Here is a 230,686-nt window from a genome sequence, read left to right as displayed (position 1 = left end):
ATCACGGTAAAGATTGAACAGACCTTCTTGAACTTCTAAGTCTTCAATGAGTTTCGCGTACGTCATTTCCTCTTCAGCGTCTTCACCTTCTTGCGCTGATACTGGAGCTACGTACCCGTTCAGTCCAAGTGCAAATGCTACTGCACTAGCTACTGCGAGCTTTTTCAACATGACAAGTCCTCTTGTTGTTTTTTAGTAATAACCTCCCGATTCTATAAGGTAATGCGACAAAATGAAAAGCTTAGCAGTAACAAAGTGTAAACAAATAATACCGTTGCTATTTGCGTAGGTGTTTAAGGCAGGTCATAATAGTGTTTCACTAAGCAATATTGTGGACTAATGAAAACTTTTTTCACTTGGTTACTTATAAGCATAATGACCGTGGGGCTTCTTGCAGCGCCCGCGAGCTTTGCTGTGCCAAATGAAAATATGCCAACGAATCACATCGTGAAAAATGAAGATGCTCCTTGTCCGATGCACAAGAGCGATTCAGCGATAAGCGATGCCAGCGCACTATACGATTGCTGTGATGAAGGTCAGTCTCATACCGTTCATAGTTGTGATAAAGGATGTGATCACTGCGAGCATGTGGTCGCGTCGAGTGCTGGCCTTGTTTCAACGACGACTGTTGCCCATGTGCGCATGTCTTCCGAGCGCATACCGTACGTCACTCTCAATTATCAATTTTACGCAAGCCTTCAGAATCCTCCGCCCAGTCGTGCTTAAGGAAACCCGCTGACGCTGCAACTTGCTTTGCGGCGAAACGTTTTCTTTTAAGTTGTACGATTGAGGCATTGCCATGTTTATTGATAAAAAAGTTTTAACCCGCTTAGCGAGTATTTTCTTCCTAATGTTCGCTCTTACTGCTTGTACCGAGCAAGATGCTCATGACCACACGTTGGCAGAGCAAGTTGCTGATGGCAGCACCGTTACGGAATACACCTGCTCGATGCACCCTTCAGTGCGCAGTACCGATCCTAATGACACTTGTCCAATTTGCGGAATGGACCTGATTCCTATTGAAAATGAAGGCGTTGAAGTCTCCGAGAGTGCAGAGTTTACCGAGTTTTCACCGCGAGCAGTGTCTTTAATGCGTGTCCAAAGCTCGCCTGTAATACAAGGCGTCGCTAAAGAAATGGTGGAGCTTCAAGGGCGTGCTCAATGGGATACCCGGCATATTAAAACACTTACGGCATGGTCTGCCGGTCGCATTGAAACCTTACATGTCGATGAAGTGGGTGAGCAGGTAAATGCAGGCGATCGGGTTGCGTCGTTATACAGTCCTGAACTTTTGAGCGCGCAACAGGAATACTTGGACGCAGTGCAGCTGCTTGAAAATCGTCAGCTTTCACCCACTTTACGCAGTTCAGCGCAGGAAACCTTGAGAGCGTCGGCTCAAAGGCTGCAGTGGTTAGGTATCCCTCAGTCTGATATCGAAAGATTAGTGGCAGAAAGGAATCAAGAAGATGCCGTTGCAATATATGCGGCTATGTCGGGTGTTGTGATTGACGCTTTAGTCGCAGTCGGTGAGTACGTTGAGCGCGGTGCACCAATCGCACGCATTGCCGACCCCGAGCATGTTTGGGTTGAACTCGACGTGTTTCCAAACCAAGTAGCCTACCTTAGTGAAGGTCAAAAAGTGGTGGTGAATAGCGTTGGTTTAGCAGAGCCACTTATGGGTACCGTGACGTTATTGGAACCTGAATTTGATGACAGCCGCCAGGTTGTGACTGCACGTGTCGAGTTCGAAATTGGAGCTTCTCAACTGTTAACTGGAGCGTTTGTCAACGCTCAACTTGAATACGAACAGCAAGACCAAGTCTTAATTCCAAAAAGTGCGGTGATGTATACCGGCGAGCGATCGTGGGTGTACGTGCAAAACCCTGAGAACGAATACCAATTCGCAGGTAAAGAAGTTCAAATTGGTAAGTCGTTTGGGGATTATTACGAGGTTAAAGCTGGTTTAAAGCCTGGCGATCTTGTTGTGACACAAGGGAACTTCAGGCTAGATAGTGAACTTCAACTACGCGGTCAGGCAAGCATGATGAGTGGCCGCCAACACCAAGAGCACCAGCACAGCGAACTAGTTGATGAGAGTTCGATGGAAAATATGCCTAATCATAATGCGGCCACTGAGATTATCTCGGATGAGAACCTAGAGGTGATACTTACGCATTATTTTGCTCAATGGGACGCGCTCAAATCGGACGACTTGCAGTCTTGGAAATCAGCTGCAGAAAACTATATGGCTGCGGTTGACGCTGTGGATTGGTCGGAGCAAATGTCAGAGATACGTGCACAGGCAACAAGAGGTCAGCAGCACGTCATGCACGTTTCTGATTTGCAAACCGCACGAGACCATTTTTACTTTTACTCCCTTGCTTGGATTCAAATAGCCCGAAAGCAAGGCACCTCTATAGAAGCGCATGTTGCATATTGTCCGATGGCGAGATCTGGCGCAGGGGCGGAGTGGTTGCAACCTAACCGGGAACTTCAAAATCCCTATTATGGCTCGATGATGCTGCGCTGCGGTGAAATGAGAGAACCACTGCAACACGAGGCTTCTTAGTCATGATTGCCTGGCTTTTAAGAAATCGGTTGGTGGCTGGAATTCTGGCCATCCTGATCGTTTGTGCAGGGGTTTATGTTTCTCCGTTTAGTTGGCAGTTGTCGACACCTCGCAATCCTGTCGCTGTGGATGCACTTCCTAACCTCGGAGAGAATCAGCAGATTGTATTTACTGAATGGCCCGGGCGCTCGCCGCAAGACGTTGAAGATCAGGTAAGTTATCCGCTTACGGTTAACCTCATGGGTGTTGCGGGTGTTAAAGATGTGCGCAGCGTTTCCATGTTTGGTTTTTCAAGCATAGCGGTCATTTTTGAAGAAGACGTCGACTTCTATTGGTCAAGAACTCGAATTTTGGAAAAAATCTCTTCAATGCCTTCGTCAGCACTTCCTGCTGGAGTTCAGCCTCAACTTGGACCTGATGCGACAGGTTTAGGCCAAGTATTTTGGTACACAATCGAAGGGCGAAACCGGTCTGGACAGCCAGTTGGAGGTTGGGACCTCGACGAGATCCGCAGTGTACAAGATTGGTATGTACGCTATGGACTTATGCAAGCCGAAGGTGTCAGTGAAGTGGCTTCAGTGGGTGGTTTCGTCCGCGAGTATCAGGTTGATGTTCATCCACAGGCTTTACGCGAGTATGGATTAAGTATTCAGGATGTTGAGAATGCGGTTCGCCAGGCCAACCTTGAAGTAGGGGCGGGCAACACTGAAATTAACGGGGTTGATTACTTGGTTCGTGGAGAAGGGTTTATTACTTCTCTCGAGGAATTGAGAAGTGCAACCGTCAAGCAGTTACCGAACCACCGCTCCATACGAATTTCAGATGTGGCTACTGTGAGCTTTGGTCCTGCGCGTCGTAGAGGCGCGCTCGATGTAGACGGTGCAGAAGCTGTTGGAGGTGTGGTCACGGTTCGTGAGGGAGCCAATCCTTATGAGGTCATTCAGCGCGTACAAGAAGAAGTACAGCAAATAGGACGGAGTCTTCCTGCCAAAGCTATTGTAGATTGGCGTGAAACGTCTGCACAAACCGTGGTGAACTTCGCTCAACAGCAAGGTTTACCGCTCTTTCCGGGCAGTCATCCACAAGCAGATGACTCAGAGCCAACGCATGACGCTTGGGCGAATTGGTTAAAAGCTCACCCTGAGAGGGTTTGGCCTGAATGGTTGAGCGAGAGCCAATTAACCATTGTACCGTTTTATGACCGATCAGACCTTATTCAAGAAACCTTGGGAACACTTGAGAACGCGCTCTCTCACCAGCTTTGGGTGACCGCAGCGGTTGTTCTGTTGTTGCTTCTTCATTTTCGCTCTGCACTCGCCATAAGTGCGATGCTGCCACTCGCGGTACTGCTAACTTTTGCGGTGATGAAGGTGATGAATATTGAAGCCAACATTGTCGCACTGGCTGGTATTGCTATCGCAATCGGTACGATTGTCGACATGGCTATTATTGTCACGGAAAACGTTTACCGCCATGCGCGAGGCTCGGACGCAACCAACAAAGAGCGCACGCAAAGTGTTGCTCGGGCTACTAAAGAAGTGGCTCCAGCAGTATTTACCGCAATAATTACAACGGTGATTAGTTTTATTCCTGTCTTTGCACTTACAGGTGCTGAGGGTAAACTTTTCACGCCATTAGCGTACACGAAAACAATTGTTCTTCTGGCATCTGTACTCGTGGCTGTGGTGATTCTACCCTCTCTTCTACGCTTGTTGCTAAGTGAGCGATTTGATTTTGTAGACAAACTCAAGCACAAACACCACAAGGTTTACCGTGTTATTTATGCCTTGTTATTGGCATATATCGGATGGGTTCTAGCTGGCGCCTGGCTTCCATTAGGTGTGGAAGCAGGCAGCCTTCGTAACTTTGTTTTTGTCGCTTTCGTTTTCGCTGTTGTCGTGGGTGTTTTTAAAGGTTTTCTTTATGTTTATCCGCACCTACTGGCCTTCTGCCTGAGATTCAAAGCAGCATTTTTAGCCTTACCAGTTGCTTTAATACTGTGGGCTGTTTCTTTGTATCCCAGCTTTCAGCAAACGTTAATGCCTGCCTTAGACGAAGGCGCGTTCCTATTGATGCCAACTACAATGCCGCATGCTTCGATAGGCGAGGCACTCGACATTTTAAGCGAGCAAGACCGGACTATTTCCGCTATTCCTGAAGTGGAACGTGTCGTAGGAAAAATAGGCCGTGCAGATACCGCGCTCGATCCTGCTCCGATTTCTATGGTTGAAACCTATATTGCTTATGCTCCTGAATATGTGGTGGACGAGAATGGTCGAATTCAACGATTCAAAGTTGATGCGCAGGACGAATTTGTCCGAGACGAACATGGCGATTTGGTTCCTGATGACTCAGGTCAGCCATTTCGGAATTGGCGTACGCATATTCAGTCTCCAGAAGACATTTGGCAGGAGATTATTGCCGCAGCTTCAATACCCGGTGTCACTTCCGCACCTAAATTGCAGCCTATTGAGACACGTCAAATTATGTTGCAGACGGGCATGCGTGCTAATACAGGTATTAAAGTTCAAGCAGGAACTTTACAAGCACTTGAGGAAGCTGTTCTGGTTTTTGAGCGAATATTGCAAGAAACACCTGGAATCCGTCCTGCTTCGGTCAATGCAGAACGTGTAATTGGTCAGCCTTATCTTGTTGTGAATGTCGATCGCGCACGTATTCAAAGATATGGCTTAACGATGCAGCAAGTTCAACGCACGGTTGCAACTGCTATTGGCGGTCAATCCGTATCTACCTCCATAGAGGGACGGGAACGTTACAATATGCGTGTTCGTTATCCGTTGGAGCGACGAAACGATGTCGAAGCTATGGAACAAGTGTGGTTAACAACACCGGATGGAGAGCAAATACCTTTAGTTGAAGTTGCCGACATTACCTTCGAGCAAGGTCCTCAAATGATTCGTACAGAAAATACCTTTCTGACAAGCTATGTCACGTTTTCTTCTGAGCCAAGCCTTACTGATGTCGCCGTTGTAGAGGCCGCATCGAAGCGTATCGAAGAGGTTTTGAGTGCTGGGGGCGAAACGCTTCCAGCAGGTGTTCAATACAGGTTTGCCGGTAGTTATGAACAGCAACAGCGAGCTATGGAAAGATTAAGTTGGATTATTCCACTCGCGTTGTTACTTATTTTGTTGGTGCTGTACGTTCAATTTAACCGTATTTCGAGTGCCTTATTTATTTTCTCGGGAGTCGCTGTTGCTTGGTCTGGCGGACTTGTTTTGTTGTATTTGTACGGTACAGACTGGTTCGGGAATTTTGGCATTCCTTGGTTAACGGCCGGTCAGTCCATGCGCGATATTTTCAATATCGACACGGTACACTTAAGCGTTGCCGTTTGGATTGGGTTTCTAGCCCTATTCGGAATTGCGGTTGACGACGGGGTAGTCATGGCCACTTACTTAAAGCAAAAATTTGAGCGCGTGACCCCAGTCTCAACTCGTGAGTTGCGTGAACAGGTTATTGCCGCAGCAACGAGACGTGCCAGGGCCTGTCTTTTGACTAGCGCAACAACTATTCTTGCTTTACTGCCTGTTCTGTCAGCGACAGGAAGGGGTGCAGACCTCATGTTACCGTTAGCCATTCCAACAGTAGGTGGGTTATGCTTCGTTGTTCTTAGCATGTTTATCGTTCCTGTCTTATGGAGTTGGCGCGAGGAACGTGCCTTCAAACGATTAGGAACCTAGGAGTGAGTTTATGAACTCCGTAACTTGGCAAACAAAAGTGGGCTGGTTAACCGCAAAAAGCTCGGGTGATGCGTTAACTCACCTTGAGTTTGCGAGGGACCTGCAGACACAACGAACGGCGGATACCGTATTAACCGAAGCCGTTAGACAACTCGATTTGTTTTTCGAGGGCAAGCTGAGGCAATTCAATTTGCCTCTTGCTCCGAGCGGAACTGCTTTCCAAAAGCAAGTATGGAATGCCCTACTTGAAATTCCATACGGTGATACTTGGTCCTATAAGCAGTTAGCTGAGTTCGTGGACAGACCAAAGGGTTTTCAAGCTGTAGGTCAAGCCAACGGTAAGAACCCGATCGCGATTATTATTCCATGCCATCGTGTGGTTAATGCTGATGGTGGGCTAGGCGGTTATGCTGGCGGTTTAGAGAATAAGTCGAGGCTATTGCAGCTAGAAGGAAGGACATTGGTATGATCAAGAAAGTCTTTGGTGCTGCTCTCGTTTTGTCGATTGCAGCATGCAGTACTGAAGAACCTGTGTCCGTTGATGTTTTGAACTTAGAACAAACGCTCGCACAAATTACTGCATTTGAACAGAGCGCATGGGGTGGTTGCGATCGTGGTCGATACAACGGAGTCCGTGAAGAGGGCGACGAACGGCTTCCTTTCTGGGTGTGTGAAGGCGTCTTCGAAAATTCCTACCCATACGAATTCATGATTGTAACTGAACCCAATGAGAGCGACGTGCGCTATACCCAGCTTGAATACCGCCGAGGCCACAATGACAGCTTTTATGCATTACTTCGTTATTTTCTTCGGTTACAAGGCATTGAAAGCGCGCAAACGCGAACAGAACTTCGCTCTGAAGTCAGTAGTGCTATTTTTGCCAATCCGAGACACTCCGCATACACACCTATAGCGCGCTTGCCCGATGGGCGGTTGCTGGAATTAGCACACAACCACCCAGAAAGTGCTTTTTCTACTTTGCGGGTGGTTAATCCGTAGCTTTTGTTGCGTGGCCAATTCTGAGCATGAAGCTATACATAACGGGCACTACAATAAGTGTCAGAATTGTCGCAAAACCAAGTCCAAACATGATGGCTACAGCCATACTGGCAAAGAAAGCATCGAACAGTAACGGAATCATGCCTAGTATAGTGGTGACCGCTGCCATGCTAACTGGTCGCACTCTTTTCACCGAGGCATCGATTAAAGCCTGATACCCTTGTTTGCCCTCGTCCTCTTCCGCTTTGACCTGTTCCAGTAACACAATACCGTTTTTAATTAGCATCCCTGTCAGGCTCAACATACCAAGCAGCGCCATAAAGCTAAATGCTTGTTGTGTGAGCAGTAACCCGGCTGTTACACCAATAATGGATAACGGCACGGTGGTCCAAATGACTAAGGCTTTCCGCGCAGAGCTAAATAACAGAACGGTGATGACAAACATGGCCAAATAACCGAGTGGTAGTGAGGAAAACAAGGCAGCTTTGGCGTTGGTTGACGCTTCATGCTCTCCACCCCACTCCATTTTATAGCCGTTAGGAAGATTTATTGCTTCTATGGCATCTCGAACACGCGCTTGAATTACCGCTGGCGTTTCTTCAGAGAGCGGATCAGGGTCGGCCATAACGGTGAGGGTGCGTTTGCGATCTCGGCGCTGAATAAGCGATTCTTCCCATTGCAGTGGGATGTCATCGACAACCTGTGTTAGTGGAATGTAGCGATTTAGCGTAGGGCTGTGTACCAAGATGTCTTGCCATTGTTCGATGAACAGGCGTTCTTCCTCAGGCGCACGAACAACAATTGGCAATAAGTCGGTGCCGTCACGATAAACACCCACACGTCGGCCATGGAAGTTCGCCAGCAGTAGGTCGTCCACATCTTCTTTTGTCACGCCTACGCGTCTGGCATGCGTTTCGTTGAATTGAGGACGAAGAACTTTACTGGGCTCTAGCCAATTGTGCCATAGTGTGGCTATGCTCGTATCTTGTTGCAAAATATTTTCCGCCTGCTGTGCGAGTTCGCGCAGAACTTGAGGTTCTGGACCCGAGAACCGTACTTCGATAGCAGCCTTTACGGGCGGACCTATTTCCATTTGGTTTAGGCGTGCGCGAACCTGCGGATGGTGAGTCGCCAAATAGTCTCTCGTTTGCGCAATCACGTTAGGTAAGTTGTTTTTGTCGTTTACTTCAATGATTAGCTGGCCATAGTTCTCGTGAGACTTTTCGACCAAGTATGGCAAGGTAAAGCGAGGAGCACCGCGGCCAATGGTTGTAGCAACTGAAACAACCTCTGGAATGTCGAGTAAATAATTCTCTGCGCGACTTAGGTCGTTTGCGGTGGCTCTAATATCTGTACCTTGTGGATACCAAACACTGGCAAAGAATATCGGAGTGTTCGAACTCGGGAAGAAGCTTTGTTTCACCTGACCAAAACCATAAACCGACAATACGAGTAACGCCGTCATGGCGGCCATGGTAACTACACGCCACTTCAAGGCTGCACTAAGGAGTTTTTGATAGGCTTTAAATACCGGTTTGTCGTACAACGCGTTGTCGCTTTCCTGCACTTGCACGCCTTTTGCGAACAGCTTATTTCCTAGAAATGGAATCAAAGTAAGCGCAGTAACCCAGCTAAGACCTAATGAAATGAGAAGCACCCAAAACAAAGAACCGGCGAACTCGCCTGTAGCGTCTGAAGACAAGCCAATAGGTGCGAATGCAATAATAGCGATGAGAGTTGCACCTAGTAATGGCCATTGGTTTTGCTTGAGGACCTCTTGTGCAGCTTGTAACCTAGACTTCCCTCTCTGCACACCAACCAACATACCTTCAGTGACTACAATGGCATTGTCTACGAGCATACCTAGGGCAATGATGAGAGCCCCAAGGGACACTCTATGCAGTTGGATATGGAAGATGTCCATGAAAATGAACGTGCCCATAACAGTGAGAAAGAGCACAAAGCCAATAAGGAAACCACTACGCTTGCCCATGGTTAAGAAGAGTGAAAGGACGACAATAACCACCGCTTGTAATAAGTTCCAAAGGAAGCCACTCACTGAATTATTCACTTCCTGAGGTTGATTGTATATGGATGTCATTTCCATACCTACGGGAGTAGCCTCAACAAGCTCGTCGAGCCTGCTTTGTAAGCGTTCACCAACCTCCACTACGTTAACTTCCGTGGTAAAGGAAACACCTAGCCAAAGCGCAGGTTTGCCGTTAATGCGTACTAAATGACGGGGAACGGGCTGAACTTCCCGATGGATATTAGCGACATCGCCGAGGTAAAGTTGAGCTTCTTGCCCCGGATTACTGATAATGAGCGACTCTAGAGCCTCTACATCACTGAACTCTCCTGTGGTGTAAAAGCGAACAGCGTCGTCACCCAGTTGAACTCGACCTGCATTAGAAACTGTATTCTGGGTTCTTAGAAGTTCATAAATTTGTTGCGGCGGAATACCTAAATTGGCAAGTCGTGCACGTGAAACTTCGACACTAACTTGCTCTTGTTGCACTCCGTCGATAATGACTTTCGCAACACCAGGAACCAGTGACAGCTCTCGACGTAGAAACTTAGCGTGGTCGTAAAGCGCGGGTAGCGTGTACCCTTCGCCATGCAACGCCACCATAACTCCGTAAACGTCGGCGAAATCGTCATTCACCTGAATAGGGCCTGCGCCAGGAGGTAAGTTGGGCGATACATCATGCATTTTCCTGCGTAACTCATCCCATATTTGGGCTAGATCATCAGCTCGGTAAATGTCTTTCATTTCCACTTGAATTTGCGACATGCCCGGCATAGAGGTTGAGGTAATATGTCGAATGTAGGGTAGTTGTTGCAATGCGTTTTCTAAGCGAACCGTTACTTCCTCTTCAACCTGTGTAGCTGAAGCTCCAGGATAAGGCGTAACAACCATAGCTTGCTTAATGGTGAACTCCGGGTCTTCTAACCGACCTAGCTGGTTAAGTGCAACGATGCCGCCAAATAGTAAAATAAATAGAAAGAGCCAGCTGCTGGTGGAGCGTTCGATACTATAACGAGCAATATCCATTCTTATAAACCTCGCTCACGTGTCCAGCGACGAACTTCTGTGCCTTCAGAAAGCTGGTGAACGCCCGCTGTAATTACTTCTTGCCCAGCCGTTAATCCAGAAACAACATTGACCGATTCTGAAGTACTAAAGCCTAACTCTACCGCTTGCAGACGAATAACGCCCAGGTCTTCTGAAGTAGGTTCGAAAACCCAAACAAAATGTTGGTCTTGGTTGCTAGCGTCACGACTAAAAACAGCACCGACCGGGATGCTCACAGACTCTGCGGTGCCCTGAAGTACACGCTGGCTATCAATAGAAACGGTGGCTGTCATGCCGGGCAGAACGTTGAAGTTCTCAGGCTTTTGCAATGAGAAAACGACGCGGTAAGTATTGGTCGCAGGGTCTGGAATGCGATCCCACTCTCTGAGTACGCCTGAATAAGTTTGGTCCGGGAAACTGTCGAACTGAATAACCGGTTGGTACTCATGCGACTCTTGTTCTTCTTTTCTCACACGAGCGAATAGCCTTTCTGGCACTTGTATCGCAACATCTACAGTTTCGTCTGACTGTAAAGTCACTACAGGAACTTGAGGGGCGATGTTCTCGTAGGGCTCAACATGAAGTAATGAAATTACGCCTGTGAAAGGGGCATGAATTTCTGTATAGCTTAAGTTGGCTTGCGCTGTTTCTAGCTGAGCGTTAGCCATGTCTCGCTCAGCTTGTGCTTGGTCGAATTCTGCTTGCGACGCAAGGTTTTGGTCTCTTAGCCTCTGCATACGTGCGAACTGAGTTTCTGCCAAACTTGCGCGTGCCTGAGCTTGTTGTAACGCCAATCTATAGTCCGTGTCGTCTAAAGCCGCAATGAGTGCACCTTGCTCAACCCGTTGACCGGGTAGCAAATCGAGCGTAGTTATTTGCCCAGCTACTCGAAAGGTGAGTTGAGCGGAGCGAGTAGCTTCTACCACGCCAGGAAAACGACGAATACGTTCGGGAGCACCTGACTCTGCCGTAGCTAGCTTTACTGGGCGCGGTTGTGCTGCGGTAGTTGACTCGCTCTGTTCACTGCACCCAGCCAATACTAGAGTTAGCAATAGCGCAGGAAATAATATGAGTTTATTCATCGTTAAAGTTCCCAAATTAAAAAATTCGACACTGTGGTTGAGTAAGCTATTGTATGCATGAATGAAGTAAAGTTATATTTAATGTTTCTTTTAAAGATGTTAAGTAATTCTTAATGAATAATTGGTCGCTTAAAGTCTTACAAACGGTTATCGATACCGGTAGTTTGCAGTCTGCAGCGCAGCAGCTGCATAGAACTTCCCCCGCGCTCAGTATGACGCTGAAGAAACTTGAGGATGAGCTAGGTTTTCAAGTACTCGACCGTAGTCAATATAGACTACATCTGACGGAACGTGGAAAGCTCTTTATGCGTCATGCGCGAGAACTCTTGAGGCAGCAAGAGCGACTTGAATCGGTCGTTGTGCAATTAAGGGATGAGGGAGAACCACAATTACGTATTGCTCTAGATGCCGGCATGAGTGGTTTAGTGGTCAAAGAAGCGGTCATGAAAATTCAAGAGCAGTTCCCAGCAACTGAATTAAGAGTAAGTGGTTACTCTCAATTAAATTCTTTAAAACAAGTGGCTGAAGGTCTAGAAGACTTTGCTGTTTGCCCATGGATCCCCACGTTTCATCAAGTGGCAGACTTTGAAAGCATTCGTATTGGGCAGTTTAACCTTGTTGCGGTGATGTCGTCTTATTTGGTCAAGCAATTTGGTATGCCGAAGAAAAGAGAAGACTTGGCTGAGCATGCATATATTTTGCCCCAGGAAATGAATTTGGGTATTAATCCAGAGCAAATTTATAAACTACCGGGGCGTTCTCAAATTCGAGTTAACGATGTTCGCACCTTGGTAGAGTTTCTAAATTCGGGCATGGGGTGGGGAATTGCCCCTCGGCAAATGATTGCCGGTGAAATTGCCAAAGGGCAACTTGTAGAGATTCACATACCCGGGTTTCTTGACCACGTTCAATTAGAGTTTCATTTGCTTCGGCTTGCCTCAAAGCAGTTAGGGCCAGCAGGTCAGCTGTTCTGGCAACACTTTATAGACCGAGAGCGGTTTTTAACGGAAGAGTATTTTTAATCGCTGCTTTGTTTTGGCATGACGTTTGCTACTTCGTACAACAACGACGTTTTTTTGTATGAAGTAAAAGGACTGTTTGCCCTGTGGAAAATGTTCAACTTAACTCGCCAATTCCTCTAGCAAGACCCACTCAACAAGCTGTGTCTGCTCAGGCTAATGGTCGTGAACAAAAGGATGCTCCAGAAAAAAATGCGGAACAGTTCAGCGTCGACAAAGAAACACGGATGATAGCGGAATTGAGCCGTCAAAAATCAGCGGCTCAACAAGAAACGCTACAACAAAAGAATGTTCAGGAAGTTCAGCGTCAAGGAAATGTCGCCTCCACAACCTCTCGTTCTCCTCAACCCTCGGTTCTGTCATCCTCCAGAGCGCCGAATTGGTCGCAACTTAGCGCCGCTGTAAATGGGTACACTCACCTACAACGCGCAATGAACCTTTATCAGCAAATCGAAAGCTTGTAATCTTTCTATGATTTAATACGTTCAGCTCTTGGCTTGTACGCTGAGAAAAACGCATAATGAACGTAGGGCGACAACAGAAAGGAACATTCAATGCTTGAAGCTGTATGGATAGGTTTTGCTTTTATCGTGGGCTTGTTAGCTCGATTCGTAGGCTTGCCGTCACTTGTGGGTTACCTAGCCGCAGGTTTTGTTATTGCAGGCGCTTCAAGCTACCTACCTGTTCCCGAATATAGCGATGGCGTTATCGAGCATGTTGCGCATTTAGGTGTTTTGCTACTTCTTTTTACGGTTGGCTTAAAACTGAATGTTCGTAGCCTAGCAAAGCCAGAAGTGTTAGGTGTTGGCGTTGCGCATTTCGTGATCACGGTCGGCGTAATGGTCGTGGCCTGTGCCGTTATTTTTTCAATGCCTCTTATTGAAGCTTTACTGGTGGCGATAGCCTTAGGCTTCTCCAGTACAGTACTGGCAGCAAAGGTATTAGAAGGTAAACGAGAGCTAGGCGCATTTCATGGCCGTGTTGCCATCGGTATTCTTATCGTTCAAGACCTTATCGCTTTGCTCGTGATGACCGTAGCGAACGGAGAGGCTCCATCGCTATGGGCCCTGTTAGTGTTTGCGTTGCCTTTAATTCGCCCAGTCATGTATTGGTTAATGGACAAAGCTGGGCACGACGACTTACTGATTCTCTTTGGATTATTGCTGGCGCTGGTAGTAGGGGGCTATGGTTTTGAGTTGGTAGGATTAAGTTCCGAGCTAGGGGCATTGGCGTTTGGGGCTTTACTGTCTAAACATGGTCGTGCTGGTGAGTTGTCGAAAGCACTTTGGAGCATTAAAGAATTCTTTCTCGTCGGCTTCTTTCTCAGTATTGGCTTAGAGGGACTTCCACAAGCTCAAGACTGGCTATTCGCTGGCGTGATGTTAGCCTTGTTGCCGTTTAAAATTGTATTGTTCTTCTTTCTTCTCATCGCATTTAAGCTACGGGCTCGCTCGTCATACTTGGCGGGTTTAAGTTTAGGAAACTATTCTGAGTTCGGTCTTATTGTAGCAAGCGTGGTCATGCCTCAATACCTAGTGCCATTGGCGCTGCTGGTCGCATTGTCGTTTGTGGTGTCGGCGCCGCTTAATGCTGTGGCACATCCGCTTTACGACCGTATTTGTAACCGTTTAATGAAGTTCGAACGAAATATCAGGCACCCAGACGAGCAACCGGTGGAGCTAGGTGACGCTGAGTTTCTTGTAATGGGTATGGGGAGAAGTGGCACTGCTGCGTATAAATACCTTGCGGCGACCGAGAATGTGGTGGCTATTGACTCTGACCCCGTGAAGGTAGAAGCGCATAAACAAAACGGCATCGACATTCATTATGCCGACGCCGAAGACGGTGTGTTCTGGCAAAGTTTAAAACTGAATTGCGTGAAGGCCGTTATATTGTGCTTAAGTGAAGTAGACGCCAACGTTATAGCAGCACAAAAACTTAGAAAACAAGGTTTTACAGGGCAAATCATTGCACACAGCCTGCACGAGGATGGAGCCGATAAAATTTTGGCTGCTGGCGCTAACCATGCATATTTAACAATGGCTGAAGCCGGTGTGGGTATTGCGGAGCACGTTAAACAAACTTTTGCGGTGAAAACATGAGTTTATTTTTCTTCCACGGGCTAGAAAGCGGCCCTCATGGCAGTAAATTCCAAATGATCTCGTCGGAGTTTCCTGAACTGGTTTCACCAGACTTTCAGAACATGGACCTTAATCAACGCTTGCTGGTTGCAGAAGAACAAACTCGAGGGATGTCGGGTATGACTATTGTCGGCTCTTCTTTTGGCGGTTTGGTTGCCGCTCGTTTGTATTCGCATTACCCAGAGCGGATCGAGAATCTGGTGTTGCTGGCACCTGCATTGCACACAGAAGACGCCAACTTAATTGCGAGAATGCCAAGCCCAAACAACTGCAAGGTCATTCATGGTACCCAAGACTCGGTAGTACCATTCGAGGCCAGCGAGCGCTTTTGTCAAAAGTTTGATTTACCTTTGGTTGCTGTTGCCGATGAACACCGTTTAGCAGCGCCGTATTCAAAAGAAGCCATTATGGCTGCTGTCCACGAGCTTTATACGCCTTAAAAGTGGTATAAACGAAGTGAATGGGTGGTATAGCCCCTTTATTCTCTGGATTTATTCAAATCTGAACGAAATTCCCGTATAATTCGCGCGTTTATTCAATGCGTATACGTTTATGCTTTCTCTCGGTTGAGAGAATGGTTTGGCGGATAGGCTTTCAATTAAGAGGAATCATTTGTGTTAGAACAATATCGCGCACATGTGGCCGAGCGTGCCGCTGAAGGAATTCCAGCAAAGCCCCTGAATCCAGAACAGGTTTCTGATTTAGTCGAGCTTTTGAAAAATCCACCTGCAGGTGAAGAAGAGTTTTTACTTGAACTGCTAAGCGAACGCGTACCTCCTGGTGTGGACGAAGCCGCATACGTAAAAGCAGGCTTCCTAGCAGCTATCACTAAAGGTGAAGTATCTTCACCAATTATCGATAAGAAATTAGCGGTAAAACTACTGGGCAACATGCACGGCGGTTACAACATTGAAACGCTAGTAGAGCTTCTTGACGACGCTGAACTTGCAGAGCTCGCAGGTGAAGAGCTTAAGCATACTATTCTTATGTTTGACGCGTTCCACGACGTTGAAGAACGTATGAAAAACGGCAACGCAGTAGCTAAAGCTGTTGTTGAGTCTTGGGCTGAAGCCGAGTGGTTCTCAAGCCGTCCAGCAATGCCTGAAACAATTACAACTACAGTATTTAAAGTTCCTGGCGAAACGAATACTGACGATTTGTCTCCTGCACCTGATGCTTGGTCGCGTCCAGACATTCCTCTTCATGCGAAAGCAATGTACAAAATGCCTCGCGAAGGTATCACTAACGCAGAAGAGCAAATTGAAGAATTGAAGAAAAAGGGCCACCCAGTTGCATTTGTGGGTGACGTTGTGGGTACGGGTTCTTCACGTAAGTCTGCAACAAACTCTGTACTTTGGTACATGGGTGAAGACATGCCTGGTACGCCAAACAAGCGCTCTGGCGGTATTTGTATTGGTGGCAAAGTTGCACCAATCTTCTTCAACACCATGAAAGACGCAGGTACGCTTGTATTTGAAGCGGACGTAGATCAAATGGAGATGGGTGACGTAATCACCATTTATCCATACGAAGGCAAAATTGAGAAGAACGGCGAAGTTATTGCTGAGTACCAATACGCTTCTGACGTAATTATCGACGAAGTTCGTGCTGGTGGTCGTATTAACCTAATCATTGGCCGTGGCTTAACTGCGAAAGCTCGTGAGTCTCTAGGTTTAGGTCACAGCGACATGTTCCGCACGCCTGAGCAACCTAACGACTCTGGCAAAGGCTACACGCTAGCGCAGAAAATGGTGGGTAAAGCTTGTGGTATGGAAGGCGTTCGCCCTGGTACATATTGCGAACCACGCATGACAACTGTGGGTTCACAAGATACTACCGGCCCAATGACGCGTGACGAACTTAAAGATTTAGCATGTCTTGGTTTCAACGCAGATCTAGTAATGCAGTCTTTCTGTCACACAGCTGCTTATCCGAAGCCTGTAGACATTGAAACTCAACATACATTGCCAGACTTCATCATGAACCGTGGTGGTGTATCACTTCGTCCTGGTGACGGTATTATTCACAGCTGGTTGAACCGTATGTTGTTACCAGACACTGTGGGTACTGGTGGTGACTCGCATACGCGTTTTCCATTAGGTATTTCATTCCCAGCGGGTTCTGGCCTAGTAGCGTTTGCTGCGGCAACAGGTGTTATGCCTCTTGATATGCCTGAGTCAGTACTTGTTCGTTTTAAAGGTGAAATGCAGCCTGGCGTAACGTTGCGCGATCTAGTACACGCAATCCCTCTTTACGCAATTAAAGAAGGCCTTCTTACTGTTGAAAAACGTGGTAAGAAAAACATCTTCTCTGGCCGTATTCTTGAAATCGAAGGTCTTGAGCAACTTACTGTTGAGCAGGCTTTTGAACTTTCTGACGCATCAGCTGAGCGTTCTGCAGCAGGTTGTACAATCAACCTTTCTGAAGAATCAATTGCGGAATACCTGCGTTCAAATATCACCATGTTACGTTGGATGATCGCTGAAGGTTATGGCGATGCGCGTACTCTTGAGCGTCGTGCTCGTAAGATGGAAGAGTGGATTGAAAACCCAGACATGATGAAAGCGGACAAAGACGCTGAGTACTCTGCGGTTATCGAAATCGACCTGAACGAAGTTATTGAACCTATCGTTTGTTGCCCGAACGATCCAGATGACGCGAAAACGCTTTCTGACGTAGCTGGTGATAAAGTAGACGAAGTGTTTATCGGTTCATGTATGACCAACATCGGTCACTTCCGTGCGGCTGGTAAATTGCTCGAACAAAACACTGAGAAGTTGAAAACTCAGCTTTGGATTGCGCCACCAACGAAGATGGACGAAGCGCAGTTGATGGACGAAGGTTACTACAACATTTATGGCCGCAATGGTGTTCGTACAGAAATGCCAGGTTGTTCACTATGTATGGGTAACCAAGCACGTGTGAACCCAGGTGCTACAGTACTTTCAACGTCTACGCGTAACTTCCCGAACCGTTTAGGTGACGGTGCGAATGTTTACCTAGCGTCTGCAGAGCTTTCAGCAGTAGGTGCGATTTTAGGTAAAATTCCAACTCGTGAAGAGTATATGGAGTTCGCTCAGAACCTTAATGCTATGTCTGGCGAAGTCTATAAGTACCTTAACTTCGACCAAATGCCTGACTTCCAAGCGGCAGAGAAGAAAGCTAAAGACACAATTATTCCAACGATTAACGTTGCATAATCTGTTTTAAGCTTAGGTAGTGATTGAAAGCCGAGTTACGAAAGTGACTCGGCTTTTTTGTAGCCGCCGGATTAAAGAGGATAGCCTTGTAGGCTGGAGCCAATCTAGTATATTTAATCATGTTGACTAACATTGAGAATCTTACGAAAAGGAATTTGTTAAATGCGTAATACTTTAAAATGGATTTTTCTTGTTGCGGTTTTAATCACAGCTTTTTATTTTTTAAGGCAGGTAGTCAATAGCTCTAACCAGCAAGTTAGTGAGCTCCAAGTTAACGACACCCTGGTGAATAGAACACAAAGTGAAGGTTCGCGCGAACAAGTCCAAGAAGTATCGACCGCTACCGCTCTCTTTGATACCTCTAACTTACGAGAATGCGAAATCTTTCAGCAGGAATATAATGTTGCGCGTCGAAATTGGTTAAATGGCCAAGAGCAAGCTTGGGGAAACTATCTGCAAGAGGGGTATTCGCTGATTGACGTGACATTGGTGATGGCAAGATTTACGCACCCTCGCTTAGCTGCCGGTTTTAGAGCTGAGCAACTACGTTGGCAATCAGAAGTGGCAATTTATAATCGAGATTTGAACCAAAGCGCGAGCCAAAGTATTGAGGGGTTTGCAGCATCTGGCATGACTTTTCAGCGAGCGATTCCCCTTCCAGGACTTGATTCATTTGAATCTATGTCAGAGTCTGAGAAAACTCAAGTTCTCAGAGAGCTACCTGTCAATGTCGATGATATAGCTTATTTTATTTATGAGGGACTGCCATTTGAGGACATCACAATGATGTTGGACTCAATCGAAGACCCTCAAAGCGTAGTGAACTACGATAGGCACGATATTGTCTCGTTGTTTGATTATGCTGTTGTAGCGTCTCGCCCAAAGATTGTTGAAGAGTTATTGCTTCGAGGCATGACACCTACAGAAGATGAGTTTTTGGCTTCGTCTATGGATTGGGCTCTGTTGAGTTTGTCTCGATACCTACAAAGTGAAAGAAAGGATGAGACGGTCGAAGTTGTTAAAAGGTTGATGGGTCTTGGTGCTAGGGCTAGATTTGAGAGTGTTTCGCCCTCAACCGTGAAAGGTTCGTTTCAGGGCTATGATTACCACTTTAATGAAGAGCAGCTGACTTCTTTACGCAACGACTACCAACTGGACCTAACCCAAATACCCGAGCTAAGTTCGCCATTGTTAGATGAGGAGCATCCGCTTCTTATGGAGCTATCTCAAAACCTTAATAACCATTTATCAATTGCTTTGGGAACAGAACATAGCTCTACGTTGAGAGATGAGTGTTGGGAGACTGTAACGGCTATCAGTCAACAATGGAATCCTCGTTCAAAGCAGGAGATTTACGATGAATTGACCGAGGGTCTGGGAGAGCCTCCGGCAGGCATCCACGCGATGTTGTCTGATATTGATCCAGTATTAGTCGATTGGTATCGAACTTATAAAGAACATCCCTCCAGACAGCGCTCTTTTACCCCCTTTCCTCAAGAAGTGAATGAGTTACTTTGGGCAAGAAATTATGACCAAGCAATAGAGGTACTAGAAAGCCACGAATTTACGCCTGCAGAAAGTCAAAGTTTGTTTTCTCAATTATTAGAGTTCGGACCGGATATTTATCCTGTTTTGATGAGCAGCTCATTGAGGCAGGGTAAGATTGATTATTTACAATTTGTTCTGAGGCTTAGGGCGCCGCAAGAAATGCAGCCCCTAGAATCTTTAGGTGCTGACTTGAGGGGATTTGACGAGCGACAGAAGACGCTTCTTTTTTATGCAGTAGATCAGATGAATTCGGAACTTGTGACATATCTGGTGGAAGAAGGTTTTCCCTATTCGTTTGATGATTTGGGACAAGATCCGCTTCATGCTGCTCTACGCCAAGGAGTTATGAGAGGAAGTATTACTGAGCTAGAGCAGACGGTAGCCACTTTAATGTCTTATCAACCTCAAGTCGATGAGTTCCATCGCAACAGGCTTGCTGTTTTGCGATTAAAATATCCTGATGTTTATCAGAATTTGGTGAGTCGTTACCCTCAGCTTGCTATCGACAACAACCAACCACTTCCTAGGGTGAGATAAGCTTTTCTAATAACGACCGTGATGACATCTCGTTTTTTAAGGTGGGGCGTTATACGATCTGCCTAAAATAGACCTAAGAATTATATTTCGCTCACAGAGATTGGTATTCTTCTCTATGGGTGAGGTTTGCGGACCACTTAAAGTCTTCCCGTGAAATTTCTAGAGCCCTGTAACTTGTGATTGATATAGCGCTGAAAAGGTAAAGAATGAAAAGAGCATATTGGATTCTGTTCCTCGGGGTGTTAATCACATGGAAAGCAGATGCGCTTGTTCCACCAAAGATTTCCACTTCTGAACTTTTCAAAGACGCTGGTTTTATAGGCGTTGTAGAGATTGCAGAAGTGCATGCGACGCTTGGCTATGATACTTGGGGCTCAGTTTGTGGGGTAACTTATAGAGCCCATGTCGAGGAGTCAGTTAAGGGGCCCATTACTAATGAAGAACTATTTTTACATGTGCTTTCTAACTCCCAAAATGAGGTTTTGGAAGTAGGTGAAAAATACTTTGTGTATGCGGAAGGTCGTGAATCACAAGAATCTGTCCTCCTTGAAAGTCCCTTCAGGCGTGATTTAGAGTTTTTTCCTGAAGACTGTTTCTCAAAGATCGATTCAGCACTTTATGTAGACCTTAGGTTTTCGCCTAAAATGGAAGAAATAGTGGGCGTAGAAGCAGTTACGAGCTGGGGGATAGAGCGTATTAATGGCACAACAGAACTTCGCAGTGTTTGGTTCCATGAGAGTTCGGGAAGATCGCTAGTTGCCGTCAAAAAATTTCCAGACTTTTACATTGAAAGACTCACCCGCCAAGGAATCGTTTTAGAGGACTTGCTCTCATACTTTCGAGTGGAACTAGAGCTTTTAGAAGAACGACAGTAGTAATCCTCGCTATGTTCTACGTTAGAATTAGAAACTACGCACAGACTAAACCAACAAAGGCTGAACAGCTATGAAGAATGCGCTACAAGAGCAATTGCTAAAAGCAGGATTGGCAGATGAAAAGAAGCTTAAGAACGTGAAGAAAGAAAAGCATGTTCAACGTAAGCAGGCAGGAAAAAAGAAAGCTGTTGTGAATGAAGCAACGCTGCTGGCTAAAGAAAAGCACAAGGAACAAGTGGCGCGAGATCAAGAATTGAATCGGCAACGCAAAGCGGCTGCGGATGAGAAAGCTGTGGTTGCTCAAGTGCGACAACTGATTACCGTAAACCGTGTGGCTCATGAAGGCGAGATTGCGTTTAATTTTGCAGACGGTACTTTGGTGAAACGATTGCATGTGAGTCAAAAAATTCATAACGAACTTACTCGCGGTAAGCTTGCCATTGCCCGGGATGGCGACGGTTATGCTCTTATTCCGGTTCCTGTAGCGAACAAAATTCAAGAGCGTAGCCCAGCAGAAGTTGTCTTAATAAATGACAATCAGGATACGCAGAACAACGCAGACGAAGACGACCCTTATGCTGATTACAAAATACCTGATGATTTAATGTGGTAGAAATATCAGTCGCCGAACACTGGCGCTTAAGAATATACACCACTGTGACCATTCGGTATGATCAGGTTACTTTAGTACCTTATTAGCATTGGACAGTAAGCCTTGTTTCAACTCGATAAATCCGGTTTCCGCCAAGACATTAACGGACTCAGAGCATGGGCGGTTATCGCCGTTGTGCTCTTTCATTTCGGAATTCCCGGATTTTCAGGTGGATTCGCTGGCGTAGATGTCTTCTTTGTCATCTCAGGCTTTTTGATGACGGACATCATTGTGTCTGGCCTTGGGCAAGGAAGGTTTCGTTTTGGACTTTTCTACCTAGCTCGCGCTAAGCGAATTTTTCCTGCGCTGATTGTTCTGGCGTTAGTGTGGCTAGCAGCTGGCTGGTTCTTCTTACCTACGCCCGACTATCAAGAGCTTGGTTCGCAAATTGGTTACGCGCTTGGATTCATTTCCAATATTGAATTTGCCAGTGAAGCTGGATATTTCGACACGGCAGCCCATGAAAAGTGGATGTTGCATACATGGTCTCTCGGTGCGGAGTGGCAGTTTTACATGCTTTTCCCTATCTTTTTATGGGTGACGGCTAAGATTTTTAAACAGAACCTGCTCGCCATTTTTACTGCTCTTTGTATCTTGTTTGCCCTCTCTCTCGGCTATGCGTTCGTTGTGGTGCAAGCGTCACCTTCAGACGCGTTTTACTTATTGCCTTCGCGAGCTTGGGAGATGGCCGCGGGCGGTATTGTATTCTTCTTGGCAAGGCTTCATAGGCCTATCAATATTCCTTTGCCCATTTATGCGTTAGCTTGGGCGATGCTGTTTGCTTCGTTCTTGATGTTTGATGCGCAAACGATGTGGCCGGCGCCTTTTGCCCTGTTTGCAGTCGTTGGTACTATGCTATTAATTTTGGCGAATCGGCAAAATGATCTGTTCACAGCACATCCTGTAGCTCAGTGGTTCGGGCTTCGCTCGTACAGTATATACTTGTGGCATTGGCCTTTTGCTGTACTTCTGTATTTTATGGGGGCGCAACAGTCATGGTTATGGATTGCTGTGATGGTGGCGGCAAGTTTAGTTTGTGCAGAAGTGTCTTACCGCAGTGTTGAAAACCCTGCGCGTAAATGGCTAGGTCGCCTTTCCGCCGGTAAGAGCGGTATCGTTGTCCTGACTGTTTTAGTGCTCGCTTATGTGCCAGCGGCGATTATCAAGGAAAATCATTTTGGCGGTCGAGTTGCGCCTGAAATTGATGCGGTTGCCGCAGAGGTTGATAACCGTAACCCTCGTCGTGAAGAATGCCAGGCTTCCCGCTCGCAAGGAGAGCCCGTCGGTTGTACCTATGGTGGCGATACGCTTGGCGTTATCGTTATAGGTGACAGCCATGCAGGCTCGGTGATTCGTTCGGTTGAGCGAAGTTTACCAAGCAGCAACTTACATGTTCTCGACTGGACTATGAGTGGTTGCCCTGTTATTCGAGGTATTGATGAGGTTGGCAACTTAACCTTTGCATGTGAAGCGTTCATTGAAAGAGCATTAAATGAGCATCAGAATATTCCGTCTCATGTACCTATGCTTATCGTGAGCCGCTTTGCTCAGTCTATTGTAGGGCCCATGGAGTCTGAAAATCCTTTACAGGAAGCTCCGCGGTACTACATCGACGAGCTTTATGAGCGTAAAAGCGATGCGTACTTTGACGAGATGACGTCAGCACTGGTTGATACTGCTTGTCAGTTTGCCCAATATCGCCCAGTGTGGATGCTTAGACCTATACCTGAAATGCCGTCGAGCGTGCCGCAAACTATGTCGCGTAGCATGTTGTTTAAAGACAACGTGGAACGGGTGTCGGTAAGTCAGCAAGCGTATGAGAGTCGCCAAGCGGTTATTCTTGATGCTCAGGATCGTGCAGCTGCACAGTGCGATGTAAAGATTATAGAGCTACCCGAAGAATATTGTGATGGCGAAAGGTGTTGGGGCGACTATCAAGGCCGTCCAATGTATTATGACGATGATCACCTAAGCGAGTTTGGGGCTAGCTTTTTGCAACCTAAATTGCGTAATTTATTTGAGTCTCTGCGAATCGAGGAAGAAACGAATGCAGGATAAAATTTGTGTAGTTGGACTTGGTTATGTAGGGCTTCCGTTAGCGGTGGCATTTGCAGAGCAATTCCAAGTGATTGGCTTTGACATTAACTCTAAGCGTATTGCAGAGCTCGAAAATGGTGTGGACGGAACAAAAGAAGTGGAGTCTTCTGCTTTGCAGGCAGTACAAGGCTCACTTACCTTTTCCTCTGAAATAAGCCAATGTGAAAGCGCGAATATTTATATTATTACAGTACCTACCCCTATAGACAGTTCTAATCGCCCAGATTTGAATCCTCTTATTCAGGCGTCTCGCGCGGTAGGTAAAGTACTCAAGAAAGACGACTTAGTGATTTATGAGTCTACGGTATACCCAGGCGTTACCGAAGACGTATGCGTGAATGAATTGGAGCAGGTCTCAGGGCTTCGATTCAATCAAGACTTTTACGGTGGGTATTCGCCAGAGCGCATTAACCCAGGTGACAAAAACAATACCTTCAAAACCATTTTAAAAGTGACTTCAGGCTCTACCCCTGAAGTTGCAAAGCGCGTAGACGAGTTATATCAAAAGGTGGTCACTGCCGGCACATACCTAGCCTCGAGCATTAAAGTGGCAGAGGCCGCAAAAGTTATCGAGAACACTCAACGCGACGTGAACATTGCCTTAATTAATGAGTTAGCGCTTATTTTCCATGAAATGGGTATAGATACACGAGAAGTGATTGAGGCGGCGTCTACCAAGTGGAACTTTATTAAGCTGTTCCCAGGGCTTGTTGGCGGCCATTGCATCGGTGTCGACCCGTACTATTTAACGTTTAAGGCTGAAGAGCTAGGTTACAAACCCAATCTTATTTTGTCTTCTCGACAAATTAATAACGGTATGGCCAAGTACATTGCGGAGCAAACCGTAAAGCAAATGATTGATAATGCTCTTGTGATTAAAGGGGCGAAGGTTCTTATTATGGGCTTCGCCTTTAAAGAGAATTGTCCTGATGTTCGTAATACCAAAGTGGTCGATATGGTGACTGCACTGCAAGAGTACGGTGTTCAGGTTTCCGTGTGTGACCCTGAAGTTGAGCGAAGTGATTTAGACCGTTCGGGTAACTTCAATGTTGTTGAAAACCCATTGGAAAATAATGAAAAATACGCCGCTGTTATTCTGGCTGTCGCGCATAACCAGTTCAGAGCTTACAGTCAGGAAGACTTCGAACGTTTGTGTGAAACATCGGAAAACCAGAAGCCTGTGCTTATCGATGTTAAAGACGTAATTCCCAGCCCAACGTGGCGTTTGTAAACCCGTATCCGCCAGCTAAGAATAAGGAAAGGTATGACTGAGAAGCTAGTTTACGATGTGAAAATGCCTTGGTATCAGGGCATTCAAGAGTTCGCACTTCGTTTGGCGGTGAGTAAGTTACTGCCCATGCGCTTTCTTTATGAAAAGCCGCCTGAGAAACTAGCGGGTAAAACAGGACGTTTAAAAATAGAAATTGTCAGTCATTGCTGGCGCTACTCGCATCTGCATGCTTATCAATTAAGCTCGTTGGTTAACCATCCACCTAAGAACGTCGACATTGTGATGACTGTGTTTCATGCCAAAGAAGATGAAGCGACAACGCAATTATTGAACTTCTTTGGTGAGAAAAAAGTGGAAAATGTGACTTGGAATTGGCAGCCGGTTACACCACCTGAGTTGTTCCGCAGAGCAATTGGCAGAAATAGAAGAGCTCAGAATACCGATGCAGACTGGGTATGGTTTGCAGACTGTGACTTAGTTTTTGGTGAAGGCTGTTTAGATGGCCTAGCCGAGTCTTTGCAAGGTAAAAAAGACCCGCTGGTATTTCCTGCGCAAGAGCGAATTACTCCCTTGCTCACCAACGACAGCCCTATGCTGAAAGCGGCAAAAGAGCCAAAAGTTGTATCTGTTGATCAAGGCGACTTCACAATTCGCGTGTTAGAACGTGCGGTAGGCGCTTACCAAATTGTGCATGGTGATATTTGCCGCTCGGTAGGGTACTGCAAAGACGTAAGTGCTTACCAACGTGAAACAGACCGATGGAAAAAAACCTTTGAAGACAGAGCTTTTCGCTGGATTCTAGGCACACACGGGGTACCTGTAGAAGCTCCATCTGTGTATCGTATTCGACACATAGAAAAAGGTCGTTATCATGGCAGCAAAGCGGCTTCCGATATGCGTAAACGTATTCGAAAAGCGCAAGACGCTTCGAGAAATAATAGCTAGTGCCCATGCAGCGCGAAAAGCCACAACAAGACGTTTGCGCGGCACCGAGTATTCATCGACAGATTCTGGTGCTCGATGTCATTTCCGACGATGTCGCGAACTTTCGGTTACACCTTAAGAAGTTTCCCGACCTTGTTCAGCAGCTGAAAAGTCGATTTTCGGAGGCTCAGCTTAGTGTCGTGTTCGCGGTAGGACATAGATACTGGGGTATTTTGTGTGACTCTGAAATACCGGCTCCCACCCTAGAAGTACCTGAGCACTCGGAGTACCCGTTCCCTTCTAGCCATGCTGACTTGGCGATTGTCGTTAAATCTGATCGTCCCGACGCATGTTACTTTGCAGCACAGGTTTTGTTGCAATGGCTGGCAGCGTACACACAAATGCAGCGTGAGCTGCAAAGTTTTCGGTATTTAGATGGTCGTAACCTTTTCGGGTTTATCGATATTCCGGAAAAGGATAGTGCGGTGTCGCGCTATCAAAAAGCTTTGGGTTACTCTCCGCAAAACCCTGAGCAAACTTTGCAAGAAGCACACGTGGGTTATACCTATATGTGGATTGCGCAAATGATGCCAGACCTAAAACGCTGGGAGTTACTTTCTAGCGAAGTTCAAAGAGAAGTCATGGGCATTGATAAGCTAAATGGTGCGCCTTGGCCTACATCGAGTCAAAGTCATCACGAGGTATTAAGCCAACACTCCGACCTTATACTACGCGATCCTATGCCTATGTTTTCTATGCGAACAAGTGCGGAGGTTTGGGTTGATTATTCAGCTGATGCGCAAAGCTTTCAGGCTCGACTAAATGCGTTAACAAGTTCAACGAGCCAAGCAGAGGCTGATCCATTAATGGATTATCTTTCGTGCACTTTCTCAAGTGTGTTTGTTGTGCCTTCGCTTGACTGGTTTAGCGCAGTCTAGTGGTTTTCAAAGAGCTCGCGCACGTTTTCTAAAGTAAAGTCGATTTGGTTTACGTTGACCGGCGCGATAAAAATGGTGTCATCGCCAGCGATGGTACCCAATACACCTTCTTTTTTACCCACAGAATCCAGTAAGCGTGCGATAAGTTGAGCAGCTCCAGGAGTGGTTCGTACAATAATCATGACGTCGTTGTGCTCAACATCAAGAACCAATTGCTTTACTGAGCTCTTCGCTGAGGGCATAGAGAGCTCTGGGGGCAGACAATAAACCATCTCTTCTTTACCATTTCTGGCTCGCACAGCACCTAGACGACTGAGCATACGAGATACTTTCGACTGGTTCATAGTGTGGAAGCCTTGCTCTTGCAATGCTGAAACTATCTCAGCTTGTGAGGCATAGCGCTCTTCTTTCAAAAGGCCGCGAAAAGCTTCCGTTAATGGGTCTTGATGAGATGTGTTCATAGTGTCTCTATTCTTATCATTTTAATCACGGACCCATTGTAGCGGAAATTGCCTTTATCACCTAGCTCAAGAGGCTATTAAAGTTGTATTTTGGGCCCATTTCGTATAGTGTTTAGGCCCCGCAAATGACTGTATGGAGTGCGAAATGAAAGTAACGGTATTAGGCGCCGCAGGTGGTATTGGACAGGCGTTATCTTTGTTATTGAAAACTCAATTACCGAAAGGTTCTGACCTTGCGTTGTTCGATATTGCGCCAGTAACTCCAGGTGTTGCTGTTGATTTAAGCCATATCCCAACTTCGGTTTCTGTAAAAGGTTATGGTCAAGAAGGCCTAACTGATGCACTCCAAGGTGCGGACATTGTTTTAATCCCAGCGGGTGTTCCTCGCAAACCAGGTATGGACCGTTCAGACTTGTTCAATATGAACGCAGGTATTATCCGTAACTTGGTAGAGAATATTGCTGACACCTGCCCTAAGGCAATGGTAGGCATTATCACTAACCCAGTGAACACTACTGTGGCAATCGCTGCAGAAGTATTGAAGCAAAAAGGCGTTTACGACAAAAACCGTTTGTTCGGTGTGACTACACTAGACGTAATTCGTGCTGAAACTTTCGTTGCTGAATTGAAAGGCTTGTCAGCTGAAGACGTGCAAGTTCCGGTGATTGGTGGACACAGCGGCACAACTATTTTGCCACTGCTTTCACAAGTTCAAGGCGTTGAATTCTCGCAAGACGAGATCGAATCGTTAACTCACCGTATTCAAAACGCGGGCACTGAAGTTGTTGAAGCGAAAGCTGGCGGCGGCTCTGCAACACTTTCTATGGGTCAAGCAGCAGCTCGTTTCTGCTTATCACTTGCGCGTGCAGTGAACGGCGAGACCGTCACTGAGTATGCTTATGTTGAAAATGACGGTGGCGACGCTACCTACTTCGCACAAGCACTTAAAATTGGTAAGAATGGTATTGAAGCTATCTTACCTTACGGCGAACTTAGCGACTTTGAAGCTAAGTCTAAAGCAGACATGCTGGACGGCCTGAAGAAAGATATTCAGATGGGTATCGACTTCGCAAACGGCTAATTGCTAAATAGTCTTAAGAAAAGGAGCTTCGGCTCCTTTTTTTGTGCGCAAAAACCGATGGGGTCAGAGCACTTTGTGCTCTGACCCCAAAGTGCTCTGACCCCATTTTCGTGAGAAGTTATTGAACGCGTTCGACTGCTAGGTGGGCGAGGGCTATTAAAGCCTCTTTAGCTTCGGTGTTAGGGAATGCGTCTAATGCTTTAATGGCAAGGTCACGTTGTTCAAGAGCTTTACGACGCGTGTACTCGAGTGCACCGGTGTTCTCCATTAAGCCTAAAATATGCTGAAGCTTGTCGCGCTCTCCACCATTTTCAATAGCCTTTCGGATAATGAGCGCGTCTGCGTCGGCACTGTTCCACATGGTGTAAAGAAGCGGCAACGTTGGTTTACCTTCGGCTAAGTCGTCACCTGCGTCTTTGCCCATTGTCTCTGAATCGGCGGTGTAGTCGAGTAGATCGTCCACAAGCTGAAAAGCAGTACCTAGATAGCGTCCGTAGTCTGCGGCCGCCTGAGTAATGTCTTCTGACTGCTCGGTAAGAACGGCGCCAAGCTGTGTGGCGGCTTCAAATAACCGTGCCGTTTTACTATAAATAACGTCGAAGTAACTTTCCTCGGAGGTTTCAGGGTCGTTGCAGTTCATCAGCTGCATGACCTCACCCTCTGCAATAACGTTGGTCGCGTCTGCGAGGATTTCCATGACGCGCATCGACTCCATCGTCACCATCATTTGGAAAGCTCGGGTATATAGGAAGTCACCTACAAGAACACTTGCTTCGTTACCAAATTTCGCATTGGCAGTTTCTTTGCCCCTGCGAGTATGAGAGTCGTCGACAACGTCATCATGTAATAGCGTTGCGGTGTGAATAAATTCTACGATAGCCGCTAACGTATGGTGGTGTGTTCCTTGGTAGCCTAATGCCTTGGCTGCAAGCACAGCTAACATTGGACGCAGGCGCTTCCCGCCACTATTAACGATATAGAAACCGAGTTGATTAATGAGGGCAACATCAGACTGAAGTTGCTTGGAAATGAGCTGATTGACCGCTTGCATGTCTGTTTCGGTAAGTTCGCGAACAGCGGCTAAATCCATAACCATGAAAACTCTTTAAAGACGAATAAATTAAGGTTCCGATTCTACCGCACTCGGCAAATCTTTCCAGTTTTTCAAAGCCCAAACTCACAAGATTTCAGACAAACGCACAAGGATTTCTTTTTTTCGTGATTTGTGCTTGCTACAAGGCCGGCTTTTGAGTAAAATGCGCGACCTAATTTAATAAGTGTGATTGCCCTTCGCGGGGAAATTGGAGAAAAGCTATGTACGCGGTATTTCAAAGTGGCGGTAAGCAACACCGTGTCACCGAGGGCCAGACCGTTCGCCTGGAAAAGCTAGAAGCAGCTACCGGTGATACCGTTGAGTTTGAGCAAGTGCTCATGCTCTCTGATGGTGAGAAAGTAACGATTGGTGCGCCTTTCGTTTCTGGCGGCAAAGTGACAGCAGAAGTTGTTGACCACGGTCGTGGTGAGAAAGTTAAGATTGTGAAGTTCCGTCGCCGGAAGCATTCACGTAAGCAAATGGGGCACCGTCAGTGGTTCACAGAAGTGAAAATCACTGGAATCGGCGCGTAACAGAGGAGTAACGACAAATGGCACATAAAAAAGCTGGTGGTTCTACCCGTAACGGTCGTGACTCAGAATCCAAACGCCTTGGTGTAAAGCGCTACGGCGGTGAGTCAGTTCTTGCTGGTAACATCTTAGTTCGTCAGCGTGGTACAAGATTCCACGCCGGGGATAACGTTGGTGTGGGTCGTGACCACACGTTGTTCGCAAAAGTAGACGGTAAAGTATCGTTTGACCAACGCGGACCTCAGAATCGTAAGTTCATCAGCATCGTTGCTGAATAAGCTTAAATAAGATTCTCTGAAAAACCCCGCCATTGAGCGGGGTTTTTTGTAACTAGCACAACATTGGTTATGCTTAAGCATGTCCGATAAAGCAGGTAAGTCGAAACCATGAAATTTGTAGATGAAATTGAAATTCGCGTAGAGGCCGGTGACGGCGGTAATGGTTGCGTGAGTTTCCGACGTGAGAAATATATCCCGAAAGGAGGTCCTGACGGGGGAGACGGCGGCGATGGTGGTGACGTTTACTTGCGCGCGGACGAAAACCTTAACACGCTTATTGATTACCGATTTGAGCGAACTCACCGAGCTGTTCGTGGGCAAAATGGTCAAAGTCGTAACTGTACCGGTAAGCGAGGTGAAGACATTACCTTGCCAGTTCCTGTAGGAACACGTATCCAAGATACTGAAACCGGTGAAATTATCGGTGACTTAACCAAGCATGATCAAACCATCATGGTAGCGAAAGGTGGTTTTCATGGATTGGGCAACACTCGTTTTAAAAGTAGTACGAACAGAGCTCCTCGACAGAAGACCAATGGTACCCCTGGTGAGCATCGAATCTTGAAGCTTGAGTTACTGCTGTTGGCCGACGTAGGTTTATTGGGTATGCCTAACGCAGGTAAATCAACTTTGATTCGTCAAGTGTCTGCGGCGCGTCCTAAAGTTGCGGATTACCCGTTTACCACGTTAACACCAAACCTTGGTGTCGTTCGTGTTTCTGGGCACCAAAGCTTTGTTGTTGCAGATATTCCAGGATTGATTGAAGGTGCCGCAGACGGCGCAGGTCTTGGTATTCAGTTCTTGAAGCACCTCGAGCGTTGTGGCTTGTTGCTTCATGTTGTGGACGTGGCTCCATTTGACGAGAGCGACCCTGCTGAGAGTGCAACCATGATATTAGAGGAATTGCGTAAGTACAGTCCTAAGCTTTACGACAAGCCTCGTTGGTTAGTATTAAATAAAGCAGATATGCTGGACGAAGAAGCGTTCTCAGAGCAACGTCAGCGTGTTGTAGATGCGTTAAGCTGGGATGGTCCAATATTTGAGATTTCAGCATTAACTGGGCAGTCATGTGACGGCTTAGTCAAAGAGATTATGACTTACCTTGAGTCACTACCAAAAGAAGTACTCGAGGAGAACCAAACTCCGGAAGAGCCGGTTGAGTTTAAATGGTCTAACTATCATGAGTCTGAATTAGCTCAAGATGACTTTGACGATGAAGACGATGATGATTTTGATGACGACGAGCCGGATGATGGCCACGTTATTTATCAGCCGTAATATATAAAAGGAGCTTTACGGTGCCGATTATTTCACTTGTTGCCGCAATGGCGGATGAGCAGGTTATAGGTAAAGACGGTGATATGCCTTGGCATTTGCCGCAAGAGCTTCAGTATTTTAAAGAGATCACTATGGGCAAACCTATAGTGATGGGGCGCAATACCTTTGCATCTATCGGCCGTGCTCTACCTGGGCGCAGAAATGTAGTGATTACTTCAAAGCCCGAACTTTTACCTGAAAATGTAGATGCAGTGGCTAGTCCTGAAAAGGCAATGGAGTTGTTGCAGGACCATGACGAAATAATGATTATTGGTGGTGGTCAAATTTACAAAGCGTTTTTACCACTTGCCACGCGCATGTATTTAACGCATATTGACCTGACAGTAGACGGGGATACTTTTTTCCCGCAATGGAACGAAAATGAGTGGTCTAGGCAGGAGCTTAGGAAAAGCCCCAAGGTAGATGTAAAAACACCAGGTTATGCAGCGTATCTTTATGAAAAATCAACATAATTGATACAACTCTGGTTTTTTTAGACATTTGTCTTAATTGTTTAGTCTCGAAATATTCGGTAAAATACCGGTTGAATTGTAGTCAATCACGTTGTCTGTGGGGGCAAATATGAGAAAACTTATCGTTGCTGTAGCGACTGCTGGTGTCATGATGTTAGGTGGCACTGCTGCTAACTTGGCGGTAACTGGAACTGCGAATGCGAACGCATTGGCGCAAAACTTGTGTGTATATGTACAGGGTAACGACCGCTTGCGTATGCGTGAGCGTCTTCGTGAAGAACGTATCCAGTTGCGCCGTGTATACGACTCTATTATGTGTAATGGACAGAGCCTATTACAATTCGCGATGTCTTCAGGTGCTGACGATATCGGCGAATACATTGTATCTCAGTTACCGGGTTCTACTATCGAAGCGATGGGCGACCTTGAGTGGGCTGAAAGCAATGGTTACGGTGACTCGGCAATTGCAGCAGCAATTCGCGAGCGTATCGGTAGCTAATTCTACTGAGTAAAAGAGTAAGACAAAAACCCGCTATATAAGGCGGGTTTTTTTGTGCCTATAAAAAAGTTTAAGGTGTTTAGATTAATAACGAAACTGTAACAGTTTGTGTGTTTACTTGCTTTACATTAACGAACTCGTTACAAATACTCGTTTGCTACTAACCGAAGAAGAGCCTTATGCAAAAATTACTGAATGCATCAATGTTGCTAGCGATGTCGCTGGGTAGTGTTCATGCGAATGCCCAAGACGAGTCACCTTTGCTCGAGCCATGCCACATTAGTGGTATGTCAGAGCAAGTAGAATGTGGCTTTCTGCAAGTTCCAGAAAACTACAGCCAGCCAGACGGTAAACAGATCGACATTCATGTTGTGCGGTTACCAGCGGTTGCAGCGGCGAAAGAGTCAGACCCTTTACTGTTCTTAGCTGGTGGGCCTGGGCAAGCTGCAACAGAGCTCGCAGGTATGATTAGTGCTGTATATAGTGGTGTTCGCCAAACACGTGACATACTGCTTATTGATCAGCGAGGTACAGGTCAGTCTAATCCATTACGATGCGACGCTGGTACTTTGGATGAAATGCGTAACTCGATGGCTATTCTTCCACGCGAGCTAGATGTGACAGCCGAGGCGAGGGAATGCGCAGAAGCATTAGATGCAGACTTCCAACAATACAATACAGCGAATGCGGTAAAGGACTTCGACCGTGTCCGCGAGGCGCTAGGTTATGAGCAAATCAATATTTATGGCGGCTCTTACGGAACACGTTCTGGCCTAGCTTATCTTCGTGACTTTCCTGACTCTATTCGTGTAGCTATTTTAGACGGCTTGGCTCCGCCGCAAGTGCGTATTGGTTTATTTGGGCAAACGACTGAGCGAGCGTTTAACCGTTTAGTGCGTGACTGCGAAGAGCAAGAACGCTGCGCCGAAACCTTTGGCGATGTTCGCACAACATTCGACCGTGTTTCAGAGAAGCTAGGAGAAACACCTGAATTAGTGACCATTAACGACGCAAGAAGCCATTATCCTACTGAGGTAATGATGGACGATACGCGTTTCCAAAATATGATGTTTAGTGCGCTTTACCACCCTAGAATGCGTCAACTATTACCTTTCGTTATCTCAGAAGCAGATAAAGGAAATTTAGACCCGTTAGTGGGCTTAAGCGGCTCTTTTGAGGGTGAGCAGCCCCTTTATATGGGCTTGATGTTGTCGGTTGTATGCCAAGAAGATGTGCACCGATATACCGATGAAGATTGGGCTACAGAGAGAGCTTCAACGTTCTTTTCAGACGCTACCATTTCAACGTTCACTCAAATGTGTGCGGGATGGCCTGTAGAGCCGGTAGGCGAGGAAGCGTACCAGCCGGTAAGTAGTGAACACCCCATTCTATTGCTGTCTGGCGGTCAAGATCCGGTAACACCGCCGTATTGGGGGGAGTTAGCTGCTGAAACACTACCTAATGCGCAGCATCTTGTAGCCCAGAATGGTGGGCACACCATAGCAGGACATACGTGTGCGAACGATCTTGTTAGCGACTTTATTGCTGACCCAGAAGCTGAACTCGATGCGTCTTGTTTAGAGGAAACACAAGTATTGCCGTTTCTGTTAAATGTAAATGGCGAAGGTTTATAGGAGCAGAACATGATTGAAGTGAATGATTTAAAGAAGTCGTATCAAGATGTTCAAGCTCTGAATGGGTTAACATTTTCAGCGTCAGATAACGAAATTACTGGCTTACTTGGACCGAATGGTGCGGGTAAAACAACCTGTTTACGTAGCCTCTACGGATTAATTCATCCAGACCAAGGCGAAGCGCTAATCGATGGTGTTGCAGCACAGAAAGAGCCGCTTACGGTAAGAAAACAAATTGGTATTTTCCCAGACAAGTTTGGTCTATACGAACGCCTCACGCCACGTGAGCATATTGCTTACATTGCGGAGCTTCATGGACTCAAAGGCGAGCAACAACAACGTAACGTAGAAAGTGTTATTAAGAGCTTGGGCATGGAAGACATAGCAGACCGGAAAACGCAGGGCTTTTCACAAGGGCAACGCATGAAGGTGGCTCTTGCACAAGCTATTGTTCATCAGCCGAAGAATTTGATTCTCGATGAACCGAGCCGCGGTTTGGACGTCATGAGTACCCGAATTTTGCGTGAACTTATGTTTCAGCTAAAAGAAGAAGGGCGTTGCATTTTATTCTCGAGCCACGTTATGCAAGAGGTTGCGGCTTTATGTGACCGGGTGGTCATTATGGTTAAAGGCCAAGTGGTCGCAAATGATTCTCCGCAAGCATTGTGCGAACAAACAGGCGAAAGTAGCTTTGAAGAAGCCTTTGTAAAACTAATTGGTACCGACGAGGGGATCGTATAATGACTTCTGCATGGAAAACAGTTTGGCTGAAAGAACTGAAAGACGCGATTCGTGATCGACGCTCAGTTATGGCGGCCATGTCTTACGCGTTCTTCGGACCAATGCTTATGGCGGTAGCGTTTTTTGCAGTGGTGAATCAGGCTACCTCTAAAAGTGACTTAGAAGTTTCCTTAACCGGCGCGGAGTATGCTCCTGAGTTGGTTCGTCATTTGCAACAAAACGGTATTGTGGCGCATGAAGATCCCGAACAAGCGTCTATAGAATTGACGATCCCTGAAGACTACCAAGAGAAATTAGCTTCTGCTGAGCCTATTACGATTATTATTCGAGCTGATTATTCTGAGCGTAAAGGTAGTGACGCTCGTCGAAGAGTAGAGAGTGCAATTAACGGTTATAACCGAATTGTTGCTGGCGCGCGTTTGATGATGCGAGGTGTTAGCCCCGAAGTTATGCAAGCTATTACACCCGCACGGCAAGACACGGCTACCAAAGAATCTCGCGCTGCGCTAATCATGGGTACGGTCATGGTATTTGTGATTATGTCGGTTTTCTTTGCGGGTATGAATGTAGCTATTGATACAAGCGCTGGTGAACGTGAACGCAACTCTTTGGAGTTTCTATTGGCTCAGCCACTAACGTCGGCTGATCTGGTTCTAGGAAAGGCATTTACTGCATCGACATTCGCAATGTTAGGGGGCGTGTTAACTCTCGCCATGATTCCATTAGTGTTTATGTTTGTGCCGTTAGAAAAGCTAGGGATAGATGTAAGCTTTAGCTTTCTAACCCAAGCGACGTTAGCATTGGTATTGCTGCCCGTGGCGTTGTTTGCAAGCTTCCTGCAACTATTGGTGTCTTTCCTTGCCAAGAGCTTTAAAGAAGCGCAAACCTACATTACGTTCGTGATGTTCGCACCAATGACCGTAGTTTTCGTGTTGGAATTTACTCGATTCTCTCACCCGGCATTAGCGTATTTACCGATTACTTCCCAGCATCAGGCCTTGTTGGGCTCTATCAACGGTGAACCCGTTTCGGCTCTACCACTTTTAATTGGTGGTGTGTCTACGCTAATTGTGGCTGCAATACTGGCGTTTGTAGTTCAATGGAAACTGAAAAGTGAAAAGGTTGTATTTGGTCTTTAATCCACTAACTGACCATACTGGTAGTACAGCCACTGCCCTAGTCGTCGCATAGCTGGGGCAGGGAAGGTCGGCAGCGCTGATTGGTAGAAGGGTAACTCTGGCAAAGGCTCGTCCATCGAAAGTTGGGCGAGCCTCTTTCCTGCCAAGTTTGAGAAAGCAATTCCTGCGCCGCAATAACCCATGGCTGTGTAAACGCCAGGAGTTGGGGAAAATACACGTGGCATGCTGTCTAGTGAAACACTTATCCAACCATGCCAGTGGTATTCAGCTTTAATTCCTTTTAATGCAGGAAGACTGTGTTTTAACGCTTTTAGTAAGTGCGAAGCGTACTTTGGATGAGCGGCATTCTTACCACTAATAGCTCCTCGACCGCCAAATAACAGGCGATTGTCTGGAAGCAAGCGGTAATAGTATTTAAGTTTTCGTGTGTCCATCACTAGGTCGGACGTAGAAAGCCCAATTGCTTCAACTTCAGAAGGGTTAAGCGGCTCAGTCACCAACACAGAAGATAGCACTGGAAGGTGCTTGGAGCGAAGCTCAGGAGACGCTCCTTTGGGTAAATAACCGTTCGTGCATAATAAAAGCTTTTTGGCGTGCACAATACCTTTGTTGGTATGTACCGCAATGTCGTGACGACGTTGTTCGTAGTGGCTCATCGCAATTTGACTGTGCATATGAACATTTGCTTTGTCGCATAGTCTTGCCAAGTGATTCACATAGGCTTTCGGGTTGAGTGACATTGCGGGCGTGAAGGATATTCCACCATGCATGTTATTCACGCCAGGTAATTGCTGCTGTAACGTTTTCGGGTCAATCCAATTTGCGTTCAGTAGGGTGTCACTATATTGGCTTACTTGAGCCTCAAGTTTTTGGCTAAGATGCTTACGATGAGCCAGTTTTAAATAACGGGCTTCATTGAGTTGTACACTAGCCGGAGCACTTTCGCATAACGCTTTAACTCGATTAACACTTAAAGCGAATTCGTCTTGAACTGCTCGTGCGGTATCTACTCCAAACTTGCTTTGGTAATCCTGAAACGACAATCGACCCGTTCCGGGCAATACAAAACCTGCATTGCGACTACTACAGCCAGCACCAATGGACCCAGCATCGAGTACGGTAACCGATTGATTGTATTCAGAAGCTAGGGTGAGGGCTGCGTTCAGTCCTGTATAGCCAGCACCAATAATTAAAATGTCACATTGGCGAGGAAAAGCGTAAAGTTGATGTTTGTAGTCGGGTTGTATAGCAGACCAGTAGCTCGAGATAAGCTTTTCGTGACTCAGAGGAATGTTCTTATGGGTCACCGGGTCATACATAGCTATACAGACACCAACCTTATATTCGCGAATGGGAGAATCATTTCAGCAGCAACACAGTAGCATGTGCCGTCACATACTGGGCAGTAATAGCCATCGTTAAGTGATGCAGACAACCAACGGTCTGGGTGGTCTTTTACTAACTCGCCACCGCATTTTGAGAAATACTGGAAGGCACTGTTATTCGGGCTTTGGCGCCAAATATGAGCTAAACCACCGTGACAGCCAGAACCTACAGCTTCAACAATAGCGTGGTATAAAAGACCTTTGCCAACACCGCGGCCTTGGCTCTTTTCTGATACCGCGGCACATTTAAAATAGCATAGTTTGTCAGCAGGGATGTTCCATTCCGAAGGAGAGCACCATTCATCGACGTCCCAGTTGCCCGCAGCAAATGTAAGGCGTATGCCAACTAGCTCTTCGTCCATGAAGGCCAACCAATTCAGATTCCTTCCGTCTTGAGTGGTGCCTTTTTTCAGGTAGTCACGGAAACTCTCAGGAGACAAATAATTGTCTCCATGAACTTCATTCGCAAGCTTAACGACAGCCGTTTCGTCGGCTGCCGTCATTGGTCTGAAAATTAATTGAGAGTTTTCCATAACGTTCCTTGTCGATTAATAGCGGTAGGTTTCAGGTTTGTAAGGACCTTCAACAGCTACACCAATGTAGTCAGCTTGCTGTGACGTCATTTTCGTTAACACGCCGCCAAAACCTTCAACCATGTATTTCGCTACTTCTTCGTCGAGTTGCTTAGGCAATACTTCAACAGTAAGTTTAGCGGCTTTGTCTGCATCAGAAAGGCTTGCATACCCTTGTTCGAACAAGTGAATTTGAGCCAATACTTGGTTGGCGAAAGAGCCGTCCATAATGCGACTTGGGTGCCCTGTTGCGTTACCTAAGTTAACTAAGCGTCCCTCAGCAAGAAGAATTAAATAATCGTCTTTACTGTCTGAACGGAAAATTTGATGCACTTGCGGCTTCACTTCGTCCCAACGCCAATTTTTACGCATGAACGCCGTGTCGATTTCGTTATCGAAGTGACCAATGTTACATACAACAGCACCATTTTTAAGTGCGCTTAGCATGTATTGATCACATACGTTGACGTTACCGGTTGTGGTCACGATAAGGTCAGTTTGCGCAAGTAATTCAGTATTAATGCTTTCGCCATTACCTGTGTTGTTGCCGCCGATGTAAGGAGACACAACTTCATAGCCGTCCATGCATGCTTGCATCGCACAAATAGGGTCAACCTCAGTCACCTTAACGACCATGCCTTCTTGGCGAAGGCTTGCTGCAGAACCTTTACCTACGTCACCGTAGCCCACAACAAGGGCCTTTTTACCTGACAATAGGTGGTCTGTTGCACGCTTGATAGCGTCGTTTAATGAGTGACGGCAGCCGTATTTGTTGTCATTCTTAGACTTGGTTACAGAGTCGTTCACGTTGATTGCAGGAACTTTAAGCGTTCCTTTCTTCAACATTTCGAGTAAACGGTGAACGCCGGTCGTTGTCTCTTCTGTGATGCCATGAATGTGGTCTAACATTTCAGGGTAACGCTCGTGCATAAGCAACGTGAGGTCACCACCGTCGTCTAGAATCATGTTGGCGTCCCAAGGCTTACCGTCTTTCAAACAGGTTTGCTCTAAACACCACTCGTATTCTTCTTCAGTTTCACCTTTCCAAGCGAACACCGGAATACCCGCTTCGGCTATAGCCGCTGCTGCGTGGTCTTGGGTAGAAAATATATTGCACGAAGACCAACGTACTTCTGCACCAAGTTCAATTAACGTTTCAATCAGCACCGCTGTTTGAATCGTCATGTGAATGCAGCCGATAATTTTCGCACCCGCAAGCGGTTTGCTTTGCGCATATTTTTTGCGAATTTTCATGAGCGCCGGCATTTCAGATTCGGCGATAGAAATTTCTTTACGACCGTAATCGGCAAGGCTGATATCAGCAACTTTGTAATCTTGATGAGTCATGATTATTCCTAAGTTAATAAGTTACACGCGCTCTGCTTGTGCAGGCGCCAATTCTTGCAAAATGTCTTCGTGGGTTTGAGCAGGTAAACGCGGACCATAATGGGTGACCACCTCGGCCGCTGCGCGGCTTGCTAATGTGCCTGCCTTTGCTATGCCCCAACCTTGAGTAACCGCATACAAGTAGGCCCCTGCGAACATGTCGCCTGCGCCATTTGTATCAATTGCTTTTACTGGAAACCCCGGAACTTTTACGCGCTTTTCTTGGGTTCCGATCAACGCACCTTCTTTACCTTGCGTGACCACAACCTGTTTTGCGTATTTAAGAAGCTCGTTCATTGCTTCTTCTTGACTATCTTTACCTGTGTAAATTTCAGCTTCTTCACGGTTACAGAAAAGTACGTCTACGCCCGGCGTAAGAAATTCGTCTAAGCCTTCTTTAAAATACTTAACCATTGATGAGTCTGAAAACGTAAGTGCAATTTTTGTATTTGCACTTTCAGCAGCTTTGCGAGCAGACTTCACCGCGTCTCGGGCAATTTCTGAAGTAGCTAGGTAACCCTCAATGTAAAGGTATTCGCTATCTTTGATAGCTTCTTCTTTCAGCTCGTCGTGGGAAAAATCGATAGTGATACCTAGAAAGGTACACATGGTACGTTCCGCGTCCGGAGTTACCATGACTACGCACTTACCAGTATGACCGTCGTTGTCTTGTTCGTGTAGGTGTGTGTCTACGCCAGCAGCTTGTAAGTCTTTGCGATAAAAAATACCGTCTTCGTCGTTTGCGACTTTACAGCAGTAGAACGCTTGACCGCCAAACTGGCTAAGGGCAACAAGACTGTTTGCAGCTGAACCACCGCCGACACGTTTCTCAATTTTAAATTCCTTGTTGAGCTCACCTAACAGCAACTGCTGTTGCGCTTCGTCAAGTAGCGTCATGATGCTTTTCTCAACTTGATAGCGCTCTAAAAAACTGTCTGATACTTGGTATTCACGATCAACCAGTGCGTTACCAACGCCCGTTACATGGTATTTTTTCATAACAAAATGCAAAATTAATTTAATCGAACCGCGAATTATACCTGAAGCACGTCGTGGGATCGACGCTAATTGGTGATTACCTAGTGAGCAGTAAATCTGAAAACAGCAAAAGCGGAGATAAGGCTATCAACCAGGTGATTTGTAACAGCGCAAAGTGACGAAAAATAGCGACATAATTTTCCTTAGCTCGCAACTTTTGTGTACCCCATCGCGGTCTCGTAATGGTTTCCCCTTGGTACTTTATCGGTCCTCCTAGCGGTGCGTCGGTTACTGCTGCAACCAGCGAAAATAGCGAGCACTCTTGGCCATAAAGAAGCTGTGATTCAGAACCAGACCACTTGCTTTTTTTAGGTCTACGTTTTGTTACCCAAGCGAAAATCGTGAGTACTGCTCTAAATAACAACGCGGGAGGGGCATTAAAAATTCTGAATAGTTGAGTAGCGACAAAGCCGAAGTCGTGCCAGCCAGGTAAGTGTTGCGGCCAAGCGCGAGAAAGCTCATATAACACTCGGAAATTCAGAGCGCCGATAGGACCTAACAAGACAAACCAGAATAAGGTTCCAGCCCAACCATGAAAATGATTCTTCGCCGATTGTTCAAAAACAGCCTTTTGAACGCCAAACTCTGTGAGGTGACTGCAGTCCCGATTAAGCCAACGTGCAAGCCTTGCGCGCGCTATCTTGAGCATTTTTCGAGAGGCCGCATGGAGAATAACCTTGCGTTCTTGACGCCAAGGTTGGCTACCCAGCAAGAAAAATAGGAGAAGAAGTCCCAATAGCTGCTTCAGGTCGGCTAACGCATAAAATAAAGAAATAGAGCCAACAATAAGTAGCCAAACCAGCACGGTTGCCATAAGTCCCGATATCCGTTGCTGAGAACGAGAGCGTGGTTTATTCGGGTGAACCTTTTGCGCTAAACGTTTTGCACTTTGGTGAAGAATCCACAACGGGTGCATGCGGGTTGGAATGGGTAGCACCCACTCTACAACTACAATTGCTATTACCCATAATGTAAAAAGGCCTGCAGAAGCAGGCCCTAATAGGTCAATCATAAAACTCGCCTGTTGTGCTCTTCACAACAGGTTATCAGCTTGCAATAGCAACGTCACTATCTTCTACGTCACGAGGACGAGGCCCTGCAGCGCGAACATAATCATTTTGTCTAAGCTTGGTTTGAATAAATTCACCAAGCTCTGCAGCGCGATAACCAGGACGTGCTTTAAATCGCATAAATGGAACGCCTGCCGCGGCAAGTGAGTTCTTCAGGAACCAATTACGTTTCATTTGCGCGTGTGAAGGCTCCGTAGGTTCTAGTTCGATCACTGCAGAAATGCGCATTGAATTTTTATCGCAAAGCACGAAGTCTAAAACACGCGCATTTATTTTCTGATTGGCGTCGCGTTTCGCGCCTGCAGAAAGACCTTTTTCACGAACGCTAATAACGTCACCTAAACGTACTTTAGTGAAAATACGGTACTGGTTGCCACATGCCGATTCGAGTAATGAAAGAAACGAATCTTCCGTGACAGAGAAAAAGTTTTCTTGGCGTTTCTTGTAAGGATAGGGTGCAAAGTTTTCAGAAACTCTTGCCGCAAGTATTGCCACAGCAATTAAAGCAACAATAAAAAGAATGAGCACAATTTCCATAACAGTTAACCTCAGTGTCAGTTTCCTGACGCCTTACCTTAAGGCGCCACTCTCTGAAACTTAATGCAAACTGCTTGCCAGAATTATCGAAAATTTAAATTATGCAGTGAACCCGTTCGGTACGCCTTTGGTGACAATGCTTACGGCGTCATGGGCGTGTAAAGACTCATAGTGGTTAATGCGTACTCTGAAGTCTGCAACAGCTTTATGTTCATTCAAAGCCTTTTTCAGGATTCTGCCTGCGTCTTCACAAAACATGTTGTTTTGACCATTCAAACGAGCAAACTCCTGCTCATCTTCGCGCTTTACGGCGGCTTGAACGGGAGTTTTCAGTTGGGCTTCTGCTTCGTCGATAAGCTGTTGAACCAGAAAACTGTCTGCTTGCTCATTAAGTCGTACTTTAATTTCAGCAATTGAACGCTGACTGTGAGGTGTAGCAACAATGCCTTGTTGGCTACCCAACCATTCAGCAACCGTTTCAGTACTCACTTGTTCTTGAGCAAACTTATCTCGGAACGCCTCTTGGATGAGCTGGCGCGCTAATGCAGCAGAGCATGGACAGGTTGAGGAGTAGGTAACATCTACTGAAACGTCACAGTGGAACTTGCCGCTTCTCATCTCTCCCTTAATTTCAACCGGGTATGCTTTCCAGCCTTGTTTACCAGAAAGTAGCGCGTTACGGCGTAAATGATGATCAAAACGAATGGCCACCATAGCGTTGTCGCTGAGATCAGCATGCGTTTCGATGAAGGTCTCAAGTAACTTTTTGATGCCTTCTGGTGTCACTTCTCCTTCGGCTGAAAGGGCTTCTAGTGCCAAATAGAGCCGAGACATATGAATGCCTTTAGCCTCTTCTTTATCTAAGCTTACAAATGCGTCAACGCGTGCGCCTACACGGGTGGTTTCACCATTGTCCACAAACATTAACGGCATTTCTATTTCACTCATCCCCACCCAGTCTAATGTTCCTACGTGCGCCGTTTTTGTATGACTGGCGATATCTGGCATTGAAGATGTCATGCTTTGTGCAACTCCGCTATGCTGGTCTGGCTCTTTATACATAATCTATTTAACCTGTGGTCTGTGGCGTTCGCCTTAATCGAAGACCTGTCTACTGCATTTTTAATTGTGACAGGTTATCATAACTTCACCCATTACGGATCAATTCAGCTTACGGATCCGTCGATTGACGTTAGCGTTTTTTTTGATGAATTAGGAAAGGCATGAATAATTTAGATACTCACCTGATCGAGCAGTATTTAACGATCCTGGGTAAAGAGGGAATTCAAGACAGCTATAAGTCTTTTGTTGTGGTAATGCCGGAATATATTGAAGAACTTGACACTTGCAAGGACGCAAAAGACTCAGGTGGTTTGCGAAAGCAAGCTCATAAGATAAAAGGAGCTTGTCGCTCGCTAGGCTTCTCAAGACTAGCTGAGCATATGGAGTACTTAGAGAAAGAAGCTTGGAGCTGGCCGGAAGCCGACCAAGTCATGCAGAAATGGGACTCAAACTACAAAGAGGACACAGAGGCACTAGCTTCTTGGCTGGAAGGAAAGCGGTAGCCTCTATGAAGCTACCTTAACTTCTACGTCGCCCACAAAGCGATAACCTTCACCATGAATTGTGGTAATCAAGTTAGGCGTGTCCGGGTGAGACTCAAAGTGTCTCCGAATACGTCTAATTGCCACATCAACAGTTCTGTCATTTGGGCGTAGCTCACGGTCGAGCATTTTACGTACTAATGTCTCGCGGTCGTGGATTTTCCCAGGGTGAGTAAGGAACAGCTCAAGCGCTCTGAATTCACTTTTCGGCAACCGGAAAATCTTCTTCTCTGGCGAGTACAAGCAGCGGCTGTCGCAGTCTAAAACCCAATTTGAGAAATGGTACTGCCGACTCCCTTCTACTGAGAATTCTTGAGGAGTATTGATTTGCTCAATGCGGCGCGCCAAATTTCTTACGCGGATAGTGAGTTCTCTTGGGTTGTAAGGCTTAATCAGATAATCGTCAGCACCAAGCTCGAGTGCGAGAAGACGGTCGTCTTCACTGTCACGCCCTGTTAAGAAAATTAACCCAATGTTGTTTTGTTCACGTAACGACTCTGCTAACTCAAGACCACTTTGGCCAGGTAAATTCACGTCCATGATAATAATGTCAATGGCTTGCTGCGCCATTATATGTTCCATTTGCCGTCCGTCTGCAGCGTCGAACACCTCATATCCCTCTTGCTGAAATAAGCGTGAGAGTGTCTGGCGGGTTACAACCTCGTCTTCTACTATCAGGAGTTTTACGTTCATATTTGCTTCCGTGGGCTCGCTGTTATGCATTGTACTCAATGTAGTTATTTTGTTTCCAATGTATAAGAATATGTTTTTGCAACCCTTTAATGCAAGCTTAACTGCATATTATTTTAATTTTATTCTTCTACTTGGACCGGAATTTCTATATCAAATTTCGTACCTTGATCGGCAACGCTAGTGCAAGATATTTTACCTTTTAACAGTTGGGTAACCAAGTTATAAACTAGATGCATACCTAATCCAGGGTGTCCTGACGAGCGGCTTGAGGTCATAAAAGGTTCAAAAATACGCTTCTGAATTTCTTCGCTCATCCCCACACCGTTGTCGTGGCACTGAATGAGTAGCTTTCCTTCTTTCACGTGTAAACGTAAATCGATAATGCCATGGTCTTTATTTTTAAAACCGTGGTAAATCGCGTTTTCAAGCAACTCAGTTAAAATGCCTTCTAATGGGTGGCGGCGTATTTTAATAATGGAGTCGTCTGTACTTAGTTCAATTTTGCACTTCTCTGGATTTTTCAGCAAAGGACTGAGTCGGTCGACCATAATGTTGCCGAATTGCTCTAGGTAAATGACAGAGGGCTCTTCTTTAGCATGTTCAAAGGCTAGGCTGCGGAAGCTACCAATAAGCTCTCCTGCACGTTTTAAATTGCGCTGTACTATATTGATGTTGTTCACAAATTCCGCGTAAATAGCATTCAGCTTCTCTTTATTACCTTCTTCAAGTTGACCTTGGAGTTCTTCTAGCTTGTCTTCGATTAAGCTCGCTGCTGTAACGCTTAAACCAACAGGCGTATTTATTTCATGTGCTATTCCAGCAACCATGTTACTCATGGCTGCCAGCCGTTCGGTTTCTAAACGCTTATTCTGCGTTGAGTGTAACTGCTCGAGGGTGTCTACTAACTCTTGGTTTGCTGTGCGTAACGCACTTGTGCGTTGTTGAATTTTACTCTCTAAGTCTTCAACAACATTGTGGTGCTCTAAATCGCTCTCCCTAGCTTTCCTCATGAGCAATTGTAGTTTGTCGAGTACCTTATTCATGCTCGCACTGAAATGGTCGATCTCTAAAAGCTCCGCTGGTGGGAGGCGTAAATCGTAGTTTCTCGTTTGATTGATTTGCCGCGCAACTTCGTTCACCTCTATCAGGGGACGCATCAGATATCGGCGTAATACATTCGACAATATTCCTGCAATCAACAAACTCAGGGCAAAGCTAGCAAAAGCGTAGGTACTCGCTTTCCAAATGTAATTATTTAATTCACTCAAAGAAGCCCTGATATACATATAACCCAATAGTTGGTGATCTGGATTATAGATTGGACGAGCAATTTCTATACTTCCAGAAGCAGTGGTTGCTTGCGTGTAGTCTTCAATATTATTCGCTCGATTCGGTAATGGGGGTAAATCTGACCGATTATAGCTAGTGAAAAAATCGATACGGTCGGTGGTCGAAACATAACGATATAAATGTGCATGGGTTATGAAGTTTGTCTGTTGTAACCCGGAAAGAATGTTGTCAGCGAGTGCGCTGTTGTTTTCACTGAGTGCTTGAGCAACGGTAACAGTTAGAATTTCTATGTTCGCTTCGGCGCGCTCTATTAAAGACGCCTCGTAGTTGCGAGATTGAATGAGCAAATTTATCGTGGAGGAAAGCGCAACAGCGAGCCCAGTTACTAATATAACTGTAAGCAAAAGCCCCTGTTTGATTGATGTTCCTTTTACCATGGCTAGTGTAACCATTCTCCCCCAATTCAATACTTCATCTTATGTCTCAATAGTGCCAATGACAAGCCAACTTATTCAGCAGTAACCACTTTGAAAGATTTATTCTGAGCAATAACCGATATTCGTTTGAATTGCTCGGCGAGTAGCCTTTCCCACGGTAAGAACTGGTTAAAAACAAGAAGCACCTTTCCGTTAGCTTTAAGGTGGCTCTTGGCTTTGAGAATAAACTGTGTCGCTATCTCGTAATTAGTAGACTTGCCCTGATGAAAAGGAGGATTTGAGATAATCCAGTCAACCTTGGGGAGGTTAGCAGGAATACCGTCATCGAGATAAAACGAACAGCTTGCATTAAACCTTTTTAGGGTGTGTTTACTGGCCTCTATCGCAAAAGCATTAAGGTCGCATAAATGCATGCTATTGATAGAGCCTTGTCGTTCTGATTGTGTACTTAGCAAAAACTGACTAATTACACCGCTGCCGCAGCCAAAGTCGAGAACATCACCAGAAATGCTTGAGGGTAACTTTTCGAGAAGCAATTTTGTTCCAAGATCTAATTTGTCTTGACTGAATACACCTGGAAGAAACGACAAACTCAATTGAGTTTTCCCGAGCGTAACATCCGTGACACTCAAGTTTTTTTCTATCCACGAGTCTTTTCTAGGTTCGTTTGCGAGGTACTCGGCGCAAAGTACCTGACAATGATTGCCACTCTGTGTTTTTTGAAAGGCAGACCAGTTTCCTACTTGCTTCTTAGCCCAAGACTTAGCGCCAGAATCTTTGCTACCGACAATATAGAGTTGTGTTCCGTGTTGGCTAACGCTTTGCAAGGCCTCAAAAATGTAATTACAAAGCTTCTTTTCTTTAGGGAGGAAAACAAGAATAGACTCTTGTTCTTCTACATTTGGTGGTTGAGCACCAATATAGCTGTTGGACCGGCTCTGAAAAATTGCGTGTGCATAGAAATGCCATGCTGAGATTGAGCTTGGTAATTGAGCTTCGGCAGGGGGGTTAACAACAAGGGTATTTGGATATTGCTCAAAAAAATGAATTCGGGAAATAAGGTTCCAACTGGCTAGGGACTGTTTATCTTTCATATATATCTCTGTTGAGTGATCAAAAGTCTTTGAATCACTCAAACTTAATCTTGCCTTCTTTCAATAAAATGGTACTTGGTCCTCGAGGCTCATGCAGTCGTTGTGCTTTTTCGTTAAACAAAAACTCGGCCCCAACATGAGTTACCTTGTTAACTCTAACCCGAATAGGATTATGCTGCACTTCCTGGCTATGAAGAAATTCAAGGCGATTTTTGGACATCATAATTTCATGTTGTACGCGCTGTAATGCCTTTTGTAGTGCTTTTCCAAACCCTTTCTTAAAGGCTTTAGGTTGTTCGAGGAACTTTTCTTTAGCCTTGAGTAACTTTTTCTTCTGAGTCACTAGTTTAGCCAACTTGTCTGCCAACTCCAGCTGTTCTTCTAGATTCGCTGGGGCTGTTGCTTCTACGTTAAATAACACACGAGTTCTAGTTCCTGCAGGAGCCCCAAGCTGCCCGACGAAAACGTCGTCTGCAATTTCCAGCTGACCACCAATAACTTTACCATTCGCGGCACTCCCTTCTCCGCCAATGTGAATCTTTCCAGGCGTTATAACTTGGCAATGAGTAAGCTGTTTTTCTACGAACAATCCGTGTTGCGGAATAAGCGTCGCATACTGGGAGTAGTTCAGCCAAATAGACCCGTCGGCAACAATGCGTGTGGAGTGACTTGGATAATTTCCATCTTCATCTAACAGTTCCGGGTCCCTTTGATGCCCTATAACGCCTTTGGTAACGGTAATATTTCCTTTTGCACGAATGTTCGCAGAGTCTACGTATCCATTTACAGTGACGTCTCCCTCAGCGAAAACTCTCATACCAGGGGTTACGTTTCCGTTGACGAATACCGAACCGTCAAAGTCGATATGTCCCGTACTTACATCTACTCCTTTGAGCGCTAGAACGTCATCAACGCTACAACTGTTGTCTACGAAAGAGGGCATGCCTGTAACTGTGGCAACTAAACGGTTAGGGTTCTTTTTGCTAATTTCGGTGCCTTTCCCAGCCTTTATTTGCTGATCTTTACCGTCTTCTGCTTTTAAAGTGTCACCTGTAACCGTAACCCCTGGCCTGCCTGGTTTGGGTGGAATGCGCTCTAAAATTTCTACACCTTCTTTTACGGACACAACAGAGCCGAGATCCCGCATATCAACTCTGTGCTGGTCTTTAGATTGAGGTTTTAAAACACGTTGGCGAGCATCTTCTACTAACGGTTTAAACTTGGCGTCTACTCCATTTCTTGGCTGTCTGCCACGAGCGATGGTAATGGTAAGCAGAGCTCCGGGAGGTGCCTCTTTGGTATGAATGACAATTTGTTCGATGGCTTTTTTGCGAATGCCGTTGGTTATATGCGCATTGCGGAGGTAGTTAAGCACTTGCTCTGTGGAAAAGGAAACACCGCCGTATGGAGCAGTCACAATTGCTTCTGCTTCCATTTTGTCGTCGCTAATTTTGAAGGTAAGGCTGGCGTTCTGGCGATCGCCTATTTTAATAGATACCCATTTTTCAGGTGCATCAAGCAACCCTGCCTCAAATGCTTCAGGAAGACTTGTCCAAATATCGTCGATAAGCTTGATGTCTTTTACGTCGGAGGCTCGAAACATTTTTTCCAAAGCATGCGTGGTTAAGCGCTCCACATCGAAAACTCTGGGGATATCAATAAAAACTTCGGACTTCTTTTCGCTAAACTTTATGGCTTTAATAACCCACCCCCAAGTGAACCTAGTTATTATTATTTTTGTTTAGGTTCGGATAGTCTTTAAGATACGCTGACGCGGCCTTAAAGTCGAAACTCTCTAAGCAACTTACAAGTTGGCGGAGGCCTTCTGGTATATTTTTTGCGCCAAAACTTGCTTGCCATTGGTGGGCAAGTTTGAGGGCTGAAATATTTCGCTGCCTAATTAACTGTTTCATTTTTTCATACTCATCATTGTTCGATGAATCTATTATTTTTTCAATAGTTTCTAACGTACGTTCTAATTCTTCTAGAGCTGCGGTGACCTCGTCCTTGGGGGGCAATTCTTTGTGTGTACATACTCTGGTGGCTAAAGTACCTAGTCGAGTAAAACCTAAAATATCGCTTACGCCTTTAATGGCGTGGAATATTTCGTACACTTCGTTTGCTTGGTCAGGTGTTCCTTGGCGCAACCAGGCGCGCACTAGGCTTGGTGAATTCTTATACTGTTCGTAGAACAAATGTTCACGTTCGCTTTGTACGCTTGACGGCATACTTTGTAACCTTTTGTCGTGAAATTCTTACTAAATACTGCTAACTGTTTAAAAGGTACTATAAACCGTTTATGACTTTATCGGCAGATTTTTTATACACTTGAAGGTTACAGTGGATCGGTAGGGTAAGCTTCAACAAAGGTGTCCACCATTTCTGAAGCGGTAGGAATCTCTGATTTATCGAAGCAGGCGATATTAAAGAGTGCTTCTCCTTCATTTGCGATGGGAATGTTGCTGATACCGATAATAATACCGGTGACAGGTGAAGTGATCACGGTCGTTTCTGACTCGTGCGGCGCTACCACCTCAGCTAAAATCTGATTTCGAGATACACTTTGCCCAAGCTCTACGCGGCTAAGAACTAAGCCGTCACTCTCACTGCGCACCCAAACTGAACGCTGCGCGAAGACCGGAGTAACTTTTTTTCGGGTGCGGCGGCCTTTCATCATTTTAAGCATTTTCATGACATTGGTTACGCCATTTAAGCCAGCTCGAATGGCTGCAAAGTCGAAACGCAATGCTTCACCTGCTTCATACAAAATTAGAGGAATACCCAGCTCTGAGCATTGAGAGCGAAGAGTTCCCTCTACATTCTTTGAGTTTAAAATGACGGGTGAGTTAAACGCTTCAGCCATTTGAACCGCAATTTCACTTTCAACATTGACCCTAATTTGCGGTAAGTTGCTGCGATGCACCGCGCCCGTATGAAGGTCAATAATGTGCGTCGCGCGCTCCACCAGAGACGTGTTAATGATATGCGCGAGTCGGCTACCTAGGGCGCCACGTTCAGAGCCGGGAAAACAGCGGTTTAGGTCGCGGCGGTCGGGTAAATAGCGAGAACGTTGAATGAACCCAAACATATTAACAACCGGCACCACTAAAAGTGTGCCAGCAAGCTGACCCGGGTCGATGACGTCCATTAACCGCCGGCAAATTTCTATGCCGTTTAATTCGTCACCATGAATTGCCGCACAAACGAGCAAAGTCGGGCCCGGCTTTACACCGTGAAAAACCTCTACGTGAAGGTCTAATGCAGTGTCGTTGTATAGCCTCGCCGCTGGTAAGTGAATTGCGCAGCGAGTACCGGGTTGAATGGTGTGCTCTGCCAGTTCATAAGGTTGTTGACGAACTTTCGCCATTTTTAGCCTTTTCCTTTCGTTCTAGTTTTATGAGACTTCGCGTTTTTCTCGATAAAGCTAATGATTTGACCTGCTACGTCCTTTTCCGTTGCAGACTCAATACCTTCTAAACCTGGCGAAGAGTTAACTTCCATAACTAAAGGCCCGTGGTTAGAGCGTAAAATATCTACACCTGCAACATTAAGTCCCATAGTTTTGGCTGCTTTAACTGCTGTAGCACGCTCTGCTGAACTTAATTTTACGAGTGTGGCACTACCTCCACGATGCAGGTTTGACCGGAACTCTCCCGGCTTGGCCTGACGTTTCATAGCTGCAACAACTTTATCGCCTAGAACGAAGCAGCGAATATCGGCACCACCAGATTCCTTAATGTATTCTTGCACCATAAAGTGTGCATTTAATCCCATAAACGCTTCGATAACACTCTCTGCGGCTTTTCGGGTTTCCGCTAAAACAACGCCTATACCTTGCGTACCTTCCAGCAACTTAATTACTAACGGAGAACCGCCAACCATGTCGATAAGGTCTGGAATGTCTGCTGGTTTAGAGGCGAAGCCTGTTACGGGTAAGCCAATGCCTTTTCTTGACAGTAGTTGCAATGAGCGCAATTTATCGCGGCTACGGCTAATGGCCACAGACTCGTTGACGGGATATACGCCCATCATCTCAAATTGGCGTAAAACGGCTGTCCCGTAAAATGTAATGCTTGCACCAATACGCGGAATAATTGCGTCAAACTCGGGTAGTTCTTTGCCGCGCATATGAATTGAAGGCTCTTTAGCATTGATATTCATATAACAGTGCAGCGGGTCTAGAACATGAACTTCATGACCACGTTCTTCAGCAGCTTCAATGAGGCGTCTTGTCGAGTAGAGCTTCCTATTTCTCGATAGAATCGCAATGCGCATTAATTCTCTCCCAATAAAAATGATTCTTGTGGATTAACAATAAACCTTCCATTCATAGCTTGTCGACCGAGTAGCATTCGAAACTTCATGGAGTCTCTGTTAGTTAAGGTTAACTCCGCCGGGAAGCTAACAGAGCCTGCATGTACGGTAGTTTCAATAACGTAACGCTCTTCAATGTGTCCGCCTGAATCGGTTACATTTCTTTGTTCTACAATTCGAGCCTCACAAACATGCTCTTCTAAACTGTCTTGAATCGGATGTACCCAAATTTTCAACCAGCGTTCACCGTTCTTTTCAAAAGGTTCAAGCTTAAAGGCGTGTAAACATGAAGTTTTGGCGCCCGTGTCGACTTTTGCTTTAATGTTTTCGATACCTAATTCAGGTAACGAAAGCCATTCACGCCAACCTATTGTGGGAAGAGCTTGCACGATGTTAATCCTTGTACTTTAAAAGCAGTTTTTAATAGTGCGCTTTTTACAGCGAATGTGATCCAATATGCAATAAATATCTCTATAAAGGATACTTTTATCACGTTAAGCTAAGCTAAACGAATAACGTTAGCTTAGGAGGGAAAATGGCGGTCTGCAATACTTGCCAATGTTACAAAAAGCTTGGTTTCGATATAAAAATGGCGTTTCAGCCTATCGTAAATGTGCGTGAGCAAACGCTTTATGCTCATGAAGCTTTAGTGCGTGGAGCAAATGGCGAAGGCGCAGGAGAGGTTATCGGGAAAGTCACCGACGAAATGATCTATTCTTTTGACCAGCAATGCCGCATGACAGCGATTGAAACGGCTTCTAAAGTAAAACTGCCAAGCCGAGTGAGTATAAATTTTCTACCAAACGCGATTTACGAGCCAGAAACGTGCTTAGCAAGAACTCTGGAAACCGCAAACCGTGTGAAGTTTCCTCGAGAAAACATTATTTTTGAAGTGACAGAGCACGAGAAAATCGAGAATAAGGCTCTGCTCAAGGAAGTTTTTAAGACCTATAAAGAACACGGCTTTTTGACGGCCATTGATGACTTTGGCGAAGGCTATGCAGGCTTGAATATGCTTTCAGATTTTCAGCCTGATCTTCTGAAAATAGATATGAACCTGATTCGTAATATCGACACCGACAAAGTGAAAAGATCGATCGTGAAAGGTGTACTTACCGTAGCAAATGATCTTGACATAACACCCATTGCTGAAGGCATTGAAACTGAAGGTGAGAAGAACGCTTTGATCGACTTAGGCATTGAACTGATGCAAGGTTTTTATTTCGCCAAACCTCATATCGAAGCTGCTCATATCCCAACAGGGTTTCGCGCTGCTTAAGTTAGTTCAGAACAGCCAAAAATACACGGCAAACATAATGACTGCCCAAATTAGAGTCCATCGGATTCGTCGACAATACGGGCAGTCTCGATTATTCATTATGCTCTCCTAACGCGCGGTGTAAAATAGCAGCCGTATATTGTTTCTTTAAGTAATAACCCCTTGGCCTAGTTTGAATATAACCGCCATTTGGACCTATAGCTTGGGTGAGCGCTTTTCCGTTTGCTGCTTTCGGTCGGATTTGCAACGCGGTTCCAACTCTAGCTGTAATAGCCTCAACTTGGCCCAATACCACCATATCGGTTAACTCTTCCCAGTCTTGCCGCAATATATTTTCTTCAATCTCGTTGGGTGTCCATAAAATAGGGTGCCCTACAACTCTTTCCCCAGGAGGAATCTCACGGCGGCCGTCAATGGGTAGCCACAGTACGCGCTGCAATTTGTTTCGAACATTACTCTGCTCCCAAGTTACACCGTTTAAATTGAGAAGTGGGGCAATACATACGTAGGTGGTTTCTAACGGAGCACCGAGTTCGTCTACTGGAATGGTTTTGAGCTCAATACGAAGCTCAGGAAAGTCTTGCTCTGGCCTAGACCCCGCCGTGGCACCTAAAAATAGCTCAATCAATTGCCCAGCCCAGCCTTTGGCATGGCGCAACGACGTTGGCGTTTGCCATTCGGCAATTGTTGCTAGCTGACGTAATGAATAGCCGGCAATTGCATGAGCGCGAGCCAAAAGCTCTTGTTCTGTTCGCGGTGCACCAGAGGGAATGGATAAAGAGGTCATGAATGCCTAGTTCAATAGTCTGAAAAGTATATGTTAACGGGGTCAGAAAATTGCTACAAGTTGTGTATCGGTGTTTGCTGATATGCTCACTTTGTGGAAGAATCGTTATTAATAGAGATTTATTGAGGATGCTCAAGTGATAGATGCCGAGGGTTATCGATCAAATGTCGGCATAGTGATTTGCAACGAGCACGGTCAGATTTTCTGGGCACGTCGATTTGGACAACAAAGTTGGCAGTTTCCACAAGGTGGAATAGACGACGGCGAATCTCCAGAGCAGGCGATGTACAGAGAGCTTTTTGAAGAAGTAGGGTTAAAAAAAGAGCAAGTTGAGCTGGTTTACACTAGCCGCAATTGGTTTCGGTACCGGTTACCGAAACGAATGGTACGCAAAGGGCAAAAACCTTTGTGTATTGGCCAAAAACAAAAATGGTTCCTACTTAAACTGAAATGTTCCGAATCTGATGTGGATGTTTTGCAGTCAAGCCACCCCGAATTTGATGGCTGGCGCTGGGTAAGTTATTGGTACCCAGTGAGGCAAGTTGTTTCTTTTAAGCGAGACGTTTATCGTCGCGTCATGAAAGAATTTGCGCCGGTAGTTATGCCATTTAAAAATAAAAGGTTTAAGCGCAAACGTAGGCGTTCATAATGCTCATTACACTGCAGCGTATCGTGGAGTCAGTTAACCAAGCGCCCGAATTTGATGTGGCGCTGAACACTATGGTGCGCAGCGTAAAAGCAGCTTTAGGTAGCGACGTTTGCTCTGTATACCTAGCAGACCCCGAACAACGCGAATTTGTATTGATGGCGTCCGACGGGTTAACTATCCCGAAAGGAAAGCGCATCACCCTTGCTTATGGCGAGGGCCTTATAAGTTTAGCGGCGCAGCGGGAAGAACCATTAAACCTAGCTAACGCAACAACCCACCCTAACTTTAAATTGGTTAAAGAAGTCAACGAAACGGCTTATCGAGCCATGTTGGTTGCTCCTATCATTCACCAACGTAAAGTACTTGGTGTGCTCGCTGTTCAACAAGTGGAAGCCCGAGCGTTTACCGGTGAGGAAGAGTCTTTTGTTGTAACTTTAGCGGCGCAGTTGGCTGCCGTTATTGCGCATGCTGAGGCGAAGGGGTTAATTGCTGATCCGCAGTCTCCGTGGTTGAAAAAACTTAAAGCTATTCCTGGAGCTCCAGGTGTAGCTCTTGGAGAGCCATACGTTGGCCGACCTATCGCAAGTTTGCGTTCTATAGTTCCTCGCAGAACGGAAACGCCGTGGCGGGAAATACATAGGTTTAGAAAAGCCGTTCTACTCACTCGTCAAGAGCTTAAAAGGCTTGCTGAGCAAGTTGCAGATTATGTTGCCGACGATACGCTAGCTATTTTTGATGTTTACCAAGGCTTACTCGACGCAACCAGTTTAGGTAATGCGGTTGAAGAGAAGATCAAAGAAGGTTGGCGGGCGCAAACCGCGGTGAAAATGGCTGTAGACGGTTTCGTGTCTCAGTTTGAAGATTTAGACGACGCTTATTTACGAGAGCGTGCGGTAGACGTTCGCGACCTTGGTGAACGCATTTTAGGTCACTTGAAAGACCGCAAAAAAATACACAATGAAATTCCCGACTCGTGCATTTTGGTGGCTGAAGAGGTGACCGCGAGTATGTTGGCGGAAATACCGCGCAACCGCTTGCAAGGGCTGATTTCATTGAGAGGTTCAGCCAATAGCCATGCAGCTATAATGGCACGAAGTATGGGCATTGCCGCGGTATTTGGTATTGAAGATGTACCTCTTTCGTACTTTGAAGAACAATACCTTATCGTTGATGGATACAGCGGTGAAATTTTCGTTAACCCTCCTTCGCAAGTGGTTGCTGAATACCAAAACTTGCAGCTTGAAGAGCAAGAGCTTTCTGAAACAGTAGCGCAACACCGTCATAAAAAGGCAGAAACGAAAGACGGTTTGGCTATTTCGTTGCAAATTAATGCAGGGCTGAATGTTGACCATGGGAAGTTGTGCGGTGAGCACCAAGGCATTGGTTTGTACCGCACGGAAATACCTTTCATGATGCGTGAACGCTTTCCTACTGAGTCAGAGCAATATGACTTGTACAGAGAAGTGTTTGAGCATTACCCGAAAGTGCCGGTAGTCATGCGTACGTTAGATGTTGGCGGTGATAAACCTTTACCTTACTTTCCGATTAGCGAGGAAAATCCATTTCTAGGTTGGCGCGGCATACGTATGACGCTAGACCACCCAGAAATTTTCTTGGTTCAAGTTCGCGCCATGATTAGAGCTAATATTGGCTACGACAATTTGAAAATCCTATTACCGATGATTACGTCAGTAGAGGAGGTCGACGAAGCTGCTCGTTTGATCAACCAGGCTTACTTTGAAGTGCGCAACGAATGGGTGCAGCAACATCCTAAATCTACGGTTAATCGCCCAGAGTTGGGGGTGATGATTGAAGTGCCCGCGGTACTTTATCAACTCGAAGCGATAGCCCGCAGAGTGGACTTCTTCTCGGTGGGTACCAACGACTTAACTCAATATATGCTTGCCGTCGACCGTAACAACCCGCGGGTTGCACAGCTTTATGAGGCGTACCATCCGGCGGTGCTCAACGCTTTGCAGGATATTGTTGAAACGTGTCAAAAATTAGGTAAGCCAGTGAGTGTCTGTGGTGAGTTAGCTGGGGACCCCGGTGGTGCTATTTTGTTACTTTCCATGGGATACCGCACGTTAAGTATGAGTGAGCATAACTTAGACAAGATAAGATGGATTGTCCGGAATCTTGAAAGTAAAGTTTTGCAGGTTATTTTGACCCAAGCACTAAATGCAAAGCATCCAGACCAAGTGCGAAAAGTTTTAACTATGAAGCTCGAGTCTCTTGGTTTGGGCGGCTTTGTCCGCGCAGGGAAGTAGCGTGTCAGCATTTGCAATTTTACTGATTGTAGGCGTTTTTGCAGGGCTATTGTCCGGTGCATTGGGTATTGGTGGTGGTATCTTAGTGGTGCCGTTACTAATTTATTTGCTACCCGCTATGGGCGTACCGGCAAGTATAGTGGTGCCTACGGCAATCGGTACAAGTTTGGCAACTATTGCGGTAACGACATTTTCAAGCGCGCTAGCGCATCAACGCTCGGGAAATATAGAGTGGAAATGGGTAAGGTGGTTAGCGCCCACCATCGTCATTGGCGGACTCATTGGTTCTTGGCTTGGTAGTACTATTCCTCCAGCTATTTTGCAGCGTGTTTTTGCGGTAATTTTGCTGCTTTTAGCATTGCGAATGGTGTGGAAACGACAGCCGAGAAATAGCGAGAAAGCCATTAAACAGTGGAAAGTGCGTAGCTTTGGAACAAGTATAGGTATTGTTTCTTCGCTTGTTGGTATAGGTGGCGGTGCTCTAGTTGTGCCGCTTCTCAATTATTATCAAGTATTGATGTCTCGCGCTGTTGCGGTTGCCGCTGTGTGTAGTGTGGTGCTGAGTGCGGTAAGTACGCTGCTCTATGCAACTATGGGTAGCGGTGTGCACAACATTGAGATGTTTGGCCTATTTGGTTTTTTATATTTACCGGCATGGGCAGGTATAGTTGTTACTTCTGTATTATTTGCTCCTGTTGGCGCTAAAATCGCGTCTGTGCTTCCAGTTCGATATTTACAGCGGGCGTTTGCAGTTTTATTGGTATTCGTAGCGATTCACTTGTTGGTAGGATCGTAGCTAGCAAAATAATTTAGGGAATATATGCAGTCAGATTATTTACAGCACCCAGATTTTGATCCAGTAGCGCTCAGTTTGGGCGTAATCGATATCCGCTGGTACGGAATTATGTATTTATTGGGCGCTGCGTTTGCCTACTGGTTCGGCAGTAAGCGTGCTGAAAAACACCCACTTTGGACGAAAGAGCAATGGCAAGATCTGGTGTTTTGGGCATTTCTAGCGTTAGTGATTGGTGGGCGTGTCGGGTACGTGTTCTTCTATCAGTTCGAGTCTTTCCTGCAAAACCCTATGTATCTCTTCAATTTCAGAGCCGGTGGAATGTCATTCCATGGAGGCCTGCTAGGGGTTATCGTTGCTCTGTATTTTTACGGAAAGAGAATGGGATTGAATATTTGGCAAGTGGGTGACTTCGTAGCCCCGATGGTGCCGGTTGGTTTAGGGTTAGGAAGAATAGGTAATTTTATTAATGGAGAGCTTTGGGGACGAGTTACCGACGTACCCTGGGCTATGGTTTTCGTGCATGGCGGACCTTTTCCTCGCCATCCATCACAGCTTTACCAAGCCTTCGGCGAGGGCTTATTGCTCTTTGTTGTGTTGTTCTGGTTTTCTAGGCAGCAAAGACCCGTAGGTGCGATTGGCGGACTATTTTTACTAGGTTACGGTTCGGCTCGTTTCGTCGTTGAATACTTCCGCGAACCCGACGGTCATCTTGGAATATTAGGTATATTTAGTATGGGGCAGTGGTTGTCGTTACCGATGATTATTGCTGGCTTAGCCATGTTAATTTTGGCTTACAAGAAAAATATTTTTGCACCAAACACTAGCGCTCAAGGCAAATCCTCATGAAACAATATTTAGATTTAATGAGACATGTTCTCGAAAATGGCACGGAAAAAACGGACCGAACTGGAACGGGCACCCGAAGTATTTTTGGTCACCAAATGCGATTTAATTTGGCGGAAGGCTTTCCGTTAGTCACTACGAAAAAGTGCCATCTGCGATCAATTATTCATGAGCTGCTTTGGTTTTTGAAAGGTGAAACTAACATTCAGTACCTTAAAGAAAATGGTGTTTCAATTTGGGACGAGTGGGCAACCGAAGACGGTGAACTTGGCCCTGTGTACGGAGCGCAGTGGCGTAGCTGGCCTGCGCCAAATGGCGGCACAATAGACCAAATCAGCGAGCTAATGGAGCAAATTAAAAACACACCTGATTCTCGACGTTTGTTAGTGAGTGCCTGGAACCCAAGCGTTTTGCCGAAGTCAGGTGTTTCACCCAAAGAGAACGCTGAACAAGGGCTGCAAGCCTTGCCTCCGTGTCATACGTTGTTTCAGTTTTATGTAGCAGACGGCAAGTTGTCTTGTCAGCTCTACCAGCGTAGCGCTGATATCTTTTTAGGCGTGCCGTTTAACATTGCGAGCTACGCGTTATTAACCATGATGGTAGCTCAGGTGTGTGACCTAGAATTAGGTGATTTTGTGCATACCTTCGGAGACGCACATTTGTATAGCAATCATTTTGAGCAAGCGGAATTGCAACTTTCGCGTTCGCCGTTACCTTTGCCTACAATGAATATTAATCCAAATGTGAAAAACATTTTTGACTTTAAATTCGAAGACTTCGAACTAGTGGGGTATGAGGCTCATCCTCATATTAAGGCGCCGGTGGCCATTTAGGAGAAAGCATGACACTCCCAGTGTTAATTTGCGACGACTCTTCGTTAGCTAGAAAGCAGCTTGCACGCATTTTACCCAAGGACTGGGATATAGAGCTTCACTTCGCCGAAAACGGTCAAGAAGCATTAGAGCGTATCCGCGAGGGTAAAGGCGCCTTAATGTTTCTCGACCTGAATATGCCGGTAATGGATGGCTATGAGACGCTCGAAGAGATCCGAAAGAATGATTTGAACACCTTAGTTTTGGTTGTATCTGGAGACGTTCAGCCGGAGGCGAAAGCGCGAGTGCTCAAGCTTGGTGCCTTAGACTTTATCCGCAAACCCACTGACGTTGATACCGTTACTTTAATTCTTAGCCAGTACGGCTTCTTCAGCCCAGAGGACTTTGCTGACAGTTCATCTGGGCGAGACGTTGAAATTGAAGTAAACCAACGCGACATGTACCAGGAGGTGGCTAATGTAGCTATGGGTAGGGCAGGTGAATTGCTAGCAAAAGCAATTGACGTATTCGTAGAGCTTCCCATACCCACAGTGAATCAAATTGCCGCTTCAGAGCTTCATATGGTGCTATCTGCGCTAGATAGCGCCGACTCGGTTTCGGCTGTGACGCAAGGTTTTACTGGCGATGGAATTCACGGCGAAGCGATGGTGATCTTTAATGACGCGAGCTTCAAAGACATGGGGCGCTTGCTAGAGAGTGACTTAAAAGACCAGAAATACGAGCTAGAAGCTCTGTTAGACGTGAGTAATCTGCTCAATGGTGCCTGTTTGCAAGGACTTGGTGAGCAACTTCATGTTCGCTTTAATCAAGCGCACCCAGTCGTATTAGGGCGGCAAGTTTCGGTGAAAGAACTGCTCGAAGCGGCCCATAATCAATGGGAGCAAGTGCTTGCTATCGAAATTGGTTATCGGCTTGAGGGTTTTAACATTGAGTTCGACTTGCTGCTGCTTTTCCCTGGCAGTTCGTTACCTTTACTCGAGCAAAAACTTCAACACCTCTTGGAGGCTTCATGAGTGAAATTTCAGCTGAGGAGCTTCAAGAACTCCATATTAAGTTGGGTATTTTAGGTGCCATTGACGTGGGTATTGTGGTTATCGATCGCAACTTCGAGATATCCATGTGGAATGACTTCATGAGTAACCATAGCGGTTTAAGACCCAGCCAAGTTCATGGTCGATCTTTATTTTCGGTTGCCACAGAAATCGACGAGAAGTGGTTCAGAAAAAAGGCTGAAAGGTCTTTTGAATTGAATAGCCGTTCTTTTATAATTTGGGAACAGCGTCCATTTTTATTCAGATTTCCGCAGTATCGTCCGGTTACTGGTACTTCGCCTTATATGTTTCAAAACGTGACCTTATTGCCTTTGCAAAACACGCGTGGCGAAGTGGAACAGCTATGTATTATCGTTTACGACGTGACCGATCGTGCAGAGTCGGAAAGAAGTATGGCGCAATTAAAAGCGGTAGAACAAGCTCACCGTCCGTAAATTAATCGAACAGGTTTTCCCATGAGTGATTACTCCCTAAGATTTGGTGGTATCGGCCGCCTCTATGGTTCTGCGCAATTGCACCGCATTCAACAGTTAAGTATTGCCGTGGCTGGTTTAGGTGGCGTGGGCTCTTGGGCTGCGGAAGCTCTAGTTCGAAGTGGAGTAGGGCACATTACATTAATAGACATGGACGACATTGCCATGTCCAATACCAACCGCCAACTCCATACCTTGCAAAGTACTGTGGGTCAATCAAAAGCAGAAGTGCTGGCGCAGCGATTCAAAGACATTAACCCTGAGCTTTCAGTAACCGTTGTCGACGACTTCATTCAAGCTGAGCAACCACTAGCTCTTATTCCTGAGGGCACCGACGGGATACTGGACGCGATAGACAGTTTAAATGCAAAGACTGCGCTACTGGCGCACTGTGTTCGCAATAAAATTAAAGTGGTCACGACTGGTGGTGCAGGAGGGCAAATTGACCCAACGCAAATTAAAGTGACTGACTTAGCGCGGGTACAGCAAGATCCTTTAATGGCAAAAGCAAGAAACACGCTGCGTCGCAATTATGGATTCAGTCGTAATCCAAAACGAAAATTCGGTATAGACTGCGTGTACTCCGAAGAGCAACTGAGATATCCACTCGACAGTGGAGAAGTGACCTATACCAAACCGGGCGAAGCCGCACGAAGCTTAGACTGTTCTTCAGGGTTCGGAGCATCCATGATGGTTACCGGAACGTTTGGGTTAATGGCGTCTGCACAATTGCTCAAACGTTTGCTTCAGTTAGAAACGCCAACGTCCTCAGCGCGTTAAGGCTTTTACCTGATCGATCACACCAAATAATCCGTTTACACGTGACGGATTCAAGTGTCCGGATAGTTTACAACTGTCCATCCATGCCGTTGCATCAAAGGTTTCTATTTCCTCGGCAGTGGCTCCTTGCAAGGGCTGAGTAAGAACAAGTAGTAGGGCCTTAACAATTCTCGCGTCGCTACTGGCATGAATGTAGAAACGGTTATCGTTCTTCTCAACACTTACCCAAACCTTTGCCTGACAACCTCCTATTTCGTTCTCAGTTCGCTGTATTTCTGGAAAAACTGGTGCGCTCTTACCCAATAGCAGAAGTTGGCGATAACGCGCTTCCCAATTCTTTTGCGAGGCCAATAATTCCAATAGCTGTTTGGATTCGTCATTAAGCGTATGAATCATAAAACAATAATCTAAGCGTTGCTTTTGAAAATAGCTGCTGTGCCAAGCTCGATTGACACTTTGCAACAATAAAATTTGGCTCATTATAGCGCTTTGACTTGTAGGATTCGCACTGCTTTTACATAATGTTGCGCGAAACTAAGATTCCAAGACCTGATAATGAAGGAAGTTGTTATGAAAATTTTGGTCGCGGTGAAGCGAGTGATTGATTACAACGTGAAAGTTCGCGTGAAGTCAGATCAATCAGACGTGGACCTCAGTAACGTAAAAATGGCACTTAACCCGTTTTGTGAAATCGCTGTTGAAGAAGCTGTGCGTTTAAAAGAAAAGGGACAAGCCGACGAGATCGTTGTGGTTTCTATCGGACCTAAAGCTTGCCAAGAACAAATCCGAACTGCGTTGGCGCTGGGTGCCGACCGCGGAGTTCACGTTGAAGCGGACGCGATGCCCGACTCTTTAGTGGCTGCCAAACTACTACAAAAAGTAGTTGAAGAAGAACAGCCAGGTCTGGTGATCATGGGTAAACAGTCTATCGACTCAGACAACAACCAAACAGGTCAAATGTTGTCGGCTCTAACCGATATGCCTCAAGGTACTTTTGCGTCAGAAGTTGTCATTGAAGGCGACTCTGTAAATGTTACCCGCGAAGTGGACGGTGGCTTACAAACCGTAGCATTGAAACTGCCAGCAATCGTAACGACTGACTTGCGCTTAAACGAGCCACGTTATGCCTCGCTTCCTAATATTATGAAGGCGAAGCGTAAGCCTCTTGATGTGAAGGCTGCGAGCGACTTTGGTGTAGCGCTAGAAAGTAAAGTTGAGTTGCTGAAAGTTGAACCGCCAGCAGAGCGTAGTGCAGGCGTGAAAGTAGCTGACGTTGCTGAACTTGTAGAGAAACTTAAAAACGAGGCAAAAGTATTATGAGTATTCTAGTTGTAGCGGAACACGATAATAACGCACTAAACCCTGCCACGTTGAAAACAATTACTGCAGCGAAGGCGATGGGTAGCGACGTTCATGTACTCGTTGCTGGTGAAGGATGTGAAGCAGTTGCGCAAGAGTCTGCAAAAGTAGACGGCGTAGCAAAAGTATTGTGTGCGGACAATGCTGCTTATGGTCATTTCTTAGCCGAGAACATGTCAGCGCTAGTGGCTGCGAAAGCGGAAGGTTACAGCCATATTGTTGCTCCAGCGACTACAACCGGCAAAAACTTCATGCCGCGCGTTGCTGCATTGTTAGACGTGAATCAAGTGTCAGACATTATTGCTGTAGAAAGTGAAGACACTTTTAAACGTCCAATCTACGCAGGCAATGCGATTGCTACTGTGCGTAGTACTGAGTCGGTAAAAGTAATTACGGTTCGTGCAACGGCTTTTGATGCAGCTTCTGCCGAAGGTGGTAGCGCGAGCGTTGAAGCGATTACTGACGCATTTGCCTCTGATAAAGTTAGTTTTGTCAGCGAAGCTCTTGCTGAGAGTGAGCGCCCAGACTTAACAGCCGCGTCCGTAGTGATTTCTGGTGGTCGTGGTATGCAAAACGGCGACAACTTCAAACTTCTTGAAGGTATTGCCGACAAACTAGGTGCTGCGATTGGTGCGTCACGCGCTGCAGTTGACGCTGGTTTTGTACCGAATGACATGCAGGTGGGGCAAACAGGTAAAATTGTTGCGCCGGAACTATATATTGCCGTAGGTATCAGCGGTGCTATTCAGCATTTGGCGGGTATGAAAGACTCTAAAGTTATTGTTGCGATTAACAAAGACGAAGAGGCACCAATCTTCCAAGTTGCAGACTACGGTTTAGTTGGCGACTTGTTTGAAGTATTACCTGAGTTAGAAAAAGCACTTTCTTAAGCAGGTGACAAGCAGGTTAGCAGTCTGCTAACCTGCTTTTATAAGAAGTAAGAAACAACAACAAGAATATATAAATTAACAAAAATTTGTGTTTGAATGAGGTTAAAGCTTGCGCTTGTGAAAACAATCAGACATGATTTTTGATAAAAATTCGCCAGGGACTCCCGTTCCGGGTTTCGCAGGATAGGTGGCAACAACAATGAAAAAAATGACATCTGTATTCAAAAAAATCCCACTTGCTTCGGCAATAGCGGTAGCAATAGCAGTACCATCAGCTAATGCGGCGTCGTTCGACTTGGGACCATTAGACGTACAGTTCGACTCTACGTTCTCTATCGGTGCGCTATGGCGTGTCGAAGATCGTGATCCAACAGTTTTACATCCAGGTAACTGGGAAGGCGGTGGCGGTCAGTCAGGTGTAGCTGACGACGGTAACCTGAACTTCGATAAAGGCGACCTAGCGTCTTTCGTATTCCGTGGCGTTCACGACGTGAACATCCGCGGTGAAGGTAATACTGGCGCGTTTATCCGATTTAACTATTGGTATGACGACGTTTTGGAAAACGCTGACGTATTGCATGGTCATGCAGCTAATAACTACACGCCGAATACGCGCTTAAATACAGATGCATTCGACGATTACGCGAAAGGTAGTGGTTTAAACCTACTCGACGCATTTATTTATACCGGTTTCGATATTGGTAGCATGCCAGCAGACTTGCGTATCGGTCGCCAAGTGCTGAGTTGGGGTGAAAGTACGTTTATTGTAAACGGTATTAACTCAATCAACCCTGCTGATATCAACGCATTACGTCGTCCAGGTGCAGAGCTACGTGAAGCTTTATTACCAGTGGGTATGGTGAGTTTCTCTCTTGGTCTTACCGACCAGTTGAGTATGGACACGTTCGTCATGTACGAATGGGACAACACCAAAGTTGACGGCTGTGGTACTTACTTTTCTTCTGTAGACATCATTGGTGGTCCGGGTTGTAACAAGACAACTCTGAACCCTCAAGTAGGTGCGAATACTAACCTTTCTGACGCTGAGTCGGTTGAAGCGGGTTTGTATTTGCAACGTGCAGACAATGACTACGCAAGCGACAGCGGTCAGTACGGTGTTTCATTCCGTTACTATTCATACGACATGGACGCTGAGTTCGGTTTCTACTACCTGAATGTGCACAACACAGCGCCAATTATTTCTGCGTATGACTGGAATACGACTGAAGTGAGCAACAACGTTGTTTCAACGCTTGGTCCTCGTTACTTCACCGAATACCCAGAAGACAATGAAATTTATGGCTTGAGCTTCAGTACTACTTTAGGTACTTGGTCGTGGGCGGGTGAAATCAGCTACCGTCCTGCGCAAGCAGTTCAAATCAATACCACAGAAATTTTGACAGCGGGTCTACGTCCTAATGTACCAAGTACATTTATGGTTCGTATTGGTGAAGCGCGTCCAAATGGTATCCCAGAGGGTAACTACGCACGCGGTTACGAAGAACTTGAAGTGTATCAAGCACAAACTACTTTCTTGCAGTTCTTCGACCAAGCCCTAGGCGCTCAGCGTGTAACGTTCGTGGGTGAAATTGGTGTGAGCCACGTGGCAGACCTACCAAGCATTCAAGAACAGCGTTTCGGTCGTAACCCTGTATACGGTAAGTGTTTAACAGGCGCTGACCTAGGTAACCCAGGCGGTCCAGACACGAACTGTGAAGGTTTCGTAACAGAAACAAGTTGGGGTTATAGAGGTCGCTTAGTGTTTGAATATGCAAACGCTATTGCCGGTTGGAACTTAACACCAACTATCGCTTTCGGTCATGACGTGAAAGGTTACTCACCTAACACGAACTTCATCGAAGGTCGTACTAACCTTGGTCTAATTTTAGGTGCGAACTACTTAAGCAAGTACAACCTAAACATCGCGTACAATCGTTACGACGGTGCAGACTACAACCCAACTCAAGATCGTGACTACGTATCTGCGAGTTTCTCAGTTTCTTTCTAATCAAGAAGCTTTGGGTTAAACGAAAGGTCAGCTTACGCTGGCCTTTTTTGTATCTATCGATTTAAATTTAGGTTCTGTATTTCGATAACGGCAGGGCTGTAAGAGTATTTTATTATGGCATTAAACTTTCCAGAGCATTGGTTTACCCACTTATCAGAACCGGCGAAGCAGGCGTTACAGAGCGCGTCACAATGGGTCAGTTCGGAACGAGCTAAAGGTAAAACTATATATCCAAGTGACAAGGATATGTTTAATGCACTTGCTGACTTATCTCCTGAGCAAGTTGAAGTGGTTATTCTCGGACAGGACCCTTACCACGGAGAAGGACAAGCTCATGGATATGCGTTTTCAGTTCCCTATGGTGTTAAAACCCCACCTTCGTTGGTCAATATGTACAAGGCACTAGAAAGCGAGAGCCCAGGCTTTAATACGCCTAGTCATGGCTGCTTAACGAGTTGGTCGAAGCAAGGCGTGTTGCTACTCAATACCGGGCTCTCTGTAGAAGCGGGTAAAGCTGGATCTCACAGTGGTCAAGGGTGGGAGCAAGTTACTAAAGATATTCTAAGAATACTTAGTGAAGGGAAGCCAAAAGTTTTTGTGTTGTGGGGCGGTCATGCCAAGCGGGTAATTAAAGGACTGAATATGGACGGGCATGTGGTTTTAAAAGGTACACACCCATCTCCTTTGTCGGCGTATCGAGGATTCTATGAAGAGCGGCATTTCGAAAAGGTAAACGAAGCATTGAGGCATTTGGGGTACAAAGAGATTAACTGGAATAGCGTTTGCGACGATTTGTTCAATTAGTGTTCGTTTGTTAATTTAAATGTAACATTTTGCTTTTACACTCTCCCTGTTTGTGATAAAAAATACCTGCGCTAAGTAACAAAACTATTATAAGCCATACAAATAGGAGGATCCTATGGACCACTCTGAAGAAACCAACAATGTGGCAGAGAAATCTTCAAAAAGCCGTAGCAAACGCAAATGGAGAGAAATTGAAGCTCTTAAAGAAAGACATCGCTTAAAGAAAGAGCTTGCAGACATCGATAACGCTTACGAGCTTGATTTAGAAGAACTAGAATTTTAACGAAAAACGCCAGCCCGATAGGGCTGGCGTTTTTGTTTCAAGCTTATGCTGGCGATGCCAACAGTGCGCTTATTTTTGAAGCGTGGCTGGAAGGTTCTTACGCATCACGATAAGCATTTGCTGAATCACTTTCTGATTCGCTGCAACAATGTTGCCAGACGCTTGCTGGTTCATTCCGCCTGCAAAGTCAGTCACCATACCGCCAGACTCTTTTACTAACAATTCACCCGCCATGGTGTCCCATGGTTTTAGACCAGCTTCAAAGTAACCGTCTACACGTCCACAAGCTACATATGCAAGGTCAAGGGCTGCAGAGCCTGCACGGCGAATGTCTGCGGCTTCCATAAAGTATGCGTTGAACACTTTTTGGTAGTCGTTAAGAATTTCTTTCATGCGGAAAGGAAAACCTGTTGCCAGCAAAGTACCTTCGATTGACTTTTTACTCGCGACGCGGGTTCTGAAGCCATTTAATTGGGAACCACTACCTTTTGATGCAGTGAATAGGTCGTCGCGGATCGGGTCGTAAACTACAGCGTGTTGTGGAACGCCTTTAACAGTAAGTGCTATAGATACGCAGAAGTGTGGGATTCCGCGCATAAAATTGGTGGTGCCATCAAGAGGATCAATTACCCATTGGTAATCAGCATCATCACCTTGGTCTAAACCAGATTCTTCAGCCAAAATTGAATGGCGAGGGTAAGACTTTTTAATCGTGGCAATAATCGCTTCTTCAGCAGCTTTGTCTGCGTTTGTTACGAAGTCGTTCTCAGACTTGCTATCAACTTCTAACAGTTGCGGGTTCTCGTAAGCTTTTACGAGTACTTTTCCAGCGGCGCGAGCAGCGCGCACTGCAATATTTAACATTGCATGCATGCGAATATCCTTTAATGGTTTCCAATTTTGGTAAAGAGCGGTGTTCAAAAAACGCGCGAATTATATACATGTTATTACGAAAAGGCAATCTGAGATTATCGCCCGCTCATGGTTTACTGTGTTAGAATTTTCGGGTTCATTGCTAAGGGGCTTTCCATGTTAAACAATATTCGCATAGTTTTAGTAAATACGTCTGACCAAAGAAACATTGGCTCCGCTGCGCGAGCCATGAAAACTATGGGAATTTCGGACCTGGTTTTGGTTGCACCTGAAGAGATTCCTGAAGGTAAGGCGCAAGCCTTGGCAGCAGGTGCAACTGACGTTCTTGCTAATGCACGTTATGTTGAAACCTTAGACGAAGCTATTGCAGATTGTCAGCTAGTGATGGCGACGAGTGCAAGAAACCGGACATTAGATTGGCCAATGCTAGACCCACGAGAAGCGGGGGAAAAGGCTGTAGAAGAAGGTGCTGTTGGTAAGGTTGCATTGGTGTTTGGGCGCGAAGCAAGCGGTTTAACCAATGAAGAACTGCAAAAAAGCCAATTTCACACACACATTCCTGCTAACCCTGAATACAGTTCATTGAATTTGGCTATGGCAGTGCAAACCCTGAGTTATGAAGTTCGCATGGCTTGGCTGAACACGCAAAAAGGCGAAGTGAACGCAGAAGACGGAGAAGATTACCCGAATGCTCAAGACTTGGAAGGTTTTTACGGCCATTTAGAGAAGTGTTTAGGGGTGTCAGGTTTTATTGTTCGCAAACACCCTGGTCAAATTATGAATAAACTACGTCGTTTATTCACGCGTGCCCGGCCAAGCCAAAACGAATTAAATATTTTGCGCGGAATTCTGGCGTCTTTTGAGCGCTTAGGTGATGACAAGTCAAACAAGGAAAGTGGAGAGTAATATGAGCGAGCCCATTTATCTGGATTACGCGGCAACAACTCCGGTTCATGAAAGCGTGGCCGAGAAAATGGCGAGCTGTATGACTTTTCAGGGGGCATTTGGCAACCCTGCATCACGGTCTCATAAGTTTGGTTGGCAAGCAGAAGAGCTGGTCGACGAAGCCCGCCACCAAATAGCAGAGCTAATAAACGCCGACCCAAGAGAGATTGTTTTTACATCGGGTGCAACCGAGTCAGACAATTTAGCCATTAAAGGTGTTGCTCATGCTCACCAAGAGCACGGCCGGCATATTATTACCGTAGCTACCGAACATAAAGCTGTACTTGATACTTGTGCTGCACTGGAATCTGAAGGTTTTGACGTTACTTATTTACAGGTTTCCAAGTCTGGTGAGATTGACCCCGATGCATTGAAGAATGCAATTCGGGAAGACACGATTTTAGTTAGTGTTATGCACGTCAATAATGAAATTGGAGTCATTCAAAATATCAAAGGTATCTCTGATATTTGCCATGGAGCAAACGTGCTGCTGCATGTGGACGGTGCTCAGAGTGTTGGAAAAATACCTGTTGATGTTGAAGCTTTAGGTATCGACTTAATGTCGATTTCTGCGCATAAAATGTATGGTCCTAAAGGCATAGGAGCGCTGTATGTTCGCAGAGCTCCAAAGGTACAGATTGAAGCGCAAATACATGGCGGTGGCCACGAGCGAGGCATGCGCTCGGGTACGTTAGCCACCCATCAAATTGTTGGTTTTGGTGCCGCCGCGGAACTTGCATTGCAAGACTTAGAACAAACACGAACGCACTTGCGGAGTTTGCGCGACAAACTTGCACAGGGCTTACAAAAGATGGACGGCGTGATCATTAATGGCGAAGCGGCAGAGCGTGTCGACGGTATTCTTAACGTGAGCTTTGCTGACGTACCCGGTGACGCGCTGTTGATGCAGCTCAATGGTCTCGCGGTGTCTTCTGGTTCTGCATGTAACTCAGCTACGGTGGAACCGTCATTCGTTTTACAAGCACTTGGAATAGAGCGAGAGCTAGCCTTAAGCTCACTGCGTTTCAGTGTCGGCCGTTACACGACTGAGCAGGACATTGAAGAAACCATAAAGCGTGTCACGGAAACCATCACACGCTTGCGGGAAACAGGAAACTTTTGGCCTACCTAGTTGGCTTGGCTAACTAAAGGCGACGATTTAAGCTTGCTCGCGAATGTTGCTCGAAACTTAGCCAGTTTCGGGGCGATTACCGCCATGCAATACGGCTGCTCGGTATTATTCTCGTAGTAGTTTGCATGGTACGCCTCTGCGGCATACCAGTTCATGAACGGACTCAGCTCAGTAACCACTGGTTGTTCGAAAATTTCTTCAACGGTAACTTCTTGTAAGAATGCTTTGGCTACTTCAAGCTGTTCTTCATTGTGGTAAAAAATTACAGAGCGATACTGTGTACCCACATCGTTACCTTGGCGGTTGAGCTGTGTAGGATCGTGAATGGTAAATAGCACCTCTAACAGCTCTCGGTAGCTAATGGTGTGAGCATCAAATACAACCTGAACAACTTCTGCATGCCCTGTAATTCCAGAACACACCTGCTGATATGTGGGGTTTTCAACTTCGCCACCAGAATAGCCAGACTGAACTGAAATTACGCCTTCGAGCTGCTTCATTGCGCTTTCGATACACCAAAAGCATCCACCGCCGAAAGTTGCTGTCTGTAATTGATTACCCATGTAAACCTCGCAAAACTTCTCACGTTGCATTGTATATTGCTATCTAAACAGCTAGATGTTTAGACGTCTATATAGTAGATCTAAAACCTAGGTTCTTACAAGTAAAAAACGGAATGAGTCAGAAAAAAGTTTTATTAGGCATAGCTGCTTATTTCACGTATAATTCGCGCGAATTTTTGTACTGGGCGTCGTTTCGCCCCTAGTTTATCGAATTGGAGTGAAAACATGGCTTTGGAACGTACTCTTTCCATCATTAAGCCGGACGCTGTTGCGAAAAACGTAATCGGCGCCGTTGTAAACCGTTTTGAAACTGCTGGTCTTCGTATTGTTGCTCAGAAAATGATGCATTTAAGCAATGAACAGGCGGAAGGTTTCTACGCTGAACATAAAGAACGTCCTTTCTTTGGCGCTTTAGTTGAGTTCATGACTTCTGGCCCAATCGTTGTAATGGCTCTTGAAGGTGAAGACGCGGTTCGTAAAAACCGTGAAATCATGGGTGCTACTAACCCTCAAGAAGCTGCTGCGGGAACTCTTCGTTCTGATTTCGCAGAAACTATCGACGAGAATGCGGTTCACGGTTCTGACGCAGTTGAATCTGCAGCCCGTGAAATCGGTTATTTCTTCAACGACGAAGAAATTTGCTCACGTACCCGCTAAAATAGTCTTTAGGGTCACGTTGAGAAAAAGGGGCTTCGGCCCCTTTTTTAGCAGTGTATAGATTAAAAATGTTTGAGTTTGTGCGACGACTAAACACAAGCTTGTGTCATCAGAGGTTATGGTTATGTCTGAAGCGAAAAAAGTAAATTTACTAGACTTGAACCGCAAAGGGATTCACGAGTTCTTTGCGGAGCTCGGGGAAAAACCATTCCGTGCAGACCAAGTGATGAAGTGGATGTATCACTTTTGTGTTGACGACTTCGAGCAAATGACAAACTTGAACAAAAAGCTACGCGCTAAACTTGCGAGTATTGCTGAAATTAAAGCACCTGAGATTAAAACTCAGCAGCTATCGAGCGACGGCACAATCAAGTTTGCTATGGAACTTCCCGACGGTCAGGAAGTTGAGAGTGTTTGGATACCTGAAGACGACAGAGCTACGTTGTGTGTGTCGTCTCAGGTTGGTTGTGCTTTGGAGTGTACGTTTTGCTCAACGGGTTACCAAGGCTTTAACCGAAATTTGCGTGTTTCCGAGATCATTGGCCAAGTTTGGCGAGTGAATAAGCTTTTAGGTCCGGTAGGGGAAACCAACATCAAACCCGTCACCAACGTGGTCATGATGGGTATGGGCGAGCCTTTGTTAAATATGAAAAATGTGGTTCCAGCAATGGAACTCATGATGGACGATTTAGCATTCGGGCTTTCTAAGCGTCGTGTAACTTTGTCAACTTCAGGTGTTGTGCCTGCGCTGGACTTATTGCGTGATCAAATCGATGTGGCGTTAGCTATTTCATTACACGCCCCGAACGATGAACTCCGTAACGAAATTGTGCCCATTAATAAGAAGTACCCAATACAACAGTTTCTTGAGTCTAGTCGAAAGTATGTAGATGTGTCGAAAGCGAATAAGAAGGTGACGGTGGAATACGTCATGCTTGATCATGTTAACGACTCGACCGACCAAGCGCACGAGCTTGCGAAACTACTTAAAGACACTCCGAGTAAAATTAATTTGATACCGTTTAACCCATTCCCACAGTCAGATTTCGGGCGTTCAAGCAATTCTCGTATCGATAGATTCGCAAAAGTATTGATGGAACATGGATATACCGTTATCGTAAGGAAAACTCGTGGTGACGACATCGACGCTGCTTGCGGACAATTAGTGGGTGATGTGGTCGACCGGACAAAACGCTTACTTAAAAAACAACAAAAACAAAAAGGCGGCCAGGGAATCGCAGTAAAAGCGGTGTCCTAGCAAGCAGGGAGCGCAACAGACGCACTCAGGGAATGGTCGTGCGCAAAGAAATCAGGCTCTCATGACACAAGACATAGATCAGCAAGACCAAGAACAAAATACAACGGCTTTAAGGCCGGGCGACATTCTGCGCAGTGCTCGGGAAGCAAAAAAACTGTCTACTCAAGAAGTGGCAGACCATTTGCGCTTGCGTAAGCAGTTGGTTGAAGAAATCGAAGACAATAGATTCGACCCGAAAGTAGCAGGTACTTTTACTCGAGGGTACTTGAGAGCCTACGCGAAGCTTGTCGAAATTCCCGAAGAGGAAGTTATTGCGGCATATTATGAGTTAGGTATTGAAGCTCCGCGCAAAGACTCAATGCAAAGCTTTTCTCGCAGAACCAAACAACAAACTGCCGACAGCCGACTCATGCTCATCACCTATGTCATTGCGGCTGTTATTGTTGCTTCAGTTGTGTTGTTTGCGTGGCAGCAAATTAACCAAGAAGAAATGCCTACAACGTCGTCGATGATGCAGCAAGACTCCGCACAAATGGATGTGGAAGACGCTATCGCGAGTGCTTCTGAAGAGGAGCCAGTAGTAACGACTCCAGATGAAGTAATTGATGATATGACTGAGTCAGCTACAAGTGCTGACTCTACTCAAACAAATATCTTACCTGTTGAAACGCAAACTGCAGGTGATGCTTCAAGTACAGAAGCACAAACTTCGGAGCCTGCAGAGCAGCAAGAAAGTAACCAAAGCCAGACTGCGGGAACTGATAATCAAGTTGCTGAATCTCAGACGAATGAAACTGCGGCTGTTGAAGAACCACAAGCGAGTGCTCCAGATCCTTCTGCGCAGGCAATGTTGACGATTGATGATGTGGACCCTAACTCAGGTGACTTGGTGTTCTTCTTTGAAAACGACTGCTGGGTTAGAATTGATGACGCAACGGGTGAAAATGTGGCCGGCGGCGTAAAGCGCGCAGGTTATATTATGGCGCTGAATGGCGAAGCCCCGTTTCGTATAGAGCTAGGTGCTCCTGAAGTGGTAGAAATGTGGTATCAAGGTGAACGTGTCGACATGGCGCAGTTCAGACAAGGTCGCGTGGCGCGGTTTACTTGGCCGGTACAAACCATCGAGCAATAATCTGTTAGCGAATGAATTGATGAGAAGTAGTTCATGACCCCCGAAAACACTATTCAACGCAGAAAAAGTAGACGTATTTATGTAGGCGACGTGCCTATTGGTGATGGTGCGCCTATTGCTGTGCAGTCGATGACCAACACGTTAACGACTGATGTCGACGCTACCGTAGCGCAGATAAAAGCTATTGCTGCGGCAGGTGCTGATATTGTTCGTGTTTCTGTGCCTACAATGGATGCTGCGGAGGCGTTTAAAGCGATTCGCGCTGCAAGCCCAGTACCACTCGTTGCAGATATCCACTTCGATTACCGTATCGCATTAAAAGTGGCTGAGTATGGGGCAGACTGCCTACGTATCAATCCAGGAAATATCGGTAATGAAGAGCGCGTTCGCGCCGTGGTTGATGCAGCACGAGACAAAAATATTCCTATTCGAATTGGCGTTAATGCCGGTTCTCTTGAGCGCGACTTGCAAGAAAAGTATGGCGAGCCTACTGGTGCCGCGTTAGTCGAGTCTGCAATGCGACATGTAGAGCATCTTACCCGACTAGACTTTCAAGACTTCAAAGTGAGTGTGAAAGCTTCTGATGTATTTCTAGCGGTAGACGCGTATCGCTTGTTAGCTAAAGAAATAGACCAGCCTTTGCATTTAGGTATTACAGAAGCTGGTGGCGCGCGCAGCGGTGCAGTGAAGTCTGCGATCGGCTTAGGCATGTTACTGGCTGAGGGTATTGGTGACACATTGCGAGTGTCTTTGGCAGCGGATCCTGTTGAAGAAGTTAAAGTAGGCTTCGACATTCTGAAGTCATTAAGAATTCGTGCACGTGGTATTAATTTCATTGCTTGTCCAAGCTGCTCAAGACAAGAGTTTGACGTTATTTCTACAGTAAACGCGTTAGAGCAACGGTTGGAAGATATTACCGTACCTATGGATGTTTCGGTGATTGGCTGTGTAGTTAATGGCCCAGGAGAGGCGCAAGTCGCGCACTTAGGACTAGCTGGCGCGAAAACCCGAAGCGGATTTTATATGGACGGAGAACGTCAGCGAGAGCGTATTGATAACGACAATATTGTTGACCAGCTAGAAGCTAAAATTCGTGCTTACGCTTCACGTTTAGACGATGAAAAGCGTATTCCGGTCACTCAAGTCAAAGAAGCAGAGTAAATTCGTTAAGGTACGTTTTACCTACCAGCGTAAACACCCTATAATGCCCCATTTTGAGAGAAGAAGGCCGAAATTGTGGCGACGCAAATTCAAGCAATTCGTGGAATGAATGACATCTTGCCAGAGCAAACAGCGCGCTGGCAGGTGCTCGAGCAAAAAATACGAGATCTTGTTAGTAGTTATGGCTACCAAGAAATTCGTATGCCGGTTGTTGAACAAACCGATTTATTTAAACGCTCGATAGGTGAAGTGACTGACATCGTTGAGAAGGAGATGTATACCTTCGAAGACCGCAACGGTGACAGTTTAACCTTGCGTCCAGAAGGTACAGCAAGCTGTGTGCGAGCAGGTAACGAGCACGGTTTGCTCTACAACCAGCAGCAACGTTTGTGGTATTTGGGCCCAATGTTCCGCCATGAACGTCCTCAGAAAGGCCGTTATCGTCAGTTTCACCAGCTTGGTGTGGAAGTGTTTGGTTTGCAAGGTCCAGACATCGACGCCGAACTTATTCTTATGTCTGCACGGTTATGGCGTGCGTTAGGTATTTCAGAGCATTTAACGTTAGAGTTGAACTCGTTAGCTTCAAACGAAGCGAGAGCGGAGTACAGAGCTGCGTTAACGGAGTACTTAAGAGCGCACGCTGAACAGTTAGACGAAGACAGCTTGCGTCGCTTAGAGTCGAATCCTCTTCGGGTATTAGACTCTAAGAATGAAGACGTACAGGCTGTGTTGGCTAACGCGCCAAAGCTCTCCGAGTATTGGGATGAAGAGTCGCGGAGTCACTTTCAGCAGTTGTGCCAACGGTTAGACGCTGCGGGTATTACTTACCAGCACAATGAGCGCTTGGTACGCGGGTTAGACTATTACAACCGTACGGTGTTTGAGTGGACTACCCAGTCTTTAGGTGCTCAAGGTACAGTGTGTGCGGGTGGACGTTACGACGGATTAGTGGAACAGCTAGGTGGTAAAGCTACCCCAGCCGTAGGTTTTGCATTGGGTATGGAGCGTTTGGTTTTAATGCTCGAACTTGCGGAAACCTTAACTATTCCTCAACCTGTTGATGTTTATGTAAGCGCAATGGGGGAAGTTGCGGAACTTCCTGCAACAACCATTGCCGAAAAGCTTCGAGACGCATTACCGCAATTACGTATTATGCAGCATTGTGGTGGTGGCAACTTTAAGAAGCAGCTTAAACGCGCAGACAAGTCTGGAGCCCAAATAGCAGTGATTATGGGTGAAGATGAAGTAAATAATGGTACAGTTTCAGTTAAATATTTACGCGAGGACAAACCTCAATCTTCAATGACGGTTGATGAGTTAATTAAGTTCCTGAGCAGTTTTTAGTAGTGGTTTGTTAAAGCCAGTACACGATTTTTAAAGAGGAAATATCAGTGGAAAACGAAGATCAACAAGTTGAACAGGTAAAGTCGTTTATTAAAGAATACGGTCCATGGATCGTGGGCGGCTTAGTTGTAGGCCTAGGACTTATGTTTGCTTGGCGCAGTTTCCAAAGCGCACAGTTAGCGGAGCAACAAGCGGCCACCGCGCAGGTGAAGCAAATTGTTGACCAATTAGACGCTGAAACAAGTGAAGTTATTGAAGCGCAGTCTGTGCTTGGTGAACTAAGTGACAGCGACTATGCCGCGTTAACCCGTCTTGTTGTTGCTAAGAGTGCGGTTGCTGCAGAGAACCTTGAAGAAGCTGCAACTCAACTTGAAATGGCGATGAATGAGTCTACCAACGCACAAGTGACTAGCATTGCTGCACTTCGTTTAGCTCGCGTAGAAATTGCTCTAGGTCGTTACGACAATGCTTCGAACGCATTGAGCCAAGTTACGGTTACAAGTTATGCGGCGTTGAAGTCTGAAATTGAAGGTGACTTGCACCTTGCTCAAGGTAATGAAGACGCGGCAAGAATGGCTTACGCTTCTGCACTTGAAAGCAGCGAAAGTGGCATGAATCGCGTTTTACAAATGAAACTGGATAGTTTGGCGGTTAATCCATGATCAAAGGTATTCAAATTACATTCGGTTTAATGCTTTCTGCTGTTGTATTGGCAGGTTGTTCGTCGAATGACGTTCAGCGCCATGCAGACTTACAACCCATTGAAGCAACAACACAAGCCAATGTACTTTGGTCTACAAAGGTTGGCTCGGGTAGCGACGACTTCTATTCGCGTTTACAGCCAGTGTATGAAGACGGTGTGCTTTATGTTGCCGACCGTCATGGCCTTATTGTGGCGCTTAGTGCAGAAGACGGCTCAACAATTTGGGAGCGAGAGCTCTCTGAAGACGGTCGTTGGTTCGGACGTTTAACTCGTGGTGAGTCGGCACGCATTTCTGCGGGCCCTAAACTTGTAGACGATACCCTGTACATACCGTCAGAGAATGGTTTTTTATTCGCATTAGACAAAACCAATGGTGAGACCAAGTGGTCCGCTCAACTGCGTGGTGAACTTGTGAGTGAACCCGCTGTCGGTGAAGGCTTTGTGGTTGCGCACTTAGGTAACGGCTTCATCGTAGCTTTAGACGCCGAAGACGGTAGCCCTGTTTGGGAATACGAAGAAGAAACTGCGTTGTTAGGACTACGAGGCACTTCAACACCAACCATCGTGAGTGGCGGTGTAGTGCTTGGTACGGCAACCGGTAAAGGGATTGTTCTCTTGTTAGACGGTGGTCGCTTAGCCTGGGAGCAACGTGTTTCAGCACCAACAGGTAGCTCTGAATTAGAGCGAATGGTCGACGTAGACGGTTCGCCTTTAGTCGCTGGCTCAAATGTGTATATGTCCGCTTTCAACGGCGAAACCATCTCACTTGCACTTATGAGTGGCGAGATTGAATGGAAACGCGACTATGCTAGTGCAAGACAATTACAATTATTACGCAACAGGTTATTGGTGGTTACACAAGAAGGTCATGTAATCAGCGCTGACCGTTTTTCGGGTAACGAGCGCTGGAGAAATAGCGACCTTTATTATCGCAGCGTAACTGAGCCTGCATTACAAGGTAACTACTTTGTAGTGGGTGACCGTTTTGGCTACCTACATTGGTTAAGTATTGACTCAGGTGAAATTGAAGGTCGTTTACTTCTCAATGAAGACGACCAAATTCATACTGCACCGGTCGCTGTAGAAGACAATATCGCTGTACAAACAGCATCAGGTCGAGTGTACCTTATCGAAACTCGATAAGTACTCGACCTTATTAAGGAATAAAAATGTTGCCAGTAGTGGCCCTCGTGGGCCGTCCGAATGTCGGTAAAAGTACTTTCTTTAACCGACTCACTCATAGCCGGGACGCTCTAGTAGCTGACTTCCCTGGCCTTACTCGTGATCGCCAATACGGCAGAGGCCGATATGACGGTTACCAGTTTATTGTTGTAGATACTGGTGGTATTCAAGGCGACGAAGAGGGTTTAGACCGATTAATGGCAGAGCAGTCTTTGCAGGCTGTTCATGAAGCTGACTTGGTTCTTTTCCTTGTTGACGCTCGAGACGGTTTAACTGCCGCAGATGAGTTTATTGCCGACTACCTTCGCCGCCAAGAGAAGCCTGTGAAGCTGGTGGCAAACAAAGTGGACGGTATCGACGGCGACTCAGCCAGCGCTGAATTCTATAAGCTTGGACTTGGCGATGTTTGGCAAATCGCTGCGGCTCATGGGCGTGGTGTAGGGAAGTTATTAAAAGCGAGCTTTGCGCCGTTAGTAGAAGACTTTCCAGACTTAAAAGAACCCGAGCCTGAAGAAATAGACATTGAAGAAGACAATGTGTACCAAGCTCCAGACCCAGACACGCCTATAAAACTCGCTATCGTTGGGCGCCCGAACGTAGGTAAGTCAACGCTTACGAACCGGATTCTAGGCGAAGACCGTGTTGTGGTTTTCGACATGCCAGGTACAACCCGCGACAGTGTTTATATTCCTATGGAGCGCGATGGTAGGGCCTACACCCTAATCGACACCGCAGGTGTTCGTCGCCGTGGTCGTATTGGCGAAGCAGTCGAAAAGTTTTCTGTGGTGAAAACCTTACAAGCGATTGAAGACGCTAACGTTGTCATTATGGTGATTGATGCTCGCGAGAGTATTGGTGACCAAGACCTTAACTTGCTTGGCTTTGTGTTGAACGCAGGTCGCTCTGTAGTTATTGCTGTGAACAAGTGGGACGGCCTTGAGCAAGACGCGAAGCAATGGGTGAAAGACGAGCTCGACCGCCGTTTAGGCTTTGTCGACTTCGCTCGCATTCATTTTATTTCGGCGCTGCACGGTACCAACGTGGGACACTTGTACGAGTCGGTACAAGAAGCTTATGCGAGCGCAACTAAGCGAGCCGGTACTGCTCATTTAACACGTATTTTGACTTCTGCCGTGGAAGAGCACCAACCGCCACTAGTGCGCGGTCGCCGCGTGAAGCTAAAATATGCCCATGCAGGTGGTTATAACCCGCCTCGTGTAGTGATTCACGGTAACCAAGTGGACGATTTGCCGGAAAGCTACAAGCGTTACTTAATGAACTATTTCCGTCGTTCGTTGGGCTTAATGGGAACACCGATTAAGATTGAAACTCGCAATAGCGACAATCCGTTTGCGGGTAAAAAGAATAAGCTCACCATTTCACAACAGCGCAAGCGTAAACGCATGATGCGCTTTGTGAAAAAGTAAACCGACCTAAAGAATACCGCCGCTATTGTTGTTGCGGCGGTGTTTCATGAGCATCTAGCGCTTCAACATCTACCGCGTCATACACGTATTCTGTTAAGCAGTAGTCGCAGGTAAGCTTTAGCTCACCATCTTCTTGAATAATTTCTCTGAGTTCGTTGCGGTCAATGCTGCGAAGCGCAATAGCAGTGCGTTCACGACTACAGCCACATACAAACTGTACGTTTTGTGGCGGATAAAGCGTAAGTTCGTCTTCATGGTATAACCGATGAAGAATAGCTTGAACGTCTAGTCCGAATAACTCTTCTGCGGTAAGCGTCGCTGCTAGTGCAACCGTGTGTTCAAAGCCCGAGTCGTCTTGTGATGTACCGGGTAATACCTGTAAGAACAAACCGCCGCAATTCATGTCAGCTGTGTCGGCATGTAGCCATACGCGCGTAGGTAACTGCTCAGACTGCTGGAAGTAACGCTCTATGGCGGCACTCAAATTATCGTCTTCAATTTTCACCACGCCTTGGTATTGCTCACCCTGGGAAGGGGTTAAAGTAATAATGAGCAACGCGTCATTTCCAATTAAAGCCGGAAGGTTGTCTTGTTCAATTTCACCGACAACACGTGCAACACCACGCAATGACTGGTCGTGTGAGCCGTTCACGGTAGCGTAGTTCACAGGGCCATCGCCTTGCAGCGTGACATTTATGTGGCCTTCGAACTTTAATGTTGCGGTAAGCAAGCTTGTCATCGCCAAAAGCTCGCCAAGTAGTTTCTTCACTGGCGCAGGGTACTGGTGACCTTCGCATAAGTCGGAAAATACTTTATTTAACTGTACGACTTCGCCGCGCACGTCATAGTCTGAAAACGTAAAACGGTGAATGGCATTGGCTTTTGCTGACATGCTAAATCCTATTGGTTTTTAAACTTAATCAAATCACGCCGTTGTTTCTTGTCTGGGCGTTGTTGAGGGTGCGGATTATACAACGCATTTGCTTTTCGTGCTGCAGCATTCTCTTCGCGTTTTTTAATACTGGCTTCTGTTTCTTCATAAAGCGTTGCCGCAATGTCTGCACCACGTCTTTGATCACTTAATGCAGTGACAATAACAGTGACGCGGTCATATCCTCTGGGAATGACTAATTCGGCACCTATTTCGACAACCTTAGCGGGCTTAGTTCTTTGTCCGTTATATTGAACTTTTCCTGCCTGAATGGTCGAACGTGCTAGCCCTCTCGTTTTGAAAAAACGAGCAGCCCAAAGCCATTTGTCGAGTCGCACTTGTTCTTGCTGCATACCAGTATCAAAGGGTTGTGAAATGAAGAATGATTTTAACATGAAAGAGCATAAACTTTGATGGTCAGTATTTTATGTTATGAGGTTGTTGCATACAGGTGCGCAGTATAGAATGTTGATTCAACTACCAAGAAGTAAATAATAAGTGGTTCATACAAGTACATTAATTAACCGCCTGGGCAATCCTAATTTGTTGCGGAATGTTCTCAATTTAGTCGCAGTGCTATTACTGGGGCTTTCGGCTATTTGGTTAGCGAAGATTACTTGGGCTCTAATTACGCCCGCGCCGGCGATTAATTCCACAGCTATAAATATGAGTAATGTGTCTGTGAGTTCAGACCGCGGTGTGAATGTACGTCGCATCCAGCAACTTCATCTTTTTGGAGAAGCCTCAAGCGGCGCAGCACAACAGGTTGTGGATGCGCCAGAAACAACACTTAACGTAAGGTTGGTGGGGGTAACTGCGAGTAGTAACCCAGAATTGTCAGCAGCAATTATTCAACAAGGCAGCAACCAGCAAACGTACATACCGGGCGACACAATTCAAGGCAGCCGTGCCGTGGTAAATGAAATACTTAGCGATAGAGTTCTACTAGAAAATGGTGGTCGCGTGGAAACGTTATGGCTTGAAGGTCGAGACGGTTCTGAAGCTCCGTTGAGCTTGGTCACTTCTTCTTCGAGTTCTACCGCTCGTAATGTAGCTGCTGAGCAAAATGACGTAGAGTTGAGCTCGCAACAGCAAGAGTTATTAGACCTTATTTCTATTCAGCCCGAGAGAAACGGCTCCGAACTTTTAGGATACCGAATTAGTCCGAAGGGCGACGCCGCTAAGTTTGCCGAACTTGGTTTTGAGGCAGGCGACATAGCCATCGCCATTAACGGATACGACTTAACCAATATGGTTGAAGCTGTAGAGCTTATGAACGAAATTCAGGGTATGACAGAAGCCCAAGTCAGTGTTTTACGTAATGGTGAAATCATCGACATTGATATTTACCTGACCAGCGAATAGGTAGCAAAGAATGATTTTTTTGAAACGGATTGGAATCGTATGCATAGCAGCCTGTGTACTGAGTACACCTGTCTTTGCACAGCAAGGGCAAGCATCTGCACAGCAGGAAGAATTTTCTGCGAGTTTCCGTAATACAGATCTTAATGAATTTATTCAGGTTGTAAGTCGCAACTTAGAAAAAACCATCATTGTTGATCCAGAGGTTCGAGGCCGCATAAATGTTCGCAGCTATGACGTGATGAACCGCGAGCAGTATTATCAGTTTTTCCTCAGTGTGCTTTCTGTTCATGGTTATGCCGTGATTGAAATGGAAAGTGGCACGTTAAAAGTCATTCGCGATCGAGACGCGAAAAATGCACCTTCTCCTGTTGTTGATGAAGGTCAGAGTGAAGGAGACGAGTGGGTTACTCGTGTTGTGCCGTTACAAAATGTATCTGTTCGAGAGTTAGCGCCTTTATTGCGTCAGTTAAACGACCAAACTAGCGGTGGTGCAGTCATGCACTACGACCCGTCGAACGTGATTCTGATTACCGGCCGAGCAGCTGTGGTGAATCGTTTGGTGGATATCATTCGCCGAGTCGACCGTGTTGGCGACCAAGACGTAGAAATTGTTCAGCTCGAGCATGCATCTGCTTCGGAAATGGTTCGCATAGCTGAAAGCGTGTTTGCCCAACAAGGTACAAATACGCCGGAAATGTTGCGCCCCCGGGTAGTTGCTGACGAGCGTACTAATCGAATTTTAGTGAGTGGTGAAGAGCGTGCTCGTGAACGTGTTATTCGCTTAATTCGTCAACTCGACCAAGAAATGGAAACTAGCGGTAACACCCGAGTTTTCTATCTTCGCTATGCTAAATCAGAAGAAATGGTTGAACTGCTACGTGGTATGACAGACACCTTAATTGCTGAAGAGCAACGTGCAGGTTCTGGAACCAACACTCAGCAGCGTCGCTCTGGCCCGGAAGTAAGCATCGAGTCTCACGAAGCCACAAACGCGCTAGTGGTTACAGCCCAACCCGATCTATTGAATGCCATTGAAAGTGTTATAGACCAGCTCGATATTCGCCGTGCTCAAGTTCAAGTTGAAGCCATTATTGTTGAAGTATTTGAAGGCGATGGCACCGACTTTGGTGTCCAGTGGTTAAGTGAAGACTACGGCATGTTACAGCACTCTAATGGTACACAAGTACCACTAGGGCAATTGGCTGTAGCGGCAGAACAAGCGCAAGGGCGTGAAGGTTCAGAAGTTACCCGTGTAGATAACGCAGGTAATGAATTTACCACGCGTGAACCAGACGAGCGTGGCGACTTCACCTTGTTGGCGCAATTATTAGGTAATGCGAATGGGTTGTTGTTCGGTACGGTGGAAGACACCTGGGGTGCGGTAGTTCAAGCGGTAGCTACGAACACCAATTCTAATATTCTTTCAGCGCCAAGCATTACCACGTTAGACAACCAAGAAGCCGTGTTCCTTGTAGGTCAGGAAGTACCGACCATTACTGGCTCTACTTCAGGCTCAAATAACAACAACCCTTACCAAACGGTTGAACGGACCGAAGTAGGTATTCGCTTACGTGTTACCCCGCAAATTAACGAAGGTGACGCGGTTCAGCTTCTTATTGAGCAAGAGGTTTCAAGTATTGCTGGCGCTACTGCGGTAGATATCACATTTAATAAGCGTGAAATTCAAACCACAGTGCTTGCGCGCGACGGCCAAACCATTGTATTGGGTGGCTTAATTGATGAAGACGTGCAAGAGAGCCTCTCAAAAGTTCCGCTTCTTGGAGACATTCCACTCATTGGACACTTATTTAAATCAACAAGCGTAAGTACTAGAAAGCGTAACCTCATGATCTTTATTCGTCCGACTATTATTCGTGACGACGCGACAATGACAGGGTTAAGTCGTCGCAAATATAGCTTCATTCGTGCGCAGCAGCTTATGCAGCAAGACCAAGGTGTTTCACTTCGAAGCCGAGACGTTATCCCAGTTATTCCTAACTGGCCTGAAGGCGAACCGATGCCGCAAGAGCTAGAAGAATATATGCGCGAGCGTTTTGAAGCGCTAGACGAAGCTATGGAAAACGAGGGTAACTAATGACCTCGCAAGCGGACTCTGTTTCTCAAGATCTACCGAGTGAGGAAGTCCTCGCTTCGGTAGACAATGGGCAAAAGCTAAGATTGCCGTTTTCTTTTGCAAAACGCTTTGGTGCAGTTTTAGTGTGGGAGGGGGAGAACCCTATCCTTCATGTTCGTGAAGGCGTAACTATTGCTACTTTGCATGAAGTGAAGCGGTTTACGCGTGTGCAGTTTGCTATTCAAGAACACCCAAAAGAAGCGTTCGACCTCCTTCTAGGAAAAGCGTACCAACGTGATTCTTCTGAAGCTAAGCAGCTAATGGAAGACATTGGTAACGAAGTGAACTTGTTCTCACTGGCAGAAGAGTTACCTAAAACGGAAGACTTGCTAGACAGTGAAGACGACGCGCCAATTATCAAATTAATCAATGCGATGTTGAGTGAAGCCATTAAAGAAGGTGCTTCAGACATACACATTGAAACGTTTGAAAAAGACCTAATCATTCGCTTCCGTATTGATGGTGTACTTCGCGAGATACTTCGCCCGCATCGCAAGCTTGCTTCGTTACTGGTGAGTCGTATTAAAGTAATGGCTGAGCTGGATATTGCAGAGAAGCGTGTACCGCAAGACGGTCGTATCTCTCTGCTTATTGCAGGCCGAGCAGTAGATGTTCGTGTGTCTACTATGCCGTCGAACCATGGCGAACGTGTAGTGCTTCGTTTGTTAGACAAAAACAACGCGCGGCTCGACCTTACCGAGTTAGGCATGACGAAGGAGAATAGGGCGCATTTCGCAGACCTTATTCATAAACCGCACGGCATTATTCTCGTTACCGGCCCAACGGGCTCGGGTAAAAGTACTACGCTGTATGCGGCGCTCTCTGAAATAAACACCAAAGACCGTAATATTTTGACGGTTGAAGATCCGATTGAATACGCACTGGAAGGCGTAGGCCAAACTCAAGTAAACCCCAAAGTGGACATGACTTTCGCACGTGGATTGCGCGCTATTTTGCGCCAAGACCCCGATGTCGTGATGGTGGGTGAGATTCGTGACGCTGAAACCGCACAAATTGCCGTACAAGCCAGTTTAACGGGACACTTGGTACTTTCAACGTTGCACACGAATACGGCTTCAGGCGCTTTAACGCGACTTGAAGACATGGGTATAGAACCTTTCTTACTGTCGTCGAGTTTGCTAGCCGTGTTGTCCCAGCGTTTGGTACGTACGCTTTGTGGCAATTGTAAAGAATTGCATGAAGCAAGCGCCGATGAGTTGTCGTTGTTGGGATTACCTGAAAGCGAGAAAGCTCAGATATACCGGCCTAAAGGGTGTGCCGAGTGTAACCACACCGGGTATCGCGGTCGAACCGGCATCCACGAACTTTTGGTGATTGATGAGAAAACCCGAGAGTTGGTTCACAATGGCCATGGCGAGCAAGCTATCGAAAAATATGCGCGTCAGAAATTCCCGAGTATTCGCCAAGACGGACGCGACAAAATTCTTAAGGGCATGACCTCGTTAGAAGAAGTGCTTCGTGTCACTCGGGAGGAATAAATGCCTGCGTTTGCCTACGAAGCCCTCGACTCGAGTGGAAAGAAGAAAACGGGTGTTCTAGAAGCCGATACAGAACGTCAAATACGCCAGCAACTTCGTGCGCAGGGGTTATTCCCCATGTCGGTGGAAGCCGCAGACGCAGAAGAAAAGAAAGCTTCGAAACGCAAAGGAAGCCTGTTTCAACGTGGAATTAGCACTTCGGAGCTGGCGCTTATTACGCGTCAACTCGCAACACTAATTTCTGCAGCTTTACCCATTGAACAAGCGCTTTACGCCGTAGCCGATCAAACTGAGAAACCTCGTGTACAAAAAATGCTCATGGCAGTGCGCAGCCGTGTTGTTGAGGGTTATAGCCTTGCCGACGGAATGCGTGACTTTCCAGCCATTTTCGACGATTTGTTTTGTGCCATGGTTGCCGCTGGAGAAAAGTCGGGTCACCTCGACGAAGTTTTAGAGCGTTTAGCAGACTATACTGAGCAACGACAAAAAATGAAAAGCGAGGTGGTACAAGCCTCAGTTTACCCAGCCGTACTCACACTTGTTGCTGTTGCCGTGGTTTCCTTCCTGCTCGCTGTTGTCGTTCCGGAAATTGTCGAACAATTTAGCGACCTCGGTGCTGAACTACCGTGGGTAACGCAAGTCTTAATTAGCATCAGCAGCGCGTTACAAAATTACGGCCTTTATATTCTTGCGGCAATCGCTATTGGTCTAGTGGTTTGGGGCAGAATGATGAAGCAAAAAAGCTTTCGCTATAAAGTTCACAGCAAGTATCTTTATCTTCCTATGATTGGAAACTTGGTTCGCGGTGTGAATACAGCACGGTTTGCGCGAACATTAAGTATTCTGACAGCGTCAGCGATTCCTTTGCTCGACGGTATGCGTATTACGTCGCAGGTTATGGGTAACCTAAGAATGCGCGAGGCCGTTGAGAAAGCTGCGGACGACTTGCGAGAAGGGTCGAGTTTAAAGGCGGCACTGAGTAAAAGTAAGTTATTTCCACCGATGATGCTGCATATGATTGCTTCTGGCGAGCGCAGTGGTGAACTTGAACAAATGTTACGGCGATGTGCAGACACTCAAGACAACGAATTTTCCAACACCGTAAATGTAAGTTTAAAGATATTTGAGCCTCTGCTTATTGTGAGCATGGCGGCCGTGGTGTTATTTATTGTGCTGGCTATCATTACGCCAATTATGAATTTGAATCAACAGATAGGAATGTAATATGAGTATGTCCAAGCAAAGAGGTTTCTCACTTCTAGAGCTTATGGTTGTTATCGTGATTTTAGGTATCTTGGCAACCATAGTGGTACCGAATGTATTTGGGAACAAGGAAACTGCCGATCGCCAGAAGGTGGTGAGCGACTTAACCGCCTTGGAAAATGCTATGGAGATGTACAATCTAGAAAACGGTAATTACCCAACCTCGCAACAAGGTTTGGAAGCATTAGTGAGCGAGCCGCAAGTGAACCCACGCCCACGCAACTACCGTACCGGTGGATATATTCGTAGATTACCGAACGACCCTTGGAATAGTCCTTATCAATTGGTGAGTCCTGGCCAGAACGGTCGTTACGACATTTTCTCAATGGGACCAGATGGGCAAGCTGGTACGCAAGACGACATTGGCACTTGGAACATGAACGATACGAGCAGCAACCCTTAATATGTTTGTTCCGCGGCGATCACAATTAGGTTTCACGCTTGTTGAGGTTATGGTTGTCGCCGCAATTGTGGGTTTAATGGCTTGGGTTATTGTTTTGCAATTGCCAGAGCGAAGTTCGGAGCAAACTCCGGACGAAGTTGCCGAAGAGTTCGCGCAACAATTTAGGCATGTAAGAGAGCAAGCATTGCTTCGCCAATGGGTTGCAGGCATAGAGTTTAAAAACGATGGCTATCGCTTTGTATTATGGAATGAGCAAGGCTGGCAAGTGATTAACCAAGCGCCAATTACCCCGAAAGACCTTTCTGAACACTACCAAATTGTATTTATTCCAGGCGACTTTGAACTGCTTCAGAACGAAGACGCGATGGACTCGTTAACTTTTAGCTCTATCGATGAAGACGACGAAGACCGCGAAGAAGACGAAGAACGCAAAATAACACCGCAGGTTATTATTTTCGAAAGCTCTGAATTTGTTCCTTTTCGTGTCCAGTTCCGGCCGATTACGGACCCTGATGCTACGGTAAGTTTTGACGGCAGAAGCGGCGTTGAACTGAATCAGGTTGAAAACGCAATATGGTAAAAGTTCGCGGATTCACGCTTATTGAAGTTATGGTTGCCTTGTCGATTTTCGCGCTTGGGGCACTCGCTGCGCTTACGGTTGCTACCCAACATATCGCCAGCACGCAAAGGCTAGAAGCTCGCTATTACGCACAATGGATCGCCAGTAACCAGTTGGCAGTGGTGAAAACAGAAGTAAAGGAAGGGCAGTGGCCGCCTCGAAATAATCAACGTGGTGAAATGGAGCTTGCCCAGCGTGAATGGTACTGGCAGGTGCAGGTCGTTGAAACAGTCACCGAGGATTTGCGTGAAGTTACCGTTCGAGTTCGGGCAGAACAAAACGGACAGGTGCTCGCTGAACTAAGTACGTTTGTGGGGAGGCGTTAATGAAACAACGCGGCTTCACCCTCATTGAAGTGGTTATTGCCATCGCTATTCTGGCAATTATAGGACTTGCGAGTTCTTCTGTGTTGCTACAAATGACTCGAGCCGACGAGTCCTCGCGTCAGCAGCAAGCAGCCATAAGTGAATTACAGTTCGCCTTTTTACTCATGGACCGTGATATACGGCAAATGGTTGCTCGCCCTTTGCGCAGCACTCCCATTGAAAGGCGCCAAGTTTATGCCGTGAATGACGGTGGCGTTGTCGACAGCGACATGGGTGGAATGGGGTTTGTACGTGCGGGTTGGCAGAATCCTGGAGATGTTCTTCCGCGTTCGCAATTACAACCGGTTGCTTATCGAGTACGCGACAATGTATTACAGCGTGTTCATGCTCCATTTGTTGACGATGCTTCAGGTGAGCCAACAGTGCAGAACTTGCTAGAACATGTGGTAAGTTTTGAAGTGGTTTTTGAACGCGCAGGCGAATCGTTTGAACGTTGGTCTGTCGAAGGTCAACTTCCCGACATTGTACGGGTGAAGCTAGAGCACGAGTATTTAGGTATCTTTGAAAGAGTATTATTAACCTCGGGGCCAATACCCATGGGTGAGGTGCGGCAAGAATCGGGGAATGGTTCGGAGGATTTGAATGCGCCGAACTAAACAAAGACAACAAGGTGTAGCCATTATCACCGTTTTATTGGTGATTGCGATTGTCGCCGCCATTGCCGTGAAAATGAGCGGCCAATTGCGTTATCAATTGGCACGTACTGGTGCCCATGAGTCTTCGGAACAAGCCTATTGGCATTGGTTAAGTGCGGAAGCACTGGCACAACAAGTATTACTTGGAGTGCAAGAGGAAGAGGAAGGAAAGTTTAATTTGCAACAGCCATGGGCGCAGCCTCAAGGACCGTTCCCGGTTCGCGGAGGTACGATAGGCGGTCAACTGAAAGACTTGCACGCATGCTTTAATATTAATAGTTTGGCGCTCCAGGAAGGTGAGTCGGCTGACCGGGAAATGGCAAAAGAGCGCTACCAAGCGCTGCTTGAAGTCTTAGAGTTTGACTCTTATAAGGCGGAAAGATTGACCGCAACGCTTATGGACTGGTTAGACGAAGACAGCATGTTGCATGAGTCTATTGGTGCAGAAGACCCAGACTATGAGTCGTTGCCGCAACCTTATTTGGCGGCCAATACGTTGATGAGCCATATTTCAGAGTTACGACAAGTTGCTGGTTATACTCGCGAAGTTTATCAGCAGCTTCGGCCTTATATTTGTGTTATTCCTAATGTTCGTGAATGGAATTTTAATTTAAATACCGTAGATCCTGAAAAGGCAGAAATTGTTGTTGCGTTTTTTCGAGGCGCTATCGATATTTCTGCCGCAGAGTCGCTTATTGGTAATCGTCCAGAGCAAGGTTATGATACGGTAGATGACATTAAACAAGACCCTGGTTTGCAAGCATTAAACGAAGCAGGAAACCAAGGCTCAGATTTTGAAGACTTAACGCTCACCAGTGAATATTTTGAGCTGCAGGCGCAAATTCAATATGGTGAATTAGAATTATATGGAACATCGATTTTACAAGTTTCGCAAGGGGCGAGCTTTGTATTACACCGTTCTCGTGGAGGATACGTAGAGAATGAGTGAAGTAGCAGTTATTCGTTTACCCGCAGAGGCAGAGCAGGCTGTTTTCTGGCATATAGAAAATATGCAAACGCATGAAATTATTGCTTCGGGGCAAGGAAACGGTTTACACAGTTTACCGGAGGTTGCCGAGCAGATAGGTAATCGAGCGGTGTTCATTTTAGGCGCTGTGTCCGCCATGAGTTTTCATGCGTTAGAGCTGCCGGCTAAGTCGCGCAGGCAAGCGGCTCAAGTGATTCCTTTTGCGCTAGAAGATGAAGTGTCCCAAGACGTAAGCGAATTGCATTTTTCATGGCCCGCAGCGTCATCGCCGCAAGCTGAACTGCCCGTTGCAGTCATAGCGAAGGCACAAATTAAGATTTGGCTAGACGCATTGAAGCGCGCCAAGCTTTCATATCAGGGTATTTATCCCGACGCTCTGGCTTTACCTTTGCAAGAGGGCACTTGGTCGGTTGCGCAATTTAATAACGACTGGGTTGTACGAAAGTCTCTTTATGAAGGACTTTGCGTTGAGCCTGAATGGTTTGCGGTAAGCCAAAGCGATCCAGAAGAATTGCCGAGCTCGATTAGAGCATTTGGCGAAGTTCACTGGCCAACACCTCCTGCTCCCATTACAGACGCAGAGGTAGAGCTGGCACTATCGGCCATGCTGAATACCCTTTATAACAATCCAGCGCAAAATATTAACTTGCTGCAAGGTGAGTTTCGGCAGAAGGAAAAGAAACAAACGAGTTTGGGTGTCTTCAAGTTCCCTGCTTTTGCAGCAAGCGTGTGCTTGGTGACCTACTTAGTTATGCAAGGCGCTTCTATTTGGTCGATGCACCGCGAAGCAAATGCCTATCAAGAAATTACGCTGTCGCACTATCAACGCATTAATGCTTCAGCGTCGCAATTACCGAATAATGTGCGCAGGCTTGTGGACAATGAGCTTACTCGTTTGTCGGGTGGCGCTGCTGGTGGTTTCCTAGATTTAATGAATGCGTTAACGCCAGCATTCTCCTCTGTAGAGCTGTCGCTTAATGTTTTGCAGTTCGACCAAGCGAACCAAGAACTACGTTTACAAGCAAATGGCCAAGATTTCCAAGCGTTTGAGCGATTCCAAGCCGCGGTTCGCAATCAGCAACTGGAAATAGAGCAAGGGCAACTGGTGAATCGTGGCGGACAAATTTCAGGTTCTATGACGATTCGAGGAGGTGCGTTTTGAGTAACAAGTTAAAACAGCTTTCTCAGAAAATTCAGACGCAACTAGCTCCTTATCAGCAGAAATGGAATGCGTTACAGGCGCGCGAAAGAACGCTATTAACTACGCTAGCCGTGTTGCTTTTAGTGTGTGGATTTTGGTTGGGTATATGGCAGCCAATTCATAACGGTATCGCTAGTGCACAACAACGGCTTGATAACGAAAGAACGTTGGCAACATATGTAGAACAACGTGTGGCGCAAATTGTGGCGTTGCGTGCAAATAGCCAAAACAGCGGAAGCACAACGGTTACCGATTCTGCATTGAGTGGTGAAATTAACCGTATAGCGAATGAACTAGAAATGGTAATTACACGGATACAAACCCAAGAACGCTCGCGCGTTTTAGTGGTGGACGAAGTTCCATTTGAAACGGTACTTGCGTACATAGAACGGCTAAGTTCTGCTGGCGTTATTATTGAAAGTGTAGACGTGTCTTCGGCGAATGAGCCGGGCCGTGTTCGTGTGCGTAAATTACAGGTAAGAGCCGCAGGATGAAGTTTAAGTTAATTTCCTTAGTCGTTATTGTTTACCTAGGTGCGTTGGTGGTGTTCCTTCCCGCACGTATGGTCACTCACTGGGCACCTATTCCGCAATCGGTACACATTTCAGGTGTAACGGGAACTATATGGAATGGGACAGTGGACACCGTTCAAGTGCAGGGGCGCGTGGTGAAAAACATCGCATGGGAAATATTCCCGTTAGCGCTATTCACCGGAAAGTTAGCCACCAAGGTGAGCGTACAGAGCGGGCAATCTAATCCATTTGCACTCAATGGCTATGTGAATGCCAGTATGTCTGGTGTTAGTGTGGAAGAACTTATGGTTCGTGGTGACTTAGAGAAAACCGTAAACTGGTTAGACATACCCGCTGCGGCATTGGTCCCTGTTCGGGGGGAGTACACATTGCATATTGAAGAGTTTAATCAGGGCCAACCGCTATGTAGTGCTTTGAAAGGACAAGGCAGAGCGTTTGATGTAACCACCCGAATTGGACAGAGTTGGGAAAGCGTGGGCGACTACCAAGTCACGGCTCAATGCGACTCTGGAGAGGTGGTATTGAATATGCCAGAAGACAATATGCTAGGTATTTTCTTTAATCTACAATTAAGCAACACTGGCTATACCTTAAACGGACACCTAAAGCCGACTGCACAGGCGCCTCAAGTGATACGTGACGCGTTACGCATGGTGGGTAACCCTAACAGCCAGGGGCAATACATATTTAGTGCAGAAAGCCGCTAAAACCGAATTATTTAGTTACGAAGAACAAAGTTACGAAAAACAAAGCTACAACAAACGAGGAAACATAAATGGATAACGTTTTAAGTTGGTTTGAAGAGAACCAAGAAGCCATACTTCTTCTTGTCGGAAAAATTGCAGTTGCGCTTATTATCCTCGTTGTGGGATTTATGCTCGCTAAGTTTATTTCGCGCAGTTTGTCGAAACGACTGGGTAAGTCTTCAGTAGACAATGCCGTCGTGTCGTTCATTGCGGCTATCGTGCGCACTATTATCGTCATCGCAGCTCTGCTTATGGCGCTTTCGCACGTAGGTATTCAAACTACGTCATTTATTGCCATCTTAGGTGCTGCCGGTTTAGCTATTGGCTTGGCATTGCAAGGCTCGCTTTCTAATTTTGCTTCGGGCGTGCTAATTATGATTTATCGTCCGTTTAAGTCGGGCGACTACGTAGATGCAGGCGGTATTGCAGGCTCTGTGGAAAAAATTGAGCTATTCACCACTGTGCTAAAAACACCAGACAATAAAAAAGTGATTGTGCCTAACTCACGCATTACTGGCTCTGAAATTACTAACTTTACGGAAGAGCCAACACGACGTGTAGATATGGTGATTGGTGTGTCTTACAGTGCTAATTTGCAAAAAACTAAGCAAGTGTTGCTAGACGTCATAAATGCAGACGAGCGTACCTTGCCGACTCCCGCGCCAAATGTGGCAGTAAGTGCATTGGGTGACTCATCAGTAAACTTTATTGTTCGCCCGTGGGTGAAAAGCGAAGACTACTGGCCGTACATGTGGGAAAACTTAGAAAAAATTAAAGACAAGCTTGATGAAAACGGTATTGGCATTCCGTTCCCACAAATGGATGTGCATATTCAAAAAGACGATTAGTTCTTCGAGCTGTTTATCGTAGAACAGAAACACAAAAGCCGTTTGTGAGTTAAGCAAGCGGCTTTTTTATACTTACTCTATGCCTATTCCGGTTTAATTGCGGTAATGGTACTTACCACTCTGCCTTGACCTAGCCTGGTTTCAATCGACTTTCCTATCTGCAGGTCGTCTACCTTCTTAACAATTTTATTGTTCTCGTCAAAGGTGAGTGAGTAGCCACGGTTCAACACATTTAGCGGACTAACCAAATGCAAAGCTTGGTTGTGGGAAGTTAAGTTCCGGCGCTTTTCATTCAGTAGCCGAACCATGCTACTCATCAGGCGTTGCTCTCGTTTTTGTGCAAGCTCTTGTTCAACTTTTATGGCGCGCTCTGGGTGTTGCTGCCCTAAACGGTGTTGTAATTGGGTCGTTCTTGTTTGTTCTTGGCGAAGCCTATGTTGTATCGAGCGTTGCAAACGAGCCGAAAGTTCGTCCAGCTGTTGTGCTTGCCTCTCAATACGGAATTTCGGATTCAGCGGCATCAAGCGCGATTGCAGGTAGTTCGCTTTATGCTTGGCATTGCTAAGAATATGATTTAGAGCTCGCCAGCATCGTTGACGCAGTAAGTTTAGATTTTGAATATGGTGTTGGCGATCTGCACTTAACAGTTCTGCTGCTTGCGAAGGTGTTGCCGCTCGCAAGTCTGCAACAAAGTCTGCGATGGTAAAGTCAATTTCGTGGCCCACGGCACTTAGCGTGGGTATTGGACTATTGGCGATATCGCGCGCTAACTGCTCATCGTTGAATGCCCATAAGTCTTCCAGCGAGCCACCGCCCCGGGTAAGCAATATGGCGTCTACTTCATTGCGGGCTATCGCTGTGGCCAATGCTTGGCGAATGAGTTTTGGTGCTTCTGTACCTTGCACTTGAGCAGGATAAACAATGATATGAATGCTTGGATCTCTGTGACGCAGTACGGCAAGAACGTCCTTTAAAGCTGCGCCGGTTGCTGAAGTAACAATGCCAAGTTTTTGCACGGAAGGAATCGGCTTTTTTCGTTCTTGCGCAAACAACCCTTCACTGGCGAGCTTGGCTTTGAGTTCTTCATATTGTTGCTGCAATAAGCCGACACCTGCAGGTTCTAGATGCTCGACAATAATCTGATAGTTACCGCGTGGCTCGTACAAACTAATGCGCGCTCGCACCATAACTTGCATGCCATTTGCGACCTGAGCTTGCACACGCATATTATTTCCACGAAACATAGCGCAGCTAATTTGTGCCTGTTCGTCTTTTAAAGTGAAGTACCAATGCCCTGAACCTGGGCGAGAGAAATTTGAAATTTCCCCTACTAACCAAACAGATGGGAAATTTTGCTCAAGCAACCCGCGCACTTCTCGGTTAAGTCTGGAAACGGTAAATATGTCGCGAGCGTCCTGCATGAAAGGAGTTCCTGTGAAATTTGTACAAAAATTAAGAAAATTTTAGTTTACTGCAACGCCCACTATGAGTAAAATACCGCCGCAACATTAAGCCCATGCGGTTCCCTAAGTGAGAGATGTTGCTATGTTACGACTTGCACAAGAAGCACTCACGTTTGACGACGTGTTACTCCTACCCGCACATTCTACCGTGCTCCCTAATCTTGCCAAACTTAATACGCGTTTAACACGCAAAATTGAGTTAAAAATACCTCTTGTATCTGCGGCTATGGATACAGTCACCGAGGCTGAGCTTGCCATTGCGCTGGCGCAAGAAGGTGGAATGGGTTTTATCCACAAAAATATGAGCATTGCTGAGCAAGCGGCTCATGTACGTCGTGTGAAAAAATATGAAAGCGGTACAGTGTCTGACCCGGTAACCGTTACGCCAGACACTACGCTACAGCAAATTAAAGCGCTTGCACACGAGCACGGCTTTCACGGCTTCCCTGTTGTCGACAACGACCGCTTAGTCGGTATTGTTACAGGCCGTGATGTGCGCTCTGAAGATTCGAGCCACCGCAGCGTTGCAGACGTGATGACGCCAGAAGAGCGTTTAATCACCGTAACCGATAAAGCCAGCAGTGAAGAAATTCTTGGCTTAATGCACAAGCATCGCATTGAGAAAATTCTAGTGGTCGACGACGCGCACCGCTTGAATGGCATGATTACCCTAAAAGACTTTGAGAAAGCAGCGAACAAACCTAATGCTTGTAAAGACGAGCAAGGTCGTTTGCGTGTAGGCGCTGCAGTTGGTGTTGGCGCGGGTACGGAAGAACGCGTAGCGGCACTGGTAGAAGCTGGCGTAGACGTTATTCTAGTCGACACTTCTCATGGTCACTCTCAAGGCGTACTCGACCGCGTACGTTGGGTTCGTGACAATTTTCCTGATATCCAATTGATCGGCGGCAACATTGCAACTGCAGAAGGCGCTATTGCTTTGGCAGACGCTGGCGCAGATGCCGTAAAAGTAGGTATTGGCCCAGGTTCAATTTGTACGACCCGTATTGTTACTGGTTGTGGTGTTCCGCAAATTACCGCGATTTCAAATGCAGTAGCGGCACTAGAAGAACGCGGTATTCCAGTCATTGCCGACGGTGGTATTCGCTTCTCAGGTGATATTGCGAAAGCGCTAGCTGCTGGCGCAAGCTGTGTCATGGTGGGTAGTATGCTGGCTGGTACTGAAGAGTCTCCAGGCGAAGTAGAGCTTTACCAAGGTCGTTACTATAAGTCTTACCGTGGCATGGGCAGCTTAGGTGCGATGAACCAAAGCCATGGTTCTTCAGACCGTTACTTCCAGTCTTCTAACCAGGCTGACAAGTTAGTACCTGAAGGCATTGAAGGACGCATCGCGTATAAAGGTCCAATTGCCAACATTATTCACCAGCAAATGGGCGGTTTGCGCTCAGCAATGGGGCTTACGGGCAGCCCAGATATCGACACACTCCGCACTAAACCTCAGTTTGTGAAGGTGACAGCTGCGGGTATGGGTGAGTCGCACGTACACGACGTGCAGATCACAAAAGAAGCTCCTAACTACAGACTAGGCTGAGGCGCATGACACAAGATATTCATCAGCATCGAATACTGATTCTTGATTTTGGTTCTCAATACACGCAACTGATTGCACGCCGTGTGCGCGAAATTGGTGTGTATTGTGAGCTTTGGGCGTGGGACGTAAGCGAAGAAGATATTCGCAACTTTAACCCGCAAGGTATTATTCTTTCAGGTGGCCCTGAAAGTGTAACTGAAGCGAACTCCCCTCGTGCGCCAGAATATGTTTTTAACGCAGGCGTGCCAGTTCTAGGTGTGTGCTACGGCATGCAAACGATGTCTGAGCAATTGGGCGGTAAAGTTCAAGGTTCGTTAGAGCGTGAATTTGGTTATGCTCGCGTAGAGCGCACAGGCGACTGTAAACTATTCGATAAAATTGAAGATGCTATTGGCGACAACGGCGCTTCAATGCTCGACGTTTGGATGAGCCACGGCGACAAAGTTATCGAAATTCCTGACGGTTTCAGTACTGTTGCGAAAACGGACACTTGCCCTCATGCAGCCATTGCTAATGAAGAAAAGCAATTCTACGGCGTTCAATTCCACCCGGAAGTAACCCATACCAAACAAGGTTTACGTATGCTCGAGCATTTCGTAACCGACGTGTGTGGTTGTGAAAAGCTATGGACCGCCGCATCGATTATTGACGACGCGGTAGAACGCATTCGTGAACAAGTGGGTAGTGGCAAAGTTATTCTTGGCCTGTCGGGCGGAGTAGACTCGTCTGTAACCGCTATGCTTTTGCACCGTGCTATTGGTTCTCAGCTTACTTGTGTCTTTGTAGACAACGGCTTGCTTCGTTTAAACGAAGGTGAGCAAGTGATGGAAATGTTCGGTGACCATTTTGGTTTGAACATTATTCGCGTTGACGCGGAAGACCGTTTCTTGTCTGCGCTTGCAGGCGAAGATGAGCCAGAAGCAAAACGTAAAATTATCGGCCGAGTGTTTATTGAAGTGTTCGACGAAGAAGCTTCGAAATTAACGGAAGTTGATTGGCTAGCACAGGGTACTATTTACCCAGACGTTATTGAATCTGCAGGTTCTAAAACGGGTAAAGCACACGTGATTAAGTCGCACCATAACGTAGGCGGCTTACCTGAAGACATGAAGATGGGTCTTGTTGAGCCATTACGCGAACTGTTTAAAGACGAAGTTCGTAAAATTGGCCTCGAACTAGGCTTGCCTTACGACATGCTTTATCGCCACCCATTCCCAGGGCCAGGCTTAGGCGTTCGTGTGTTAGGTGAAGTGAAAAAGGAATACTGCGACTTATTGCGCAGAGCCGACGCAATTTTCATTGAAGAGCTTCACAAAGCCGATTGGTATCATAAAGTAAGCCAAGCATTTGCGGTATTCCTACCCGTGAAAAGTGTTGGTGTAATGGGCGACGCACGTAAGTACGACTGGGTAGTTGCTGTACGCGCTGTGGAAACCATCGACTTTATGACCGCTCGTTGGGCACACTTACCTTACGAGTTGTTGGAACGCGTTTCGAACCGCATTATCAACGAAATCGACGGCATTTCTCGTGTGGTTTATGACATTTCGGGCAAGCCTCCTGCGACCATTGAGTGGGAGTAAGTTGTTGTTAGTACGCAAATGTTGGCTTGGCTTTATTGCTTTAGCTATGGTTGCGTGCGCAGCACCACAGACGGGGTTCGTTGCGGCTCAAATTGACGAGGCGCAACGGTACTTACCCGAAAATGACCTCTGTATTGATAGTTCATTACGGGCAAAGCAACTGACTTCTCATTGTGTGTTCGGGATGCCCAACCTTGCTTCTGATGCCGACTTTGCGGTGATTGGTGATAGCCATGCCATGGTGCTGATGGATGCAGTCAAAACCCTAGCTGAAGAGCATACTCTGACTGGGATGAATTTGACTATGAGCGGTTGCCCTCCTTTTGAATTCGCCGTACGAAGTCCCGCGCGAGAGAAGGATGTTCAATGTGAACAGTTTCGTGGGCATATACTCGAAGCAGCTAGGGCCGGTGCGCTGCCTAAAGAGCTGATTATTCATGCGCGCTGGGGGATTCACTTTAGCGCAACAAGATTTAATAACGGTGAGGGAGGCCTAGAACCGGAAGAGTATCAAGTGTTTGCAACCCCCGAAACAGCAACACTTGGTCATGAGCAAGCGTTAAGCGCTAGTTTAGAAAGCATTCTTTTAGAACTCCTTGATTCAAATTATAACGTTATTTTCGTTCACTCTGTGCCCGAAATGGGTTGGAATGTGGGAGATGAGTTGCGTAGTCTTTATGTGCATGAAGGAACTCTCGATCGCTATAGTGCGTCAGTTTCGTTACAGTCTTACATGACGAGAAACCAAGGGGTTATGGATACGGTTGCTAAAGTGGCGCAACAATTCCCAAACCAACTTCAGCAGGTTTTTCCTCACGAGTATTTTTGTGACCGTCGGAAAGAACGTTGTTTTGCGCATTTTCAGGGAGCTCCTTTATACTACGACGATGACCACGTTTCGACCGTGGGGGCCTATATACTTGTCCAGGAATTAGGAATTTTTAATGAGTTCTGATTTAGGTTGGCTGAGCCTGCTAGCGTCTCTGCTTTTGCCGGCGGAAGTTAATCGTTAAATTGATGCTGACGCCCCCAATTGCGATCATTTATTAGGAAATAATTCATATCGCCTGTTGTTTCAACTGCTGAGTGATAATCAGCTCCTCGCATCCTCATAGACTTTGAACTTCTAAAGACTCGTTTCATTCAATCGTTGACACTCCTCAACAGTTACCACGAGGTCCATGCTTTCGGTTTGCAATGCGTTCATGATATAACCTAACCACAGAGATTATCTATTCACCTAGCGGTCAATTACTGGCAGAAGGCAATAACGGCTAGTATACCAAGTATTACATCTACTTCGGTGGCACGTTGGTCGTGTATATCAAAGGAACGACGCTTTATTACGTGCATACCGACCATCTAGGTCGTCCAGAAGCGATTACCAACAGCTCAAAGAGTGTAGTATGGCGAGCAGAGCCAACAACCTTTGGAACACGAAACGTCGTTTCTAGCTCTATTGGCGCATTTAATATCGGCTTCCCAGGTCAATATTGGGATAGTGAAAAACAGAGTTGGTATAACCTCAACAGAGATTACGACCCAGAAACAGGACGGTATTTGCAGAGTGACCCGATTGGGCTTGCTGGCGGGATGAATGCTTATGCTTATGTAGAGGGGAATCCATTGATATTCTTTGATGAGCTAGGACTATGTCGAGAAGTTTCATCCTTAACTTCTGGGAGAGTGTTTCGAGTGGGATATCAGGACCCAAATAATCCAAACACTGGCTTAGGGTGGAGAATCTCCATTATGAACAGTGATGGTCAAACGTATGACCAATATGGCCATATGGACCCAGGTTCAACTGTAGCGGTAGGTACTATTGTGAATGTTGGAGATGTGATTGGCAGCTACGCTGATCCAACAAATGGACGCTCGTCAGGTCCTCATGTACACCATGAAAGAAGAAACTCGTCTGGGGGTATTGTAGACCCCGGAACTCAGTCCCCTCTCAGTAATGGAGTAGCGACAAGTATGTTCGGCGAAACAGATAGCATGCATTCCAATCCACACCAAGGTAATGATTGGGTTGATAGCGGAGGGGATTGTGGCTGTAGTTAATAAACTTTTGATGAGCCTTTCACTATTTTTGGGCGCTGAAAGTGGTGTATCAAATTGTAATGACAATATTTTGAAGATTCTCGAAGTGTCTCCAGAAAGTTGCCAATTAGAAATTCTTAATGAGAATTGGGGAGTATCTAAGTATTCAATAAGTAATTTCGAGGGAGCTACCGTCTTTTTGTCAGTAACCGAAGATGAAAACCTATTGATTTCACCGGCGATGGAAGGGGAGGTCGTCCTTTTGGAAAACGAGGAAAGGATTCTCGTAGTGGGTCAAAGCGCTCACCATATTGTTCAGAACAGTTATCTTTTTGATTCCAATCTAAGAGAGATTAAGAGGATAGACCATGAACCGATTTCATATTTTGGAGTCAGTGATGATGATGCAATATTTTGGTTAGTTATGAATAAAGTGGAGGAGCAACCAGTCTCTTATGTGAGAGTTTTTGATTCAAATGGTAAAGCTATTGGGTCTTTTAGAGCTGAAGCCGAAGAAGATAAAATTATCGTGTTCCAAGGTCGAGAATATAACATTCAAGTTCTTAAGCCTGAGATTCCAGGGTGATTCTTATACATAAAGCCGGCAATGTATTTCAACGCACCTACACGTACAACGATGATAACCGAATGGCGAGCATGACATATCAATATGGTGCAGGGTCGAGTCTAACGACAAACTATGTATATAACGCATTAGGGCAACGTGTTCGTAAGTCAGGCGGTGCGGCAACTGCCACAGACTTCATCTATTCCCCTAGCGGTCAATTACTGGCAGAAGGCAATAACGGCCAGTATACCAAGTATTACATCTATTTCGGTGGCACTTTGGTCGGGTATATCAAAGGAACAACCCTTTATTATGTGCATACCGACCATCTAGGTCGTCCTGAAGCGATTACGAACAGCTCCAAGAGTGTAGTATGGCGAGCAGAGCCAACAACCTTTGGAGTCAGAAACGTTGTTTCTAGCTCTATTGGCGCATTTAATATCGGCTTGATTACGGGCATCCTGCCCTTCACCCATGCGGGCCATGCTTCGCATGTTCAAAATCGTTCCATACGATTTTGTCCCGGCCAATACTGGGACAGCGAAAAGCAGAGTTGGTACAACCTCAATCGTGATTATGACCCCGAAACAGGACGGTATTTGCAGAGCGACCCGATTGGGCTTGCGGGTGGTTTTAATACTTATGTTTATGTTGGAGGAAACCCCGTAAACCTTATCGATCCATTAGGGTTGGCACAGATTTGCAGTCGACCATTAATGGATTTTAACAAGCAGTGGGGTCCCTTCCGTCACGATCAAATTTTCTATGAAAATGGTGAAAATAGTGGTTATTTCTCAGAAACCGACGCCGTAGTTGGACCTGGTGTTGTTCAAGAAGACGATGATGACCGCTATCAGTGTGAAGCAAAGGAATACGACGACGAACTATTAAAAAACGCTGAGGAGCGTGTCCAAACTTACTTTAGCCCTGAATACAATTTAGCAACTAATAATTGCCAGCATTATGTTCAAGAGGTATTGCGGATTTATGACAATATGCAGCGAGACTTGAGGTACGGAATTCAATGAAAACTTCAAAATGGTACATCCTGATTCTAGTATTAGTAATCATTGTTTCACCTTTGCACTGGTATTCGAAATGGCAACTAAAGCATTTCGAGTACGGGGGCGTTGTGGGGTTTATAGCGTCTGTTTTCTATACACCGAGTGATTTTCGTGATGTTTTGTGGTCTGGGATGCTATATCCTAACGAAACATATAATTTGAGCCTCTCCCACAATTATTTGGGGGGACATGAGGTCAGGGTTGTTTATGATTTAACGACCAGCGCAAGCACTTTTGATGTTCATTTTAGCTGTGAAAGCGGTTTTTATAAACAATTTAAATCTAGTCACATGGGAAATATTACCTCATCTGAGCGCACAATGAGCCCTGTTGCTTTTGGAGGTTATCAAGTTAGTGATCTTTCCGATTTTGAAAATTGCGCGATAAAAATCGACAGTGATACTTTGGATGGTCCATTTTTCGTTTATTTCAGAAAGGGTTACCCATTATGAGCTTGTGGTTTTCAAATTAAAATCGCGACTAGGGCACTGAGCCTTAGCAATAGAATCTGATTATACCAGTATCTTTTAATCTTTGGAGCGAGCCTTGTATCTCGGCTTTGGCAAAGTGAATCTGCCTTTCATTGTTAGCTGCTTATAACCTACGCTTCTAAGTTATTACCGCCCCTTAACCTGTGCCTTTTTTCTTCGTGATATAATCGTGGCATGATGAGAACCGCGCTTGAGAACATTATGTTTCAGTTGCTGCGGTTTTTTACTGTTTAGAGAAAATAAGGCTCGTTCATGAGTACAGAACTAGGTTGGTTAAGCCTGCTTCCATCTTTGTTGGCAATATTTGTGGCTATTGCAACACGCCGTGTAATTATTGCCTTACTGGGTGGGGTGCTGTTGGCGCATTATCTATGGCTTGAGTACGACGCTGTTGCTGGAGCCGTTTCTGCCGCATTAAGTTTGCATGAAAAGCTTTTAGACCCCGGAAATATATTAATTTGGGGATTTACCTTAGCCATTGGAGCGCTTTTTGGCGTTCTTGAGCAAGGCGGTACGTTTCAACATTTTGTACAGGCACTTGAAAACAAGAAGTGGGTGCATAGCCCTAGACGTGCGCGTTTGTTTACTTGGATTCTAGGCGTCGTCACTTTCATTGAGTCTAACGTTTCTATAATGACTTCGGGCACTACCTCACGGCCTATTTATGACCGCTTGGGCATGAGCCGCCAAAAGCTAGCTTATATTATCGACTCCACTTGTGCGCCGGTATGTATTCTGATTCCTTTAAATGCATGGGGTGCTTTTAACTTGGGGTTAATTGGACAACAGAATATAGAAAACCCTTTAACTACGCTTGCTGTTTCTGTGGTGCTTAATGCATACGCGGTATTCGCACTATTTCTGGCGCTTTGGGTGGCATGGAGTGGTTGGAACTTTGGCCCCATGAAAAAGTATGAAGTTGCTGCAAAACGCGCTCACGTAGAAAGCCAGATCGCGCAAACAGCAAATAGCGTTGTGAATAAGCGAGCCACCATTACGGTAATTGCTTCTTTGGCGCTTATGGTGCTTATGGTACCTATTATGCTGTTCGTAACTGGCGAAGGCTCTTTTGTGGAAGGCGACGGCATGCTCAGCGTGTTCACTGCAATTTACATTGCCCTTGCAATTGCCATAGTGGGAACCTTTATCAGTTTTCCGAAATCTGCGAATAAAATTGCCTACGGTATTGGCCATGGGGTGATTAAAATTCTCCCCCTTGCCGTGATTCTTTGGCTCGCTATTGCGCTTGGAGACATCACGCGTACTCTAGGTGCGGGGCAATACCTTACTCAGCTCATTAACGAGAGTTTGCCGGTGTATTTGTTGCCTGCATTAGTATTTATTCTCTCGGCAGTTACAGCCTTTGCCATAGGCTCAAGTTGGGGAACCTTCGCCCTCATGTTGCCTTTAGCTATACCATTGGCTCTGGGCTTGGGAATGCCTGTACCGCTGCTTATTGGTGCTGCTTTAGCGGGTGGTATTTTTGGCGACCACGCTTCACCTATTAGTGACACGACTATTATCGCTTCATTGGCTTCCGGTGCTGAACATATTTCGCATGTGCGTACTCAGTTACCGTACGCTATGTTGGCAGCAGGCATGACCATTGTATTTTATTTAATTGCAGGCTTCTTCGTGCAATGGCAAGGACTAAACCCAGGATGACAGAGCTAGACCAAGCTTTTATGCAAGAGGCGTTAGCTGAAGCGCAAAAAGCCGAAGCTATTGGCGAAGTTCCTGTGGGCGCTGTTGTGGTGCATCGTGGAGAGGTTATTGCGCGCGGTCATAACCAAGTAATTACTCAGCTCGACCCTTCCGCTCATGCGGAAATGATAGCCCTGCGCGAAGCTGCCAAAGTTATTGGTAATTACCGGATTGAAGATACCACTTTGTATGTCACCTTAGAGCCATGCCCGATGTGTGCGGGTTTACTCGTTCATAGTCGTATCAGTCGTTTGGTTTTTGGGGCGTATGACTTGAAAACAGGTTCGGCGGGAAGCTTAATGAACTTGGTCAAGCACGACGCGCTGAACCATCAAGTTGAGGTGGAAAGCGGTGTACTCGAAGATGAGTGCGCGACAATTTTAAGCGATTTTTTTAAGCATCGCCGCGCTCAGAAGAAGCGTCTGCGCCAGCTATCTCAACATACTCAGGATCTAGACAAACCGGAGTAGAACGCCCCTTGGCTCCGCCCTCTGTAAGGTGAAACCACTTCTGCCTGCGCTCTACAATGCGTTTGGCTTGTTTGCGGTTGCGTTGATGACGTCTTTCGTTGCGTTTAAAACGTTTGCCTACAATTCGCATTAGTCCTCCAACACAATATTGTTCGCCTGTCTGCTATCAGAGTCACCATAAGGTATCCGACCCTGTTCATCAAGCCATCTCATCGTGTCGTAATAGCGTCTAATATTACCGACATATCTTACGGGTTCGTCGCCTCTAGCGTAGCCATAACGAGTGGTTCGATAGTATTGTTTTTGGCGCAGTAACGGTAAACGCTCTCGAACGTCTACCCAGTAGTCCGGGTTGCCACCTTGGCGTTCGGTGATGATTCTCGCGTCATTTAAATGACCAAGTCCCACGTTATATGCCGCAAGTGCAAACCAAGTACGGTCTGGTTCTGCTATGCGTGCGGGTATGCGTTGTTTCATGCGCGCTAAATATTGTGAGCCACCGCGAATGCTCTCTTCTGCGTCTAGTCGGCTGCGTACATTGACTGAGCGAGCTGTAGGTAGAGTAAGCATCATCATGCCGCGAACACCTGTTGGCGAGCGCGCCCATGGGTTCCAGTGAGACTCTTGGTAACTTACTGCCGCTAACAAACGCCAGTCTAAGTCGCCTGCATGCTCTTGGAACATCGGTAAATATTCTGGTAAGCGCTCTTCTACTGCTTCAATGAATAAGCGTGTGTCCACGTAGTTAAATTCTTCCACGTGACCAAAGTAACGGTCGGCTAGTTTGTCGATGTAACCACTGTTATGACGCGCACCCAAATACTCAATGGCCGATGCATATAAACTGTCGTCCGCTTCTTGAGGAAACGCCCAAGCCAAGGGTACGTTCTCGCGTACGGTAAATGCCACGCTCAGGTCGGGGTAATAGCGGCGCTTAATATCTAAATGGTGCGAATCGACTATGGTGAAGTCGACAGTTTCGTCCATGACTTGCTCGAGTAGTTCGTCGCTGTCATACAGGTGTGTGGTAGTCCAATCTAAATGCGGGTAAAGGTTGTGAATACGCGTAAGCAATTCCTGGTGGCTGCTTTGTGTGACCACGCGAATTTTACCGTTCACTTCAGACCAATCTCTGGGCCGGTCGCGCGAGCCTTGCAGATACACAAGTTTTTGCTCGATATGGTGATAGGCAGGTGAAAAGCGGACACGTTCGCGTCGGTCGTCGGTAACGTCTAAACCTGCAGCTAGGAAGTCGACTTGACCGCTGTCTAAAAGCTGCCAAAGTTCACGTAAATCTACAGCTGTTGTGACTTCAAGTTCTACGTCTAATTCTTGCGCTAAGCCTTGCGCGAGTTCGTACTCAAAACCACTAGAAACTTCATTGCGCACCATGTAATTGGTGGGATTCATGAGCGTGCCAATTCTCAGCACCCCACGTTCTTGAATTTTGTCTAAACGAGACATTTCAATGGGGTCTGGTGTACACGCAATCAATAACGCGAGTATCCACGATACTCCGAGAACACGCCATAACCTTGGCTTACTCACGTTAATTTGCATAGTTTTTTCCGTTTCAAAGTTTCATTAGAGACTATTTATCTTTTATAAGTACCGTTGTGGACTGAGATAAAAATAGCCACCGGCATTGGAACTTATGGACGATAATCAGTCTTTGGTTATTTATATCATTTAATGAGGTGATTTGCATAAGCTTGATTGTCGCAAATTGTTGCATAAACACGTATAATGTTCGCCCATCTAAACTCCCCCAACAATTAGCTGGAGCCAAGCGCGTGATCATAGTTCAAGGTGCCTCTGTTCTATCTTCGTTTAAAGCCGAAAAAATCCTCTCGTCGCTGAATAAAGCGGGTTTTCAATGTAAAGCAGTTCGTGCAGAACAAGTCTTTTTTCTGCATGGGCAAACGCCAGATATAGCGCTTTCAAAAGAAGACACCGAGCGTTTGTCGGCTATTCTTAGCGGCGAAGTCATTCATGACCTTCAGCTCACCGCAGACCAACGCTTAGTCTTGCCTCGACTAGGCACAATTTCACCATGGTCGTCGAAGGCTACCGACATTATTCATAACTGTGGGTTTTCCGTGATTCAACGCGCAGAGCGCGGTGTCGTGTGGAGTTTTGACGGAGTTGAACATAGCCAAATTTCTGATGCTGCAAAATTTGTTTTTGACCGCATGACAGAAGTCGCGGTTGCAGAAGTGCCTTCAGAACAAGTGTTGTTCGCAGAGCAAAAGCCTGGCCATTTAAAAACCGTAGATATTCTTAGCGGTGGGCGTAAAGCACTAGCCACTGCCAACGTTGAAATGGGTTTGGCACTTGCGGAAGACGAGATTGATTATCTTGTTGAAAGATTCTCTGAGCTGCAACGTAATCCTACCGACGTTGAGCTGTATATGTTTGCGCAAGCGAACTCTGAACATTGCCGCCATAAAATATTCAACGCGGATTGGACGATTGATGGTGTAGAACAGCCCAAATCGTTGTTCAAAATGATTAAGCGCACATTCGAAGCAACACCAGACTATGTGTTGAGCGCATACAAAGATAACGCTGCAGTTATGGAAGGCAGCATGGCGGGGCGTTTTTATCCGAATAGTGAACATGAGTATCGTTACCATGGCGAGCCGGTTCATATTCTTATGAAAGTGGAAACGCATAACCATCCAACGGCTATTTCTCCATACCCTGGAGCTGCTACGGGCTCTGGTGGTGAAATTCGTGACGAAGGCGCAACGGGTATCGGTTCTAAGCCGAAAGCGGGTCTTACAGGATTCTCAGTGTCGAACCTGCAAATTCCAGGGTTTGAACAACCGTGGGAAAAGCATTACGGCAAACCAGACCGCATTGTTACCGCTCTGCAAATTATGACGGAAGGCCCATTGGGTGGCGCGGCGTTCAATAACGAATTTGGTCGTCCGAATTTGCTTGGCTATTTCCGTACATTCGAAGCGAATGTAGATAGCTTTGCCGGACAAGAGGTTCGTGGTTATCACAAGCCGATTATGATTGCTGGTGGCCTAGGCAACATTAAAGAAGAGCACGTGCAGAAGGGCGTAATTCCGAATGGTGCGCCGCTTATCGTGCTAGGTGGTCCTGCTATGAACATCGGTCTTGGGGGCGGTGCTGCCTCTTCGATGGCATCGGGTCAGTCTGACGAAGACTTAGACTTTGCTTCTGTGCAGCGAGACAACCCAGAAATGGAGCGTCGCTGCCAAGAGGTTATTGACCGTTGCTGGCAAATGGGTAAAAACAACCCGATCGTATTTATCCATGACGTGGGCGCAGGTGGGCTTTCTAACGCATTACCAGAACTTGTAGACGACGCTGGCAAAGGCGGTAGTTTCAAACTTCGCGAAGTTCCGAATGACGAGCCTGGAATGCCACCAGTAGCTGTGTGGTGTAACGAGTCTCAAGAACGTTATGTACTGGCAGTAGCACCTGAAAACTTAGAATTGTTTGAACAGATTTGTCATCGTGAGCGAGCGCCTTTTGCGGTTGTTGGTGAAGCGACAGAAGAGCGTGACTTGAAGCTTTATGATGAAGTTTTTGATAATTACCCAGTAGACATGCCTCTGGATGTTCTTTTGGGTAAAGCGCCGAAAATGCACCGTGACGTGCAAAGCAGCAGTGCAAAAGGTGACGCATTTAATGCGCAAAATGTAGATATTAACGAAGCATTTGAGCGCGTGCTCAGATTGCCTACTGTTGCGGAGAAAACCTTCTTAATTACCATTGGCGACCGTTCTGTAACTGGTTTAGTTGCGCGTGACCAAATGGTTGGCCCATGGCAAATACCTGTGGCAGATTGCGCGGTAACCGCAGCTTCATTCGACAGCTATGCCGGTGAAGCGATGTCGATGGGTGAGCGCACTCCAATTGCGTTGCTTAACCATGCGGCTTCAGCGCGTATGGCTGTGGGCGAAGCTTTAACGAATATCGTGGGCACCGAAATTGGTGACTTAAAACGTGTGAAGCTTTCTGCAAACTGGATGGCGGCAGCGGGTCACCCTGGTGAAGATGCCGGTTTATATGAAGCAGTCAAAGCTGTTGGTGAAGAGCTTTGCCCTGCGCTTGGAATTACTATTCCAGTAGGTAAAGACTCGATGTCGATGAAAACGGCATGGCAAGAGCAAGACGAAGAAAAATCAGTGACTGCGCCGTTAAGCCTTGTTATCTCCGCATTTGCACGCGTAACGGATATTCGCAAAACGGTAACTCCGCAATTAAAACCCGAGCAAGGTGGAAAGCTAGTGTTGCTAGACCTTGGACGTGGACAGAACCGAATGGGCGGCTCTGCGTTAGCGCAAGTTTATGAGTCGATTGGACATACTGCACCAGACGTAGACCAACCAGAAGTGCTTTCGGTGTTCTTCAATGCGGTGCAAAAGCTGGTTGCTGCGCAGCAACTGATTGCTCTACACGACCGTTCAGACGGCGGACTTTTAACAACTGTTACCGAAATGGCTTTCGCAGGTCATTGTGGCGTTCGTGTGCACACGCCAGAAGGCGCGAATCCGCAGGAATTCTTGTTTAATGAAGAACTTGGAGCTGTACTGCAGGTGTCGGAAGACGCCCTTGCAAGCTTGCGGGCAGACTTCACCGCTGCCGGTATGGGAGAAATGGTGGTTGAACTTGGTGAAGTGTCCGAAGCAGATGAAGTTGTTGTTGAAGCAGAAGGGGAGCAAGTGTTCCAAGCTAAGCGCTCAACATTGCGTACGATTTGGGCTGAAACTACGCACCAAATGCAAATGCTACGCGACAACCCTGAGTGTGCTAAAGAAGAGTTTGCAGTTAAATCAGACGCAAGCAACCCAGGACTGTTCGCAGACCTAACTTATGATCCAGCACAAGACATTGCAGCGCCATACATTAACAAAGGTGTAGCGCCTAAAGTTGCGATTTTGCGTGAGCAAGGCGTGAACTCGCACTATGAGATGGCTGCAGCATTCGACAGAGCAGGCTTTAAAGCTGTTGATGTTCACATGAGTGACATTATTGCCGGTCGCGTAGACTTAACAGACATGCAAGTACTCGCTGCTTGTGGTGGCTTCTCGTATGGCGACGTACTCGGTGCTGGCGGAGGCTGGGCGCGCTCTATTTTATACAATGAAAATGCACGCAAAGCTTTCGAGAATTACTTTAACCGCGGCGACACATTGTCGTTGGGTGTGTGTAATGGTTGCCAAATGTTGTCAACGCTACACGACTTAATTCCAGGTACAGAAGATTGGCCTAATTTTGTCACGAACCGCTCCGAGCGCTTCGAAGCTCGCGTAGCCATGGTGGAGGTGCAAAATACAAACTCACCTTGGTTTGACGGCATGGAAGGTTCAAAAATGCCTATCGCTGTTTCTCATGGTGAAGGTCGTGCGTTGTTCCGTTCGGCGGAAGACGAAGCTTCATTGGCGAAACGTAACGGTGTTGCGTTGCGCTTCATCGACAACACTGGAAGCGTTACTGAGCAATACCCGTTAAACCCGAATGGTTCTGCTGGTGGTTTAACAAGTGCGGTGAGTAAAGACGGTCGAGTGGCCATTATGATGCCTCACCCTGAACGTGTGTTCAGAGCTGTAGCGAACTCTTGGTATCCGGATGCTTGGAAAGAAGACGGTGCTTGGACGCGGTTATTTAGAAACGCTCGCGTAGCTTTGAAATAAGCTACGCGACCTAGTCAAAATGCGCTCATTCAGAGCGCATTTGAATCCATTCAATATACTGGTTGGCTATGTCGGTGTGGTCTTGGAAACCGAGAAATTCATGTTTCCATGGCCCTACTGCGTACACAGGAACGTCTTCGCCGGTGTGTCCTGACGTGGTGTAACCTGAACCTGTATGAAAGCGAACGATGCTAATAAGAAGATCGTGTAGAGCTTTTTGCTGAAAGCCACCTTCCAACGTTTTAATGCGATCAAACTCGGCTTGATGCTCAGAGCTAAGTGGGAAAGGCATATGCTCGGTTAAAAAGCTGTCCCAATCCACGGCAGGTAAGTCCATAAGCTGCGTTTCGATATAGCTGTAGCTGTGTTGAATACGCGCTACCTGCGCCGCACGCCATTGATACTCACCGTCAGCACCTAATGTTAAACCACCCGTAGAGTGATCAGCGGTCATCACCAGCATCGTGTCGTTTACACTTTCGACGTAGTCTGCAAGCCAGTCGAAGGCAATCTCTAAATCTTGCATTTCATGCATAGCGCAGGCGATGTCGTTGGCATGCCCACACCAGTCAATCATCGACGCTTCAATGAGAAGTACGAAAGGTTGGTCTTGGGACTCTAACAAGCGAATTCCATTTTCAACCATTTGGCGCAGGCGTGGCTTATCGTCGATAACAAATGGGAAGTTCTTTTCATAGAACAGGCCAGTCAAAGGCAATTGTTGTTGAGCCGATAATGCGTCCATATCTTCTATAACGTGCATACCTTGAGATGACATGTCTGCAAGTAAATCTACACGTTCACCGTTTTCTGTGTCGTAACGGAAATAGCTACTTCCGCTACCTAGAAGTAAGTCGAACTTCCAGCTTCCTGCTTCTGTTTGTTGCGCGAACTGGCGCGCAATTTCATGCTCTTCTCGGCGAGAGTTTACGTTCGTAAAAAATGAAGCGGGGGTTGCATGCGTAACGCGTGTAGTTGCAATGGCACCAGTCAGGAAACCATGTTCTTTGGCATAATCCATCATGGTCATTAAAGGTTCGCGCAGAGTGCTAACGCTGATTGCGCCATTATAGGTTTTAACACCGGTGGCAATAGCTGTGGCACCTGCAGCAGAGTCAGTGACTAGGGTGTCGTCTGCAGGATAAGTACTCGCAAGACCCACTAAGTGACGGTCTAGGGCGGTGGCTCGAATGTCGGCGGCTGATGTCATGCCTCTACCGTCTTTAAAATAACGGTAAGCCGTCGTGTATGGCATGCCCATACCGTCGCCCACGATAATAATGAGGTTTTCAGGCGTTTCGGAATTGCTTTGCGCTAATGCCGGCTGCGCTATGAGTATTCCGGCGGCTATGAATAAGCTTTGTAAAAGACGGTTCATGATCAAGTTTCCAAATTTATCGTTTACGATTCTGTTCTCGGTTTTCTAGTTTACTCAGCATATTTTTCTGAATCATGACATAGGTTGCTCCGTAACCTCCATGCTGGCGTTGAGCCGTATGAAAAGCAAGAACATGGTCTAAGTCTTTCAACCATTGGTTGCATAGGCTTTTGAGTAACGCGGGTTGCTCGGCGCTATATTTCCCTGTGCCGTGAACAATGCGACAAGTGCGAATGCCTCGTCGGTAACAGTCTGCGATAAAACGAGCCACTTCACTTCTCGCTTGTTTTGCACGCATGCGGTGAAGGTCTAAGTCTGCGTCGACAGGATACTTTCCGCGTTTAAGTTGCCGAAATACCCCGTCTTGAACGCCTGGTCGACGCCATTCAATAATACCGTCTGGTTCTACCCATTCGTGTACCTGATCGGACAAACCTTCACCTGGATCTTTTTTCTCGATGGCGGTTGCTGCAGCTCTGCGGGCTGCATGTGTTTCACTTTTTTCCACACCATAACGGGTGTTAGCAACCGGCTCTTGCTTGAGCGGAGTGACGTCTTGCATTAATTCGCGAAAGATATCTGCTTCGTCTTCCTTCATGCTTCCCTCCCACTTCAGACCGACAACATTTTATCAGAATAGCCATGAAGAAGCAGACAAAAAATGGGGTCAGAGCACCAAGTGCTCTGACCCCCTGAGGGATTTTCAAAAACCTCATAAAAAATAAGAGCTTCCAGATAAAAATGAGGAGAATAGCAAGCTCAATAAAAATAATGGTAAATCTAGCCTAAAAGCCTATGGAGCGTAGCTTTGAGGAAATAAAAGATGGGGGCAGAGCACTTAGTGCTCTGACCCCATCTTTGGTTTTAAGTTTAGAAGCTGTATTGCGCGCTTAGTTGTAAGCGGTCTAGATTACCTTCGCCACCGTTGTAGGTTTCTCTGCTGGCGCGACTTAGTTCTGCACCAACACGTAAGCGTTCGTTGATGCTGTACATCACGTTAGCTGCAACACGCTGCATGCTCTCGCTTGCGGCTGCGCCAGTTGACGCTGTGTGGTCGTCTATATCAATGCGCGAAAACACTAAGTTAGTGCTTACTTGACTTGACCAAACATGACGATAGGCAAATGAATAGGCTGTTAAGTCGATGGCTTCGAGGTCGTTCTGCGCATTCAGCACCGCGCCATTTGTGGCGTTTAGACCCACGTAACGTCCTAGCCCAGAACCTGTAACTAAACCGATTCGCACATCATTTTGTCCGAACTTAATTTTGGTAGTTAGGTTTACACCAAATCCTGTTTCGCTGCTGTCTACGCCTGAAGCTGTGTCTTGGTATTCAATTTGTCGAGCAATTGCAGCGATGCCATAGTGAACTCTTTCACCAGAGTGACGATAACTTAGGGTTAAGTCGGGCATCGCGCTGTCGCCAGTGGTAATTCGGCTTGTTCCACCCAAATAAGGCGTTACTGTGCTTTCAGGTTGCTCAACAGAAAAAGCGAAACCATTACCCGCTGTGTAACGAATCTGAGGTTGTCTGTTAAACACGGTACCTGCAGTTACGCCGATGAAGTCGACCGACTCCGGTAAGATAGCGAGGTCTTGGAAGTTACTCCAAGTTTGACCCACGGTCCAATTCTGGTATTTGAAAAATGCATGGCGCAAACGAGGCGTGTATGAGTTCGAAATTCGTTTGTCGCCGTTAGGTGTAGCGATAAAGTCTATTTCCACATGCCCTTGAATGGTTGTACCGTCGTCAAATGTGTGTGCCGATTTAAGCCATAAACGGCTTTGGCGCGCGTGGAAGTCGGTGTACGTGTTACTGTCTGAAGGAGCTCCAGCTCCAAGCACCGGCGTTAAGCTGGGAATGTAAAAGTCGCGCCCGATGTTGTTCGCGCCTAATGATCCAGAGTCAGTAGTGGTGGTTAGTGCATCGAATTTAATATAACCACCAAAGTCGAATTCGGTGTCGGCAAATGCCGCGGGTGAAAGCGCGACTAATGAAGCCGCTGCAGAAGCATAGGTCAGTGTACGCAAATGTTTTGTTATCGTTGTTAATTGCATGATAGTCCCTCGTACGTTGTTCGCTAATCGCGGACAAAAATGGATACGTTACTGCTCACTTAATGTGCCTAAAAAATGAACTAGAAATAGAGAGGAAACAATCTAGACATTGGTCTAATGGGTTAGACCATAGTCGAATCCCAATGATCTAAGGTGTAAGGTATAAAATTGAGCACAGAAGTAGAGGAGAGATACGATGTCAGTGAAACCCATTCAACTTAGTGAAGACCAACAGTACGTAAACCACCTGAACCCTGAAAAGTATGCGTCGATGTACGAAGAGTCGATTAAAGACCCGGAAGCATTTTGGCGCGAGCACGGGCAGCGACTCGACTGGTTCTCTCCGTACACTCAAGTTAAAAGCACAAGCTTTGCTGAAGGCAATGTAGATATCAAATGGTTTGCCGACGGCACTTTAAACGCATGTTACAACTGCGTAGACCGTCACTTAGCTGAACGAGGCGACAAAAACGCTATCGTTTGGGAGGGCGACGAAGTCGACGTTCAGTCTTCACTCACTTACAAAGAGCTGCATGAAAAAGTGTGTCGCTTCGCTAATGCGCTGAAGTCGGCGGGTATTGAAAAGGGCGATCGTGTTGCCATTTATATGCCGATGGTGCCAGAAGCTGCCGTAGCTATGCTTGCATGTGCTCGTATTGGAGCTGTTCATTCCGTAATTTTCGCAGGCTTCTCTCCGCATGCGATTGCTGACCGTTTGAATGACTGTGGTGCTAAAGCCGTAATTACCTCTGACGAAAGCCGTCGCGGTGGTAAAACGTTCCCAGTAAAAGTGAACGTGGATAAAGCGCTAGAAGGTAATGCTTGTCCAACGGTAGAGCATGTTGTGGTGTTCCAAAATACAGGCAACAAAGTTGATTTCACCGCGCCGCGCGATTTGTGGTGGCATGAGATTGTAGGTAAAGAAAGTGCCGACTGCCCAGCAGAAGTAATGAGCGCTGAAGACCCACTCTTTATTTTGTATACCAGCGGCTCTACTGGTAAGCCGAAGGGCGTGTTGCATACCACTGGCGGATACATGGTATGGACTTCGATGACTCACCAATATGCTTTCGATTTACAAGAAGACGACGTGTATTGGTGTGCAGCAGACGTTGGCTGGGTTACAGGTCACTCTTATATTGTGTACGGCCCACTAGCGAACGGTGCTACAACGCTAATGTTTGAGGGTGTTCCTACATATCCTGACGTGTCTAGAATCGGCAAGGTGGTCGACAAGCATAACGTAACTATTCTCTATACCGCGCCAACTGCTATTCGAGCCTTAATGGCGAAAGGTAAAACTGCGGCGCAAGGCAGTACACGTAAAAGTTTAAGACTTATGGGGAGTGTAGGTGAGCCTATTAACCCAGAAGCGTGGGAGTGGTATTACGAAACGATCGGAAATAGCAAATGCCCAATTATAGACACTTGGTGGCAAACAGAAACCGGTGGCATCATGATTGCGCCTATCCCTGGCTCTGTGAAAGAACTGAAACCAGGTTCAGCAATGAAGCCTTTCTTCGGTATTCGTCCGGCTCTAGTGGATGCTGAAGGTAATGTTCTTGAGGCGAGTAATGATGTTGTAGAGGGTAACTTAGTTATTCTAGACAGCTGGCCTGGACAAGCTAGAACGCTTTGGGGTGATCATGAGCGTTTCGAACAGACTTACTTCAGTACCTATAAAAACACCTATTTTACCGGTGATGGCTCGCGTAACGATGCCGGTGAAGACTACTGGATAACTGGCCGGGTAGATGACGTGCTTAACGTTTCAGGACATCGTTTGGGAACTGCTGAAATTGAAAGTGCTTTGGTTGCTCACGACTCAGTAGCAGAAGCTGCGGTGGTGGGTTACCCGCATGACTTGAAAGGGCAGGGCATATACGTTTACGTGACTCTGGTAGACGGTGTAGAGAGTAGCGACGAGCTTAAGAAAGAACTCGTGCAATGGGTACGTACCGACTTAAGCCCAATTGCTACGCCAGACTTCATGCAGTGGGCTCCAGGCTTGCCTAAAACACGTTCAGGTAAAATTATGCGTCGTATTTTGCGCAAAATAGCGTGTAACGAGTTTGATTCTCTGGGCGATACATCTACTTTGGCTGATCCGTCTGTGGTAGATTCATTGATAGAGAATCGATTAAACCGGTAAGTACCTAACGTGACACAACAAACTAAGCTACTGATAGCTGATGACCATCCTTTGTTTCGCGAGGCTCTGCAAGGAGCGCTCGCGAAACATTTTGATGATTTAGTTATTGAAGAAGCTGACACACTGGACGCTATTCTTTTTAAGTTAGAACGCTCCGACGAATATGACCTTATTCTGCTGGATTTACATATGCCAGGAGCGGGTGATTTATACGGTTTAATTCGTATTCGAAACGACTACCCTTCACTGCCTGTAGCTATTATTTCAGGTACTGAAGATGCGCATGTCATCGGTCGTTGTTTAGGTTTCGGTGCCCTAGGCTATATTCCCAAGTCGTTACCTTCCCAAGAAATTGCTCAAGCTATTTCAAAAATACTCGAAGGCGAAGAGTGGGTGCCTGCTGCGATTTCAGAGCAACTTGAAGAAGTGTCGAGTGAAGACCGTGAACTCGCCGAAAAAATGGCGACTCTTACACCCCAGCAATACAAGGTGCTGTTCCATGTTCATGAGGGCTTGCTTAACAAGCAAATAGCCTACGAACTGGGAATTACTGAGGCCACCGTAAAAGCACACATGACCGCAATATTCCGTAAGCTCGACGTTTACAGCCGAACGCAAGCCGTGTTACTTGCTGAGAGGCTACAGCTCGACCCTCCCGAAGAATAAACCTCATCAAATAAGAATAATTCTCAACAACTATTGCAAATAAGAATAATTAGCATTAAGGTATGAGTAAGCCTCGATGTTCAGCAAGATATTTTTTGCTTGCCACGCTATGGAAACTTGCTTGGCATCGAGGCTATATCTACGGGTCGGCAGGCAACAAGGATGTTGCTTGCATTTCCAAAGGCCCTCGCTTTATCGCTCTAGTATTTTCAAAAACGATTTCAGCTGTGCTGGTTTCACCGGTTTGTTGAGGTAAGCGAGCTTTTGACTTTGTGCTCGTTGCTTAACTTCCGGCTCACGTACTGCGGTAACCAGTGCCCCTGGCACAGAGGTTTGCCATATTTCTCGAAGTGTCTGGGCAAGCTCTATACCGTCGATTTCGTCGTCACCTAATTGATAGTCGAGTAACATTCCGTCTACTGGGGCGTTCGACTTTGCCCACTCAATGGCTTGCTGAGGTTGCTGAAAACGAATGCACTTCAGTCCCCATTTTTGCAGTAGCGCTTCCAGCGCATCTAGGTTGCTTTGAGCGTCGTCCACGCAAAGAATATGCATAGAAGATTTCAAGGCATCTGAACGCGTAAACGCGGGTCGCTTTATGCTTAATTGATTTGCGTCCCCTAGTGGAACGGTCACGCTAAAGCAGCTTCCTTTACCCAGTGTAGAGCGAAGCTTTATCGGATAGTCGAGTTGGTCGGCCATGCGTTTGACGACACTTAATCCTAAGCCAACGCCGCTCACTGAACCTTTATGTAAACGCACGAAAGACTCGAAAATTTGTGTGAACTGACCTTCTGGAATTCCAGGTCCCGTGTCCCAAACTTGAATTTCAACTGCATGTTGGCGTTTGCGTACGGTGAGTAAAACCTGACCCTGTTCACAGTATTTCATACCATTAGAAAGCAGGTTCTGAACGATACGGCGCAGATACGTTGGGTCTGTATGTACGACTGCGTCGTAAGTTTTAACCCTGAACGCCACTTGCGATGTTTGCGCTAACACATTGTATTCTTCAATGAGAGGCTCAAGGATGTCTTTCAGAGCAACATGCTTTTTCTGCGGCAGCATCGCCCCTTGTTCCATTTTCGCGATGGCTAACAGCGAGCTCAGCAAGTTCTCTGTAGAGTCGAGTGCATTTTCTACTTTGGAAAGGAGCGGCCTAGATTCAACAGTTACCGCCGCCTCGTCAATTGCTGAAAGGTACAGGCGGGCGGCGTTTAGCGGCTGAAGAATGTCGTGGCTAGCCAACGCCAAGAACTTGGTCTTACTCGCATTGGCCTGTTCCGCTTCGGCTTTTGCTAGTTGTAGCTCTTGTTCGATCAACCTACGGCGTTCAATTTCTTCCGTGAGCTCGCGGTTGATTTCACGAACTTCACTGGAGCGTGACTTCACTCTAGCTTCAAGGTCGATATTGGCATCTTCTAGCGCTTGTTGGGTTTCAATATGCTCCGTTACGTCGGTAAAACTGGTTACGAATCCGCCGCTGGGTAGCGGGTTACCCACCATTTCTATGACGCGCCCGTCTGAACGTCTGCGAATGAAACGATGTGGTGAGCCTTCTTGCATATAGCGTAAGCGCTTATCTACAAGCTGTTCTACTTCACCCACACCGCATTCTCCTCGCTCCGCATTGTAGCGAATGAGATCTGCAATAGGCCTACCTGGTTGTACCATGCCTTCAGGGTAGTCAAATAACTCCAGGTAGCGCTTGTTCCATACCACCAAACGCAATTCTTGGTCGACCACTGAAATACCTTGCGCAAGGTTTTCCAATGAGCTGAACATAATCGACTGTTGCGTTTTTAAAGCTTGAGTGGTGTCGTCGAAGAAGTTCACCACCTCTTCTAAGTTGAGTTGGCGGTTTGCCAATGCGGCCGTAACTAATGAGCGCGCACTTGCCGCACCAATCACACCAGCGATTGCGCGTTCCACATAGTCAATAAAAGGGCGAGTGACTAGATCTTGCGGAGAAAGTTGCTCTTGTGACTGGTATTGGGAAAGCAATTGTTTTGCTCTGGGCGCACCTAACAATGTTTCCAATAAAACAATGAGGTCACTCACATGTGCTTTAGGCGCTTTTTCTTCGCTGACTTGATGCTTCTGTGTTCGAGGATGAACAAAAGCAGTAGCTTGTATTTTGTCGAGTAGGGAAGGGGTCGCTAAATAACTAAATACAACATACGCCAAAGCATTTGCGCTCAATGAATATAGCGTTCCGAAGGTGATTATGGTTTCGTGCTCGTGGCTACCGGTTTGCATTAGTGGCACAAGAATATGGAACACCCATACGCCAAGACCTGTAAGCAGCCCCAAGTATACCCCTTGAGCATGTCCGCGCGACCAGTACAGCCCTCCAATAAGTGCGGGTATTAACTGCAGTACAAGTGAGAACGCGAGTAAGCCGATACTGACTAAGTTAAAATTAGCCATCCATAGGTGGTAACAGAGCCATCCGAGAATAAGAATAACTACAATCGCAATACGGCGGATGGTGGTAACGCCTGAATAAAAGCGCCCCGTGGTTTTCATGCGCTGACCCGAACGCCCTAACCAAATGGGTAAAATAACGTCGTTACTGAACATCGTGCTTAACGTTAGCGTGGCAATAATGACCATGGCTGTGGCAGCTGAAATACCACCGATATATACAATAGTTGCTAGCCAAATAGCATTTTCTTGTAGGGGTACTTCTAACGCATACACTTCGCCGCCTACTGAATTGCCAACTAGCGGTTGTCCAAACCAAGCAATAGCACTAATGGCAGCCGCCGTCAGTGCTAAATAAAGTGGGAAAAGCCAGCGTGCGGTATCCAAGTGAGAGGTTTTTACGTTATCGACAACGCTGACATGAAATTGGCGCGGTAAACATAAAATAGCCCCAGCAGCCATGAGTAACTGCAATAAAAATTCTGGAGTAAGCCAGGTTGCGAAAGACCAATTGGTAGTGCGTGTTATTGATAACAGTTCTGTAGTGGGCTGCGTTTTAAAAATCCACCAAGTAAATACACCAGCTGCACATAGGCCGAGAAGTTTTACCAATGACTCAAAAGCAATGGCGAGCATCATACCGCTGCGATATTGCGTGAGGTCGATTCTGCGGGTACCAAAAGCTATGGCAAACATGGCCATAAGTATGGCTATTGTAAGTTCTTTAAAAGAGTCTGTTTTGCTTTCAACCGGTGTTGTTGCCAAGAAGTCAAAGGTGCTGCCCACAGCTTTCAATTGTAAAGCGATATACGGAATAATAGCTGCCGCACTAATCAGCGTAATAACTAGTGCCATTCGGTGGCTTTTGCCGTACCGGGAAGCAATAAAGTCGGCTATGGAGGTGACATTGTGGCGCTTAGAAATGGTCACCATTTTACGAATAATAGGTAGCCCGAAAATATAGAGTAGTGTTGGGCCTAGTAGGATCGGTAAGAAACTCCAGCCACCGTTTACAGCATTACCTACCGCACCGTAATAAGTCCAAGACGTACAATAAATAGCGAGAGACAGGGCATATACCCACGGATGCAAACTTAGCTTGTAACCGAAAGACTTCTTGTTTTCACCCCAAATGGCGATAGCAAAGAGCACCGCAATATAAATAAGGGCGCTACCAATAAGAATTGTAAGCATATTCTGTGTTTCTTATTCCCTGTTTGAGTGCTTCTGACCATACCACATTAATTAGGCGTTCTACCTATTCGACCAAAGTCCAATTTTTTAATGGGCAAAACCCGACAATACTGTCACGGTCAAAAAAACAACAAATGTGAACAACACCTCACAGGAGGACATTATGGCATTTGAATCAGCAGACCATGCCAAAGCTTACTGGAAGGAAAACCTTTCACTTATGCTCAAGCTTTTGAGTGTTTGGTTTTTAGTTTCTTTCGGATTTGGAATCATCTTGGTTGACGTACTTAACCACATTACTTTCTTCGGCTTTAAGTTGGGCTTTTGGTTCGCTCAGCAAGGTGCGATTTATACGTTTATCGTTCTGATTTTCGTTTATATCTCGCAGATGAATAAGCTCGATCGCAAATTCAAAGTGGATGAGGAATAATCACGATGGATATTAAAACTCTAACATTCATAGTCGTGGGATTGTCATTCGCCCTTTATATCGGTATCGCGATTTGGGCTCGTGCCGGCTCAACGACAGACTTCTATGTTGCAGGCGGCGGCGTTCCTCCTGTTGCAAACGGAATGGCAACTGCAGCTGACTGGATGTCTGCAGCTTCCTTTATTTCAATGGCAGGCCTTATTTCAATCCTAGGTTACGACGGAAGTGTATACCTGATGGGTTGGACTGGCGGTTACGTACTACTGGCGCTTTGTTTGGCTCCGTATTTGCGTAAGTTCGGTAAGTTTACCGTGCCAGACTTCATCGGCGACCGCTATTATTCACAAACTGCTCGTACCGTTGCGGTTATTTGTGCAATTCTTGTGTCGTTTACTTACATTGCAGGCCAAATGCGCGGTGTAGGCGTAGTGTTTAGCCGCTTCTTGGAAGTAGACATTACCGCCGGTGTATTGATTGGTATGGCTCTTGTGTATTTCTACACTTTGCTCGGTGGTATGAAAGGTATTACTTATACCCAAGTAGCGCAGTATTGCGTACTCGCATTTGCATACACAGTTCCAGCCGTATTTATTACCCTTCAAATGACAGGCCATGTGTTACCGCAAACAGGTTTTGGCGCGACACTAGCCGATGGTTCAGGAGCATACTTGCTTGAGCGTTTAGACGGGTTGTCTCAACAGTTGGGCTTTGCAGCCTACACTGAGGGCACGAAGTCGAAAATAGACGTGTTTGCAATTACGATGGCTCTGATGGTGGGTACTGCGGGCTTACCACACGTAATTATTCGCTTTTTCACTGTACCGAAAGTTCGTGATGCACGTCGTTCTGGTGGCTGGGCTTTGGTATTTATTGCTGTAGTTTATACCACTGCACCTGCAATCGGCTCGATCACTAAAGTAAATATCTTGAATACGCTTAACGGTGAAGCTCAGCAGGGTGTGGAATATGAAAATGCACCAAGTTGGGTGAATAACTGGGAGCAAACAGGTCTTATCGAGTGGAACGACGAGAACGGTGATGGTCGTATGTTCTATTCGAATGATGAGCGTAATGAGATGCGTGTAGACGCTGACATTATTGTTCTAGCAAGTCCTGAAATTGCGAAGTTACCGAACTGGGTGGTTGCATTGGTAGCTGCCGGTGGTGTGGCTGCAGCGTTATCAACGTCGGCAGGCTTGTTGCTCGTTATTTCGAGCTCGGTGTCTCACGACTTGATGAAGCGAACGTTAATGCCAGACATAACCGACAAGCAGGAGCTTATCTATGCTCGTGTGGCAGCCTTGGTGGCGGTAGTTATAGGAGCGTGGTTTGGTATTAATCCGCCCGGCTTCGTCGCCCAAGTGGTCGCCTTCGCCTTCGGGTTAGCCGCGTCCTCGTTCTTCCCTGCGATTATTATGGGTATATTCCATAAACGCATGAACAGCACAGGCGCAATTGCAGGTATGGTAGTAGGTATCGTGTTTACTCTTGCGTATATCGGTTACTTCCGCTTCATCAACCCTGCGGCTGATTCACCAGAAAACTGGTTGTTCGGTATTAGCCCTGAAGGTATTGGTACAGTGGGCATGATCCTTAACTTTATCGTAGCGAATGTGGTGCTGAAATTTACTGACGACGCACCAGACGAAATTCAAGAAATGGTTGAGTCTATTCGTTATCCGAAAGGTTCAGGTGCTGCTACTGGCCACTAATAGCACTCGATAAATATGTGTAATGAGAAGCCGTTGTTCGCTCGAACAGCGGCTTTTTTGTAACCTTTCGTTGCTGGCGCTTGCCTTGAATCCTAGTTGTTATAGTCTAGGTGAACTAACTAGGAGATGGACCATAAAATGAATACAATAAACGGATTCGTATCGCGCGCAACTTGGCTGGGTGCAATGACATTTGTCGTTGCGCTTTCTGGTTGCTCACAAAAGAGCTCGGAGTCTATGCAAACTGAAGTTACACCGCCTGATGTTGAACAAAGGCCTTATACAGTAGAGTCGCCGCAAGGTAATCGCGTTGACCCATATTATTGGTTACGTGACGACAGCCGTGAAGACCCTGAGATTATTGCTTACTTAGAGGCGGAAAATGAGTATTACGACAGCTATCGTGCTCATTACTCTGAGCTAACAGAGCGTGTTACTGAAGAAGTTATCGGAAGAATTAAGCAAGACGATGAGTCTGTTCCTTATCCGTTGGGCGACTACAGTTATTCAACACGTTATGAAGAAGGGCAGGAATACCCTATTTATATGCGTAAACATTTGGAAACTGGGCAAGAGCAAACCCTACTGAATGTGAACGAGTTGGCGCAAGGATTTGAATACTTCTCTGTGAGTAACTGGGAAGTGAGCCCTGACCAACAATGGCTTGCCTACATGGTCGACACCAGTGGTAGACGCCAATATGAATTGCGCGTGCGTCATATTGCTTCGGGTGAAGAGCACAATGACGGTCTAACTGGCTTGTCGGCAGCTATTGCTTGGGCAAAAGACAATAAAACATTGTTCGTGATTGAAAACGACCCGCAAACCTTACTGAGTACCCGTGTATTAAAACATGAAGTGGGCACACCTGCTGACTCGGCAGAGTTGCTGTATGAAGAAACTGACAACACCTTTTATATGTGGGTATATAACACCACTGATCATGACTATGTCGTTATCGATCTAGAGAGCACGGTGTCTAGCGAAGTGCATGTACTCGACGCAGACACGCCGGACGGTGAATTACAGGTTATTGCTCCGCGTGAGCGCGATGTGCTTTATACCGTAGACCACCTTGAAGGTGACTTTATTATCACCACCGACTGGGACGCGCCGAATTTCAGAATTATGAAAGTTGACGCCGACGAGATAGGTAGCCGTGACAATTGGGAAATTGTTGTTCCTCATCGCGAAGATGTGATGATTCAAAGTATTGAAGTGTTCTCTGATTATTTAGCGATTAATGAACGCAGTGAAGGTTTGCGTCGTATTCGTGTGGCGCCATGGGAAGACTTGGAACAAAGCGTGTTTATTGAAACCGACGAAGAAGCTTATGTCATGTCGTTTTCTACGAACTACCAACAGAACACGAAAGAACTTCGCTTCAATTATTCGTCGTTAACTACGCCAACTATTACCTATGCGCTTGATATGGAAACAGGTGAGCAAGTTGAGTTGAAGCAAACAGAAGTTGTAGGTGACTTTGACTCAGACAACTACGTTACCGAGCGAGTATGGGCGACAGCCGATGACGGAACTCAAATTCCTGTAACGTTATTGCACCATAAGAACTTTGAGCAAGACGGAACCGCGCCTCTTTATCAATATGCCTATGGCTCTTACGGTTCTTCTTCTGACCCATACTTTCGCTCAAGTGTGTTGAGTTTGGTTGACCGCGGGTTCGTATACGCCATAGCCCATATTCGTGGCGGTCAAGAGATGGGACGTCAATGGTATGAAGACGGCAAGATGCTCAATAAAATAAACACATTCACCGACTTCATTGATGTGACTGAGTTTTTGGTTGCAGAAAGATACGCTGATCCGCAAAAAGTGGTTGCTATGGGAGGAAGTGCTGGTGGTTTATTAATGGGTGCCGTTGCAAACATGGCACCTGAACTTTATACCGGAATTGTTGCGCATGTACCGTTCGTAGATGTAGTAACCACGATGCTCGATGAGAGTATTCCGTTAACTACAAATGAGTTTGATGAGTGGGGGAACCCGAAACATCAGCCTTACTACGACTATATGCTATCGTATTCACCATATGATCAGGTGAGCGCGCAAGATTACCCTGCGTTTTTGGTGACTACAGGGTTGCATGACTCTCAAGTTCAATACTTCGAGCCTGCCAAATGGGTAGCAAGGTTGCGTGATCTGAAAACAGACGATAATCCATTAGTGTTTAGTATCAATATGGATGCGGGACATGGTGGTTCGTCTGGTCGCTTCTCTCGTTTAGAGGAAGTTGCGCAAGAATATGCGTTTGTGATTGACCTTGTGGGTGCTTCGCAAACGCCAATTTTCGAATAACAACAGTAGACAAAGCCAGAGGGCACAATGAAACATTTATTATTAAGTGCAGTAGCTGTTGGGTTGGTGAGTGCTTGCTCACCTGCTTCCGACGAGCAACAAGGAAATTCAGAAGTAACTATGAATGAATATGCGCCAATCACTTATCCTGAAACGCGCCAAGGTGACACTATAGACACCTATTTTGGCCGTGATGTTGCAGACCCATATCGTTGGTTGGAGGACGACCGAAGCGCTGAAACTGAAGCTTGGGTTGTTGCGCAAAACGACGTGACTTTCGCGCATTTAGAAGCGATTCCTTATCGTGAAGATATTGAGTCACGTTTAACGCAAATGTGGAACTACGAAAAAGTGAGTGCACCTTTTAAAGAGGGAGATTACACCTACTTTTATCGTAACGACGGTCTGCAAAACCAATATGTTGTGTATCGTCAAAAAGACGGTGAAGAGCCTGAGGTCTTTCTAGACCCGAATACCTTTAGTGAAGATGGGACAACGTCTTTAGCACAGCTAACATTTTCTGAAGACGGCTCTATTGCCGCGTACTCAATTTCAGAAGGTGGTAGTGACTGGCGTAAGATTATTGTGATTGACGCTGAAACGGGTGAGCAATTAGAGCCCGCTATTGTTGATGTTAAGTTTAGCGGTATCTCATGGGTTGGGAACGAAGGGTTTTACTACTCAAGTTACGACAAGCCAGAAGGTAGTGAGCTTTCTGCGAAAACAGATCAACATAAACTTTATTACCATGAGTTAGGCACTGCACAATCTGAGGATGCGTTGGTGTTTGGTGGTACAGAAGCCGACAAACACCGCTACGTGCAAGCTTCTGTAAGTGAAGACAATCGCTTTTTGTTTATCTATGGTGCGAACTCAACGTCTGGGAACAAGATGTTCATTCGTGACTTAGAGAACCCAGAAGCGGGATTAACAACAGTGCTTGATCACGATCAGTCAGACACGTACGTGCTAGACACTCGTGGCTCTACTTTGTACTTATTAACTAACCTAGACGCGCCAAATCAGCGTGTAGTTACTGTTGATGCAAGCAATCCAACTCCAGAGCATTGGCAAGACTTTATTCCGGAAACGGAGAATGTGTTGAGCCCGAGCACCGGTAGCGGTTATATCTTTGCGGAGTACATGGTTGACGCCATTTCTCAAATCGAGCAATACAACTACGAGGGTGAGCATATTCGTACCGTTGAGTTGCCGGGCGTGGGCAGTGTAGGTGGCTTTAGTGGCAAGCGTGAAGATGAAACATTGTATTTCACCTTCACTAATTACAGCACGCCATCTAGCATTTATGCGTATCAGCCAGACTCGGGTGAGTCTGAAGTGTATCGCGAGCCAGCAATAGACTTCGATTCAAGCCAATTCGAGTCGAAGCAAGTGTTCTATACCTCGAAAGACGGTACTCAGGTTCCGATGATTATTACGTATAAGAAAGGTTTAGAGCTCGACGGTACTAACCCAACTATTTTGTACGGCTATGGTGGCTTCAATATTAGCTTAACTCCGTCTTTTAGCGTGGCAAATGCGGCTTGGTTAGAAATGGGCGGTGTTTATGCGGTTGCCAATCTGCGTGGCGGCGGTGAATACGGCAAAGCTTGGCATGATGCAGGCACGCAAATGCAAAAGCAGAATGTATTTGATGACTTTATCGCGGCAGCAGAGTACTTGATCGCGGAAGATTATACGTCTTCTGATCGTTTAGCCGTTCGCGGTGGTTCGAATGGCGGCTTGCTAGTAGGTGCGGTAATGACGCAGCGCCCCGAGTTGTTTGCGGTAGCTCTTCCTGCGGTGGGTGTACTTGATATGCTTCGCTATCATACCTTTACAGCGGGTGCTGGCTGGGCTTATGACTATGGCACGTCGGAAGATAGTGAAGAAATGTTTGATTACTTGCTAGGTTATTCGCCAGTGCATAATGTTGAGGAAAATGTGAGTTATCCTGCAACTTTAATCACTACAGGCGACCACGACGACCGCGTAGTTCCGGCGCACTCATTTAAGTTTGCAGCGGAACTTCAAGCAAAGGCAAGCGACGACACGCCTCAGTTAATTCGTATTGAAACGAATGCTGGACATGGTGCGGGTACGCCGGTGTCTAAAACTATCGAACAATATGCAGATATCTATAGCTTCACGCTGTTCCATATGGGTGTAGGAAGCTTAGAAGAGTTGCATTAAACCATATGGCTAGCGACCGAGATACACTCGCTCAAACTCCGCCTTTCGATAATTTGTCTGAGGCGGATTTCGACTATGCATTTAACCATATGCAGGCGATGTATCTCAGTCGCGAAAGCCGAGAAGACATTGTACGTTCCGGTAAGTCGTTACTTTATTTAGTGCGAAGCGGAACATACGACCTCGTAACACCGCAAGGCCAAGCGTTAGCTAGATTAGAAGTTGACGATCTGTTTGGCTTCCCATCTTTACTTACTGGCCGTAAGGCTGCCAATCGCATTGAGGTGATTCAAGACGGAATTGTGTGGACATGGGAAGCAGACGTTTTTCATGAACTGCGCAAACGTAGCACTGCTTTTGAGCAGTATTTTGTGGATGCTCACGGCAAGCGTTTACTTAGTGAAGCTCACGCGAAAGAAACTGTCGATTGGACCATAAAACCTATTTCAGAGGTTTTGCGTCGCTCGGCCGTACAAACTTCACCAACAACCTCTATTCAAGAGTCGGCTCAAATTATGGCTGAAGAGGGCGTTTCTAGCTTGTTGTTGGTTGAAGATGGTCAGTTAAGAGGAATTCTTACCGATCGTGACATTCGAACGCGTGTTGTCGCGAAAGGCATTAAGTTAGCGGTGAGCACACGTGCGGTGATGACTCAGTCGCCAGCCACCGTGTATGAGCACCAAAGCTTATTCGATGCTTTAACGGTAATGGGAGAACACAATGTTCACCACTTACCGGTACTGAGTAAAAAAGACGAAGTACTAGGTGTGGTAACAGTCACCGACCTCATGCAACAGCAGCGCAGTGAACCAGTGCTGCTGCTCAATGCTTTATCCAAGGCAACTACTCGAGAAGCGCTAATTTCCGAGGCGCTGAAGATACCCGAGTACTTGCATAGTTTTGGGAGTCGAATTAAAGACAACGCTTCATTGGGTAAGTTGTTGGCGTCGTTAACCGATGCGCTCACCCGTCGCTTTATTCAGTTATTTGAGCAACAACATGGTAGTGCTCCATGCGCTTACACTTGGTTAGCGTTCGGCTCGCAGGCTCGTTTTGATCAAACCTTTGGCTCAGACCAAGACAATGGTCTTCTGTTAGCCGATGAAGTTACCGAAGAGCAGCGTAATTGGTTTGCCAAGTTAGCAGAAGACGTTTGCCAAGGACTAGCCGCAGCGGGTATTCCCTTGTGCCCAGGCAATGTGATGGCCATGAACCCCAAATGGCGCATGACGACTCTCGAGTGGCAAGACACGTTTAAGCAATGGGTGCGCTCGCCAACTCCCGACGCTATTTTGAACTCTATGATTTTCTTTGATAGCCGAGCCATTGCTGGAAGTGAAAGGCTTTATAAAAAGCACAGAAAGGAAGTGGCTAAAATTGGCAAAAGTGACGTGTTCTTGGCAAATATAGCTAGACATATCGCTACACTCCCAGTGCCGCTTGGGTTGTTCAACCGTTTTCGAACGAAGCATGACGAAACGGGGGAATACCTTAATGTTAAAACTCACGGTATAGCTATAGTGAACGATATTGTTCGTCTGTATAGCATTGCCGAAGAGATTACAGACGCCGCTATTCCGGACCGCTTTGAGCAATTGAAAGGAAGTAAGTGGCTTACGGACAGAGATAATCAGAACTTACTCGAAGCGTGGCAGTTTTTGGTGCACTTACGTATTCATTCTCAGCTTTATAAGTCGAATGCGAGTCAGCCGAGCAATTCTATAGCGCCCGAAAAGTTAAGTACCTTGCAAAGACGTCAGCTAAAAGCAGCATTTCGTGTGGTTAAAGACGCTCAGCAAGCTATGGGCTTCAAGTTTGGTCGTCAATTGTAATGGCGGCATGGAAGCAATGGTTCGCATCAGGTGGCGACTGGCGCAGTAAGCCCTGGTTTGCGGTTGATTGTGAAAGCAATGGCACTGATCTCAAAAAAGCCGAAATATTGAGCGTAGGTTGGGTGCCTATTCAACCGCCGTTTGTAGCTTTGGGAAAAGGGCAATATCAGGTTATTCAGCAGCAACTGAACTTGAACCAAAGTGCTGTGGTTCATCAGCTTACTCACGCCGATATTCAAGATGGTGAACCGCTTCAAGATGTACTCTCACAGTTAAGAGAAGCAACACAAGGGGCCTATTTAGTTGCACATCACGCTGCTTTCGACAAAACCTTATTAATGAACGCTATGCGGGCGCAGGGTATGGTTTGGCAACCTGCGGGGTGGTATGACACTTTGCGCGCAGAAAGAAAAATTCTAAACCGCCAAAATGCAGTATTGTCGGGAAAGTCTCTGCAGCTCGATACGTGTTGCCAGCGTTACGGCTTACCTAATTATCACCAACATCATGCTTTAGCCGACGCTATTGCTTGCGCGGAATTGTTTCTGGCGCAGCAGTATAAGCAGTCAGGTAGTTCAGAGCTGGCGTTAAACCAGGTACTCGCTCGCGGTCAGTAAGGCTTATTCAAAAACAACCATGTCTCTAACTTGTACACCCAAGGTGTGGCTAGATTCGCTAGCTTGTAACGTACTTGAGCTACCATTTACCTGCGATACGGTGAAGCTGTTCGGGTTAACTACCCATTGCTCTCTGTAATGGCCTTGCGCGTCGAAGAATCCACCGCGATGTAATATACGGGCACTCAGTCCCTCTGAAATAGCGTGTTGAGTACCTAAGTTAATGAATACACTATCGCTTTGAGTTCTGACCACACGACCTCTTAATGGCTCGCACTGTAACTTTTCGTCAAAACCGTAAACTACGTCACGCATTTTGGATTCGAGCTGTTCGCCAAATGCACTTTGCCAGAACGACTCGCTATTCACATTAACCTGTTCGTTGTACTCAAATTGCCATGGCGCAGTGCCACTTACGCTAGCGGTCGTGATCAAGTTACCGCTTGCTGCTTCAATAAGATAAATACTGAGTTCATAGTGACGTTCATAGTTGGGGTGGCGCCAAAACGTTAAGTTTGCACCACTCACGGGCTCTGCACTTAAGTCGTGAAATATACCGGCAATTACATATTGGCTGTCGTGTTCATAACCCACGTGCCTTGCCCAGTCTTCAAGTTCGGTGCTGTCGGGTGCGCGCATACGCTGCACTAAACCTTGCGGGGTACTTAGGAAGTGCTGAATATTTAGCTTTTGGCTATGGCGACCCAGTAGTCGACTGAAGCGAAAAGCACTCGCAGATGGGATATCGTCAATTGCACCGTGGCGAAGCTGGCTGTCGTCCATAACTTCAAAATGAGTGAGTACAGCTGTGGGCTGAAATTGAGCACTGCCGCAACTCGCGTTTTGAGGTTGCACTAGCGTTCGAAGTGTAACTTCATGGCGTTCTCCGTTGGTACGCTCACGCACAAGTTCAACGTGTTCTATACTGCCGCGACTTCGCCATTGAATACTTTGGCCAGTAATAACACCGTCTACCACTTCTTCTACGCTTTCAATTTGCCCACCGGCAAGGTCTAAGCTTTGGCGTAGGGCGTTTTCGATAGCTTTTTCACGAGCACCTTCTAAGTCACCATTAATAATTGGTGCCCACCCTTGAGTTTCGTACCATTGTGCCGAAAAACTAGGTGTAGACGTAAATGTGATGAATGCTGTAAGAAGACTCAGCTGAATAATTAAAAGCCATTTTTGCCGCATTTTTGACACTCGCTCTACGATATCTAAATTCTGCTAAAGCCATGCAGATTTTGTGCCGATAAGAGTACACATGAATTTCAGACGGGAGTTAGCTATGAAATTAGGGCGTAAAAAAACACTACAAACCCTAGTAGGCGGTGTCGCCTTATCTTTAATGGTAGGGTGTTCAAGCATGACCCGTCATGTCGAATACACGACAGAAACACCAGATGACTTTCCTGTAGTGACGGCAACAGGTTATGCGCCAGTTGCTAATCAACAGTCTGACAATGAACAAGAACGCATTTTGCTTGCCATTCGAGCTTCACGCTTAGAAGCATATCGTGAGTTAGCAGAGCAAATTCAAGGCGTTTATTTAGACGGACAAACACAGGTAAGTGACATGCTTATCGAAAGTGACTCGTTTCGCACGCAAGTAAGCGGCTTAATTCGTGGTGCAGAAGTTGTTCGCAGTTACCCTGTCGGTGAGTACTATGCAACAGAGTTAAGAATCGATTTCGAGCGTGTACATAACCTTTATATCAGTACTTCTCGCCCTCAGCGCGTTAGAAACGTTATCTATTACTAATGTAAGAACACCCAGAATAAGAACCTACAAAAGGCATTGAGCGTTAAGCTTTAATGCCTTTTCCACTTAACCCACTTCGGGTATTTCCTTTCTGGTCATAGGTTGTGGCGTTGTCTCCATGAACAGTTTGTAGTTGCTGTTTTAGGTTTTGAATTCGGCCTAGCGTAAGCCGAACTAACTGACCGTTCGCCTCGTTCTGAGCTTGCACTTGTGTAAGCAATTCAGCGATTTTTTCTCGTAATGTAATGAGGTCTGGGCTTTCTTCCAGGTGCGCGCGTTCGGGATGCTCCGCTAGAGTTTTATCGGTTGTTTCTAGTGCGGAGAGAAGTTCGGTTTTTTCAGTGGTGATACGCTCTAACGCGGGGGCATCGCGTTGTTCGAGCGCTTTCACTTCTGATTCTTGCAGCTGGTGGATCGCTTGAAGGCGTTCCAGTTGAGATTGAAGTAAGTCGATTAGGGCTGTCATATATTAACGACGACCGCGAGATCCTTCAGATACTTCTTCACCAAACATGTCACTTTCAAAGAAGGCAATCTTTGTCGCCAAACGTTCCACGTCGATTGAGTAAGAACCGTCTGTAATTGCTTTCTTGATGCGATCAATTTTCTCTTGGTCAACACCTGAGTTGCTCGCCGCTTTACGCTGTAGCTGAGTTAACTGCTGTGCGTTTTGCGTAAGAGACACTGCGTCTTGACGCGGAGCGTTAGTCGCATTGGGTGTCGTTTGCTGTGCTGCGCGAGACTGTTGCTCGGCACGCGCATTGTTCAGCGCTTGATTTACATTTGAATTTAACTTGTCTATAGCCATTGTTTTGCCCCTACAATAGATCCTCTACAGCCAGTTTATCGGCGCGAGAACTGAATACTTTAACAAAAAATAAAACTTTTTTGTGCAAGTTTTATAACCTATTGATTTATTGTGACTTGTCCTGTTCCTGATACACGCCCTTGAATACGTCTTTCGCTTCGGGTGTTAATCACCGAAATGGTTTCACCCAATACCGCGTCTTGTTGTGCTCTACCTGTCGCTTCGATTCTTAAGTTACCGATAGCTGAAATAATGGTGACTTGCTCGCCTCTACATACAAAACACATATCGCGAGCTTGCAAGGCTTCAGACGCTTGTACACGGCGTTTTAACCTGGCGCCAATGATGGTGCTCAAATCTGTGTACGTAGAACCTCTTAATTGCTGGGTGTCTACTTCTCGCATCTCAAAGTCGTTTGCACTTATAACATGACCATTACTTAACGTACGGGTGGCAACTAAGACTTGCTGTAAGCGTGCTATTCTTACCGGCACATACATACGCCAGTTGTTTATGTTATCGGCACAAGCGACTTGAACTGTAGCTTGTCGATCTAAATTTTGGTTATTCGCCAATTCTACTGTTAGAGGCTGTTCGCAGTGGCGCTCTGGAGCGCGAGGGTCGAGGCGATGTGCTGCAACTTCAATGCGCCCATTGTTCTCGTTTAACTGACCTCGAATATATTGTTCTGCCGCCTCAGTAATGTCTTGCGCAGACACCAGGTTATGCGCGTCGTTTACTGTTGTATCTTGTGCTCGAACATGAACCGAGTAGTGTATTGAAACAATGAAAACCAAAAAGATTAGCTTTTTCATGATCTCGATCCTCTATAATGCTGTTTTATTAATCAAACTTTGAACTACACTAAGTAAAATACTTTGAAATGCAGACTGAGATGGCTGATAAAGCACCAATCTAAGAAACTTACTGTCAAGTTTTCGTCATTTAAGACGATGAATAAGGTACTTTTTGCTGCAAATTAAACATTTACTTATTTCTGCTAAGAATTAATGCAAAGGCTGTGCCGATAAAATTTTGGCGCGGTGAATTGCAAAAAATGGAGAACACCATGGCTGGCATCCTTGATTCTGTAAACCAAAGAACTCAATTAGTGGGGCAAAACCGACTGGAGCTTTTGCTATTTAGACTTCATGGTCGTCAGCGCTTTGGTATAAACGTGTTTAAAGTAAGAGAAGTGCTGCAGTGCCCTAAGCTCACCGCAATGCCCCATAGCAATAAGTTTATTCGCGGTGTTGCGCATATTCGCGGACAAGCCATCTCGGTTATCGATTTAAGCTTGGCAACCTCGGGTAAGCGCATTGAAGACATCCAGAACCGTTTTATTGTAATCGCCGAATACAACCGGTCGGTCCAAGGCTTTTTGGTTGAAGGTGTAGAGCGAATAGTGAACATTAAGTGGGAAGATGTTATGCCACCACCGAAAGGCGCTGGTAAAACAAGCTACTTAACTGCGGTTACAGAAATAGATAATGAGTTGGTAGAAATAATTGACGTCGAGAAAATCCTTGAGGAGATTTCACCTGCCAACACCGAAATTAGCGAAGAGCTTCGCTCAGCGCCAACCGGAGATCGCGACTGGAGCAAGGTTATCTTGCTTATCGCGGACGACTCAGCAGTTGCCCGAAATCAGATAAAACGGGCGCTAGAGCCGTTAGGAATTCCGATGGAAACCATGAAAAACGGGAAAGAGGCACTTACCTGGCTGCGCAGCAAAGCAGATGAAATTGGGGGTGACATTAGCCAAGTTGTACCATTAATGGTTTCAGATATTGAAATGCCGGAGATGGACGGGTATACCTTAACAGCAGAAGTAAAAGCTGACCCTGATCTTAAAAATATGCATATTATCTTGCATACTTCCTTGAGTGGCGTGTTTAATCAGGCGATGATAAAGAAAGTTGGGGCGGATGACTTCATTGCGAAATTTCACCCTGATGAACTCGCAGGTGCCGTTAAGCGTTGGCTAGGCCCTGAAGTGGAAGCAGCTGCGGTCTCTGAATAATCAAAATAGGTTGGTTTGCAGTACGTGTCGAATCGCGAATTAGGAAATACCGAATACGACCAATTTCGAGAATTCTTGGAACATCAGTGCGGTATCGTGCTTGGTGAGAACAAGCTCTACTTGGTTAAAAGTCGACTAGCTCCGTTAATGAATCAATTTAATATTGACTCACTTTCTGAGCTCGTTAAAAAGTCGATGCAATTCAGTGAGCGCGCTCTGCGTTCGGCTGTACTCGACGCGATGACTACGAACGAAACGCTCTGGTTCAGAGATGTTTACCCGTTTGAGCTTCTCAAGAATCGAATATTTCCAGATTTTAAAGACTTAAAGCGACCTTTAAGAATATGGTCTGCTGCATCGTCGTCTGGTCAAGAAGCGTATTCCATTGGCATGAGCTTTCTTGAATACAAGAGTAAAAACCCAGGGCATTTAACCCAAGGGCTAGATATCGTGGGTACAGACATTTCCAATAAGGTGTTGGAGCAGTCGAAGAAAGCCGAGTACGACGGGTTAGCGCTCGCAAGGGGGTTAACGCCTGAACGACAAAAGCGTTTCTTTGAGCCTGCCGACGACAAAAAAATGCGTGTGAAAGCAGAAGTCACCAAAATGGTGTCTTTTAGGCATTTGAATCTACTCGACAGTTACACGTTGTTAGGAAAATTCGATATCGTGTTTTGTCGTAATGTACTTATTTACTTCTCACCTGAGAATAAAAAGAAAATTCTTACGCAAATTCGTTCTTCTTTGCAGCCTCACGGCTATTTGATGCTTGGGGCATCTGAATCTATATCTGGTCTTAATGAGGACTTTGAAATGATTCGTTGCAACCCCGGTATTTTGTATCGCCGCAAAACCTAACCGTTGTACTCTGCTAACCGGTAATAAGCGGCAAGGTTTGCCGCTTTGCGGCGAAGACATCTCTCCCTTCTAAAATACATTTTACGTGCATAACTTGGCATAAATATTGCTCTTATCTCCTGTAGCTACATAGGAGACAAATTTATGTCGATCAATATGAATAACGCGCTAGGTATACATCCTGACGCTCTTTTAGTAAGAGAGCGGCGAGCGGAAGTATTGGCTAGTAATATCGCTAACGCAGACACTCCAGGCTATAAAGCTCGAGATATTGACTTTCGAACTGCCCTGGCAAACGCGCAACAGCGGCAAGACTTCTCCTTGAATCAAACCCACGAAAGACACTTCACTGTGACACTAAGAAGCCCTGAAGGTGAGAAATTTCGTGTTCCAAATCAACCAGATACGGGTGATGGTAACACCGTCGATGTACAGGTGGAACGAAACTTGTATCTACGAAATGCATTAGAGTACCAAGCGAGTCTTGAATTCCTAAACAGTCGAGTATCTGGGGTCAAGAAAGCGCTAGGAGGACAATAACGATGAGTATTTATAACGTATTAGACATAGCGGGCACTGCAATGAGTGCACAAAGCGTTCGTTTAAATACCACGGCGAGTAACTTGGCGAATGCAAACTCGGTAAGTAGCTCAGCAGGTGAAACTTATCGCGCACGTCATCCTGTATTCGCGCCTCAGTTGCAACAAGCTTTAAACGGCCAACCTGGTCAGGGAAGCATGGCAAATTCTGGCGGCATGGGTGTTCAGGTACTGGGAATTGTTGAAAGTCAGAAACCACTGGTTATGGAATATTCACCAAACCACCCGATGGCTGACAACAACGGATATATATATAAGCCTAATGTGAATGTGATGGAAGAAATGGCGAACATGATGTCTGCTTCGCGTTCTTACCAAACCAATGTGCAGCTAGCGGATACCGCAAAGCAGTTATTAAGCCGCACACTTCGCATGGGTCAGAGAGCATAGTCTAAAGCGGAGTAAAACCGATGAATAATGTATCGAACGCTGCAGTAGAGTCGCTGTACTGGAGAGAGCAGGATACCGCACAAGCGGCTAATCCGAATGACCAAAAGCTTTCCCAGGAAGACTTTTTTAAGCTATTGACGTCGCAAATGGCGCAACAAGATCCTACGAAGCCCGTAGAGAACGATCAAATGATCGCGCAAATGACGAACTTCACAATGGCTGAAGGTATTACTCAGCTTACAGATGAATTCAGAGGTTTTGCCGAGAGCATGACGTCGAATCAAGCACTACAGGCTTCAGGCTTAGTAGGCCAGAAAGTCTTGATTCCTTCCGATGTAGCTTACTTTGACGGTGAAAAACCGGTAGAGGGCATTGTTTCTTTGCCACAAACCGGCCAAGACGTAACCGTTCGCATTAAAAATGAAGTAGGCGAAGTAGTACACACGGTCAATATGGGACAAATGCCACAGGGTCAGCACACGTTTGAATGGGACGGTACTTTACCTGACGGCTCGAAAGCGCCAAATGGCGATTATGTCATTGAAGCTTCTGGACGCATGGGTGAACAAGCGGAAGCACTTCCAGCGCTTTCTTATGCGTTTGTTGAAAGTGTCAGCATGGGTGGCGCCCAAGGCGTTGTCCTGAATTTAGAATCGATTGGTCGCGTTGATTTAAGAGACGTGATTCAAATTACGAGCGGCGGCTAAAGCTTCCGCGAGAGAGAAGAGGTGATTTATGTCTTTTAATATTGCATTAAGTGGTATGGCCGCGTCACAGAAAGACTTAGACGTAACGGCGAACAATATCGCGAACGTAAAAACAACGGGCTTTAAACAGTCTCGCGCGGAATTTGCTGACGTTTATGCGTCGTCAATTTTCTCGAACAACCGTACTAAAGCAGGTGACGGTGCATTAACCTCTCAGGTAGCACAACAGTTCGCTCAAGGTACGTTAAATTTTACCGAGAATGCGCTAGATATGGCGATTAAAGGTAATGGATTTTTTGCGACATCTCCTAGCATTACTTCGCAAGACCTTTCATATACGCGTGCAGGTAACTTTAAACTGAATCCAAACAATTTTATTGTGGATAACGAAGGTAACTTCCTGCAAACATTCCCAGTAGACCGCCGTTCTGGTGATACAACATCTGTTGCAGTAAGTACGATGCAGCCAGTACGTATTCCAGATGTTGCAGGTGCACCTAGTGAAACAAGCAACATTTATACTGCAATGAACGTGGATGCTCGTGTAACACCTATCGTGGAAACTGCACCAGGTGCGTCTAACTTCGATCCTTCGGTACCGTCTACATATCACTCGTCAACTTCAACTACTGTGTACGATTCATTAGGTGAATCTCACATTGTGAATATGTACTTTGTGAAGCGTGACCCGAATACATGGGATGTATACGCTACATTTGACGGTCAGCAAGTTGACTTAAATACACCTGATCCAAGTGCGACCAGTGCTGCAGGTAACGTGGGTACACGTATTACCTTTGATGCCAGCGGTAACCCTGTAATTACACCGCCTGCGGTTTCGTTCCCGCCGGTCGACTTTGATATGACACCAGCGTTGTTAGCGAATGGTGCGGACACCAGCCAAAACATTCAAATTAATTTCCAGAATGAAACGGGTACAACTGTTCCTTCACAGTATGCTTCAAACTTCGAAGTAACTAGCTTAGACCAAGACGGTACTACTGTGGGTCGCTTAACGAGTGTTGAAGTTGATGCGTCTGGCCAGATTGCTGCCGCGTATTCAAACGGTGACACTCAGTTCTTAGGTCGTGTTGCTTTGGTTAACTTCGCGAACGAGCAAGGTTTAGAGCAAATTGGTAGTACGAAATGGCGTGAAACGCTTGATTCAGGTACAGCAATTGCCGGTGAAGCGAATAGCGGTGTTTATGGTGCTATTGAGTCTTCAGCTCTGGAGAATTCTAATGTAAATCTGACCCAAGAACTTGTGGACATGATTATTGCGCAGAAGAACTTCCAGGCTAACTCACGTGCACTAGAAGTAAATTCTCAGTTACAACAAACCGTACTTCAGGTTCGTTAATGTTTCAGCAGTGATAGCACTGCGACGCGCGGCTTGGCCGCGCGTTTTTTTTATCCCCCTCATTTTCGCTCATCTTTCTATTTCTGGCATGTTTTGTGCATTTTATTTGTTAGCCGCATTCTTTTTTGCGGAAAGTGACAAATTTTCGTCGAGGACTTAGGTATGGATGACTTGCTATATATCGCTATGAGCGGTGCCAAAGAGAATATGAATGGCATTGCTTTGCGTGCAAACAACCTAGCAAATGCCAATACCACGGGCTTTAAAGCAGATTTGCAACAAGCGCGTGCAATGCAGGCTTATAACGAGGGCTTGCCCACTCGCGTGTTTTCTATGACCGAGCGACCAGGGCAAAACTTTGCCGATGGAGCATTCCGAACTACCGGCCGAGCCTTAGATGTGGCAGTTAGTGGACCGGGTTGGTTAGCGGTTTCAGATGCCAACGGGAACGAAGCGTATACCCGTAATGGTAATTTGCAAATGGACGCCAACGGCATGCTGCAAACTAGCAGCGGCCAACCAGTGTTAGGTGAAAATGGTCCTATTTTTGTACCGGTTCCTATCGCAGGGTTATTTATTGGTAACGACGGAACGATATCTGTTCGACCAGAGGGTGCGCCAGAAAACGTTATCGAAACGGTAGACCGCATTAAGTTGGTTAATCCCGTAAACCGTGACTTAGAAAAGTTGCAAGACGGTTTATTTCGAATGAAAGACGGTGGCCTTTCACCTGCAGACGGCACTGTTCGCATTGAGCAAGGCGCCATAGAGAGCAGTAATGTGAACGCCATTGAGGAAATGACAAACATGATTTCGTTGCAACGTAACTACGAAATCAACGTGAAAATGATGAAAACCGCTCAAGAGAATGACCAACGTTCTGAGCAATTGATGAGAATTTTCTAACCTGAATTGATTGCACAATTACGCATGATATTCGAGGACGGAGGTGGACTATGCATTCCGCATTATGGATCAGTAAAACAGGACTTGACGCACAGCAACGCGACATTTCTGTAACGTCAAACAACCTTGCGAACGCAAGTACGATTGGCTTTAAGAAAAGTCGAGCTATTTTCGAAGACTTGCTGTACCAAAACATTAACCAGCCAGGTGGCCAGTCTACACAAGACACCGAATTACCTTCTGGCTTGATGCTAGGTGCGGGTACTCGTGTTGTGTCTACGCAGAAGAACTTCAGTCAGGGCAATATGATTACGACTGAAAACTCGCTGGACATGATGATCAACGGCAAAGGATTCTTTGAAATCTTAATGCCAGACGGAAGTATTTCATATACCCGTAACGGTCAATTCTCGTTGAACGATGAAGGCCAAATAGTAACCCCTGGTGCGGGTTATCCTTTGAACCCCGCGATTAACGTGCCTGAAGATGCGCTTTCACTAACGGTGAGCCGCGACGGTGAGGTGTCTGTGACATTGCCAGGACAAGCCGGTAACCAGGTTGTGGGGCAAATTAATATGGCCTCATTTATTAACCCAGCTGGTTTAGAGCCTATGGGTGAAAACCTATTCAAAGAAACGGCTTCTAGTGGCGCTCCACTACAAGGTATTCCAGGTGTAGATGGTATGGGTAGTATCACTCAAGGTGCGCTCGAAACGTCGAATGTAAATGTAACTGAAGAGCTGGTTAATCTGATTGAGTCGCAGCGTGTGTATGAGATGAACTCGAAAGTAATCTCGTCTGTCGACCAGATGATTGGCTTTGCAGTTCAGCAGCTATAAGTTGAGTGAGGTTGTGATGCGTATACTTAAATTGATGTCAGCGTGTTGCTTAGCAATGTCGTTGCTGGCTTGTGCAAGTTCACCGCAGCCACGACCTATGCCTGACGACCCGTATTATGCTCCGGCAAACCCGGAGCCTGTGGTCGAGCCGGCGACACCCAATGGCTCTTTGTTTAATGGTCCTGAAAACAGCTTGTACTCTGACATTAAAGCCAGAGACATCGGCGACATTATTACCGTGCAACTGCAAGAATCTACGTCTGCCTCTAAAAGTGCAACGACGGACTTAGCGCGTGCGACGAACGTTAACCTGCCTACACCAACGATTGCCGGCCAAGAACTTACTTTCCGTGACTATTCGTTGTCTGCTTCATTAGATGGCAGTAGCAGTTTTGAAGGCGATTCTTCGGCAGACCAAAGCAATACATTAGAGGGTGACATTACCGTAACGGTGATACGCGTATTACCGAATGGAAACCTTATTGTGCGTGGTGAGAAGTGGCTGACGCTGAACAACGGTGAAGAATATATTCGCCTAACCGGCATTATTCGTCCGCAAGACGTGAGCTCGGAAAATACAGTGCTTTCTAATCGAGTTGCGAATGCACGCATTGAATATTCAGGAACGGGTAGTTTGGCAGACAATCAGCGTCAAGGCTGGTTAACCCGTTTCTTTAATGGCCCTTGGTGGCCATTCTAAGAGGGCTGTAACGATGTTGAATTATATGCGCAAACTAAAAAAGCAAGCAGGACTATTGGCATTGCTGCTCTTAGCCTCTAGCGTAATTACGCCTTTGGCTCAAGCTCAAAGAATCAAAGACATTGCTACGGTAGCAGGGGTGCGCCCGAACCAGTTATTAGGTTATGGCTTAGTGGTTGGCTTACCAGGTACAGGCGAACGAACCCCGTTTACCGACCAGTCATTTAGGACCATGCTTGGGAACTTTGGTATTAACCTTCCTGCAGACCAACGACCACAAATAAACAATGTTGCAGCTGTAGCTGTGCATGCAGAACTTCCTGCATTTGCTAAGCCAGGTCAGCAGATAGACATTACTGTGTCTTCTGTAGGTGACGCCGAAAGTTTGGCAGGCGGTACGTTATTACAAACCTACCTAAAAGGTGCTAATGGCGAAATTTATGCTGTTGCACAAGGCAACCTTGTGGTTGGAGGTTTTGGTGCTCAGGGCTTAGATGGTTCAAGTATTGTGATTAACACGCCTACTGTGGGCCGCATTCCTAATGGTGCCATTGTCGAGCGAGAAGTAGAAACTGGCTTCGCGCACACAGATTACATCACCTTTAATTTGAATCGTCCTGACTTCACTACTGCCCGTTATATGGCAGAGGCGATTAACGGTTTAATTGGGCCAGAAAGTGCTGTTCCAGTAGACGCCGCTTCTGTGCGCGTTATTGCCCCAAGAGATCCTGGCCAACGCGTGAGCTACTTGTCGACACTTGAAAATATTCAGGTGGAGCAAGGTGAAGCACCAGCGCGCATTGTTGTGAATAGCCGAACAGGAACCATTGTTGTCGGTCAGAACGTTCGCTTACATCCTGCTGCAGTGGCCCATGGGAACTTGCAAGTCACCATTACTGAAGACTTTGATGTTAGCCAACCTGAGCCATTTGGCGAAGGTGAGACAGTGGTAACACCAGACTCGCAAATTATCGTAGAGCAAGAAGATGCTCGCATGTTTAGGTTCGACCCAGGCGTGTCTATGAATGAACTTATTAATGCCATCAACATGATTGGTGCCGCTCCAGGCGACATTATTGCCGTGCTCGAAGCACTGAAGCAAGCTGGCGCTATCGACGGCGAGCTAATCATTATTTAATCGCGATATATTCGTGGAGACCATGCTATGAACGACAATCTTTCGAATCATACCTTAGAGCAGGCGCGCGCAGGTTTTGTGCACGACTTGCAAGGACTTGATTCGCTTCGTAGCCGTGGTTTGAATAATCAAAACGATCAGAGCGCATTACGCGAGGCCGCAAAGCACTTTGAATCGATATTCATGAATCAACTATTATCGAGCATGCGTTCGGCAAATGAAGTATTTGCCGAAGGTAACCCTCTGAACACGCAGTACACCAAGTTCTACCAGGATATGCAGGATCAGCAAATGGCGGTAGAGCTCTCGCAATCAGGAAGCTTAGGGCTTGCTGACTTGATTGTGCAACAGTTAAGTCCGCAAGGTAATGACCAGTACACCCCAGCGGAATTACTGCCAACGGCTTCATTCGGTGAGCAGTTAGCGCGAACTCGACAGTTCGCTAATAGCCCAGCACCGATGCAAAGCAACCAGAATGAAAGAAGTAATTATGTTGAGCGTTATGACCAAGATGAACCGACACCTGCTCGTGTGTCTTCACTTCGTCTAACTGAAAATGGCGACGCTTGGCAGGCAGGAGATCCTGTAGCGTTTTTAGAACGCCTTGCTCCGTATGCACAGCAAGCAGCTGACGAGGCAAATATTTCGGCTTTACCAGTATTAGCTCAAGCTGCGCTAGAGACTGGATGGGGAAGATATGTTGTCCCTCGCTCAGACGGTGAATCGAGTAATAACGTATTTAATATCAAAGCTGATCGCAGTTGGGACGGTGATCGTGCCGCGACAAGAACCGTTGAATTCGATGGAACGGTTGCTCGTTCTGAGCAGGCTCAGTTTAGAGCTTATCAGTCGGTTGCGGAAAGCTTTAGAGATTACGTCAACTTCCTACAGAGTAACCCGCGCTATGAACAGGCGTTGGAAGCAGGGCGTGACGCAATTCGATTTGTGGAAGGTTTGCAGGACGCAGGTTATGCCACCGACCCAGAGTATGCGAACAAGTTGAAGCGCATTATGAACAGCGATGCGATGCAAATGATCCGCGAACAGTTTGGCTTGTGAGTGAGGTTGTCTTATGTCATTTGATTTAATCAGAATTGGAACACAGGCTACGCAAGGTCATCAGCGTTCGTTGCAGGTTACCGGTAATAACATTGCCAATATCAATACGCCTGGTTATGTACGAGAGCGTTCTGTATACCAAGAGTCGCCATTTGGTGGCGGCATCAACCGAGTTGAAGTAGAGCGTTTGCTGGACAAGTTTACCCAGCGTCAGTATTGGACAGATACTTCTAGAAACGGCTACACCAAATCATTTTTAGAAGAGTCTGGCAAAGTAGACACTATGTTGGGTAATGACGAGGCTAACATTAACTCTGCCATTACTAAGTTTTTTGCGATGATGCAGGATCTTAACGACGACCCTGCTTCTATTACACAGCGCGACTTAGTTTTAGGGCAAGCTGATTCTACATTAGCTCAGATTAAAGATATGAATAGCTACCTGAATAACCAACAACGGTTATTCAATGAAAAGCTAGAGCTTACTGTGTCTAAAGCCAATACATTGGCGCAGTCGATTGGTGACATTAATAAGCAACTCGACTTTATTCGTCAGAACGCATCTTCCGGTGAGAGACACACTCTACTTAATGAACGCGATGAAAAAATTCGTGAACTTTCGGAGTTGGTGAACGTTTCCACTTTGGAAGATGAAAATGGTCGCTTACGAGTAAACCTTTCTACAGGGCAAGCCTTAGTTTTAGAAGACGGCACATACAACTTGATGGCGTTGAAAGGTGAGCCAGACCAAGACAGACCAGAGCTTGTCGCGCAGATTCGATCAGGCGGAAACCTATTAGAGCAAGGTATTGATGAACTTAAAGTTGGTGGTCAGCTGGGTGGTTTACTTGCCTATCGAGCTGAGGTTCTTGAGCCTACACAGATGAAGTTAGGTCAACTCGCGTTGGGCTTCGCAGACGCTATTAATGAACAGCAGCAGCTTGGTATGGACCTTGACGATGAATTAGGTTCACCCATGTTTTCCTTCAATGGGTCGCAAGTTTCAGGTGTTCCATTTCCAGCCAATACGGGAACGAACCAACAGGTTAATGTGAACTTAGTTGCAGGCGAACTCGACAAATTGGTCGCGAATAATTTCGAAATAGAAATGCTAACCGCCAATACCTATCGTGTGATGCCAGTAGACTACAACGGTGACATCATTGGTAACCCAGGTGACTATCCAACGTACACCGTTACACCACCAAATGGCGGTGGTGAAGACTTCGGTTTAACGATTGATTTTGCCGGCGGTACCTTCGCTGCAGGCGATCGGTTCTTGGTTAAGCCTACTAAAAATGCTGCTGACAATATTCAGCTTGCGTTTACTCGCCCTGAAGACATTGCATTAGCGTCTCCGGTTCGCGTCACTGATAATGCGAATAATGGCGGTCAAGGAACATTAGAGCTAGAAGGTTTATCTGCTACTGGAAACTTCTTTACTGGTAATGCTTTGAGTAATGCGGCTCCGGTACAAATCAATTACTTGGGCTTTACCGCAGGGCAGCATAATCTAGAAATCGTTCAAAACGACGGTACCGTGATTACTCATAACACTGCTGATATGAACGATTTATTTGGTCAAATACCTGCACTAGGCAACGCAGACTATGAAGTTAGCTTAAAAGGAAAGCCTAATGCGGGCGATGTGTTCACAATTGAATACAATACTGGGGCCATTAACGACAACAGTAACGGGTTGGCCTTAGCAGAACTGCAAAGAGAACGTGTTTTACGCAGAAACCCAGAAAGCATCACGGTAGACAACACTATGACTTTAACTGAAGGTTATGGTCGTTTGGTTTCTGACGTAGGTAATAAAGTTTCGCAAGCAAGAACTGCAGATGTGGTTTCTGGCGCTATGCTTGAACAGTCGAAACAATTCTATGAGTCGAGTGCGGGTGTCAGCTTAGAAGAAGAAGCTGCAAACCTTATTCAATATGAACAGGCGTACAATGCGTCGGCTAGAATTATTACCATCGCTCAACAAATTTTCGATACCTTACTGAATTCTACGAGGTAGTAAATTATGCGTATTCCAACGAACCAATTATATTCTAGAGGTTTAGATGCGGTGCTTGATGCACAGCGCAAGCTTGTGAATGTGCAGAACCAAATTGCTCGTGAAACTAAAATTCTTACGCCTGCAGATGACCCGGTTGGTAAAGCCCAAGTTATGGGTTTGGACGATCGTATTTCACAAAACGAGCAGTTCCAGCGTAATTCTAACCTATTAAGAAATCGCTTGGAGAGAAGTGAATCGGTTTTCAGTAGTATTACCACCGGTCTAGATCGGGCTCGTGTGCTAATGGTTCAGTCCGGTAATGGTGTTTACGACGAGCAAGACCGAAAAGCTTTGGCAGAAGAACTGAAAGGAATTCGTGACGAAGTTTTAGGACTTATGAATTCTAAAGATGAGAACGGTGACTACCTATTTTCGGGTTTCCAGAAGCGTACAGAGTCGTTTAGTAAAAACCCCGTGACTGGAAATTATGATTACAACGGAGACGATGGAAGGAACCAAGTTCAGCTTTCTCCTTCGCTCCGTGTGACCAGTTTGGAGCCGGGTAGTTCAGCGTTTCAAAATGTCGAAGCGAATCGCACTTTAAGATTTGCAGACAGTACTGGCGGAGTGAGTGATATCAATGCTCGTGTGGTTGATCGTGATGCTTTTGATAGCTTCCACGGAGCTCAATATGACAAAACTCAATCGCCAGCAGACAATGCATTACGTATCGACTTCGACGGAACCAACATTGAAGTTTTCCGTATCAATCAAACACCTGTGACTTCCGTAAGCGGCCCAACTCCGTACACACCTGGCGAACCTATGGTTTTTGAAGGCATAGAGTTGAACTTAGAAGGAACATTGGCAGCAGGCGATAGCATTGAAGTTCGTTTAAGTGAGCCAACTCAAAATGTCGTGACTACTATTGATCGTTTCATTGAAACCTTGGAAACCGAGGGCCTTACGTCCGATACCTTCCAGTCTCAGCTAGATGACGCTTTAGAGAATATAGATCGCGGGCAATCACAATTGGCTTCTACACGAGCTAAAATCGGTGGTCGTTTACAAGTTCTAGAAAATGCATTTTTAACTAATGCCGATCAAGAAATTTCTAACCGAGAAACGCGTTCGAAAATTGCCGATGTCGACTACTCAGAGGCGATGACTGAACTTACAAAACAAGATGTCTCGCTGCAGGCCGCTCAAGCGACCTTTACTCGAATTACAAGATTGAGTTTGTTTGACTTTATTCGATAGGAAGCACACTTTTGATTAAAACCAAAAAGCCCGTTTAAGGGCTTTTTTTTGTGTTTGATTGTAAATACATGAGATAAACCTCGTTTTTATACGTTTTATAGGTGAAAAAGGCTAAAGAAAATACAGATATCTCCGATAACTTAATTGTACAAACAAAATAATGATTAAAGGGCCGCAAAGAGCCTTACATCTGACGAGAAATCAGGAGAGAGCTGTTATGTCTTTATATGTAAATACCAACGTATCGTCGTTGAATGCTCAGCGACAATTAATCACCTCAAGCAACGCGTTAGATAAGTCTTTCCAACGCTTGTCTTCAGGCTTCAGAATCAACAGTGCAGCGGATGACGCGGCTGGCCTACAAATCACAAACCGCATGACTTCACAGATCATGGGTTTGAATCAGGCGGTTCGTAATGCGCAGGACGGTATTTCGGTAGCACAAGTTGCTGAAGGTGCCTTGCAAGAATCTACGAATGCACTACAACGTATTCGCCAGTTAGCGATTCAAGCACAAAACGGGATTAACTCAACGGCTGACCGCGTTGCTTTGCAAAAGGAAGTGTCGGCACTAAAAACCGAGTTGAACCGAATTGCTTCAACCACTCAGTTCGCCGGTAAGAGCCTTTTAGACGGAACTTACAATGAGCGCTTCTTAGTAGGTGCGAATGCAGGTCAAACGATCTCAGTTAACTTGTCTCGAAATGGCTTCTCAATTGGTGTGGGCGGCTTGAATATTGGTGACATTAGCGTGAGTTCTTTTGATGGCGCGGCTTCTGCGCTTACCCAAATTGATACCGCGATCTCTACTATTGGTGCAGCTCGCGCAGACTTGGGTGCTATCCAAAACCGCTTCCAGTCGACTATCCGAAACCTGAGCAATATTTCGGAAAACGTAACGGCTGCGCGTTCACGCATCATGGATACTGACTTTGCGAAGGAAACTGCAGAGCTGACGCGTTACCAGATCATCCAGCAAGCAAGTACAACTATCTTGGGACAAGCAAATCAGCGTCCTCAGGCAGCGTTGTCACTGTTGGGATAATAATACTCCCAAAAAGAGTAAGGAATGCTCTCTTGTTACGGCAAGATTGCCGGGCCAGGAAGGCCCGGCATTTTTGTATTTATTCCTAACTAAAAAACGGCAACTTTTGCCCCTTGCTATTTTTAAATTTTATCAGTTATACCCATTTCATTTGAATTTTCTTGTTAAGTGCTTAAAAGTGGCAATATTTGCCGTCTCTCGTTTTGCCGTTATATTTTACTTCCAAGTTGACGCTTTAATTGTATTCAGAAGCTATACCTCATAAACTGATTTCATAATAATTTGAATCAAGGACAACACATGACGATATCTACGCAAGAACTTGAAACCCTAATGCGAGACTCTGCACAAGATGCAATTAGATTTGCTCAAGAAGAGTTTTCAGTAGAACTGGACTCAAGCGCGAGCAGTGTTGCACAGGTGGACAAACTGATTCTTCTTATTCGCTCTGAATACAGTGAAGATTTACATGATTCGAAGTTGATTTTCACAGTATGTAATATGCTCGGTGCGTATGTAGGAGAAGTTTTCCGCAGATTTCACGGCGGCCAATGGGTATATGACGACTCAGATAAAGACGCCCCTGCGGTCTTTTTGGCACTGGGCGAATACACATTCGCATTCGCTGGCATGGTCTATCAACGCTTATTGAACGACGGTGTAATTAGTATCGAACAGTACTATTTACAAGCTGAAGAAGGCGCTGGGAAGAACCATTAAGCTGTTTGCTTAAAAAATATATATGGATTAAGTCACTGAAAAATAACAATAAATTATAGAAAAGCGGCAAAGCGGCAAAAAATTGCCGTTTTTTTCTAAAGAGTTGCCACCCCCTTCCGATAACTTGTGTGAGCATCATGAAGATGCCCTAGAAAACACACAGATTCTTCCCTTTACGGGAGCCAAACGAAAAGAAGGGGGACTTATGTCTCTTTATGTAAACACTAACGTTTCTTCATTAAATGGTCAGCGCCAGTTAATGAACTCAAGCAACTCACTAACTACCTCTTTTGAGCGTTTGTCATCAGGTTTCCGTATTAACAGTGCGGCCGATGACGCTGCGGGTTTGCAAATCACTAACCGCATGACTTCACAAATCATGGGTTTGAACCAAGCGGTTCGTAATGCTCAGGACGGTATCTCTGTAGCTCAAACTGCAGAAGGTGCATTACAAGAGGTGACCACTTCACTTCAACGTATTCGTCAGTTGGCTGTTCAATCTCAAAACGGTATCAACTCAACTGCTGACCGTGCTGCACTTCAAAAAGAAGTATCGGCTCTTAAAACAGAGATCAGTCGCATCGCGTCTACAACTGAGTTTGCTGGTAAGAAATTACTTGATGGTAACTTCTCAGAGCAATTCCTTGTTGGTGCAAACGCTAACCAGAATATCTCAATCACTTTGAGCCAGGACTTTTCAGCTTCAGGTTTAGGTATCAATGACTTGAGTGTTTCATCAACTGCGTCAGCGTCATCTGCGCTAGACACTATTGATAATGCGATTTCAACTATCGGTGCAGAGCGTGCAGACCTTGGTGCGATTCAAAACCGCTTCCAGTCTACGATTCGTAACCTGACTAACATCAGTGAAAACGTTTCAGGTGCTCGTTCACGTATTCGTGACACTGACTTCGCTGCAGAAACTGCCGAGTTAACTCGTGGCCAGATCATGCAGCAGGCTAGCTTGACCGTTCTGAGTCAGGCGAACCAGCGTCCTCAGGCAGCTCTATCTCTTCTAGGTTAAGAGTAAGCAGCAGGACTTAAGTTTGGGGGAAACCCCACCCTGGAAGTCGGCTGCTTGGGGAAGGAGGTTTCTCCGGGGGCACCCCAAGTAGCTGGCAGACTCCAAATTCTCTCTCTCGTCAGAGAATATTCGCCAGGCCTTCGGGCCTGGCATTTTTCTTTTTAGACGGCAAACACTTACCTCTAAATACGGCAATTTTTGCCGATTCTATTAAAGCAACCCGACAAATTGACGATATAATAACCGTAGGGGATTTGAACGGTGAGACAGCACTGTGCAAATCAAAGGTCCGCAATAGCGGGGCAGGGGCATGAGTTTATTTATCAATACAAATCTATCGTCTTTACGTGCACAGCGTATGCTGGGCATGTCTAGTCTTGCGCTAGATAAAAGTATGCAGCGCCTGTCTTCTGGCTTCCGTATCAATTCCGCAGCCGACGATGCCGCAGGTTTGCAAATTAGCACTCGCCTTACTTCTCAAATCCAAGGATTGTCGCAGGGCGTTCGCAACGCACAAGACGGTATTTCTGTGGCACAGGTTGCAGAAGGTGCTTTGCAAGAGAGCACCACGATACTTCAGCGTATTCGACAACTTGCGGTACAAGCTCAGAACGGAACGTATAGCACGCAAGACCGAGTTGCACTGCAAAAAGAAGTTACCCAACTGACTACAGAGCTGGATCGGATCTCTAGCAATACTGAGTTTGCAGGTAAAAAACTTTTAGATGGAAACTTTAATGCTTCGTTTTTGGTTGGGGCCAATGCCGGTCAAACAATTGACATTGATTTAACTGACCAAGCTTTTAGCAAGGCAGGCTTAAACCTTAACAATATTTCTGTGTCGAGTACTGCAGGAGCTTCTTCATTACTCGATCGAATCGATGGTGCTATATCAACTATTGGTGGTGCTCGTGCAGATTTGGGTGCGTTGCAAAATCGCTTTCAATCAAGAATTCGTTCCTTAAGCCAAAACCAAGAACAAATCACGGGCGCGCGCTCGCGTATTCGCGACACTGACTTTGCTAAAGAAGTAGCGGAAATGACACGCATGCAGATTATGCAACAAGCGAGCATTTCAATACTGTCGCAGGCGAATCGTTTGCCGGAATTGGTACTTCGTTTACTTGGGTAATTCAAAAGGTAGTTCAAAAAAGAACTGGCTGACCCGAGAAAGGAGGTTGTAGGGGGGCACCCGGATCAGCCAGCAGACAGTCGTCAAATATTTGTCTATTTCACATGTTCGTCGTCAATTTCCTATCAGACATCTATCTTTAAGCGAAACACGTGCCAACTTTCTAAATTGAGTGATTTTTTTCGTTTTAAGCCTTATCACGCTGTTATTTTAACACTTTGCGCAATTTTCTGTGTATTTTTTACTCAGTAAAGTTTATTAATTCTCAAGTAGTTACGGCAACAATTGCCGTAATTCGGAAAAAAATTGCCAAAAAAGCGAAAATTTTCCTCAAGTGTCTTTTTTGCGTGCCGATACATTCAGATGTAGGGGAACCTTAACTGTTATTTTGACGGTTAAGTTATTTGAAACGGCAAACAAGCTTAGCTTGTTAAAGGAGACAATTATGTCACTTTACGTAAACACGAACGTGTCATCTTTGAATGCACAACGTAACCTTAATAATGTAGGCAACCAACTTGGTACTGCATTTGAACGTTTGTCATCTGGTTTCCGCATCAACAGCGCAGCTGACGATGCAGCAGGTCTTCAGATTACAAACCGTATGACTTCTCAAATCATGGGTTTGAACCAAGCGGTTCGTAACGCTCAAGACGGTATCTCTGTAGCTCAAACTGCAGAAGGCGCATTACAAGAGGTGACCACTTCACTTCAACGTATTCGTCAGTTGGCTGTTCAGTCACAAAACGGTATCAATTCAACTGCTGACCGTGCAGCACTTCAAAAAGAAGTGTCAGCACTGAAAACAGAAATTAACCGTATCGCTTCTAACACTGAGTTCGCAGGCAAGAAATTGCTTGACGGTAACTTCTCTGAGAAGTTCTTGGTGGGTGCAAACTCAGGTCAAGATATTTCAATTACATTGAGCCAGCAGTTCAACGCGACTGGTCTTGGTATTAACGATGTTAGCGTTTCATCTACTGCTTCAGCGTCTTCTGCGCTAGATACAATTGACAACGCTATTTCGACAATTGGTTCTGAGCGTGCGGATCTTGGTGCGATTCAAAACCGCTTCCAGTCTACGATTCGTAACTTGACTAACATCAGCGAAAACGTAACTGGTGCTCGTTCACGTATCCAAGACACTGACTTTGCAGCAGAAACAGCTGAGTTAACGCGTAGCCAGATCATTCAGCAGTCTTCACTGTCTGTATTGAGCCAGGCTAACCAGCGTCCTCAGGCAGCATTGAGCCTTTTAGGATAAGTAATGCGTAGCAGCTATTCTATTTAAACTATACTCGTTATAGTTTAATAGATAGCTGCCAGCACTAGTTGCAGTTGGGAGGTCAATATGAGTATTGAAATCGCCGCAAAAGTGACTCCACAGAGTCCTCTTAGTGACGTTCAAAAAGAACAAACCGCAGAGGCTCGTGGGAAAGAGGTGCTGGCAGAAAGTCTAAATGGATCTAACCGTGGTCAAGCGGAAAAAGCTGCGAAGTCTCAGTCTGAGAAAGAGCAAGAAAGTCCGTTGGAAACTAAAGGAATCGGGGAAGTTGTCGATAAATTAAATGAAGTGCTTGAGGTGACTAATCGCCAATTGCAGTTTAAGGTCGACGACGAAGCTCAACGTACCGTGATTTCTGTGTTGGATCAGGAGTCTGGCGAGAAAATCCGTCAAATTCCTAGTGAAGATGTTCTGCGGTTAGTGTCTCGCATGCGAGAAATGGGAGATGGGGTCGACAAAGCTGTTGGTGTTCTCATCGATAGCAAGATCTAAAGAGGTGTAGTATGGGTGTTTCATCATTAGGTATTGGTTCAGGCTTAGCCTTGGACGACTTACTCGCACAGCTAGTTCAAGCTGAGCGAGCGCCTAGGATTGCGGCATTAGATAAGCGCGAAGACGAAACCAAAGTGCAAATTTCTGCAATTGGTAAGCTTCGTTCTGCAATGAATGCGTTACGCACGCCGTTGGATACGCTTGGCGATCCAGACCGGATGCAAGCGCGCGCTGCTACTGTGAGTAATCCTGACAGTGATAACCCTTATTTCACCATGGAATCTTCTCGTTCTGCTGCACGCGGCAACTACAGTATAGAAGTGCTGGACTTAGCTCGAGGTACTCGAGCTGAGTCTGGTGCTTTCACTGGTGTAGACCAAGAAATTACAACCGCTTCAGGCAACCTAACATTCGCAACTCAAGACGGAGAAGATTCGTTTAGCGTTGCTGTGGGTGCCAATGCTTCTTTGGAAGACATAGCAAGAGCGATTAATGAATCTGATGATAATTTCGGTGTGAGTGCTAGCTTAATCAATACGGGCGGCTCAACACCAGAAACGAGATTGGTGTTTACTTCGGATAAAACCGGAGAAGACAAAGAGCTTATCGTTTCGAATGATAATGAAGAATTAGATAGTGTATCGACCGTAGCCACGGGTGCAGGACCTGCAGGTATGACAATCGATGCAGAAGATAGCGCTGCAGATGCCCGCATTAGTATCGATGGTATCGAGGCATTTAGTTCGACGAATACCTTTGAAAATACCATTCAAAATACGTCGATTACCGTATTAAGAGAAACCGGTACTGAGGGAGCAATAGACGCTAGCGTAGACTACGACGCTGAGGGCGTGAAGTCTGCAATTGAATCTTTTGTTTCTGCATATAACAAGCTAATCGATGAGATTAACAACAGTACGAAATATCGCCCTGCCGGGGAAGACGGAGAGAGCAAAAGTGGTCCTCTAATCGGTGACTCAATGGTGCGCTCTATTCAGTCGACATTTAGTTCTATTGTTGCGGGTAGCACGGGTAGCGGTGAAATTAATAACCTGTTCCAGATTGGCCTCACTTTCGACAGCGACGGCAAGCTGGAATTCAGTTCTGACTCGATTGGCGACCAGGGCACAGGTAAGCAACGATTAACAAATGCTTTAGAAGAAAACTTTGACGCTGTAGCTGAAATGTTCTCTGGCGAAAATGGTATTGCTAGCCGATTAGACACTCTCGTGACTCAATATGGTCAGTCAGGTGGTTTATTGCAAGCTCGCTCACAAGCGGTACAAAGTCAACAAGAGCTAATTAAAGACGAGCGCGAAGCGTTCGAGCGCTACATTGAAAACTATGAAGAAACTCAGCGCAAGCGATTCGCTGGGCTCGACAGCACAATTACTAGCTTACAAAGCAATGCAAACATGATGTTTGCTCAATTGGGCATGGCTTAGGCCTAATTGACCTAATTTAACTGAGGTACCCTTATGTATAACAAAGGTTTGAAAGCGTATAAGACGGTAGGTGTGAGCAATCAGGCAGCAACTGCAGATCCTCATCGTGTCATTCAAATGTTACTGCAAGGGGCTCTTGAGAAAATGGCCTATGCGAAAGGGGCAATTGAGCGCAAAAATCATGAGGAAAAAGCAAAAAACCTGACCAAAGCAGTAGCGATTGTGTCTGCATTGCAAGGCGCTCTGAATTTAGATGTTAAGGCAGACGTAACAAGCAACCTTTATGATCTTTATGCTTTTATTATGGATCAGCTTACTGACGTAAGCCTTGATAATGATGTAGAGAAAATTGATAGAACCATGTACATTGTTCGTCAAATCAAAGAAGGTTGGGATGCGATACCTGAAGAAGCGAAAGAAGAAGGATATCGTATGCAGAGCGAGCGAGAGGCGATGGGTTAATGAACGATGACAAAATAGCCGAACATATAGAAGCTATTCAGTCACTCCAAAGCGAAATTGAGCAACTATTTGCAGACCCTGAAGATACACGGGAAACTGTCGCTGCGAAGCTTGAAACACATGAAAAGAGGCTGGAAAGCCTCTTTGCTGATCTTGGCGGCGAAAAACCAGACGACCAAACCTTACGCTTTCTTAGAGATACACAGAAAAAAATAGAAACCTGGACTCAGCAAGCCATGCGCGAAAGAGAGCAAACTAAAAAAATATTGCTTGAATTGGCGCAAGGACGAAAAGCTAAGAAACTATACTAATTATGCTAAAAACGATTCGTTACCACCTTTCTGAAGATAAATCTGAGCAAGACCGTCTAGAACAACAACTAGAAAGCTTTCTTACCAAGCGTTTTGAAGATAATAGAGCGGCATTTCAAGTTGTAATGCCGAACCTAGCGGTGGCCTTTCAAGAGTCTGTTATCGACGATTACGGGTTGTTTTGCAACAAGGAAGGCGAACTCAATTTAACGAGTCGTAGCAACAGTCAGGTCGTCTATGGATTGCACCCAGAACAAGAATCAAAAGCAGATATAAACCAATTCTTAGAAAATGCGCCCGTAGTTAATTTAGTGGGCGAGCAGGCCTCTGCGAAGCCGCTTCTTCGCTCATACCAAATGCCCGAAAGCAATGGCTTTGTGCCAGCTATACCGATGGAGCCTCTGACTGAAAATCCAGATACTGTAGTGATGTTTGGTCTGGGTTTAGGGTATGCGTTGGAGCATCTTCTCGAGATGACCACACCGCAAAACGTCATTATTTACGAGCCAACCTTAGATTTCTTCAGGGGCAGTATCCGGATTGCGAACTGGAAGAAAATGCTTCTAGACGCAGAGAAACGTGGCATTCGCTTATTTTTACAGATAGGTCAAAACGGCCTTAATATTGGGGAAGATCTAAAGCAACTTCATGAAGCTTTTGGTTCGACCAAGGTGCATTTATATAAGCACTACCACGAACCCGCGATGGATGTGGTTTACGACTATTTGCTTGGCCCGGAATTTAACTTTAATGCGTTAATTAATGGTCAGGTACAGTTACCTTCGCTTGATCACGTAACGCACTACTTACCTTTTAGGGCAGGAAAAGTTAGCTCTTCTATAGACAAAGAATCCGCGCGCGAAAAAATTGTTAAAATGAAAGCGCTGAAGGCAAAGAATCTCGAAGCTCTCGCATTGCAGTTTCCGGAAATATACGAACAACTTAAGGATTATACCCCTCAGTATTGGCAGGCGTTTATCGACGATTCAGGCGAACTTAACGTTTACCATGAGCAACGTTTTGGAGCTTTGTATCATGCAAACCCCAGAGAGTTGGCAAGCCAGGCTATACAAGCATTTTCTGAAGAGCCGAATAGAAATGACATGTTTGCTGGGTATAAAGGTGGGAAGTTATGGAAATACAGGCATTTCCGCTGTAACCGCTTTTTTGGCAAACTCTTTGAAGAGCTTGAAACTGATGGTCAGTTTATTCCAGACACAGTGAGTAGCTTAATTTGGTTTGGTTTAGGCTTAGGTTACCCACTTGAGCAATTGTTTGACGATTACGACATCAAGTCACTCTATATTTACGAACCGAACCCTGAATTTTTATATTGGTCTTTATTTACCACGCCTTGGCATGAAATCCTTCCTGCTCAAAGAGAGAGGGGAACCCATTTATATATCAATGTGGGCGACGACGGTACTTACATTCAGGAAGATATGTTTAGTCAATTTCACTCTGAGGGTGGCTATCTAACCGCAAGTGCGTTTTTCTTCAGCCCAATGTATTACCCAAGTATGCAGCCTCACATCAACCAACTGCGACGAGACTTCGAAAGTTATTTGATGCTGAGCGAGTACTTTGACCATGTTAGGTTTAATATTTCCCACACTAAAGCGAACTTAAAAAGAGGGGCCGAGGTACTTAAGCATGGTGCCCAGATCAGCCCAGAATTTGCTGAAACGCCTGTGATGATTGTTGGGAACGGGCCTTCGCTTGACGACACTATCGACCTACTTAAAGAGCGTCAGTCGGAGTTTCTAATTATTTCTTGTGGTACCGCTTTGAAACCTCTTTATGAAGCGGGTATCACACCAGACTTTCACACGGAAGTTGAACAAAACAGAGCTACTTATCAGTGGATCACGCAGATACCAGACCGCGAGTGGTTAAAGAAAATTTCTCTACTCTCATTAGCGTCACTTCATCCTGACACAGTTGCTCTGTTCAAAGAACAACTCATGATCTTTAAACATGGTGAAGCCGGAACTGAGGCATTTCTTCGGTATGCGGAACACCGGAAAGTCTATGCAACTCTGGATTACTGCTACCCAACAGTGACGAACATGGCTGTATCTGCGGTCATTTTCCTCGGCTTCAAAAACCTATTTTTAACGGGAGTAGATTTAGGTTTTAAAAGTGTGGGTCATCATCATTCTAAGAATAGTGCTTACTACAAGGACAGTGATGAAAGTTGGCACGACTATGAGGAAATTGCTGGTGAGGGCATTCCTGTGCACGGCAATCTTTCTGGCAATATTCGAACGAAATATGAGTTCCAGTTAGCTTGCAGAATTATGACCCAGTTACTTCGTAAATCGAATGGAATTAAGGTTGTAAATACTAGTGATGGGGCGTTTATCGAAGGGTCCATTCCTAAACATTTCGTGGAAATAGAAGAACAAGCAAACCTCTCGAAAAGCAACGTTAAGCAAGCCATGAGAGATGAACTGTTTACTCGAGACCAAGTTGATACTGTGGTTGAAGCTATCGAAGCGCGAGAGGCGGAAGATAAAGTACTGCCAGAAATGGATGAGTTGTGGAAGCTTCACGAAAAGCCTGTGACTACGCGAGAAGAAGCATTAAAGCAGCTTGAGCGTGAGAAGTTATTCTTAATTGAACTCTACAAACGAGACCAGTCTATTTGGTTCTATTTGATTTTTAGTAGTGCCCACTTCATTAGTTCTGCTTTAATTCGACTACTTTACTTAGCTAAAGATAATGACCAAGCGATTGAGTATTACGAAAAGGGTCTTGAGGTTTATAGAGACTTTCTAATACTCACAAGAAAAGACTGGATTAAAGACAAAGACGCATTTGACAGCACAGTGGTTAAATCTTTGCTGAGTAAAGAAGAACAAGATGCGCTAGATTTTTAAGCTTATCTTCTAAGGAATCTGGCAGACGCTCATTCTTTTCTATATGTCGTAGCATTAGAGAAGCTAAGCTTGCGATTAAACTCGCAGACCAAAACCGTCCTATATTCTTCGAGTGGTTAGAGCTCAAAATCTGAGTGTCAGAATCTTCCAATAGGCGATACAAATGTTGCTGCGCAAGTTCTGGCTGCATTAGGCATATATCTTTAAGTTCGTCGAAATAAGCAGTTGAGTCGCAATTGTAACCTAACTGACTCCACTGAATTGTGCAGCGAGAAACGGGGGTAATTTCAGCGTCGAATAGCGCTCTATTGGCGGGAATTTGCTTCAGGACTTCAGCCCCCAAAGGTAAGCCTTCACTTATAGAAAAGTATTGAGCAGTAGGGCTTTGCTGGATAATCTTTTTTAGCTGTTGTGCTGAAAATATAAACTCTCGTTTTGTGTGAACCAGTTGACCGTCAACATTTACGGCTTCAATCGCTCCACCTGAACTGTGCTTGTATTGTTCAAAGCTCGTTTGTTCATACATCTCTCCACCTGCGTGATGTTCGCTTCCTTTGAATGCCAAATCAATTCCCGCTAAGAATACCGAGTCAGCACCTAGTTTGGGCATCAACTCTGCTGCCAAATTGGCGACCGTTGGAAAAGCTTCGGTTACACGGATGGCGTCATCTGGAATGTGAGGCACTACTTCATCGAACGGATGCCCGTCGATAACAAAACTTCTTTGCCTTTGAAATAAAGAACGTAATCTATGATTAAACCCGAGTGGACCTACAAATGTTGTTTCTGAATAAAACGCTTCGGGTAACGACGAAAGGTGACCTGCAAAATATTCCAACTCCAAGTGCAGGTGTGGAGTGATGTTTTCTTGAGCTAAAGTGGATATTGCTGTACCACAAGAGACAATTAAATATCCAGCAAATGCACCCTTGCGTAATTCCGGAATGATTTTCTTCAGTGAGGGCCCATTACCTAATATGAGAGCAGGAACTTTGCCATTTCCTGATTCGGGCCAGCGACTTCTGCGAGTAAGTACGTTTTGCTCTATTTGGGTGGTATGCAAAGCAGACTGGTAAAGCCGTTGTACACCGGTTGTCGGTTGAACTAAATATCTTAACTCTAGCTCACATAACTGGCGTAACTGCTCTAGAGCGCTGGAAGGATCGCCTTGATAAATTCTAAGTGATGAATGCTGCGCTTTCGAAAGCGAGTTTAATGCAAGAAATAGTTTTCCAGGAAGCTCTGACTCACTTCCATTGATAGAGAGAATTTCTATACCGAGTTCATTAGCCTTTTGAATAGCGTCTTCAGCGAAAGATTGATGAGGGTGCACCAATACGATACGCGTTAGGTTTCGTTTGTGTATCGCGTGCTTAAGTATGCTGGCGGAGGCTCCAACCAAAATAAGAGTCCAAGGCTGTTCATAAGCTATGGAACTATGCCTTAGGTTATCTATAAGGGTGTTCAATAATTCAAATTCACACAGGTCCTTAAATTTATGCGTATGTACGCGCAAACTCGGATCGCAGTCATAGGTCCAGTTCAATGCTTGCTCAAAATGCCAAATTGCCTCACTTTCTTCGTCACTGCTTAGAGTTTGGATGACCGTACATGGTTTTACACTTAAACCGTGTTGTTCTAGCGTCTCTAAATCCTGTTCCACTTGCTCAATGGTCCCGCCTATTTGAAAAATGAGCTGGGACCCTGTAAACGCCTTTCTCCAATCGTGAGCATGCAAGCTTACATAAAGCTCTGATAAGCTAGATACATAAACGAGTATTACAGGAGCGTGGTTAGTGGCAATTAGAGAAAGAACATTTGCGCCGCTGTGCTGTAACGATATAGCCAGCAAACTAGCTTTACTCTCGCTCAGCTTATTGCATATTTGGACATAAGAAGCTTCATATTCTCTGGGAGGCCAAGCGAAAGTCATGGACTGTGAGAGTAGAAGTTGAACGTCGCCTGCTCTGTCTATGCACAAGGTGTCATGCTTTAGTGCATAGCTCTTCAGCTGTTTCACCAATTCCGGCTGCTGCAGTTGCAGTAGCGCTAGATTGTCTTCAAACCTATGTTTGGCTGCCTCTAACCCCTCCGTAAGTTTCTGCTCGTCGGGTTCGATTTGGTGGCGAAAGTCTCTGAATTGCATTTTATGAACTTAAATTCTCGGTATGCTTGATAACTTGCTCAACCACATATTTTTGCTCTTCATGGGTAAGGTTTGGATGAAGAGGCAGGGTGATGGCTTGGTCATAGTAATGCTCGGCATTAGGAAAGTCGCCACGGTTGAAGCCGAACTGTCTGAAGTCAGGTTGGAAATGCACAGGGATGTAATGCACGTTAACTCCAATATCGTTCGCCCTTAATTCTTCAAAAAGTGCCCGACGAATTGCTTTATCTACCTGAATCACAAATAGATGGTAAGAGGAATATACTTGCTCTTCGAGCTTTAAATAACCTATCTGTGTGTTTTCAAATTGAGCACGGTAAAACGAGGCAATCTCATTTCGCTTGGTAACAAACTCGTCGAGCCTCTGGAGCTGGCTTAATCCCAAAGCTGCCTGTAGTTCAGTCATTCGATAGTTGAAGCCAAGCGATTGCTGTTCGTAGTACCACGGTTCAGCGCTTTCGGGGAGATCTTCAGGAGCTCGAGTTATGCCATGACTACGAAGTTCAGTAAGGCGCTTCGCCATCGCTGCATTGTTGGTGGTAATCATTCCACCCTCTGCGCTCGTAATAATTTTGACTGGATGAAAGCTGAACACGGTCATCTCGGAATATTCACATTTGCCGACGGGGTGCCCTTCGTATTTGCCTCCTATGGCATGACTGGCATCTTCAATGATCTGGATATTGTGCGGACTGGCGAGCTCATGGATGGCTTTCATGTCGCAGCTGGCGCCGCCGAAGTGAACCGGAATGATTACCTTAGGAAAATTATTGTTTTGTGCTGCGCGCTTTAGCTTTTCTGAAAGGGCATGAATACTCAGGTTGCCAGTTTGTTGGTCTATGTCTATAAAGTCGACTTTGGCACCGCAATAACGGGCACAATTTGCTGAAGCAACAAACGTATTGGGTACGGTCCAAACCGTATCTTCGGGGCCTACGCCCGCGGCTAAACATGCGATATGCAATGCTGAAGTCGCGCTATTCACGGCTACCGCAAAACTAGCTTGGCAATAGTCTGCAATAGCTTGCTCAAATTCTGGGACAATTGGGCCTTGCGTCAGAAAGTCGCTGCGGAGAACTTTCTCTACCGCAGCTATGTCTTCTTCAGATATATCTTGTCGACCGTATGGAATCATGCGTTTGCTAGAATATTAAAGTCTTGAATTTGCTCTGTAGACAAAAAGTCTGGATTAGTTGCTGAGTTATACTCGAACCCTAATTCGACCTGCTTTCCTCGCTCCCCTAGACCATTTTTGGCGTAATCGAGTTTGCCGGAAAACATTTTTATTGTAGGTGCAATGACAAAATGGTCGTTAAACTCAAATGTATGATAACTATCGTCTGACGGGCACATAATCTCGTGGAGTTTCTCACCCGGACGAATACCTATTTCTCTCATCTTCAAGTCTGGCGCCATTGCTCTAGCTAAGTCAGTTATTTTTACTGATGGAATTTTCGGAACGAATATCTCCCCACCTTGCATGCGCTCAAAGTTTTTCAAAACAAAGTCGACGCCTTGCTGAAGTGTAATCCAGAAGCGAGTCATATCTGGGTGAGTAATAGGGAGATCTTTTGCTCCGTCTTTAATTAGCTTCCTGAAAAACGGAACAACAGACCCCCTAGAGCCAACAACGTTTCCGTAACGAACTACGGCAAAGCGAGTTGCACGGTCTCCGGTCATGTTATTTCCAGCTACAAACAGCTTGTCAGAGCATAACTTGGTTGCGCCATACAAATTCACTGGGTTAGCTGCTTTGTCGGTAGAAAGTGCGATGACTCGCTTTACGTTATTGTCTAAAGCAGCCCAAACTACGTTTTCTGCACCGTCTACGTTTGTACGAATACATTCCATAGGGTTGTATTCAGCTGCGGGGACTTGCTTCAGCGCAGCCGCATGAATAACGTAGTCTACGCCGTACATAGCTCGGTTCAGACGATCTCTGTCGCGAACATCGCCAATGAAATACCGCATACATGGATGGTCAAACTGCTGCTGCATTTCAAACTGTTTAAGTTCATCGCGGCTATAAATAATTATTTTGCGAGGTTTGTAGCGCTTGAGGAGCGTCTCGGTATAACGCTGTCCAAAAGAGCCGGTGCCGCCGGTAATTAGAATATTCTTATTATCAAACATGGTTTTGGCTCGCTTTGATGACTTCTTCTTTTATAACAGCAATAGCCTAACGGGGCTAGTTTTCTCGGAAATTGAAGCCTAAATATTTTCGTTTTATCCAGTCCGTGTTAGTGTTGCGAAGTTGTTAGCAAGAAGATGTAAGAGAATTATTGTGAGCACACGCACTTACCAAATAGAACAAGTTCTTGTTAGATGCATGGAAGAAGTGGCTGCGCAGACCGGTAACGAGTTAGTCGCAGATATTAATCCGCATGCGAGTTTTCAGGAGTCTGGCTTAGATTCCTTGGGTGTTGCCATGGTGGTAGCGCGTATGGACGAGCAGCTAGGTTGCAGCCCTTTTAGAGACGGTTCTTGTAGTGAACCCCCTCATACCATCGCAGAACTCATTTCTTTATATCGCCACGCAGAAGACGATCGCTAAGTCTCAGAAAGCAGAAAAGCACCCGAAGGTGCTTTTCAAATGCTTTAATCGAAGTTTCGATTATGCAGATAGCGCGTTGATTTTTGCGCTTAAACGGCTCTTATGACGTGCCGCTTTATTTTTGTGAATTAGCCCTTTGGTCGCATAGCGGTCCAAAATTGGGGTTAATTCAGCGAAAGCTTCTTGCGCTTTTGCTTGCTCACCTGCAGCAATAGCCGCAGTTACTTTTTTGAGGTAAGTGCGCATCATAGAGCGACGTGCTGCATTATGTTGACGGTTTTTTTCCGCCTGAAGCGCGCGCTTTTTCGCAGACTTGATGTTAGCCAAGGTTAACTCCTGAAAATGAATCTAAAACTGAACCGGAAATTTAAGGTCGTGGACTATGCCTTTTTCCGCTTCAAAAGTCAATAAATGTCCGATTTATTTGTGCAATAAATTACGGTTAATTATCTCCGATAACCATACTCGTGATCAAGTACTGTCCGGTGAACTCTTCCTCGCTGTGCGGTCGCATGCTAATCTGAACGCAAAAAACAGCTTCATATCAAGGGACACACGCTAGTGACGGCAAAAGTCGAGCAGCAAGAAAAAGCACCACAACCAAGGCTATTTCGTTCAGGTTTTATTGTCAGTGTAATGACATTCCTCTCGCGGGTTTTAGGCCTAGCCAGAGATGTAGTGATTGCTGGGTTAATGGGGGCGGGTGCAGCAGCAGACGTATTCTTTTTCGCGAATAAAATACCCAACTTCCTACGCCGACTCTTTGCTGAAGGGGCTTTTGCACAGGCGTTCGTACCTGTTTTAACCGAGTATCATCGTGGCAAGTCGTTAGACGAAACGCGATTATTGATTGCCCGAACGGCCGGTACTTTAGGTACTATTGTGGGTATCGTGACTTTGGTCGCTATGGTGCTCTCGCCAGTGGTCGCTGCATTGTTCGGTATGGGGTGGTTCCTCGACTACTGGAATGACGGCCCGCAAGCGGCTAAGTTTGAGTTGGCGAGTCTGTTACTCAAAATCACCTTTCCTTATTTATTTTTCATTACCTTGACAGCTTTAGCCGGTGCTGTACTGAACACTTTAGGCCGTTTTGGTGTTGCTGCCTTTACGCCGGTGTTACTTAACGTATCTATTATTGCTTGTGCTTTATGGTTAGCTCCAAATCTTGAACGGCCTGAAATCGGTTTAGCCCTTGGTGTGTTTATAGGTGGTGCTGTTCAATTCTTTTTCCAATTACCTTTTTTGCGTGCAGCAGGAGTTCTTGTTTTACCGAAATGGGGTTGGCGCGACCCAGGTGTAGTGCGCATTCGAACGCTTATGATCCCGGCTTTATTTGGGGTGTCGGTCAGTCAAATTAATTTGTTGTTCGACACGTTAATTGCCAGCTTCCTGCAAACCGGTTCAATTAGTTGGTTGTATTATGCCGACCGGCTCTTAGAGTTTCCTCTAGGATTATTTGGCATCGCCATTGCTACGGTTATTTTGCCTGCGCTTTCGGCGCGCCATGTAGACCAGTCTGCGGAGAAGTTCTCTGCAACATTAGACTGGGGCGTGCGCATGGTTGTGATTCTTGGTGTTCCTGCTATGACAGGTCTTATCGTGTTGGCTGAGCCTATGCTCATGGTGCTATTTATGCGAGGTGAATTTTTAGCAAGTGATGCCAATTACGCATCTTTAGCGCTCATTGCTTATGCCACTGGCTTATTGAGTTTTATGCTCGTGAAGGTTTTGGCAACAGGATTCTTCTCAAGACAAGACACTAAACGGCCAGTCAAGTACGGCATTATTGCTATGGTCGCCAACATGGTATTCAACATTATTTTTGCGATTCCATTTGGCTATGTAGGGTTGGCACTTGCTACGGCACTATCGGGCACAGTTAACGCATTATTGCTTGGCGCCGTACTGTATCGAGAAAAAGTTCTATTGTTGCCACGGACCACCCTGTTGTTTGTTTTGCGTGTAGTGGTTGCTGCATTAGCCATGGCATGGGCGGTTCAGTATTGTAGTCCGAATATCGAACAATGGTTGGCCGCTGAGTTTTTTGTACGCATCGGTTGGTTAGCAGCATTGGTCGCAAGTGGTGCACTTGTTTTTGCAGTGACATGGATTTTAGTTGGAGGGCGTCCTCATCATCTTAAATCCGCTTAAATCGGCATTAAAACTACTGAATCCTTGTAGCGATTTCGCTATAATCGCGCGCTTATGAAATTAATCCGTGGTTTACATAATATTCGTACCGAGCATCAGCATTGTGTGCTGACTATCGGTAACTTCGACGGTGTCCATCTTGGGCATCGTTCAGTGCTGTCTCGCGTAAAGGAAAGCGCCGAGGCTTATGGCGTGCCCGCTGCAGTTATGATTTTTGAGCCGCAGCCGCTGGAATTGTTTCGTCCAGCTCAAGCTCCTGCTCGTTTAACGCGCTGGCGCGAGAAGTACGAGTTAATGACTCCGCTAGGATTAGAATACCTAATTTGCACCCGGTTTAATGCTACATTTTCTCAGCAGCCAGCAATGCACTTTATTGAGCATGTACTGGTTGAGAAGTTAGGTGTTAAACATTTAGTTGTTGGCGACGACTTTAGATTCGGTAAAGGGCGTGAAGGCGACTTTACAATGTTGCAAGAAGCGGGTAAGAAGTTTGGTTTTGAAGTTTCAGATACAGCCAGTTTTCGCCAGTCAGACGCACGCGTATCAAGTACTCTTATTCGTGAAGCTTTGGCTCGAGGCCAATTCCAGGATGCAGCAGAAATGCTTGGGCATCCTTTTCATTTTTCTGGTCGTGTAAGTCATGGCGAAAAAAATGGTCGGAAACTCGGTTTCCCTACTGCAAACATACCGTTAAAGAGATTGCATAGTCCTTTACACGGAGTGTATGCAGTAAAAGTGATGATTAATGAACAAGAATGGTTGGGTGTGGCAAATATCGGCTATCGCCCAACCTTTGAAGGCCAACGAGCGCAGGTAGAAGTACATATTTTCGATTTCGCTGAAGACGTGTACGGGCAAGAAATGCGTGTGTATCCCCAGCATTTGATTCGTGAAGAACAGAAGTTTGAATCGTTACAGGCACTTCAAGAACAAATTAGTAAAGATAAAGCAGCTGCTTTGGCATGGTTTGAAAAGCCAATTTAGCGTGAAACTAAGCGCGTTAATCGTTAAGATGGCGCGAGCAGAATTTTAGATTAAATTAAGGGCAACGGGCATAAGCATGAGCGACTATAAATCCACTCTAAACCTTCCTGATACGCCATTTCCTATGCGTGGAAACTTGGCCAACCGAGAGCCGCAAATGCTGGCGAAGTGGTACCAAGACGATCTTTACGGAAAAATTAGAGCCGCGAAAAAAGGTCATCAAAAGTTTATTTTGCATGACGGCCCTCCTTACGCGAACGGTTCAATTCATATCGGTCATGCGGTAAACAAAATTATTAAAGACATGGTTGTGAAGTCTAAAACGTTAAGCGACTTCGACGCCCCTTATGTCCCTGGTTGGGATTGTCATGGTTTGCCCATTGAATTGGTTGTCGAGAAAAAGTACGGCAAGCCAGGTAAAAAATTAAGCACTGGTGAGTTTCGTCAAAAGTGTCGTGAGTATGCCCAAACTCAGATCGACGGCCAGCGCGAGGATTTCAAACGTTTAGGCGTGTTTGGTGACTGGGACAACCCTTACCAAACCATGAATTTTGAGCAAGAAGCTAATATTGTTCGTGCGCTCGGTAAAGTTATGGACTGTGGTCATTTGCACCAAGGTTTTAAACCCGTGCATTGGTGTACAGACTGTGGCTCAGCGCTTGCAGAAGCTGAAGTTGAATACAAAGACAAACAGTCACCGGCAATCGATGTTCGCTTTTTTGCAGAAGACGAGCAAACGTTAGTCAGCAAATTTAGTCACCCAGAAGGGCACGAAGGTGAGGGTCCTGTAAGTGTACTGATTTGGACAACAACACCTTGGACGATTCCAGCGAACATGGCCGTTACGCTTGCTGCCGGTTTAGAATACACCATGGTACAAGTTGAAGGTGACAAACCTGAGCGTCTCGTGCTTGCCACAGACCTCGTTACTCAAGCCATGGAACGTTATGGCATCACCGATTACCACAAGTTAGGTTTCTGTAAGGGCGCCGACCTTGAACACTTACGCCTACATCATCCGTTGCAGGAGCGAACAGTTCCACTCATTCTGGGCGAACATGTAACTACTGACTCGGGTACAGGCTGTGTACATACGGCACCTGGGCATGGTGTAGACGACTTTATGGTCGGACAAAAGTACGACCTAGAAGTTTACAACCCTGTAAACGACAACGGCGTATACAAGGCTGACACTCCGGAATTTGCCGGGCAGCACGTTTTCAAAGCGAACCAAGCAATTGTTGATAGCCTGATCGAATCGGGATGTTTGGTTCATCATGAACAATATGAGCACTCGTACCCACACTGCTGGCGCCATAAAACTCCTATTATTTTCCGAGCCACACCACAGTGGTTCATTAGCATGGAAAAAGAAGGCTTACGAGAAAAAGCTTTGGAACAAATTAAAGCCGTTCGTTGGGTTCCGGAGTGGGGCGAGCAACGTATCGCAGGCATGGTTGATGGCAGACCAGACTGGTGTATTTCACGTCAAAGAACGTGGGGTGTGCCGCTTACTCTATTTGTAAATAAAGAAACAGATGCCTTGCACCCTAAGTCTAGTGAGCTTCTTGAACAAGTCGCAAAACTTATCGAAAAAGAGGGTATTCAGGCCTGGTTCGACCTAGACCCTGCTAGCTTACTCGGAGAAGAAGCTGCGCAGTACCGCAAGCTTACAGATACGTTAGACGTTTGGTTTGATTCAGGTGTAACGCACTATGCAGTTCTTGCTCAGAATGAAGATTTAGCTTGGCCAGCAGACCTTTATTTAGAAGGTTCAGATCAGCATCGCGGTTGGTTCCAGTCTTCTTTGTTAACAGGCGTTGCTACAAAAGGTGAAGCACCGTATAAGCAAGTGTTAACTCACGGTTTTACTGTGGATGGCCATGGCCGCAAGATGTCTAAGTCTTTAGGTAACGTGGTTGCACCACAAGAAGTATGGAACAAGCTAGGTGCTGACATTTTAAGACTGTGGGTGGCATCAACCGACTACACCGCAGAAATGACGGTTTCTGATGAAATCTTAAAACGTTCGGCAGACGCATATCGTAGAATCAGAAATACCGCACGTTTCTTATTAGCGAACTTGAATGGTTTTGAGCCTAGTCAGCACCAAGTTGCGGTGGAAGACATGGTTGCTATTGACCACTGGATTGTTCGTCGTGCAAAAGCTTTGCAAGAAGAGTTGCTAGGCGCATACGACGGCTATCAGTTTTTAACGGTAGTGCAGAAGTTAATGCACTTCTGTTCAATTGACTTAGGTAGTTTCTACCTCGACATTATTAAAGATCGTCAATACACCGCGAAGAAAGACAGTGTTGCACAACGCTCGTGTCAAACCGCGCTTTGGCATATTTCAGAAGCACTTGTTCGTTGGATGGCTCCAATTATGAGCTTTACAGCGCAAGAAATTTGGGAATCTATGCCAGCACCAGCGGAAGGCCAACGCAGCGATTATGTATTTACTGAGACTTGGTATAAAGACTGGCCAGCAAACGTAGACACAGAAACAAGTATGCGTAACCAAGACTGGCAGCAGCTACTAGAAGTTCGTGGTGAAGTGAACCGAGCGTTAGAAATGGCGCGTAAAGAAGACAAGATTGGTGGTTCCTTACAAGCGGAAGTTACACTGTTTGCCTCAGACGAATTAAAGGCGGTATTGGAAGCAGCAAAAGATGAACTGCGCTTTGTTCTACTTACTTCTGAAGCTACGGTGGCATCTCTTTCTGATGCAACGGAAGAAGCGGTAAGCACAGAAATTGAAGGCTTAAAAGTTGGCGTGTTAAGAACTTCTTACGAGAAGTGCGCGCGTTGCTGGCATCACCGTGAAGACGTTGGGGTGAACCCAGAGCACGAAGAACTGTGCGGCCGCTGTGTAACTAACGTAGCTGGCGACGGTGAGTCGAGGATTTTCGCATAATGTCGAATGCAGAAGTAGCGCCTAAGACTTGGCAGCAATCTGGGCTTAAGTTTTTATGGATTACAGCACTAATATTAGTAGCAGACCAAGTCACTAAGCTTTGGATCCTGAACAATCTAGCTTTAATGCTGGACCGTATAGAGGTTACGTCGTTCTTTAATATTGTTCACGTACGAAACTATGGCGCAGCATTTAGTTTTTTAGCTGACCACAGCGGCTGGCAACGCTGGTTTTTCACCTCGATTGCTATCGTGATTAGTGTACTTTTACTGGTGCTGTTACGCCGTCAATCGGAGAACCTAAAGCGTGTGAACATTTCCTTTGCACTCATTATCGGTGGTGCAGTAGGGAATGTTATCGACCGTATTCGATTGGGATCTGTAGTCGACTTCCTAGACGTTCATGTGGCAGGTTGGCACTGGCCAGCATTCAATGTTGCCGACAGTGCCATTGTTGTTGGCGCATTGCTGATGATTCTAGACAGTTTATTAAGTAGTAAAGAGGCCAAGTAAATGACTGAACTGGCAACTATTGCTGCAGGCAGTCGTGTAGTTTTGCACTTTGACCTGAAGCTTGAGGACGGCTCCGCTGCAGATAGCACAAGAGTAAATGGTAAGCCTGCGCGATTAACCATTGGCGACGGCAACCTGACCCCCAACTTCGAGCAATGTTTAATGGGCTTAAAGGTCGGCGACAAAGAAGAGTTTACACTGCCACCTGAAGACGCGTTTGGTGAACCGAACCCGCAGAACATCTATCATGTCGAGCGCAGTCGTTTTTCTTTCGACGCTCCTCCGGAAGTGGGTTCAATCATTGCTTTCACGCAGCCAGACGGACGTGAAGTGCCGGGAATTATTCGTGAAGTGAATGGTCAAATGGTTACCGTTGACTTTAATCATCCACTGGCAGGGCATAAAGTGACCTTTGCAGTGGAAATCTTAAGTGTGGAGTCTGCATGAAGATTATTCTTGCTAATCCGCGTGGGTTTTGTGCTGGTGTAGACCGCGCGATTACCATTGTAGAGCAAGCCTTGGCATTATTTGAGCCACCTATTTATGTGCGCCATGAAGTTGTTCATAACAAGCACGTAGTAGACGGCTTGCGTGAGCGAGGTGCGGTGTTTGTTGAAGAGCTTGATCAAGTTCCTGACGACGCGATTGTTATATTCAGTGCTCATGGTGTTTCCCGTGCAGTGCGCGACGCCGCTGCTCAACGTGGGTTGAAAGTTTTCGATGCCACATGTCCATTAGTGACAAAGGTACATATGGAAGTTACTCGTGCGAGTCGTCGCGATCAAGAGTGTGTGCTCATTGGTCATTCGGGCCACCCGGAAGTAGAAGGCACGATGGGGCAGTATTTCAGTGAAGACGGTGGAATATATCTTGTTGAGTCAGTAGAAGACGTGGCTAAACTGCAAGTTAAAGACCCTTCTCAGCTGCACTATATGAGCCAAACAACACTTTCGGTAGATGACACAGCAGACATTATTGATGCGCTTCGCGGACGCTTTCCAGCAATTCAAGGACCGCGCAAAGACGATATTTGCTATGCCACCCAAAACCGCCAAGATGCGGTTCGCGAGCTGGCTGCTGACGCCGACTTAATGTTAGTCGTAGGTGCGCGCAATAGTTCCAATAGTAACCGCTTACGGGAACTTTCTGAGAAGATGGGAACAAAAGGTTACCTTATCGACAACGCAGATTGTATCGATGCGGAGTGGTTAGAGGGTTGTACTTCAGTTGCTGTCACAGCCGGAGCTTCTGCACCGGAAGTGCTTGTGCAGGAAGTTGTGAACTGGCTACGCGAACATGGCGGTGCTCAAGCTGAAGTTGAAGAGCGCTCGGGCCGTGAAGAAAATGTGACGTTTTCCATACCACCGGAACTACGCATAATTTAGTTTAATATGAGTTTCAAGAAACCGCCTTCGGGCGGTTTTTTTATGCGTCATTTCTGAAAAACCTTTTGTTCTAAACTCTAGCTACTAAGTTTAGTGCTCTAGTTATTCGTACAGCTTGAGCATGCAAGGAGGCATGTGTGGTTAAAGGACTAGGTTTTTCATTGATAGAACTCATGGCGTGTGTCGCTATTATGGCAGTGCTTTCGGGCATTTCGGTGCCCGTTTTTCACCATTGGCAAAACAAGCAAAAGTTCGCGGCTATGGTCAGCCAAATTGTCGGGGCTATTGAACAAGCGAAGGCATTTTCTATACAACGTCATCAAGACTATTGGGTAGGGTGGAACGATTCATGTTTTTGGGTCGATGCTTCAGAATCTAGTGATTGCGCACATCAAGCTTTCATGCGACCGGCAACGTTAACGATATCTAGTAATTTCTCGCAAGGTAATTCAATTCAGTTTTCTAAAGGCAGAGGAATGGCTGCTTTTAGTTCCGGTACTTTAAAGCTGGCTCACAACGCGTTTTTGCAGCATGAAGTTCGTATTGTTGTTAGCTCCCTTGGTCGTATTCGCTCGTGTCAGACAGGGCAGCTATTTCCTGCCATGGATCACTGTTGAAGCATGCGCAAGGCTTTACGCTCACCGAACTTATGCTTTCGGTTGCGCTTATTTCCGTGGTGTCGGTTGCGATGGTGTCTTGGACCGTAAATTATGTAGCAACGAACCACCAGGGAACTACTAGCGCTGAGGACTTAGCTTATTACTGGTTGCATTGGTTATGGGGCGATATTCAAAACTCGATGACCAACATCGATTCGTGGCAGTTCGAACAGCAATACCAGTGCTTGCTCTATGGTTCATTTGGGGTACGTGTAAAGAATAATGCTCTGCAATGGAGGCCTGCAGAAAGCGAGTGCGATAGTCGTGGCTGGCAAGCGTTGAATGACACGCATAATGTCCGCTTTAAGACTCTATCGGTGAAGCCTATGGCTGAACTGACCTCGATTTGCCTTGAGTATGCATCGCGTGAGCAGCCGAGAAAAAGAGAAGAGGTGTGTATGCCATGGCCTCTGCACTAAAAACTAGAGGGAGCGCTATTTTTGTGGTGCTCCTATTGTTGGCTATCGCGAGTACGGCGGTTGCTACTCGGTTGCATGAAGAGCGCCAAGCTATCGCCACAACAATATCTAACTTTGAAAGAGTAGCACTGCAGGTTCAGCTTAGATCTTTATTCGCTCAAGCTGCAGCGGCTATAGATGAGGGTAGTAGCTGGCCTCCAGCTTGGTACAACAATTCAGACACGAAAATCGAAGCAGCGAAACGTCAAGTTCCGTGCGAGCAATTCATCGACTCCGCATTAGACACAGAATTTGCAAGTGACGACTTTGAATGTATACGCATAGAACTAGAGGCAGTAACCAGCTCTGGTGCGCGGTTGAGCCGCTCTAAAGTATTAGCTGTAGGCGAAGAATGTGAGGTGTTTTGGCTATTATGAAGCATCTAAAACATATGGCTGGATTCACATTGCCAGAGGTTATGGTTGCTATGACACTAGGGGCTGCCGGCGCGGTAGTGTTAGAGCAGGCGTTTAGTCAAATTGTTATGTTGCAAAAGCAAAAAGAGGAACTCAGGCTATTTCAACTCGAGCGTCTCTCTAAACTTACGCAATGGCAGCAATCAGGCAAGATGCCTAATGTGTCAGCATGGAGCGCCTCTAGTAGCGGTTCAGGCTGGATTTGGCAGTGGTCTGCAGAACAACAACCTTATGCTCGCAATTGGAGTGGTTACTGGGAAGTCATACCCGGACCTGAGCGACTACAGCAATGCTCAGCATCATCGTCTTAAAGCGCTTGTTTTCTGCCGTAAAATGATTGGCTCGATTCTTGAATACTCTGTACTTGTGCACCGTGGAGTCAAGGTTCTGACACCACACATTATCTAGGTATTTAGGCAGACAGATACAGGAATCATGGGCTATGCAGCAACTCGCAGCCATTAAAGGTTTTTATGAGAATAACAAAGCGCACCTGTTAGGGGCAGGTACGCCTTTGGCGATTCTAGCAATACTCGGGATGGTTATTTTACCCATGCCGCCGCTCATTCTAGACGCATTATTCTCGTTCAGTATTACGCTTTCCATGATGATCTTGTTGGTCGCGGTATATACCCGCAGACCTCTTGAGTTTGCTTCATTTCCTACTGTCATTCTAATTGCTACCGTTATTCGCCTCGCTCTGAATATCGCCTCTACGCGGGTGGTGTTACTTAACGGTCATAACGGCGCCGACGCGGCAGGTAATGTTATCGAAGCGTTCGGTTCGGTAGTTATCGGTGGTAGTTACACTGTAGGTATCGTGGTCTTCTTAATTCTCGTTATTATCAACTTTGTGGTTATTACCAAGGGTGCGGGGCGTATCTCGGAAGTTACGGCGCGATTCACGTTGGACGCGATGCCTGGTAAGCAAATGTCGATTGATGCGGACTTGAACTCAGGGCTCATCACCCAGGAAGAAGCGAAAACGCGGCGTGAAGACATAACCCGAGAGGCCGACTTTTACGGTTCCATGGACGGTGCCAGTAAGTTTGTGAAAGGTGACGCGGTTGCAGGTTTGCTCATTTTAGGTATTAACCTTGTTGGTGGTATTTTAATTGGTACGCTGCAACATGACTTGTCATTCGGAATGGCGATCGAAACGTATGCATTACTTACTATTGGTGACGGTCTTGTCGCGCAAATTCCATCGCTCCTTATGTCTACTGCTACCGCGATCGTGATTACCCGTGAAAATGCAGACAAAGACATGGGTGAGCAATTAAACCTGCAACTCGCGGGTAACCCTAGAGCACTTATTATTGTTGGTTCAATTCTATTTATTATGGGTGTTGTGCCGGGTATGCCGCACTTGGCATTTTTAACCATGTCAGCCATGTGTATAGGCGGTGCTTATTTCCGACTGAAGTCTATTAAAGTTGAGAAAGAAGGCGAGTTGGTGAAACAGAATACCGAACTCACTCAACAACAAAACCATGAAGTTAAAGAAATTGGATGGGACGATGTTCATCAAGTCGACACTATCGGCTTGGAAGTGGGTTATCGACTTATCCCTATGGTGGATAAGAACCAAGGTGGCGAACTATTAGCCCGGATTAAAGGCGTGCGTAAGAAGCTCTCGCAGGAGCTTGGTTTCTTAGTTCCTCCAGTGCACATTCGCGATAACTTAGATTTAGGACCGAACCAATATCGTATTACCTTGCTAGGGGTAACCTTTGGTGAAGCCGAAATTCGCCCAGACTGGGAATTGGCTATTAACCCAGGACAAGTGTTCGGTAAGCTGAAAGGTGAAGCAACTAAAGACCCAGCTTTTGGCTTAGATGCAGTTTGGATTAAGCCAGATGACCGCGAGCACGCACAAACATTAGGTTACACGGTCGTAGACGCGGCTACGGTAGTTGCGACTCATGTGAGTCAAATCCTGACCAACAACGCGGCGCAATTAGTTGGACACGAAGAAACACAACAGTTACTGGACTTGCTTGCTAAGCAACAACCTAAATTGGTGGAGGGGTTAGTTCCTGATGTACTGAGCCTGTCGGCTATTACCAAAGTGCTGCAAAACTTGTTAAACGAAGCGGTGCCTGTGCGCGACTTCAGAACCATTATTCAAACTCTCGCTGAGTACGGTCCGAAAAGCCAAGATCCAGATGTATTGACCGCTGCGGTTCGTATTTCATTGCGCCGCCTCATTGTGCAGGAAGCCGCCGGTGGCATGGATGAACTTCCTGTCATAACTTTGGCGCCAGAACTGGAACAGATGTTGCATCAGTCGCTACAAATGGCAGGTAATGAAGGTGCTGGAATCGAACCAGGACTTGCAGAGCGGTTGCAACAAAGCTTGAAAGAAGCGCATCAGCAGCAAGAAATGAATGGTCAACCATCGGTTCTATTAACTTCAGGAATGTTGAGAACTACGCTTTCACGCTTTGTTCGAAGCAGCTTGCAAGGCTTACATGTGTTGTCGTACCAGGAAATACCTGACGATAAGCAAATTCGCATCGTAAGCTCGATTGGGCAATAGGTTAGGAAGCTAACCTAAAAGGGGAACCCGAGATACTGAACATCAGTTTCGGTTTGGAGAATAGGTTATGAAAATTAAACGTTTTTTTGCAAAAGATATGCGCTCGGCAATTGCTGAAGTGAAGAAAACTTTGGGCCCAGAGGCCGTAATCATGTCAAATAAGTCGGTGAATGGCGGCGTAGAGCTGGTAGCGGCATTTGATCCTGAAACAGCCCCTATGCCCCAACCTAAACCGATGTCTCCAGCAGAACCTACAGACTTGAAAGGCGGTAGCGAGAAGCAGCAGGCAATTGCAGACTCTTTAGATGCGCTACTGAAACGTCAACAATCTGGCGCGTCTGAAGAGCAGCCTCAAGCAGAGTCCTCTGCTCAATTGGCTGCGGAACAAGAACCTTCTGTTCAACAAGAGCAGGCTCCAGCATCTATTGCAGAACAGCAAGCAAAAGAAATTGAAGAAGCGATTGAGCCTGTAGCTCATGTGGCTGGTAAAGCTGTACCTGAAGCACATATTCTCAATGAAGAAGAAGTGGCAGCTCGTTTCCAAGCGCAAGAGAACCAAATGAATAGCTTGCGCTCAGATATGACAGCCATACGTTCTTTATTAGAGCACCAAGTTTCTGGCCTTATGTGGCAAGAAGTTGAACGCAAAGAACCCATGCGTGCATTACTTATCCGTAAATTAGAAAAGCTTGGCTTCACGAACGAAGTAGCAGACCAGCTTTCTTGTTTCATTCCTGAAGAACTTTCTAAAGAAGAAGCTTGGGAGCAAACCTTAGAATTAGTTCAAGGACAAATTCATACCACTGACAACGATATCCTGCGTAAAGGGGGGGTAGTTGCATTGGTTGGACCTACAGGCGTAGGGAAAACCACAACTGTAGCAAAGCTTGCGGCCCGCTTTGCTCGTCGTTATGGCCCAGACAGTGTCGCTATGGTTACGACTGACTCATACCGAATTGCTGCGGCAGAACAATTGCAAACCTACGGTCGTATTATTGGCTGTCCAGTGAAAGTTGCGAAAGACGCAGACGAACTTAATGCTGTATTGGCGCAATTGCGTCAACGTAAGTTGGTGTTAATCGACACCGCGGGCATGAGTCAGCGAGATATGCGGTTAAGTGAACAACTACAAACACTTGTGCGCAATACTCGGTTACGTATTCGTCCATATCTGGTATTATCTGCAACATCTCAAGGTACAGTTCAAGACGAGATCGTAAAGCGATTCCGCAAACTACCTTTAGCGGGTTGTGTTTTGACGAAAATCGACGAATGCTTAAGTATTGGCGAGTCGTTAAGTGTCAGCATTCAAAACTCGTTGCCAATAAGTTATCTTACAGATGGACAGAGAGTGCCAGAAGATATTAAAGTGGCAGATGCAGGCGATTTAATTAAGCGTGCTGAAAAGCTCTCTGCAGAGCGCCTAGCGCAGAAAGTAGAGTGGGAACAGGAAGTGTCGCTTTCGGAATTTTAATTTCAAAGTGGTAGAAACACCAAACTGGCACTATTATCGAGTAGTTAGGTAGGGCGTGCAGCAGTGAACGATCAAGCAAGCGGTTTAAGGCGGATGATGAAACGAAATCAAGTCAAAGTCATCGCAGTGACTGGTGGTAAAGGTGGGGTTGGTAAAACCAACGTCTCACTTAATATGGCGGTTGCCATGGCCGGTCAGGGAAAGCGTGTGTTGGTGCTTGATGCCGACTTAGGTCTCGCCAATGTCGACGTCGTTCTAGGTTTACGCGTCGAAAAGAATTTAAGTCATGTCTTGGCTGGTGAATGTGAGTTAGATGACATTCTGGTGAAAGGGCCTGGCGGTATCCAAATTGTACCTGCAACTTCAGGTACACGCTCTATGGTTGAGCTTTCCCCGCAAGAACACGCGGGATTAATTCGTGCCTTCTCGACCATGAGAACAGAATTCGATGTACTTATTGTGGACACCGCTGCCGGTATCAGCAATATGGTGCTTAGCTTTGCGCGCGCTGCCCAAGACGTTGTGGTTGTGGTATGTGACGAGCCCACCTCCATTACCGATGCTTATGCTCTGATTAAAGTACTTAGCCGTGAGCACGGTGTTTTCAAGTTTAAAGTCGTCGCGAATATGGTGCGAACCATGCGCGAGGGCCAAGTTTTGTATAGCAAGCTAACCAAGGTTACCGACAGGTTCCTGGATGTCGCACTCGAATTGGCTGCCATTGTCCCGTACGACGAAAACCTACGAAAAGCAGTACGCAAGCAACAACTTCTGGTTGAAAGCTTCCCACGCTCACCAGCCTCTCTTGCATTCAAAGCTCTAGCGCAACGAGCTGGTAACTGGCCGATTCCAGCGCAAGCTGGGGGGCATTTAGAGTTCTTTATTGAGCAGCTAGTAGCCCAGTCCGAGCAAACGCAGGGGGTGGCGAATGAGTAAAGTTGCAGCCTACGTTTCAGAAGCTCGCCAGCAGCAACAAATTGTTGAGTCTCACACCAACTTAGTTAAACGCATTGCCCACCATATGGTGGCTAGATTACCAGCCAGTGTTCAAGTTGATGATTTAATTCAAGCAGGAATGATTGGCCTACTTGAAGCAGCTAAGAATTTCGATCATGGAAAGGGCGCTAGCTTCGAAACTTTCGCCGGCATTCGAATTCGCGGCGCGATGTTAGACGAAATTCGCCGTGGCGACTGGGCACCGCGCTCGGTTCATAAAAATAGCAGAATGATTGCAGACGCAATTCGCCAAGTGGAAAATGAAACAGGCCGAGATGCACGCGACCAAGAAGTTGCTGAAAAACTTGGTATTCCTCTCGACGAATATCATCATATTTTGAATGATGTTATGTCTGGGCGTATGATTGGCATCGAAGATTTAGGCGTGTCTGAAGACGTGTTAGTGTCGGGTGCGCAAGACGCCAGCAAAGACGAACCGTTTGCTGATATTGAAAAAAGTGCTTTCCATCGCTCGCTTGTGGATTCAATAAAAACTCTACCTGAGCGCGAAGCTTTAGTTCTTTCGCTATACTACGATGAAGAATTAAATCTTAAAGAAATTGGACAAGTGCTCGATGTAAGTGAATCAAGAGTAAGCCAAATTCATAGTCAGGCCATGGCGCGATTAAAGTCTAGAATGCGCACTTGGACTGAGTAAGTAACTGTAAATCTTATATTGTTAACAAGAACGGAACAGCCTCACTGGAGGGTACTTTGGATAAAAACATGAAAATTCTCGTCGTAGACGATTTCTCGACGATGCGGCGGATCATTAAAAATCTACTGCGGGACCTAGGGTTCCAGAATGTTTCAGAGGCTGACGATGGAAGCACTGCTTTGCCTATGTTGCAGAACGGTGAATATGACTTCGTAGTTACAGACTGGAACATGCCAGGAATGCAGGGCATCGACTTACTCCGCGCGATTCGCTCGGACGAGCAATTAAGCCACATCCCAGTATTGATGGTTACAGCCGAAGCTAAGCGAGAGCAAATTATCGAAGCTGCTCAAGCAGGCGTAAACGGATACATTGTGAAGCCATTCACAGCGGCAACGCTAAAAGAGAAACTCGACAAAGTATTCGAGCGTTTAGGTTAATCCGACGAGGAGAACGTAATGGTCCCACCGGTCGGAACGATTACCCTAGAGCAAGCGAAAGAGCTTGTGCGCTTGCTTGAAGCAGAAGAGCAAGCAGACGCAGATAAATTAGTTCGTGAAATTGCTGAAGCAGGGCAAGACGAACTGTTTGATTCTATTGGCAAATTAACACGTCAACTTCATGACTCGTTGCAAGATTTTTTGCAAGACCCTCGCTTGTCTTCGCTTACTGAAGATGATTTGCCTGACGCGCAGAATCGACTTCAATATGTAATGCAACGAACAGAAGACGCAGCAAATAGAACCATGGACGCTGTAGAAGCTTCGTTGCCGCTTGCTGAAGAAATAAGCACCGAGGTGAATAACATTCAACCGATATGGCAACGCCTTATGAGCCGCGATATCGAATTATCTGAATTTAAAGCATTGTGCCATCAGGTGGACCAGTTTATTCGCCGTTCTGGTGAACGCAGTTCTCACTTACACACTCTGCTTACCGAAGTGTTGATGGCGCAGGATTTCCAAGACTTAACAGGTCAGGTTATTCGCCGAGTGATTGAATTAGTTCAGGAAGTTGAAGATCAGTTAATTTCATTATTGACTATATTTGGTGAAGATTATCATAAAGCGGCGAAGGAACATGCCGATAGTAAATCTAAGAGTAAGAAGACTGATACAGGCCCAGAGGGTCCTGTCATCAATCCTGATGAGAGAGATGACGTAGTCACCGGTCAAGACGACGTAGACGACTTGCTCTCTAGCCTTGGATTTTAGGAGCAGCCGATGAGCTTTGATGTCGACGAAGATATTTTACAGGACTTTTTGATTGAGGCTGGAGAGATTCTGGAATTGCTCTCTGAACAGCTTGTTCAACTCGAAAATGATCCTGATAACCGTGATTTGCTGAACGCCATTTTTAGAGGCTTTCACACGGTTAAAGGTGGTGCAGGGTTTTTATCTTTGCACGCTCTCGTCGACACATGCCACGGTGCTGAAAACGTTTTTGACACCATGCGAAATGGCGGCCGACAGCTCAATCCTGAGCTTATGGACGTTATTCTACAAGCGTTGGATACCATCAACGAGCAGTTTGCTGCTGTACAAGCTCGCGAAGAACCTGTACCAGCTTCTGAAGAGCTACTTCAGGCGTTAACTATTTTGAGTGAGCCGGGCGACCACATGCCAGGCGATGGCTCTGCAAGTGCTGAAGACGCAACTGAAGAAACACCAACCGAAGAGCCAGAAGCGGAAGCAGACGAGTCGGGTAAAATTGATGCGCTTTCGGGTGAAGGTGGCGTCGATGAAATTACCGAAGACGAATTTGACGCATTGCTAGATGAATTACACGGCGGCGGTAAGCCAGCAGCGAAAGCTTCTGAAAAGAAAGCTCCAGAGAAAAAAGAACCTGCGGCATCTGGCAGTGGCGACGAAATAAGTGACGACGAGTTTGAAGCGTTACTTGATGAGCTTCACGGTAGTAAAGGTGCTCCGAAACCTGCAGAGAAAAAAGAACCACCGAAGAAAGCTGAACCGAAGGCTAAAAGTGGTGGTGGCGACGATATTTCTGACGACGAATTTGAAGCCTTGTTGGACGAACTTCATGGCGAAGGTAAGTTCGAAGCTGACAAACAAGCTGCTAAGCCGGCTGCGAAGAGTGAAGCCAAGCCTCAAGAGAAGCCACAAGCTAAGCCTGCTGCGAAACCTGCAGCTAGTAAACCCGCGGAAGCACCAGCTGCTCCAGCCAAGAAGGACGCAGGTAAACCTACAGCGCCTCCGGCTGAAACTACTGTTCGCGTAGACACTCGTCGACTCGATGAAATTATGAACATGGTCGGTGAACTTGTCCTGGTGCGTAACCGTTTATTGTTATTGAACAGTAGCTCAGAAGACGAAGAGCTGAATAAAGCTATTTCTAACCTAGACGTGGTAACTGGTGACTTGCAAGGCGCGGTAATGCAAACGCGTATGCAACCGATTAAGAAAGTATTCGGACGTTTCCCACGCGTAGTACGTGACTTAGCGCGTAGCTTGAAAAAAGAGATTACGCTTGAGCTTTACGGTGAGGACACCGACCTAGATAAAAACCTTGTAGAAGCACTTGCCGACCCATTGGTTCACTTAGTTAGAAACTCTGTAGACCATGGTATTGAGATGCCTGACGTACGTGAAAAAGTCGGCAAATCTCGTATGGGTACGGTGAAATTAAGCGCTTCGCAAGAGGGTGACCATATCTTGTTGTCTATCGACGATGATGGCGCAGGAATGGACGCAGAAAAACTAAAGAATATTGCGATCGGTAAAGGTATTTTAGACGCGGATGCGGCGGCTCGAATGACCGACGAAGAAGCTTATAACCTAATCTTTGCCGCAGGGTTCTCAACCAAGGCAGAGATTTCTGACATATCCGGCCGTGGCGTAGGCATGGATGTGGTGAAAACCAAAATTAGCCAATTGAACGGTTCAATTCGCATTGACTCCGAATTGGGCAGAGGCACACGCCTAGAAATTAAAGTACCGCTTACACTCGCTATTCTACCAACGTTAATGGTTCGTGTGGGTGAGCAAGTATTCGCGTTACCACTTGCTGCGGTGAACGAAATTATTAATGTAGACCTAGAGCTTACCAACACTGTTGACGGTCAGCTCACTATGATTGTTAGAGAAAAAGCAATCCCAATGTTCTACTTGAGTAAGTGGTTGAACAAGAAGCAAGATCCTAACTTCGATGAGTCTGAAGGCCACGTTGTGGTGGTATCTTTGGGCACGCAACAAGTTGGCTTCGTTGTAGACGCACTGATTGGTCAAGAAGAAGTTGTCATTAAGCCTCTAGATAGAATGCTTCAGGGTACTCCGGGCATGGCTGGCGCGACCATAACAAGTGACGGTGGTATTGCATTAATTCTCGACGTACCAAGTTTATTGAAGAAATACGCTAAACGTTATTCGCGACGTTAAAGGAACCCATGGCCATCCGAGTATTAGTTGTTGATGACTCGAATTTCTTTCGCCGACGTGTGACAGAGATTTTAAACGATTCCGATCAATTAGAAGTTGTCGGGACTGCTGCTGATGGCGAAGAGGCAATTAAGCAAGCAAGAGCCCTGCGCCCTGATGTCATTACCATGGACATCGAAATGCCAGTCCTCGATGGAATCAGTGCCGTTCGTAAGATTATGGCGGAACGGCCTACACCTATCTTAATGTTCAGCTCACTAAGCCATGAAGGTGCGCAGGCAACTCTAGACGCACTAGATGCGGGTGCCGTTGATTTCCTACCGAAGAAATTTGAAGACATCGCAAGAAACCGTGGCGATGCGGTCAAAGTATTGCAGTCGCGTGTTGCCGAAATTGGTAGAAAGGGCATGGGGAGAACCCCGCGCTCAAGCTTTTCTACACCCTCACCAAGTACGCCTAGCGCTCGACCTTCAGAGCGGCCAACGACTCGTCCGTTTGACCGTAGCGCACGAACAACCCAGGTTTCTCGTCCTGCAGCAACAGAAGCTAGACCAAGTACCAGTGCAGCTCCAGCAGTTGCAAGGTCGACTCCGTTTAAATTAGTTGCGATAGGAACATCTACGGGTGGGCCGGTTGCGTTACAAACGGTGCTCACAGCATTGCCTGCTACTTTTCCTGTACCCATTGTGTTGGTGCAACATATGCCAGCTGCGTTTACTAAAGCATTTGCAGAGCGGCTAAACGGGCTTTGCAAAATTAGCGTGAAAGAAGCTCAAGACGGCGACGTATTAAAGCCAGGACATGCTTATTTAGCTCCAGGCGGAAAGCAAATGCTGGTAGAAGGCCGCAGTGGTAGTGGCAAGTTGCGTATTCGCGCCGACGACAGTGACAAACTCACTTATCGTCCAAGTGTCGATCTTACTTTTGCTTCCATATCGAAGTCTTATGGCGGAGATGTACTAGGTATTATTTTGACCGGAATGGGCGCTGATGGCCGCGAAGGCTGTCGCATGCTTAAACAACAAGGTTCAACAATATGGGCGCAAGATAAAGACACTTGTGTGGTTTATGGAATGCCGCAAGCTGTAGCCGCCGCCGGTATTTCAGAGCGAGATATTCCAATTCAAGACGTTGCGAACCACATCATTAAAGCATTCGAGAAGAGCTAGCCTCAGTTATGGTTATCTGGACGATTGCCAATCAGAAAGGTGGAGTAGGTAAGACAACCACAACTGTTTCACTTGGTGGTTTGTTAGCTGAGCGCGGACATCGTGTTTTATTTATCGACCTCGATCCTCATGCTTCATTAACGTATTACTTTGGCATCGATTCTGAAGAGTTAGAACAGAGCGCATTCGATATCCTCCTTGCCGGACCCGACGTCGATAGAGAAACCGTGCAAGGCGCAATTCAACACACTAAATTCGACAATATTGATGTGTTGCCGGCTACCATGGCATTGGCAACACTAGACCGAAAGCTCGGCGGAAAAAGTGGTATGGGCTTAGTGCTTCGTAGGGCATTACGAAAGCTACGGATGGACTACGACTATGTGCTCATCGATGTGCCTCCCGTGTTAGGTGTGCTCATGGTAAACGCCCTAGCTGCATGCCGGAGAGTCATAGTACCTGTGCAGTGTGAAACGTTAGCGTTAAAGGGTTTAGACCGAATGTTGCAAACGCTCGACTTGGTCAAAGTATCATTGCGCCAAGACCACCAGGTAACAATAGTGCCGACAATGTACGACAAGCGCACGAAAGCGTCGTTAGATGCGTACCGGCAACTAGCGAAGCAACACGGCAACAAAGTGTGGTCGGGAATGATTCCAATCGACACCAAGTTTAGAGACGCAAGTGCGGCGCAAACACCACCGTCGATGTATATGGCGAAGGCCCGTGGGGTGATCGCATACACCCAATTATTAACTTTATTAATGCAAAAAGATCCATTGTAACTATGAGTCAGAAGTCATCTAGCGATCTCGCCATGCGCGAGTATTTAACAGCACTTTTAGAAGAAGAGCAGCCTAACTCGTTAGATGCACTTACCCGCGCGCCTGTTGAGCAATTATTAGAGAAAGGGCCAGCACAAGAGTCGCAAGAAACCGAGCAGGAAGAACAAGAACTTACTTCCGAAAAGGCCTTGGCTGAAGACGCGCTTAAACCAGAGCCTGAAGTTGCTCCAGAACCCTTGCCAGAACCCGAACCTGAGGTTGAAGAACAGGTCGATCCTCAGGAAGAAATTGAGCATCAAGTTGAAACTTACTTGGAGACGCGCGAAGAAATTCCGCCACCACCACCTAGTTCAACTGACAATATGGCGGAATTTAAAGAAGAGCCGTTTCAAGCGTTGTTTTTTAATGTCGCTGGTTTAAATTTGGCTGTTCCACTAAAAAGTTTAGGTGGTATTCATCGTTGGCAGGAGCCTAAGCCACTGTTCGGTAAGCCAAAATGGTATTTGGGGATGATGGCGCTACGTGAAGAACAACTGAACGTTGTAGATTCAGCTCAGTGGGTTATGCCGGAAAAATATACCGAAGAACTGGCAAAATCTTTAAATTATCAGTACCTTGTGATGTTAGGTGAGAGTGACTGGGGATTAGCTTGCGAAACCTTGGTGACTACAGACAAATTAGAACCTGAAGAAGTGCAATGGCGCACTGGCGAAGGCAAGCGCCCATGGCTTGCTGGTATTGTAAAAGAGAAGATGTGCGCACTGGTTGACACGGAAGCTCTTGTTCAGCTTTTAGAGCAGGGTTTAGACAATAGTGAAAAACATCATTCAGGGGATCCTGTTTCCTGACGATAAGCTATTGTATAAGTAAGAATTGAAAGACCTGTGACAGGGTTAAATGTGTTTGGGAGACTATCACATGAGTGAAGACAATCGCAGTTTGAAGCAAAAAGCCACCGCAGCAGACGGAGACGATCCGGTTCTTCAGTGGGTGACATTCCAATTGGAACAGGAAACCTACGGTATCAACGTGATGCAAGTTCAAGAAGTGTTGCGTCACTCTGAAATAGCTCCGGTTCCAGGTGCTCCAGAGTATGTACTGGGTATCATTAACCTGCGCGGTAATGTGGTTACCGTTATCGACACCCGCATTCGCTTTGGCTTGCAGCCTGGTGAAGTGAGCGACAATACACGTATTGTGATCATCGAGGCAGACCAGCAAGTTATCGGTATTATGGTCGACTCGGTCGCAGAAGTTGTTTATTTGCGCAGCTCGGAAATTGACAGTGCGCCGAACATTGGTACGGAAGAAAGCGCTCGCTTTATTCAGGGCGTTAGTAACCGTGACGGCGAGCTACTTATTTTGGTTGACCTTAATAAACTTCTAACTGACGAAGAGTGGGAAGAAATTTCTCAACTGTAAGAGCTATTTATGAATGCAATTTTGAGTCAATGGTTACCTTTAAGTCTCTCGCTAGCCGCCCTGGCTGGTTTTGTTGTGGTAATCATGGCTCAGTTGCGAACGCATAACGAACAGAAGGAATTGTTGAAGTTACTGCGTGGTATTAAGTCGAAGCAAAATGAAGCACTAGAAGCTGCTACGGAAGAAGAATTTAGTGCGATTCGTGCGGAACTGAAAGTCGGTGCGCAATCACGCGACGAGCTTCAGGAGCAATTGAATGAGCTTTCCGACAAATACACGGGCCTTTTGGCCTCTCACCAGAAGCTTTTAAAAGCGATCAAAGAACAAGAGTCTGCTATTCGTGAAGTTGCGGAGCAGGATCCTGCGAGTAAGTTCTACCAACGTGCGGCAAAGTTGGTGCGTCAAGGTGCTAGCCTTGAGGAAGTGATGGAGGCTTGCGAGCTTCCCCGCGCTGAAGCTGAGTTGGTCTTCAGTTTATACAGAGCTGAAACCTAGTTCGTGCGTACGGACCGCTGTGCGGTCTGCACGGTGATGGTTGTTAGCTTTGAGCTGTGGATAGCGAGGCATGAGGTTACGTATCAATGACTAACCGATGAGGCTTGCGAGAATCTGCCGCAGGGACGCCGTGAACCCATCCATGGGGGCTTCTCTTCGACGTCCCTGTCTCAGAGACCCTGCGGTCAGAAACCTCGCAATCCTCTGATATCGGTTAGCCATTGCATCAGGCAATATCAACACCAACAAATTTAAAGACACGGCATTCACGAGGAGCATCGAGCACCTAGTGAATGCCAAGAGTCCGGTAGCCTTATGAACCGTGGGTTGCTACGTAGCACAATTACAAGCACAAACCTAAAAGCCTGATACCACAACCATCACCGTACACACTAAGCCTTAAGATTAAGCCATGTCGCGAAAGCTATTAGTTCTGCAATAATCACATAAACTTCCTGAGGAATTTCGTCACCTACCTCAAGCTTTGCAAGAAAGTCAGCAAGCTCCGGATCTTCATGCACCAGCACTCCAGCCTCTTTGGCAAGTTCAATAATTTCATCTGCAAGTCCGTCAAAACCTCTAGCCACAACAGTAGGTGCCGAGACACCGTCGTACTTTAAGCCAACCGCCTTTTTTTCTTTTTTAGAGCCGCTCATACTTTCACCCGAATCAACTGGTTGGGGTCCGGCGCCAGTGTTGCTGGAATTCTTCCTGTCTGCGTTGCCAACGATGCTAAGTTAATTCCTTTGTTTTGCAGTTCCTGTTCCAGATGGCTTAAGTGCGGGCGTAGCCAACGGGTTGCTGTTTCGTTGTCCGTGTAAATCGTCACTTGCGCTTCAGTTCCGTCCCAACGCACTCGCGCAAGCATTGGCCCTGTGCGGTTTACGTTTAGCCTTAAAGAGAGCAACCATACGTCTTCCCCCTCTTCTTGCTGTCGTTGTTTCTTTCTACGTTGCAGTAACAATTCAATATTGCGGTGCTCGTCTTCAACGTGCCAAGGGATATTCATAAAATAGTCGGGCTCGTTTCTACCCAAGGAGTCAGCCAGTTGAATTTGGCTTAAGCGTGCTTGTTGTACTGCACCTTGTAGTTCGCGAAGGCTTTGTAATAGCTGTTGTGCGTTATTCCCAGAGCCAAATAATTGAGACAAAGCATTACCCAGTGCATTGCTTGGTGTTGATTTTCCCTCTGCTCTGGCGGCACCGCCTTGTTTCAGCGCAACAAGCAGCAGCGGTACCATTAGTTGCAACCAGCTATTTGAGCTTGTGGAGGAGCTTGGTACCGGAGGCTGGCTCAATAGCGCGGTAACATTCAGCCCGAACCATTGGTTTACCGTAGTTTTGTTGAATGTTGTTTGTTTGGCTGAACTAAGCACTTGTTCAACAATGGCGCGTAATTGAGGAGGTGTTTCTGCAGACAGTTTCATAGCTTGAAGGCTTTTCAAAGCGTCTGCCGGCGATTGTGCCTGCGCCAAAATTTGACGTAACGCTGGCGGTAACTGTAGTTGTGTTGTACCGCTTAAAGCTTGATGCAAACCCGAGGCTGGGCTTTGACCCGAAGTCCCTGCAGCATTAGCTTTAAGAAACTTACTTGGGTCGGGCGTGAGCAGCTGGCCGAGTAACTGTCGTATTTGGCTTGCGTTTAAACTGTCCATATCCTCACTATAGCGGCACTTGCAACCTGCTGAAAGTACTTATTGAAACTAGTTATTTATGGTAGCATACCGCCCAATTTCATAGATGATTCTGGAACGAAATGGCAGGACTGCTCTCAGCTCAACAAGTCACCTCTGTTCGAGGCGAACGCACGCTTTTTAAGGCGTTGTCGTTGTCGTTGAACTGTGGTGAGCTATGCCAGGTTGTTGGGCCGAACGGTGCGGGTAAGTCATCCTTTCTTAGAATATGCGCTGGGTTGTTGCCGTTACAGCAGGGCGAGATTCAGTATCAAGGCGAATCAATTGAGCAGTGTCGAACGGCCTATCATCAAGATCTATTGTTTATTGGTCACAAAGCTGGTGTAAAACCAGAGTTAACGGCTATTGAGAATCTGATGTTTTTTGCTCAAGCGCAGGGGCAGCCTTTTGAAGAGCCGCCTTATGATGTGTTGGCAACGGTCGGGCTTGTAGGGCTAGAAGACATTCCCGCACAGCAACTTTCTGCAGGACAACAACGTAGAATAGCATTAGCAAGACTATGGTGTAGCTCCGCTAAAATTTGGATCTTAGACGAACCGTTTACGTCACTTGATACGGCGGGTATCGAACTGTTGCACGGTCGTTTCGACGAACACCTGCAACAAGGTGGTGCGGTGCTTATGACCTCACACCAAGCATTAAGCCAATTAAAAGGTGCGGTTTCTCAGATTGTATTGGAGTACCAGCACTAATGGCGAAAATACGCACGGCAACCATTTTAACTGCCTTAATAAAGCGCGATTTAAGTGTTGCCATGCGTCAACGCAGTGACTTGCTGAACCCTATTATCTTTCTCTTGGTGGTTATAACCTTATTCCCATTGGGTGTTGGTCCAGAACCTGAAATTCTTGGTAGAATTGCGCCCGGTGTTATTTGGGTTTCGGCGCTTCTTTCTGCATTGCTCGGTTTAGAACGCTTGTTTCGTGACGACTTTCGTGACGGTGCTTTAGAGCAAATGCTGTTGTTACCCGTGGCTACTGAATGGGCTATTGTGGGCAAAATTTTTGTGCACTGGTTACTTAGCGCGGCGCCATTATTAATTTTAGCGCCGCTTTTAGCTTTGTTGCTTAATTTACCGCAGGAAGCTTGGTTTACGTTATGGATGACCCTTTTATTAGGAACTCCAGTATTAAGTAGTGTAGGTGCTATAGGCGTGGCATTAACGGTGAGCCTGAATAAAGGTGGAGCCTTACTGAGTTTATTGTTGCTACCGCTTTTGGTGCCGTTATTGATTTTTGCGACTGCTGCTATAGAAACTGCGGCGTCAGGATTGCCAGCGCTAGGCCCTCTGGCATTTATGGGAGCTATTTTAGTTCTAACTACTACCTTGTCTCCGTTCGCGGTGCATGCAGCTTTACGAGTGAGTGTAAATTAATATGTGGCGTTGGTTACACCCTTATGCAAAACCGGAAGCAACCTTCCGTTTAAATCAAAAATTATTACCTTGGTTTGCGGTGCCTGGCATTATCGTACTGGCCGTTGGCATCATTTGGGGTCTAGCCTTTGCACCCGCGGATTACCAACAGGGTGATAGCTACCGCATTATCTTCACGCATGTACCTGCCGCTATGTGGTCTATGGGCTTCTATGTGGGTATGGCTATTGCCGCACTTATCGCTATTGTTTGGCAAATAAGAACTGCCGAGTGGGCTATTCTGGCAATAGCGCCTGTAGGTGCTGTTCTTACGTTCATTTCGTTATTCACAGGTGCTGTTTGGGGTAAGCCAATGTGGGGCACTTGGTGGGAATGGGACGCAAGACTTACTTCACAGCTTATTCTGTTCTTCTTGTATCTGGGGGTGCTCGCGCTTTACGCAGCATTTGAAGACGAACGCACGGGCGCTAAAGCTGCAGGTATTTTGGCACTTATTGGTGTTGTGAATATTCCAATTATTCATTACTCGGTTTACTGGTGGAATACATTGCACCAGCAGTCCACGATCACCCAAGCAATCACGCGTTTAGAGCGTCCAAGTATCGCTGACGAAATGTTATGGCCGTTGCTTACTTGCATCTTAGGCTTCTTATTAGTGAGTAGCGCACTGGTGATTATGCGTTTGAACAACGAAATTCTTAAACGTGAAATCAGAAGACCATGGGCACAGCAAGAACTTACAGGTCACACAGCAGAAGGAGGGCAATCATGAACTTTCAATTTGAATCAATGAGCGCCTTTTTCGCTATGGGTGGGTATGGTGTTTATGTTTGGGTGTCTATGGCAGCAACCTTCGGTGCTTTAGGTTTACTTGCATTGAATGCTGGCTTAAAACGCAAGCAACTGGCAAAAGAAGTGCAGGCGCAGGCTGCACGAGCGAAACGAATTCAACAGGCGAAGCAACAAAGTAGTAGTTCATCATGAATCCAAGACGTAAAAAGCGATTAACGATTGTTGGAACCATTATTGGCGCTGTAGCTCTTTCTACAGCCCTAGTGTTGTATGCACTTTCACAAAATATCGACTTGTTTTATACGCCCACCGAAATTGTTCAGGGGAAAGGTAACAGCAAAATTGTTCCAGAGGTGGGGCAGCGCCTACGTGTGGGTGGATTGGTTGTGCCTGGAACGGTAGAACGCTTAGACACCAACCTACATGTGTCTTTTGACTTAATCGACAATGGTGGCGAGCAAGTTACCGTGGAGTACGAGGGCATTCTTCCTGACCTATTCCGTGAAGGGCAGGGCATTGTTGCGCAAGGTACGTTGGTGTCGCCCACTAAAATCGTCGCAAGTAAAGTGTTAGCAAAACATGACGAAGAGTATATGCCACCTGAATTAGCGCGTGAGTTGAATAACATCGAGCATGTGCCACCGTCGTCATGGCAGCGGGAAAATGACGACGAGAGCTCAGAAGAAGAAAACTCAGGAGGCGGTTATGATCGCTGAGTTAGGTCATTTCTCACTCGCTATCGCGTTCGCATTTTCTTTGCTACTTGCCATTGTGCCTATTTGGGGCGCATATAAAGGGCATGGCGGGCAAATGTCATTAGCAAGACCGCTAACGTACGGCATGTTTGTCTTTACCCTCATTTCTTATATTGCTTTAACTTGGGGCTTCCTCGTAGCCGACTTTTCAATTGCTTATGTCGCTTCGAACTCAAGCTCCGCCTTACCGTGGTACTACCGAATTACTGCAGTATGGAGTTCTCATGAAGGTTCCTTCTTACTGTGGATGCTCGTGCAGGCAGGTTGGGCTGCTGCGCTTGCGGTGTATTCGACTCGTTTACCTTTAACATTTGCGGCCCGTGTGCTCGCTGTCATGGGTATGATAGGCGTTGGCTTCTACTTGTTCATGTTGCTGACGTCGAATCCGTTTGACCGTCTCATTCCGTTCATTCCGGTAGACGGGCGTGATATGAATCCCTTGCTTCAAGACCCTGGCATGATTATTCATCCGCCCTTACTGTACTTCGGTTATGTGGGTTTGTCGGTCGCGTTTGCGTTCGCCATAGCAGCGTTGCTTGGAGGCCGCCTAGACTCGGCCTGGGCGCGTTGGTCTCGACCATGGACATTAGCCGCGTGGATTTTCCTTACGCTTGGCATCATGGTCGGTAGTTGGTGGGCGTACTACGAACTTGGCTGGGGCGGCTGGTGGTTCTGGGACCCGGTTGAAAATGCGAGTTTTATGCCTTGGTTAGTTGCCACTGCGTTAATCCACTCGTTAGCTGTTACGGAAAAGCGCGGTACGTTTAAATCATGGACCGTATTGCTGGCGATTTCGGGCTTTAGCTTAAGCTTATTGGGCACGTTCTTAGTTCGTTCTGGCGTATTAGTTTCAGTTCATGCGTTCGCGGCAGATCCAACGCGCGGCATGTTCTTACTGGCGTTCCTTGCCATTGTTATTTGTAGCTCGTTGTTGCTGTACGCTATTCGAGCCTCGAAAGTGGTAAGTCATACGCGTTACGAATTATTTTCACGAGAAGTATTGCTGCTAGGCAATAACTTATTTTTAGTTACAGCTACCATGGTTGTGCTGTTGGGAACGCTGCTACCACTGATTCACCAGCAACTCGGTTTGGGTTCGATTTCAATTGGTGAGCCATTCTTCAATTCAGTATTCGTATACATCACGATACCGTTTGCCATTTTATTGGGGATAGGACCGTTGGTTCGCTGGCGCCGACAAGGCTTTAAAGAGCTCATTACGCCGTTAGCTACAGCGCTCATGTCTGCTGTTATTCTAGCTTCGCTGCTGCCTAAAATTATTGCAGACGAAGTTCACGGTATGGCTGTTCTAGGTTTGCTTTTGGCGCTTTGGATTGTAGCGTCGACTGTTCAGGAGCTTAGACAAAGAGTCGCTAAACGCGAAAATAAACCCGAGGCTTTGGTGAAATTGGGGCGTAGCCACTGGGGCATGGTGCTCGGGCACTTAGGTTTTGCCGTGGCAATTATTGGTATCGCTTTAGTACAAAATTATGAAGTAGAGCGCACCGTACGTATGTCACCGGGCGACACGTTTGCAGAGTCGGGTTACGAGTTTCGCTTTACGGAACTTGGAGAGCGTCAAGGGCCTAACTTTGTAAGTGAAGTGGCGACGTTTGAAATTACGCGAAATGGCAGACTGATCGACACAGTGGACAGTGAGAAACGTTTTTACACGATTCAACGCCAGGTAATGACGCAAACTGCATTGCAAGTGAATCCGTTTAGAGATTTATATATTGCGATGGGCGAAGAACTTAACGACGGTAGCTGGGCCGTGCGCATTCACATCAAGCCGTTTGTGCGTTGGATATGGATGGGTGGTGTCATTATGGCGCTGGGCGGACTACTCTCAGCTTCAGACAAACGCTACCGTTTGAAGAAAAAGAGTGTAGGTGCTTCGGCACAAGGGGCGTCAGCATGAGTAGTAAACTGAAGTTCTGGATTTACCTCTCGCCTTTATTTGCGTTTATTTTACTGGGCGTGTTTCTCTTCGGCGGTTTATTTTCCGACCCGACAAAGCTAGATTCAGCGCTAGTGGGTAAGCCTGTTCCCGAATTTGAACTGCCTGATTTGTACGCACCCGACCGTTCGCATAACGAGTCTATTATTGGCGGACGCGTGGTGCTTTTAAACGTGTGGGCGACATGGTGCCCGACATGTTATGCCGAACATACATTTTTGAACGAGCTACAGTCAGAACAAAACGTGTATATCATCGGACTGAATTATAAAGACTACTCACGCGCTGACGCTGTGCAATGGTTACAAGAGCTGGGTGACCCTTATCAAATTAGCTTATTTGACCAGTCGGGCTTGTTAGCCCTCGACTTAGGTGTGTACGGCGCCCCAGAAACATTTGTAATAGATGCAGAAGGTATAATCCGCTACCGCCACGTAGGTGATCTTAATCCTCGTGTATGGCGTGAAGAAGTGGGCCCTGTATATTACAGTTTGCTAGATGGGCAGGAGTAACTGAATGTTGAATCGAGCGAAACAATTAAGCATTTTTCTAGCCGTGTTATGGGCAGCTTTCACAGCTGGCTATTCCTTTGCTCAAGGCGAGTTTTATGCTTTTGAAACGGCGCAGCAAGAACAAATGTTTAACGAGTTAACTCGTGAATTGCGATGCCCAAAATGTCAGAACCAGTCGATTTCAGATTCAGACGCGCCGCTAGCTCAGGATATGCGCCAGTTGGTTTATCAAATGGTGATGGAAGGGCAGAGTCGCGAGCAAATCATCGACTTTATGAAGGTTCGTTACGGCGACTTTGTGCACTACCAGCCTCCTTTTCAAAATAGTACCATGATCCTTTGGCTTGGCCCTATAGCGGTCATTCTTATCGGTATTTTAGTGATTTATTTTCAGGCGCAAGGCAATAAAAGGCAGTGCGCAAATATTGAAGCTGAAGACCTTACTCCTGAAGAAGAACAGAAAATTAACGCCATTTTGAAAAATAATGCGGATAACTCAGTTTCGCAGGCGTCAAATACCAACGAGGAACGAACATAATGTGGGTTGTAGCGCTACTTCTTTTGCTGTCGTTAGCTATTGCTATCGTGGTGGTTGCGCGTAAACGGCAGTCATTAGCATTGTCGACGATGCAGGCCAATAGAGCTGTTTTCGAGTCTCGACTAGCAGAGTTAGAGGAAGACTTTAACCAAGGCTTATTGAATGAGAAAGACCTTGCGAATGCGAAGCGTGAATTAAAGAAAACGTTTGTGACCGACGTACACGACCCCGACGAGCAAGTGGAACAGAAAAGCGCATCCGTGGTTTGGATTCTTGTGGTGCTCGTTGTTTCTTCTGTGGGCATCTACCTGCTTAACGGCTCATGGCAACAACAGCGTAGTGCAGACGAAGCGCTTGCTAACCTAGAGTCACGCTTTGAATTATTGAGAACGCAACCAGGGCAAGGTGTTAACCGAGAAGAACTGGAGCTATTTGCCTTAGGTTTGAGACAGCAGCTTGAAGCAAGACCTGACGCAGGCGCTTGGAGCATGTACGGTCGCATGATGGTGCAACTCGATCGCCTTGATGAAGCATTACAGTCGTTTGAAAAAGCACGCCAACTCAACCCTCAAGACCACTCTAATCTTGTCATGTATGCCCAAGCGTTACTTGTTTCGGGTAGCGACAATGACTTAGCGCAAGCTGCCGGATATATTCGCCAAGTGTTAGAAGAGGATACGCGTAATTTAGAGGCTCTTGGTTTGTTAGGGGTTATAGCGTTTGAACGGGGAGACTACGACCGTGCAGTTCAGGCTTTTGAGTTAACATTGAGAATGATGCGTTCAGAAGACCCGAGATATGCGACTATTGAGCAAGCGCTAGCCGATTCCAGGGCACGTGCAGATGGTTCGGTAATTACTCTAACCGTGAACGTCGACATTAGTGAGCAACTACGCAACGAACTTCGACCTGGAAGCACATTATTTGTGTTTGTACGTGAGCCAGACGGCCCGCGTGTTCCAGTTGCCGTCTACCGTCAGCAAGTTGCTGACTTCCCAATTACGGTAACACTAACCGATGAGAATGCGATGACGCCGGAGCGGACGTTGTCGAGTGTTGAAAACTGGCTAGTTGGCGCGCGTGTGTCCACATCTGGTACAGTGAACGTTCAATCAGGTGATATGGAAGCAAGAGCGGTGCTAGTGGAAGGCGGTAGCAGTCAAACAGTAAGCCTACGCATTACGGAGATAATGTAATGATTCGTATGGCGTGGATGGCGATATGGGCAGTAGTCGTATTAAGCGGCTGCTCTTCTATGCCCGATCAAGAAAAGGATGAAACAGGTCCTCAAGTCACTGATGCCGTGTCGAATAGCGTTACCACAAGCACAACAGACGAGCCAAACTTTGACTTCTCCGATCCTCGTGACCCTTTCGAGTCGATCAACCGTCCGTTATGGGATTTCAACCGTGATACGCTCGATCCTTACTTGATCTTGCCGGTAGCGAACGCATACGAGCACGTTCCTTCACCGATTCGTCGTGGTTTATACAACATGACAGACAACCTTAACGAGCCCGCTAGTTTCGTAAACAATATTCTTCAGCTGAAAATGAAAGACGCCTTTACGACAGTAGGGCGCTTTGCCATTAACAGTACCATCGGTCTGTTGGGCTTTTTTGATGTCGCCGATAAGTGGGGCATTAAAGAACAAAAAGAAACATTCGGTGAAACCTTAGCTGTGTATGGTATGCCTGCCGGCCCTTACGTTATGTTGCCGGCGGCAGGCCCGACTGTGCTAGCCGACCGAGGTGGCGACTTTGTTGATGACTTTATTTGGCCTGCTCCCGTCCTCAGTTGGCAGGTTTCTGCAGCGCGTCTCTTGTTCCGTGGGCTTGAACAGCGCATTGAGCTGAAGCAGCTAGAACCGATGTTAGACAACTCTTTAGACGAATACTCTTTTGTTCGTGAAGCTTATTTCTCTTACTGGCGTGACAAAGTTTACGACGGTAACCCGCCGGTTGAAGAAGACACCTGGGAAGACGAGTGGAATAACGACTGGGAGAGCGAATGGGAGTCTTCTTGGCCTGAAGAAACGGGCAGCGAGCCCGAGGAAACAAGTTCAGAAGGCAATTAATATTTCCACTTGGAAAATTGACGAATAACAGATACTGGTCAATGCTCATAGTAATCATTGTGTGCAGGAGTCCAGTGAATGTCCCTAAGTAAGGTTCTCGTCATCGAAGATGATACGGTATTCAGCGGTATCGTACAGAAGTTCCTTGAACAGCGAGGCTACCTTGTTTTTGCAGCGGAAGATGGAGAAACAGGTCTAGCGTTATGCCAATCTGAACACCCCGATGTGGTGCTTTGCGACCTTATGCTGCCTAAAATCTCGGGGCTTGAGGTACTGGAAAACCTTTTATTTAAAACCTCCTCTTTGCCGGTTATCGTTATTTCCGGCTCTCAACAGATATCAGATATTCGTGAAGCTGTGCGCTTAGGTGCATGGGACTACCTAGTTAAACCGATAGATCAATTAGACATCCTAGATACGGCGATTCAGAACTGCCTAACACGAACTAGCTTAGAAGATGCTTGGGAGCGCGAGCGTTGGGAGCTCGACGACCACATTGATGTGCTGTTCCAAAGTGAGGACATGTTCGAGCGCTTGCGTAACGACTTACTTCCAAATGGTGCACTAGAGTTACCTGCTTGCAAAATTTCTCATCAGCTTTGCCCGCGCGTATACGACCAAGTTCTGTTGGACTACCACCGTTTCCCTAACAACCAAGCTTTGGTGTTTATGGCGTACTCTCAAGGTCAACCGGGTCAGAATGTGCTGGCGCTGCTGGTTCTAAAAAGTTTGCTTAACCCGCTTGTACGGCAGGGTATGTCGGGTGAAGACGGTTTACTTCGAGCTCCTCACCACCTGCTGGAACGTATGAACACGGAGCTCTGTCATTCTCGTATTCGTTCTGCTTTTGACGTGGTGGCGGTTTGGGTGAATGGCAATACGGGTGACATGTACGCTTCGGTTGCTGGAGAACAGCTGAGTCTTTCTACGGAGCATAAGCCTGATTTGGCACTGGGTATCTGGGCTCAGGCTCATTATGCCCAGCATAGCTTCAAGCTAGATGAAGATGTAGCCATAGAGCTTAAAAATGTGGGGACATTGGTCACGATTGCCAAACACGGATGATAAGTCGGACGATCGTGGTCGTGCTAGGTATCCAGTCACGTAGCAATGGCTAACCGATGAGGGTTGCGAGAATCTGTTTGTACGGACCGCTGTGCGGTATCCACGGTGGTGGTTATAGCTAGCTGGTTTTGTGCTAGGCATGAGGTTACGTATCAGTTTTTTGTTCATGGGGCTTCCGAGGCCCTGTCACAAAGACGCTGCAAGTACATCCATGTACGCTTGATTTCCGGCATCCATGCCTCCAACACTTTGTGATCAGGGCCTCGAAATCCCTTTTCATGAACAAAAATCTGCATCAGGGATTATCAACACTAATTAATAAAAGTCACGGCATGAGAAAAGCACATCGAGTGCTTCTCTCATGCCAAAAGCCAAGCCTCTGGTTCGAAATTTGTTTTTATCAACCAATCTTCGTCCGCAAAATTTCCTTTAAAGCTTCATTAAAATAACTGAATTGCGAGTAGTGTGGGTCGTTGAGTGGCGCTCTTCTTGCGAGAACAATTATAAAGGCTAGCTCGTTAAATACGTACCAGATCAAGAAAAAGGAGCGGACTCCTGGCATTCACGAGGTGCTCGATGCTCCTTGTGAATGCCGTGTCTCATTATTTGATTGCACTGATGATGCCAGATGCAATGGCTAACCGATGTCAGAGGGTTGCGAGGTTTCTGACCACAGGGTCTCTGAGACATGGATGTCGAAGAGAAGCCTACATGGATGTATTCACGGCGTCCCTGTGGCAGATTCTCGCAAGCCTCATCGGTTAGTCATTGATACGTGACCTAATACCTAGCACAAGCCTGAATAGCTATTACCTCAACAGCGGAAAGCGCACGCACTGACACGCGTAAACCAAAGCTATTTTTTAGGTAAGTAAGGTACTGCAAGGTTTAGCGTAATGGGGAATAGTACCAGCGGGTACAGAAGTCCTGCGGCTATGAGCGCCACGATTTTCCATGCTAGTCCAGGAATGTAAAGAAGCGACCAGAACAGTGCTATAAGTACCAAAGCCTTTAGCGTTACAGCCACAGCACGGCGGCTGAAAGGCATCGATTTTGCCGCTAAATGCACTTGCGCAACTCGTTCCCTTGGAGAGTATTGTTGCAGCTCTGGAATGTTCTTAGTTGAAAAATACATACCGCCTCCTTTCTGATCTTAATAATACCATCGCCCGTTAGATCAAATACAGATAATCTTCGAGATACCCTTTCGATTCTGTAAATCTTTGCTACCATTACTTAAATTCTAAGAAAAAGGGGAAAACTATGAGTCAGACGGAGCACGAGAACGATCCACTCAAGCCTGACGGAGAAGTCACACCCATTGAAACTGACTACAAGGTAGGTCAAGACAATATCGCAATTAAACTCGGCCCTTTTGGATTAGACGTCCACAATCGGGTCTTTTTAATATCTGGGTTAGCAGTTATAGCTTTTGTGGCGCTCACGCTTATTTTTCAGGAAAAGGCACAGCCACTTTTTGAAGGCGTTCGTAACTGGCTCACAGCAAACTTAGACTGGTTCTTTATCGGTGCTGCAAACATCTTCGTGGTGTTAGCACTAGTTCTTATCTTCACACCATTAGGTAAAGTTAGGTTAGGGGGAACGGAAGCTACGCCCGACTTTAACTATCTTGGTTGGTTCTCCATGTTGTTCGCTGCCGGTATGGGTATCGGGCTTATGTTTTATGGGGTTTCAGAACCGATTTCGCATTTCTCAAGCTCCTTTGGCGGTACTGCAATCGACGCAGAAACTGGTTTGCGCTCTGACTGGGCTCCTCTAGGTGGTGCAGAAGGCGACGCAGAGGCAGCACGCCGTTTAGGTATGGCTGCAACGATTTACCATTGGGCTCTGCACCCATGGGCAATTTACGCAGTGCTTGCGCTAGGTTTAGCTCTTTTTTCTTTTAACAAAGGTTTACCACTCACGGTTCGCTCAATCTTTTATCCACTATTGGGTGAGCGTGTTTGGGGTTGGCCGGGTCACATCATCGACATTCTAGCCGTACTCGCTACGCTATTTGGTTTGGCAACGTCGCTTGGTTTAGGCGCTGCGCAAGCTTCAGCTGGCTTGAACTTCTTGTTCGACACGCCGGAAGGTGTAGGTATGGAGGTTGTACTGGTTATCGGTATAACAGCTATAGCTCTATTTTCAGTGGTCGCTGGCTTGGAAGCTGGAGTTAAAAGGCTTTCAGAGATCAATATGATACTTGCAGCATTACTGATGCTGTTCGTTATCATTGTCGGTCCAACGATTGCCATTCTAACTGGCTTCTTTGAAAACCTTGTTGCTTATGTGGTGAACCTACCGGCTCTGTCTAATCCTGTGGGACGCGAAGACGCGAACTTCTCACAAGGCTGGACGGCATTCTATTGGGCATGGTGGATCTCTTGGTCGCCGTTCGTAGGTATGTTCATTGCGCGTGTTTCTCGTGGTAGAACTGTGCGTGAATTCCTAACGGCAGTATTGGTTATTCCATCTATCGCTTGTGTATTCTGGATGACCGTGTTCGGTGGTACAGCGATCACTCAATTCTTGGGCGGTTTCGAGAGCGTTGCCAATGTTGCACTCGAGCTCAAGTTATTTGAAATGTTGAGTCAGTTACCTGCAACAGCCATTACTTCATTCGTAGGTATCGTGCTTGTAGTCGTGTTCTTCGTAACCTCGTCAGACTCGGGGTCGTTAGTTATCGATACCATTTCGGCGGGTGGTAAGGTAAATGCACCTACACCACAACGCGTATTCTGGTGTACTTTCGAAGGGCTTGTGGCTATCGCGCTTATTCTTGGCGGCGGCTTGGTTGCGCTACAAGCTATGGCAGTTTCAGCCGGACTACCGTTTACCATTGTGCTACTTATGAGTTGTATAGCACTTGTGAAGGGGCTTTTAGATGAGCCTAGATCGGTATAGATGGAAGCTGAACACCTAGAAATTCTCGACTTTCTCAAACAGCACGCTCCGTTTAACGAGCTGCCAGACGAGGAAGTCGAGCGATTATCTCAACTTACGGATGTCGCCTACTTTAAGGCAGGTAGCGACATCCTTTCCTACCAACAACGTATTGAAGACTTACACGTAGTTCGAAGTGGCGCGGTCGAGGTTTATCATCGCAACGGCGACTTATATAACCGTTTAAGCTCAGGTGGCTTTTTTGGTGAAGCCGGGTTACTGCGCAATGGCAAAGTACGGTATCCGGTCACTTCACTAGAAGACTCTTTAATCTATCTCGTTCCTGGAACCGAATTTAATCGGTTATTCGACGACTATGAAAGCTTTGCAGACGCGGTGGAAACTGAAGATCGCGAACGTTTAAAGCGAGCGCTTGACCGCCGTGCTAGCGCCAATGACATGCTAACGGCCACGATAGAGACATTGGTATATAGAGAGCCTATCGGTATGAAAAGCTCGGGCTCTATTAGAGAAGCAGCGGAAATGATGACTGAACAAGAAGTGAGTTCGTTGCTTATATATGAAGAAGACCAAGAAGACCCAGACAAGCCCTTAGGTATTATTACCGACAAAGATTTGCGCAAAAGAGTGTTAGCTGTCGGTTTGAGCGATCAAACCGCGGTAAAAGAAATTATGTCTGAAGGCATCGTTTGCGTGCAGCATAATCAACGCATTTTTGAAGCGATGCTGATGATGCTGCGTAGTAACCTTCACCATTTGCCCGTACTCAAGAAAGGCAAAACCATTGGCGTTGTAGCGCTTTCAGACGTGGTTCGCCACGAATCCAAAAGCAGTTTATTTGTGGTGGGTAATATTTTCCGCGCCACCACGGTGGAAGAACTGGAAGCACTTAAAGACGACGTGAAAGCTACGTTTGTGAAAATGGTTGATGAAGACGCAAACTCAAGAATGATTGGCTCATCAATGGCAGTGATTGGACGTAGTTTCAAGCAACGTTTATTAGAGCTTGGTGAAGAGAAGCTTGGGCCTCCGCCCGTACCTTATTGCTTCTTAGCTTTAGGATCTATGGCGAGAGACGAGCAGTCGATTGTGACCGACCAAGACAACGCCATGATTTTACATGATAGTTTTAACCCAAAAGAGCACGATGCTTATTTTCTGGAATTGGCTCAATTTGTGAGTGACGGCTTAGCGTCTTGTGGCTACACCTATTGTACTGGCGACATTATGGCCACGAACAAGAAATGGCGCCAACCTTTGCGGGTCTGGAAAGAGTATTTTGACGACTGGATTGAAGAACCTACGCCGGAACGGCTTTTACATAGCTCAATATTTTTCGACTTAGACGGTGTATGGGGCAAGTTAGACTTTGCTGAGCAATTAAACAGGTTGATTCGTCAGAAAGCTCCAAAGAATAAGCGTTTTCTGGCCTGTATGGCGAGGAATGCATTACAACGAACGCCGCCGCTAGGTTTTTTCAAAGATTTCGTCATGGAGAAAGACGGAAAACACAATAACGCTATAAATACCAAACGCCGCGGCACAGCCCCAGTAGCAGACTTAATTCGCGTTCATGCATTAGCGATTGGTTCGAAAGAGCGTAACTCATTTGCGCGGTTGGAAGATGTGGTTGACGCAAGTATTTTAACGCCCGGGCGAGGACCTGACTTAAGAGACGCACTAGAACTAATTTCGATGGTGAGAATTCGTCATCAAGCATTGTCCCTTACTCAGGGTGAAATACCAGACAACAACGTAGAGCCGGAAGCGCTTTCGGACTTTGAAAGAAAGAATTTGCGCGATGCATTTCAAATTTTAAGCAATGCCCAGAAATTCTTAAAGTTCAGATATTCCCTAAGTTAGTGCATGTATTTAGGACAACGAGAATTGAAAAGCGCGCTGCAATCTCAAATCAACTGGCCTGCAAGGTTACAGGAATTAGCGGGTTCTGCGCGAAATAGCCATTTACAGCATTTTTATTCTGCGACCATCCCTAACGCTGACACGCCGCTGCGCGACGTGAAATTTCTCGCGCTAGATTTTGAAACTTCTGGCTTAGACCCCCAGCAGCACGGCATTGTAAGTGTTGGTGTTGTACCGCTGACTCTTGAGCGTGTGTTCGCGAACAAGGGCAAACATTGGCTAGCGAAACCACGAAAAGCTATGGCAGATGAGTCGGTGGTTTATCACGGTATTACCCACTCGCAAATAGAAGACGCCCCCGACCTATTGGAAACCTTTGATGAGCTTCTAGAAGTTATGTCGGGGCACATAATGATTGTTCATTATAAGGCGATTGAGCGCACGTTCTTAGACGTAGCGTTGCGAGAGCGTATAGGTGAAGGTATTGAGTTCCCGGTTATCGATACCATGGAGATTGAGCATGGACTTCACCGCGCTAACAAAACAAGCTTTTGGCAGCGTTTAAAGAAACAGCCTCCAATGTCTATTCGCTTGGCAGATTCACGTGCGCGTTACGGCTTACCCTTTTATCGTCCGCACAATGCGCTTACCGACGCACTAGCAACGGCGGAATTGTTTCAGGCTCAGGTACAACATCACTATTCGCCTGACACTCCTTTGTCGGAATTGTGGTCGTGATCGGGGCATTTGGGGCAGGCGAAAGCCAGTCCCGTAAGTTCAATCTCTCTCCCACGAACAACTCCCGCTAAAAAAATCTGTTATGCTCCCGATATTATAATTATTGCAATAACTTAGGCGTGGGTATGGAAACAATACTGGTCACTGGTGGTGCGGGGTTTATCGGCTCGGCGGTTGTTCGTTATCTTATCTCCGAAACTACCGCTCATGTTGTTAACGTAGACAAGCTGACTTATGCCGGTAATTTGCAATCTTTAAAATCAGTCGCTGAAAGCGATAAGTATCACTTTGAACAAGTGGATATTTGCGATGCGGCGAGCGTAAGTGCAGTATTCGAGAAGTACCAGCCTACCAAAGTGATGCACTTAGCTGCAGAGAGTCATGTCGACCGTTCTATTGATGGTCCGAAAGACTTTATCGATACGAATATTATCGGCACCTATCAAATGCTGGAAGCAAGTCGCAAATATTACGCCCAGCTTAGCTCTACTCAACAAGCTAGCTTTCGCTTTCATCATATTTCAACAGACGAAGTTTTTGGTGATTTACCGCTCGAAGAACCCGCGTTTAATGAAGACGCAGCTTATGAGCCCAGCAGTCCATACTCTGCTTCTAAAGCAAGTTCAGACCATTTAGTGAGAGCTTGGCAGCGGACTTTTGGTTTGCCTACGGTAGTCACAAATTGCACGAACAACTATGGTCCGTATCATTTTCCGGAAAAGCTAATTCCGCTGATGATTTTGAATGCACTGCGCGGAAAGCCTTTACCGGTTTATGGTGACGGCGCGCAAATCAGAGATTGGTTATTTGTTGAAGACCATGCAGAAGCATTATATCGCGTACTAGCTGAGGGTAAACCCGGACGCACATACAATATCGGTGGCAACAACCAAGTTAAAAATATCGAGGTTGTTCATGCCATTTGTGATGCTTTAGAGCTGTTACGTCCAGAAAAACCAGAGGGTGTTGAGAAGTATAGCGACCTTATTACTTTTGTGGATGACCGTCCGGGGCATGATGTCCGTTATGGCTTAGATACTACTAGAATTAAACAAGAGCTTGGCTGGGTACCTTCAACGAAGTTTGAAGAGGGCATTCATAAAACTGTGAGTTGGTATTTGGATAACACTTGGTGGTGGCAAGCTATACTCGATAAATCTTACCAATTGCAAAGACTGGGAATAGGGAAATAAATATGAAAGGTATTGTATTGGCTGGCGGTTCGGGAACCAGGCTTTATCCCATCACGAAGGGGATTTCTAAACAGTTATTGCCTATTTACGACAAGCCGATGGTGTATTACCCGATATCTGTCCTCATGCTTGCCGGTATTCGAGATATTTTGATTATTACCACGCCAGAAGAGCAAGACGCGTTCAAACGTATTCTGGGTGACGGCAGCGACTTCGGTGTGTCGTTTACCTATGCTATTCAAGAAAGCCCAGACGGACTCGCTCAAGCCTTTATTATCGGTGAAGAATTTATCGGGGACGACTCGGTTTGTTTGGTTCTGGGTGACAATGTTTTTCATGGTCAAGGCTTTATGCCCAAACTGAAAGGAGCGATAGCACGAAAGTCAGGAGCCACAGTTTTTGGTTATCAAGTAAAAGATCCTGAGCGCTTTGGTGTAATTGAAGTTGATAAAGAGCAGCGAGTACTTTCCATAGAAGAAAAGCCGGAAAAGCCAAAATCTCACTATGCCGCCACAGGCTTGTATTTTTATGACAATAACGTTGTAGAAATCGCGAAGAATGTGAAACCTTCGGCGCGTGGCGAGCTGGAGATTACCAGTATCAATCAAGCTTATTTAGAGCGTGGTGAGTTGCATGCGGAATTTCTAGGGCGCGGATTTGCTTGGCTAGACACAGGCACTTTTGAAAGCCTATTGGCGGCCTCTTCGTTTGTTGAAACCATTGAACAACGTCAGCGCTACAAAGTGGCAGTATTAGAAGAAATTGCGTACTACAACGGCTGGCTAAGTAAGAGTGACTTGGTTCGTATTGCTGAAAGCATGAAAAAGAACTCTTATGGGAAATATCTTTTAGAAATTGCCAACGATCCGCATCGGTTGTAAGCACATGGGGACAGGCTTAAGCTTAGCAAACCCGATAACGTTCGTACGGGCCGCTGTGCGGTCTGCTGACGTGAGCTATCATTCGAGCAGAAACTCAGTGGCATATTGAAACATCTCCGTGGAGACCGCACAGCGGTCCATACGGGTGCTGCGCAATTTCCCGATCAGATTTTCGTAGCGGTAATCACTGCTCGTTTCGGTGCTGGGTAACCTTCCACGGTTAAACTCGGGTCAGTTGGGTCTAAGAAGTCAGCTAGAGACTGGCCTTGCATCCACTCAGTGCTCCTTTGTTCGTCCAATGAGGTCACATTCTCGTCCACAACTTTTATGTCGGTTAGTGCTAGGCGAGATAACCAGTGGCAAAGAGCTTTTGAGCTTGGGATAAACCAAACATTCGGCATTTGTGCATATCTTTCGCCAGGAACAAGCACAGTGTTCTCGTCACCATCTACAACTAAGGTTTCAAGCACTAACTCGCCGCCAGAGCGCAATTGATCTACACACTGTTGTAAGAAAGCGAACGGCTCACGACGGTGGTATAAAACACCCATAGTGAACACTGTGTCGAACGCTTTAACCGGTTGTAAGTGCTCAATGCCCAATGGTAGATATTCAACATCGCGAGCAATTTGTTCAGGCATAAATCTGCGGATGGCTTGAAACTGCATCATAAACAGTTGCCCTGGGTCTACGCCGACGACAAGATCTGCGCCTGCACCTTTCATACGCCACATGTGGTAGCCACTACCGCAACCAATATCTAAAACTTTACGCCCTTGTAAGTCAGCAATGTGCGGGGCTACGCGGTCCCATTTCCAGTCAGAGCGCCACTCAGTATCAATGTCTACACCTAGAACATGAAATGGACCTTTTCGCCAAGGTGTGAGCTGCTTCAGAAGAGGCTCAACTGCCTTTATTTTCGGATCGTCACTCTGTGTCTTCAGAGTCACGCTATGTGCGATATCAATTTCTTCGGCCGTGACTTCGGGAAGCTGGCTCACCAACTTTTCCCACTTTTTAAGTTCGCCATGCCGGCGGTTTTGCGACCAGTCTTTTAAAGCTGCAGGGAGGGTTTCCAACCAATGACTCATGCCTGCTTCAATAAGGCGCTGGTAAAAAGCATCAAACTGACTCATTTATTTTGCTCGCTTTTAATGGCAAACCAAGAGGTGAAATTAAAGCAGCGGTACCAATTTTGCACCGTATCGAAACCAACATTGCTCAATCGTTCTATATGTTTTTCTGGGGTGTCGATACGCATTACGTTTTCAATCGCGGCTCGCTTTTGGCTAATTTCTAAGTCGCTGTAACCGTTCATGCGTTTGAAATCATGGTGTAATTCGTTCAATACACTCTCTGCTTGTGTATCTTCGTGGCGTACTTTTTCAGAAAGCAGAAAAATTCCGCCGGGCAATAGGGCATCGTAGATTTTCCGGATTAACTGCTCACGCTGCTCCGGAGGAATGAATTGCAGCGTAAAGTTCATGGCAACTACACTGCAAGGTTGAAACTCAGTGTCTAGAATGTCTTCACAGCGAATGGTTACCGGTACGTCGCCTTTCCACGCATTTACGTTCGACTGACAACGCGAAACCATTGCCTCTGAATTGTCGACGCCAATAATCTGGGTGCCTGCAGCTTGAATATGTTGTTTCATGGCAATGGTGGCGGCACCTAGTGAGCAGCCCAAGTCGTATATATAGCTGTTGGGTTGTGCGAACTTACCCGCTAAATGACCAATTGTTTGAACCATGGTGGAGTACCCAGGAACGGAGCGGCTGATCATGTCTGGGAATACGTTGGCAACATTTTCGTCGAACGAAAAGTCGGCCACTTCCCCTAAAGGTTTGGCATAAATAGAGTCGCGAGAAAAGTTCATAATCAAAATCCTTGTAACTATGGGGCGAATTGTACCTGAACGTGCTCGCTTGAGCCACTTGCGGGTGACTTCTAGGCGTTCGTTATCGTATACTATTGCGCTAGTTTACAAAGCTATTTTAAAGACATTACGTTGCAAATATTGCACACACTATTGAAGTCAGAAAACAGGAAATAAAAACACCATGCGCAGTCATTATTGTGGAGAGGTTACTGAAAACGCTCTAGGTCAGCAGGTTACGCTTGCGGGTTGGGTTCATCGTCGCCGTGATTTAGGCGGACTCATCTTTGTCGACATGCGTGATCGCAGCGGTATTGTGCAAGTAGTGTTTGACCCTGATCATGAAGACATGTTTGAGCTTGCAAATACATTGCGCCAAGAATTTTGTATTCAGTTGCGTGGTGAAGTTCGTGCGCGTCCAGAAGGTCAAGTGAACGACCGTATGACTACCGGACGTATCGAAGTTATTGCGTCGGAACTCACTATTTTAAACAAAGCGGCTCCGCTACCTATCGACTTCAACTCACAGGTGAGTGAAGAGTCGCGTTTGCGTTATCGTTATCTTGACCTGCGCCGCCCAGAAATGAACGAAAAGCTAGTTTTCCGCGCTAAAGTTTCAAGTGCTGTGCGCCGTTTCTTAGATGGTGAAAATTTCTTAGATATCGAAACACCAATGCTTACTCGTGCAACCCCTGAAGGTGCTCGCGACTACTTGGTGCCGTCTAGAACGCATGACGGTAAATTCTTCGCTTTGCCGCAGTCGCCGCAGTTGTTTAAGCAATTGCTGATGATGTCGGGCTTCGATCGTTACTATCAAATCGTGAAGTGTTTCCGCGACGAAGACTTACGAGCAGACCGTCAACCAGAATTTACCCAAATTGATATCGAAACAACGTTCATGAGTGCACAAGAAGTGCGTGACACCACAGAACGTTTGGTACGTTCGTTGTTTACCGAGCTTCTTGAGGTCGACTTGGGCTCTTTCCCTGTGATGAGCTATGCAGAAGCTATGCGTCGCTTTGGTTCAGACAAGCCCGACCTACGTAACCCGCTTGAGCTTGTAGACGTAGCTGATCTAGTGAAAGACATCGAGTTTAAGGTATTTGCAGGGCCAGCGAATGACGAGAAAGGTCGAGTAGCTGTATTGCGCGTGCCAGGTGGAGCGAAATTAAGCCGTAAGCAAATCGACGAATACACGAACTTTGTAGGCATTTACGGCGCCAAAGGTTTGGCTTGGTTGAAGGTGAACGATAAAGACGCTGGCATGGAAGGCTTACAGTCGCCGGTACTTAAGTTCTTACCTGAAGATGCCGTAAACGGCATTTTAGAGCGTACGGGTGCTGAAACCGGGGACATCCTATTGTTTGGTGCTGACAACGCTACCGTGGTCAGCGAAGCACTTGGTGCATTGCGTTTGAAAGTGGGTGAAGAGTTTGAGCTTGTTGAAGATAGCTGGAAGCCACTTTGGGTTGTCGACTTCCCAATGTTTGAAGAATATGAAGGTGGTTACGCAGCGCTGCATCACCCGTTTACCTCTCCTATTGGTGTAACGCCTGAAGAGTTAAAAGCAGACCCAGCAGCTGCGCTTTCTGATGCTTATGACATGGTATTGAACGGCTGTGAAGTTGGCGGTGGTTCGGTACGTATTTTCAACCCTGAAATGCAATCTGCTGTGTTTGAAATATTAGGTATTGGCGCAGAAGAAGCGAAAGAGAAGTTTGGCTTCTTGCTTGAAGCTTTGAAGTACGGCACACCTCCGCATGCAGGGTTAGCATTTGGCCTCGACCGTTTGGTCATGCTGATGGTTGGTGCAAGCAGTATTCGTGACGTGATTGCATTCCCGAAAACCACAACAGCCGCTTGTGTACTCACAGACGCACCAGGCTACGCCAACCCAGAAGCGCTAGAAGAGTTGGGAATAAAAGTCGTAGAAAAATAAAATTGGGGTCAGAGCACTTTGGGGTCAGAGCACAATGTGCTCTGACCCCATCTTAAAGAACGGAGGAAACATGGCAGGACATTCAAAATGGGCAAACATCAAGCACCGCAAGGCTGCGCAAGACGCTAAGCGCGGTAAGATTTTTACCAAATTGATACGAGAGCTAGTTGTGGCGTCTCGCCAAGGCGGCTCTGATCCTGACACCAATCCTCGTTTACGCGCCGCTATCGACAAAGCTTTGTCGAACAATATGAAACGCGACACTATAGACACTGCCGTTGCCCGCGGAGCGGGCGAGCTCGATGCGGACAACATGGAAGAAATCACCTACGAGGGCTACGGCCCTAATGGCGTAGCCGTAATGGTGGAATGCATGAGTGATAACCGAAATCGTACCGTGTCAGAGGTGCGTCATGCTTTCACGAAACATGGTGGTAATTTAGGTACAGACGGTTCTGTCGCTTATTTGTTTAGCAAACGCGGTGTACTCAGTTTCGCGCCTGGAGCAAACGAAGAAACAGTGATGGAAGCCGCGTTAGAAGGTGGTGCAGAAGACGTTGTGACTTACGACGATGGTGCAATCGATGTATTCACCACACCAGAAGACTTTGGCTCGGTAAAAGACGCATTAGACGCAGCCGGTTTAACCACCGACAACGCAGAAGTAACTCAAGTGCCTGCAACTAAGGCGGAACTAGACGTTGAAACTGCACAAACCGTGGTAAAAATGATCGACATACTCGACGATTTAGACGACGTACAGAACGTATATCACAACGCCGATATTCCGTGGGATCTTCTCTCTGAAGAATAAAGACAAAATGGGGTCAGAGCACCTAGTGCTCTGACCCCAATCTGACTGAAGATGAAATCCAATATAGTCAATGAGTTAAGAGTTAAAACTGTCCGTTAGCGTGACTTTGACGAATTTAAAGGATTTCTTGCCGAAACGCAGGTTGCGTAGGGCATGCAAGGAAACATAGTATGGGGTCAGAGCACTTAGTGCTCTGACCCCATTTTTAAGGAAAAGGAGAACAAATTTGTCCATCATTCTCGGTATCGATCCGGGGTCTCGTATAACGGGGTTCGGTATTATCCGCCAGCAGGGGAGTCGACTGACTTACCTGGGTAGTGGATGTATTCGAGCTGCATCGACAAGTGTTGCGACAACCACGCAAGGCGAACCAACTATGGCGGAGCGTCTTAAAACTATATTTGCGGGTGTTTCTGAACTCATAGAACAGTATTCCCCTACTCAATTCGCCATTGAACAAGTGTTTATGGCTCGTAATCCAGATTCGGCGTTAAAGCTTGGGCAGGCTCGTGGAGTAGCCATGGTCGCCGCTGCAAATGCGGGCTTAGAGGTGTGTGAGTACTCAGCTCGGCAAATCAAACAGTCTGTTGTAGGTACGGGCGCAGCTAAAAAAGAGCAAGTTCAGCATATGGTTATGCATGTACTTAAACTGCCCAACAAACCACAAGCTGATGCTGCGGATGCTCTTGCTGTAGCTATCTGCCACGCACACACTTATCAAACTTTAATTGCTCGTTCGTAACGGCAGTTTTCATCTTCGTACGGACCGCCGTGCGGTCTCCACGGTGATGTTCCAATGTGCCACTGACCCATCCCAACGCTAGACGGAAAAGTGCTTCTCGGTTACGATACAAAGCTAATGAAAAACAATAAAAAGCGGTATAAAAATGATCGGTAGACTTCACGGAACACTCGTAGCAAAACACCCCCCAGAACTTCTTATCGACGTGAATGGCGTGGGTTATGAGGTGAGTGTACCGATGACCTGCTTTTACGACCTTCCCGAAACCGGTGCTGAAGTGACACTATGGACGCATTTTGTTGTGAGGGAAGACGCGCAATTACTTTTTGGCTTCAACACCGCAGACGAGCGTGCTTTATTTCGTTTATTGATTAAAGCACAAGGCGTAGGGCCGAAGTTGGCACTTACCATATTGTCGGGCATGAGCGCCGGACAGTTTATTCAAACCGTACAGCATAACGACGTCACAACCTTAGTGAAAATTCCTGGCGTGGGTAAGAAGACCGCGGAGCGTCTCGTGGTGGAAATGCGTGATCGCTTGAAAGACTTCACAGGTGCCGATTACGATACAGGGCTGCCAGGTGCTGCAATTTCAACTCCTTCTGCTGCGCCTGCTCCAAGTGCGAAAGAAGAAGCTTTAAGCGCGTTAATAGCGTTAGGCTACAAGCCGAATCAAGCAGAAACCATGATTCGTAAAGTTGCTACAGAAGACATGGATGCAGAAACATTGATACGCACCGCTTTAAAAGCGATGCTTTGAGGACTCGTAAATGATCGAACCAGACCGCATGGTCCAAGCCAGCGCTACTAATGAAGATGAAGCGATAGACCGTGCGATTCGTCCTAAAAAACTGGAAGACTACACCGGCCAAGCCCACGTAGTTGAACAGCTTGGAATTTACATTGAAGCAGCGCGAGGCCGTGAAGATGCGCTCGATCATGTCCTTATTTTTGGACCTCCAGGATTAGGTAAAACCACACTGGCGAATATCATCGCTAATGAAATGAACGTAAGCATAAAAACAACTTCCGGACCAGTTCTTGAAAAAGCGGGCGATCTCGCAGCGCTTCTTACCAACTTAGAACCTAACGACGTACTCTTTATCGACGAAATCCACCGCTTAAGCCCAGTGGTTGAGGAAGTGCTCTATCCGGCTATGGAAGACTATCAGCTAGATATCATGATAGGAGAGGGCCCCGCAGCACGTTCAATTAAGCTCGATTTGCCACCTTTTACATTGGTCGGCGCAACGACACGTGCTGGCGCTTTAACTAGCCCACTAAGAGACCGCTTCGGCATAGTGCAGCGTTTAGAGTTTTATAACGTGGAAGACCTCACGACCATCGTAAAGCGCTCAGCGCATTTCCTAGACCTTAAAATGGACGAGCAAGGTGCAAAAGAAGTAGCTGCGCGCTCTAGAGGTACGCCAAGAATCGCCAACCGTTTGCTTAGAAGGGTTAGAGACTACGCAGAAGTTCGTGCCGACGGTCACATTACCGCTGAAGTAGCCTCGCAAGCACTAAATATGGTTGACGTGGATAAAGCTGGTTTCGACTACATGGACCGTAAACTTCTTGAAGCCATTATCGAGAAATTCGACGGTGGGCCGGTAGGTCTGGAAAACCTAGCTGCAGCTATCGGTGAAGAAAAAGACACGATTGAAGATGTCATTGAACCATTCCTCATTCAACAAGGATTTATTCAGCGCACACCGCGCGGGCGCATTGCTACCCAGCGTGCGTATTTGCATTTTAATATGAAACTTCCGTGACAAACTGAGGGCTGTAAAGAAAGCTTCATAATTTCCTGCAACAGTTAACTCATGTTCGCTACTCGTGAAACGTGAGTCGTATGGAAAATCCTCAAATTGTCGTTGTTGGTTTAGGCTACGTTGGTCTCTCAAACGCGGTATTACTGTCTACCCAATTTCGCGTAACTGCGGTCGATATCGACTCGACAAGAGTTGACGCAATACGAAACAAAACGTCACCCATTCAAGACCCGAAAATTACTGAGTTCCTGCAATCAAAAAGCCTGAACTTAACCGCGAAAACCGCGAGCGATGCGGAAAGCGAGTTCGCAAGCGCGCAGTATTTTATTGTTGCTACTCCAACCGACTACGACCCAAAATCAAACCACTTTGATACGTCTTCAGTTGAGCAAGTTATTCAGCAGATCACTGAATTAAATCCAAGTGCGTTAATCGTCATTAAAAGCACGATACCTGTTGGCTTTACCGAGTCTTCGAAGATCAAGTTTGCGACGCAAAATCTAGTATTCATGCCGGAGTTTCTGCGTGAAGGGCTGGCTCTTCATGACAACCTGAACCCTTCGCGAATTATTATTGGTGAGCGCGGTCCTCGTGCTCGTCAATTGGCTCAAATGTATAAATCTTGCGCTCAGAACAAAGACGTTCCAGAGCTTTTTATTGATAACACAGAAGCTGAAGCGGTAAAGCTGTTCTCTAACACTTACCTTGCCATGCGCGTGGCTTATTTTAATGAGCTAGACACGTATGCGGCAGTGCACAAGTTAGATACTCATTCGATTATTGAGGGAGTATGTTTAGACCCTCGGATTGGCATGCACTATAACAACCCCAGTTTTGGATTTGGCGGGTATTGCTTACCCAAGGACACCAAGCAATTACTCGCCAATTACAAGGACGTTCCCCAAAATATTATTCAGGCCATTGTCGACGCGAACCGCACCCGAAAGGACTTTATCGCTGAAGACATTATGGCGTTGAATCCTAAGGTCGTAGGTATTTATCGGCTTGTTATGAAGCAAGGGTCCGACAACTTTCGTGCGTCTGCGGTTCAAGGTGTTATGAAACGCCTAAAAGCGAAAGGTATAGAGATTATTTTGTATGAACCTGCGCTAACAGTAACTCACTTTTTTCACTCGCCTGTAATTCAAGATCTAAAGAGCTTCAAACAACAAGCAGACGTTATTGTGTCGAACCGTTTAGCGGAGTCTTTGTTAGACGTTCAGTCAAAAGTATACACCCGAGATTTATTCCATAGTGACGCTTAAAGGAATGAAGGAGCAAACAATTATGCAAACCTCACCAGTAAAAAAAGTTGTCATTCCTGTTGCTGGGCTAGGTACAAGAATGTTACCCGCAACCAAGGCTATACCGAAAGAAATGCTGCCTCTAGTCGACAAGCCTCTTATTCAATTTATTGTAGAAGAATGTGCTGCAGCAGGGCTAACCGACATAATATTGGTAACGCACGCTTCTAAAAATTCAATTGAAAATCACTTTGACACCAGCTTTGAACTTGAAACAACCCTAGAGAAGCGAGTGAAGCGTCAGTTGTTAGAAGAAGTTCAGTCTATTCGGCCACCAGGAACTACAATAATGCATATTCGCCAAGGGATTGCACGAGGATTAGGCCATGCTGTTTTGTGTGCTAAGCCTATCGTAGGTAATGACCCATTTGCAGTGGTACTTCCCGACGTACTTATTGACGAAAGCACAACGAATTTGTTTCGTGAAAACTTAGCGCAAATGATTAGCGACTATCACCGAACCTTCAATAGTCAAATCTTGGTGGGTGAGGTGCCATGGGACAAAGTGGACCAATACGGTATCGCTAATATGAACGGCCTAGACTTAAAACCGGGTAAATCTGGGCCGATTGGATCCTTGGTAGAGAAGCCAAAGGTTAGCGAAGCACCGTCAAATTTGGCTGTCATCGGCCGCTATGTATTTTCACCGAGAATTTGGGCACTGTTGGAGGCAACAACACCTGGAGCTGGGGATGAAATTCAATTAACTGATGCTGTAGAGCAATTACTCAATCTTGAGCGGGTACATGCTCATTACATGACTGGACGAAGCTATGACTGTGGGAGTAAGCTTCAATATGTGCAAGCATTTATAGCGTACGCAAATCGCCATCCAGAATTAAAACAATTATTGCGAGAGGCTTATGACGCCGAAAAGTCAAACAGTGCCGTTACAGCAAATACAATTTAATCAGCTTATTTTTGATTGGAGTTACCAGTTCCTGTCTCACGAGGACATTCGAGATTTTGCGCAACGTAGACTTCCCAATGACTTTAATGACATTAAAACGCGCCTTTTGGAGGGGAAGTACACTAACGCAACAGAGAGTCGACCTGTATCGCATACTCTGTGTCGTAATAGTGATGTACTGAATAATGCTGAATCTAAACGTTTTATAGAAATCGTTAAATTACTACGTAAAGGCGAGTGGCTTGGTGCTACAGGTGAGGCTATTACAGATGTCGTGAATATAGGTGTAGGTGGGTCTGATCTGGGTCCACTTATGTCTAGTTTTGCCCTAAAAGAATTTGCTACCGACAAAAATGCCCGTGTCGCCCATACTCACTTTGTATCATCGATGGACGGTGAGCAGCTTCACGTTGAACTTCCGCATTTAAACCCAGAAACCACCTTGTTTATAGTAGCGTCAAAGTCATTCGGCACGGCTGACACGTTTGCTAATGTTGATACCGTGAAAACGTGGGCTTTAGAACGGCTTAACATACACGGAAAAACAGAGTCTGACTGGCTACAAAACCATTTGGTTGCGGTGTCGGCATACCCTGAAAAAATGGATGCTTTTGGAATACCACGAAAAAACCAATTGGCCATGAACGAAGGTGTCGGCGGAAGGTTTTCTTTGTGGTCTGCTATGGGCTTATCGATAGCAATCAGTTGTGGTTTAGACGTTTTTGAGCGCTTATTAAGTGGTGCGCGAGACATGGATGAACACTTTGCAACTGCGCCAATTGAGAAAAATATCCCTATGCTTATGGCATTACTGGGCGTGTATAACCGAGAAGTAAGAGCCATTAATAACCTTGCAATATTGCCTTATGATGGTCGGTTCCTGCATGTTCCTTCTTATTTGCAGCAATTGGATATGGAAAGTAATGGGAAGCAATGTTCTGCAGATAATAAAGCAATAAATTATCCCACCGGCCCTATTGTATGGGGAGCATTTGGCCCTAACGGTCAGCACGCATTCTTTCAGCATCTACACCAAGGTTTTGACAAGTTTGCAGCCGACTTTTTAATGGTATTACAAAGGAAAGGGCCAGGATTCTCGTTAGCTGTTCAAAGCAGCTTAGCTGACCAACAGGAATTGTCGGTGGCGAATTGCTTAGCACATAGAAAGCTTATGGCGTATGGATCTGAAGACGGCACTGCGCGAAATTATTATCCTGGTGGGCATCCTAGTAATCTTCTGGCGTTGAAAGAGTTAACTCCTGAGAGTTTTGGTGCGATCATCGCGGCTTACGAGCATAAAGTTTTTACCCAGGGCGTTATTTGGAATCTAAATAGCTTCGACCAGCCCGGTGTTGAGTTGGGTAAGAAGATAGCTGTGAAAACGTTGGCGGCTATACAGAACCGCAGTGATGATAGCTTTGATGAATCTACGGACTCATTTATAAAGATGACACGGGATTAATTACTGTACAGACCGCCATGCGGTCCGAACGAAATCCTTGTCCATTAAAGATTAGAAACATTTAATACACTTTCTAACAAATTTCGGGTGCGTTGTTACGTTGGTTCGGGCTATGCTTGAGGTAGATCAAAAGGGGACAGGCTTCAGCCCGTCGCCAACTCTAAGGAGAAAGCTATGAAAAAGTTACTATTACTTATCTCTGCTGCTGCAATTGCGCTTGCAGGTTGTGCGTCGAAGCCCGAGTCTGAATGGCCAGAGTGGTTCGACGTACAAGCGGAACCAGAAACATACTTTTACGGCTTTGGTGAAGGTGTTAGCCGCGACTCAAACTTAGCAGCAAGACAAGCACGTTTGAATGCGCAAGCACAACTAGCCGAGTCTTTTGCTATTTATGTAGAGAGTGAAGCGCGCCAAGCCGGTCAAGTAGACTTAGGCGATCCGGCAACTTCGGGTACGTTTATTTCTGCTGTTCAAGCACGTGTGCAAGAAACGGTAACTTCTATTGAGGCCGACAAAGCAGAACGTATTCGCTTGCCAGACGGCTCTACACGAGTGTTCGTAAGAATGCGTATGCCACGCAATCAAGGTGCTCGTACCGGTCGTGAAATTCTAGACGAATTCGAAGAGCGTATGCGCGAAACTAGGAAAGATGGATAGCCCAAGCTCGGGGTCAGAGCTTTCGGGGTCAGAGCAATTACCTTGCTCTGACCCCATTTTCTGCTCCCACTTAGGAAAAGAGTAGCAATGTCTAAAAACTACAGAATCCTCCTTATTATTGCGTTCGCAATTGTCAGCTCAGGCTGCTCAAGCCTACCCTTCGGCGACAACAGCAATACTCAACAAACCAGCCGAGAAGAAATAACTACAATAGGTCTGCAAAACGACCGCTACGCATACGGACATGGGTTCGGTGAAACGCGGGAGCGGGCTCTACAAGCAGCGCGTGACGAACTAGCAGAAATGATTCTGGTAAATGTACGCACCGAAACTCGGCAAGATTTGAGAGAAGCGGAAGATCAGGAGATTACGAGCGAGTTCGTAGCTTCTTCGTTTTCTTGGTCGAATGTTGAGCTGGAAAACTTGCAGGTTGATTTCGAGCAACGTAACCGCAACGACGGAACGTGGTATGTAAGGCTTCGAATTGAACGCTCAGGTGTCACAGCACTGACTCAAAAAGCGAGACGCAAAGCTCCGAGCCTCAATGCTGTTTACTATATTGAGCAAGCTGACAGCACCCAACCTGCACAAAGACTTGCACGAGCTATCGATGGTTATAACATTGCACATCGAGACGGTGTGCTTGCAGAAAGTTTTATTACTCAAAATGGCAGCCAAGCAACTTTCGAGACTTATTTTGCAGAGGTGTCAGAAGCGAGTGTTCGAGCTTTAAAAGCGCTTCCTATCGTGCATGAAGACGGAAAACAAATTGCGATCGCGTTAATTCATGAAAGTACGGCGACCCCGCAACAGTTAGCAAAGATCTACCTAAGGGTGAATGGCCAAGAAACAGAACTCTCTACCGACAGCCGAGGTATGACTGCATGGTTACCCATATCAAATCTTGGCAACTCGTTCTCGCTTGTCGCGCGTCGAGGAGACATCACTATTTCGGGATCGCGTATTGAACGATTCCAGGAAGTGGACCGTTATACCACGCAGGCTGTTACCAACGCAGAAGAAGCTCTGGTTTATTTCTATTTAGATCCGGTAGACGCCAACGTGCGCATTGGTAGCGAAAGCTTAGGTTCACCACAAACGCATCCACTCGAATCTGGTCGACTGTACGGGTTAACCATTCGTTCAGAGCGTTACAGAGACAGAAACGAAACGTTAAATATTCCTAGAGGCGCAGCTTTCGCTTATGTAAACGCGGAGCTTGAGGCACGCCAGTATGGTTCGCTTGCGTTGGCTGTGGAAAACCGAGAAGGCGTCTTTGAAATTCGCAGGGACAGCGACAATTGGATACAGTCGAGGGGCAACACCTACGACAGAGAGTTAGCCGAAGCGGGTTCTTACGCTATACGAGTAGGGCGCAGAGGTGAGAAAGGATTCGACCCAGATTTTCAAATTCAACAAGATTTAATAGAGCTTCAAAACGAACAGCGCTATAGCCGTGTATACGAAGCGCCTGCATACCGCGAGCCTTATAGTTATGGCTGGCGAGTGGCATTGTATACCTTGCGTGGCAATGGTGAGCCTAGTTCTACTTACCGTATTCCCATGAGCTCAAATTTGAGAGAGGGAACTGACGGGCATTACCAGGAGTTCCAAGAAGCTGCTTATGGCGGAAATATAGATTATTGGGGCTCTTCAGACGACTTTGTCATAAACGTACAGCGTTACTTCGACACGCTAAATTTCACCGTGCAAGGAAGTGCTGGGCGAAGAACGCACGCTTTCGACGTCTATCAAGTCGACCGTGGAAGCTTTATAAACTATTGGGATTTAGAAACAGTTGAGTTAGACACGGCTCACATTAGTATTGGTGCTGGCTTCTGGAAGAGTTTTTATTCGGACCGGGTAATTACTTCACTTACCATTAACCAAGCGTATGATTTTTCAAGCTGGGATTTAGCCGAAACCATAGAAATAGACGGTGATTTTAGTTCTGATACACGAACGTACATCAGTGGAAGTGACAGCTCTCGCAATAGCTACCTCTACGCCGAAGCAAATGCTCACTTCAATCTAGGTGGCTTCGGTTTTACGGCCAGTGTAATCGTGCCAGCCGAACAAATGGAACCCATCATTCAACTCGGCTTCGCATTCAGCTTCTTCGACAGCGGCTACCGCCGACCAGCAATGGTAGATGTTTCTCGATAGGCGATTGGCTTCAGCACGAGGGTAGAACGGGGACTGGCTTCAGCCCGTCCCCATATGCTGAATTTTTCTAGGGTTCGCTAAGAATTAGGTGAAGCAAGAATCGTACGGACCGCTATCTATCAAATATCCTGGCCCAATGCGCGAGTTCTTTTGATATCTTAAGCCAGCTTCTATTTTCTCCAAGTTTGTTGGGCATGCGAGAAAAGTCGATAATGTCAGTAAACTCCTTTTGTTTTTTGAGTGGTTCGATTCTTTTTAAATTCTCTTCATAGAGCTTATCCATTTGCTTTTTATGTTCGTGGAACGGAATGTTTACGTCTCCTTTAAGCCGCACTCTTAAATAGTTTGGGTATTTATCTTTCAAAATGCTGCGCATCACAAGTCGATTTAAACCGTGATCATAAAAAAGATGGCTGGGGCAACTCGCAACTAATTCTAGTAATTTTCTATTTAACAAAGGGAACCGGGTTTCTATCCCTGTTTGCATTCCGGTTATTTGTTCCATAACTATTCGATAATCAACCCCGTCTGTGTTGATATTCAATCTAATATGTTCTGAAACAGAGGTTTCTGCTTTAAACCGATACGGCAATTTCTGGTTCTTTATAAGTGAAGGATAAGGCTTTTTATTACCAATGTTTTTGCTAAACAGAAAATAAATAGTGCCTGTTTTCAATGCTCTCAGATAAGACAGGAATTTCTTTGGCAATGTGTCGTTGGGCTTGGTGGCATGGCGCCAAAGCTTGACGAACTTAAGCTGAAGTATAAGCTCAGAAAAGAGAGCGTAACCCGGATAGCTAAGGGCTTGATCTCCGCCCCAGCCACTCAGCATCACCCGAGAACCATTTTTACTGGCAAGTAAATGATGTCCTAAAAACTCAGTAGCTATCGCAAAGGGTACTTTTAATTGTGTACTTATTTGCTCGGAAGCCTTAGTGAAATCAATTGACTCTTCATTCCATAACGGTTGTATATGAGGAAATGGGGCACGAATGTCATCTAGTTCTTGATAGGTTTTTTGCCAGTACTTCAACGCATCGGGGTGTGCCGGAGGTATAGAACGATGGCTGACACTAAAAGCTTGTTCAACTTGAGAGGCACCAAGTGAAATAATAGAGCCTGAGTCTAATCCTTCGCTAAGTTGAAAAGTTATAGGAGTCGTAGAAAGGGTTGACTCGTGTACAGCAAGCTCATGTTGCTGTGCTATAGCGTTAAGCCAATCTGTATCTGTTTTCAAATGGGAGAAATGGTGTTTTTCAAGTGACCAATATTGGCTGAGTTTAGGCTCTTTACCTATTTCCCACTCTAAAATATGTGCGGGCGGAATACTTTCAACTTCATTCCATGGACTTTTAAAGATTACTCCAGCAGTTCCGCATAGTGTCGCTTCAAGCAATTGTTTATCTACTGTAAGTTGATGGTTGCTTGCAAAGTAAGTTAGGTCACTTGAAATAACTAGAGTATTGCTGTGCGCGTTCGACATACAAAAGAGAGGGCGAGTACCTATATGGTCGCGAAACGCCAAAACTCTGCCAGAACGGTGGCATGCGATACAAGCAAACTCACCTTCTAACTTCCTTATCGCGTCCTTGTCCCAGTGCAGTAGAGCTAACAATATAACCATGCCGTCACTGCCACCTTCAGCTTTGTCGTTTAAAAACCCACTGGGTAGCTCTTCTACAATGTCGCTTTTGTTGGTTAAGCGACCATCTAACACCAAAGACCAGTCATCAAGCTCATGAATGTGTTCATTTTCATGTTTTGGATGTGTTTTGTATAGGTGAAGCGCAAGTATTGAGTCTTGCTCCGTTGGTCCGATGCTTGTTTTGTGTAGAAAGGCATTATCGAAGGGAAAATTTTGGATCGTTTGCTGAATATCTCGAGTGGTTTGTTCTACGTTTTGAGCAGAAATGTCAGTGGAAAAGAAAATATGACTCAAGGGGAAACCTCAAAATATGTCTGCAAATTCGACGAAATTACTTATATCATAACTTAATCAACGGACTGCTGTTACCTATAGGAATTTCAATGCTCACTTCTAGCAAGTCTTTTTTCTTTTTTTTAAAAGAAACGTATGAGAGCAACAGAACAATTATTATTGTTTCGTTGGTGCTTTCCTTTCTACAAGTTGTGACGGCAAGCGTCGGTATCGTGCTTATATTGCCACTCATAGAGTTATTAGATAACGCGGCTGAGCCTGAACAATTGCATTGGATTACGCAAAATGTGTTGTGGGTGTTTAATACCCTTAACATTCCTGTTGATACGCTAAACATTCTAATTGTTTTTAGTGCGTTAGTGGGCGTGGCGTTCTTTATTCGCTTTTTACATAGCAGGGTTGTAGCGAAACTTCAGAACGACGTAGTTACTCAGGAACGCGAAGCTCTATACAGTCTTGCGAAAAATTCATATTGGATTGCGCTTCATAATTTGTTACCAAGCAAACTAACACACGCGCTTGTATACATAGTTAACGCATCTGGAAGAGCGATAACATTAACCAATAGCTTTCTAAATTTAACTTTGTTAATTGTTTTTGGTATAGCGGCTTCGAGTATGCTTTCTCTGGAGTTAATGGGCGTTATTATACTTTTTGTGCTTGTTTCCGGTGCGGCTATTCTTCCGATTTATAAACGCTCAAAAGACATGGGAAAAAGCCAACTGCATGCTATGGAAGCGTTGCATGGAACCTTTAGTGAGCATTTTGCAAACTCTAGACTCTTGAAAAGTGAAAAATTTGACGGTTACTTTGAACGACAAGCAAGTCATGAAGTGGAAGAACTCAAAGACAAAAGCCTTAGGCTTCAGCATCAAACTGCATTAACTCAATTATTGCTTGGGCTCGTCGTTATTATTTCACTTGTTGCTTTTACTTATATATCGCTGGACGTTCTTTCTATTTCGTTTGCTGAAACTGTGGTGGCGATTATTATTTTGGCAAGATTATTGCCGTTAGTTAGTGGCATTCAGCAGTCTGGTCAGCAGCTTATGCATTTACTTCCCCAAATTGCAGAGCTGAACAACATAAAAATGTATCTGCGAAAAAATTTGGAAGTTAAGCATAATGACACCGAAGAATGGCATGTAGAAAAAGGTGTTTCCGTTCAACACGTAGGGTTACAGTCGTTCTCGGGTGCGTGGCTATGCCGAAATGTCAATTTTAACATTCAGCCATACGGTGTGAACTTACTTTTTGGTGTTTCTGGCACAGGAAAAAGTTCATGTGCAGACGCACTGGCAGGGTTACGAGAAGTGAACGAAGGAAAAATTTCCATAGGCTCAACGGTACTTAGTTCCAATAACATTCATCATTGGCGCTCGCATGTTCATTATTTGTCGCAAGAAGTGAACTTATTAAGTACATCGTTAAGAAATAACCTTTGTTTAGGTCATCAATTCTCAGACAGTCAATTACTAGAAGCCTTAGCAAGTGTAGGGTTAAGTTCCTGGATGACACGCTATAACGTTTCTCTTGACTCTTCAATCAGTGCGTTGGGACGGAATGTTTCTGGTGGCCAAGCTCAACGTATTCAAATGGCTCGAGCGTTATTACAACAACCAAAGCTACTGATTCTAGATGAAGTTACTGCTCATCTTGATAAGCAAAGCGCTCGAGATATTGCTTCATTGGTAGCTGAAATCAGCAAAAACATGACAGTATTGGTTATTAGCCATGATACTTTGTGGCATGACTATGCAAATCACCAGCATGAGTTAATTTCTGAAAGTGAGAGCAACAGTAACGATTAAGGAAGAAATATGACGAAAAACATAAATCAACAAGAACTAGTTTCTCGGTTGAATGGTGAGCAGAAATTAGCATGGAATACACCGCTGGTGTCAGAACTGAAAGTGGAAAGCTCTAAAGGGAAAGTATGGCCGACTCCTCTAGAGGCTGACCCTACTTTCAACGGTCCTTCTTAAACGTAAAAGCACTATGGAATAGGTATATGGTGATTGATACCAATCAAAAGGAACTAGTTTCTCAGGTGAATAATAAGCAGAAATTGGCTTGAGATACGCCTCTCGTGTCAGCGTTGAAAACTCTTAAGTTATTCGAGGGAGTGGAGTCTTTTAATTTCTAAACTCTCATAACGTAGAAGTCGCGTTTATATTTTCTAATTGCTTAGACATGGTTTGTCCATAATCTATAAGGCTTCGATGAGTATTTAAATTAGGTGCTTCAATGACATAAAAAGGCACTTTAGTTAGATGAGTAAAGTGCTCAAACATTAGTTCTTGCTGTTCTAGAACTCGAATCACTCGGGGCCGTAATACATTGATACTCAGCCACTTCATTTGTTTTGTGCGAGTGACCTTATGCAAACTTAGCTGAGCCTTCTTGTGAGGTAGCAGTTGTGCCATGAAGGAAACCTTTACTGGTTGGTGAGAAACACAATTTTCTTTCAGATCAACAATGCATTTATGCGGTGCAATTAAAGAACTTCTGGCTTTTGCATAATGGTTTTTTATGTATTCTAAATAATGAGGTTCGCATTTTAAACGAGTCGATGTTGGGTACGCGAAAACTCCTTCCGAGGTTTTCTTTAAACGGATCGAATCGTCACTTAATATAGTAAACCCTTGTAGTAATAAGGCGAGTGTAAGCGTCGACTTACCGCTACCGGAACGACCAAAAATAACCCAAGCCTCATTTGAGTTCGGTGGCACAACTGCCATGCCATGCATAGGAATTTCATTGTGCAGATGAAGCACAGAGGAAACACCACTACCTAGAATCAAGTTTTCACAATATTCTAAGCCTGAATGATAAGGTCTTACGGTTAAAGTATGTGCTGTTGCTGAAACTTCACCGAGATCAGGAATTTTTATGTGTATGCCGCTTTCTCGAGCACAAACTATACGTTCTTGAGTAACAGGATCTTTAGCGGGCTCTATTTTTATGTCTAGCTCGGGCTTCACGTTGCTACTGAGCCGTAAGCTTGGTATGGCAATGGGAGAATTAGCAGCTAAGCCGTAGATTTGATGTAAATTAATTGTTTCTTGCAAGGTGTTCTATCCTGACTGTGTTAGTATAAACCTAATACACAAAAAGTATAATAACCTGTAACATCAACGATGTCTTAACAGAACAAAGAATTTCTGAATGTATAACTATCTTGGTTTAACGGTTGAGAGTGAGCTTGAACTCGATTTTGCCGAGCAAGTCACTGCTTCTTCAGTCCATGTTTCTATTTCTCTTCATAACATCCCTGAACATCCTAAAGAAGGTGTAGATGTTCATAGTGCATATTGTGCTGTTGGTAATCAATATGTGTGGCTTTTCATTCCTGATATGTTTCGAATGGAAATATTAAATGGAAAAGAAATACGCATTCAGTTGCTTAATCAAGCGCAAGGTAAAGAGCTGGTCCTGCGTTATTTAGAGAACTTTGCGTTTGCGATGCTTTACCAACAAAAAGGTGAATTGGTTACGCATTCTACTGCAGTAGAGTGGTTAGGAGAACATTGGATTTTTTGTGCTGATACAGGGGTAGGTAAGTCTTCGTTAGCCGCCTACCTTATGCAAAAGCACGACGCAAAGTTAATCGGTGACGAAATTACTATTTTTGAAAGTTCAGCGCGCAGTATATTTTCAACTGGGTTTGTAGATCTTCAAGTTGTCGTTGCAAGCTTGCTCAACATTCCAAATGAGCAGGTTGTGCCATACTCCAGTGACATGTCTCGGTGCAGGTGGAATGTTCCTAAAGCAAAGCAAGCTATTCAACATGAAGATAAAGTGCCAAGAAATATTGTGCTACTTGAAAGCTCTAATGAATCAGAGCTGAAGTTCAGTCGTCTACATGGGGCTGACAGTTTGAACGCGTTAATGCACTCGGTCTATAAACCATATAACCAGCAACATATTAAAAAGCAGACCTTTTTTACACTATCTAAGCTGGCGGCTGAAAGTAATATTTATAGGCTTTCACTGCCAAGAGAAGCGAAGCTTGATACGGTAGCGCGCATATTTATGGAGTTTTCAGAACGTAGGGCTACGTTATGAATGTAGGCTGTTGGTTGGCTTCTTACCCAAAGTCTGGAAACACCTGGTTGCGTGTTGTGCTTAGCGCTGCCTTTCAATTAACCCAAGAAAGCAAAATTCCTGAGCAAGTCTTAAATATCAAAAATTCTGAGGGTTTAACACATCGTTCACAACTTGAAAGTATTTTAGGGCTTCCATTAAAGCATTTGGACAGTAAGCAATTTCGGACAGCTATTTATCACGGATTAAAGGAAAACATGTGTCGGAACAGAACACATTTTCATAAAACACATGAACAGTATTTTTTAGATGAGCTGCGTGTAATATCGGGTGGTGAATTACCTGTAGAGAAGGTTATTTATTGTGTGCGAAACCCTGTTGATGTAGCAGTTTCGTTTTCTGAGCATATGGATACTGGTTATGAGCGCGCATGTGAAACACTTTGCGGGAATCAGTCTGGAAATACCAAGTACAGTATTTCATTACCGTACCATTTAGGTAGCTGGCAAGAGCATGTAGAAAGCTGGACATTGAATACTAAGCATATCTTAGTAGTTAGGTACGAAGACTTATGTGATAAACCGTTGGAAGAGTACAGGAAAGTGCTCGACTTCGTAGAATTCAATGTTTCAGACGAACAATTAAAAGAAATTGTTCAATTGGCAACGTTTTCCAACCTTCAACGTAATGAAAGCCAGCATGGCTTTTTGGAAAAACCGACTCGGCTCCGGAAGTTTTTCAATAAAGGAGTTGTAGGGCGAGGAAAAGAACTATTGAGTGATGACTTACAGCAGAAGATTACTTCGGCAAATAGGCGCGTAATGGAACGGTTTGGATATTTGTAAAGCTAGGAAAGGTAATAAAGGATGACGATTAACGTAAACAGTACCGTAAAAGTCAAAGAAGATCTTATCTATAGTAAAATTGACAATGAAGTAGTCATGATGACACCTGATCATGAAGACTACTTAAACTTGAACGGTGTAGGCTCTGTAATATGGGAGAAACTGAGTCGCGCACAACGTGTCGAAGACATTAAACGTGAGCTGCTTGAGCAATTCGAGGTATCGGAAGATACCTGCGAGCAAGAACTCATAGCGTTTCTGAATAACTTACACGATAAAAAATTAATTGAGGTCGACTAAAGTTGTTACGCACGATTTTGCGATATTGCGTGGCCAGTTTTTATTGGAGTCGCAAGGTTCGGAATCAAAGTAAAGTTGTTATTAAAGGTTTTGGTGAGCCTACAAAGTCTTGTGCGCTTCATAGTCCTATTTCTAATGAACAACTCAAGCAAGCTAAGTTACTTGCGAAAGACATCAAAACCGTTGCTAAATTCTACCCTTGGCGTTTTGTCTGTATTGAGCAAGTTTCACTGCTTGCGCATTTGCTGAGAAAGCACGATATCGATTATCAAGTGTCTTTGGGCGTCGTTAAAACTGAAACGGGTGGTATGCACGCTCATGCTTGGTTGTTGGTGGGAAACCAAATTATTCTTGGTGAAGACGACGTTTATAATTTTACAGTGGTGGAAACTTTTGCTTGGTTTTCCCGAAAGCGCCGCTCTGCAATGAGTAAAATGTTAAACCAATCTATTGCGACAGGAACCGTTCCGGTTCTAGATTTCGCGGACTATGCACCGTACTTAGAGTCTTACCTGATCCACCATCGTCTGTTTCCGTTGGCTCACAATGTAGAAGCTTTTCCTCGTTTACAAAAAATGATGAATAACTTTGTTTATCGGAAAAAAATTCAGCGGATAACAGAGCAAGAAATTAAAACAAAATTAGATGCGAAAGGTATACCGTATCGGTTCTTTAAAGGCAGTGCCATTGAACAAAAGCTGTATAGCTATAGTATGCTAAGAACGAGTAAAGACATTGATATTCTTATACCGAAGTCTGACATAGTTCGATTCGCAGAACTTTTAAGTCAGTCGGATTGGACGTTTGACTCGTTCGCACACAAAGGTATCAAAACGCCTGAAGCTTACATTAAACGATTTAAAGACATTCCAATGCGCAGTAACAATGGTGTTCAAGTTGAACTTCATCATCAGTTCACACACTTTCCAAGTCGTTTAGATACCGCGTATAAAGAGCTGCTTTGGACTGATTGGAATAACCAAGAACTTCATAGTGTTGAGCTTTGTTACTTTTGCTACCACGCATTAGCCATGGGTTCTCGCAGACACAAATGGTTATATGACTTACATTTATATTTCTCTCAATGGCTTTCTCTAGACGACACTGGTGCAGTAGTTTTAAAAAAAGCAAAAGAGTTAGACTGTGTTATACCTGTAATTGTGTGTTGGGCTCTGTGTAACCGCAATTTAGGTACAAAAATCCCAGCTCAAATTCTCACGCGGGCAGACCGCAGTTGGACAGCTCAGCGGCTCATTAAAACCGTAGAAAAACACGCGACCTATTTAACGGCAACCAAGCTGACAAAACCGTTAATGTTTGAAGGGCGGTTGTTTAATTTATTGTGTTACCAATCAAGGTGGAAACGCACACAATACGCAGCATCAATTGCTATGAGCATTCTTCGTTACTCACGCAAGCTTTTGTAGTCTTGTTATTTGTTCTTGGTAAAGTATTAAGCGCTCTTCGTTAAACCACGGTTGGCGTGTAAGTATTTGAAATGGAGCAGGGTCCCAACTACCGTTTCCCTCCAGGAGTAGAATTTCCTCAGACCAGCCGATATCCCAGCCTATGGTAAACATAGAAGGAAATATTTGGTGCGCTTGGTTCACCATGTGCTGAATACAGTTCCACTCTAGCTCGTAAATTTTCCCTTCCAATTCAAAAGTTCCATTGGAAATGTGTTGCCGGTAGTGTTTGCCATCAACTTTTATATCAATAAACGCACCAACAACCACTGCAGTAAAAGCATCGTTATTTTTTGAGTGGTATTGTTTGGCTGTAATAACACGAATAACAGGTAATCGTTCCGCTTGAATACCATCTCCTGTTTGACTTACGAATTTTCCAGACCGCAGTAGAGGTTGTGAAATAAAGTTTAAGGGCTCTTCAAAAACTTCAGACTGATGAACAGCAGGAGAATTAGAAAATTCCGCAAATAAGTAATCTGGCTTGTCGTTACGCGTGAAATAACAGTTCTCGCCTCTAGCTCCACTGTTAGGTTTTATAAATAACCCAGGTTGCCATTGAAAGCTTTCTGAGTGAACGGCTTCGGTGGGTACGGTGTTAATGCCTTTTGCCTTTAGCTCTTTGGAAAAATTGAGTTTGTCTTGTAATAGTCTATTTTCTGGCAGGTAGTTTGGACGGTTAAATTGCCGGTGAAGTTCAGGAACTTGTCCAGGTGCAAGGAACCTTGCCCATTCACTTGGTTTGTGCTCCCAGAGTTTAAATAAAAAATAGGCGAAAGGACTAAAGCCCATTGCGGTTAATTCTCTAAGGTCATTAGTCGTGTTTGCTTCTACAGGGAAGCGTTGCCGTATTTTGGGGTTATGCAGTATGGACTTGATTTGCCACCAACGAAAGCATGCTCCCCACATTACAAATTGTATGTGTGTCCAATAAGGAGCTCTGCTACGCACAAACTTGTGTAGCTCTATGATTGAATTGTCGGTTTGCTGATTAGGCTTTAAATACCGACCTGCTTTAAACTTATTTGCAATATTCAGAGCTTCTTCCTAGGATTAGTGCTTACTTATTGATATAAATATTACCCTATAACTAAATTGTGTTACAAAACTAGCGCGAAACGAGAGATCGAAATGGACAATAAAGTGACAAAGGAGCATCAGGAAGCCAGCATTCCAAAAGCTCAGTGGCAGACACCTAAAGTTGATAGTCTGAAAACAGAGGCAACCGAAGGGAAGTTATTTAATTTCGGAATAGAGACTTCTCCAAGCTGGGGACCGTCTTAATTTGTGGGTAACGTGCTTTATTTAATAGTTGCTGACCCAAGAACAGGATCGTCGCTGTTAATGCAAACCCTGAATCTATTGGGTGTTTCTTTTTATGGCGAAAAGTATCGTGACGACCTTTCAATTGAAATGAACCCAAAAGGGTATTACGAGTCTCGACATATTCTTTTTCACGGATTAACTCAGGATGTATTGAGCGATTTACACCAGCAAGCCGAGACTAACTCTGTCGCAGTTAAAATATCTCTTCGTGGTTTGTTGAAGTCTGAAAATTATATAGACTGGAGCATGCTTAACCGAAGTAACACAGTGTTTTTAGTTCCTATCCGCCACCCACTCGAGTCGGCAATTTCCAACCTCAATTTTTTTTCAAATCAATCTAAGAAGTTTCAATTTTTCAAAATAACACGAAGTTTGAAAAAGTTCGTGGACTCACATCAAGCGCTTGAGTACCAATTAAAAGAGAGAAAAATACAAAAAATTATTGGAGTACCTTATGATTTGGCAATTGATGATCCGGAAGCCTATGTTTCTTATATCACTAAGGCCCTAAATCTTAAGGTTTCGAAGGAACAACTTAAAAATGCTACAGGCAATATAACACCGAACTTATATCGATTTCGGAGTGAGCAATTCCCCGACAAAGAAAAAAAGTGGAGTATTGAACTAGGCGCAGAGCAAGCATATGAAAGGTTAACCAAACAGCTTGTTTTGGAATACTAGAGCCCGAAAGTGGGCTCTATTTCATTTAGTTCCAACTAGGATATTCTCCTTCAACACAAATGTAATAACAGAGCGCTAAACAGGGTTGTATATTGTCGTGAGGTTGACTTTCAAAAGTAGAGGAAATAGTTCTTTTATTTAATCTCTGAAGTTTCTCTAGGGGGACAGGAGGTTTTTTGAAGTCTATTGCGCCTTGCACGTTGGTTAGGAGCATATTGTGTGGATCAGACGTCTCCCCAGGCTCTTCACTGATTTTCCATGCATGACTGTGTTGAGGTAGTTGGTTGCTAAATAATGTAACCTGCGACTCTCCAATAGCTTCTCCTAGTCCGATGTTCCTTATCCCCGGCCCGTTACCCTGTCCAATAACCGCTCGGTTGACTAAGTTTGGAACCCGGAAGCTATCGTCGTTCGAACCCCAACCGTATGTCTTGCCAATAATTGAAAATAATGCGGAGTATGTTTGAGCTGAGAGTTCTCTACCGTCACAAAGAACCCAATTTTCAGGTTCGTCTTCGTAAGGTAGTGCTTTAATTTCTCCTACAAAACTATATGGGTCCATTATGAATCTCCTTCTGGTGGTCGAGGGGGGTAGGTGCCTTCTGTCGCAATGATAAAATTAAGTCCTAGTGAAGGCATCATATTGTTGTGTATGTCGCCGACTCCTGCTGTTGAGACTGACTCAGCACCCAATGTTACGTCATTTTGTGCGTTGCTAGGTCGATAGCCATTGTTGGCTCCAACACCGAAGGCCGCGCCTTTGGGAGTGCTTATAGTACTTTCACTGTCAGAAACGTACATCGTATGGGTATGCTTGGGCATTTCTGCTTCCGTTAGTGAAACACCTTCTTGCCCGTAATACTCTCCTAAAGAGAACTCTTTCTCTCCTGCGTTGGCGCCGGTTGAGACAGGCGTTCGTCCCCTCAAGTCTGGCAATTTGAAAGTGTGTTTACCGTCACCGCCAAAAGTAGTGCCTAAAACTGAGTAGAGCGCTTGGAAACTAAAAATGGGTAGTTCTTGCCCGTGACAAAGCATCCAATTCTTAGGCGTTAGCGAACCACTCCATAGCCTAATTTCACCTAATACTTGTTCCATCGTTTAGCTCCTTATTCTTGGTGGTAACGTACCGTCAAATGCAATGCAGTACACCAAGCCTAATGAGGGTTGAATATTCTCATGAGACTCATTGCCGCCAGTCTGCTCAAGAGCGGCTTCGTTTAATGCTATGTCTGGCGTAGCTTCAGCGTAGATACCTGCGTTCGGTCCGCTGGATTCAGCCCAGAGACTGCCTTCTTGTGGAATCGGTGTATCTGCTTCTTCTGCTGCAGCTTGTGCATAGTGATTGTGAGTGGGTAATTGGGATGAGTTCAGCGTTACTCTAGAAGTGCCTTGTGAGAGGCCATTTTCTTCGGGCTTGCTAGCGCCAATTATGCACCTACCGTTTAGGTTGGGGAGTGCAAATCGTGCGGAATCGTAACCAAACTGGTCACCAATAACTGAATGTAATTTGGGGAATTCATTTTTATGAAGGAAGTCTCCATTACATTTCAGCCATCCTTTCGGTATAAAGGAATAAGGGAAAAGTTTAATTTCCCCAATATAATTCTCCATAGTGTTTAGTCCTTTTTGTAGATTATTTAATCAGCTCGTTGGCTGAACTTATTGGTATAGACAGGGGGTGGTTAAAAATCAAATTGTAGCGGAGTCCTTTTACTTAGAACTCCACTAGAAACTTGATGGGTCATTGGCTAGGGAAAAGACCGTTGGTACAAATGCAGTAGACGAATCCCACTACAGGTTGCCTATTTTCATGAGCTTCGGAGCTTCCACTAGTAGCAAGTATGTTTGAGTTCATGTTAACGGTATTGTTGAGGTTAGGAGACGTGTCAAACTCAACGGCTCCTCTAATATTAGCCAATAGTCCATTTTGTGGAGGACTCGTTTCAGTTCCTGGTACATTAGCCATCATCCACCAGTGATCATGCGACGGCATTTCTTCGACCTCAAGTGTGCATTCGTTTTCGCCTAGACTTTCAGCAAAAGCACGTTCTGTTAGGTTGGGGCCTTGGCCATAGCCTATCGCTGCGCAATGAATAAGATTTGGTAGGTTAAAATTATCGCCACTACCACCGAATTTATGGCCTAAAAGGTTGAATAACCATCCGTACTCGCTGTTACTCACTGAGCTTCCGTCACATACAAGCCATCCTTTAGGTATTTGGTTGAATGGAAACGCCTGTATTTCACCCATAAACGCAAGACTTTGACCGATAGGAGGCGCATTTTCTGGGTATAAACCCTGAAGAGAAATAATGTAGTTTAAGGCGACAGACTTCATCATATTATTGTGTGCTTTTCCTTCACCACTTTGAGCAACTGCTGCTGACGAAAGCTGAACAATTTGGTTTGATGAACCCGAAATGAAGCCGCCTAACTGAGCTGCACCTATGGAGCGACCTGCGGGATCGTTACTGTCGCCTTGAGTAGTACTCATCATGAGACTATGGTCATGGATAGGCATCTGCTCCTTGGTCAAAGTAACGCTCTCTTCACCGAGAAGTTGTCCCAAGTTTATTTGCGGTTGGTTATTGGAAGGTTTTTGTACGCATATAGGTACTCGACCACGTAAATCAGGGACAGCAAAGGATGTTGTGCCGTCACCACCGTATGTAGTTTTAATCAATGAAAATAAAGCTGTATTCTGATTCAAAGGTAATAGCGAGCCATCACACCTTTGCCACCAATTGGGAATGATATCCCATGCGACAAGTCGAATTTCTCCTAAGTAAGAATCTGGGTTACTCATTTGGCATCTCTCCTTGTGCGCATATACAAAACTGTAAACCTAGGCTTGGTTGTATATTGTTATGGGGTCTATCGTTGCCAGAAGTGCCGATACTCATAAAGTTCAATGCGACACCGGGAGTAGACTCCGTATAGATCTCAGCAGCAGGTCCCGCTGTAGTTGCAAACAATGATTTTTCAGCCTGGGCGGGGCTGTTGGCAGCAGCTCCTGACGCTACTGGTGTGTGCGTATGCTGGGGCATTTGTGCAGGTGTCAAAGTAACTTCACTGGCTCCAACTTTAACTCCAATCTCAGCGGGGGAAGACACTCCGTATAACGCACATCCTTGCAAATCAGGGACAGCAAAGTTACTACCGGTGCCGCCATATTTGTTTCCTATGACTTTAAATAAACTAGGATATTTAGATTGCTCGTAAACAGAGCCGTCACACGCTAACCAATCTGGTGGAATAATCGTATAGGGAAGGAGGCGAATGGCTCCAACATAGTTTGCGTACATAAGTTGTCCTTTTTATGGTTGTTTTTGAACTAAGTTATAAAAACATAGTGTTATAAATCATTTAGAGCAATCTACTCTTAAAGCATAGGCCGGATTACCAGACCTATGCAGCGAAATAGAACTGTGGAGACGGGCTGAAGCCAGTCCCCGAAGCCTTTTACCTAAGGTATACAGACTTCATAACCTGACTCGCGTAGCTTTTCAGCGAGCGCAGACTTCGCTCCAGAGTCCCCATGCACCAATCGAATCTGCCCAATATGTTCTGCAGTTTGCACAAACTCAATAAGCTCTTGTTGGTCAGCATGTGCCGAATAGCCACCCAACGTATGAATACCTGCCTTGATCCAAACCTTTTCATGGTCCAGCTCAACGTAACCACAACGCGGTCCATACTTTTGAATATCCCGCCCCGGCGTTCCTTGAGCTTGATAACCTACAAAAAGAACATCGGTGCGAGAATCCGGAAGTAGCGCTTTAAGGTAATTCAGCATTCGCCCGCCTGTACACATGCCACTAGCCGCAATGACAATACACGGATCACCACTTTGCTGAAGGTAATGCACAATGCGCTGATGCTCATCATGTGAATCAATTACATGTAAGCGCTCGAAGTCTAATGGGTGCCGATTCACTGAAACGCGATGTTTAGACTCTTGGTCCCACAGCGACTTCATCACTTTGTATTTCTCTGTGAATTTAGCAGCCATAGGGGAGTCGAGAATGACCAGAATGTCTTTCCAGTCCGGATTATTCTGGCGTTCATGGAACAAAATATCTTCTAATTCGTAGAGCAACTCTTGGGTTCGGCCAATGCTAAATGCTGGAATAAGGACCGTACCGCGGTCGCGCATACACTTCTCAACCACAGACTGCAACCGCTCCTGCCGCTCAGCACGGTTCTCATGATTCTTATCACCATAAGTACTCTCAAGCACCAAAACATCCGCTCGCTCCAACGGCGCCGGATCCGGCAACAACGGCGAGTTTTTGCAGCCTAAATCCCCAGAGAACACCACCCGGGGACTGGCTTCAGCCTGTCCCCTTTTGTCGGATTCTTGGGACAGGCTGAAGCCAGTCCCTGAAGTAGGCATTGATGTTGAACCAATACCTACCTCAACAAAAGCCGACCCCAGTATATGCCCAGCTTGCCGAAACCGAATCGAAACATCCAAGGCGTCAATCCGCTGCCAAACATCAAACTCAACAGGAACCAGTAACCGCTCTATTACGCCCAAAACGCCTTCAATTAAGCCACGATCTCGGGTTAAACCAACTTTCAAGGCATCCTCGATAACCATGGGCAATAGGTGAGCTGTAGCCTGAGTACAGTAAATAGGCTTGCGAAACCCAGCCATTAACAACCAAGGCAAACGACCTACATGGTCAATATGACAATGCGTAATGACCAAAGCATCGATATGGTTTATGGGAAAGTCGACTTCTTGATGATTTGCGGAACCGCGGTTGTGGTGAGAGCTTCCGGATGTTTCAGCACCTTGGAATAGACCGATGTCGACAATTAAAGACCGACCGTGGGGAAATTTAAGTTCGTGGCAAGAGCCGGTTACGCCTTCGCGGGCACCGTGGTGGATGAATTGTACGTCCATGTTTTATTCCTTTTGTGCCGATTCGTTTTGTTTCGTTAAATCATTGAAGTATTTACGTTAAAAACTACTCATACAGGGGTAGCACAAAAAATATACAGCGACAAATATATCCTTTAACATTTTTTTCGAATTTATTTGCTTTCTTTAAACACGACCACTTCATTTCAAGCCATGAATAACGTAGAATTGGTGGGCTCGATTGGGTCAGTTTAGAGAGTTGAGTGAACAAAAAAACTCCTAAGTTCCTGATAATAAAAAAGTGTGGCCCAAATGCTTGTTATTAGTGAGGGGGCGGCCGTAATACGGCATGCCTGAAGAGGGATATTTCGCAGTATGTCAGCCTGGTATTTATTGCACTGCAAGGCAAGGCAGGAAGCCCGCGCAAAATTGAATATCGAAAACCAAGGTATTAATACCTGTTTTCCGCAAATTTCAGTTCAAAAAATTCGCCGTGGTAAACGTACTACAGTGAACGAGCCCCTGTTTCCGAATTACCTATTCATTCAAGTCGATCAAGACCAAGCAAATTTTAATGCACTACGAAGTACCCGTGGTGTAAGCGGCTTTGTTCGCTTTGGCGGTGTACCCGCGGAAGTGCCAGATCAGGTTATGCAGCAGCTTATCGAGTTAGAAGCCAGCGAAGAACTAAGTAACTTTTCTTCGCAGTTCGAAGCAGGCTCACGTGTGCAAGTAGAAGAGGGCCCATTTGCAGGGCTACAAGCTGTTTACCAATTAGCTAAAGGCGAAGAGCGCTGTTTAGTGTTGTTAGACATGCTAGGCAAGCAACAAAGAATTGAAATTGAAGAGCGCGTATTAAGAGCGCTGTAATTTATAGAATGGACCGCTGCGCGGTCTGTAAGAAATGGGGACTGGCTTCAGCCTCGCCCCAAAAGCTTAAGAAAATACAGAAAGAACAAAAAGGCACATTGGGAGCCACAACCCACGGGCGGA

Annotated in this window: 216 protein-coding genes (1 of these 216 running past the window's edge); 162 read left to right on the top strand and 54 right to left on the bottom strand. The window is 46.0% G+C overall.

The window, feature by feature from the left end; genetic code table 11:
* Positions 1 to 171, bottom strand: partial view of a zinc-dependent metalloprotease gene (locus tag DQX04_RS06845; RefSeq protein WP_111915156.1) — the 5' portion only. Its footprint begins 2,340 nt before the window's first position; 171 of the gene's 2,511 nt are visible here — the first part of the coding sequence; its start codon is at positions 169 to 171; the stop codon falls past the left edge of the window.
* Between the two features lie 628 nt (positions 172 to 799).
* Here DQX04_RS06845 and DQX04_RS06840 point away from each other — a divergent pair.
* The 4 genes from DQX04_RS06840 to DQX04_RS06825 are packed head-to-tail and all read left to right on the top strand — an operon-like array spanning position 800 to position 7,269.
* Positions 800 to 2,569, top strand: coding sequence for an efflux RND transporter periplasmic adaptor subunit (locus DQX04_RS06840; protein ID WP_111915155.1), 1,770 nt, complete (start codon positions 800 to 802; stop codon positions 2,567 to 2,569).
* 2 nt (positions 2,570 to 2,571) lie between these two features.
* On the top strand, positions 2,572 to 6,270 hold the full coding sequence (locus DQX04_RS06835; RefSeq protein ID WP_111915154.1) for an efflux RND transporter permease subunit: 3,699 nt from the start codon (positions 2,572 to 2,574) through the stop codon (positions 6,268 to 6,270).
* A gap of 10 nt (positions 6,271 to 6,280) precedes the next feature.
* Positions 6,281 to 6,739 (top strand): methylated-DNA--[protein]-cysteine S-methyltransferase, encoded by a 459-nt coding sequence (locus DQX04_RS06830; protein WP_111915153.1) that lies wholly within the window; start codon positions 6,281 to 6,283, stop codon positions 6,737 to 6,739.
* Positions 6,736 to 7,269, top strand: coding sequence for a hypothetical protein (locus DQX04_RS06825; protein WP_111915152.1), 534 nt, complete (start codon positions 6,736 to 6,738; stop codon positions 7,267 to 7,269). The genes DQX04_RS06830 and DQX04_RS06825 overlap by 4 nt, the downstream gene beginning before the upstream one ends.
* Here DQX04_RS06825 and DQX04_RS06820 read toward each other — a convergent pair.
* Positions 7,259 to 10,324 carry an efflux RND transporter permease subunit gene (locus DQX04_RS06820; RefSeq protein WP_111915151.1) on the bottom strand — a complete coding sequence of 1,022 codons (3,066 nt, stop codon included), beginning with the start codon at positions 10,322 to 10,324 and terminating at the stop codon, positions 7,259 to 7,261. The genes DQX04_RS06825 and DQX04_RS06820 overlap by 11 nt on opposite strands.
* A gap of 2 nt (positions 10,325 to 10,326) precedes the next feature.
* Positions 10,327 to 11,427 (bottom strand): efflux RND transporter periplasmic adaptor subunit, encoded by a 1,101-nt coding sequence (locus DQX04_RS06815; RefSeq protein ID WP_111915150.1) that lies wholly within the window; start codon positions 11,425 to 11,427, stop codon positions 10,327 to 10,329.
* A gap of 113 nt (positions 11,428 to 11,540) precedes the next feature.
* Here DQX04_RS06815 and DQX04_RS06810 point away from each other — a divergent pair, with 113 nt between their 5' ends.
* From DQX04_RS06810 to DQX04_RS06755, 12 genes are all read left to right on the top strand, one after another.
* Positions 11,541 to 12,449 carry a LysR family transcriptional regulator gene (locus DQX04_RS06810; RefSeq protein ID WP_111915149.1) on the top strand — a complete coding sequence of 303 codons (909 nt, stop codon included), beginning with the start codon at positions 11,541 to 11,543 and terminating at the stop codon, positions 12,447 to 12,449.
* 83 nt (positions 12,450 to 12,532) lie between these two features.
* On the top strand, positions 12,533 to 12,910 hold the full coding sequence (locus tag DQX04_RS06805; protein ID WP_111915148.1) for a hypothetical protein: 378 nt from the start codon (positions 12,533 to 12,535) through the stop codon (positions 12,908 to 12,910).
* Positions 12,911 to 13,000: 90 nt separating this feature from the next.
* Positions 13,001 to 14,548 carry a cation:proton antiporter family protein gene (locus DQX04_RS06800; RefSeq protein ID WP_111915147.1) on the top strand — a complete coding sequence of 516 codons (1,548 nt, stop codon included), beginning with the start codon at positions 13,001 to 13,003 and terminating at the stop codon, positions 14,546 to 14,548.
* Entirely contained in the window at positions 14,545 to 15,027 is a 483-nt protein-coding gene (locus tag DQX04_RS06795) for an alpha/beta fold hydrolase (protein ID WP_111915146.1), read from the top strand. The genes DQX04_RS06800 and DQX04_RS06795 overlap by 4 nt, the downstream gene beginning before the upstream one ends.
* Before the next feature lie 174 nt (positions 15,028 to 15,201).
* Positions 15,202 to 17,787, top strand: coding sequence for a bifunctional aconitate hydratase 2/2-methylisocitrate dehydratase (gene acnB, locus DQX04_RS06790; RefSeq protein WP_111915145.1), 2,586 nt, complete (start codon positions 15,202 to 15,204; stop codon positions 17,785 to 17,787).
* A gap of 162 nt (positions 17,788 to 17,949) precedes the next feature.
* Positions 17,950 to 19,872 (top strand): ankyrin repeat domain-containing protein, encoded by a 1,923-nt coding sequence (locus DQX04_RS06785; protein WP_111915144.1) that lies wholly within the window; start codon positions 17,950 to 17,952, stop codon positions 19,870 to 19,872.
* A gap of 206 nt (positions 19,873 to 20,078) precedes the next feature.
* Complete coding sequence (locus tag DQX04_RS06780; RefSeq protein WP_111915143.1) at positions 20,079 to 20,747, top strand: hypothetical protein; 669 nt, start codon at positions 20,079 to 20,081, stop codon at positions 20,745 to 20,747.
* A 70-nt stretch (positions 20,748 to 20,817) separates the two neighbouring features.
* Complete coding sequence (locus DQX04_RS06775; RefSeq protein ID WP_111915142.1) at positions 20,818 to 21,360, top strand: DUF2058 domain-containing protein; 543 nt, start codon at positions 20,818 to 20,820, stop codon at positions 21,358 to 21,360.
* A gap of 102 nt (positions 21,361 to 21,462) precedes the next feature.
* Positions 21,463 to 23,457, top strand: a complete 1,995-nt coding sequence (locus tag DQX04_RS06770) for an acyltransferase family protein (RefSeq protein WP_111915141.1) — start codon at positions 21,463 to 21,465, stop codon at positions 23,455 to 23,457.
* Positions 23,447 to 24,727, top strand: coding sequence for a nucleotide sugar dehydrogenase (locus tag DQX04_RS06765; RefSeq protein ID WP_111915140.1), 1,281 nt, complete (start codon positions 23,447 to 23,449; stop codon positions 24,725 to 24,727). The genes DQX04_RS06770 and DQX04_RS06765 overlap by 11 nt, the downstream gene beginning before the upstream one ends.
* 33 nt (positions 24,728 to 24,760) lie before the next feature.
* Entirely contained in the window at positions 24,761 to 25,672 is a 912-nt protein-coding gene (locus DQX04_RS06760; protein WP_207801092.1) for a glycosyltransferase family 2 protein, read from the top strand.
* A gap of 5 nt (positions 25,673 to 25,677) precedes the next feature.
* A complete protein-coding gene (locus DQX04_RS06755) occupies positions 25,678 to 26,589 on the top strand; it encodes a Dyp-type peroxidase domain-containing protein (protein WP_111915139.1) in 912 nt (303 codons plus the stop codon).
* Here DQX04_RS06755 and argR read toward each other — a convergent pair.
* On the bottom strand, positions 26,586 to 27,050 hold the full coding sequence (gene argR, locus DQX04_RS06750; protein WP_111915138.1) for a transcriptional regulator ArgR: 465 nt from the start codon (positions 27,048 to 27,050) through the stop codon (positions 26,586 to 26,588). The two genes, DQX04_RS06755 and argR, sit on opposite strands and share 4 nt — an antisense overlap.
* A 145-nt stretch (positions 27,051 to 27,195) precedes the next feature.
* On the opposite strand from argR, the gene mdh reads away from it, so the two are divergent.
* Complete coding sequence (gene mdh, locus DQX04_RS06745; RefSeq protein WP_111915137.1) at positions 27,196 to 28,131, top strand: malate dehydrogenase; 936 nt, start codon at positions 27,196 to 27,198, stop codon at positions 28,129 to 28,131.
* 118 nt (positions 28,132 to 28,249) lie between these two features.
* Here the strand turns inward: mdh and ispB are convergent, their stop codons facing one another.
* The gene (gene ispB, locus DQX04_RS06740; protein ID WP_111915663.1) at positions 28,250 to 29,221 is read right to left on the bottom strand and encodes an octaprenyl diphosphate synthase; all 972 of its coding nucleotides are present in this window, start codon (positions 29,219 to 29,221) and stop codon (positions 28,250 to 28,252) included.
* Positions 29,222 to 29,445: 224 nt separating this feature from the next.
* Here ispB and rplU point away from each other — a divergent pair, with 224 nt between their 5' ends.
* The 8 genes from rplU (at position 29,446) to DQX04_RS06700 (ending at position 35,835) form a co-directional block, all read left to right on the top strand.
* Positions 29,446 to 29,757: a 50S ribosomal protein L21 gene (gene rplU / locus DQX04_RS06735; protein WP_111915136.1), complete on the top strand. Its 312-nt coding sequence runs from the start codon at positions 29,446 to 29,448 to the stop codon at positions 29,755 to 29,757.
* 17 nt (positions 29,758 to 29,774) lie between these two features.
* Positions 29,775 to 30,032, top strand: coding sequence for a 50S ribosomal protein L27 (rpmA, locus tag DQX04_RS06730; protein ID WP_111915135.1), 258 nt, complete (start codon positions 29,775 to 29,777; stop codon positions 30,030 to 30,032).
* Positions 30,033 to 30,140: 108 nt separating this feature from the next.
* Complete coding sequence (gene cgtA, locus DQX04_RS06725) at positions 30,141 to 31,310, top strand: Obg family GTPase CgtA (RefSeq protein WP_111915134.1); 1,170 nt, start codon at positions 30,141 to 30,143, stop codon at positions 31,308 to 31,310.
* A 47-nt stretch (positions 31,311 to 31,357) separates the two neighbouring features.
* Entirely contained in the window at positions 31,358 to 31,822 is a 465-nt protein-coding gene (locus DQX04_RS06720; protein WP_370443883.1) for a dihydrofolate reductase, read from the top strand.
* 109 nt (positions 31,823 to 31,931) lie between these two features.
* Positions 31,932 to 32,321 carry a DUF3718 domain-containing protein gene (locus DQX04_RS06715; protein ID WP_207916250.1) on the top strand — a complete coding sequence of 130 codons (390 nt, stop codon included), beginning with the start codon at positions 31,932 to 31,934 and terminating at the stop codon, positions 32,319 to 32,321.
* A 179-nt stretch (positions 32,322 to 32,500) separates the two neighbouring features.
* Positions 32,501 to 33,955 carry an alpha/beta hydrolase gene (locus tag DQX04_RS06710; protein ID WP_111915132.1) on the top strand — a complete coding sequence of 485 codons (1,455 nt, stop codon included), beginning with the start codon at positions 32,501 to 32,503 and terminating at the stop codon, positions 33,953 to 33,955.
* Positions 33,956 to 33,964: 9 nt separating this feature from the next.
* Positions 33,965 to 34,696 (top strand): ATP-binding cassette domain-containing protein, encoded by a 732-nt coding sequence (locus DQX04_RS06705; protein WP_111915131.1) that lies wholly within the window; start codon positions 33,965 to 33,967, stop codon positions 34,694 to 34,696.
* Complete coding sequence (locus DQX04_RS06700; RefSeq protein WP_111915130.1) at positions 34,696 to 35,835, top strand: ABC transporter permease; 1,140 nt, start codon at positions 34,696 to 34,698, stop codon at positions 35,833 to 35,835. The genes DQX04_RS06705 and DQX04_RS06700 overlap by 1 nt, the downstream gene beginning before the upstream one ends.
* On the opposite strand, the gene DQX04_RS06695 is transcribed toward DQX04_RS06700, so the two are convergent.
* From DQX04_RS06695 to folE2, 7 genes are all read right to left on the bottom strand, one after another.
* Complete coding sequence (locus tag DQX04_RS06695; protein ID WP_111915129.1) at positions 35,832 to 37,154, bottom strand: FAD-binding oxidoreductase; 1,323 nt, start codon at positions 37,152 to 37,154, stop codon at positions 35,832 to 35,834. The two genes, DQX04_RS06700 and DQX04_RS06695, sit on opposite strands and share 4 nt — an antisense overlap.
* Positions 37,155 to 37,156: 2 nt before the next feature.
* Entirely contained in the window at positions 37,157 to 37,753 is a 597-nt protein-coding gene (locus DQX04_RS06690) for a GNAT family N-acetyltransferase (RefSeq protein ID WP_111915128.1), read from the bottom strand.
* A 15-nt stretch (positions 37,754 to 37,768) separates the two neighbouring features.
* The gene (gene ahcY / locus DQX04_RS06685; protein WP_111915127.1) at positions 37,769 to 39,139 is read right to left on the bottom strand and encodes an adenosylhomocysteinase; all 1,371 of its coding nucleotides are present in this window, start codon (positions 39,137 to 39,139) and stop codon (positions 37,769 to 37,771) included.
* Positions 39,140 to 39,160: 21 nt separating this feature from the next.
* Positions 39,161 to 40,177 (bottom strand): adenosine kinase, encoded by a 1,017-nt coding sequence (locus DQX04_RS06680; protein ID WP_111915661.1) that lies wholly within the window; start codon positions 40,175 to 40,177, stop codon positions 39,161 to 39,163.
* Between the two features lie 76 nt (positions 40,178 to 40,253).
* Positions 40,254 to 41,228, bottom strand: coding sequence for a cobalamin biosynthesis protein (locus DQX04_RS06675; RefSeq protein WP_111915126.1), 975 nt, complete (start codon positions 41,226 to 41,228; stop codon positions 40,254 to 40,256).
* A gap of 34 nt (positions 41,229 to 41,262) precedes the next feature.
* Positions 41,263 to 41,823 carry a DUF2726 domain-containing protein gene (locus DQX04_RS06670; RefSeq protein ID WP_111915125.1) on the bottom strand — a complete coding sequence of 187 codons (561 nt, stop codon included), beginning with the start codon at positions 41,821 to 41,823 and terminating at the stop codon, positions 41,263 to 41,265.
* 99 nt (positions 41,824 to 41,922) lie between these two features.
* Positions 41,923 to 42,843 carry a GTP cyclohydrolase FolE2 gene (gene folE2 / locus DQX04_RS06665; protein WP_111915660.1) on the bottom strand — a complete coding sequence of 307 codons (921 nt, stop codon included), beginning with the start codon at positions 42,841 to 42,843 and terminating at the stop codon, positions 41,923 to 41,925.
* A gap of 203 nt (positions 42,844 to 43,046) precedes the next feature.
* On the opposite strand from folE2, the gene DQX04_RS06660 reads away from it, so the two are divergent.
* Entirely contained in the window at positions 43,047 to 43,388 is a 342-nt protein-coding gene (locus tag DQX04_RS06660; protein ID WP_111915124.1) for an Hpt domain-containing protein, read from the top strand.
* Positions 43,389 to 43,391: 3 nt separating this feature from the next.
* On the opposite strand, the gene arcA is transcribed toward DQX04_RS06660, so the two are convergent.
* From arcA to DQX04_RS06620, 8 genes are all read right to left on the bottom strand, one after another.
* Positions 43,392 to 44,120: a two-component system response regulator ArcA gene (gene arcA / locus DQX04_RS06655; protein ID WP_111915123.1), complete on the bottom strand. Its 729-nt coding sequence runs from the start codon at positions 44,118 to 44,120 to the stop codon at positions 43,392 to 43,394.
* Positions 44,121 to 44,239: 119 nt separating this feature from the next.
* The gene (locus DQX04_RS06650; RefSeq protein WP_111915122.1) at positions 44,240 to 45,862 is read right to left on the bottom strand and encodes a HAMP domain-containing sensor histidine kinase; all 1,623 of its coding nucleotides are present in this window, start codon (positions 45,860 to 45,862) and stop codon (positions 44,240 to 44,242) included.
* Between the two features lie 56 nt (positions 45,863 to 45,918).
* A complete protein-coding gene (locus DQX04_RS06645) occupies positions 45,919 to 46,941 on the bottom strand; it encodes a methyltransferase (RefSeq protein ID WP_111915121.1) in 1,023 nt (340 codons plus the stop codon).
* A gap of 34 nt (positions 46,942 to 46,975) precedes the next feature.
* Positions 46,976 to 48,544 (bottom strand): DUF342 domain-containing protein, encoded by a 1,569-nt coding sequence (locus DQX04_RS06640; protein ID WP_126266345.1) that lies wholly within the window; start codon positions 48,542 to 48,544, stop codon positions 46,976 to 46,978.
* Between the two features lie 118 nt (positions 48,545 to 48,662).
* A complete protein-coding gene (locus DQX04_RS06635; RefSeq protein WP_111915119.1) occupies positions 48,663 to 49,169 on the bottom strand; it encodes an Hpt domain-containing protein in 507 nt (168 codons plus the stop codon).
* A gap of 107 nt (positions 49,170 to 49,276) precedes the next feature.
* Entirely contained in the window at positions 49,277 to 50,308 is a 1,032-nt protein-coding gene (locus tag DQX04_RS06630; protein WP_111915118.1) for a succinylglutamate desuccinylase/aspartoacylase family protein, read from the bottom strand.
* Between the two features lie 2 nt (positions 50,309 to 50,310).
* Positions 50,311 to 51,216 (bottom strand): 30S ribosomal protein S6--L-glutamate ligase, encoded by a 906-nt coding sequence (gene rimK, locus DQX04_RS06625; RefSeq protein ID WP_111915117.1) that lies wholly within the window; start codon positions 51,214 to 51,216, stop codon positions 50,311 to 50,313.
* Positions 51,216 to 51,644, bottom strand: coding sequence for an ATP-dependent zinc protease (locus tag DQX04_RS06620; RefSeq protein WP_111915116.1), 429 nt, complete (start codon positions 51,642 to 51,644; stop codon positions 51,216 to 51,218). The genes rimK and DQX04_RS06620 overlap by 1 nt, the downstream gene beginning before the upstream one ends.
* A 146-nt stretch (positions 51,645 to 51,790) precedes the next feature.
* Here DQX04_RS06620 and DQX04_RS06615 point away from each other — a divergent pair, with 146 nt between their 5' ends.
* On the top strand, positions 51,791 to 52,534 hold the full coding sequence (locus DQX04_RS06615) for an EAL domain-containing protein (protein ID WP_111915115.1): 744 nt from the start codon (positions 51,791 to 51,793) through the stop codon (positions 52,532 to 52,534).
* Between the two features lie 91 nt (positions 52,535 to 52,625).
* Here the strand turns inward: DQX04_RS06615 and mutH are convergent, their stop codons facing one another.
* Entirely contained in the window at positions 52,626 to 53,321 is a 696-nt protein-coding gene (mutH, locus tag DQX04_RS06610; protein WP_207801091.1) for a DNA mismatch repair endonuclease MutH, read from the bottom strand.
* 136 nt (positions 53,322 to 53,457) lie between these two features.
* Between mutH and rppH the strand changes: the two genes are divergently transcribed.
* The 8 genes from rppH to tcdA are packed head-to-tail and all read left to right on the top strand — an operon-like array spanning position 53,458 to position 61,017.
* On the top strand, positions 53,458 to 53,970 hold the full coding sequence (gene rppH, locus DQX04_RS06605) for an RNA pyrophosphohydrolase (RefSeq protein ID WP_111915114.1): 513 nt from the start codon (positions 53,458 to 53,460) through the stop codon (positions 53,968 to 53,970).
* Positions 53,970 to 56,240, top strand: a complete 2,271-nt coding sequence (ptsP, locus tag DQX04_RS06600; RefSeq protein WP_111915113.1) for a phosphoenolpyruvate--protein phosphotransferase — start codon at positions 53,970 to 53,972, stop codon at positions 56,238 to 56,240. Before rppH ends, ptsP begins: the two co-directional genes overlap by 1 nt.
* Position 56,241: 1 nt before the next feature.
* Complete coding sequence (locus tag DQX04_RS06595) at positions 56,242 to 57,036, top strand: sulfite exporter TauE/SafE family protein (RefSeq protein WP_165831958.1); 795 nt, start codon at positions 56,242 to 56,244, stop codon at positions 57,034 to 57,036.
* Positions 57,037 to 57,060: 24 nt separating this feature from the next.
* Positions 57,061 to 57,882 carry a prolipoprotein diacylglyceryl transferase gene (lgt, locus tag DQX04_RS06590; RefSeq protein ID WP_111915111.1) on the top strand — a complete coding sequence of 274 codons (822 nt, stop codon included), beginning with the start codon at positions 57,061 to 57,063 and terminating at the stop codon, positions 57,880 to 57,882.
* Positions 57,879 to 58,712: a thymidylate synthase gene (locus DQX04_RS06585; protein WP_111915110.1), complete on the top strand. Its 834-nt coding sequence runs from the start codon at positions 57,879 to 57,881 to the stop codon at positions 58,710 to 58,712. The genes lgt and DQX04_RS06585 overlap by 4 nt, the downstream gene beginning before the upstream one ends.
* Positions 58,713 to 58,720: 8 nt before the next feature.
* Positions 58,721 to 59,725 carry a response regulator gene (locus tag DQX04_RS06580; protein ID WP_111915109.1) on the top strand — a complete coding sequence of 335 codons (1,005 nt, stop codon included), beginning with the start codon at positions 58,721 to 58,723 and terminating at the stop codon, positions 59,723 to 59,725.
* Positions 59,722 to 60,198: a PAS domain S-box protein gene (locus DQX04_RS06575; protein WP_111915108.1), complete on the top strand. Its 477-nt coding sequence runs from the start codon at positions 59,722 to 59,724 to the stop codon at positions 60,196 to 60,198. Before DQX04_RS06580 ends, DQX04_RS06575 begins: the two co-directional genes overlap by 4 nt.
* A gap of 21 nt (positions 60,199 to 60,219) precedes the next feature.
* On the top strand, positions 60,220 to 61,017 hold the full coding sequence (gene tcdA, locus DQX04_RS06570; RefSeq protein WP_111915107.1) for a tRNA cyclic N6-threonylcarbamoyladenosine(37) synthase TcdA: 798 nt from the start codon (positions 60,220 to 60,222) through the stop codon (positions 61,015 to 61,017).
* Here tcdA and DQX04_RS06565 read toward each other — a convergent pair.
* A complete protein-coding gene (locus DQX04_RS06565) occupies positions 61,006 to 61,497 on the bottom strand; it encodes a SufE family protein (RefSeq protein WP_111915106.1) in 492 nt (163 codons plus the stop codon). The genes tcdA and DQX04_RS06565 overlap by 12 nt on opposite strands.
* Positions 61,498 to 61,587: 90 nt before the next feature.
* Here DQX04_RS06565 and DQX04_RS06560 point away from each other — a divergent pair, with 90 nt between their 5' ends.
* The 5 genes from DQX04_RS06560 to DQX04_RS06540 all read left to right on the top strand — a co-directional run bounded on the left by DQX04_RS06560 (position 61,588) and on the right by DQX04_RS06540 (position 66,361).
* Positions 61,588 to 62,337, top strand: a complete 750-nt coding sequence (locus tag DQX04_RS06560) for an electron transfer flavoprotein subunit beta/FixA family protein (protein ID WP_111915105.1) — start codon at positions 61,588 to 61,590, stop codon at positions 62,335 to 62,337.
* Positions 62,334 to 63,266, top strand: a complete 933-nt coding sequence (locus DQX04_RS06555) for an electron transfer flavoprotein subunit alpha/FixB family protein (protein WP_111915104.1) — start codon at positions 62,334 to 62,336, stop codon at positions 63,264 to 63,266. The genes DQX04_RS06560 and DQX04_RS06555 overlap by 4 nt, the downstream gene beginning before the upstream one ends.
* A gap of 199 nt (positions 63,267 to 63,465) precedes the next feature.
* Positions 63,466 to 65,274, top strand: coding sequence for a DUF1302 domain-containing protein (locus DQX04_RS06550; RefSeq protein ID WP_111915103.1), 1,809 nt, complete (start codon positions 63,466 to 63,468; stop codon positions 65,272 to 65,274).
* 114 nt (positions 65,275 to 65,388) lie between these two features.
* Complete coding sequence (gene ung / locus DQX04_RS06545) at positions 65,389 to 66,078, top strand: uracil-DNA glycosylase (RefSeq protein WP_111915102.1); 690 nt, start codon at positions 65,389 to 65,391, stop codon at positions 66,076 to 66,078.
* 115 nt (positions 66,079 to 66,193) lie between these two features.
* Positions 66,194 to 66,361, top strand: a complete 168-nt coding sequence (locus DQX04_RS06540) for a DUF3545 family protein (RefSeq protein ID WP_111915101.1) — start codon at positions 66,194 to 66,196, stop codon at positions 66,359 to 66,361.
* A gap of 69 nt (positions 66,362 to 66,430) precedes the next feature.
* On the opposite strand, the gene suhB is transcribed toward DQX04_RS06540, so the two are convergent.
* On the bottom strand, positions 66,431 to 67,234 hold the full coding sequence (suhB, locus tag DQX04_RS06535) for an inositol-1-monophosphatase (RefSeq protein WP_111915100.1): 804 nt from the start codon (positions 67,232 to 67,234) through the stop codon (positions 66,431 to 66,433).
* Between the two features lie 156 nt (positions 67,235 to 67,390).
* On the opposite strand from suhB, the gene trmJ reads away from it, so the two are divergent.
* Together trmJ and DQX04_RS06525 are read left to right on the top strand one after the other, a co-directional pair.
* Positions 67,391 to 68,140 (top strand): tRNA (cytosine(32)/uridine(32)-2'-O)-methyltransferase TrmJ, encoded by a 750-nt coding sequence (gene trmJ / locus DQX04_RS06530; RefSeq protein WP_111915099.1) that lies wholly within the window; start codon positions 67,391 to 67,393, stop codon positions 68,138 to 68,140.
* Position 68,141: 1 nt separating this feature from the next.
* The gene (locus DQX04_RS06525) at positions 68,142 to 69,311 is read left to right on the top strand and encodes an IscS subfamily cysteine desulfurase (RefSeq protein WP_111915098.1); all 1,170 of its coding nucleotides are present in this window, start codon (positions 68,142 to 68,144) and stop codon (positions 69,309 to 69,311) included.
* Here the strand turns inward: DQX04_RS06525 and msrA are convergent.
* Positions 69,308 to 69,874 carry a peptide-methionine (S)-S-oxide reductase MsrA gene (gene msrA, locus DQX04_RS06520; RefSeq protein WP_111915658.1) on the bottom strand — a complete coding sequence of 189 codons (567 nt, stop codon included), beginning with the start codon at positions 69,872 to 69,874 and terminating at the stop codon, positions 69,308 to 69,310. The two genes, DQX04_RS06525 and msrA, sit on opposite strands and share 4 nt — an antisense overlap.
* A gap of 225 nt (positions 69,875 to 70,099) precedes the next feature.
* Here msrA and ndk point away from each other — a divergent pair, with 225 nt between their 5' ends.
* From ndk to der, 8 genes are all read left to right on the top strand, one after another.
* Positions 70,100 to 70,531, top strand: a complete 432-nt coding sequence (gene ndk / locus DQX04_RS06515; RefSeq protein ID WP_111915097.1) for a nucleoside-diphosphate kinase — start codon at positions 70,100 to 70,102, stop codon at positions 70,529 to 70,531.
* 124 nt (positions 70,532 to 70,655) lie between these two features.
* Positions 70,656 to 71,789, top strand: a complete 1,134-nt coding sequence (locus tag DQX04_RS06510; protein WP_111915096.1) for a bifunctional tRNA (adenosine(37)-C2)-methyltransferase TrmG/ribosomal RNA large subunit methyltransferase RlmN — start codon at positions 70,656 to 70,658, stop codon at positions 71,787 to 71,789.
* Between the two features lie 61 nt (positions 71,790 to 71,850).
* A complete protein-coding gene (gene rodZ, locus DQX04_RS06505) occupies positions 71,851 to 72,921 on the top strand; it encodes a cytoskeleton protein RodZ (protein ID WP_111915095.1) in 1,071 nt (356 codons plus the stop codon).
* A 33-nt stretch (positions 72,922 to 72,954) separates the two neighbouring features.
* Entirely contained in the window at positions 72,955 to 74,082 is a 1,128-nt protein-coding gene (ispG, locus tag DQX04_RS06500; protein ID WP_111915094.1) for a flavodoxin-dependent (E)-4-hydroxy-3-methylbut-2-enyl-diphosphate synthase, read from the top strand.
* A gap of 75 nt (positions 74,083 to 74,157) precedes the next feature.
* Positions 74,158 to 75,426, top strand: coding sequence for a histidine--tRNA ligase (gene hisS / locus DQX04_RS06495; RefSeq protein WP_111915093.1), 1,269 nt, complete (start codon positions 74,158 to 74,160; stop codon positions 75,424 to 75,426).
* Positions 75,427 to 75,473: 47 nt separating this feature from the next.
* Positions 75,474 to 76,088, top strand: coding sequence for a tetratricopeptide repeat protein (locus DQX04_RS06490; RefSeq protein WP_165831957.1), 615 nt, complete (start codon positions 75,474 to 75,476; stop codon positions 76,086 to 76,088).
* Positions 76,085 to 77,272, top strand: coding sequence for an outer membrane protein assembly factor BamB (gene bamB / locus DQX04_RS06485; RefSeq protein WP_111915091.1), 1,188 nt, complete (start codon positions 76,085 to 76,087; stop codon positions 77,270 to 77,272). Before DQX04_RS06490 ends, bamB begins: the two co-directional genes overlap by 4 nt.
* Before the next feature lie 26 nt (positions 77,273 to 77,298).
* A complete protein-coding gene (der, locus tag DQX04_RS06480; protein WP_111915090.1) occupies positions 77,299 to 78,738 on the top strand; it encodes a ribosome biogenesis GTPase Der in 1,440 nt (479 codons plus the stop codon).
* A 22-nt stretch (positions 78,739 to 78,760) separates the two neighbouring features.
* Here der and hslO read toward each other — a convergent pair whose 3' ends face one another.
* Both hslO and hslR read right to left on the bottom strand, forming a co-directional pair.
* Positions 78,761 to 79,630 carry an Hsp33 family molecular chaperone HslO gene (hslO, locus tag DQX04_RS06475; protein ID WP_111915089.1) on the bottom strand — a complete coding sequence of 290 codons (870 nt, stop codon included), beginning with the start codon at positions 79,628 to 79,630 and terminating at the stop codon, positions 78,761 to 78,763.
* 8 nt (positions 79,631 to 79,638) lie between these two features.
* The gene (hslR, locus tag DQX04_RS06470; protein WP_243618921.1) at positions 79,639 to 80,064 is read right to left on the bottom strand and encodes a ribosome-associated heat shock protein Hsp15; all 426 of its coding nucleotides are present in this window, start codon (positions 80,062 to 80,064) and stop codon (positions 79,639 to 79,641) included.
* Between the two features lie 103 nt (positions 80,065 to 80,167).
* Here hslR and gspC point away from each other — a divergent pair, with 103 nt between their 5' ends.
* The 13 genes from gspC (at position 80,168) to DQX04_RS06405 (ending at position 92,289) form a co-directional block, all read left to right on the top strand.
* Positions 80,168 to 81,034, top strand: coding sequence for a type II secretion system protein GspC (gspC, locus tag DQX04_RS06465; protein WP_111915088.1), 867 nt, complete (start codon positions 80,168 to 80,170; stop codon positions 81,032 to 81,034).
* A 10-nt stretch (positions 81,035 to 81,044) separates the two neighbouring features.
* Positions 81,045 to 83,129, top strand: coding sequence for a type II secretion system secretin GspD (gene gspD / locus DQX04_RS06460; RefSeq protein WP_111915087.1), 2,085 nt, complete (start codon positions 81,045 to 81,047; stop codon positions 83,127 to 83,129).
* A complete protein-coding gene (gspE, locus tag DQX04_RS06455) occupies positions 83,129 to 84,667 on the top strand; it encodes a type II secretion system ATPase GspE (protein ID WP_111915086.1) in 1,539 nt (512 codons plus the stop codon). The genes gspD and gspE overlap by 1 nt, the downstream gene beginning before the upstream one ends.
* A complete protein-coding gene (gene gspF, locus DQX04_RS06450) occupies positions 84,668 to 85,891 on the top strand; it encodes a type II secretion system inner membrane protein GspF (RefSeq protein WP_111915085.1) in 1,224 nt (407 codons plus the stop codon).
* A 1-nt stretch (position 85,892) separates the two neighbouring features.
* The gene (gspG, locus tag DQX04_RS06445; protein WP_111915084.1) at positions 85,893 to 86,333 is read left to right on the top strand and encodes a type II secretion system major pseudopilin GspG; all 441 of its coding nucleotides are present in this window, start codon (positions 85,893 to 85,895) and stop codon (positions 86,331 to 86,333) included.
* Between the two features lies 1 nt (position 86,334).
* Positions 86,335 to 86,913, top strand: a complete 579-nt coding sequence (gspH, locus tag DQX04_RS06440; RefSeq protein ID WP_111915083.1) for a type II secretion system minor pseudopilin GspH — start codon at positions 86,335 to 86,337, stop codon at positions 86,911 to 86,913.
* A complete protein-coding gene (gene gspI, locus DQX04_RS06435; protein ID WP_111915082.1) occupies positions 86,907 to 87,278 on the top strand; it encodes a type II secretion system minor pseudopilin GspI in 372 nt (123 codons plus the stop codon). Before gspH ends, gspI begins: the two co-directional genes overlap by 7 nt.
* Positions 87,278 to 87,934 (top strand): type II secretion system minor pseudopilin GspJ, encoded by a 657-nt coding sequence (gene gspJ / locus DQX04_RS06430; protein ID WP_111915081.1) that lies wholly within the window; start codon positions 87,278 to 87,280, stop codon positions 87,932 to 87,934. Before gspI ends, gspJ begins: the two co-directional genes overlap by 1 nt.
* On the top strand, positions 87,921 to 88,922 hold the full coding sequence (gspK, locus tag DQX04_RS06425; protein WP_111915080.1) for a type II secretion system minor pseudopilin GspK: 1,002 nt from the start codon (positions 87,921 to 87,923) through the stop codon (positions 88,920 to 88,922). Before gspJ ends, gspK begins: the two co-directional genes overlap by 14 nt.
* Positions 88,915 to 90,123, top strand: a complete 1,209-nt coding sequence (gene gspL / locus DQX04_RS06420) for a type II secretion system protein GspL (protein ID WP_111915079.1) — start codon at positions 88,915 to 88,917, stop codon at positions 90,121 to 90,123. The genes gspK and gspL overlap by 8 nt, the downstream gene beginning before the upstream one ends.
* Positions 90,120 to 90,656: a type II secretion system protein M gene (locus tag DQX04_RS06415; protein ID WP_165831956.1), complete on the top strand. Its 537-nt coding sequence runs from the start codon at positions 90,120 to 90,122 to the stop codon at positions 90,654 to 90,656. Before gspL ends, DQX04_RS06415 begins: the two co-directional genes overlap by 4 nt.
* Positions 90,653 to 91,402 (top strand): type II secretion system protein N, encoded by a 750-nt coding sequence (locus DQX04_RS06410; RefSeq protein WP_111915077.1) that lies wholly within the window; start codon positions 90,653 to 90,655, stop codon positions 91,400 to 91,402. Before DQX04_RS06415 ends, DQX04_RS06410 begins: the two co-directional genes overlap by 4 nt.
* A 68-nt stretch (positions 91,403 to 91,470) precedes the next feature.
* Positions 91,471 to 92,289, top strand: a complete 819-nt coding sequence (locus DQX04_RS06405; protein WP_111915076.1) for a mechanosensitive ion channel family protein — start codon at positions 91,471 to 91,473, stop codon at positions 92,287 to 92,289.
* An 83-nt stretch (positions 92,290 to 92,372) separates the two neighbouring features.
* Here DQX04_RS06405 and xseA read toward each other — a convergent pair whose 3' ends face one another.
* Positions 92,373 to 93,710 carry an exodeoxyribonuclease VII large subunit gene (gene xseA / locus DQX04_RS06400; protein ID WP_111915075.1) on the bottom strand — a complete coding sequence of 446 codons (1,338 nt, stop codon included), beginning with the start codon at positions 93,708 to 93,710 and terminating at the stop codon, positions 92,373 to 92,375.
* A gap of 124 nt (positions 93,711 to 93,834) precedes the next feature.
* Between xseA and guaB the strand changes: the two genes are divergently transcribed.
* The 9 genes from guaB (at position 93,835) to tadA (ending at position 103,224) form a co-directional block, all read left to right on the top strand.
* A complete protein-coding gene (gene guaB / locus DQX04_RS06395; RefSeq protein WP_111915074.1) occupies positions 93,835 to 95,301 on the top strand; it encodes an IMP dehydrogenase in 1,467 nt (488 codons plus the stop codon).
* Positions 95,302 to 95,306: 5 nt separating this feature from the next.
* Positions 95,307 to 96,884, top strand: a complete 1,578-nt coding sequence (guaA, locus tag DQX04_RS06390) for a glutamine-hydrolyzing GMP synthase (RefSeq protein WP_111915073.1) — start codon at positions 95,307 to 95,309, stop codon at positions 96,882 to 96,884.
* Between the two features lie 4 nt (positions 96,885 to 96,888).
* Positions 96,889 to 97,839 carry an SGNH hydrolase domain-containing protein gene (locus DQX04_RS12475; protein WP_165831955.1) on the top strand — a complete coding sequence of 317 codons (951 nt, stop codon included), beginning with the start codon at positions 96,889 to 96,891 and terminating at the stop codon, positions 97,837 to 97,839.
* Between the two features lie 362 nt (positions 97,840 to 98,201).
* Entirely contained in the window at positions 98,202 to 98,948 is a 747-nt protein-coding gene (locus DQX04_RS12495; RefSeq protein ID WP_126266344.1) for an RHS repeat-associated core domain-containing protein, read from the top strand.
* The gene (locus DQX04_RS06375; RefSeq protein ID WP_111915071.1) at positions 98,935 to 99,513 is read left to right on the top strand and encodes a hypothetical protein; all 579 of its coding nucleotides are present in this window, start codon (positions 98,935 to 98,937) and stop codon (positions 99,511 to 99,513) included. Before DQX04_RS12495 ends, DQX04_RS06375 begins: the two co-directional genes overlap by 14 nt.
* 62 nt (positions 99,514 to 99,575) lie before the next feature.
* Positions 99,576 to 100,523 (top strand): RHS repeat-associated core domain-containing protein, encoded by a 948-nt coding sequence (locus tag DQX04_RS06370; protein WP_111915655.1) that lies wholly within the window; start codon positions 99,576 to 99,578, stop codon positions 100,521 to 100,523.
* Positions 100,520 to 101,011, top strand: coding sequence for a hypothetical protein (locus tag DQX04_RS06365; RefSeq protein ID WP_111915070.1), 492 nt, complete (start codon positions 100,520 to 100,522; stop codon positions 101,009 to 101,011). The genes DQX04_RS06370 and DQX04_RS06365 overlap by 4 nt, the downstream gene beginning before the upstream one ends.
* Positions 101,012 to 101,302: 291 nt before the next feature.
* Positions 101,303 to 102,715 (top strand): Na+/H+ antiporter NhaC family protein, encoded by a 1,413-nt coding sequence (locus DQX04_RS06360; RefSeq protein WP_111915069.1) that lies wholly within the window; start codon positions 101,303 to 101,305, stop codon positions 102,713 to 102,715.
* On the top strand, positions 102,712 to 103,224 hold the full coding sequence (tadA, locus tag DQX04_RS06355; RefSeq protein ID WP_111915068.1) for a tRNA adenosine(34) deaminase TadA: 513 nt from the start codon (positions 102,712 to 102,714) through the stop codon (positions 103,222 to 103,224). The genes DQX04_RS06360 and tadA overlap by 4 nt, the downstream gene beginning before the upstream one ends.
* 129 nt (positions 103,225 to 103,353) lie before the next feature.
* Here tadA and mltF read toward each other — a convergent pair whose 3' ends face one another.
* Complete coding sequence (gene mltF / locus DQX04_RS06350; RefSeq protein WP_111915067.1) at positions 103,354 to 104,784, bottom strand: membrane-bound lytic murein transglycosylase MltF; 1,431 nt, start codon at positions 104,782 to 104,784, stop codon at positions 103,354 to 103,356.
* A gap of 233 nt (positions 104,785 to 105,017) precedes the next feature.
* Here mltF and purL point away from each other — a divergent pair, with 233 nt between their 5' ends.
* On the top strand, positions 105,018 to 108,899 hold the full coding sequence (purL, locus tag DQX04_RS06340; protein WP_111915065.1) for a phosphoribosylformylglycinamidine synthase: 3,882 nt from the start codon (positions 105,018 to 105,020) through the stop codon (positions 108,897 to 108,899).
* A 25-nt stretch (positions 108,900 to 108,924) separates the two neighbouring features.
* On the opposite strand, the gene DQX04_RS06335 is transcribed toward purL, so the two are convergent.
* The 3 genes from DQX04_RS06335 to DQX04_RS06325 form a co-directional block, all read right to left on the bottom strand.
* Positions 108,925 to 110,277, bottom strand: coding sequence for an alkaline phosphatase (locus DQX04_RS06335; RefSeq protein WP_111915064.1), 1,353 nt, complete (start codon positions 110,275 to 110,277; stop codon positions 108,925 to 108,927).
* Positions 110,278 to 110,293: 16 nt separating this feature from the next.
* Complete coding sequence (gene smrA, locus DQX04_RS06330; RefSeq protein WP_111915063.1) at positions 110,294 to 110,875, bottom strand: DNA endonuclease SmrA; 582 nt, start codon at positions 110,873 to 110,875, stop codon at positions 110,294 to 110,296.
* A 272-nt stretch (positions 110,876 to 111,147) separates the two neighbouring features.
* On the bottom strand, positions 111,148 to 112,335 hold the full coding sequence (locus DQX04_RS06325) for a DcaP family trimeric outer membrane transporter (RefSeq protein ID WP_111915062.1): 1,188 nt from the start codon (positions 112,333 to 112,335) through the stop codon (positions 111,148 to 111,150).
* 196 nt (positions 112,336 to 112,531) lie between these two features.
* Here DQX04_RS06325 and acs point away from each other — a divergent pair, with 196 nt between their 5' ends.
* Both acs and DQX04_RS06315 read left to right on the top strand, forming a co-directional pair.
* Positions 112,532 to 114,487 (top strand): acetate--CoA ligase, encoded by a 1,956-nt coding sequence (gene acs, locus DQX04_RS06320; RefSeq protein WP_111915061.1) that lies wholly within the window; start codon positions 112,532 to 112,534, stop codon positions 114,485 to 114,487.
* A gap of 9 nt (positions 114,488 to 114,496) precedes the next feature.
* A complete protein-coding gene (locus DQX04_RS06315) occupies positions 114,497 to 115,153 on the top strand; it encodes a response regulator transcription factor (RefSeq protein ID WP_111915060.1) in 657 nt (218 codons plus the stop codon).
* A 192-nt stretch (positions 115,154 to 115,345) separates the two neighbouring features.
* Here DQX04_RS06315 and DQX04_RS06310 read toward each other — a convergent pair whose 3' ends face one another.
* Entirely contained in the window at positions 115,346 to 118,774 is a 3,429-nt protein-coding gene (locus DQX04_RS06310; RefSeq protein WP_111915059.1) for a PAS-domain containing protein, read from the bottom strand.
* A 163-nt stretch (positions 118,775 to 118,937) separates the two neighbouring features.
* Here DQX04_RS06310 and DQX04_RS06305 point away from each other — a divergent pair, with 163 nt between their 5' ends.
* The 6 genes from DQX04_RS06305 to DQX04_RS06280 all read left to right on the top strand — a co-directional run bounded on the left by DQX04_RS06305 (position 118,938) and on the right by DQX04_RS06280 (position 127,874).
* On the top strand, positions 118,938 to 119,204 hold the full coding sequence (locus DQX04_RS06305; RefSeq protein WP_111915058.1) for a DUF4212 domain-containing protein: 267 nt from the start codon (positions 118,938 to 118,940) through the stop codon (positions 119,202 to 119,204).
* Between the two features lie 5 nt (positions 119,205 to 119,209).
* Positions 119,210 to 120,916, top strand: coding sequence for a sodium:solute symporter family protein (locus DQX04_RS06300; RefSeq protein ID WP_111915057.1), 1,707 nt, complete (start codon positions 119,210 to 119,212; stop codon positions 120,914 to 120,916).
* Positions 120,917 to 121,054: 138 nt separating this feature from the next.
* Positions 121,055 to 123,232 (top strand): S9 family peptidase, encoded by a 2,178-nt coding sequence (locus DQX04_RS06295; protein WP_243618919.1) that lies wholly within the window; start codon positions 121,055 to 121,057, stop codon positions 123,230 to 123,232.
* Positions 123,233 to 123,259: 27 nt separating this feature from the next.
* Positions 123,260 to 125,425 (top strand): prolyl oligopeptidase family protein, encoded by a 2,166-nt coding sequence (locus DQX04_RS06290; protein WP_111915056.1) that lies wholly within the window; start codon positions 123,260 to 123,262, stop codon positions 125,423 to 125,425.
* A gap of 5 nt (positions 125,426 to 125,430) precedes the next feature.
* Complete coding sequence (locus tag DQX04_RS06285) at positions 125,431 to 127,257, top strand: DUF294 nucleotidyltransferase-like domain-containing protein (RefSeq protein WP_111915055.1); 1,827 nt, start codon at positions 125,431 to 125,433, stop codon at positions 127,255 to 127,257.
* Positions 127,257 to 127,874: a 3'-5' exonuclease gene (locus tag DQX04_RS06280; RefSeq protein ID WP_111915054.1), complete on the top strand. Its 618-nt coding sequence runs from the start codon at positions 127,257 to 127,259 to the stop codon at positions 127,872 to 127,874. Before DQX04_RS06285 ends, DQX04_RS06280 begins: the two co-directional genes overlap by 1 nt.
* A gap of 3 nt (positions 127,875 to 127,877) precedes the next feature.
* Here the strand turns inward: DQX04_RS06280 and DQX04_RS06275 are convergent, their stop codons facing one another.
* Complete coding sequence (locus tag DQX04_RS06275) at positions 127,878 to 129,068, bottom strand: flagellar assembly protein T N-terminal domain-containing protein (protein ID WP_111915053.1); 1,191 nt, start codon at positions 129,066 to 129,068, stop codon at positions 127,878 to 127,880.
* 70 nt (positions 129,069 to 129,138) lie between these two features.
* Here DQX04_RS06275 and DQX04_RS06270 point away from each other — a divergent pair, with 70 nt between their 5' ends.
* Complete coding sequence (locus DQX04_RS06270; protein ID WP_243618917.1) at positions 129,139 to 129,636, top strand: LPP20 family lipoprotein; 498 nt, start codon at positions 129,139 to 129,141, stop codon at positions 129,634 to 129,636.
* Between the two features lie 43 nt (positions 129,637 to 129,679).
* Here DQX04_RS06270 and DQX04_RS06265 read toward each other — a convergent pair whose 3' ends face one another.
* From DQX04_RS06265 to flgA, 3 genes are all read right to left on the bottom strand, one after another.
* Entirely contained in the window at positions 129,680 to 130,102 is a 423-nt protein-coding gene (locus tag DQX04_RS06265) for a flagella synthesis protein FlgN (protein ID WP_111915052.1), read from the bottom strand.
* Between the two features lie 3 nt (positions 130,103 to 130,105).
* Positions 130,106 to 130,444, bottom strand: coding sequence for a flagellar biosynthesis anti-sigma factor FlgM (gene flgM / locus DQX04_RS06260; protein WP_111915051.1), 339 nt, complete (start codon positions 130,442 to 130,444; stop codon positions 130,106 to 130,108).
* A 98-nt stretch (positions 130,445 to 130,542) separates the two neighbouring features.
* Positions 130,543 to 131,259 carry a flagellar basal body P-ring formation chaperone FlgA gene (flgA, locus tag DQX04_RS06255; protein WP_111915050.1) on the bottom strand — a complete coding sequence of 239 codons (717 nt, stop codon included), beginning with the start codon at positions 131,257 to 131,259 and terminating at the stop codon, positions 130,543 to 130,545.
* A 254-nt stretch (positions 131,260 to 131,513) separates the two neighbouring features.
* On the opposite strand from flgA, the gene DQX04_RS06250 reads away from it, so the two are divergent.
* The 23 genes from DQX04_RS06250 to DQX04_RS06140 all read left to right on the top strand — a co-directional run bounded on the left by DQX04_RS06250 (position 131,514) and on the right by DQX04_RS06140 (position 155,086).
* Positions 131,514 to 132,467: a chemotaxis protein CheV gene (locus DQX04_RS06250; protein ID WP_111915049.1), complete on the top strand. Its 954-nt coding sequence runs from the start codon at positions 131,514 to 131,516 to the stop codon at positions 132,465 to 132,467.
* Between the two features lie 24 nt (positions 132,468 to 132,491).
* Positions 132,492 to 133,325, top strand: a complete 834-nt coding sequence (locus DQX04_RS06245; RefSeq protein ID WP_111915048.1) for a protein-glutamate O-methyltransferase CheR — start codon at positions 132,492 to 132,494, stop codon at positions 133,323 to 133,325.
* 144 nt (positions 133,326 to 133,469) lie between these two features.
* The gene (flgB, locus tag DQX04_RS06240; protein WP_111915047.1) at positions 133,470 to 133,865 is read left to right on the top strand and encodes a flagellar basal body rod protein FlgB; all 396 of its coding nucleotides are present in this window, start codon (positions 133,470 to 133,472) and stop codon (positions 133,863 to 133,865) included.
* A 2-nt stretch (positions 133,866 to 133,867) separates the two neighbouring features.
* On the top strand, positions 133,868 to 134,314 hold the full coding sequence (gene flgC / locus DQX04_RS06235) for a flagellar basal body rod protein FlgC (RefSeq protein WP_111915046.1): 447 nt from the start codon (positions 133,868 to 133,870) through the stop codon (positions 134,312 to 134,314).
* Between the two features lie 20 nt (positions 134,315 to 134,334).
* A complete protein-coding gene (locus tag DQX04_RS06230; protein ID WP_111915045.1) occupies positions 134,335 to 135,021 on the top strand; it encodes a flagellar hook assembly protein FlgD in 687 nt (228 codons plus the stop codon).
* Between the two features lie 28 nt (positions 135,022 to 135,049).
* Entirely contained in the window at positions 135,050 to 136,381 is a 1,332-nt protein-coding gene (gene flgE / locus DQX04_RS06225) for a flagellar hook protein FlgE (protein WP_111915044.1), read from the top strand.
* A 162-nt stretch (positions 136,382 to 136,543) separates the two neighbouring features.
* Positions 136,544 to 137,287 carry a flagellar basal-body rod protein FlgF gene (flgF, locus tag DQX04_RS06220; RefSeq protein ID WP_111915043.1) on the top strand — a complete coding sequence of 248 codons (744 nt, stop codon included), beginning with the start codon at positions 136,544 to 136,546 and terminating at the stop codon, positions 137,285 to 137,287.
* Between the two features lie 50 nt (positions 137,288 to 137,337).
* Positions 137,338 to 138,126 carry a flagellar basal-body rod protein FlgG gene (gene flgG / locus DQX04_RS06215; RefSeq protein WP_111915042.1) on the top strand — a complete coding sequence of 263 codons (789 nt, stop codon included), beginning with the start codon at positions 137,338 to 137,340 and terminating at the stop codon, positions 138,124 to 138,126.
* Positions 138,127 to 138,142: 16 nt separating this feature from the next.
* Positions 138,143 to 138,826, top strand: a complete 684-nt coding sequence (flgH, locus tag DQX04_RS06210) for a flagellar basal body L-ring protein FlgH (protein ID WP_111915041.1) — start codon at positions 138,143 to 138,145, stop codon at positions 138,824 to 138,826.
* Between the two features lie 25 nt (positions 138,827 to 138,851).
* Positions 138,852 to 139,964: a flagellar basal body P-ring protein FlgI gene (locus DQX04_RS06205; RefSeq protein ID WP_111915652.1), complete on the top strand. Its 1,113-nt coding sequence runs from the start codon at positions 138,852 to 138,854 to the stop codon at positions 139,962 to 139,964.
* Positions 139,965 to 139,991: 27 nt separating this feature from the next.
* Complete coding sequence (flgJ, locus tag DQX04_RS06200; protein ID WP_111915040.1) at positions 139,992 to 141,023, top strand: flagellar assembly peptidoglycan hydrolase FlgJ; 1,032 nt, start codon at positions 139,992 to 139,994, stop codon at positions 141,021 to 141,023.
* A 13-nt stretch (positions 141,024 to 141,036) separates the two neighbouring features.
* Positions 141,037 to 143,046: a flagellar hook-associated protein FlgK gene (flgK, locus tag DQX04_RS06195; RefSeq protein ID WP_111915039.1), complete on the top strand. Its 2,010-nt coding sequence runs from the start codon at positions 141,037 to 141,039 to the stop codon at positions 143,044 to 143,046.
* 6 nt (positions 143,047 to 143,052) lie between these two features.
* Complete coding sequence (gene flgL / locus DQX04_RS06190; protein ID WP_111915038.1) at positions 143,053 to 144,288, top strand: flagellar hook-associated protein FlgL; 1,236 nt, start codon at positions 143,053 to 143,055, stop codon at positions 144,286 to 144,288.
* Between the two features lie 217 nt (positions 144,289 to 144,505).
* On the top strand, positions 144,506 to 145,333 hold the full coding sequence (locus tag DQX04_RS06185; RefSeq protein WP_111915037.1) for a flagellin: 828 nt from the start codon (positions 144,506 to 144,508) through the stop codon (positions 145,331 to 145,333).
* A 300-nt stretch (positions 145,334 to 145,633) separates the two neighbouring features.
* Positions 145,634 to 146,053, top strand: a complete 420-nt coding sequence (locus tag DQX04_RS06180) for a hypothetical protein (RefSeq protein ID WP_111915036.1) — start codon at positions 145,634 to 145,636, stop codon at positions 146,051 to 146,053.
* A 205-nt stretch (positions 146,054 to 146,258) separates the two neighbouring features.
* A complete protein-coding gene (locus DQX04_RS06175) occupies positions 146,259 to 147,077 on the top strand; it encodes a flagellin (protein ID WP_111915035.1) in 819 nt (272 codons plus the stop codon).
* 310 nt (positions 147,078 to 147,387) lie between these two features.
* Positions 147,388 to 148,209 (top strand): flagellin, encoded by an 822-nt coding sequence (locus DQX04_RS06170; RefSeq protein ID WP_111915034.1) that lies wholly within the window; start codon positions 147,388 to 147,390, stop codon positions 148,207 to 148,209.
* A gap of 445 nt (positions 148,210 to 148,654) precedes the next feature.
* Positions 148,655 to 149,473 (top strand): flagellin domain-containing protein, encoded by an 819-nt coding sequence (locus tag DQX04_RS06165; protein ID WP_111915033.1) that lies wholly within the window; start codon positions 148,655 to 148,657, stop codon positions 149,471 to 149,473.
* 87 nt (positions 149,474 to 149,560) lie between these two features.
* On the top strand, positions 149,561 to 149,986 hold the full coding sequence (locus DQX04_RS06160; RefSeq protein ID WP_111915032.1) for a flagellar protein FlaG: 426 nt from the start codon (positions 149,561 to 149,563) through the stop codon (positions 149,984 to 149,986).
* Positions 149,987 to 149,997: 11 nt separating this feature from the next.
* Complete coding sequence (gene fliD / locus DQX04_RS06155; RefSeq protein WP_111915031.1) at positions 149,998 to 151,431, top strand: flagellar filament capping protein FliD; 1,434 nt, start codon at positions 149,998 to 150,000, stop codon at positions 151,429 to 151,431.
* Positions 151,432 to 151,464: 33 nt separating this feature from the next.
* A complete protein-coding gene (gene fliS / locus DQX04_RS06150) occupies positions 151,465 to 151,893 on the top strand; it encodes a flagellar export chaperone FliS (RefSeq protein ID WP_111915030.1) in 429 nt (142 codons plus the stop codon).
* Positions 151,893 to 152,204, top strand: a complete 312-nt coding sequence (locus tag DQX04_RS06145) for a hypothetical protein (RefSeq protein ID WP_111915029.1) — start codon at positions 151,893 to 151,895, stop codon at positions 152,202 to 152,204. Before fliS ends, DQX04_RS06145 begins: the two co-directional genes overlap by 1 nt.
* A gap of 2 nt (positions 152,205 to 152,206) precedes the next feature.
* On the top strand, positions 152,207 to 155,086 hold the full coding sequence (locus DQX04_RS06140; RefSeq protein WP_111915028.1) for a 6-hydroxymethylpterin diphosphokinase MptE-like protein: 2,880 nt from the start codon (positions 152,207 to 152,209) through the stop codon (positions 155,084 to 155,086).
* On the opposite strand, the gene DQX04_RS06135 is transcribed toward DQX04_RS06140, so the two are convergent.
* From DQX04_RS06135 to pseB, 3 genes are read right to left on the bottom strand one after another with little or no spacing between them, the layout of a single operon-like run.
* The gene (locus DQX04_RS06135) at positions 155,040 to 157,232 is read right to left on the bottom strand and encodes a 6-hydroxymethylpterin diphosphokinase MptE-like protein (protein ID WP_111915027.1); all 2,193 of its coding nucleotides are present in this window, start codon (positions 157,230 to 157,232) and stop codon (positions 155,040 to 155,042) included. The two genes, DQX04_RS06140 and DQX04_RS06135, sit on opposite strands and share 47 nt — an antisense overlap.
* A 1-nt stretch (position 157,233) precedes the next feature.
* Positions 157,234 to 158,388 carry a UDP-4-amino-4,6-dideoxy-N-acetyl-beta-L-altrosamine transaminase gene (gene pseC / locus DQX04_RS06130; protein WP_111915026.1) on the bottom strand — a complete coding sequence of 385 codons (1,155 nt, stop codon included), beginning with the start codon at positions 158,386 to 158,388 and terminating at the stop codon, positions 157,234 to 157,236.
* Positions 158,385 to 159,386 (bottom strand): UDP-N-acetylglucosamine 4,6-dehydratase (inverting), encoded by a 1,002-nt coding sequence (gene pseB / locus DQX04_RS06125; protein ID WP_111915025.1) that lies wholly within the window; start codon positions 159,384 to 159,386, stop codon positions 158,385 to 158,387. Before pseB ends, pseC begins: the two co-directional genes overlap by 4 nt.
* Positions 159,387 to 159,537: 151 nt before the next feature.
* Here pseB and DQX04_RS06120 point away from each other — a divergent pair, with 151 nt between their 5' ends.
* Positions 159,538 to 159,807: an acyl carrier protein gene (locus DQX04_RS06120; protein ID WP_111915024.1), complete on the top strand. Its 270-nt coding sequence runs from the start codon at positions 159,538 to 159,540 to the stop codon at positions 159,805 to 159,807.
* A gap of 60 nt (positions 159,808 to 159,867) precedes the next feature.
* On the opposite strand, the gene rpsT is transcribed toward DQX04_RS06120, so the two are convergent.
* Positions 159,868 to 160,134, bottom strand: coding sequence for a 30S ribosomal protein S20 (gene rpsT / locus DQX04_RS06115; protein ID WP_111915023.1), 267 nt, complete (start codon positions 160,132 to 160,134; stop codon positions 159,868 to 159,870).
* Between the two features lie 309 nt (positions 160,135 to 160,443).
* Between rpsT and murJ the strand changes: the two genes are divergently transcribed.
* The 22 genes from murJ to DQX04_RS06005 all read left to right on the top strand — a co-directional run bounded on the left by murJ (position 160,444) and on the right by DQX04_RS06005 (position 182,225).
* Entirely contained in the window at positions 160,444 to 161,958 is a 1,515-nt protein-coding gene (murJ, locus tag DQX04_RS06110) for a murein biosynthesis integral membrane protein MurJ (RefSeq protein ID WP_111915651.1), read from the top strand.
* Positions 161,959 to 162,012: 54 nt separating this feature from the next.
* On the top strand, positions 162,013 to 162,942 hold the full coding sequence (gene ribF, locus DQX04_RS06105) for a bifunctional riboflavin kinase/FAD synthetase (protein ID WP_111915022.1): 930 nt from the start codon (positions 162,013 to 162,015) through the stop codon (positions 162,940 to 162,942).
* A 76-nt stretch (positions 162,943 to 163,018) separates the two neighbouring features.
* Positions 163,019 to 165,859 carry an isoleucine--tRNA ligase gene (gene ileS / locus DQX04_RS06100; RefSeq protein WP_111915021.1) on the top strand — a complete coding sequence of 947 codons (2,841 nt, stop codon included), beginning with the start codon at positions 163,019 to 163,021 and terminating at the stop codon, positions 165,857 to 165,859.
* Positions 165,859 to 166,371 carry a signal peptidase II gene (lspA, locus tag DQX04_RS06095; protein ID WP_111915020.1) on the top strand — a complete coding sequence of 171 codons (513 nt, stop codon included), beginning with the start codon at positions 165,859 to 165,861 and terminating at the stop codon, positions 166,369 to 166,371. Before ileS ends, lspA begins: the two co-directional genes overlap by 1 nt.
* Complete coding sequence (fkpB, locus tag DQX04_RS06090) at positions 166,372 to 166,818, top strand: FKBP-type peptidyl-prolyl cis-trans isomerase (protein WP_111915019.1); 447 nt, start codon at positions 166,372 to 166,374, stop codon at positions 166,816 to 166,818.
* Positions 166,815 to 167,756 (top strand): 4-hydroxy-3-methylbut-2-enyl diphosphate reductase, encoded by a 942-nt coding sequence (gene ispH / locus DQX04_RS06085; RefSeq protein WP_111915018.1) that lies wholly within the window; start codon positions 166,815 to 166,817, stop codon positions 167,754 to 167,756. The genes fkpB and ispH overlap by 4 nt, the downstream gene beginning before the upstream one ends.
* Before the next feature lie 137 nt (positions 167,757 to 167,893).
* Positions 167,894 to 168,373, top strand: a complete 480-nt coding sequence (locus tag DQX04_RS06080; protein WP_111915017.1) for a prepilin-type N-terminal cleavage/methylation domain-containing protein — start codon at positions 167,894 to 167,896, stop codon at positions 168,371 to 168,373.
* A complete protein-coding gene (locus DQX04_RS06075; RefSeq protein ID WP_165831954.1) occupies positions 168,370 to 168,834 on the top strand; it encodes a type II secretion system protein J in 465 nt (154 codons plus the stop codon). The genes DQX04_RS06080 and DQX04_RS06075 overlap by 4 nt, the downstream gene beginning before the upstream one ends.
* Positions 168,819 to 169,250: a hypothetical protein gene (locus DQX04_RS06070; RefSeq protein ID WP_111915015.1), complete on the top strand. Its 432-nt coding sequence runs from the start codon at positions 168,819 to 168,821 to the stop codon at positions 169,248 to 169,250. The genes DQX04_RS06075 and DQX04_RS06070 overlap by 16 nt, the downstream gene beginning before the upstream one ends.
* Complete coding sequence (locus DQX04_RS06065) at positions 169,247 to 169,600, top strand: type II secretion system protein J (protein WP_111915014.1); 354 nt, start codon at positions 169,247 to 169,249, stop codon at positions 169,598 to 169,600. Before DQX04_RS06070 ends, DQX04_RS06065 begins: the two co-directional genes overlap by 4 nt.
* Positions 169,601 to 169,731: 131 nt before the next feature.
* The gene (gene flhA / locus DQX04_RS06060; RefSeq protein ID WP_111915013.1) at positions 169,732 to 171,831 is read left to right on the top strand and encodes a flagellar biosynthesis protein FlhA; all 2,100 of its coding nucleotides are present in this window, start codon (positions 169,732 to 169,734) and stop codon (positions 171,829 to 171,831) included.
* 67 nt (positions 171,832 to 171,898) lie between these two features.
* Entirely contained in the window at positions 171,899 to 173,305 is a 1,407-nt protein-coding gene (gene flhF, locus DQX04_RS06055) for a flagellar biosynthesis protein FlhF (protein WP_111915012.1), read from the top strand.
* A 93-nt stretch (positions 173,306 to 173,398) separates the two neighbouring features.
* Positions 173,399 to 174,241 (top strand): MinD/ParA family protein, encoded by an 843-nt coding sequence (locus tag DQX04_RS06050; protein ID WP_111915011.1) that lies wholly within the window; start codon positions 173,399 to 173,401, stop codon positions 174,239 to 174,241.
* The gene (locus tag DQX04_RS06045; RefSeq protein ID WP_111915010.1) at positions 174,234 to 174,959 is read left to right on the top strand and encodes an RNA polymerase sigma factor FliA; all 726 of its coding nucleotides are present in this window, start codon (positions 174,234 to 174,236) and stop codon (positions 174,957 to 174,959) included. Before DQX04_RS06050 ends, DQX04_RS06045 begins: the two co-directional genes overlap by 8 nt.
* Positions 174,960 to 175,015: 56 nt before the next feature.
* Positions 175,016 to 175,399: a chemotaxis response regulator CheY gene (gene cheY / locus DQX04_RS06040; RefSeq protein WP_111915009.1), complete on the top strand. Its 384-nt coding sequence runs from the start codon at positions 175,016 to 175,018 to the stop codon at positions 175,397 to 175,399.
* 18 nt (positions 175,400 to 175,417) lie between these two features.
* The gene (locus DQX04_RS06035; protein ID WP_111915008.1) at positions 175,418 to 176,173 is read left to right on the top strand and encodes a protein phosphatase CheZ; all 756 of its coding nucleotides are present in this window, start codon (positions 175,418 to 175,420) and stop codon (positions 176,171 to 176,173) included.
* A 9-nt stretch (positions 176,174 to 176,182) separates the two neighbouring features.
* Positions 176,183 to 178,354: a chemotaxis protein CheA gene (locus tag DQX04_RS06030; protein WP_111915007.1), complete on the top strand. Its 2,172-nt coding sequence runs from the start codon at positions 176,183 to 176,185 to the stop codon at positions 178,352 to 178,354.
* An 8-nt stretch (positions 178,355 to 178,362) separates the two neighbouring features.
* Entirely contained in the window at positions 178,363 to 179,523 is a 1,161-nt protein-coding gene (locus tag DQX04_RS06025; protein WP_111915006.1) for a chemotaxis response regulator protein-glutamate methylesterase, read from the top strand.
* Between the two features lie 8 nt (positions 179,524 to 179,531).
* Complete coding sequence (locus DQX04_RS06020; protein ID WP_111915005.1) at positions 179,532 to 180,308, top strand: ParA family protein; 777 nt, start codon at positions 179,532 to 179,534, stop codon at positions 180,306 to 180,308.
* A gap of 2 nt (positions 180,309 to 180,310) precedes the next feature.
* A complete protein-coding gene (locus tag DQX04_RS06015) occupies positions 180,311 to 181,156 on the top strand; it encodes a chemotaxis protein CheW (protein ID WP_111915004.1) in 846 nt (281 codons plus the stop codon).
* A gap of 70 nt (positions 181,157 to 181,226) precedes the next feature.
* The gene (locus DQX04_RS06010; RefSeq protein WP_111915003.1) at positions 181,227 to 181,730 is read left to right on the top strand and encodes a chemotaxis protein CheW; all 504 of its coding nucleotides are present in this window, start codon (positions 181,227 to 181,229) and stop codon (positions 181,728 to 181,730) included.
* A gap of 9 nt (positions 181,731 to 181,739) precedes the next feature.
* Positions 181,740 to 182,225, top strand: coding sequence for a DUF2802 domain-containing protein (locus DQX04_RS06005; RefSeq protein ID WP_111915002.1), 486 nt, complete (start codon positions 181,740 to 181,742; stop codon positions 182,223 to 182,225).
* 392 nt (positions 182,226 to 182,617) lie between these two features.
* Here the strand turns inward: DQX04_RS06005 and DQX04_RS05995 are convergent, their stop codons facing one another.
* Both DQX04_RS05995 and DQX04_RS05990 read right to left on the bottom strand, forming a co-directional pair.
* Entirely contained in the window at positions 182,618 to 182,881 is a 264-nt protein-coding gene (locus DQX04_RS05995; RefSeq protein ID WP_111915000.1) for an EscU/YscU/HrcU family type III secretion system export apparatus switch protein, read from the bottom strand.
* The gene (locus DQX04_RS05990; RefSeq protein ID WP_111914999.1) at positions 182,878 to 183,879 is read right to left on the bottom strand and encodes a flagellar hook-length control protein FliK; all 1,002 of its coding nucleotides are present in this window, start codon (positions 183,877 to 183,879) and stop codon (positions 182,878 to 182,880) included. The genes DQX04_RS05995 and DQX04_RS05990 overlap by 4 nt, the downstream gene beginning before the upstream one ends.
* A gap of 101 nt (positions 183,880 to 183,980) precedes the next feature.
* On the opposite strand from DQX04_RS05990, the gene ccmA reads away from it, so the two are divergent.
* The 11 genes from ccmA (at position 183,981) to DQX04_RS05935 (ending at position 192,992) form a co-directional block, all read left to right on the top strand.
* Entirely contained in the window at positions 183,981 to 184,610 is a 630-nt protein-coding gene (gene ccmA, locus DQX04_RS05985) for a cytochrome c biogenesis heme-transporting ATPase CcmA (protein WP_207916240.1), read from the top strand.
* Complete coding sequence (gene ccmB, locus DQX04_RS05980; RefSeq protein WP_111914998.1) at positions 184,610 to 185,293, top strand: heme exporter protein CcmB; 684 nt, start codon at positions 184,610 to 184,612, stop codon at positions 185,291 to 185,293. Before ccmA ends, ccmB begins: the two co-directional genes overlap by 1 nt.
* Before the next feature lies 1 nt (position 185,294).
* Positions 185,295 to 186,065, top strand: coding sequence for a heme ABC transporter permease (locus DQX04_RS05975; protein WP_111914997.1), 771 nt, complete (start codon positions 185,295 to 185,297; stop codon positions 186,063 to 186,065).
* The gene (ccmD, locus tag DQX04_RS05970) at positions 186,062 to 186,277 is read left to right on the top strand and encodes a heme exporter protein CcmD (protein ID WP_165831953.1); all 216 of its coding nucleotides are present in this window, start codon (positions 186,062 to 186,064) and stop codon (positions 186,275 to 186,277) included. Before DQX04_RS05975 ends, ccmD begins: the two co-directional genes overlap by 4 nt.
* On the top strand, positions 186,274 to 186,801 hold the full coding sequence (gene ccmE / locus DQX04_RS05965) for a cytochrome c maturation protein CcmE (RefSeq protein WP_111914995.1): 528 nt from the start codon (positions 186,274 to 186,276) through the stop codon (positions 186,799 to 186,801). Before ccmD ends, ccmE begins: the two co-directional genes overlap by 4 nt.
* Positions 186,791 to 188,761, top strand: coding sequence for a heme lyase CcmF/NrfE family subunit (locus DQX04_RS05960; protein ID WP_111914994.1), 1,971 nt, complete (start codon positions 186,791 to 186,793; stop codon positions 188,759 to 188,761). The genes ccmE and DQX04_RS05960 overlap by 11 nt, the downstream gene beginning before the upstream one ends.
* On the top strand, positions 188,758 to 189,312 hold the full coding sequence (locus tag DQX04_RS05955) for a DsbE family thiol:disulfide interchange protein (protein WP_111914993.1): 555 nt from the start codon (positions 188,758 to 188,760) through the stop codon (positions 189,310 to 189,312). Before DQX04_RS05960 ends, DQX04_RS05955 begins: the two co-directional genes overlap by 4 nt.
* A gap of 4 nt (positions 189,313 to 189,316) precedes the next feature.
* Positions 189,317 to 189,850: a cytochrome c-type biogenesis protein gene (locus tag DQX04_RS05950; protein ID WP_111914992.1), complete on the top strand. Its 534-nt coding sequence runs from the start codon at positions 189,317 to 189,319 to the stop codon at positions 189,848 to 189,850.
* Positions 189,850 to 191,046 carry a c-type cytochrome biogenesis protein CcmI gene (gene ccmI, locus DQX04_RS05945; RefSeq protein ID WP_111914991.1) on the top strand — a complete coding sequence of 399 codons (1,197 nt, stop codon included), beginning with the start codon at positions 189,850 to 189,852 and terminating at the stop codon, positions 191,044 to 191,046. The genes DQX04_RS05950 and ccmI overlap by 1 nt, the downstream gene beginning before the upstream one ends.
* Positions 191,046 to 191,927, top strand: coding sequence for a VacJ family lipoprotein (locus DQX04_RS05940; protein WP_207801090.1), 882 nt, complete (start codon positions 191,046 to 191,048; stop codon positions 191,925 to 191,927). Before ccmI ends, DQX04_RS05940 begins: the two co-directional genes overlap by 1 nt.
* A 78-nt stretch (positions 191,928 to 192,005) precedes the next feature.
* A complete protein-coding gene (locus tag DQX04_RS05935; RefSeq protein WP_111914990.1) occupies positions 192,006 to 192,992 on the top strand; it encodes a response regulator in 987 nt (328 codons plus the stop codon).
* Between the two features lie 856 nt (positions 192,993 to 193,848).
* Here the strand turns inward: DQX04_RS05935 and DQX04_RS05925 are convergent.
* Positions 193,849 to 194,127: a DUF6170 family protein gene (locus DQX04_RS05925; RefSeq protein ID WP_111914988.1), complete on the bottom strand. Its 279-nt coding sequence runs from the start codon at positions 194,125 to 194,127 to the stop codon at positions 193,849 to 193,851.
* A 128-nt stretch (positions 194,128 to 194,255) separates the two neighbouring features.
* Here DQX04_RS05925 and DQX04_RS05920 point away from each other — a divergent pair, with 128 nt between their 5' ends.
* The 5 genes from DQX04_RS05920 (at position 194,256) to rfbA (ending at position 200,574) form a co-directional block, all read left to right on the top strand.
* A complete protein-coding gene (locus tag DQX04_RS05920) occupies positions 194,256 to 195,899 on the top strand; it encodes a BCCT family transporter (RefSeq protein WP_111914987.1) in 1,644 nt (547 codons plus the stop codon).
* Entirely contained in the window at positions 195,900 to 197,762 is a 1,863-nt protein-coding gene (locus tag DQX04_RS05915; RefSeq protein WP_111914986.1) for a DUF294 nucleotidyltransferase-like domain-containing protein, read from the top strand. It abuts the gene before it with no gap.
* Between the two features lie 3 nt (positions 197,763 to 197,765).
* Positions 197,766 to 198,500: a 3'-5' exonuclease gene (locus DQX04_RS05910; protein WP_111914985.1), complete on the top strand. Its 735-nt coding sequence runs from the start codon at positions 197,766 to 197,768 to the stop codon at positions 198,498 to 198,500.
* A gap of 125 nt (positions 198,501 to 198,625) precedes the next feature.
* On the top strand, positions 198,626 to 199,693 hold the full coding sequence (rfbB, locus tag DQX04_RS05905; RefSeq protein ID WP_111914984.1) for a dTDP-glucose 4,6-dehydratase: 1,068 nt from the start codon (positions 198,626 to 198,628) through the stop codon (positions 199,691 to 199,693).
* A gap of 2 nt (positions 199,694 to 199,695) precedes the next feature.
* The gene (gene rfbA / locus DQX04_RS05900) at positions 199,696 to 200,574 is read left to right on the top strand and encodes a glucose-1-phosphate thymidylyltransferase RfbA (protein WP_111914983.1); all 879 of its coding nucleotides are present in this window, start codon (positions 199,696 to 199,698) and stop codon (positions 200,572 to 200,574) included.
* Between the two features lie 164 nt (positions 200,575 to 200,738).
* On the opposite strand, the gene cmoB is transcribed toward rfbA, so the two are convergent.
* Together cmoB and cmoA are read right to left on the bottom strand one after the other, a co-directional pair.
* Positions 200,739 to 201,710 carry a tRNA 5-methoxyuridine(34)/uridine 5-oxyacetic acid(34) synthase CmoB gene (gene cmoB / locus DQX04_RS05895; RefSeq protein WP_111914982.1) on the bottom strand — a complete coding sequence of 324 codons (972 nt, stop codon included), beginning with the start codon at positions 201,708 to 201,710 and terminating at the stop codon, positions 200,739 to 200,741.
* On the bottom strand, positions 201,707 to 202,453 hold the full coding sequence (gene cmoA / locus DQX04_RS05890) for a carboxy-S-adenosyl-L-methionine synthase CmoA (protein WP_111914981.1): 747 nt from the start codon (positions 202,451 to 202,453) through the stop codon (positions 201,707 to 201,709). The genes cmoB and cmoA overlap by 4 nt, the downstream gene beginning before the upstream one ends.
* Positions 202,454 to 202,637: 184 nt before the next feature.
* Here cmoA and aspS point away from each other — a divergent pair, with 184 nt between their 5' ends.
* The 10 genes from aspS to DQX04_RS05840 all read left to right on the top strand — a co-directional run bounded on the left by aspS (position 202,638) and on the right by DQX04_RS05840 (position 214,219).
* A complete protein-coding gene (aspS, locus tag DQX04_RS05885; RefSeq protein ID WP_111914980.1) occupies positions 202,638 to 204,392 on the top strand; it encodes an aspartate--tRNA ligase in 1,755 nt (584 codons plus the stop codon).
* Between the two features lie 70 nt (positions 204,393 to 204,462).
* Entirely contained in the window at positions 204,463 to 205,206 is a 744-nt protein-coding gene (locus tag DQX04_RS05880; protein ID WP_111914979.1) for a YebC/PmpR family DNA-binding transcriptional regulator, read from the top strand.
* Positions 205,207 to 205,432: 226 nt separating this feature from the next.
* Positions 205,433 to 205,948, top strand: coding sequence for a crossover junction endodeoxyribonuclease RuvC (gene ruvC, locus DQX04_RS05875; RefSeq protein WP_111914978.1), 516 nt, complete (start codon positions 205,433 to 205,435; stop codon positions 205,946 to 205,948).
* 145 nt (positions 205,949 to 206,093) lie between these two features.
* Positions 206,094 to 206,708: a Holliday junction branch migration protein RuvA gene (gene ruvA, locus DQX04_RS05870; protein ID WP_111914977.1), complete on the top strand. Its 615-nt coding sequence runs from the start codon at positions 206,094 to 206,096 to the stop codon at positions 206,706 to 206,708.
* Between the two features lie 10 nt (positions 206,709 to 206,718).
* Complete coding sequence (ruvB, locus tag DQX04_RS05865; protein ID WP_111914976.1) at positions 206,719 to 207,720, top strand: Holliday junction branch migration DNA helicase RuvB; 1,002 nt, start codon at positions 206,719 to 206,721, stop codon at positions 207,718 to 207,720.
* A gap of 80 nt (positions 207,721 to 207,800) precedes the next feature.
* Positions 207,801 to 208,985, top strand: coding sequence for a nucleotide sugar dehydrogenase (locus tag DQX04_RS05860; RefSeq protein WP_111914975.1), 1,185 nt, complete (start codon positions 207,801 to 207,803; stop codon positions 208,983 to 208,985).
* Positions 208,986 to 209,007: 22 nt separating this feature from the next.
* Positions 209,008 to 209,934, top strand: a complete 927-nt coding sequence (gene galU / locus DQX04_RS05855; RefSeq protein ID WP_111914974.1) for a UTP--glucose-1-phosphate uridylyltransferase GalU — start codon at positions 209,008 to 209,010, stop codon at positions 209,932 to 209,934.
* Complete coding sequence (gene pgi, locus DQX04_RS05850; protein WP_111914973.1) at positions 209,888 to 211,396, top strand: glucose-6-phosphate isomerase; 1,509 nt, start codon at positions 209,888 to 209,890, stop codon at positions 211,394 to 211,396. The genes galU and pgi overlap by 47 nt, the downstream gene beginning before the upstream one ends.
* A 174-nt stretch (positions 211,397 to 211,570) precedes the next feature.
* A complete protein-coding gene (locus DQX04_RS05845; protein WP_111914972.1) occupies positions 211,571 to 212,053 on the top strand; it encodes an LPP20 family lipoprotein in 483 nt (160 codons plus the stop codon).
* An 87-nt stretch (positions 212,054 to 212,140) separates the two neighbouring features.
* Complete coding sequence (locus DQX04_RS05840; protein WP_111914971.1) at positions 212,141 to 214,219, top strand: hypothetical protein; 2,079 nt, start codon at positions 212,141 to 212,143, stop codon at positions 214,217 to 214,219.
* A gap of 112 nt (positions 214,220 to 214,331) precedes the next feature.
* Here the strand turns inward: DQX04_RS05840 and DQX04_RS05835 are convergent, their stop codons facing one another.
* On the bottom strand, positions 214,332 to 216,158 hold the full coding sequence (locus DQX04_RS05835) for an asparagine synthase-related protein (RefSeq protein WP_111914970.1): 1,827 nt from the start codon (positions 216,156 to 216,158) through the stop codon (positions 214,332 to 214,334).
* Between the two features lie 89 nt (positions 216,159 to 216,247).
* On the opposite strand from DQX04_RS05835, the gene DQX04_RS05830 reads away from it, so the two are divergent.
* Both DQX04_RS05830 and DQX04_RS12465 read left to right on the top strand, forming a co-directional pair.
* Positions 216,248 to 217,969, top strand: coding sequence for an ABC transporter ATP-binding protein (locus DQX04_RS05830; protein WP_111914969.1), 1,722 nt, complete (start codon positions 216,248 to 216,250; stop codon positions 217,967 to 217,969).
* A gap of 9 nt (positions 217,970 to 217,978) precedes the next feature.
* Positions 217,979 to 218,143 carry a hypothetical protein gene (locus DQX04_RS12465; protein WP_165831952.1) on the top strand — a complete coding sequence of 55 codons (165 nt, stop codon included), beginning with the start codon at positions 217,979 to 217,981 and terminating at the stop codon, positions 218,141 to 218,143.
* 165 nt (positions 218,144 to 218,308) lie between these two features.
* On the opposite strand, the gene DQX04_RS05825 is transcribed toward DQX04_RS12465, so the two are convergent.
* The gene (locus DQX04_RS05825) at positions 218,309 to 219,229 is read right to left on the bottom strand and encodes a hypothetical protein (protein ID WP_111914968.1); all 921 of its coding nucleotides are present in this window, start codon (positions 219,227 to 219,229) and stop codon (positions 218,309 to 218,311) included.
* A 97-nt stretch (positions 219,230 to 219,326) separates the two neighbouring features.
* Here DQX04_RS05825 and DQX04_RS05820 point away from each other — a divergent pair, with 97 nt between their 5' ends.
* From DQX04_RS05820 to DQX04_RS05805, 4 genes are read left to right on the top strand one after another with little or no spacing between them, the layout of a single operon-like run.
* Complete coding sequence (locus DQX04_RS05820) at positions 219,327 to 220,226, top strand: hypothetical protein (protein ID WP_111914967.1); 900 nt, start codon at positions 219,327 to 219,329, stop codon at positions 220,224 to 220,226.
* Positions 220,223 to 221,050 (top strand): sulfotransferase domain-containing protein, encoded by an 828-nt coding sequence (locus DQX04_RS05815; protein WP_111914966.1) that lies wholly within the window; start codon positions 220,223 to 220,225, stop codon positions 221,048 to 221,050. The genes DQX04_RS05820 and DQX04_RS05815 overlap by 4 nt, the downstream gene beginning before the upstream one ends.
* 21 nt (positions 221,051 to 221,071) lie before the next feature.
* Complete coding sequence (locus DQX04_RS05810; protein ID WP_111914965.1) at positions 221,072 to 221,350, top strand: PqqD family peptide modification chaperone; 279 nt, start codon at positions 221,072 to 221,074, stop codon at positions 221,348 to 221,350.
* A gap of 29 nt (positions 221,351 to 221,379) precedes the next feature.
* Complete coding sequence (locus DQX04_RS05805; protein WP_165831951.1) at positions 221,380 to 222,777, top strand: lasso peptide biosynthesis B2 protein; 1,398 nt, start codon at positions 221,380 to 221,382, stop codon at positions 222,775 to 222,777.
* Here DQX04_RS05805 and DQX04_RS05800 read toward each other — a convergent pair.
* Entirely contained in the window at positions 222,760 to 223,767 is a 1,008-nt protein-coding gene (locus DQX04_RS05800; protein WP_126266343.1) for a hypothetical protein, read from the bottom strand. The genes DQX04_RS05805 and DQX04_RS05800 overlap by 18 nt on opposite strands.
* A 336-nt stretch (positions 223,768 to 224,103) precedes the next feature.
* Between DQX04_RS05800 and DQX04_RS05795 the strand changes: the two genes are divergently transcribed.
* Entirely contained in the window at positions 224,104 to 224,823 is a 720-nt protein-coding gene (locus DQX04_RS05795) for a hypothetical protein (protein ID WP_165831950.1), read from the top strand.
* A gap of 25 nt (positions 224,824 to 224,848) precedes the next feature.
* Here DQX04_RS05795 and DQX04_RS05790 read toward each other — a convergent pair whose 3' ends face one another.
* The 6 genes from DQX04_RS05790 to DQX04_RS05765 all read right to left on the bottom strand — a co-directional run bounded on the left by DQX04_RS05790 (position 224,849) and on the right by DQX04_RS05765 (position 229,735).
* Complete coding sequence (locus DQX04_RS05790; protein ID WP_111914961.1) at positions 224,849 to 225,385, bottom strand: phage tail protein; 537 nt, start codon at positions 225,383 to 225,385, stop codon at positions 224,849 to 224,851.
* The gene (locus tag DQX04_RS05785) at positions 225,385 to 225,918 is read right to left on the bottom strand and encodes a phage tail protein (protein WP_111914960.1); all 534 of its coding nucleotides are present in this window, start codon (positions 225,916 to 225,918) and stop codon (positions 225,385 to 225,387) included. The genes DQX04_RS05790 and DQX04_RS05785 overlap by 1 nt, the downstream gene beginning before the upstream one ends.
* A gap of 3 nt (positions 225,919 to 225,921) precedes the next feature.
* Positions 225,922 to 226,434, bottom strand: coding sequence for a phage tail protein (locus DQX04_RS05780; protein WP_111914959.1), 513 nt, complete (start codon positions 226,432 to 226,434; stop codon positions 225,922 to 225,924).
* 130 nt (positions 226,435 to 226,564) lie between these two features.
* Positions 226,565 to 227,629, bottom strand: a complete 1,065-nt coding sequence (locus DQX04_RS05775) for a phage tail protein (RefSeq protein ID WP_111914958.1) — start codon at positions 227,627 to 227,629, stop codon at positions 226,565 to 226,567.
* Positions 227,622 to 228,128 carry a phage tail protein gene (locus DQX04_RS05770; protein ID WP_111914957.1) on the bottom strand — a complete coding sequence of 169 codons (507 nt, stop codon included), beginning with the start codon at positions 228,126 to 228,128 and terminating at the stop codon, positions 227,622 to 227,624. The genes DQX04_RS05775 and DQX04_RS05770 overlap by 8 nt, the downstream gene beginning before the upstream one ends.
* A gap of 161 nt (positions 228,129 to 228,289) precedes the next feature.
* The gene (locus DQX04_RS05765) at positions 228,290 to 229,735 is read right to left on the bottom strand and encodes an MBL fold metallo-hydrolase RNA specificity domain-containing protein (RefSeq protein ID WP_111914956.1); all 1,446 of its coding nucleotides are present in this window, start codon (positions 229,733 to 229,735) and stop codon (positions 228,290 to 228,292) included.
* 333 nt (positions 229,736 to 230,068) lie between these two features.
* On the opposite strand from DQX04_RS05765, the gene rfaH reads away from it, so the two are divergent.
* Positions 230,069 to 230,563 (top strand): transcription/translation regulatory transformer protein RfaH, encoded by a 495-nt coding sequence (gene rfaH / locus DQX04_RS05760; protein WP_111914955.1) that lies wholly within the window; start codon positions 230,069 to 230,071, stop codon positions 230,561 to 230,563.
* Positions 230,564 to 230,686: the final 123 nt, after the last annotated feature.

The organism is Aliidiomarina sp. B3213 (assembly GCF_003290085.1).
Taxonomy (GTDB): domain Bacteria; phylum Pseudomonadota; class Gammaproteobacteria; order Enterobacterales; family Alteromonadaceae; genus Aliidiomarina.
The sequence above is the reverse complement of the archived record's forward strand: the minus strand, read 5'-3'. Positions and strand labels throughout refer to the sequence as shown.

Excerpts from the sequence above, each read along its gene's own strand:
- ahcY (WP_111915127.1), bottom strand. The coding sequence starts at position 39,139 with ATGACTCATCAAGATTACAAAGTTGCTGATATCAGCCTTGCCGATTAC.
- ribF (WP_111915022.1), top strand. The coding sequence starts at position 162,013 with ATGAAATTAATCCGTGGTTTACATAATATTCGTACCGAGCATCAGCAT.
- DQX04_RS06660 (WP_111915124.1), top strand. The coding sequence starts at position 43,047 with ATGAATAATTTAGATACTCACCTGATCGAGCAGTATTTAACGATCCTG.
- gspE (WP_111915086.1), top strand. The coding sequence starts at position 83,129 with ATGACCTCGCAAGCGGACTCTGTTTCTCAAGATCTACCGAGTGAGGAA.
- DQX04_RS06705 (WP_111915131.1), top strand. The coding sequence starts at position 33,965 with ATGATTGAAGTGAATGATTTAAAGAAGTCGTATCAAGATGTTCAAGCT.
- DQX04_RS06290 (WP_111915056.1), top strand. The coding sequence starts at position 123,260 with ATGAAACATTTATTATTAAGTGCAGTAGCTGTTGGGTTGGTGAGTGCT.
- DQX04_RS05960 (WP_111914994.1), top strand. The coding sequence starts at position 186,791 with ATGATCGCTGAGTTAGGTCATTTCTCACTCGCTATCGCGTTCGCATTT.
- flgK (WP_111915039.1), top strand. The coding sequence starts at position 141,037 with ATGTCATTTGATTTAATCAGAATTGGAACACAGGCTACGCAAGGTCAT.
- flgL (WP_111915038.1), top strand. The coding sequence starts at position 143,053 with ATGCGTATTCCAACGAACCAATTATATTCTAGAGGTTTAGATGCGGTG.
- ccmE (WP_111914995.1), top strand. The coding sequence starts at position 186,274 with ATGAATCCAAGACGTAAAAAGCGATTAACGATTGTTGGAACCATTATT.
- folE2 (WP_111915660.1), bottom strand. The coding sequence starts at position 42,843 with ATGACATCTTCAATGCCAGATATCGCCAGTCATACAAAAACGGCGCAC.
- DQX04_RS06775 (WP_111915142.1), top strand. The coding sequence starts at position 20,818 with ATGAAGAATGCGCTACAAGAGCAATTGCTAAAAGCAGGATTGGCAGAT.
- fkpB (WP_111915019.1), top strand. The coding sequence starts at position 166,372 with ATGACTGAACTGGCAACTATTGCTGCAGGCAGTCGTGTAGTTTTGCAC.
- DQX04_RS06555 (WP_111915104.1), top strand. The coding sequence starts at position 62,334 with ATGAGTATTCTAGTTGTAGCGGAACACGATAATAACGCACTAAACCCT.
- DQX04_RS06365 (WP_111915070.1), top strand. The coding sequence starts at position 100,520 with ATGAAAACTTCAAAATGGTACATCCTGATTCTAGTATTAGTAATCATT.
- suhB (WP_111915100.1), bottom strand. The coding sequence starts at position 67,234 with ATGCATGCAATGTTAAATATTGCAGTGCGCGCTGCTCGCGCCGCTGGA.
- DQX04_RS06405 (WP_111915076.1), top strand. The coding sequence starts at position 91,471 with ATGGATAACGTTTTAAGTTGGTTTGAAGAGAACCAAGAAGCCATACTT.
- aspS (WP_111914980.1), top strand. The coding sequence starts at position 202,638 with ATGCGCAGTCATTATTGTGGAGAGGTTACTGAAAACGCTCTAGGTCAG.
- DQX04_RS06780 (WP_111915143.1), top strand. The coding sequence starts at position 20,079 with ATGAAAAGAGCATATTGGATTCTGTTCCTCGGGGTGTTAATCACATGG.
- DQX04_RS06170 (WP_111915034.1), top strand. The coding sequence starts at position 147,388 with ATGAGTTTATTTATCAATACAAATCTATCGTCTTTACGTGCACAGCGT.
- pgi (WP_111914973.1), top strand. The coding sequence starts at position 209,888 with ATGACGCCGAAAAGTCAAACAGTGCCGTTACAGCAAATACAATTTAAT.
- DQX04_RS06580 (WP_111915109.1), top strand. The coding sequence starts at position 58,721 with ATGACACTCCCAGTGTTAATTTGCGACGACTCTTCGTTAGCTAGAAAG.
- lspA (WP_111915020.1), top strand. The coding sequence starts at position 165,859 with ATGTCGAATGCAGAAGTAGCGCCTAAGACTTGGCAGCAATCTGGGCTT.
- DQX04_RS05975 (WP_111914997.1), top strand. The coding sequence starts at position 185,295 with ATGTGGCGTTGGTTACACCCTTATGCAAAACCGGAAGCAACCTTCCGT.
- DQX04_RS06370 (WP_111915655.1), top strand. The coding sequence starts at position 99,576 with ATGGCGAGCATGACATATCAATATGGTGCAGGGTCGAGTCTAACGACA.
- DQX04_RS06640 (WP_126266345.1), bottom strand. The coding sequence starts at position 48,544 with ATGTTTCGAGCCTCCGACGTAAAAGACATCAAGCTTATCGACGATATT.
- DQX04_RS06525 (WP_111915098.1), top strand. The coding sequence starts at position 68,142 with ATGAGCGAGCCCATTTATCTGGATTACGCGGCAACAACTCCGGTTCAT.
- DQX04_RS05860 (WP_111914975.1), top strand. The coding sequence starts at position 207,801 with ATGGAAAATCCTCAAATTGTCGTTGTTGGTTTAGGCTACGTTGGTCTC.
- gspF (WP_111915085.1), top strand. The coding sequence starts at position 84,668 with ATGCCTGCGTTTGCCTACGAAGCCCTCGACTCGAGTGGAAAGAAGAAA.
- flgF (WP_111915043.1), top strand. The coding sequence starts at position 136,544 with ATGGATGACTTGCTATATATCGCTATGAGCGGTGCCAAAGAGAATATG.
- DQX04_RS06045 (WP_111915010.1), top strand. The coding sequence starts at position 174,234 with ATGAGTAAAGTTGCAGCCTACGTTTCAGAAGCTCGCCAGCAGCAACAA.
- guaA (WP_111915073.1), top strand. The coding sequence starts at position 95,307 with ATGACACAAGATATTCATCAGCATCGAATACTGATTCTTGATTTTGGT.
- fliD (WP_111915031.1), top strand. The coding sequence starts at position 149,998 with ATGGGTGTTTCATCATTAGGTATTGGTTCAGGCTTAGCCTTGGACGAC.
- DQX04_RS05915 (WP_111914986.1), top strand. The coding sequence starts at position 195,900 with ATGGAAGCTGAACACCTAGAAATTCTCGACTTTCTCAAACAGCACGCT.
- bamB (WP_111915091.1), top strand. The coding sequence starts at position 76,085 with ATGATCAAAGGTATTCAAATTACATTCGGTTTAATGCTTTCTGCTGTT.
- DQX04_RS06695 (WP_111915129.1), bottom strand. The coding sequence starts at position 37,154 with ATGTATGACCCGGTGACCCATAAGAACATTCCTCTGAGTCACGAAAAG.
- DQX04_RS05830 (WP_111914969.1), top strand. The coding sequence starts at position 216,248 with ATGCTCACTTCTAGCAAGTCTTTTTTCTTTTTTTTAAAAGAAACGTAT.
- ispB (WP_111915663.1), bottom strand. The coding sequence starts at position 29,221 with ATGGATTTAGCCGCTGTTCGCGAACTTACCGAAACAGACATGCAAGCG.
- ccmA (WP_207916240.1), top strand. The coding sequence starts at position 183,981 with ATGGCAGGACTGCTCTCAGCTCAACAAGTCACCTCTGTTCGAGGCGAA.
- DQX04_RS05950 (WP_111914992.1), top strand. The coding sequence starts at position 189,317 with ATGTTGAATCGAGCGAAACAATTAAGCATTTTTCTAGCCGTGTTATGG.
- DQX04_RS06270 (WP_243618917.1), top strand. The coding sequence starts at position 129,139 with ATGAATTTCAGACGGGAGTTAGCTATGAAATTAGGGCGTAAAAAAACA.
- murJ (WP_111915651.1), top strand. The coding sequence starts at position 160,444 with ATGACATTCCTCTCGCGGGTTTTAGGCCTAGCCAGAGATGTAGTGATT.
- DQX04_RS06815 (WP_111915150.1), bottom strand. The coding sequence starts at position 11,427 with ATGAATAAACTCATATTATTTCCTGCGCTATTGCTAACTCTAGTATTG.
- DQX04_RS06810 (WP_111915149.1), top strand. The coding sequence starts at position 11,541 with ATGAATAATTGGTCGCTTAAAGTCTTACAAACGGTTATCGATACCGGT.
- DQX04_RS06645 (WP_111915121.1), bottom strand. The coding sequence starts at position 46,941 with ATGAAAGATAAACAGTCCCTAGCCAGTTGGAACCTTATTTCCCGAATT.
- ung (WP_111915102.1), top strand. The coding sequence starts at position 65,389 with ATGGCATTAAACTTTCCAGAGCATTGGTTTACCCACTTATCAGAACCG.
- DQX04_RS06820 (WP_111915151.1), bottom strand. The coding sequence starts at position 10,324 with ATGGATATTGCTCGTTATAGTATCGAACGCTCCACCAGCAGCTGGCTC.
- DQX04_RS06205 (WP_111915652.1), top strand. The coding sequence starts at position 138,852 with ATGCGCAAACTAAAAAAGCAAGCAGGACTATTGGCATTGCTGCTCTTA.
- flhF (WP_111915012.1), top strand. The coding sequence starts at position 171,899 with ATGAAAATTAAACGTTTTTTTGCAAAAGATATGCGCTCGGCAATTGCT.
- xseA (WP_111915075.1), bottom strand. The coding sequence starts at position 93,710 with ATGCAGGACGCTCGCGACATATTTACCGTTTCCAGACTTAACCGAGAA.
- pseC (WP_111915026.1), bottom strand. The coding sequence starts at position 158,388 with ATGATTCCATACGGTCGACAAGATATATCTGAAGAAGACATAGCTGCG.
- DQX04_RS05995 (WP_111915000.1), bottom strand. The coding sequence starts at position 182,881 with ATGAGCGGCTCTAAAAAAGAAAAAAAGGCGGTTGGCTTAAAGTACGAC.
- DQX04_RS05810 (WP_111914965.1), top strand. The coding sequence starts at position 221,072 with ATGACGATTAACGTAAACAGTACCGTAAAAGTCAAAGAAGATCTTATC.
- gspJ (WP_111915081.1), top strand. The coding sequence starts at position 87,278 with ATGAAACAACGCGGCTTCACCCTCATTGAAGTGGTTATTGCCATCGCT.
- DQX04_RS06280 (WP_111915054.1), top strand. The coding sequence starts at position 127,257 with ATGGCGGCATGGAAGCAATGGTTCGCATCAGGTGGCGACTGGCGCAGT.
- DQX04_RS06690 (WP_111915128.1), bottom strand. The coding sequence starts at position 37,753 with ATGGAAAACTCTCAATTAATTTTCAGACCAATGACGGCAGCCGACGAA.
- ispG (WP_111915094.1), top strand. The coding sequence starts at position 72,955 with ATGACCCCCGAAAACACTATTCAACGCAGAAAAAGTAGACGTATTTAT.
- DQX04_RS06720 (WP_370443883.1), top strand. The coding sequence starts at position 31,358 with ATGGCGGATGAGCAGGTTATAGGTAAAGACGGTGATATGCCTTGGCAT.
- DQX04_RS06700 (WP_111915130.1), top strand. The coding sequence starts at position 34,696 with ATGACTTCTGCATGGAAAACAGTTTGGCTGAAAGAACTGAAAGACGCG.
- DQX04_RS06410 (WP_111915077.1), top strand. The coding sequence starts at position 90,653 with ATGAAGTTTAAGTTAATTTCCTTAGTCGTTATTGTTTACCTAGGTGCG.
- DQX04_RS06565 (WP_111915106.1), bottom strand. The coding sequence starts at position 61,497 with ATGAGCCAAATTTTATTGTTGCAAAGTGTCAATCGAGCTTGGCACAGC.
- ruvB (WP_111914976.1), top strand. The coding sequence starts at position 206,719 with ATGATCGAACCAGACCGCATGGTCCAAGCCAGCGCTACTAATGAAGAT.
- rfbA (WP_111914983.1), top strand. The coding sequence starts at position 199,696 with ATGAAAGGTATTGTATTGGCTGGCGGTTCGGGAACCAGGCTTTATCCC.
- flgA (WP_111915050.1), bottom strand. The coding sequence starts at position 131,259 with ATGAAAAAGCTAATCTTTTTGGTTTTCATTGTTTCAATACACTACTCG.
- DQX04_RS05880 (WP_111914979.1), top strand. The coding sequence starts at position 204,463 with ATGGCAGGACATTCAAAATGGGCAAACATCAAGCACCGCAAGGCTGCG.
- DQX04_RS05775 (WP_111914958.1), bottom strand. The coding sequence starts at position 227,629 with ATGAGTAACCCAGATTCTTACTTAGGAGAAATTCGACTTGTCGCATGG.
- DQX04_RS06030 (WP_111915007.1), top strand. The coding sequence starts at position 176,183 with ATGAGCTTTGATGTCGACGAAGATATTTTACAGGACTTTTTGATTGAG.
- DQX04_RS05785 (WP_111914960.1), bottom strand. The coding sequence starts at position 225,918 with ATGGAACAAGTATTAGGTGAAATTAGGCTATGGAGTGGTTCGCTAACG.
- DQX04_RS12465 (WP_165831952.1), top strand. The coding sequence starts at position 217,979 with ATGACGAAAAACATAAATCAACAAGAACTAGTTTCTCGGTTGAATGGT.
- DQX04_RS06160 (WP_111915032.1), top strand. The coding sequence starts at position 149,561 with ATGAGTATTGAAATCGCCGCAAAAGTGACTCCACAGAGTCCTCTTAGT.
- rfaH (WP_111914955.1), top strand. The coding sequence starts at position 230,069 with ATGTCAGCCTGGTATTTATTGCACTGCAAGGCAAGGCAGGAAGCCCGC.
- DQX04_RS06650 (WP_111915122.1), bottom strand. The coding sequence starts at position 45,862 with ATGGTTACACTAGCCATGGTAAAAGGAACATCAATCAAACAGGGGCTT.
- rplU (WP_111915136.1), top strand. The coding sequence starts at position 29,446 with ATGTACGCGGTATTTCAAAGTGGCGGTAAGCAACACCGTGTCACCGAG.
- DQX04_RS06165 (WP_111915033.1), top strand. The coding sequence starts at position 148,655 with ATGTCACTTTACGTAAACACGAACGTGTCATCTTTGAATGCACAACGT.
- rimK (WP_111915117.1), bottom strand. The coding sequence starts at position 51,216 with ATGCGCATTGCGATTCTATCGAGAAATAGGAAGCTCTACTCGACAAGA.
- DQX04_RS06140 (WP_111915028.1), top strand. The coding sequence starts at position 152,207 with ATGCTAAAAACGATTCGTTACCACCTTTCTGAAGATAAATCTGAGCAA.
- DQX04_RS05790 (WP_111914961.1), bottom strand. The coding sequence starts at position 225,385 with ATGGACCCATATAGTTTTGTAGGAGAAATTAAAGCACTACCTTACGAA.
- flgM (WP_111915051.1), bottom strand. The coding sequence starts at position 130,444 with ATGGCTATAGACAAGTTAAATTCAAATGTAAATCAAGCGCTGAACAAT.
- DQX04_RS05925 (WP_111914988.1), bottom strand. The coding sequence starts at position 194,127 with ATGTATTTTTCAACTAAGAACATTCCAGAGCTGCAACAATACTCTCCA.
- DQX04_RS06065 (WP_111915014.1), top strand. The coding sequence starts at position 169,247 with ATGAAGCATCTAAAACATATGGCTGGATTCACATTGCCAGAGGTTATG.
- DQX04_RS06670 (WP_111915125.1), bottom strand. The coding sequence starts at position 41,823 with ATGGAAATTGTGCTCATTCTTTTTATTGTTGCTTTAATTGCTGTGGCA.
- DQX04_RS06180 (WP_111915036.1), top strand. The coding sequence starts at position 145,634 with ATGACGATATCTACGCAAGAACTTGAAACCCTAATGCGAGACTCTGCA.
- DQX04_RS06755 (WP_111915139.1), top strand. The coding sequence starts at position 25,678 with ATGCAGCGCGAAAAGCCACAACAAGACGTTTGCGCGGCACCGAGTATT.
- cmoA (WP_111914981.1), bottom strand. The coding sequence starts at position 202,453 with ATGAACTTTTCTCGCGACTCTATTTATGCCAAACCTTTAGGGGAAGTG.
- DQX04_RS06295 (WP_243618919.1), top strand. The coding sequence starts at position 121,055 with ATGAATACAATAAACGGATTCGTATCGCGCGCAACTTGGCTGGGTGCA.
- DQX04_RS06050 (WP_111915011.1), top strand. The coding sequence starts at position 173,399 with ATGATGAAACGAAATCAAGTCAAAGTCATCGCAGTGACTGGTGGTAAA.
- DQX04_RS06300 (WP_111915057.1), top strand. The coding sequence starts at position 119,210 with ATGGATATTAAAACTCTAACATTCATAGTCGTGGGATTGTCATTCGCC.
- DQX04_RS05815 (WP_111914966.1), top strand. The coding sequence starts at position 220,223 with ATGAATGTAGGCTGTTGGTTGGCTTCTTACCCAAAGTCTGGAAACACC.
- DQX04_RS06275 (WP_111915053.1), bottom strand. The coding sequence starts at position 129,068 with ATGCGGCAAAAATGGCTTTTAATTATTCAGCTGAGTCTTCTTACAGCA.
- DQX04_RS06785 (WP_111915144.1), top strand. The coding sequence starts at position 17,950 with ATGCGTAATACTTTAAAATGGATTTTTCTTGTTGCGGTTTTAATCACA.
- acs (WP_111915061.1), top strand. The coding sequence starts at position 112,532 with ATGTCAGTGAAACCCATTCAACTTAGTGAAGACCAACAGTACGTAAAC.
- DQX04_RS06680 (WP_111915661.1), bottom strand. The coding sequence starts at position 40,177 with ATGAAAAAATACCATGTAACGGGCGTTGGTAACGCACTGGTTGATCGT.
- ccmI (WP_111914991.1), top strand. The coding sequence starts at position 189,850 with ATGTGGGTTGTAGCGCTACTTCTTTTGCTGTCGTTAGCTATTGCTATC.
- DQX04_RS06010 (WP_111915003.1), top strand. The coding sequence starts at position 181,227 with ATGAGTGAAGACAATCGCAGTTTGAAGCAAAAAGCCACCGCAGCAGAC.
- ruvA (WP_111914977.1), top strand. The coding sequence starts at position 206,094 with ATGATCGGTAGACTTCACGGAACACTCGTAGCAAAACACCCCCCAGAA.
- DQX04_RS05780 (WP_111914959.1), bottom strand. The coding sequence starts at position 226,434 with ATGGAGAATTATATTGGGGAAATTAAACTTTTCCCTTATTCCTTTATA.
- ileS (WP_111915021.1), top strand. The coding sequence starts at position 163,019 with ATGAGCGACTATAAATCCACTCTAAACCTTCCTGATACGCCATTTCCT.
- DQX04_RS06795 (WP_111915146.1), top strand. The coding sequence starts at position 14,545 with ATGAGTTTATTTTTCTTCCACGGGCTAGAAAGCGGCCCTCATGGCAGT.
- DQX04_RS06715 (WP_207916250.1), top strand. The coding sequence starts at position 31,932 with ATGAGAAAACTTATCGTTGCTGTAGCGACTGCTGGTGTCATGATGTTA.
- DQX04_RS06830 (WP_111915153.1), top strand. The coding sequence starts at position 6,281 with ATGAACTCCGTAACTTGGCAAACAAAAGTGGGCTGGTTAACCGCAAAA.
- DQX04_RS06175 (WP_111915035.1), top strand. The coding sequence starts at position 146,259 with ATGTCTCTTTATGTAAACACTAACGTTTCTTCATTAAATGGTCAGCGC.
- mltF (WP_111915067.1), bottom strand. The coding sequence starts at position 104,784 with ATGCAAATTAACGTGAGTAAGCCAAGGTTATGGCGTGTTCTCGGAGTA.
- DQX04_RS06145 (WP_111915029.1), top strand. The coding sequence starts at position 151,893 with ATGAACGATGACAAAATAGCCGAACATATAGAAGCTATTCAGTCACTC.
- DQX04_RS06025 (WP_111915006.1), top strand. The coding sequence starts at position 178,363 with ATGGCCATCCGAGTATTAGTTGTTGATGACTCGAATTTCTTTCGCCGA.
- flhA (WP_111915013.1), top strand. The coding sequence starts at position 169,732 with ATGCAGCAACTCGCAGCCATTAAAGGTTTTTATGAGAATAACAAAGCG.
- gspI (WP_111915082.1), top strand. The coding sequence starts at position 86,907 with ATGGTAAAAGTTCGCGGATTCACGCTTATTGAAGTTATGGTTGCCTTG.
- DQX04_RS06840 (WP_111915155.1), top strand. The coding sequence starts at position 800 with ATGTTTATTGATAAAAAAGTTTTAACCCGCTTAGCGAGTATTTTCTTC.
- DQX04_RS05940 (WP_207801090.1), top strand. The coding sequence starts at position 191,046 with ATGATTCGTATGGCGTGGATGGCGATATGGGCAGTAGTCGTATTAAGC.
- flgC (WP_111915046.1), top strand. The coding sequence starts at position 133,868 with ATGAGTATTTATAACGTATTAGACATAGCGGGCACTGCAATGAGTGCA.
- DQX04_RS05840 (WP_111914971.1), top strand. The coding sequence starts at position 212,141 with ATGTCTAAAAACTACAGAATCCTCCTTATTATTGCGTTCGCAATTGTC.
- DQX04_RS06250 (WP_111915049.1), top strand. The coding sequence starts at position 131,514 with ATGGCTGGCATCCTTGATTCTGTAAACCAAAGAACTCAATTAGTGGGG.
- fliS (WP_111915030.1), top strand. The coding sequence starts at position 151,465 with ATGTATAACAAAGGTTTGAAAGCGTATAAGACGGTAGGTGTGAGCAAT.
- rpmA (WP_111915135.1), top strand. The coding sequence starts at position 29,775 with ATGGCACATAAAAAAGCTGGTGGTTCTACCCGTAACGGTCGTGACTCA.
- DQX04_RS05910 (WP_111914985.1), top strand. The coding sequence starts at position 197,766 with ATGTATTTAGGACAACGAGAATTGAAAAGCGCGCTGCAATCTCAAATC.
- cgtA (WP_111915134.1), top strand. The coding sequence starts at position 30,141 with ATGAAATTTGTAGATGAAATTGAAATTCGCGTAGAGGCCGGTGACGGC.
- argR (WP_111915138.1), bottom strand. The coding sequence starts at position 27,050 with ATGAACACATCTCATCAAGACCCATTAACGGAAGCTTTTCGCGGCCTT.
- DQX04_RS06825 (WP_111915152.1), top strand. The coding sequence starts at position 6,736 with ATGATCAAGAAAGTCTTTGGTGCTGCTCTCGTTTTGTCGATTGCAGCA.
- DQX04_RS06285 (WP_111915055.1), top strand. The coding sequence starts at position 125,431 with ATGGCTAGCGACCGAGATACACTCGCTCAAACTCCGCCTTTCGATAAT.
- gspK (WP_111915080.1), top strand. The coding sequence starts at position 87,921 with ATGCGCCGAACTAAACAAAGACAACAAGGTGTAGCCATTATCACCGTT.
- DQX04_RS06760 (WP_207801092.1), top strand. The coding sequence starts at position 24,761 with ATGACTGAGAAGCTAGTTTACGATGTGAAAATGCCTTGGTATCAGGGC.
- lgt (WP_111915111.1), top strand. The coding sequence starts at position 57,061 with ATGCAGTCAGATTATTTACAGCACCCAGATTTTGATCCAGTAGCGCTC.
- DQX04_RS05955 (WP_111914993.1), top strand. The coding sequence starts at position 188,758 with ATGAGTAGTAAACTGAAGTTCTGGATTTACCTCTCGCCTTTATTTGCG.
- DQX04_RS05935 (WP_111914990.1), top strand. The coding sequence starts at position 192,006 with ATGTCCCTAAGTAAGGTTCTCGTCATCGAAGATGATACGGTATTCAGC.
- DQX04_RS06005 (WP_111915002.1), top strand. The coding sequence starts at position 181,740 with ATGAATGCAATTTTGAGTCAATGGTTACCTTTAAGTCTCTCGCTAGCC.
- DQX04_RS06310 (WP_111915059.1), bottom strand. The coding sequence starts at position 118,774 with ATGCTTACAATTCTTATTGGTAGCGCCCTTATTTATATTGCGGTGCTC.
- gspL (WP_111915079.1), top strand. The coding sequence starts at position 88,915 with ATGAGTGAAGTAGCAGTTATTCGTTTACCCGCAGAGGCAGAGCAGGCT.
- DQX04_RS06510 (WP_111915096.1), top strand. The coding sequence starts at position 70,656 with ATGTCTGAAGCGAAAAAAGTAAATTTACTAGACTTGAACCGCAAAGGG.
- ndk (WP_111915097.1), top strand. The coding sequence starts at position 70,100 with ATGGCTTTGGAACGTACTCTTTCCATCATTAAGCCGGACGCTGTTGCG.
- DQX04_RS06635 (WP_111915119.1), bottom strand. The coding sequence starts at position 49,169 with ATGCCGTCAAGCGTACAAAGCGAACGTGAACATTTGTTCTACGAACAG.
- smrA (WP_111915063.1), bottom strand. The coding sequence starts at position 110,875 with ATGAAGGAAGACGAAGCAGATATCTTTCGCGAATTAATGCAAGACGTC.
- DQX04_RS06135 (WP_111915027.1), bottom strand. The coding sequence starts at position 157,232 with ATGCAATTCAGAGACTTTCGCCACCAAATCGAACCCGACGAGCAGAAA.
- gspD (WP_111915087.1), top strand. The coding sequence starts at position 81,045 with ATGATTTTTTTGAAACGGATTGGAATCGTATGCATAGCAGCCTGTGTA.
- ccmD (WP_165831953.1), top strand. The coding sequence starts at position 186,062 with ATGAACTTTCAATTTGAATCAATGAGCGCCTTTTTCGCTATGGGTGGG.
- DQX04_RS05765 (WP_111914956.1), bottom strand. The coding sequence starts at position 229,735 with ATGGACGTACAATTCATCCACCACGGTGCCCGCGAAGGCGTAACCGGC.
- DQX04_RS06675 (WP_111915126.1), bottom strand. The coding sequence starts at position 41,228 with ATGATTGACCTATTAGGGCCTGCTTCTGCAGGCCTTTTTACATTATGG.
- tadA (WP_111915068.1), top strand. The coding sequence starts at position 102,712 with ATGACAGAGCTAGACCAAGCTTTTATGCAAGAGGCGTTAGCTGAAGCG.
- ccmB (WP_111914998.1), top strand. The coding sequence starts at position 184,610 with ATGGCGAAAATACGCACGGCAACCATTTTAACTGCCTTAATAAAGCGC.
- rodZ (WP_111915095.1), top strand. The coding sequence starts at position 71,851 with ATGACACAAGACATAGATCAGCAAGACCAAGAACAAAATACAACGGCT.
- guaB (WP_111915074.1), top strand. The coding sequence starts at position 93,835 with ATGTTACGACTTGCACAAGAAGCACTCACGTTTGACGACGTGTTACTC.
- tcdA (WP_111915107.1), top strand. The coding sequence starts at position 60,220 with ATGAGTGATTACTCCCTAAGATTTGGTGGTATCGGCCGCCTCTATGGT.
- gspH (WP_111915083.1), top strand. The coding sequence starts at position 86,335 with ATGTTTGTTCCGCGGCGATCACAATTAGGTTTCACGCTTGTTGAGGTT.
- DQX04_RS05770 (WP_111914957.1), bottom strand. The coding sequence starts at position 228,128 with ATGTACGCAAACTATGTTGGAGCCATTCGCCTCCTTCCCTATACGATT.
- flgB (WP_111915047.1), top strand. The coding sequence starts at position 133,470 with ATGTCGATCAATATGAATAACGCGCTAGGTATACATCCTGACGCTCTT.
- der (WP_111915090.1), top strand. The coding sequence starts at position 77,299 with ATGTTGCCAGTAGTGGCCCTCGTGGGCCGTCCGAATGTCGGTAAAAGT.
- DQX04_RS06765 (WP_111915140.1), top strand. The coding sequence starts at position 23,447 with ATGCAGGATAAAATTTGTGTAGTTGGACTTGGTTATGTAGGGCTTCCG.
- DQX04_RS06710 (WP_111915132.1), top strand. The coding sequence starts at position 32,501 with ATGCAAAAATTACTGAATGCATCAATGTTGCTAGCGATGTCGCTGGGT.
- cmoB (WP_111914982.1), bottom strand. The coding sequence starts at position 201,710 with ATGAGTCAGTTTGATGCTTTTTACCAGCGCCTTATTGAAGCAGGCATG.
- DQX04_RS06035 (WP_111915008.1), top strand. The coding sequence starts at position 175,418 with ATGGTCCCACCGGTCGGAACGATTACCCTAGAGCAAGCGAAAGAGCTT.
- DQX04_RS06835 (WP_111915154.1), top strand. The coding sequence starts at position 2,572 with ATGATTGCCTGGCTTTTAAGAAATCGGTTGGTGGCTGGAATTCTGGCC.
- flgG (WP_111915042.1), top strand. The coding sequence starts at position 137,338 with ATGCATTCCGCATTATGGATCAGTAAAACAGGACTTGACGCACAGCAA.
- DQX04_RS06550 (WP_111915103.1), top strand. The coding sequence starts at position 63,466 with ATGAAAAAAATGACATCTGTATTCAAAAAAATCCCACTTGCTTCGGCA.
- DQX04_RS06585 (WP_111915110.1), top strand. The coding sequence starts at position 57,879 with ATGAAACAATATTTAGATTTAATGAGACATGTTCTCGAAAATGGCACG.
- DQX04_RS06615 (WP_111915115.1), top strand. The coding sequence starts at position 51,791 with ATGGCGGTCTGCAATACTTGCCAATGTTACAAAAAGCTTGGTTTCGAT.
- DQX04_RS06265 (WP_111915052.1), bottom strand. The coding sequence starts at position 130,102 with ATGACAGCCCTAATCGACTTACTTCAATCTCAACTGGAACGCCTTCAA.
- DQX04_RS06560 (WP_111915105.1), top strand. The coding sequence starts at position 61,588 with ATGAAAATTTTGGTCGCGGTGAAGCGAGTGATTGATTACAACGTGAAA.
- flgJ (WP_111915040.1), top strand. The coding sequence starts at position 139,992 with ATGAACGACAATCTTTCGAATCATACCTTAGAGCAGGCGCGCGCAGGT.
- msrA (WP_111915658.1), bottom strand. The coding sequence starts at position 69,874 with ATGGGTAATCAATTACAGACAGCAACTTTCGGCGGTGGATGCTTTTGG.
- flgE (WP_111915044.1), top strand. The coding sequence starts at position 135,050 with ATGTCTTTTAATATTGCATTAAGTGGTATGGCCGCGTCACAGAAAGAC.
- rfbB (WP_111914984.1), top strand. The coding sequence starts at position 198,626 with ATGGAAACAATACTGGTCACTGGTGGTGCGGGGTTTATCGGCTCGGCG.
- DQX04_RS06575 (WP_111915108.1), top strand. The coding sequence starts at position 59,722 with ATGAGTGAAATTTCAGCTGAGGAGCTTCAAGAACTCCATATTAAGTTG.
- gspG (WP_111915084.1), top strand. The coding sequence starts at position 85,893 with ATGAGTATGTCCAAGCAAAGAGGTTTCTCACTTCTAGAGCTTATGGTT.
- DQX04_RS06015 (WP_111915004.1), top strand. The coding sequence starts at position 180,311 with ATGAGTCAGAAGTCATCTAGCGATCTCGCCATGCGCGAGTATTTAACA.
- DQX04_RS06325 (WP_111915062.1), bottom strand. The coding sequence starts at position 112,335 with ATGCAATTAACAACGATAACAAAACATTTGCGTACACTGACCTATGCT.
- DQX04_RS05820 (WP_111914967.1), top strand. The coding sequence starts at position 219,327 with ATGTATAACTATCTTGGTTTAACGGTTGAGAGTGAGCTTGAACTCGAT.
- DQX04_RS06070 (WP_111915015.1), top strand. The coding sequence starts at position 168,819 with ATGGCCTCTGCACTAAAAACTAGAGGGAGCGCTATTTTTGTGGTGCTC.
- ispH (WP_111915018.1), top strand. The coding sequence starts at position 166,815 with ATGAAGATTATTCTTGCTAATCCGCGTGGGTTTTGTGCTGGTGTAGAC.
- hslR (WP_243618921.1), bottom strand. The coding sequence starts at position 80,064 with ATGTTAAAATCATTCTTCATTTCACAACCCTTTGATACTGGTATGCAG.
- pseB (WP_111915025.1), bottom strand. The coding sequence starts at position 159,386 with ATGTTTGATAATAAGAATATTCTAATTACCGGCGGCACCGGCTCTTTT.
- DQX04_RS06020 (WP_111915005.1), top strand. The coding sequence starts at position 179,532 with ATGGTTATCTGGACGATTGCCAATCAGAAAGGTGGAGTAGGTAAGACA.
- DQX04_RS05920 (WP_111914987.1), top strand. The coding sequence starts at position 194,256 with ATGAGTCAGACGGAGCACGAGAACGATCCACTCAAGCCTGACGGAGAA.
- hslO (WP_111915089.1), bottom strand. The coding sequence starts at position 79,630 with ATGTCAGCAAAAGCCAATGCCATTCACCGTTTTACGTTTTCAGACTAT.
- ptsP (WP_111915113.1), top strand. The coding sequence starts at position 53,970 with ATGCTCATTACACTGCAGCGTATCGTGGAGTCAGTTAACCAAGCGCCC.
- DQX04_RS06540 (WP_111915101.1), top strand. The coding sequence starts at position 66,194 with ATGGACCACTCTGAAGAAACCAACAATGTGGCAGAGAAATCTTCAAAA.
- DQX04_RS06800 (WP_111915147.1), top strand. The coding sequence starts at position 13,001 with ATGCTTGAAGCTGTATGGATAGGTTTTGCTTTTATCGTGGGCTTGTTA.
- arcA (WP_111915123.1), bottom strand. The coding sequence starts at position 44,120 with ATGAACGTAAAACTCCTGATAGTAGAAGACGAGGTTGTAACCCGCCAG.
- galU (WP_111914974.1), top strand. The coding sequence starts at position 209,008 with ATGCAAACCTCACCAGTAAAAAAAGTTGTCATTCCTGTTGCTGGGCTA.
- DQX04_RS06185 (WP_111915037.1), top strand. The coding sequence starts at position 144,506 with ATGTCTTTATATGTAAATACCAACGTATCGTCGTTGAATGCTCAGCGA.
- mutH (WP_207801091.1), bottom strand. The coding sequence starts at position 53,321 with ATGACCTCTTTATCCATTCCCTCTGGTGCACCGCGAACAGAACAAGAG.
- trmJ (WP_111915099.1), top strand. The coding sequence starts at position 67,391 with ATGTTAAACAATATTCGCATAGTTTTAGTAAATACGTCTGACCAAAGA.
- DQX04_RS06230 (WP_111915045.1), top strand. The coding sequence starts at position 134,335 with ATGAATAATGTATCGAACGCTGCAGTAGAGTCGCTGTACTGGAGAGAG.
- flgH (WP_111915041.1), top strand. The coding sequence starts at position 138,143 with ATGCGTATACTTAAATTGATGTCAGCGTGTTGCTTAGCAATGTCGTTG.
- DQX04_RS06630 (WP_111915118.1), bottom strand. The coding sequence starts at position 50,308 with ATGGCGAAAGTTCGTCAACAACCTTATGAACTGGCAGAGCACACCATT.
- mdh (WP_111915137.1), top strand. The coding sequence starts at position 27,196 with ATGAAAGTAACGGTATTAGGCGCCGCAGGTGGTATTGGACAGGCGTTA.
- DQX04_RS06305 (WP_111915058.1), top strand. The coding sequence starts at position 118,938 with ATGGCATTTGAATCAGCAGACCATGCCAAAGCTTACTGGAAGGAAAAC.
- DQX04_RS05845 (WP_111914972.1), top strand. The coding sequence starts at position 211,571 with ATGAAAAAGTTACTATTACTTATCTCTGCTGCTGCAATTGCGCTTGCA.
- DQX04_RS05990 (WP_111914999.1), bottom strand. The coding sequence starts at position 183,879 with ATGGACAGTTTAAACGCAAGCCAAATACGACAGTTACTCGGCCAGCTG.
- DQX04_RS06360 (WP_111915069.1), top strand. The coding sequence starts at position 101,303 with ATGAGTACAGAACTAGGTTGGTTAAGCCTGCTTCCATCTTTGTTGGCA.
- DQX04_RS06335 (WP_111915064.1), bottom strand. The coding sequence starts at position 110,277 with ATGAACCGTCTTTTACAAAGCTTATTCATAGCCGCCGGAATACTCATA.